At 67.9% G+C, this 230,199-nt stretch carries 200 protein-coding genes, 2 tRNA genes and 3 pseudogenes (1 of these 205 cut by a window edge); 113 read left to right on the top strand and 92 right to left on the bottom strand.

Features of this window, described 5'->3' with window-relative positions; genetic code table 11:
- The 3 genes and pseudogenes from IPG50_08495 to IPG50_08505 all read right to left on the bottom strand — a co-directional run.
- Nucleotides 1-885 (bottom strand): annotated as a pseudogene (locus IPG50_08495) (serine/threonine protein kinase) (it extends 27 nt beyond the left edge of the window).
- 170 nt (nt 886-1,055) lie between these two features.
- Complete coding sequence (locus IPG50_08500; GenBank protein MBK6692229.1) at nt 1,056-1,754, bottom strand: hypothetical protein; 699 nt, start codon at nt 1,752-1,754, stop codon at nt 1,056-1,058.
- Nucleotides 1,742-2,650 carry an RluA family pseudouridine synthase gene (locus IPG50_08505; protein ID MBK6692230.1) on the bottom strand — a complete coding sequence of 303 codons (909 nt, stop codon included), beginning with the start codon at nt 2,648-2,650 and terminating at the stop codon, nt 1,742-1,744. The genes IPG50_08500 and IPG50_08505 overlap by 13 nt, the downstream gene beginning before the upstream one ends.
- A gap of 135 nt (nt 2,651-2,785) precedes the next feature.
- Between IPG50_08505 and IPG50_08510 the strand changes: the two genes are divergently transcribed.
- Both IPG50_08510 and IPG50_08515 read left to right on the top strand, forming a co-directional pair.
- Nucleotides 2,786-3,427, top strand: a complete 642-nt coding sequence (locus IPG50_08510) for a hypothetical protein (GenBank protein ID MBK6692231.1) — start codon at nt 2,786-2,788, stop codon at nt 3,425-3,427.
- 61 nt (nt 3,428-3,488) lie between these two features.
- Nucleotides 3,489-4,841, top strand: a complete 1,353-nt coding sequence (locus IPG50_08515; protein MBK6692232.1) for a protein kinase — start codon at nt 3,489-3,491, stop codon at nt 4,839-4,841.
- On the opposite strand, the gene IPG50_08520 is transcribed toward IPG50_08515, so the two are convergent.
- From IPG50_08520 to recA, 9 genes are all read right to left on the bottom strand, one after another.
- Entirely contained in the window at nt 4,828-7,446 is a 2,619-nt protein-coding gene (locus tag IPG50_08520) for a phosphoenolpyruvate synthase (protein ID MBK6692233.1), read from the bottom strand. The genes IPG50_08515 and IPG50_08520 overlap by 14 nt on opposite strands.
- A 103-nt stretch (nt 7,447-7,549) precedes the next feature.
- A complete protein-coding gene (locus IPG50_08525; protein MBK6692234.1) occupies nt 7,550-8,509 on the bottom strand; it encodes an esterase in 960 nt (319 codons plus the stop codon).
- Nucleotides 8,510-8,559: 50 nt separating this feature from the next.
- Nucleotides 8,560-8,949 (bottom strand): hypothetical protein, encoded by a 390-nt coding sequence (locus tag IPG50_08530; protein ID MBK6692235.1) that lies wholly within the window; start codon nt 8,947-8,949, stop codon nt 8,560-8,562.
- A 30-nt stretch (nt 8,950-8,979) separates the two neighbouring features.
- Complete coding sequence (locus IPG50_08535; protein MBK6692236.1) at nt 8,980-9,444, bottom strand: hypothetical protein; 465 nt, start codon at nt 9,442-9,444, stop codon at nt 8,980-8,982.
- A 101-nt stretch (nt 9,445-9,545) separates the two neighbouring features.
- Nucleotides 9,546-11,132, bottom strand: coding sequence for a hypothetical protein (locus IPG50_08540; protein MBK6692237.1), 1,587 nt, complete (start codon nt 11,130-11,132; stop codon nt 9,546-9,548).
- Nucleotides 11,077-12,207, bottom strand: coding sequence for a hypothetical protein (locus IPG50_08545; protein MBK6692238.1), 1,131 nt, complete (start codon nt 12,205-12,207; stop codon nt 11,077-11,079). The genes IPG50_08540 and IPG50_08545 overlap by 56 nt, the downstream gene beginning before the upstream one ends.
- 149 nt (nt 12,208-12,356) lie before the next feature.
- Nucleotides 12,357-13,199 carry a hypothetical protein gene (locus IPG50_08550; GenBank protein MBK6692239.1) on the bottom strand — a complete coding sequence of 281 codons (843 nt, stop codon included), beginning with the start codon at nt 13,197-13,199 and terminating at the stop codon, nt 12,357-12,359.
- A gap of 244 nt (nt 13,200-13,443) precedes the next feature.
- A complete protein-coding gene (locus IPG50_08555; GenBank protein MBK6692240.1) occupies nt 13,444-13,920 on the bottom strand; it encodes a histidine phosphatase family protein in 477 nt (158 codons plus the stop codon).
- A 33-nt stretch (nt 13,921-13,953) separates the two neighbouring features.
- A complete protein-coding gene (gene recA, locus IPG50_08560; GenBank protein MBK6692241.1) occupies nt 13,954-15,105 on the bottom strand; it encodes a recombinase RecA in 1,152 nt (383 codons plus the stop codon).
- Nucleotides 15,106-15,503: 398 nt separating this feature from the next.
- Here recA and IPG50_08565 point away from each other — a divergent pair, with 398 nt between their 5' ends.
- On the top strand, nt 15,504-15,686 hold the full coding sequence (locus tag IPG50_08565; protein MBK6692242.1) for a hypothetical protein: 183 nt from the start codon (nt 15,504-15,506) through the stop codon (nt 15,684-15,686).
- A gap of 176 nt (nt 15,687-15,862) precedes the next feature.
- Here the strand turns inward: IPG50_08565 and IPG50_08570 are convergent, their stop codons facing one another.
- Nucleotides 15,863-16,153 (bottom strand): hypothetical protein, encoded by a 291-nt coding sequence (locus tag IPG50_08570; GenBank protein MBK6692243.1) that lies wholly within the window; start codon nt 16,151-16,153, stop codon nt 15,863-15,865.
- 179 nt (nt 16,154-16,332) lie between these two features.
- On the opposite strand from IPG50_08570, the gene IPG50_08575 reads away from it, so the two are divergent.
- Together IPG50_08575 and IPG50_08580 are read left to right on the top strand one after the other, a co-directional pair.
- Nucleotides 16,333-18,108 carry an alkaline phosphatase family protein gene (locus tag IPG50_08575; protein ID MBK6692244.1) on the top strand — a complete coding sequence of 592 codons (1,776 nt, stop codon included), beginning with the start codon at nt 16,333-16,335 and terminating at the stop codon, nt 18,106-18,108.
- A 61-nt stretch (nt 18,109-18,169) separates the two neighbouring features.
- Nucleotides 18,170-18,943: a hypothetical protein gene (locus IPG50_08580; GenBank protein MBK6692245.1), complete on the top strand. Its 774-nt coding sequence runs from the start codon at nt 18,170-18,172 to the stop codon at nt 18,941-18,943.
- 25 nt (nt 18,944-18,968) lie between these two features.
- Here IPG50_08580 and IPG50_08585 read toward each other — a convergent pair whose 3' ends face one another.
- The gene (locus IPG50_08585) at nt 18,969-19,550 is read right to left on the bottom strand and encodes a hypothetical protein (GenBank protein ID MBK6692246.1); all 582 of its coding nucleotides are present in this window, start codon (nt 19,548-19,550) and stop codon (nt 18,969-18,971) included.
- 124 nt (nt 19,551-19,674) lie between these two features.
- On the opposite strand from IPG50_08585, the gene IPG50_08590 reads away from it, so the two are divergent.
- Nucleotides 19,675-20,598, top strand: a complete 924-nt coding sequence (locus IPG50_08590) for a hypothetical protein (GenBank protein MBK6692247.1) — start codon at nt 19,675-19,677, stop codon at nt 20,596-20,598.
- 64 nt (nt 20,599-20,662) lie between these two features.
- Here IPG50_08590 and IPG50_08595 read toward each other — a convergent pair whose 3' ends face one another.
- The 4 genes from IPG50_08595 to IPG50_08610 form a co-directional block, all read right to left on the bottom strand.
- Nucleotides 20,663-22,309, bottom strand: a complete 1,647-nt coding sequence (locus tag IPG50_08595) for a hypothetical protein (GenBank protein MBK6692248.1) — start codon at nt 22,307-22,309, stop codon at nt 20,663-20,665.
- A 103-nt stretch (nt 22,310-22,412) separates the two neighbouring features.
- Nucleotides 22,413-23,465, bottom strand: a complete 1,053-nt coding sequence (locus tag IPG50_08600; protein MBK6692249.1) for a fatty acid desaturase — start codon at nt 23,463-23,465, stop codon at nt 22,413-22,415.
- Nucleotides 23,466-23,549: 84 nt separating this feature from the next.
- Nucleotides 23,550-24,851 carry a HipA domain-containing protein gene (locus IPG50_08605; GenBank protein ID MBK6692250.1) on the bottom strand — a complete coding sequence of 434 codons (1,302 nt, stop codon included), beginning with the start codon at nt 24,849-24,851 and terminating at the stop codon, nt 23,550-23,552.
- Complete coding sequence (locus IPG50_08610; GenBank protein ID MBK6692251.1) at nt 24,848-25,261, bottom strand: helix-turn-helix domain-containing protein; 414 nt, start codon at nt 25,259-25,261, stop codon at nt 24,848-24,850. The genes IPG50_08605 and IPG50_08610 overlap by 4 nt, the downstream gene beginning before the upstream one ends.
- A 135-nt stretch (nt 25,262-25,396) precedes the next feature.
- Here IPG50_08610 and IPG50_08615 point away from each other — a divergent pair, with 135 nt between their 5' ends.
- Genes IPG50_08615 through IPG50_08625 form a run of 3 tightly spaced genes read left to right on the top strand, consistent with a single transcriptional unit; the run spans nt 25,397 to nt 28,757 of the window.
- Nucleotides 25,397-26,836, top strand: coding sequence for a protein kinase (locus tag IPG50_08615; GenBank protein MBK6692252.1), 1,440 nt, complete (start codon nt 25,397-25,399; stop codon nt 26,834-26,836).
- 17 nt (nt 26,837-26,853) lie between these two features.
- Complete coding sequence (locus IPG50_08620) at nt 26,854-27,888, top strand: hypothetical protein (GenBank protein ID MBK6692253.1); 1,035 nt, start codon at nt 26,854-26,856, stop codon at nt 27,886-27,888.
- The gene (locus tag IPG50_08625) at nt 27,888-28,757 is read left to right on the top strand and encodes a hypothetical protein (GenBank protein MBK6692254.1); all 870 of its coding nucleotides are present in this window, start codon (nt 27,888-27,890) and stop codon (nt 28,755-28,757) included. The genes IPG50_08620 and IPG50_08625 overlap by 1 nt, the downstream gene beginning before the upstream one ends.
- Nucleotides 28,758-28,785: 28 nt before the next feature.
- Here the strand turns inward: IPG50_08625 and IPG50_08630 are convergent, their stop codons facing one another.
- On the bottom strand, nt 28,786-29,343 hold the full coding sequence (locus IPG50_08630) for a hypothetical protein (protein ID MBK6692255.1): 558 nt from the start codon (nt 29,341-29,343) through the stop codon (nt 28,786-28,788).
- A gap of 134 nt (nt 29,344-29,477) precedes the next feature.
- On the bottom strand, nt 29,478-30,095 hold the full coding sequence (locus IPG50_08635) for a hypothetical protein (protein MBK6692256.1): 618 nt from the start codon (nt 30,093-30,095) through the stop codon (nt 29,478-29,480).
- 119 nt (nt 30,096-30,214) lie between these two features.
- Between IPG50_08635 and maiA the strand changes: the two genes are divergently transcribed.
- Complete coding sequence (gene maiA / locus IPG50_08640) at nt 30,215-32,173, top strand: maleylacetoacetate isomerase (GenBank protein MBK6692257.1); 1,959 nt, start codon at nt 30,215-30,217, stop codon at nt 32,171-32,173.
- Here the strand turns inward: maiA and IPG50_08645 are convergent.
- The 7 genes from IPG50_08645 to IPG50_08675 form a co-directional block, all read right to left on the bottom strand.
- Nucleotides 32,154-32,915 (bottom strand): hypothetical protein, encoded by a 762-nt coding sequence (locus IPG50_08645; protein ID MBK6692258.1) that lies wholly within the window; start codon nt 32,913-32,915, stop codon nt 32,154-32,156. The genes maiA and IPG50_08645 overlap by 20 nt on opposite strands.
- Before the next feature lie 11 nt (nt 32,916-32,926).
- Complete coding sequence (locus IPG50_08650) at nt 32,927-33,178, bottom strand: hypothetical protein (GenBank protein MBK6692259.1); 252 nt, start codon at nt 33,176-33,178, stop codon at nt 32,927-32,929.
- A gap of 54 nt (nt 33,179-33,232) precedes the next feature.
- Nucleotides 33,233-34,309 carry an AI-2E family transporter gene (locus IPG50_08655; GenBank protein ID MBK6692260.1) on the bottom strand — a complete coding sequence of 359 codons (1,077 nt, stop codon included), beginning with the start codon at nt 34,307-34,309 and terminating at the stop codon, nt 33,233-33,235.
- 38 nt (nt 34,310-34,347) lie between these two features.
- Nucleotides 34,348-35,649, bottom strand: coding sequence for a hypothetical protein (locus IPG50_08660; GenBank protein ID MBK6692261.1), 1,302 nt, complete (start codon nt 35,647-35,649; stop codon nt 34,348-34,350).
- The gene (locus IPG50_08665; protein MBK6692262.1) at nt 35,649-35,906 is read right to left on the bottom strand and encodes a BolA family transcriptional regulator; all 258 of its coding nucleotides are present in this window, start codon (nt 35,904-35,906) and stop codon (nt 35,649-35,651) included. The genes IPG50_08660 and IPG50_08665 overlap by 1 nt, the downstream gene beginning before the upstream one ends.
- 76 nt (nt 35,907-35,982) lie before the next feature.
- On the bottom strand, nt 35,983-36,903 hold the full coding sequence (gene grxD, locus IPG50_08670) for a Grx4 family monothiol glutaredoxin (GenBank protein MBK6692263.1): 921 nt from the start codon (nt 36,901-36,903) through the stop codon (nt 35,983-35,985).
- Between the two features lie 90 nt (nt 36,904-36,993).
- On the bottom strand, nt 36,994-37,548 hold the full coding sequence (locus IPG50_08675; protein MBK6692264.1) for a hypothetical protein: 555 nt from the start codon (nt 37,546-37,548) through the stop codon (nt 36,994-36,996).
- Between the two features lie 157 nt (nt 37,549-37,705).
- On the opposite strand from IPG50_08675, the gene IPG50_08680 reads away from it, so the two are divergent.
- The 7 genes from IPG50_08680 (at nt 37,706) to IPG50_08710 (ending at nt 45,163) form a co-directional block, all read left to right on the top strand.
- Entirely contained in the window at nt 37,706-38,638 is a 933-nt protein-coding gene (locus tag IPG50_08680; protein MBK6692265.1) for an ABC transporter ATP-binding protein, read from the top strand.
- Complete coding sequence (locus IPG50_08685) at nt 38,631-39,689, top strand: ABC transporter permease (protein MBK6692266.1); 1,059 nt, start codon at nt 38,631-38,633, stop codon at nt 39,687-39,689. The genes IPG50_08680 and IPG50_08685 overlap by 8 nt, the downstream gene beginning before the upstream one ends.
- A 217-nt stretch (nt 39,690-39,906) precedes the next feature.
- Nucleotides 39,907-41,442, top strand: coding sequence for a hypothetical protein (locus IPG50_08690; protein ID MBK6692267.1), 1,536 nt, complete (start codon nt 39,907-39,909; stop codon nt 41,440-41,442).
- 131 nt (nt 41,443-41,573) lie between these two features.
- A complete protein-coding gene (locus IPG50_08695; GenBank protein ID MBK6692268.1) occupies nt 41,574-42,200 on the top strand; it encodes an RNA polymerase sigma factor in 627 nt (208 codons plus the stop codon).
- Nucleotides 42,197-43,216: a FecR domain-containing protein gene (locus tag IPG50_08700; protein ID MBK6692269.1), complete on the top strand. Its 1,020-nt coding sequence runs from the start codon at nt 42,197-42,199 to the stop codon at nt 43,214-43,216. Before IPG50_08695 ends, IPG50_08700 begins: the two co-directional genes overlap by 4 nt.
- A gap of 349 nt (nt 43,217-43,565) precedes the next feature.
- On the top strand, nt 43,566-44,237 hold the full coding sequence (locus IPG50_08705; GenBank protein MBK6692270.1) for a hypothetical protein: 672 nt from the start codon (nt 43,566-43,568) through the stop codon (nt 44,235-44,237).
- Nucleotides 44,237-45,163 (top strand): hypothetical protein, encoded by a 927-nt coding sequence (locus IPG50_08710; GenBank protein MBK6692271.1) that lies wholly within the window; start codon nt 44,237-44,239, stop codon nt 45,161-45,163. Before IPG50_08705 ends, IPG50_08710 begins: the two co-directional genes overlap by 1 nt.
- Here the strand turns inward: IPG50_08710 and IPG50_08715 are convergent, their stop codons facing one another.
- Nucleotides 45,164-46,795: a hypothetical protein gene (locus IPG50_08715; GenBank protein MBK6692272.1), complete on the bottom strand. Its 1,632-nt coding sequence runs from the start codon at nt 46,793-46,795 to the stop codon at nt 45,164-45,166. It abuts the gene before it with no gap.
- Between the two features lie 100 nt (nt 46,796-46,895).
- Nucleotides 46,896-47,351, bottom strand: coding sequence for a hypothetical protein (locus IPG50_08720; protein MBK6692273.1), 456 nt, complete (start codon nt 47,349-47,351; stop codon nt 46,896-46,898).
- Between the two features lie 45 nt (nt 47,352-47,396).
- Here IPG50_08720 and IPG50_08725 point away from each other — a divergent pair, with 45 nt between their 5' ends.
- Nucleotides 47,397-48,521, top strand: a complete 1,125-nt coding sequence (locus IPG50_08725) for a PHB depolymerase family esterase (protein MBK6692274.1) — start codon at nt 47,397-47,399, stop codon at nt 48,519-48,521.
- Between the two features lie 15 nt (nt 48,522-48,536).
- Here IPG50_08725 and IPG50_08730 read toward each other — a convergent pair whose 3' ends face one another.
- The gene (locus IPG50_08730; protein MBK6692275.1) at nt 48,537-49,730 is read right to left on the bottom strand and encodes a metallophosphoesterase; all 1,194 of its coding nucleotides are present in this window, start codon (nt 49,728-49,730) and stop codon (nt 48,537-48,539) included.
- 73 nt (nt 49,731-49,803) lie between these two features.
- On the opposite strand from IPG50_08730, the gene IPG50_08735 reads away from it, so the two are divergent.
- Complete coding sequence (locus tag IPG50_08735) at nt 49,804-50,544, top strand: leucyl/phenylalanyl-tRNA--protein transferase (GenBank protein MBK6692276.1); 741 nt, start codon at nt 49,804-49,806, stop codon at nt 50,542-50,544.
- A 60-nt stretch (nt 50,545-50,604) separates the two neighbouring features.
- The gene (locus IPG50_08740; GenBank protein MBK6692277.1) at nt 50,605-51,744 is read left to right on the top strand and encodes a VWA domain-containing protein; all 1,140 of its coding nucleotides are present in this window, start codon (nt 50,605-50,607) and stop codon (nt 51,742-51,744) included.
- A 15-nt stretch (nt 51,745-51,759) separates the two neighbouring features.
- On the opposite strand, the gene ggt is transcribed toward IPG50_08740, so the two are convergent.
- Nucleotides 51,760-53,583 (bottom strand): gamma-glutamyltransferase, encoded by a 1,824-nt coding sequence (gene ggt, locus IPG50_08745; GenBank protein ID MBK6692278.1) that lies wholly within the window; start codon nt 53,581-53,583, stop codon nt 51,760-51,762.
- Nucleotides 53,584-53,856: 273 nt separating this feature from the next.
- Here ggt and IPG50_08750 point away from each other — a divergent pair, with 273 nt between their 5' ends.
- The 3 genes from IPG50_08750 to IPG50_08760 all read left to right on the top strand — a co-directional run bounded on the left by IPG50_08750 (nt 53,857) and on the right by IPG50_08760 (nt 57,208).
- The gene (locus IPG50_08750; protein ID MBK6692279.1) at nt 53,857-54,270 is read left to right on the top strand and encodes an RNA-binding protein; all 414 of its coding nucleotides are present in this window, start codon (nt 53,857-53,859) and stop codon (nt 54,268-54,270) included.
- Nucleotides 54,271-54,385: 115 nt separating this feature from the next.
- Nucleotides 54,386-55,525 carry an SUMF1/EgtB/PvdO family nonheme iron enzyme gene (locus IPG50_08755; GenBank protein ID MBK6692280.1) on the top strand — a complete coding sequence of 380 codons (1,140 nt, stop codon included), beginning with the start codon at nt 54,386-54,388 and terminating at the stop codon, nt 55,523-55,525.
- A gap of 63 nt (nt 55,526-55,588) precedes the next feature.
- Nucleotides 55,589-57,208: a PrsW family intramembrane metalloprotease gene (locus IPG50_08760; GenBank protein ID MBK6692281.1), complete on the top strand. Its 1,620-nt coding sequence runs from the start codon at nt 55,589-55,591 to the stop codon at nt 57,206-57,208.
- A 37-nt stretch (nt 57,209-57,245) separates the two neighbouring features.
- On the opposite strand, the gene IPG50_08765 is transcribed toward IPG50_08760, so the two are convergent.
- From IPG50_08765 to IPG50_08790, 6 genes are all read right to left on the bottom strand, one after another.
- Complete coding sequence (locus IPG50_08765) at nt 57,246-59,405, bottom strand: sulfatase (GenBank protein ID MBK6692282.1); 2,160 nt, start codon at nt 59,403-59,405, stop codon at nt 57,246-57,248.
- A gap of 77 nt (nt 59,406-59,482) precedes the next feature.
- Nucleotides 59,483-59,821, bottom strand: a complete 339-nt coding sequence (locus IPG50_08770; GenBank protein MBK6692283.1) for a hypothetical protein — start codon at nt 59,819-59,821, stop codon at nt 59,483-59,485.
- Between the two features lie 164 nt (nt 59,822-59,985).
- Nucleotides 59,986-60,477: a c-type cytochrome gene (locus tag IPG50_08775; GenBank protein ID MBK6692284.1), complete on the bottom strand. Its 492-nt coding sequence runs from the start codon at nt 60,475-60,477 to the stop codon at nt 59,986-59,988.
- Nucleotides 60,465-61,418, bottom strand: coding sequence for a hypothetical protein (locus IPG50_08780; protein MBK6692285.1), 954 nt, complete (start codon nt 61,416-61,418; stop codon nt 60,465-60,467). The genes IPG50_08775 and IPG50_08780 overlap by 13 nt, the downstream gene beginning before the upstream one ends.
- On the bottom strand, nt 61,415-63,304 hold the full coding sequence (locus tag IPG50_08785) for a hypothetical protein (GenBank protein MBK6692286.1): 1,890 nt from the start codon (nt 63,302-63,304) through the stop codon (nt 61,415-61,417). The genes IPG50_08780 and IPG50_08785 overlap by 4 nt, the downstream gene beginning before the upstream one ends.
- 73 nt (nt 63,305-63,377) lie before the next feature.
- A complete protein-coding gene (locus IPG50_08790; GenBank protein MBK6692287.1) occupies nt 63,378-64,481 on the bottom strand; it encodes a hypothetical protein in 1,104 nt (367 codons plus the stop codon).
- Nucleotides 64,482-64,866: 385 nt separating this feature from the next.
- Here IPG50_08790 and IPG50_08795 point away from each other — a divergent pair, with 385 nt between their 5' ends.
- Nucleotides 64,867-67,515, top strand: coding sequence for a carboxypeptidase regulatory-like domain-containing protein (locus tag IPG50_08795; protein MBK6692288.1), 2,649 nt, complete (start codon nt 64,867-64,869; stop codon nt 67,513-67,515).
- A gap of 8 nt (nt 67,516-67,523) precedes the next feature.
- Here the strand turns inward: IPG50_08795 and IPG50_08800 are convergent.
- Nucleotides 67,524-68,387: pseudogene (locus tag IPG50_08800) on the bottom strand (3-oxoacyl-ACP synthase).
- 243 nt (nt 68,388-68,630) lie between these two features.
- Between IPG50_08800 and IPG50_08805 the strand changes: the two are divergent.
- Nucleotides 68,631-69,479, top strand: a complete 849-nt coding sequence (locus IPG50_08805; GenBank protein MBK6692289.1) for a hypothetical protein — start codon at nt 68,631-68,633, stop codon at nt 69,477-69,479.
- 24 nt (nt 69,480-69,503) lie between these two features.
- On the opposite strand, the gene metH is transcribed toward IPG50_08805, so the two are convergent.
- The 3 genes from metH to IPG50_08820 form a co-directional block, all read right to left on the bottom strand.
- Nucleotides 69,504-73,319 (bottom strand): methionine synthase, encoded by a 3,816-nt coding sequence (gene metH / locus IPG50_08810; protein MBK6692290.1) that lies wholly within the window; start codon nt 73,317-73,319, stop codon nt 69,504-69,506.
- Complete coding sequence (locus IPG50_08815) at nt 73,316-74,266, bottom strand: metalloregulator ArsR/SmtB family transcription factor (protein MBK6692291.1); 951 nt, start codon at nt 74,264-74,266, stop codon at nt 73,316-73,318. Before IPG50_08815 ends, metH begins: the two co-directional genes overlap by 4 nt.
- Nucleotides 74,267-74,374: 108 nt before the next feature.
- A complete protein-coding gene (locus tag IPG50_08820) occupies nt 74,375-75,031 on the bottom strand; it encodes a DedA family protein (GenBank protein MBK6692292.1) in 657 nt (218 codons plus the stop codon).
- A 104-nt stretch (nt 75,032-75,135) separates the two neighbouring features.
- On the opposite strand from IPG50_08820, the gene IPG50_08825 reads away from it, so the two are divergent.
- Together IPG50_08825 and IPG50_08830 are read left to right on the top strand one after the other, a co-directional pair.
- Nucleotides 75,136-76,581 (top strand): protein kinase, encoded by a 1,446-nt coding sequence (locus IPG50_08825; protein MBK6692293.1) that lies wholly within the window; start codon nt 75,136-75,138, stop codon nt 76,579-76,581.
- Nucleotides 76,582-76,584: 3 nt separating this feature from the next.
- Nucleotides 76,585-77,547, top strand: coding sequence for a hypothetical protein (locus IPG50_08830; GenBank protein ID MBK6692294.1), 963 nt, complete (start codon nt 76,585-76,587; stop codon nt 77,545-77,547).
- 15 nt (nt 77,548-77,562) lie between these two features.
- On the opposite strand, the gene IPG50_08835 is transcribed toward IPG50_08830, so the two are convergent.
- Together IPG50_08835 and IPG50_08840 are read right to left on the bottom strand one after the other, a co-directional pair.
- The gene (locus IPG50_08835; GenBank protein ID MBK6692295.1) at nt 77,563-78,711 is read right to left on the bottom strand and encodes an ArsA family ATPase; all 1,149 of its coding nucleotides are present in this window, start codon (nt 78,709-78,711) and stop codon (nt 77,563-77,565) included.
- Entirely contained in the window at nt 78,708-79,598 is an 891-nt protein-coding gene (locus tag IPG50_08840; GenBank protein MBK6692296.1) for an arsenic transporter, read from the bottom strand. Before IPG50_08840 ends, IPG50_08835 begins: the two co-directional genes overlap by 4 nt.
- Before the next feature lie 177 nt (nt 79,599-79,775).
- Between IPG50_08840 and IPG50_08845 the strand changes: the two genes are divergently transcribed.
- Both IPG50_08845 and IPG50_08850 read left to right on the top strand, forming a co-directional pair.
- Entirely contained in the window at nt 79,776-82,058 is a 2,283-nt protein-coding gene (locus IPG50_08845) for a hypothetical protein (protein ID MBK6692297.1), read from the top strand.
- A 58-nt stretch (nt 82,059-82,116) separates the two neighbouring features.
- The gene (locus IPG50_08850; GenBank protein MBK6692298.1) at nt 82,117-82,500 is read left to right on the top strand and encodes a RidA family protein; all 384 of its coding nucleotides are present in this window, start codon (nt 82,117-82,119) and stop codon (nt 82,498-82,500) included.
- Nucleotides 82,501-82,504: 4 nt separating this feature from the next.
- On the opposite strand, the gene IPG50_08855 is transcribed toward IPG50_08850, so the two are convergent.
- From IPG50_08855 to IPG50_08865, 3 genes are read right to left on the bottom strand one after another with little or no spacing between them, the layout of a single operon-like run.
- Nucleotides 82,505-83,950, bottom strand: a complete 1,446-nt coding sequence (locus IPG50_08855) for a tetratricopeptide repeat protein (protein ID MBK6692299.1) — start codon at nt 83,948-83,950, stop codon at nt 82,505-82,507.
- A gap of 24 nt (nt 83,951-83,974) precedes the next feature.
- On the bottom strand, nt 83,975-84,394 hold the full coding sequence (locus IPG50_08860; protein MBK6692300.1) for a hypothetical protein: 420 nt from the start codon (nt 84,392-84,394) through the stop codon (nt 83,975-83,977).
- Nucleotides 84,391-85,221, bottom strand: coding sequence for a hypothetical protein (locus tag IPG50_08865; GenBank protein MBK6692301.1), 831 nt, complete (start codon nt 85,219-85,221; stop codon nt 84,391-84,393). Before IPG50_08865 ends, IPG50_08860 begins: the two co-directional genes overlap by 4 nt.
- A 152-nt stretch (nt 85,222-85,373) precedes the next feature.
- On the opposite strand from IPG50_08865, the gene IPG50_08870 reads away from it, so the two are divergent.
- Both IPG50_08870 and IPG50_08875 read left to right on the top strand, forming a co-directional pair.
- On the top strand, nt 85,374-87,041 hold the full coding sequence (locus IPG50_08870) for a serine/threonine protein kinase (protein ID MBK6692302.1): 1,668 nt from the start codon (nt 85,374-85,376) through the stop codon (nt 87,039-87,041).
- Nucleotides 87,032-87,871, top strand: coding sequence for a hypothetical protein (locus IPG50_08875; GenBank protein ID MBK6692303.1), 840 nt, complete (start codon nt 87,032-87,034; stop codon nt 87,869-87,871). The genes IPG50_08870 and IPG50_08875 overlap by 10 nt, the downstream gene beginning before the upstream one ends.
- Before the next feature lie 378 nt (nt 87,872-88,249).
- On the opposite strand, the gene acnA is transcribed toward IPG50_08875, so the two are convergent.
- Nucleotides 88,250-90,958, bottom strand: a complete 2,709-nt coding sequence (gene acnA, locus IPG50_08880; GenBank protein MBK6692304.1) for an aconitate hydratase AcnA — start codon at nt 90,956-90,958, stop codon at nt 88,250-88,252.
- A gap of 299 nt (nt 90,959-91,257) precedes the next feature.
- Here acnA and IPG50_08885 point away from each other — a divergent pair, with 299 nt between their 5' ends.
- Entirely contained in the window at nt 91,258-92,958 is a 1,701-nt protein-coding gene (locus IPG50_08885) for a serine/threonine protein kinase (protein ID MBK6692305.1), read from the top strand.
- 31 nt (nt 92,959-92,989) lie between these two features.
- Here IPG50_08885 and IPG50_08890 read toward each other — a convergent pair whose 3' ends face one another.
- Complete coding sequence (locus IPG50_08890) at nt 92,990-93,178, bottom strand: stress-induced protein (GenBank protein MBK6692306.1); 189 nt, start codon at nt 93,176-93,178, stop codon at nt 92,990-92,992.
- A gap of 312 nt (nt 93,179-93,490) precedes the next feature.
- Between IPG50_08890 and IPG50_08895 the strand changes: the two genes are divergently transcribed.
- The 7 genes from IPG50_08895 (at nt 93,491) to IPG50_08925 (ending at nt 101,086) form a co-directional block, all read left to right on the top strand.
- On the top strand, nt 93,491-93,826 hold the full coding sequence (locus IPG50_08895; protein ID MBK6692307.1) for a hypothetical protein: 336 nt from the start codon (nt 93,491-93,493) through the stop codon (nt 93,824-93,826).
- A 256-nt stretch (nt 93,827-94,082) separates the two neighbouring features.
- Nucleotides 94,083-96,050: a thioredoxin domain-containing protein gene (locus IPG50_08900; protein MBK6692308.1), complete on the top strand. Its 1,968-nt coding sequence runs from the start codon at nt 94,083-94,085 to the stop codon at nt 96,048-96,050.
- Between the two features lie 263 nt (nt 96,051-96,313).
- Nucleotides 96,314-97,312, top strand: coding sequence for a hypothetical protein (locus IPG50_08905; protein ID MBK6692309.1), 999 nt, complete (start codon nt 96,314-96,316; stop codon nt 97,310-97,312).
- A complete protein-coding gene (locus tag IPG50_08910; protein ID MBK6692310.1) occupies nt 97,309-97,677 on the top strand; it encodes a flagellar biosynthetic protein FliO in 369 nt (122 codons plus the stop codon). The genes IPG50_08905 and IPG50_08910 overlap by 4 nt, the downstream gene beginning before the upstream one ends.
- 128 nt (nt 97,678-97,805) lie before the next feature.
- Complete coding sequence (locus IPG50_08915) at nt 97,806-98,402, top strand: EscR/YscR/HrcR family type III secretion system export apparatus protein (GenBank protein MBK6692311.1); 597 nt, start codon at nt 97,806-97,808, stop codon at nt 98,400-98,402.
- Between the two features lie 196 nt (nt 98,403-98,598).
- Entirely contained in the window at nt 98,599-99,732 is a 1,134-nt protein-coding gene (locus IPG50_08920; protein MBK6692312.1) for a hypothetical protein, read from the top strand.
- Nucleotides 99,733-99,832: 100 nt separating this feature from the next.
- Nucleotides 99,833-101,086: an aspartate kinase gene (locus tag IPG50_08925; GenBank protein MBK6692313.1), complete on the top strand. Its 1,254-nt coding sequence runs from the start codon at nt 99,833-99,835 to the stop codon at nt 101,084-101,086.
- On the opposite strand, the gene IPG50_08930 is transcribed toward IPG50_08925, so the two are convergent.
- Together IPG50_08930 and IPG50_08935 are read right to left on the bottom strand one after the other, a co-directional pair.
- Nucleotides 101,070-101,630, bottom strand: coding sequence for an outer membrane beta-barrel protein (locus IPG50_08930; protein ID MBK6692314.1), 561 nt, complete (start codon nt 101,628-101,630; stop codon nt 101,070-101,072). The two genes, IPG50_08925 and IPG50_08930, sit on opposite strands and share 17 nt — an antisense overlap.
- The gene (locus IPG50_08935) at nt 101,630-103,699 is read right to left on the bottom strand and encodes a thioredoxin domain-containing protein (protein ID MBK6692315.1); all 2,070 of its coding nucleotides are present in this window, start codon (nt 103,697-103,699) and stop codon (nt 101,630-101,632) included. The genes IPG50_08930 and IPG50_08935 overlap by 1 nt, the downstream gene beginning before the upstream one ends.
- A gap of 177 nt (nt 103,700-103,876) precedes the next feature.
- Here IPG50_08935 and IPG50_08940 point away from each other — a divergent pair.
- Both IPG50_08940 and IPG50_08945 read left to right on the top strand, forming a co-directional pair.
- Nucleotides 103,877-103,949 (top strand) — tRNA-Ala (locus IPG50_08940).
- 180 nt (nt 103,950-104,129) lie between these two features.
- On the top strand, nt 104,130-105,335 hold the full coding sequence (locus IPG50_08945) for a serine/threonine protein kinase (GenBank protein ID MBK6692316.1): 1,206 nt from the start codon (nt 104,130-104,132) through the stop codon (nt 105,333-105,335).
- Nucleotides 105,336-105,383: 48 nt separating this feature from the next.
- Here IPG50_08945 and IPG50_08950 read toward each other — a convergent pair whose 3' ends face one another.
- On the bottom strand, nt 105,384-105,632 hold the full coding sequence (locus IPG50_08950) for a hypothetical protein (GenBank protein MBK6692317.1): 249 nt from the start codon (nt 105,630-105,632) through the stop codon (nt 105,384-105,386).
- Between the two features lie 395 nt (nt 105,633-106,027).
- Nucleotides 106,028-107,485, bottom strand: coding sequence for an MBOAT family protein (locus IPG50_08955; GenBank protein ID MBK6692318.1), 1,458 nt, complete (start codon nt 107,483-107,485; stop codon nt 106,028-106,030).
- Nucleotides 107,486-107,602: 117 nt separating this feature from the next.
- Between IPG50_08955 and IPG50_08960 the strand changes: the two genes are divergently transcribed.
- Nucleotides 107,603-109,033 (top strand): hypothetical protein, encoded by a 1,431-nt coding sequence (locus IPG50_08960; GenBank protein MBK6692319.1) that lies wholly within the window; start codon nt 107,603-107,605, stop codon nt 109,031-109,033.
- Nucleotides 109,034-109,062: 29 nt separating this feature from the next.
- Here the strand turns inward: IPG50_08960 and IPG50_08965 are convergent, their stop codons facing one another.
- Complete coding sequence (locus IPG50_08965; GenBank protein MBK6692320.1) at nt 109,063-110,373, bottom strand: hypothetical protein; 1,311 nt, start codon at nt 110,371-110,373, stop codon at nt 109,063-109,065.
- 38 nt (nt 110,374-110,411) lie between these two features.
- On the bottom strand, nt 110,412-111,302 hold the full coding sequence (locus IPG50_08970; protein MBK6692321.1) for an SUMF1/EgtB/PvdO family nonheme iron enzyme: 891 nt from the start codon (nt 111,300-111,302) through the stop codon (nt 110,412-110,414).
- Nucleotides 111,303-111,462: 160 nt separating this feature from the next.
- Here IPG50_08970 and IPG50_08975 point away from each other — a divergent pair, with 160 nt between their 5' ends.
- Nucleotides 111,463-113,415: a VWA domain-containing protein gene (locus IPG50_08975; protein ID MBK6692322.1), complete on the top strand. Its 1,953-nt coding sequence runs from the start codon at nt 111,463-111,465 to the stop codon at nt 113,413-113,415.
- Nucleotides 113,412-114,392 (top strand): hypothetical protein, encoded by a 981-nt coding sequence (locus IPG50_08980; protein ID MBK6692323.1) that lies wholly within the window; start codon nt 113,412-113,414, stop codon nt 114,390-114,392. Before IPG50_08975 ends, IPG50_08980 begins: the two co-directional genes overlap by 4 nt.
- Nucleotides 114,393-114,428: 36 nt before the next feature.
- On the opposite strand, the gene IPG50_08985 is transcribed toward IPG50_08980, so the two are convergent.
- Together IPG50_08985 and IPG50_08990 are read right to left on the bottom strand one after the other, a co-directional pair.
- A complete protein-coding gene (locus tag IPG50_08985; protein MBK6692324.1) occupies nt 114,429-114,851 on the bottom strand; it encodes a MarR family transcriptional regulator in 423 nt (140 codons plus the stop codon).
- A 98-nt stretch (nt 114,852-114,949) separates the two neighbouring features.
- Entirely contained in the window at nt 114,950-115,579 is a 630-nt protein-coding gene (locus tag IPG50_08990) for a lytic transglycosylase domain-containing protein (protein MBK6692325.1), read from the bottom strand.
- Between the two features lie 142 nt (nt 115,580-115,721).
- Between IPG50_08990 and IPG50_08995 the strand changes: the two genes are divergently transcribed.
- Nucleotides 115,722-116,258 (top strand): hypothetical protein, encoded by a 537-nt coding sequence (locus IPG50_08995; GenBank protein MBK6692326.1) that lies wholly within the window; start codon nt 115,722-115,724, stop codon nt 116,256-116,258.
- Between the two features lie 31 nt (nt 116,259-116,289).
- On the opposite strand, the gene IPG50_09000 is transcribed toward IPG50_08995, so the two are convergent.
- From IPG50_09000 to IPG50_09010, 3 genes are all read right to left on the bottom strand, one after another.
- A complete protein-coding gene (locus IPG50_09000; protein MBK6692327.1) occupies nt 116,290-117,222 on the bottom strand; it encodes a CPBP family intramembrane metalloprotease in 933 nt (310 codons plus the stop codon).
- Between the two features lie 36 nt (nt 117,223-117,258).
- Complete coding sequence (locus IPG50_09005; GenBank protein ID MBK6692328.1) at nt 117,259-118,707, bottom strand: glutamate--tRNA ligase; 1,449 nt, start codon at nt 118,705-118,707, stop codon at nt 117,259-117,261.
- 89 nt (nt 118,708-118,796) lie between these two features.
- On the bottom strand, nt 118,797-120,812 hold the full coding sequence (locus IPG50_09010; protein MBK6692329.1) for a protein kinase: 2,016 nt from the start codon (nt 120,810-120,812) through the stop codon (nt 118,797-118,799).
- Between the two features lie 189 nt (nt 120,813-121,001).
- On the opposite strand from IPG50_09010, the gene IPG50_09015 reads away from it, so the two are divergent.
- The 4 genes from IPG50_09015 to IPG50_09030 all read left to right on the top strand — a co-directional run bounded on the left by IPG50_09015 (nt 121,002) and on the right by IPG50_09030 (nt 122,943).
- A complete protein-coding gene (locus IPG50_09015) occupies nt 121,002-121,436 on the top strand; it encodes a hypothetical protein (GenBank protein ID MBK6692330.1) in 435 nt (144 codons plus the stop codon).
- A gap of 98 nt (nt 121,437-121,534) precedes the next feature.
- Entirely contained in the window at nt 121,535-122,080 is a 546-nt protein-coding gene (locus tag IPG50_09020) for an arginine decarboxylase, pyruvoyl-dependent (protein MBK6692331.1), read from the top strand.
- Between the two features lie 65 nt (nt 122,081-122,145).
- Nucleotides 122,146-122,517, top strand: coding sequence for a hypothetical protein (locus IPG50_09025; GenBank protein ID MBK6692332.1), 372 nt, complete (start codon nt 122,146-122,148; stop codon nt 122,515-122,517).
- A gap of 144 nt (nt 122,518-122,661) precedes the next feature.
- Nucleotides 122,662-122,943: a hypothetical protein gene (locus tag IPG50_09030; GenBank protein MBK6692333.1), complete on the top strand. Its 282-nt coding sequence runs from the start codon at nt 122,662-122,664 to the stop codon at nt 122,941-122,943.
- 176 nt (nt 122,944-123,119) lie between these two features.
- On the opposite strand, the gene IPG50_09035 is transcribed toward IPG50_09030, so the two are convergent.
- Complete coding sequence (locus IPG50_09035; GenBank protein MBK6692334.1) at nt 123,120-123,767, bottom strand: hypothetical protein; 648 nt, start codon at nt 123,765-123,767, stop codon at nt 123,120-123,122.
- A 251-nt stretch (nt 123,768-124,018) separates the two neighbouring features.
- Here IPG50_09035 and IPG50_09040 point away from each other — a divergent pair, with 251 nt between their 5' ends.
- Nucleotides 124,019-124,363 carry a DUF2505 family protein gene (locus IPG50_09040; GenBank protein ID MBK6692335.1) on the top strand — a complete coding sequence of 115 codons (345 nt, stop codon included), beginning with the start codon at nt 124,019-124,021 and terminating at the stop codon, nt 124,361-124,363.
- Nucleotides 124,364-124,367: 4 nt separating this feature from the next.
- On the opposite strand, the gene IPG50_09045 is transcribed toward IPG50_09040, so the two are convergent.
- Both IPG50_09045 and IPG50_09050 read right to left on the bottom strand, forming a co-directional pair.
- Entirely contained in the window at nt 124,368-124,853 is a 486-nt protein-coding gene (locus tag IPG50_09045; GenBank protein ID MBK6692336.1) for a GNAT family N-acetyltransferase, read from the bottom strand.
- Nucleotides 124,801-125,910: an ATP-grasp domain-containing protein gene (locus IPG50_09050; GenBank protein MBK6692337.1), complete on the bottom strand. Its 1,110-nt coding sequence runs from the start codon at nt 125,908-125,910 to the stop codon at nt 124,801-124,803. Before IPG50_09050 ends, IPG50_09045 begins: the two co-directional genes overlap by 53 nt.
- 95 nt (nt 125,911-126,005) lie before the next feature.
- Between IPG50_09050 and IPG50_09055 the strand changes: the two genes are divergently transcribed.
- Nucleotides 126,006-126,713 carry a heme exporter protein CcmB gene (locus IPG50_09055; protein MBK6692338.1) on the top strand — a complete coding sequence of 236 codons (708 nt, stop codon included), beginning with the start codon at nt 126,006-126,008 and terminating at the stop codon, nt 126,711-126,713.
- A gap of 148 nt (nt 126,714-126,861) precedes the next feature.
- Nucleotides 126,862-127,473: a hypothetical protein gene (locus IPG50_09060; GenBank protein ID MBK6692339.1), complete on the top strand. Its 612-nt coding sequence runs from the start codon at nt 126,862-126,864 to the stop codon at nt 127,471-127,473.
- Here the strand turns inward: IPG50_09060 and IPG50_09065 are convergent.
- Nucleotides 127,470-128,741 carry a (2Fe-2S)-binding protein gene (locus tag IPG50_09065; protein ID MBK6692340.1) on the bottom strand — a complete coding sequence of 424 codons (1,272 nt, stop codon included), beginning with the start codon at nt 128,739-128,741 and terminating at the stop codon, nt 127,470-127,472. The two genes, IPG50_09060 and IPG50_09065, sit on opposite strands and share 4 nt — an antisense overlap.
- A 64-nt stretch (nt 128,742-128,805) precedes the next feature.
- Here IPG50_09065 and IPG50_09070 point away from each other — a divergent pair, with 64 nt between their 5' ends.
- From IPG50_09070 to IPG50_09095, 6 genes are all read left to right on the top strand, one after another.
- Entirely contained in the window at nt 128,806-129,420 is a 615-nt protein-coding gene (locus IPG50_09070; GenBank protein MBK6692341.1) for a hypothetical protein, read from the top strand.
- Nucleotides 129,417-129,965: a nicotinate (nicotinamide) nucleotide adenylyltransferase gene (nadD, locus tag IPG50_09075; GenBank protein ID MBK6692342.1), complete on the top strand. Its 549-nt coding sequence runs from the start codon at nt 129,417-129,419 to the stop codon at nt 129,963-129,965. Before IPG50_09070 ends, nadD begins: the two co-directional genes overlap by 4 nt.
- Nucleotides 129,962-130,834, top strand: a complete 873-nt coding sequence (locus tag IPG50_09080) for a DUF2520 domain-containing protein (GenBank protein ID MBK6692343.1) — start codon at nt 129,962-129,964, stop codon at nt 130,832-130,834. Before nadD ends, IPG50_09080 begins: the two co-directional genes overlap by 4 nt.
- A gap of 124 nt (nt 130,835-130,958) precedes the next feature.
- Nucleotides 130,959-134,537 carry a sigma 54-interacting transcriptional regulator gene (locus IPG50_09085; GenBank protein MBK6692344.1) on the top strand — a complete coding sequence of 1,193 codons (3,579 nt, stop codon included), beginning with the start codon at nt 130,959-130,961 and terminating at the stop codon, nt 134,535-134,537.
- Nucleotides 134,534-134,827, top strand: a complete 294-nt coding sequence (locus IPG50_09090) for a hypothetical protein (GenBank protein MBK6692345.1) — start codon at nt 134,534-134,536, stop codon at nt 134,825-134,827. The genes IPG50_09085 and IPG50_09090 overlap by 4 nt, the downstream gene beginning before the upstream one ends.
- 141 nt (nt 134,828-134,968) lie before the next feature.
- The gene (locus IPG50_09095; GenBank protein ID MBK6692346.1) at nt 134,969-137,140 is read left to right on the top strand and encodes a GAF domain-containing protein; all 2,172 of its coding nucleotides are present in this window, start codon (nt 134,969-134,971) and stop codon (nt 137,138-137,140) included.
- Between the two features lie 30 nt (nt 137,141-137,170).
- On the opposite strand, the gene IPG50_09100 is transcribed toward IPG50_09095, so the two are convergent.
- Both IPG50_09100 and IPG50_09105 read right to left on the bottom strand, forming a co-directional pair.
- The gene (locus IPG50_09100; GenBank protein ID MBK6692347.1) at nt 137,171-138,838 is read right to left on the bottom strand and encodes a formate--tetrahydrofolate ligase; all 1,668 of its coding nucleotides are present in this window, start codon (nt 138,836-138,838) and stop codon (nt 137,171-137,173) included.
- Nucleotides 138,835-139,884, bottom strand: coding sequence for an L-erythro-3,5-diaminohexanoate dehydrogenase (locus IPG50_09105; GenBank protein MBK6692348.1), 1,050 nt, complete (start codon nt 139,882-139,884; stop codon nt 138,835-138,837). The genes IPG50_09100 and IPG50_09105 overlap by 4 nt, the downstream gene beginning before the upstream one ends.
- A 344-nt stretch (nt 139,885-140,228) precedes the next feature.
- On the opposite strand from IPG50_09105, the gene IPG50_09110 reads away from it, so the two are divergent.
- Nucleotides 140,229-141,197, top strand: a complete 969-nt coding sequence (locus tag IPG50_09110) for a DUF4388 domain-containing protein (protein ID MBK6692349.1) — start codon at nt 140,229-140,231, stop codon at nt 141,195-141,197.
- A gap of 179 nt (nt 141,198-141,376) precedes the next feature.
- On the opposite strand, the gene IPG50_09115 is transcribed toward IPG50_09110, so the two are convergent.
- On the bottom strand, nt 141,377-145,921 hold the full coding sequence (locus tag IPG50_09115; protein MBK6692350.1) for a hypothetical protein: 4,545 nt from the start codon (nt 145,919-145,921) through the stop codon (nt 141,377-141,379).
- Between the two features lie 560 nt (nt 145,922-146,481).
- Here IPG50_09115 and IPG50_09120 point away from each other — a divergent pair.
- The 4 genes from IPG50_09120 to IPG50_09135 all read left to right on the top strand — a co-directional run bounded on the left by IPG50_09120 (nt 146,482) and on the right by IPG50_09135 (nt 152,477).
- Nucleotides 146,482-147,870 carry a hypothetical protein gene (locus IPG50_09120; protein MBK6692351.1) on the top strand — a complete coding sequence of 463 codons (1,389 nt, stop codon included), beginning with the start codon at nt 146,482-146,484 and terminating at the stop codon, nt 147,868-147,870.
- Between the two features lie 49 nt (nt 147,871-147,919).
- Entirely contained in the window at nt 147,920-150,799 is a 2,880-nt protein-coding gene (locus IPG50_09125) for a hypothetical protein (GenBank protein ID MBK6692352.1), read from the top strand.
- Nucleotides 150,800-151,121: 322 nt separating this feature from the next.
- The gene (locus tag IPG50_09130; protein ID MBK6692353.1) at nt 151,122-151,592 is read left to right on the top strand and encodes an SMI1/KNR4 family protein; all 471 of its coding nucleotides are present in this window, start codon (nt 151,122-151,124) and stop codon (nt 151,590-151,592) included.
- Nucleotides 151,593-151,664: 72 nt separating this feature from the next.
- A complete protein-coding gene (locus tag IPG50_09135) occupies nt 151,665-152,477 on the top strand; it encodes a uracil phosphoribosyltransferase (protein ID MBK6692354.1) in 813 nt (270 codons plus the stop codon).
- Nucleotides 152,478-152,498: 21 nt separating this feature from the next.
- Here the strand turns inward: IPG50_09135 and IPG50_09140 are convergent, their stop codons facing one another.
- Genes IPG50_09140 through IPG50_09150 form a run of 3 tightly spaced genes read right to left on the bottom strand, consistent with a single transcriptional unit; the run spans nt 152,499 to nt 157,234 of the window.
- Nucleotides 152,499-153,509, bottom strand: a complete 1,011-nt coding sequence (locus IPG50_09140; GenBank protein ID MBK6692355.1) for a hypothetical protein — start codon at nt 153,507-153,509, stop codon at nt 152,499-152,501.
- A gap of 54 nt (nt 153,510-153,563) precedes the next feature.
- Complete coding sequence (locus tag IPG50_09145; GenBank protein ID MBK6692356.1) at nt 153,564-154,535, bottom strand: hypothetical protein; 972 nt, start codon at nt 154,533-154,535, stop codon at nt 153,564-153,566.
- Nucleotides 154,535-157,234 carry a protein kinase gene (locus tag IPG50_09150; GenBank protein MBK6692357.1) on the bottom strand — a complete coding sequence of 900 codons (2,700 nt, stop codon included), beginning with the start codon at nt 157,232-157,234 and terminating at the stop codon, nt 154,535-154,537. The genes IPG50_09145 and IPG50_09150 overlap by 1 nt, the downstream gene beginning before the upstream one ends.
- A 123-nt stretch (nt 157,235-157,357) precedes the next feature.
- Here IPG50_09150 and IPG50_09155 point away from each other — a divergent pair, with 123 nt between their 5' ends.
- Nucleotides 157,358-158,305 (top strand): hypothetical protein, encoded by a 948-nt coding sequence (locus IPG50_09155; protein ID MBK6692358.1) that lies wholly within the window; start codon nt 157,358-157,360, stop codon nt 158,303-158,305.
- Nucleotides 158,306-158,326: 21 nt separating this feature from the next.
- Here IPG50_09155 and IPG50_09160 read toward each other — a convergent pair whose 3' ends face one another.
- The 3 genes from IPG50_09160 to IPG50_09170 all read right to left on the bottom strand — a co-directional run bounded on the left by IPG50_09160 (nt 158,327) and on the right by IPG50_09170 (nt 161,126).
- Nucleotides 158,327-159,499: a CoA transferase gene (locus IPG50_09160; GenBank protein MBK6692359.1), complete on the bottom strand. Its 1,173-nt coding sequence runs from the start codon at nt 159,497-159,499 to the stop codon at nt 158,327-158,329.
- A 24-nt stretch (nt 159,500-159,523) separates the two neighbouring features.
- Nucleotides 159,524-159,853: an SCP2 sterol-binding domain-containing protein gene (locus tag IPG50_09165; protein ID MBK6692360.1), complete on the bottom strand. Its 330-nt coding sequence runs from the start codon at nt 159,851-159,853 to the stop codon at nt 159,524-159,526.
- A 118-nt stretch (nt 159,854-159,971) separates the two neighbouring features.
- Nucleotides 159,972-161,126 carry a hypothetical protein gene (locus tag IPG50_09170; GenBank protein ID MBK6692361.1) on the bottom strand — a complete coding sequence of 385 codons (1,155 nt, stop codon included), beginning with the start codon at nt 161,124-161,126 and terminating at the stop codon, nt 159,972-159,974.
- Between the two features lie 243 nt (nt 161,127-161,369).
- Between IPG50_09170 and IPG50_09175 the strand changes: the two genes are divergently transcribed.
- Complete coding sequence (locus IPG50_09175; protein MBK6692362.1) at nt 161,370-162,215, top strand: SDR family NAD(P)-dependent oxidoreductase; 846 nt, start codon at nt 161,370-161,372, stop codon at nt 162,213-162,215.
- A gap of 39 nt (nt 162,216-162,254) precedes the next feature.
- A complete protein-coding gene (locus tag IPG50_09180) occupies nt 162,255-162,902 on the top strand; it encodes a hypothetical protein (GenBank protein MBK6692363.1) in 648 nt (215 codons plus the stop codon).
- Nucleotides 162,903-162,978: 76 nt separating this feature from the next.
- On the opposite strand, the gene IPG50_09185 is transcribed toward IPG50_09180, so the two are convergent.
- A complete protein-coding gene (locus IPG50_09185; protein ID MBK6692364.1) occupies nt 162,979-163,356 on the bottom strand; it encodes a group 1 truncated hemoglobin in 378 nt (125 codons plus the stop codon).
- Between the two features lie 89 nt (nt 163,357-163,445).
- Entirely contained in the window at nt 163,446-164,021 is a 576-nt protein-coding gene (locus IPG50_09190) for a TetR family transcriptional regulator C-terminal domain-containing protein (protein MBK6692365.1), read from the bottom strand.
- 305 nt (nt 164,022-164,326) lie between these two features.
- On the opposite strand from IPG50_09190, the gene IPG50_09195 reads away from it, so the two are divergent.
- On the top strand, nt 164,327-165,808 hold the full coding sequence (locus IPG50_09195; protein MBK6692366.1) for a hypothetical protein: 1,482 nt from the start codon (nt 164,327-164,329) through the stop codon (nt 165,806-165,808).
- 121 nt (nt 165,809-165,929) lie between these two features.
- On the opposite strand, the gene IPG50_09200 is transcribed toward IPG50_09195, so the two are convergent.
- Both IPG50_09200 and IPG50_09205 read right to left on the bottom strand, forming a co-directional pair.
- Nucleotides 165,930-166,006 (bottom strand) — tRNA-Pro (locus IPG50_09200).
- Between the two features lie 466 nt (nt 166,007-166,472).
- On the bottom strand, nt 166,473-166,757 hold the full coding sequence (locus IPG50_09205; protein ID MBK6692367.1) for a hypothetical protein: 285 nt from the start codon (nt 166,755-166,757) through the stop codon (nt 166,473-166,475).
- Here IPG50_09205 and IPG50_09210 point away from each other — a divergent pair.
- The 6 genes from IPG50_09210 (at nt 166,756) to IPG50_09235 (ending at nt 174,423) form a co-directional block, all read left to right on the top strand.
- Nucleotides 166,756-167,304 (top strand): hypothetical protein, encoded by a 549-nt coding sequence (locus tag IPG50_09210; protein MBK6692368.1) that lies wholly within the window; start codon nt 166,756-166,758, stop codon nt 167,302-167,304. The two genes, IPG50_09205 and IPG50_09210, sit on opposite strands and share 2 nt — an antisense overlap.
- A 111-nt stretch (nt 167,305-167,415) precedes the next feature.
- Nucleotides 167,416-168,741, top strand: a complete 1,326-nt coding sequence (locus IPG50_09215; GenBank protein ID MBK6692369.1) for an OmpA family protein — start codon at nt 167,416-167,418, stop codon at nt 168,739-168,741.
- Nucleotides 168,742-168,763: 22 nt separating this feature from the next.
- Nucleotides 168,764-169,834 carry a hypothetical protein gene (locus IPG50_09220; GenBank protein ID MBK6692370.1) on the top strand — a complete coding sequence of 357 codons (1,071 nt, stop codon included), beginning with the start codon at nt 168,764-168,766 and terminating at the stop codon, nt 169,832-169,834.
- 38 nt (nt 169,835-169,872) lie between these two features.
- Nucleotides 169,873-171,360, top strand: a complete 1,488-nt coding sequence (locus tag IPG50_09225) for a hypothetical protein (protein MBK6692371.1) — start codon at nt 169,873-169,875, stop codon at nt 171,358-171,360.
- Nucleotides 171,357-172,898 (top strand): hypothetical protein, encoded by a 1,542-nt coding sequence (locus IPG50_09230; protein MBK6692372.1) that lies wholly within the window; start codon nt 171,357-171,359, stop codon nt 172,896-172,898. The genes IPG50_09225 and IPG50_09230 overlap by 4 nt, the downstream gene beginning before the upstream one ends.
- Before the next feature lie 10 nt (nt 172,899-172,908).
- On the top strand, nt 172,909-174,423 hold the full coding sequence (locus IPG50_09235) for a hypothetical protein (protein MBK6692373.1): 1,515 nt from the start codon (nt 172,909-172,911) through the stop codon (nt 174,421-174,423).
- 91 nt (nt 174,424-174,514) lie between these two features.
- On the opposite strand, the gene IPG50_09240 is transcribed toward IPG50_09235, so the two are convergent.
- From IPG50_09240 to IPG50_09250, 3 genes are all read right to left on the bottom strand, one after another.
- Nucleotides 174,515-175,138, bottom strand: coding sequence for a hypothetical protein (locus IPG50_09240; protein MBK6692374.1), 624 nt, complete (start codon nt 175,136-175,138; stop codon nt 174,515-174,517).
- Nucleotides 175,139-175,400: 262 nt separating this feature from the next.
- Nucleotides 175,401-176,042, bottom strand: a complete 642-nt coding sequence (locus tag IPG50_09245) for a hypothetical protein (GenBank protein ID MBK6692375.1) — start codon at nt 176,040-176,042, stop codon at nt 175,401-175,403.
- Nucleotides 176,039-176,647: a hypothetical protein gene (locus tag IPG50_09250; GenBank protein MBK6692376.1), complete on the bottom strand. Its 609-nt coding sequence runs from the start codon at nt 176,645-176,647 to the stop codon at nt 176,039-176,041. Before IPG50_09250 ends, IPG50_09245 begins: the two co-directional genes overlap by 4 nt.
- Nucleotides 176,648-177,088: 441 nt before the next feature.
- Between IPG50_09250 and groES the strand changes: the two genes are divergently transcribed.
- From groES to IPG50_09280, 6 genes and pseudogenes are all read left to right on the top strand, one after another.
- The gene (groES, locus tag IPG50_09255) at nt 177,089-177,382 is read left to right on the top strand and encodes a co-chaperone GroES (protein MBK6692377.1); all 294 of its coding nucleotides are present in this window, start codon (nt 177,089-177,091) and stop codon (nt 177,380-177,382) included.
- Nucleotides 177,383-177,483: 101 nt separating this feature from the next.
- Nucleotides 177,484-179,112 carry a chaperonin GroEL gene (gene groL, locus IPG50_09260; protein MBK6692378.1) on the top strand — a complete coding sequence of 543 codons (1,629 nt, stop codon included), beginning with the start codon at nt 177,484-177,486 and terminating at the stop codon, nt 179,110-179,112.
- Nucleotides 179,113-179,394: 282 nt separating this feature from the next.
- Nucleotides 179,395-180,714, top strand: coding sequence for a hypothetical protein (locus IPG50_09265; protein MBK6692379.1), 1,320 nt, complete (start codon nt 179,395-179,397; stop codon nt 180,712-180,714).
- A 165-nt stretch (nt 180,715-180,879) separates the two neighbouring features.
- Nucleotides 180,880-183,164: pseudogene (locus IPG50_09270) on the top strand (ATP-dependent RecD-like DNA helicase).
- Between the two features lie 41 nt (nt 183,165-183,205).
- Nucleotides 183,206-183,709, top strand: a complete 504-nt coding sequence (locus IPG50_09275) for a hypothetical protein (GenBank protein ID MBK6692380.1) — start codon at nt 183,206-183,208, stop codon at nt 183,707-183,709.
- An 8-nt stretch (nt 183,710-183,717) separates the two neighbouring features.
- On the top strand, nt 183,718-184,590 hold the full coding sequence (locus tag IPG50_09280; GenBank protein MBK6692381.1) for a polysaccharide deacetylase family protein: 873 nt from the start codon (nt 183,718-183,720) through the stop codon (nt 184,588-184,590).
- Here the strand turns inward: IPG50_09280 and IPG50_09285 are convergent.
- Nucleotides 184,530-186,029 carry a HAMP domain-containing histidine kinase gene (locus tag IPG50_09285; GenBank protein MBK6692382.1) on the bottom strand — a complete coding sequence of 500 codons (1,500 nt, stop codon included), beginning with the start codon at nt 186,027-186,029 and terminating at the stop codon, nt 184,530-184,532. The genes IPG50_09280 and IPG50_09285 overlap by 61 nt on opposite strands.
- A 105-nt stretch (nt 186,030-186,134) precedes the next feature.
- On the opposite strand from IPG50_09285, the gene IPG50_09290 reads away from it, so the two are divergent.
- Nucleotides 186,135-186,422 carry a ferrous iron transport protein A gene (locus IPG50_09290; GenBank protein MBK6692383.1) on the top strand — a complete coding sequence of 96 codons (288 nt, stop codon included), beginning with the start codon at nt 186,135-186,137 and terminating at the stop codon, nt 186,420-186,422.
- A complete protein-coding gene (locus tag IPG50_09295; GenBank protein ID MBK6692384.1) occupies nt 186,419-188,398 on the top strand; it encodes a ferrous iron transporter B in 1,980 nt (659 codons plus the stop codon). Before IPG50_09290 ends, IPG50_09295 begins: the two co-directional genes overlap by 4 nt.
- 9 nt (nt 188,399-188,407) lie before the next feature.
- Here IPG50_09295 and IPG50_09300 read toward each other — a convergent pair whose 3' ends face one another.
- The 3 genes from IPG50_09300 to rplU are packed head-to-tail and all read right to left on the bottom strand — an operon-like array spanning nt 188,408 to nt 189,848.
- Complete coding sequence (locus IPG50_09300; GenBank protein ID MBK6692385.1) at nt 188,408-189,268, bottom strand: HAD-IIB family hydrolase; 861 nt, start codon at nt 189,266-189,268, stop codon at nt 188,408-188,410.
- Nucleotides 189,265-189,525, bottom strand: coding sequence for a 50S ribosomal protein L27 (gene rpmA / locus IPG50_09305; GenBank protein ID MBK6692386.1), 261 nt, complete (start codon nt 189,523-189,525; stop codon nt 189,265-189,267). Before rpmA ends, IPG50_09300 begins: the two co-directional genes overlap by 4 nt.
- Nucleotides 189,526-189,539: 14 nt before the next feature.
- Nucleotides 189,540-189,848 carry a 50S ribosomal protein L21 gene (rplU, locus tag IPG50_09310; GenBank protein MBK6692387.1) on the bottom strand — a complete coding sequence of 103 codons (309 nt, stop codon included), beginning with the start codon at nt 189,846-189,848 and terminating at the stop codon, nt 189,540-189,542.
- Nucleotides 189,849-190,146: 298 nt separating this feature from the next.
- On the opposite strand from rplU, the gene IPG50_09315 reads away from it, so the two are divergent.
- From IPG50_09315 to dapB, 4 genes are all read left to right on the top strand, one after another.
- Complete coding sequence (locus IPG50_09315; protein MBK6692388.1) at nt 190,147-190,785, top strand: hypothetical protein; 639 nt, start codon at nt 190,147-190,149, stop codon at nt 190,783-190,785.
- Between the two features lie 122 nt (nt 190,786-190,907).
- Nucleotides 190,908-192,527 carry a DUF1957 domain-containing protein gene (locus IPG50_09320; GenBank protein ID MBK6692389.1) on the top strand — a complete coding sequence of 540 codons (1,620 nt, stop codon included), beginning with the start codon at nt 190,908-190,910 and terminating at the stop codon, nt 192,525-192,527.
- A 28-nt stretch (nt 192,528-192,555) separates the two neighbouring features.
- A complete protein-coding gene (locus IPG50_09325) occupies nt 192,556-193,446 on the top strand; it encodes a 4-hydroxy-tetrahydrodipicolinate synthase (GenBank protein ID MBK6692390.1) in 891 nt (296 codons plus the stop codon).
- 44 nt (nt 193,447-193,490) lie between these two features.
- Nucleotides 193,491-194,180 (top strand): 4-hydroxy-tetrahydrodipicolinate reductase, encoded by a 690-nt coding sequence (gene dapB, locus IPG50_09330; GenBank protein MBK6692391.1) that lies wholly within the window; start codon nt 193,491-193,493, stop codon nt 194,178-194,180.
- Nucleotides 194,181-194,228: 48 nt separating this feature from the next.
- Here dapB and IPG50_09335 read toward each other — a convergent pair whose 3' ends face one another.
- Together IPG50_09335 and IPG50_09340 are read right to left on the bottom strand one after the other, a co-directional pair.
- Nucleotides 194,229-195,515: a PEGA domain-containing protein gene (locus IPG50_09335; GenBank protein MBK6692392.1), complete on the bottom strand. Its 1,287-nt coding sequence runs from the start codon at nt 195,513-195,515 to the stop codon at nt 194,229-194,231.
- Nucleotides 195,516-195,550: 35 nt separating this feature from the next.
- A complete protein-coding gene (locus IPG50_09340; protein ID MBK6692393.1) occupies nt 195,551-196,750 on the bottom strand; it encodes a hypothetical protein in 1,200 nt (399 codons plus the stop codon).
- A gap of 52 nt (nt 196,751-196,802) precedes the next feature.
- Between IPG50_09340 and rsmD the strand changes: the two genes are divergently transcribed.
- The 9 genes from rsmD (at nt 196,803) to IPG50_09385 (ending at nt 205,122) form a co-directional block, all read left to right on the top strand.
- Nucleotides 196,803-197,351, top strand: a complete 549-nt coding sequence (gene rsmD / locus IPG50_09345) for a 16S rRNA (guanine(966)-N(2))-methyltransferase RsmD (protein ID MBK6692394.1) — start codon at nt 196,803-196,805, stop codon at nt 197,349-197,351.
- A 172-nt stretch (nt 197,352-197,523) separates the two neighbouring features.
- Nucleotides 197,524-198,114 carry an AgmX/PglI C-terminal domain-containing protein gene (locus tag IPG50_09350; GenBank protein ID MBK6692395.1) on the top strand — a complete coding sequence of 197 codons (591 nt, stop codon included), beginning with the start codon at nt 197,524-197,526 and terminating at the stop codon, nt 198,112-198,114.
- 40 nt (nt 198,115-198,154) lie between these two features.
- Entirely contained in the window at nt 198,155-198,475 is a 321-nt protein-coding gene (locus tag IPG50_09355) for a hypothetical protein (GenBank protein MBK6692396.1), read from the top strand.
- Between the two features lie 11 nt (nt 198,476-198,486).
- A complete protein-coding gene (locus IPG50_09360) occupies nt 198,487-199,707 on the top strand; it encodes a hypothetical protein (protein MBK6692397.1) in 1,221 nt (406 codons plus the stop codon).
- A 7-nt stretch (nt 199,708-199,714) separates the two neighbouring features.
- Nucleotides 199,715-200,488 carry a tRNA pseudouridine(38-40) synthase TruA gene (truA, locus tag IPG50_09365; protein MBK6692398.1) on the top strand — a complete coding sequence of 258 codons (774 nt, stop codon included), beginning with the start codon at nt 199,715-199,717 and terminating at the stop codon, nt 200,486-200,488.
- Complete coding sequence (locus tag IPG50_09370; GenBank protein ID MBK6692399.1) at nt 200,476-201,516, top strand: GNAT family N-acetyltransferase; 1,041 nt, start codon at nt 200,476-200,478, stop codon at nt 201,514-201,516. Before truA ends, IPG50_09370 begins: the two co-directional genes overlap by 13 nt.
- Nucleotides 201,517-201,520: 4 nt before the next feature.
- Entirely contained in the window at nt 201,521-202,885 is a 1,365-nt protein-coding gene (locus IPG50_09375) for a PDZ domain-containing protein (GenBank protein MBK6692400.1), read from the top strand.
- Between the two features lie 54 nt (nt 202,886-202,939).
- Nucleotides 202,940-204,073, top strand: a complete 1,134-nt coding sequence (locus tag IPG50_09380; GenBank protein ID MBK6692401.1) for a hypothetical protein — start codon at nt 202,940-202,942, stop codon at nt 204,071-204,073.
- Nucleotides 204,074-204,138: 65 nt separating this feature from the next.
- Nucleotides 204,139-205,122 (top strand): NAD(P)-dependent oxidoreductase, encoded by a 984-nt coding sequence (locus IPG50_09385; GenBank protein MBK6692402.1) that lies wholly within the window; start codon nt 204,139-204,141, stop codon nt 205,120-205,122.
- Between the two features lie 174 nt (nt 205,123-205,296).
- On the opposite strand, the gene IPG50_09390 is transcribed toward IPG50_09385, so the two are convergent.
- Together IPG50_09390 and IPG50_09395 are read right to left on the bottom strand one after the other, a co-directional pair.
- Nucleotides 205,297-205,677, bottom strand: coding sequence for a hypothetical protein (locus tag IPG50_09390; protein ID MBK6692403.1), 381 nt, complete (start codon nt 205,675-205,677; stop codon nt 205,297-205,299).
- 67 nt (nt 205,678-205,744) lie between these two features.
- Nucleotides 205,745-206,956, bottom strand: a complete 1,212-nt coding sequence (locus tag IPG50_09395) for a VWA domain-containing protein (GenBank protein ID MBK6692404.1) — start codon at nt 206,954-206,956, stop codon at nt 205,745-205,747.
- Nucleotides 206,957-207,390: 434 nt separating this feature from the next.
- Between IPG50_09395 and secA the strand changes: the two genes are divergently transcribed.
- The 6 genes from secA (at nt 207,391) to IPG50_09425 (ending at nt 215,498) form a co-directional block, all read left to right on the top strand.
- Complete coding sequence (secA, locus tag IPG50_09400) at nt 207,391-210,474, top strand: preprotein translocase subunit SecA (GenBank protein MBK6692405.1); 3,084 nt, start codon at nt 207,391-207,393, stop codon at nt 210,472-210,474.
- Between the two features lie 122 nt (nt 210,475-210,596).
- Nucleotides 210,597-211,712: a tyrosine-protein phosphatase gene (locus IPG50_09405; protein ID MBK6692406.1), complete on the top strand. Its 1,116-nt coding sequence runs from the start codon at nt 210,597-210,599 to the stop codon at nt 211,710-211,712.
- An 89-nt stretch (nt 211,713-211,801) separates the two neighbouring features.
- Nucleotides 211,802-212,404, top strand: coding sequence for a hypothetical protein (locus IPG50_09410; GenBank protein MBK6692407.1), 603 nt, complete (start codon nt 211,802-211,804; stop codon nt 212,402-212,404).
- Nucleotides 212,405-212,457: 53 nt separating this feature from the next.
- Complete coding sequence (locus tag IPG50_09415) at nt 212,458-212,976, top strand: hypothetical protein (protein ID MBK6692408.1); 519 nt, start codon at nt 212,458-212,460, stop codon at nt 212,974-212,976.
- Between the two features lie 42 nt (nt 212,977-213,018).
- The gene (locus tag IPG50_09420) at nt 213,019-214,494 is read left to right on the top strand and encodes a hypothetical protein (GenBank protein ID MBK6692409.1); all 1,476 of its coding nucleotides are present in this window, start codon (nt 213,019-213,021) and stop codon (nt 214,492-214,494) included.
- A gap of 68 nt (nt 214,495-214,562) precedes the next feature.
- On the top strand, nt 214,563-215,498 hold the full coding sequence (locus IPG50_09425) for a hypothetical protein (GenBank protein ID MBK6692410.1): 936 nt from the start codon (nt 214,563-214,565) through the stop codon (nt 215,496-215,498).
- On the opposite strand, the gene IPG50_09430 is transcribed toward IPG50_09425, so the two are convergent.
- The 3 genes from IPG50_09430 to IPG50_09440 all read right to left on the bottom strand — a co-directional run bounded on the left by IPG50_09430 (nt 215,461) and on the right by IPG50_09440 (nt 218,152).
- On the bottom strand, nt 215,461-216,321 hold the full coding sequence (locus IPG50_09430) for a hypothetical protein (GenBank protein ID MBK6692411.1): 861 nt from the start codon (nt 216,319-216,321) through the stop codon (nt 215,461-215,463). The two genes, IPG50_09425 and IPG50_09430, sit on opposite strands and share 38 nt — an antisense overlap.
- The gene (locus IPG50_09435) at nt 216,318-217,001 is read right to left on the bottom strand and encodes a hypothetical protein (protein ID MBK6692412.1); all 684 of its coding nucleotides are present in this window, start codon (nt 216,999-217,001) and stop codon (nt 216,318-216,320) included. Before IPG50_09435 ends, IPG50_09430 begins: the two co-directional genes overlap by 4 nt.
- Before the next feature lie 128 nt (nt 217,002-217,129).
- On the bottom strand, nt 217,130-218,152 hold the full coding sequence (locus IPG50_09440; protein ID MBK6692413.1) for a sel1 repeat family protein: 1,023 nt from the start codon (nt 218,150-218,152) through the stop codon (nt 217,130-217,132).
- 216 nt (nt 218,153-218,368) lie between these two features.
- Here IPG50_09440 and IPG50_09445 point away from each other — a divergent pair, with 216 nt between their 5' ends.
- A complete protein-coding gene (locus tag IPG50_09445) occupies nt 218,369-219,154 on the top strand; it encodes a hypothetical protein (protein MBK6692414.1) in 786 nt (261 codons plus the stop codon).
- A 117-nt stretch (nt 219,155-219,271) separates the two neighbouring features.
- The gene (locus tag IPG50_09450; GenBank protein MBK6692415.1) at nt 219,272-220,114 is read left to right on the top strand and encodes an SDR family oxidoreductase; all 843 of its coding nucleotides are present in this window, start codon (nt 219,272-219,274) and stop codon (nt 220,112-220,114) included.
- On the opposite strand, the gene IPG50_09455 is transcribed toward IPG50_09450, so the two are convergent.
- Nucleotides 220,002-220,598 carry an MmcQ/YjbR family DNA-binding protein gene (locus tag IPG50_09455; GenBank protein ID MBK6692416.1) on the bottom strand — a complete coding sequence of 199 codons (597 nt, stop codon included), beginning with the start codon at nt 220,596-220,598 and terminating at the stop codon, nt 220,002-220,004. The two genes, IPG50_09450 and IPG50_09455, sit on opposite strands and share 113 nt — an antisense overlap.
- 433 nt (nt 220,599-221,031) lie before the next feature.
- On the opposite strand from IPG50_09455, the gene IPG50_09460 reads away from it, so the two are divergent.
- The 11 genes from IPG50_09460 (at nt 221,032) to IPG50_09510 (ending at nt 228,972) form a co-directional block, all read left to right on the top strand.
- On the top strand, nt 221,032-222,105 hold the full coding sequence (locus IPG50_09460) for a hypothetical protein (protein ID MBK6692417.1): 1,074 nt from the start codon (nt 221,032-221,034) through the stop codon (nt 222,103-222,105).
- A gap of 362 nt (nt 222,106-222,467) precedes the next feature.
- Nucleotides 222,468-222,620, top strand: a complete 153-nt coding sequence (locus IPG50_09465) for a hypothetical protein (protein ID MBK6692418.1) — start codon at nt 222,468-222,470, stop codon at nt 222,618-222,620.
- Nucleotides 222,621-222,709: 89 nt separating this feature from the next.
- Nucleotides 222,710-223,267, top strand: coding sequence for a hypothetical protein (locus tag IPG50_09470; GenBank protein MBK6692419.1), 558 nt, complete (start codon nt 222,710-222,712; stop codon nt 223,265-223,267).
- 76 nt (nt 223,268-223,343) lie between these two features.
- Nucleotides 223,344-223,559 (top strand): hypothetical protein, encoded by a 216-nt coding sequence (locus IPG50_09475; protein ID MBK6692420.1) that lies wholly within the window; start codon nt 223,344-223,346, stop codon nt 223,557-223,559.
- Nucleotides 223,556-223,870: a hypothetical protein gene (locus IPG50_09480; GenBank protein ID MBK6692421.1), complete on the top strand. Its 315-nt coding sequence runs from the start codon at nt 223,556-223,558 to the stop codon at nt 223,868-223,870. Before IPG50_09475 ends, IPG50_09480 begins: the two co-directional genes overlap by 4 nt.
- Nucleotides 223,867-224,118, top strand: a complete 252-nt coding sequence (locus IPG50_09485) for a hypothetical protein (GenBank protein ID MBK6692422.1) — start codon at nt 223,867-223,869, stop codon at nt 224,116-224,118. The genes IPG50_09480 and IPG50_09485 overlap by 4 nt, the downstream gene beginning before the upstream one ends.
- Nucleotides 224,119-225,247: 1,129 nt before the next feature.
- Nucleotides 225,248-225,472 (top strand): hypothetical protein, encoded by a 225-nt coding sequence (locus IPG50_09490; protein MBK6692423.1) that lies wholly within the window; start codon nt 225,248-225,250, stop codon nt 225,470-225,472.
- A 252-nt stretch (nt 225,473-225,724) separates the two neighbouring features.
- Complete coding sequence (locus IPG50_09495) at nt 225,725-226,030, top strand: hypothetical protein (GenBank protein MBK6692424.1); 306 nt, start codon at nt 225,725-225,727, stop codon at nt 226,028-226,030.
- On the top strand, nt 226,017-227,423 hold the full coding sequence (locus IPG50_09500) for a hypothetical protein (protein MBK6692425.1): 1,407 nt from the start codon (nt 226,017-226,019) through the stop codon (nt 227,421-227,423). The genes IPG50_09495 and IPG50_09500 overlap by 14 nt, the downstream gene beginning before the upstream one ends.
- A gap of 66 nt (nt 227,424-227,489) precedes the next feature.
- The gene (locus tag IPG50_09505) at nt 227,490-227,927 is read left to right on the top strand and encodes a hypothetical protein (protein ID MBK6692426.1); all 438 of its coding nucleotides are present in this window, start codon (nt 227,490-227,492) and stop codon (nt 227,925-227,927) included.
- 352 nt (nt 227,928-228,279) lie between these two features.
- Nucleotides 228,280-228,972 (top strand): recombinase family protein, encoded by a 693-nt coding sequence (locus IPG50_09510; GenBank protein MBK6692427.1) that lies wholly within the window; start codon nt 228,280-228,282, stop codon nt 228,970-228,972.
- A gap of 421 nt (nt 228,973-229,393) precedes the next feature.
- Here the strand turns inward: IPG50_09510 and IPG50_09515 are convergent, their stop codons facing one another.
- Nucleotides 229,394-230,122 carry an ATP-binding protein gene (locus IPG50_09515; protein ID MBK6692428.1) on the bottom strand — a complete coding sequence of 243 codons (729 nt, stop codon included), beginning with the start codon at nt 230,120-230,122 and terminating at the stop codon, nt 229,394-229,396.
- Nucleotides 230,123-230,199: the final 77 nt, after the last annotated feature.

Here is a 230,199-nt window from a genome sequence, read left to right on the forward strand (position 1 = left end):
GCGGTTGATGGCGTTGCGCATGCCCGCGGGCACGCGCGTTCCGGCCGGCAACGACTCGATGGCGACGGGCCGCGCGGTCATGTGCTGCGTGGCCCACTCCCACGCGGTGTTGCCGGAGAACGGCAACCGGCCGGTGAGCATCTCGTAGGCCATGACACCGAGCGAGTAGATGTCGCTGCGTGCGTCGATGGGCTTGCCGGTGAATTGCTCCGGGCTCATGTAGGGCGGCGTCCCGAGAACCATGCCCTGCTGCGTGAGCTTCTGCTCGTTCGGGTCGTGCTCGTTGGAGCGCTTGGCGATGCCGAAGTCGAGCACCTCGACCCAGTCCTTTTGGCCGGCGCGTTCGCAAAGAACGACGTTGTCGGGCTTCAGATCGCGGTGGACGATGCCGCGCGAGTGCGCCTCGGCCAGCGAGCCGCACACCTGGCGCATGATCTTGAGCACGCGCGGAGGATCCATCGGGCCCTCCTGCTCGAGGATCTCGGCGACGCTCCGCCCCTCGACGTACTCCATCACGATGTAGAGCGTGCCGTCGTCGGTCTTGCCGAAGTCGTGCACCTGAATCGTGTTTGGATGTTGAAGCTCGGCCACGGTGGCGCACTCGCGCTCAAACCGAGCCACAATCTTCGGGTCGTGGGACAGGTGCGCGTGCAGCGTCTTGACGGCGACCTTCTTGACCGTCGGCCCTAGGTTAAACTCGCCGAGAAAAACAGCGCCCATGCCGCCCTCGCCGAGCAGCTTGATGATCCGATATTTCCCGCCGACCACTTTGCCGACGAGGGGAGGGGCATCGCTCACGGAACGTTCCTCACTGGGGGTCACCTGTCCGTTGGGGCCTGCGGCTTTGTCTGACGGCAGAGCGCCTTCGGACCCGTAACATCGCATACTTCCGAAATTGGGGAGATCCGATTCGTTCCGCCGAGACGATGGCCCTTAGCGCCTTCCCGAGCGCCTCCGTCGGAGCATGCCGCGAATCGGCGTGCGAGGGTTGGACGGGGCAGCGGGAAAATCGATCTTGTGGCGGCCGCTTCCCCAAGGATCCCGCGGCGGCAGCGTCAAAGGCGCGAGTCCGTGGGGGGCCCCGATCGGACCCCTTCCGCGAGCGGCCAACCGAGGGGCCATCGGCGATCGGTGGCGCGATCCCAGAGCTCGAAGCGCGTTCCGCGAGCGGTACGCGGGAAAAGAACTCCGATGCGGGTCGTGAGGTTCTTGTCGATGCGAGGCGCGCCGCCGTGGCCGGCGTCGACAATGTCGCCATCGATGAGGCCAGGAAAATCGAAGCGAACGCGCTCCAAGAGCGTCGGGCCCTCAAAGAGCTCGAGCGCGAAGCGTCCCATGACGCGCGGGGTCGCGCGCGGAGCTTCGAGCTCGACTTTGTGGACGGCCGTGAGAAAGACCTCGCCCTTGACCCACCTGAGGTCGACGACCCACTGGCGCTTGTCCTCCAGCGGCGTCGGGTCCGGCGGAATCGGTGCGATGGGACCGCTGTCGCGGGAGCGCGCGTCGGAGCGCGCATCCAAGGACGCGTCGGAGCTCTTGGGGCTGCCGCTGTAGAAGCCACCGTCTTGAGCCGCCGATGCGCCCGACGCCACGAGCACGAAGAGCGGTACGACGCAGGCGCCGACCGCAACCGCGAGGCTCCGCCCGAGCGCGCCCGCCTTCGGCGGGAGCACCTCTTGCCCGACTTGCCTGCCAACCTTGGCTGCCGCGACGGCCGCGTGGTGGCACTGTGAAATACGCTCTAAAGGTCGCACTCGATGGCGGTATCCCACGCTTCAGGGCTTCCGCCAAGAGAGGCCCAGAGGCTCGTGAGCTCAGGCGCGACAGGAGCGCTAACCGAGACAACCCCACCGCGGCACGGCACGGCCACGCGAGCGCAGTGCAGGGCCACGCGAGCGAGAGCCACAACGCGCCCGCCGGCGAGCACGAGGCGCGCCGCTCCGCCGTAGTCTCGGTCGCCGAGGAGCGGCACCCCCGCATGGCTCGCGTGCACACGGAGCTGGTGCGTGCGTCCCGTTTCGGGGGCGAGCGCGAGGAGCCAACTGCGCGAGCCAGCCTCGGCGACGAAGCGCACCCGGGAACGCGCCGGCTTGGCTTCGGGACCGTTCACCGCGCGAAGCATCGCGCTCTTTCGATGACGACCGATGGCGAAGGTCCACGCGCCGTCCAACGCGTCGGCGCCAGGGGCCAACATACCGAGAGCCACGTAGCGACGGGCATGTGTCCCCGCCTCGCGCGCCTGAAGGATGCGCTGAGCCGCGGCGGGGCTCTTGGCCAAGGTCACCACGCCACTCACGAGCCGATCGAGGCGCGAGGTGACGTGGAGCGCCTTGTCTGAGAGGCCGAGCTGGCGCGCCACGACGTCGATCAGCGAACCGCGCGAGCCCTCGAGGCTGGGCACGGTGGGGATGCCGGCCGGCTTCGCGACGGCGACGTAGTCGTCGTCTTGGAAGAGGAGGGGCAGTGTGCCCGCTTCTCCTACCGGAGCAGCGACACGAATGGACTCGCCTGCAGCGAGCCGCTTTGAAGCATCGGTCAGCCGGTAGGCTCCAAGGAAGACGCGGCCTTCGTTCACTGCCGCTGGCGTTTCACCGAGCGAAGCGAGCACCTCCCAGACCTCCATAGGGCGCTCGAGCACGAAGCGCTTCACGAGATCACGTTGCGGTGGGACGAGGTGGGCATGCGAGGCGTTCGCTAACAATAGCGGGGCCGACTTCGGATGCGCTACGTTCGAAGGCCGACTCGCGGTCCGCGGTCTCGACGCGTCCGGCGGTCTCGAGGTGAGATGACACACGGCGTTTCGAAGCTTGGCGGTCGCAGTTGGGTGGGGGCGGCCGCGTTGGGCGCTTGGCTCTTTGCGTGCTCCGACCCCATCCCCGACGCCCCAAAGGATGCGGGCAGCGTCGCCGTCGATGCCCGGTCGACGGTCGATGCGGCCCCCACTCCCGTCGCCGATGCGAGCATCGACCAATACGTCGAGCCACCGTTCGATGCGGGCCGCGCCTTCGATTTCGCCGAGCCTTACATCGGCATTCCCGGCCCGTCGTCGCGCAGCGACGCCGGACACGCCACAACCAACACGCCCAAGAGCAACCCAGCAAACACGCTGTGCCTTGATTGTCACAAGGTCGGCGGCTCCGCGGCTACGAGGCCGTTCTTCGCCGGTGGCACGGTGCGCTTCCAGGTCGATGGCGGGCCGGCCCACATGGCCGAAGTGAGACTCAAGGCCTATTACACGACGGCAGCCATCTCCGCTTACACAGACGAGGATGGCAACTGGTTCGTGCCGCTCGCCGCCGCGCAAGATGCCGGCGTGAATTTCTCCGTGCGCCCGGGCGTACGGAACCAAAATGGCACCCGGACCATGGGGTCGTCTCCCGCCATCGGAAACTGCAACGCGTGTCACAGCGGGTCCGTCAAGCTCTGAGGCGGACGCACTCGGCCCTCCTCGAGCAGCACACCTAGCCATGGACGCGACCATTCCCGGAGTGAGCCCGCCCCCCGTAGCGTTTGCCGGTGACGCGTCCGACGTCAGCGTCGCCGGGTCAATCCCACCGGGGAGCAGCTCCTTTCAGGTGGGTGACGTCCTTCGCGGCATCTACGAAGTCCGCGGCGTCCTCGGCCAAGGAGGCATGGGCGAGGTCTACGACGCCTGGGATCTGAAGCTCCACCGTCGCATCGCCATCAAGACGTCGCGCCCCGGGCTGCCGCACATCGCCCTCGAGGCGCGCGCGCTCGCTGCGCTGCGCCACCCGGCCTTGGTCTCCGTGCACGCCCTCGACGAACACGAAGGTGTTCCCTTCATGGTGATGGAGCACGTGCCGGGGACGACGCTGATGAGCCACATCGACAAGCGACGCATCACCGGTGAAGGCCTCGTCGTCGAAGAGGCGCTCGATGTCCTCTTGGGCATCGCGGAAGGGCTCGCGGCGGTCCACCGCGCGGGCATTGCTCACCGCGATCTCACGCCAGCCAACGTGATGCTGGCGCCCGGCAGCCGCGTCGTCCTCACGGACTTCGGGCTTATGCAACCGGAGTCGGGCGCACCTTCCAAACCCGGCTACCTAGCGGGAACCCCCGCCTACATGGCGCCCGAGGTGTTTCGCCGCGACGTGGCGCCCGGCGCCGCGCACCTCGTCGACGTCTACGCGCTCGGGGTCATCGCCTTCGAGATGCTGACGACGCGACTGCCCTACGAGGCCACCACGCTCCTCGGCTACGAGACGCTGCATCGCGAAGCCGCCGTCCCCGAACCCATCGGCCCCGAGCCGGTGCCGCCGCGGCTGACGGCGCTCGTACGCGAGCTCCTGGGCAAGGAGCCCCGGGAGCGGCCGTCCGTCGAGAGCGTCGTGTGGCAGCTCCGCGCGATTCGAAACCAGCTGGGCCGCTTGAGCTCCAACGACGGGCCGCTCCGCGTCCTCGTCGTCGACGACGAGCGCTACACCTCGCAGCTCCTCGCCATGTACGTGAGGCACGCGGCGCCAAACGCGGAGATCCTCGTCGCGAACAACGCGAAACAAGCGCTCGATCAGGTCAAGAAGCGGCCACCGGACATCATGGTTTTAGACCTCATGATGCCGGACATGGGCGGCATCGAGCTCTTCATGTACTTGCGTGGCGAGCGACTCGCCGAGCGGTGCAACATCGTCGCCGTGAGCGTCGACGCGGACCCTGGCGACGTGGAACTGCTCTACGAGCTAGGCGTCGCCATGTTCTTGCCGAAGGACGGCGCCCTGCAGACGCAGCTCAAGGCGTTCGTGACCGAATACCTTCACTGCCGCCAGACCGGCGAGACGCCGCGCTCGATGCGGCCCTCGCGGAGGAGCTTCACGAACGAGTGAGTCGTTCGACGGTGCCTCGCTCACCGTCGACGCGCACGAGGTCCCCGGTGCGCAGCGCGCGCGTGGCTCCGGCAACGTTGACCACCGTCGGGACGCCCAGCTCGCGAGCCACGATGGCCGCGTGCGACAGCGGTCCGCCGAGCTCCGTGACAACGGCGAGGGCGATGGGAAACAGAGGCGTCCAGCCGACGTCCGTCGACCGCACCACGAGGACCTCGCCGGGCTCAAGTTCTCCCATGCGCTCAACCGACGGGATCACGCGGACTCGCCCCTCTACAACGCCGGAGCAGCCGCTGCTGCCGCGCAGGAGATCGCCGCCCGTGGGAGGCGCGACGATGGTCGGCGGCGCGCCCACGAAGGTCCCCGGCGGGTCGGGCCTCGCGACGTTGCGCGCGTATTCGGCGCGGCGCGCGCGCACGAGCGGTGCGATGTCGACGCGAGCCGTCTGCAGGACCCCGACGACCTCGTCGACGGTGAGAAAGAAGACCGACTCAATGGCGTGGGGCCCGCCGAGGTCGGGCACGAGGCGCACGAGCCGCCGCTCCGCATCGAGGAACGCCGTACGAAGCATGCCAAGGACGCGCGTGACCCAGGCGCGCATTCGCTCTCGCAAGCGCGCGGCCTTCTGCGCGCGCGCCACCAAGTGGCGCACCGTCGTCTGGCTCACGACGTTGAGACTCGAGAGGAGGCGCGAGCCTTCGAGGTCGACCTGCGAGCGCGTCCGGGCGAGCTGCGCCTCGACGTCGCGCCCCTCGCCGCGCAACGCCACGCGCAACATCGTGAGCACGACGCGCGGCTCCTCTCGCCAGCGTGGCGTCGACAGTTCGGCCTCGCGAACGGCGCGATCGCCGTAAAGCTCGAGGAAGCTCACCAAGGCGCGCCGCGTGGGCCCCTCAGGCAACTGCTCGGGCACGGTCGTCTCGACGCTCTGGATGGCGCCCAGCGCCAGCGGTTCGCGCCGCGCCAGCTCCGCGACGTGGAGGACACCGATGGCGGGCCGCGCGCTCTCGAGATCGCGGATGCCGGCGGTGAGCGCCTGCGCGAGGTATTCGGCGCGCCCCGGCGCGACCCGCGAGAGCAGCGCCTTGAGCGCCAAATGGCTCCCGAGGGCGCTCGAGGCGCACGTCAACATGACGTTGCCGGTGCGCTCGAGGAGCCCTTGGAGATCGCGGATGGTTCGGGCCAGCGCTTCGTCGGGCAAGATGGCGAGGTCGAGGGCCGCGTACGTGCGCCGCGACGACTCGGCGTCGCGTTCGAAGCGCTCGACCTCGCTGTCGAGGCGCCATTGCTCCGACAAGAGGCGTGTCGCCGTGAGCGGGAGCCGCGCCACGAAGCCCCTTCGCGAGACTTCGCCAACGTCTCGCGCGAGCTCGTCACCGCCAGCGCCGCCGCCAAGCTCGACGAGCGTTTTGGGTGACAGCCAAGGGACCTGCGCAGCGACGCGCATGAACTGCGAGAGATTCAAGTAGAAGCGACCGTAGACGTCCCCGACCAGCACCGCGCTCTTCGGGACCGTGCACCCCAGCGTGGCAAAGGCGCGGCGAAAGCCCGCGTCGCTGAAGGCGCCTGCCACCGACCACGTGAGCGGCGTGGCGACGCCGGGCAGCGCCTCCCCAACGTTCGCGTTGCTCCAGACCGTCGCCGCTTCACCGCCGGCAGGAAATCCCTGCCCCGTGACAGGCCGCGCCTGGACGAGCCAAATGCGCTCCTTGTCGATGGCGAACTCCACGTCCCACGCGACGTCTTCAAGACCCTCGAGGCGCGACGCCAAATCGGCCAACGCTCGGCAGTTCGCCTCCGTGAGGGACGCAGCGTCGGGCGACGGCGCCGGACGCAAGACCAGCTCGCCCGCGGCGACGACGAGCTCCGAGTCTTTGTGCGCGATCAGCGACTCTTTGACGGCTCCCGCCTTGTCGAGTCGCAACATGTCGGGCGTCTGCACGCCGTGCACGACGGGAGCGCCAAGGCCCCAAGATGCGTTGACGACGCGGTCTCTCGCGCCATCGCCGTCGCCGTCGGCGCGGGTGAACATCACGCCGGCGGCCTCGGCGCAGACCATCCGCTGAATCACGACGGCCATCGCCACGTCGCGGACGCCGTTGTGCGCCAGATAGGAGAGCGCACGACCGGAGGCGAGCGACGCCCAAACGTCTCGAATCGCATCGGCCAAGCGCGCGGGCCCGAAGACCGCGAGGCGAGTCTCGGCGAGGCCCGCCATGGAGGCGACGGCTCCGTCTTCGCAGGTCGCGCTGGAGCGCACCGCGAGACCCCACGGCGCGTTGTCCTTCACCGTCGCCCACAGCTCTTCGAGCTCCCCTTCGAGCCCATCGGGCAAGGTCGCGCTGAGGATCGCTTGCCGCGCCTCCGCCACCCGCAACGGGAAGCTGTGCGCGGAGACCGAGCGCAAGAGTGCCTTGGGGTCTGCCGACGCGGGGAGCAAGCGCCTCGCTTCGCTCCACACCTTGCTCGAGACGACCCACGCCTCGGGGACCGCGAAGCCCGCCTTGTGGAGCCACACGAGCCGCGCGGCTTTCCCGCCGACGACACGCGCGTCGTCGCCTTTTCGCTTCTTGGCGAGCGTCGCGAGGGAAACGATGTGAGGCATCGCCGGCGGCAATTCTACACGTCCGCGCGAGCACCGAGGCCCATCCATTTTTGCGCGTGGCGCCGGGGGCGCTCCCGACGCGCCAGCGTCCAGGAACGAAGCGCTACGGCCTCAACGACGCGTCGTGAAAGAGGAGGAGCTCGTAGGAGCCGGGGCCGCGGTTCCAGACGTAGTCGTGGGGCCCGAGGTGATCGGCGAACGTGTGCGCGACACCGGCCGCCGTGAATGCGTCGGAGAGCGCCCGATTGGACTCCTTGAAGGAGTCGTCGACGCTGGTCGCGACGCGGAGCGCGAGGGCCGGATTCTCGCGACGCGCGCGGAAGGCTTCGCGCGCAAGCGCCCCGGCGAAGCCAGGCTGAAGCGCGCACTGGAGGGTCCCGACGGCGCCGAACTCCTTGGGGTACCGAAGGCCGACCCTTAGCGCCATCGCGCCACCGAGCGAGACGCCGTCGATGCCCGTTGCCGAGGGCGTAGCTAGGACCGGCAGCTCCCGGCGTGCCCGCGCGACGACCTCATCCAGGAGAAAGCGCGCGTAGCTTCGGACGAGCTCGTCGGACGGTGCGTTCCAGTCAAAGTCCGGAAGGAACGGCGAGAGCACGGCGAGACCGCGAAAGGGGCGTTCCACAAGGCGAGCGTTGATGCTCCGGAGCCGCTCTCCCGTGATGAGACCTTCGAAGTCCGAGGTCGCGAGCGGAGGCGCGAAGACGCGGCCCATGGCGCGCGCAAGCGCGTAGTCGCGGGGCCAGCCGTCGGGACCGCGCACGGGTCCCTTCAGCGCTTCGCCGCGGCCGTGGAGCGCAACGACGACCGGGACGCGCACCGAATCATCGGCACGCGCCAGCAGCACGACCACACGACCGCGAGAGCCGAAGTCCCACTCCATGCGTTGCACCAAGGGCGTTGGACGCGATGCGCTGTCGGCGGACGCGGCCGCGTGGAGGGGCGGCGCTCTTTCCGACGAAGTCGCGTCGGTCTGAGCGCGGGGCACGTTGGCCGTGGCCGTCGGCGCGGGCGTGGGCGGCGCCTCGCGACGGGAGCACGCGCCGACCAAGGGAAGGCCCACGAGACACGCGCGCCGCGTGAGGCGAGCACGCCCCCAGTCGCCGTGCGCCGTCACTCGTCCGAGGACGCGGCCGTTGGCGCCTTGCCCGCAATGGATGTCACGAGGTCAACGAGCGCCGGATCGGTTTGCATCCGGTGGCGAAGCTCGCTCTTCACGAGCTCGAGGTCTTCGGGCCGGAGGCCCTTCAAGTGACGGGTCGCTTCTTCGACGCGAAGCTCGACGTAGCCGTCGACGTCGATCTCGCCGCGTTCGAGTCGCGCGAGGGGGCTCGCTTCCCGCGCGGCGTCGATGGGCGGAGACGCGTCGGGACGAACGACGCCTTCAACCTCGAAGGCCTTCTTTCCCGTGACCGGCGTGGCGTCGGCGGGGTTCGCCCCCGGCGCGGCCGGGCCCTTCTTGCCAATTCCATCGATGCCCATGACGAATGGAAACGTTCGCACGATGCGCCGCCCTCTGGAAGGGCGGCCGCATCAGCGAATGTTCGAGATGGCGTTCTTCACGGTGTCGTGTTGCGCCTTCAAGACGTTGGACAGCGCCGAATAGGTTCGATTTTGAGCGTTCATCGCCTCCTGAATTCGCAAAAAATACATGTTCATCTCCTGCGACTCGGTCATCGACGACTCGATGCCTCCGCCGGGCGTGACGCCCCCGCCGCCGGCCGGTGCGCTTGGGCCTTCCGCGTTGGTCGCGACCCCGCTCGCGGGGCCCACCGACGGAGCCGCGAGGCCGCGCGGCGAAAGGCTTTGGGGACCTCGAAGTGCGAGGGCGAGGAGTGGAGCGCCCGGGAGCCCGCGCATGGTGGCCTCGGCGCCGCGCACGAGCGAGCCCGCCTGCGAGGAGAGAACCTCGGCGAAGCGGATTTGCGGCGGCGTCGGTGTGGGCCTGGGGGCCGAGGCGACGAACGAGACCTCCGAAGGCTGCGGACCAATTCTCATGACGGCTCTCCTTGGAATCGCCTCGCGAGCGGGGAGCTCGTGGCGTCAACAAGGCCTATCGGCGACGCGGCGACGAAAGTTGCGCGCGTCGCGACTTTTTTTCAGCGGCCCCAATCGAGCGTGACGTGCCGTACCCGGTGCTCGGTGGCGCCGCGACCTTCCTCTGCAAACACGAGGTCGACGTCGTCGATGGCTAGCGGAAGGTCGAGCGTCGGCGGGCCGAGCGGCGAGAGGATCCAAGACGTCACGACGCGGCCCGCCGTCTCGGTCGTAAACGCGTCGAGGGCGAGCTCGCCCGCGGTGCTGCGAAGGAGCAAACCCGAGGTGCCCCCCCGCAGCGGGTCGAGGAGCACACCGACGGGCGCGCCGGCTCCCGCGCCGCGGAGCCTGAGCGCGTCGCGCGTCACGTGAAGGCGAGCGTCGAGGGTCGCCAACATCGCACCGTACGCGGCCTGCCCATCGACGTCGGAGCCGATGGGCGCTTCCTCGATCCACGCGAGGGCAGCGCCGTCACCGGCCACGGCGAGCGACGGAGAGCGTGAGTGGGCGGCCGTCGCGAGCACCTTGGCTTCCTCCCCGACCTTGCGCGCGTCCTTCGCACGCACCGTGGCGACGTAGACGTCGCCCTTTCCTTCTCGCGGGCTCTCGCGCGGGTCGGACCAAGCGAGCCAGACGACGCCGCTCGGGTGCGAGAGCATCGCGAGATCGCCGGCGTCGCCAGGCGCCGTGGTGATCCTTTGGTGCTCCGACACGCGCGCCAGGTCTTCGGTGACCTTGGCCGTGTAGACCTCCCCCTGACCGTCGCGGTTGTCGACCCAACCCACGACGAAACCGCCGGCCACGGCCACGACGCTGACGCTCGACACGTCGCCGCGGCGCGTCGTCACGAGCAGCTCGGGCCCTCGTTTGCCGTCGGCGAGGTAGCGCGCGAGCTTGATGCGCGCCGCGCCGCCGTCGTCCCGCGCGGCCCACGCGACGACGATGGCGCCGTCGGGCGCGGTCGTCATACTGACGCCCCCGGCGGCGGCGGCGCGCGACGACACGAGCACCGGCGCGGCGTCAGCGGCGCCGACGCCCAAGAGATGAAGCGTCGACAGCGCGCCCGCGCCGCCGGGCGCGCCGCTCTTTGCGAGGCCTTGCGCCTCACCGCCGCGCGAGAGAACGGCGAGCGCCAGCTTGCCGCGGGCCCGCGTGGTGGCGATCTGCGCCACGGCGTCGCTACGAAGGAGCGTGGTCGCCTGTCGCGGACGCGGGCGCCCCGGCGCGTGCAAAGGCGTGACGAGCGCGCGGCGGGTCCCGCCGCGGACGCCGAAGAGCGGAGCCGACAAGATCCGCTGGCCCGCCTCCGGCGCTTCGCGGAGGGCGCTGCCGAGCGCAAGCGCGAGGCACCCCGCGCTCGTCGACGAGGAGCCGCAGCTCAAGTTCCACGCGAGCTGAGCCGGCTCGCGCGGCTCGCCGTACTCGATACGCTCCGCGCGAGTCACGCGCAGTTGCCCATCGAGCTCGATGGCTCCCGCGGCGAAGGGCGCCGCGGCGCAGGCCTCGTCGCTCTCGTGGCGCTCGCAGACGCGGACGCGACCCAAGAGCGCCGCCCCGTCGCCAAAGGCGGCGAGCTCGGGGACGCTCGTGCCCTCAAGCTCCACGACCGTCGGGGCCTCGGCCCCTTGTGCCGTGACGCGCGCCAACATCACCCGACGCGAGGCGCGGCCTGCGCGCGAGGGCGCCGCTTCTTCGTAAGCGACGAGGGCTCCCCGCGCGAGCGGAGAGAGAGAGGAGCTTCGTACCAAAGGCCGGCGACGAGAGCGCCGGCACGGGCACCGATCGGAGGTGCTCGTCGACGAAGCGCGCCTTGACCTCCGGCTCAACACCTGTGCGATCGGTCCAGGCAGCGACGAGGCCCCCTTTGGCTCGAACCATCGTGAAGTCGGGTTGGACGCCGCGCGCCACGATCTCGGTGGCGGGCCCGACCACGGCCCCCTCCCCCGAGAGGCCCACCAGCGAGAGCGCGTAGCCCTCGCCCCCCTGCGCGAGCTTGTCGAGGCTGGCGCCACGCCCGGCCGATCGCTTGCCAGTGAGCACACCGAGGACGGCGCCTTCCCCGGCGGCGACGGCGTGCCAACCGAGCACGTTCCGCGCGATGAAGCTCGGCACGCCTCGCGGCGCGCCGCGCGCGTCGAGGGCCATCGCGAGGACGTTGGCGGTCTCGTCGCGGGTCTCTTCGGCCCAGAACAAGACGACGCCACGTCGCGTGACGACGACCTCGACCCAAACCATGTCGTCGCTCGTTTTGGCGACTTCGAGCGGTGCCGTGGGCACGCCGGTGTCGGAAACGGTGAGGATGCGCAGGTGTTCGCCGCGGTCGGCGAGCGTGGTCCAGGCCACGAGGAACCCACCGCCAACCAAGGATCTTGTGACCAGCGAGGTCACGTCGCCGGCGGCGGAAACGAGCTCGCGTGAGCCAGCGAGCGGGATGCCTGCCGGGTCCGTCAAGACGGCGCGGATGTGGCGCGCCCCCTGCTCGCCGCTCTCCACCCAGGCAACCAAGTTCCGCAGCTCGCCGCGAGCCAACATCGGCCCGATGAGCCGGTCGTTGGCGCCGGCGACCAAGAGCTCCGTGGCGCGCGGCGTCGCCGCCTTGACGCGACGAGTCTCCGCGACGTGCTCGACGCCGACGGCCGCTTGCGAGCCACCGCAAGCAGCCTGCGCGCAAGCGAAGATCGCCGTGAGCGCGAGGAGGGTCGTCGTGCGGAGACCTTGAGACACGGCCGGGGAGGATACCGCGGACGCGGCCGCGAGCGTGCGGGCGTCCGTTGGGGCGAAGACGATTGTCGGCGCCGATGCATTCCCACCGTTCGTCGCGCCGCTTCGTCGCACCGGCGCCGAGCGCAGCGCGCGTCAACCCGGACTCGGCGTTAGGCGCGGAGCATTCGCCGCAGGTTCTTCGCTTCCCAGAGCAGCGCTCGTTCGTAGTGACGAAACGTTCGCTCGCGTTCGCGAAAGTCAGCGGAATGAAGCTCGCGCCGCGCGCCGCTTCGTCGCGACGGAAACACGTGGTGCAGCATCTCGTGAAAGACGATGAACGCCACGAAGTATCGCGGGACCCAGGGCCGATCGAGCGCAGGATGGATCCGGATGAGGCGCTCGTTGTCGTCGTAGCTGCCGAGCTTGATGGTGGTGCGGGGCTTGGGCGTCTTGGTGTGACGCCCCCAGGTGAGTAGGCACGTCACGCTGCCACCGAAGTAGCGGTCGTTGACGTCCACGAAGATGGAATGAAGGTCGTGGTGTTTGCCCTGCTGCGACAGCTTGTGTCGACGCCCTCGCCGCACGAGCCGATCGCTGCGCGAATCGATGAAGCTTCCGAGAGCCATGCTCGCGTCGGCGTCGGACTCGGTCACGTAGCGAACGAGGGCCGTCTGAATGTCCGGCGGCGCGTCCAAAAACATGTGGTGCACCCGCGCGCGGAGCACGCCGCCTTCCCACGAGTGCGAGATCATCGAGTGGCGATTGTCGGTAATGGCGAGCCGGACGCTCGCGGCGCCGGCGGCGGCAAAGCGCCGCTCGAGGGCTTGCCGCGCCCCCTCGTGCACGTAGAGACGCGGCCCCGACTTGGGGATCATGGCGGCGTAGGGCGCGGCCATGCGATCAGGGATCCGGATGACGACGGCGGAGCCGTGGTTCGTCAGCGCGCGCGCGCGGGCTTCGGGCCTCGGGCCGAGCCTCTGCGGATGAATCATGAGCACGCTTCGAGCAGACATAGGTGTCACCAGCCGGGCGCGTGAAGACGCCCTCCCTTCGGACTAAAGTCGGCATCGGGGATCGTCAAGACGACCCGCGAAAGCTCTATTTTTTGGCTCGATGCTGCGTGTCAGACGCCAACCGATAGCCACTGGGTAACGGGCCCTCGTCGCACCCTTCCCCACCAAAATCGACGGAGACGGCACGGGGCATGGCGCCCTCCGTTTCCGTCACCGCGGAAGCGGTCGACGAACGACCCTGGCCCTACGAAAACGTCTTCTGGTGAAGCGTCTTGGGCTCGAGGACGAAGCGCAGCGCATGACGGCCGCGCCCACCGTCGATGCGAACCGCCACCACCATGGCCTTCTCCATATGGACGCGGTGCCCCGTCAGCGCGGCCACGAGACTCGAGAGCTCCGGCTCGTGCCCGACGAGCATGCGACCGCTCACTCGCTTCTTGATGAGGTCTTCCGCGAGCGCTCCCGCCCGCCCGGTCATGCCCAGGGACTTGTCCTCGACATACGGCGCGAGCGAGAGCTCCTGGACGACAATTTCGGCAGTCTCCCGTGCTCGAACCAAGGGGCTCGTGAGCAGCAGCGTGGGCACCTCACCGAGCCGAATGAGCTCGCGGGCCACGAGCCGCACGCGCTCCCGGCCCTTGGGCGTGAGAGCGCGGTCGGAGTCGAGGCCCGTATGCGACGCGTCCTCCGCCGGGCCGTGGCGCATGATGAAGAGGTCCATCGCCCAGCAGAGTAGAGCGGACGGGGCGGCGCGTCAGTGTTTCGCGGAGGCCTGACCGTTAGCGGGGCGCTTTGGCTCATCGCCGGCGGCCTTGGCCGCTTGTGGCTTCTTCTCGTCCGGCGCGGCAGCGGCCGGCGCGCTCGCGGTGTCCGCGGCGGCGCCGTTCCGTTGGATTCCGTGCTTTTTGAGCACGAGCTGCTCCAATTTCTCGAGCATCTCCGGGTGTTGCTCGAGGTACGTCTTCACGTTCTCGCGCCCCTGACCGATGCGTTCTCCCTGGAACGAGAACCACGAGCCGCTCTTTTCAACGATGCCAGCGTCGCTGGCGAGATCGAGCACGTCGCCGGAGCGGGAGATGCCCTGGCCGTAGAGGATGTCGAACTCGATCTCGCGGAAGGGCGGCGCCATCTTGTTCTTGACGACCTTCACGCGGGTGCGGTTGCCGATGACCGCAGGGTCTTTGCCGGCGGTGCTCGCCGAGACCTCTTTGATGGCGCCAATGCGACGGATGTCGAGGCGAACCGACGAGTAGAACTTGAGCGCGTTGCCGCCCGTCGTGGTCTCCGGCGACCCGAACATGACGCCGATCTTCATGCGGATCTGGTTGATGAAGATGAGCAGGCAGTTGGAGCGCGCCACGGTGCCGGTGAGCTTGCGGAGCGCTTGGCTCATGAGCCGCGCCTGCACGCCGACGTGGCTATCGCCCATGTCGCCTTCGATCTCGGCCTTGGGGACGAGGGCCGCTACCGAGTCGATGATGATGAGGTCGACGGCGTTGGACCGCACGAGCATGTCTGCGATCTCGAGCGCCTGCTCGCCGTAATCGGGCTGCGAGACGAGCAGCTCGTCGGTCTTCACGCCGAGCTTGCGCGCGTACGACGGGTCGAGCGCGTGCTCGGCGTCGATGAAGGCCGCGACGCCGCCAGCCCGCTGGACGCTCGCGATGGCGTGAAGCGTGAGGGTCGTCTTGCCGCTGGACTCGGGGCCGTAGATTTCGATGATGCGGCCGCGCGGATAACCGCCGATGCCGAGCGCGATGTCGAGGCCGAGGCTGCCTGACGAGATGACGTCGACCTGCTGGATGGACTGACCATCCTTGAGCCGCATGATGGCGCCCTTGCCGTATTCCTTCTCGATGCCTGCGAGGGCTAGCTCAATGGCCTTGGCGCGGTTCTTCTCATCCATGTTCGTCTCTCCCTCTTGCTTGCTCGTGCTTGCTTGCTCGTGCTCGCGTGGCGCGTGCTCTTGGCGTTTCAGTTCTTCCTGCTTATACTGTCTGGATGTTCAGTGTCAAGAAGCCTGAACGGGAGACCTGCGTAGGGGTCCTCCGTTCCCCTGTAAAGGGACGGCGGGCTTCACCTTTCAGTCGTTCTCGGCCCGCCGTGCCGCCCGCTACGCACCTGCGCAGGCCCTCTAAGTTCCTCGCGAGGGACCTAGGCGGCCGCGCCGGACTGTGGCACCCATGTCACGGCTGCGTTTCCGACGACGCGGCAGAACGGTTCGCAGACACCATGGACACCCAACGAATTCGCGCAGTTGCATCGTACTTGCCTGGGGAACGTGGCTTGCTGGGCTCTTCACGCATGAAGTCCGAACGTCCTCTTAGCGTTTCGCGCACCACTCCTCCTTCGCAACGGCCCGGTCGCCTCGGAGTCGCCGCGCGCGACTTCTCGAGCGCGCGCGATCTCGCGGAGCGCGAAGGCTGGCTCGAGCAATGGCTCGAAGCCGAGGAAGACGACGTGCACAATCGCCCCTGCACCGACTGACGCTGCACCGACTGACGCGGGAGACGGCGCGAGCTCGAGCAGAAGCAGGCCGAGCTCGTCGGATCTTCGGCGGTGAGCAGAACCGCCTGACGAGCGTCTCGAAGACAACGCCTCGCGGCCGCGCTCAAGGCGCGACCGCGCTCGCGTCGATTCCAGCTCGCCGCTGAGTCACCCGATCATCGACCGAGACGCGCGGGTCGGCTCTTGGCAACGCGCGGCCGGCACCGCGAGGTGCGCGGCGCAGGAGTCGGGAGCGAGTCGACCTGTTCGTCGCCGCCCTCGAGGTCAGTGCTCACGGGGCGCGTCTGCGATTCGGGCACCGCCGGCAACGCTGCGTCGCTGGGCCCGTCGGGACCTTCCGCGAAGGGGCCACGGCTGCTGCCCATGAGGAAACGCTCGAGGAAGGCCACGTCGGACTCGACGACGCTGACGATGCGGGAGCGGGCGGTTCGATGGCGATGACTCATGCAGGAACGTACCGAGGGTGAAGCAGGCGATGTGCCACGAGCATTCCTCTGCGTAAGGACACCGGCAGCGCCTCAGAGTTTGGCGACAATCACGGTAGGTGCAGGGCATTTCCGCGTCTCCGCGCCACCGCGTTGTCTCTTACGCAGGACACCCCAAAGCATGACAAAGTTGTCGCGCCATGGCCGCTGGACTGGGTCTGCCGATTGCTCGCCGGCGCCACCTCTCGTGGCCCTTGATGGCGCTCGCCCTCGCGATGGCCGGCGCGGCATGCAGGACACGTAAGCCGGCCGATGTCCCTCCTGCGCCTGCCAGCGCGTCGCAGCGCCTCCCGGTCGTCGTCACGCTCGTCGTCGATCAGCTCTCGGCGTGGGCCTTCGAAGAGCGATTCCACCGGCTGCCACCGGCGGGGGGCTTCCACCGCCTCGCGCGCGAGGGCACGCGCATCGACACCTTGCGCTACGCACACGCCGTCACCGACACGGCGCCGGGCCACGCGTCGCTGTACACGGGCGCCGTCCCCCGCGAGCACGGGATCTACGGCAACGAGCTCGTCGACGATCGCGGGACCGTCGGCGCGATCATCGCCGACCCGGCGACGCGCCTCGTTTGCCCTGGCGCGACCGAAGGCACCCAGAGCGCGTCGGCGGCCCGCCTTCGCGTACCCACGATCGCCGATCAATTTCGCGAAGCCCACGAGGACGCGCTCATCGTGAGCCTTTCACTTAAGGACCGAGGCGCGCTCTTGCCGGCGGGCAAACGTCCGACCGCCGCCGTGTGGCTCGACGTCAAAGAGTTTCGCTTCGTCACGTCGACGGCGGTCGCGTCCTCTCTGCCGGCCTTCGTCGAACGGCACGGCAGTCGCGACGCACTCGCGAGAGGCCTCGCCGTGTGGACGCACGACGGCAAGGCGCGGGGCGACCTGCCCGATGATCAACCCGGCGAGGGTGACGAGTCGGGCCTCGGCCGGACCTTCCCGCATGATCCGCGGAAGGCGACCTCGCCGGGTCGCGCGTTTCGAACGACGCCGGCATCGGACCGCACGCTCTTCGCACTGGCGCTCGACGCGCTCGACGCGGAGCGCGCCGCATCCCGGCCCACGTTGCTCGCGTTGTCGCTGTCGGCGCACGACTACGTGGGCCACGTCTTCGGGCCGGACTCGTGGGAAGCCTGGGAAGAGCTGTTCGCGCTCGACGCGGCGCTCGCGGAGTTCTTTCGCGCTCTCGATGCGCGCTTCAGCGAGGCGGGGTGGGCCGCCGTGTTGAGCGGCGACCACGGCACCATGAGCATGCCCGAGGTGGTCGCTCGCCGCAGCGGCTCGTGCGCTGGCGCGGCCCCGCGCGATCGCTACGAGCGGCCCTGCGGCGTCACGCACCGCATCGATCCCGACGCCCTGACGGCGCGGCTGCGCGCATCGCTCGAGACGGCGCTGCCAGGCAAGGGCGCGCTGCTGCGGGGCGTCGGGGATCCCTACGTCTTCGTGTCGCCTGAGGTGTCAACGCTTGGGCCTCCGGACCGCGAGCGGTTTGACCAGACCGTGCGGCGCACGCTCCTCTCCACGGGCGGCGTTCGAGCCGTATTCGCCGTCGACGCGCTACCGAAAGCGTGCCCGCCGCAGGACGGCGACGACGCGCTCGACGAAGAGGCGCGCATCGCCGCCCTCGTCTGCCGCTCCGTGTTGCCCAACTCGGGCGAACACGCCGGCGCGTATTACGTGATCCCTACGCGGGGGAGCTTCTTCGATCCGCGCATCGTCCGCGGCTTCGGTACAAGCCACGGAAGTCCCTATCTCTACGACCGCACCGTGCCGATGCTCGTTCGCGCTCCGGGTCGCGCCGCCGCAGGTCTCGTCGTGCGCGAGCCCGTCGACTTCCGCGCTTTCGCCATGACCGCGAGCCGGCTCTTGGGTGTGTCCCCACCCGCCGCGGCCAAAGGCGGTCGCGACTTCGCGCGGTAGCGCTCCAACCGAGCCGCGCGAGCGGCCTTGCGCCCGCGGTCTTCGCCGCTACCCTTGCGCGGTGAAATTCAGCTTCGGCATAGCTACTTTGCTCACCTTCTCGCTCGCGTCGGGCGGCGCCCGCGGCGGTGACCCCCCGACGGCTCCCAAAGCGGCGATGCGAGATGCGCCCACCTTGGCCGCGCTCGGCACCGTCGACGTGCGCATCGACTCGACCAAAGGTAGCCCCTGCGGCGGCTCGCTCGCGCTCGAGGTCGACGTGACCAACAAGGCCAAAGTCCCGTTCAAGGGACGGCTCTTCCTGGCCGTCGACAAAGCGAAAGCCGTGACGCTTGAACTGGCCGCCGGCGCGACGAAACACGTCAAGATCGCGGGCGGGCCCGCGGTCGCCTGCGACAAGGCCCTCCCGTCGCATGAGCTCGTTGTGGAATCGACGGGCTCCGTCGCGGCCAAGAAGCTGCGCCTCGAGCCGCAGGCGCTCCGCTTCTTTCGCATGGCCAGTCCACCACCCGACGTCGCGAATCACTATTGGGTGCGAGGCGCGTCGGCGAACGCGTTCTGCGGCAAGCCGCTTTCCCTCGGGCTGACGCTCTATCGGCAGAACGGCGCCGCCGGCGCCGTCCCCGTCGCGTACGTCATGAAATACGCAGGTCAAGTCGTCGCGCAGGGTTCGTCCACGGTCACGAGCACGTCGCCCATCTCGCCGACAGCAGCGGGCCCCGTCATCGATTGCAAGACGGGCGGCCTGGCGGAGGTCGCCTTCTCCCTCACGAGCGGCCCCGGCTACCACGTGAGCGGCGGCGCCGACGACGTGATCTACGACGTTGCGCCCTGACGGGACCGCCCAGCTTCGCACCTTCCTACGCTCGGTAGGAATCGTGGCCCATGCGCCGCGCAACCTCGAGCATCGCCTCGAGGCGCGAGGCCACGTACGCCGCGTGCTCGGGCGGCGCCGACCAAACCCGCCGCTTCGACCCACGAACCACGAACGTCGGCGGCTCGAAGTCTAAGGGAACGGCAATCTCAGCGCCCGAGGCCAGGGCGACCACAAGCTCAGTGCGATTTTCGTCTTCGTTTGGGCGAGCCACGAAGCGCACGATCTCCTGGAGCGCCAGCTTCAGTGGCGAGCCGCCAAGCGGGTCAGTCCGAACGGTGAACTCCGTTGCGTTGAAGTGGACCTTGGTCGTCGCCACGAGAGCTCGCAAGAAGAGCAGGGCGAAGAGCAGCACGCCGACGCCTGCGAGAGCAGGCACAACCGGCGGCCACTTGGGATGGGAGCCAACGAGGCCCATCATGACGAACCCGCCGTTCCAAACCATGCCAGCCAGGTGCGCGACGAGCCACGAACGCTTCCACCGAAAGGTGGCGTCGACGGGTGAGGATTCGGCCCAAAGGAGCCCCGCCGGCGGGGTGCGGACCAGGCCCACTGCATCGCTCTCCATGGCCATGGAACCTAGGGGGCTTCCGGAGCGCAGGCCAACCAAACGCCCTCTCGATCTCTCGGCGTCGACGTGCAGCCATCATCCGCTCGATGGATCGACGCGCGAGGAGATACGTTCAACGGCCATGTGTTGCTTCTCGGCCGAGACTCGCGTTTTCCGGACCAACATCTTCGCTCGCGTGATTCGCCCCGGCGTCCAGTCGCTCGCGTACCAAATGACCTTTGAAGCGGAGACGCCGACGGCGATGATCCTCCCGCTGCCGGTCGCGTTGCCGGCGCGGGAAGACTCGGTGCGATTTCAGAACCTGAAGCCGTATCCGGATTTTTTCTCCGACCTGGCACGAGGCTTCCCGGAGCCGCCTCCGCCGAGCGGCTTCGCCGGCATGCGCGCGGCGACGGCGGCGGCGAGTCAACCACTGGCGGTGCACGAGGTGGGCGACTTCGTGGCTTCCTTCGTGCCGCAGCTTCGCGACTTCGAGCGCGTCGATCCCCGGTTCGTGATCTCGAAAGACGTTTGGTCGCGCCTTCCTGCTTACGCCGACTACGGCTTTGCGGTGTTTCAGTTGAAGAACCTCGCGGGCACGCCCCATCCGATGGCGTTTGAGTTCGAAAGCCGGCTCGCGGGGGCCGTGTTCTTTCCAACCGTTCACATTCACTCAGGCAAGGTCTTCGAGAAGGACGACTTCGACCACGTCCTCTACGTGCAGAACAAGAACTTCGACGCGCGCGCCGGGAGCTACCGCGGCCCCAACGCCGTCGACGACGCCACCGGCCTTGTGCGCTCGGAGCGGCCCGCAGGGACATTCATGGAAGACGGCCGCGCCGCGGGCCTCGTCGACCCGGCGTTGCTCGTGCACAAGGCCACGCTTACAGGCTCCTTGCCTAACAAGGACACGCTCTATTCGTTGAGCGCCCACGCGCCCACAAGCAGCGGCTGCGGTCGCTGCGATGTCACCCCGACATTCGGCTCCACCGCGGCCTTGCCGGTGGCAGCGCTGGCGGGCCTTTCGTGGATCATCCGGCGCCGGGCGGAGCGCGGTCGCAAGTGATCGGGCAGCGAGGCTCGTCGACGCGGCCTCCGAAGAGCCCGACGACGCTGGACCTTGTAACGCACTAGCGAGCCGAAGCTCGGCGGAGCCGGTAGCCGACCCACTCGCCTTTTGCCGCTAGCACCTCCGCGCGCGCCTCGAGGGCGCGATGCGGCGCCCCGAGCGCGGGCCCCGCGCGAACGATGGCGTAGTCGAAGAAGTCGAAGGCTCGCGAAACGTCCACGGCCTCCGGCGTCCATGGGTTCGGCGCGGGGACAGCGATTCGACCAAGCGAGCACGGCACGTGGCGCATGCCGCAATAGCGGAGCGCGACCATGCTCTTGTCGTGCGGGCGCAGCGCGACATAGAGGCTGGGCAACGACCGCGGCAAGGACTCAATGTTCATGACCGTCGAGGCGTCACTCCCGACGAGCCCGACGAGGCGCCCGCCGGGGGGAATACGCGACATCACGTGGAGGAAGTCCCCTACCTCGACGGCGTAGCTCTTGTAGTGACGCGCCACGACAGACGCGTACGTCACCGAGAGCAGCAGCGGCCCCGCCGCGACGACGCGCGCGAGGCTTCGGCCGACTCCGTTATTGGGAGTCCACGACGGGGCGATGGGCAACGCGGCGATGGCCAAGCCAACGACGAGGGGGGCGAGCCGCGGCGAGAGCGACATAGCCTCGTGAGCGTCCCAGTGATGCGGCAAGATGAGGTACGCGAAGAGCGCACCGACGACGGCCAGCACGCGAAGCCGCGATAGGGGAGCGTCGGCGGGGGCCTTCAGCCCTTTTGCACGCGACGCCAACACGAAGGCGAGCATCGTCGCCACGAGCAGGGTGCTCGCGACGAGGTTATGGCCATCCTTGAAGCCGCGCAGGAGATGCACGCGGAGCCCATCGAGCTGCCGCACAAGCTCGCGCGCCACCGTGAGGTCTCCCATTTCGGCGCGCCGCGTCGCGAGGAGATCTTGGAGGGCGCCGAAGAGCGACGGCGGAGCGCCAGCGCCCGCCGACGTACGCTGCCAGAGAAGGAAGAGCGCGACGGAAGGGCAGAGCGACGCCGCCACGGCGAGCGTTTGCGCGAGCGGCTTTCGGGCCGCGACGAGCAACAGCGCGGAAAGCGCCATGGCGAGCGCGTACGACTCGAGGTGAAGGAAAAACGAGAGCGTGGCCAAGGCGCCGAGGACCAAGAGCGCGCCGGGCCGCGACGCTGTGCCGTCGGGGCGCACAACGCGAACGAGAGCCGCCATGAGGGCGAAGAAGATCGGGAGCGACAGCGTGTACCCAAAGAAGCCGTAGTGGAGCGCGAGGCCGTAGCCGAGCGGGCCCGCCAGAAGCGCCGGCGTGACGGAAACGCGAAAGGCCCGAGCCAACGCCGCCACCGAGAGCGGGAGGCAGCCGATGGCCAACGCCAAGAGGCTCTTCAGCGCGGCGATGGGCCCGAGCCAATGACCCAAGTACGCGAGCAGGAGCCACGGCAACGAGGGGAGCGGCGGCCAGTGGCGCGGAGCGTAGAACGAGGCGTACGGCGACGATGGGTCACTCGCTTTGCCGAGCATGTCCGCGATGGCGAGGTGGAACGGAAAGTCGAGCCCGGGAACAATCGGCGTCGTGGCCAACGGCATGAGCAGCGCCGGCAGAACGATCGCGTAGCCGAAGAGGAACCGACGCCAATCTTCATCGAGGGCGCCACCGAGGGCGCTGAGCGAGGGCACGCCCGGGCGCATGAGGCTTCCTACCAGGTCATGCGCAGCCTGTGCATGCGTCGTGTGCCCTTGCTTGCGCCCTCACCGTCGCACTCTCGGCGTCGGAAGCCCGGGGCGTTCCGCCTCACTGCGAGGTCTGCCGCGCGTCGGCTTCCGCGCGGAGGCGCTTCTGCTCTTCGAGGTAGGGGCGCTGGTAGCGAACCACAAACTCCTCTTTGTAGTCTCGGTACGACTGAATGCCGCCCAAGGCGTGCACGGCGCGAATGAAGAGCCACGGCAGGTCGAGCTGATAGCCGAGGAAGCCAGAGCGCGCGCCGTTGGGATAGAGGTGGTGGTTGTTGTGCCACTCGCCGGCCACGTAGCCGGGCCACACCTGATTGATGGAGTGGTCCTTCGTGTGAAAGTCGACGCCGGGCCGCTGGCGATCCTTGCCGCCGCCGTGAGCCGCGAAGTTGAACGTCCTGATGCCCACAGCCCAAACGAAGGCCGAGCCGAAGAGCGCCGTAGCGAGCGCGTGGCCGCCCACGAGGTAAAACGCTGCGTACCAGAAGGCCCAGTTGAGGGCGTAGCTCGTGAAGGCGAACGCCGGGTGGCACAAGGAGCCCCACCTTTGGTACTGCGCGAAGCTGTTGAGCCGAATGCCGCAGTGGTCGATGAGCAACTTGAGCCGTGCGTACGCCGCTTCCGTGAGATCCGGTGCGATGCGCTGATGGTTCACGTCGGCGAAGAAGCAATAGAGCCAGCCGGCGCGTGCGTTGTAAGGGTCCCCCGCTTGCTCCGTGTACCGGTGGTGCACGTGATGTGAAATGACGTACGTCTCTTCCGTCACGATCTTGATGACAAGGTTCTTGCAGACGAACCGCCACAGCGGAGAACGAAAGCGATAGGCGCGATGCGTCGCGTAGCGATGGAGATAGAACGTCCCGTGGGAGCCAAGCAGCACCATGCTGTAGACGAAGCCCAAAAGGACGAGCCAAAAGGAGAAGTAGTGGGTCACGAAGACCACGAGCGGCACGGCAAAGGCCAGCGTCGTCGCCCACGCGAACAGCGGGATCCAGTTCTTCCGACAGCGAAGCACGTTGAGTCGATAGAAAAACTCGCTCACGATCTCGCGGTTGGTGGGGATGGCACCGAAGCCGTAGCGCGGCGGCGCGAGAACATGCTCTAGGGTCGACAATGGGCTTGGCTCGGGGGCGAAGACACTAGCATGGCCGCCTCCCCGCGGTGCGCGAAGGTCGCGCGGCGCTTGGCACCTGGCGCATCAGAGGCTCGCGAGCGCGACGCCCCCCGCGAGGCGTGCGCTTACGGATTTTCGTACGTTCGGCGGCGCGTCGCGCAAGATGCCCGGCCACTTCGCCTTCGCTTGCTTGACGGTCTCCTTGGCGACTTGAACGAGCCGCGCGGCTCGAGGCACCCCGGCCGCGTCGATGAGCGCACGAAGCCTTGGCCAGTCGAGCGACGAGAGCTCCGCATCGATGCGGCGATTGAGCGCGTATTCCTGCGGCGCGAGCTCGTCAAACCACGCCGTGACGCACACGGGATCGTAGAGCGGCGACAGCGTCGGCGTCACGCCGCCCGGATAGATGAGTGCCCAGTTCTTGAGGTGCGCGTCGGTGTTGCCCATGAGGATGAAGGCCACGAGGCGCCGCACCGCCTCCTTCACGTCGCGCGCCGGCTCGCCAGACAGTCGGTCCAAGAGGCGCAACATGGCGGGAAAGTCGAGCTCCAGACCGCGGCCGTATTTGCGGCGCGGCTCGAACTGCATCGCCTGGGCCATCTCTTCCATGTGGACGCGGCGCCCCGCTTCGCCACGGTCGAAGCGCTTGACGGCGAGCACGTGAGCGAACTCGACCTCGTCTGGGAGGTCGACCTCCCGGCGGGGCACACGCGCGACCTCTGCGCAGTCGAGGTCGAGCACACCGGCGAGCCGGTAGCCGGTGAGCTCGTTGTCGACCCAGTCAGGATGTCGGGTCGACGGGAGCTTCAGGATGTACGCCCCCGCCTGCCCGTGCCGCTTCACGACGTAGCGGCGTCCCTCTTTGATGGCCGAAAACTTCGTGACGAGCCCCGCGAGGCTCGCCGCGTCGAGGACCGGCTCCGCGACCAGCTCGGCGGCCGCAACTTCGAGCCCCATCGACGCGTGCCACGCGAGGACGGCCGGCGGAATGGCGTCGCCGGTGAGCGGCTCGAGCTCAACGGCCCCCGCGAGATCGCGTCCTGCGGCGGCGAGCAGTTCGAACTCGTCGCTCTCGGAGCAACCTCGCTCGCGCGCGAGCCGCTGCCGGTTGTGCCCTTCCGGCAGGAGGTTGGAGAACCACGTCGGAAGGTGCCCGTCGCTCCGCACGAGACGCACGTCGCGCGTCGCGCGCAAGATCGCGCGCGTGTCGGACTCGGTGGCGCCTCGGTAGGCCAACGACAGCGCGGGGCGTGCCGCGTCTTCGATGTAGCTCTCCTCAAACGACAAGCGCACGATGTCACCGAACTGCGAGAGGAACGCGACGCTGCGCCGCTCGCCGCTCGGCAGGTGCAAGAGCACCCGCAACGTGCGAATCGACGTGCTCATGCGCGTCCGCGCTTTGCCGTCCGCCGCGGAGCGACAGCGCGTCGGGTTGGCGGCGCCGCCGGCGTCGACGAGGCACCAGGCCCGCTCTTGGCGCGCGCCCCCGCGCCGGCGTCTGTGAGCCACTCGACGATCGACAACGGCGCGTCAGTCCCTGGCGGTTGGGCCACGAGCCGTCCGCCGGCGCGCAGGAAGGTTTCGACGGCCGGCGTGAGGTCGCTCGGCACGAGAACGACTTCGAGACCGAGGACGCGCATCACGACCGTCAGCGTCGAGAGCCGAGGGTCGATGTCGCCGGCCTCGAGCTTCTGAACAGTCATACGCGACAGGCCCGCACGCGACGCCAGCGCCTGCTGGCTAAGTCGAGCGCCGCGGCGCGCTTGGCGAAGTGCGACCGGGAGGCTAATGCTCATTATTCTTATCTTTTAGCTTAATTTGATAACTATGCACATCTATTTGCCCCCTCCGTGGCGAGGCCAAACCGGCGAATTCGGCCAACATTGACGCCCTCAAGCGGCCACGAGAGGCTCACGCGGGCGATGGGGGACATCAACCAGGGGCAGCTGCTGACGCCGTCAATCCGGCTCGTCCGGCCTTTCGGGAAGGGCGGCATGGGCAGCGTCTGGCTCGCCGACCACCTCGCGCTAAAGACGCAGGTCGTCGTGAAGTTCATGGCGACCGAGCTCGCGACCAACCCCGACGCCGTGAGCCGCTTCGCTCGCGAGGCCGCCGCGGCCGCGCAGGTCAAGAGCCCCCACGTGGTGCAAATGCTCGACCACGGGCTCTCCGAGACGGGCGTGCCCTACATCGTGATGGAGCTGCTCGAGGGGCGCGAGCTGTCGAAACACCTCGACGAACGCGGCACGCTGTCGCCGGCCGAGGTGTCGGCCATCGTGAGCCAACTTTGCAAGGCCCTGCGCCGCGCCCACGAGCGGCACATCGTCCACCGCGACATCAAGCCCGACAACATCTTCCTCTGCGACGTCGGTGGCAATGACCTCTTCGTCAAGCTGCTCGACTTCGGCGTCGCGAAGCTCGCCATCGGTCATGAGCTCACAGGCGAAATCGGCACGCGGACCGGGGCCATGGTGGGAACGCCCTATTACATGAGCCCCGAACAGCTGGTGGGCGCCAAGGATCTCGACCTGCGAACGGATCTTTGGTCCGTCGGCGTCGTGGCCTACCAAGCGCTCACGCGCGAGCTTCCCTTCACGGCCGAGACCATCGCTGGCCTGGCGGTCGCGATCCACAGCGGACCGACGCCGATGCCATCGGCCGTTCGGCCCGATCTGCCGGCGGGTATCGACGCGTGGTTTGCGCGCGTGTGCGCCCGCGATCCGAAGGCTCGCTTCGGCTCCGCCATGGAGATGGCCGACGCGCTCGAGGCCGTCGTCCGAGGAGTGCCGCTGCCCGCGCTCGTCGGCGCGGCGGCGGTCCCCACGTCACCAGCGAGCGATCCATCCATACCGGGCTCCGCAGCCGGCGCCGTGACGAGCCCCGTGACGGGCTCCACCGTGGGCACCTTTGGCTCCACGATGCAGCCCACCGCACAACCTTCGCGCCGACGAGGTCGCGCGGCCATCGCGGCGGCCACGGGCGTCGTGGCCATCGGTGCGACGCTGGCGCTGGCGATCCCGCGCGGGTCGCCAACGCCCTCCGGCGCGGCGATGGCGAGCTCGACGTCAGGCACCACGCCGAGTGCCTCGGCGCTCCCGACGGCCACCGTGACCCAAGCCACCGGTGCGACGCCCTCCCCTTCCGCACCGCTTTCCACGGCTGGCGTCGCGGTACCGTCGACGGGCGCGCCGTCGGCGCTCAAGGTCTCGCAACGGACCCCGCCTGCCGCCGCCGTCCGCGCCGCCGCAAGCTCGACCTCGTCGTCGGGCGCGCGGCCGCCGACGGCAGCCCAAGGCGCGCCAGTTGTAGCCGCGCCGCCCCCCGAAAGGCGCCCGGCCGCCGCAGCGTCCAAAGACTTCGACACCCAGTAATCGTAGGATCGGCCCCAATGAGAACCCGCGTCGTCGGCACGTCGCTCGTTATTGCTGCGTTGCTTTTCGTGCAGGATGCAGGTGCTCAGGGAGCCGACGCGGCCTTGGCGACCGACCTCTTCAACGCCGGGCGCGACCTCATGGCAGCCGGGAACCACGCTGCGGCCTGCCCGAAGCTCGCCGAGAGCGCTCGCCTCGACGCGAAGGTTGGAACGCTCGCGAAGAGCGGCGAGTGCGAAGAGAAGCTTGGTCGCCTGGTCAACGCACGAGCCCGCTGGCTGCAGGCGCAGAACCTCGCCCGGGCCCAGGGCGACGCACGCCTCGCGCGCGTCGAAGCCGAGTTCGCGCGCGTCGACAAGCTCGTGCCCAAGTTGAACATCGTCCTCCAAGGCGCCGCCGCGCCGGACCTGTCGCTCAAAGTCGACGACCTTCAGCTGAGCGCGGCCTCGATTGGGGTCCCGGTGCCTGTGGAGCCAGGCCGACACGTCGTCGTGGCTTCGGCTCCCGGACGTGCGCCCTGGTCCACGACCGTTGAAGCGGGCACTGACGGGGCCGCGGTGACGGTCACGATCCCCGAGTTGCCCTCGCGCCCCGAAGCGGCGGCGCCAGCGCCGCAAACGACGCCCACGCCCACGCCCACCCCCGCCCCCGCGCCGGCGACACCACCGGAACCCGCCGCGGCGCCGGCGCCTGGGCCCGAGGGCTCGACGAACCCCCTGAAGGTTGGGGGCCTCGTCACGGCCGGCATTGGCGTAGTCGCCCTCGGCGTCGGCGGCGTCTTCGCGGCCCAAGCGAAGTCGTCGTACGACGATTCACTTAACGGCGGCTGCACGAAGAACGAGTGCACCGCCGCGGGGCTTTCGCTAAGAAACGACGCCCGCAGCGCGGGCACGCTCGCGACGGTGTTCGTCGTCGCCGGCGGCGTGCTCGCCGCGGGAGGCATCACGATGTTTCTCGTGGCCCCAAGCCGCGAACGCAAAGCTGCGAGCTTGCGCCTTTCTCCGAGCGCCTCGCGCCACGACGCAACCTTGTCGCTCCAAGGAGCCTTTTGATGCGCGCTCTCGTCTTTCTCGTGATCGCGGCCGTGGCGGCCGCCGCGTGCAACGCCGTCTTGGGCATCGACGAGGGACACCTCATCGTCGACGACGCGGGGTCGTTCACTGGCGGTGAAGACGCACGGCGCACCGACGCGGACACCTCGGAAGGTGGCATCGAGGACGACGCCGCACAAGGGAAGGACGCGAGCGACGCGTCGGTGGCCGATCAGGCGGCGCCCGGCGTCGTGGTATCCATCCCCACGCTGCGCAATCCTTCCGCCGTCGGGCACCCTGTCTACGGTGCTCGCGTGACAGTAACGGGCCTTGTCGTTGGCCTCGACGACGTCGGCACCAACCGCGGCTTCTACCTCCGCGACACCTCGCAGACCGTGTGGGCAGGCGTCTACGCGTACACCGGTGGGAACGCCGTTACCGTCGCCGTTGGCGACGTGGTCACCGCCACCGGGAACTACTCCAATTACCAGGGCGCCGACCAACTTCAGGTCACGGGGAAGGGCAACTCGTACGCCAAGACCGGCTCGGGAGGCGTGCCCGCCCCGCTCAATGTCACGCTCGCCGAGCTCAGCGACTGCACCGCTACGGGACGCGCCGCGCAACTGCAGTCGATGCTCGTGAAGATGACGAACGTCGTCACGATCGTGGCAACGGTGAACACCGAGTTCACGGTGAAAGCCCAAGGCGACGCCAGCGCGGACACGCTGATCGTGTCGAGCTTCGTCGCCAACGAGGCTGGACTGTCACCGTTCCCCTCGGGGCTCAACCAGAAGTACGCGTCGATCGTGGGCTACGCCCACAAGTCAGGCAATCCTGTCGAGAAGTGCAAGCTCGCCCCGCGGAGCCCCGCCGACCTCGTGCTCCAGTAGGCCAAGGCCACGGCGCGCCCCGTCGTCCTCACGCGCCGTCGAGCGGCGCGGACGAGCTCTTGAGGCACGCCGCGAGGACCTCTTTCACCTGCCCAAGGGAGCGCGACGTGAAGAGTTCGCTGCCGGTGACGCGAAGGAGCGTGACGCGATCTTTTGCGTCGAGGTCGCAGATGGAGTGCTCGGGCCGCGTGTAGCAACGCGCATGGGACGAGTAGGCGCGGTCCTCGAGGGCATCGCACGTCGTCCGAGCTTCGAGTTCAGGCACGAGCTCGTTTTGGAGACACGAGCGGACGGCCCGTAGCCAGGTCTGCCCCGCTGGCGAAAACTCCGACGCCTGGTCGAGGTACACGCGACACATGCGCTCACCGAAGGCGAGCGCGTAGCCGTCGGCGCCGCAGGGGCGCTCGGACTCGAGACACTCGCGGTAGAACGAGCAATCGTCCACAATCGGACGTCGGCACGCTGCGGGGTCTGCGTACACGGCGCTCAGCGCCGATTGCGTCGCACCGTCGGGCACGCGAGCGTCGCCACACGCGACGAGTCCGCCAGCGACCAGCGTCGCCAGGAGGAGGTGCTTCGCGGCCATGCCCCAAGCCCTGCAGACGCCATGCCACCTCAGAAGAGCGCAAATCGCGGCCATTGGCGCGCGTCGTTGCACTGCCCCCGGATCGTGCAAGTCAGGACAACGAGGGGGCTTTTCACGCGCAGCGGGGAACGCCTTTACGTCGCCGCTCGTCGGATCGCGACCCGCCCCGAAATGGTGCCCCACTCTTCGGCCCGCGACAGCCGCTCAAACGTCAGCTCGTGCTCGCCGGGCTCCAAGAACATGACGAGCTTCGTTCCGTGCTGGCCGCCACGCCCCAGCGCCGCGCGCTCCTCGTCGCCGAGCGGCGGGCTCTCGTGACGCCACGCAGGAAAGACCCGGACGACGGAGAGCACGCCTGAAGGCACGCTCACGGACGCGGTCATCGTCGGTTTCGAACCGAACTCCGCGAGGATCACCTCGGTGAGCGTCGGCATGGCCAGCGTCACACGCCACTTGTCGACCTGCGCCGGCACCAAGTGAAGGCCCGCCGTGTCGCTCGAGAGGAGCATCACCTCGGAAGCGGGAAAGAACGAACAGACGGCGAACTTGAAGCCAGCGTCTTCGAAGGGGCGAAGTCCGGTCTTCCCGCGGCCGATCTTCTCGATGGCGAGCCGACCGCGATCCTCCGGCGAATGCGCCGCCAAGAACGCTTCGAGCTCTCCCGAATCCCCGACGAGGAACACGTGACCCGCAGCGGCCGTGAGCTTCCCCAGCAGTCGCTCGGTCTTCTGGACTTTCCCTTTTTTCTCCACGCGCTCGCCTCCCGCGATAGGGCAGCGTCGCGCGAAGGGCTTCATCGCGGCAAACACTTTCGACCGCCCCTTGCGGAAGTCCGCCCTCGGGAGCGACGCCACGACTACGATAAGTGCCCGTGAGCGACGTCGTCCTCTATCACTACTTTCGGTCGTCCTCGTCGTACCGCGTGCGCATCGCGCTGGCTTTCAAGGGGATTCGATACCGCTCCGTCTACGTGAACCTGCTCAAAAAGGAGCAGAGTTCGGACGCGCACCTCGCGCGGAGCCCCGCTGGCAACGTGCCGTGCCTCGAGATCGAAGGGCGCCCTTACGTCGAGTCGGTGGCCATCGTCGAGCTGCTCGAAGAGCTCCACCCGACGCCGCCGCTCTACCCCAAAGAGGCGTGGGATCGGGCGCGTGTGCGGGCCCTCGTCGAGCTCATCAACGCCGGCACCCAGCCGCTCCAGAACCTCCGCGTCTTGGCGCGCCATACAAGCGAGCAAGAGGAGAAGACCGCCTGGGCGAAACACTGGAACGAGCACGGGCTAGAGGCCTTCGAGCGCGCGATGGAGCAGAACGAAACGCTCGGCGTCCGCGGGCGCTTCGCCTACGGCGACACCTTCACGGCGGCCGACGTCTTCCTCGTCCCGCAGGTGTTCAGCGCCAAGCGATTCGGCGTCGACCTCTCGAAGTTTCCGCGCGTTCGCGCCGCAGCCGAACACGCGCTCTCGCTCCCCTTCGTGGCCGTCGCCGCACCGGACCGGCAAGCCGACGCCCCGAAAGCGAGGCACGACGACCTCTCGCCCGACGCGCGCGACGCGATCCTTACGCGCGCCCTCGAGGTCCTCGAGCCCATCGCGCAGCGGACGCGCTTCCTCGAGTCCATCGGCTGGTCCCGCGAGGTGGAGGAAGCGTTCTTCGCGGCCAACGCGGAGCGCCTGCCGGAGCCTTCCTACGACATCGACACGAGCTTCTGCGAGGAGTCCATCGCGAACGCCACGGCACTCCTCGGCGAGTTACAAGGCGACCACGTCCTTTTGCGGTGGCTCCGCGATCAGTGCGAGAGCTTCATCGACGCGAACCGCATGTTGCTCGCGGTCGGCACGAGGGATTTCTATGCCCACTCGGTGCGCATCTACGGCGGGGCGCGCACCACGGCCTTCGACGCCGACACGACCAACCTTCACCTCGCGAACCATCTCCACGCGCGCCTCGCGGAGCCGAGCCGCAGCGAAGACGAAGTCATGCTCGAGGCCTCGGACTTCACCGATCTCATGGAGGAGAGGCTCGACGAGCTCGGTGGCTCGCTCGAGATGAAGATCGAGCGCGACCCCGATCTAGCCGCGAAGGTCGTTTGCGGGCGCAAGCGCATGCGCGTGCGCGACGGCGCGCGCTTCGAGCGAACGGAGGCCGAGGGGCTCTTCTTCCACGAGATCGAGACCCACGCGCTCACGGCGCAAAACGGTGCCGCGCAGCGCGCGTTCCCTCTCCTCCGCGCCGGCGGTCCCCGCACCACGCGGACGCAAGAGGGCCTCGCCGTCTTCTCAGAGCTCTACAGTCACACGCTCACGCCGCGGCGCCTTGGTCGCCTCGCGGAGCGCGTTCGGCTCGTGGCCATGGCCGAAGACGGCGCGTCGTTCCTCGACCTGTTCCGTCATCTCGTGAAGCTCGGCGTGCCGGAGCGCGACGCCTTCCTCGACGCGCAGCGCGTTTGCCGCGGCGGGCTCACGACGGGCGGCGCGCCCTTCACCAAAGACGCGTCGTACCTCTCGGGCCTCCTCGACGTGTACACCTTCTTGCGCTCGAGCCTCGTGTTCCCAACGCCCGTGGTGGGCGAGATCCTCGTCTCGGGGCGCATCGCCATCGCGGATGTCGAAGCGCTCTTGTGGCTGCGCGCGGAGGGCGTGCTCGAAGCGCCGCGGCTCTTGCCGCGTTGGCTCAAGCGCCACGACACGCTGCGCTCGTATTTCGCGTTCACGTCGTTCTTGAACGAGGTCGACTTCAAGAGCGACGCCGGACCGGCGTTTCCGAAGGAGCTCGTCGAGCGCGCAGCCGCGCGCGCGCACGAGCCTCTGGCTACTGGCACGCGAGAATAACGAGACCGGGCCGATCGCTCACGCCGGCCTCGCGGACCATGCGGGCGGGCTCGCTGGGATTCGGTGGCTCGCCGTTTGCGCCCGCCAGCGTTTGCCCGCTCCCGACGAGGCCGACGGCAACGAAACCAGAGCCTCCGCCCCCTCCGCCACAGGGAGCACCACCACCCGCGGCACCCCCGCCCCCGCCGCCGAACAGCCCCGCGCCGCCGCCGCCGCCAGGGGAGACGTCGCCGTTCGGCGCGTTAGAATCGCTACCGACCCCACCGAAAAACGCGCCCCCTGCCCCGCCGGCGCCGCCGGGTGCCCCAGCGCCACTTCCGCCCCCATCCTGGGTGCCGCCCTGCCCCGCCGACGGACCGGTCCCCGCGGTGCCGGCAGCGCCGCCACCGGCGCCGCCCGCCGACGAAGCGCAAGCACCACCACCGCCGCCGGCAAGGAGCAACATCGCGCTTTTCGCTCGGAGCTCGCTGAAGCCGCCACCGCCGCCGGCCGGCGTCCCAAGCCCAGTGCCCGGGTCGCCGCCGCGGAAGGTGGCGATCGCCACGCCGCCGGCGGCGCCGACTCGCACGTCGACAGACTCGGTCTGCTGCACGGCGAACGACCCTTCCGCGTACCCGCCGGGGCCGCCGAGATCGTTGTTGCCGGAGCGCGCGCCGCCGGCCCCCCAGAGTCGTGCCACCAACGTGTTGCAGTCCGCGGCCAAGGAGACCTTGAACGAGCCCGGCACCTCGAGGAGCGTCATTTGGCCTGGCCCTAGCGCCGCGTCGGGGGGAACGACCGTGGCATCGGCGAAGGACTGGGCGTCGAGGGAGGACGATCGGGGGCCTCCGTCTCCACGGCGCCTTCACCCGACGCCGCATCCACGGGAGCTCCCGTGTCGCCCGAGGCACTGGCGTCTTGCACGAGGCCGGCGTCGACGACTCCATCGTTGGGCCCAACAAAGGCCTCGAACCCGATGAGCGCTGAACACGCCGCCGAGCCCGCCGCCAGGAATGCCAAAGTCACGCGGCTACGCACCAAGCGATGCTAGCCGACCTCGGGAGGCCCCGCGAGCCCGCCTCAGCCCGCCCGCAAGCTCTCCTGATACGTGCGCAATACAGCCACCGAGAGCGTGACCAGCACGGGCCCCAGCACGAGCCCCACGACGCCGAACACCTCGACGCCGCCGAAGAGCGCGATGAACGTGAGGACCGTCGGGACGCCGGGCTCGCGGCCCACGAGGCGCGGACGGATGACGTAGTCAGAGATGAGCCCCACCGTGAGCGCGCTGTAGATGAGCAAGGTGGCCCCGAGCACCGGGTGCCCCGTGGCGATCTTGAAGATGCCGATGGGAACCCAGACGAGCAGCGTGCCGACGGCCGGCACCAGGGACGCGAGCGCGGTAACGACGCCCCAGAAGCCAGGCTCGGGAACGCCGACGATGCGGTAGCCGACGGCCGCGAACATCCCTTGAATGATGCCCGTAAGAACGGTCCCCAAGAGCACCTGTCGGCCGGCGCGCCGAAACTGATTGAGGAGCTCGTGCGTGTGCCGTCGCTCGAACGGCAAGAGCTCCTCCATATGCCGCGCGAGATCACCCCAGTGGCGGAGCACGAAATACGTCGACAGCGTCATGAAGAAGAGCGCGAGGAGCGTCCCGAAGGTCCATGTGGCAACGTCAGCGGCCCAGCCCGCGACGCGCCCTCCCATCGAGACCGCCTCGGCTTGGAGCGTCGCGGAGACGTCGGTCACGGGGGTGTGCATGACGGTCAGCATCCGCGTCAACTCGGTCACGAAGCGCCCCAAGCTGCCCTGGGGCCCAAGCTCGTCGGGCAGCGCCGAGAGCACGCGAAGGCCCCGCGACACGAAGAGGATCATCACGCCCACAAGCGTCGCGGAGACCACAAGGGCCGCCCCGACGGCGCACAAGAGCGACGAAAAGCCTGCGCTCAAGTGCCGGCGCCGCAGCGCGCCGTAGGCCGGTTGAAGCGAAAAACCGAGCAACGCGCCGATGAAGAGGCCCACACCGAAAGGCGCTGCGATGCGGACGAGCACGAGGGCGGCGACGATGGCCAAGACGCCGAGCGCGCGATGCCTCTTCTGCCGAAGCACGTCGGGCGGCTCGCTCTGCATCGGGGGTCGCGTAGAGCTCGCCATGGGGCGCTGAGCCTACGTGAACGAGGAGCGCGCTGCCGCTACTCTGTTTCTTCGAGGACCTTCATGGGCGAAACGACGATGGCGCCGCCCTTGGCCTCGACGACGATCTCGAAGAGCGAGTTCCGACCGTTGCCATCGAGATCACCGCGGGCGCGCGCGATGGCGCGGCGGCGGTCTTGCGAGACGAACAGCTCGTATTGGTAGCGAAGCGGACCTTTGGGCGCGAAGCCGAGGGCCGTCCACGTGGCGTGCGCGAAGTCGGTGTCGAGCGGCGTGTGGAGCGCCGCGCGCGGGATCTTCTCTGGCGAGGGCGGCGGCGCTACGGGGAAGATGGGCCCGGTGACGCGCGGTTTCTCCGGCGCGTTCTTGCGCAGCGCTTCGGCCAACGCCGCGACGTTGACGCGAGCCTCTTCGGCGAGGGCCCGCGCCTCTTGCTCCCACAACGCTCGGCGCGCGCCCGTCGCCAGCGCCACGAGGTAACCCGCTTGCGCGACGCCGTCGCCCTGCGTTCCGGCGCGAACCTCGGCCGCGGTACCGCGCATCGTCACCTTGAGGGTGTCGAGCGCATCGCGAACGAACTTCGGCTCATGCGCCGCAGCCTTCTTTCCCGCGTCGACGCGCTCACCGAGCTCCTTGGCGCTCGTCGCGTCATCGAATTGCAACGTCGCCTCGGCGGCGAAGCCGGCGCCGCTCGAGCGCATCAGCACCTTGACGTCCTTGGCGACCAGCGCGGGCGAGGCTCCGCAGCCCACCAAGAAGGCCTCCGCGCCCAGGTCGAGGCACGCGGCGAGAGGACGCGCGCTGCCTACGAGCTCCACAGCTTCCGCCAGCGAAGCTTCGTCGCCGACGAGGAGCAGCTGCCCTTGGATGGTGATGAAGAGCGGCGACGCCTCTTTTCCGCGCTCGAGGCGAATCGCCGGACGCTCCTGAAAGTTCGCGTCCTTGCCGCCGAAGGTCTGCCGCATGCAGCGGAGGGCCTCATCGGCGCTCATGGCGAGCTCGGCGGCGATGAGCAGCTCGTCTTGGCCCATGGCCACGAGCACTTCGTGGAAGGCATCGATGGGCGCCACCTTGCACGCGCGCATCCACGCGCCGTACGCATCCGAGGCCTTCGTCTCGCGAGCCAGACTGGGCATCGCGTCACCGAGGGCGGTGCCTCTGAGTCGACGCAGCGCGATGCGCAAGGCGAAGGGCGTCCTCGCCGGCAGCGCGGCCAACGGCCCACGCGTCGTCGACGGCCCCTCCGCGCTCGAGACGAGCTTGCTGGGTCCGCCGCAGGCGGTGAGGCTCACGGTGGCGGCGAGCATGGCGCTGGCCCAAAGGCGCGGAGCCGAGCGCATCACGGAGTCTTCGTCTTGAGGCTGTCGACGGCGTGCACCGGCGCCATGTCGCCCGCCATCAGGTGGGCGATCGCGCCATAGACGAGCCGCTGCGAATCGACGCGGCCGAGGCCTTGAAAGGCCGCCGAGACCACCTCGATGGTGAAGTGCCCTCCGCCACCCGCCACGGTCACGCGCGCATCGGCCAACTTGGCGACGATGGCATCGCGAATCGCGTCGGGGATGGAGCCCTGGAAGTTCGTCGGGTGATCGCTCATCGAGCCTCTCTATACCGCGGAGGCGCGCCGCTCGAGATGCATTTCACGAGGCGAATGCCCCCAACAAGGCGCCCGCTCAATACGTGGCGAGCGACGGGTCGACGGTGCGGGCCCACGCGTCAACGCCACCCTCCACGTTGTAGACGCGGACAAAGCCCATGGAAAGGAAGCGCTCCGCCGCGGAGCGACTCCGACCGCCGTGGTGGCAATAGAAGACCACCGGCGTGTCGCGCGAGAGGCCCTCGAGGTGCGCGAGGCCCGCCTCGTCGAGGAACACGTCGCCGGCGATCTTCACGATGGCCCGCTCCGGCGGCGTGCGAACGTCGAAGAGGGCGAGCTTCTCGCCGCGTTCCAACATGGCCTTCAGCTCGACGACGCCGAGGGGACGGACGCGCGGAGGCTCGTTGGGGTTGTCGATGCGAAAGCCGCCATTTTCCCCAGCGACGAAGTCAATCCGGATGCCGTCGGCGCGACGCGCCGTGGCCGCGTCGACGACGAGCGTGATGCCCGCCGCGGCGACGACGAAGTCGTCGGGCTGTTTCGCGTCGAAGAAGAGGTCGACCTTGAACTGGGCGTCGACGGTCAGGCGAACGACGTCGTCGGCGCTCTCCTTGGCATCGGCGAAGGCCTTCGCAGCGGCCTCCGTGAGCGTCACGCTGGGCGCCTTTGCGGGCGCCGCCGGCGCGGCCAGGTCGCCGAGCAGCTCCTTGAGCTCACCGCTCTCGAACATCTCCGTCACGATGTCGGCGCCGCCGACGAACTTCCCTTTGACGTAGAGCTGGGGAATCGTCGGCCACTCGGAGAAGGCCTTGATGCCATCGCGAAGCGCGGGATCGCTCAGCACGTTCACGGTCTCGTAGCCGGGCAACACCTGGTCGAGGATCGATACGACGCGGCCAGAAAATCCACATTGAGGGAATCGCCGCGAACCCTTCATGAAGAGGACGACGGGGTGCGCGGCCACGAGGCCAGCGATCTTCTGATGAACTTCGGACATGACGCCTCTATAGCGTCAATCGAGCGGGACAAAAGAGGCGGCGGCCGCGCGCCAGCCAGGCCCGCAGCCAAGCGCACAGAAGGAGCCCCCTCAAGAAGGGTGGAAGATGCGACGGACGCGCTTCCGCAACCGCGACCAGAAGGAACGGGGACGCGACGACGGGACAACCTCGGCTGCGTCCACGTCGTCGACCGACAGGGAGGGCTCGGTGGCAGGGTCACGGGGAACGAAATACGGGCCAACGCGCGTTCGATAGGAAGGCGGAAACTGAACGCGTGGCGAGGGCGACGCGGCATCGCGAGGGGCGGCCTCAGGCGCTGCCGGCGCGACGAACAGATCAAGTCGCGTCGGCTCGAGGGACGGCTCACGCGGATCGAGGGTTCGGATGGCGCGCTGCGTGGAAGGGCCGAGCGGGCCGATGGCCGTGGTGCCTGACTCCGGCGGGCGCCGTTCGGGCGAGCCGTCACCGGCCAGATCGACGAGGAGATCGCCAAAGACGCGCTCGCGTTCGGCCAACGTGTCGACGAGGTCGATGCGATTCACGACCTGCTCGAGCGCCTCGCCAAACTCACCGAGCGGCGCCGCCGCGCGGAAGGCTTGCCCCCGCGGACGAGAGGACGTCGGTGTTTCGTCGGCGCTTCGCATGACGAGGCAACCTTGACGCAGTACGTGAAGGTTGCAAGTACCCTCCAAAATTATTCACCGATTTTCTCCCTGCAAATCGAAGGACTCCCGTCCCGCGGTGTCTCCCGGGGGCGACCCGCGTGACCGGCGTTCAGCAAAAAACGGTACGTTGACGCGCATGAGCGAGCCGCCGGCCATTTCCTGCCGCAGCCTCGTTAAAGTCTTCGGCTCGGTCGTAGCGGTGCGCGGCCTCGACCTCGAGGTGCGGCGCGGCGAGTGTTTCGGCCTCTTGGGCCCCAACGGTGCCGGCAAGACGACGACGCTCGAGATCCTCCTCGGCCTCACCGCTGCCACGAGCGGCGCCGTCGAATTGTTCGGCCGGACCTGGGAGACCGACGAGCGGTGGCTTCGTGAGCGCGTCGGCGTGTCGCTCCAGGAGACGCGATTCCCCGAGAAGCTCACAGTGCGTGAGCTCCTCGAGCTCTTTCGCTCGTTCTTCTCGACGGGGCGCGGCGCGGACGAGCTCCTCGACGTGGTGGCGCTCCGCGAGAAGGAGCACGCTCGCGCCGAGACCCTGTCGGGCGGCCAGCGCCAACGACTGGCTGTCGCTTGCGCGCTCGTGGGCAAGCCTCAGCTCTTGTTCCTCGATGAACCAACCACGGGACTCGATCCGCAGTCGCGCCGCTCCCTCTGGGACGTGCTTGACGCGCAAAAGGCGTCTGGCGGCACCGTCCTTCTGACCACGCACTACATGGACGAGGCCGACCGCCTCTGCGACCGCGTGGCGATCATCGACCGAGGAAAGTGCATCGCCCTTGGCTCGCCGGCAGAGCTGAAGCGAGCGCTCAACGGCGGACAGGGCGCCCACTTCGCCGACGTGACGAGCAGCGGCCCTTGGCCCGAAGGCGCCCTCGAAGCGCTGCCGGCCGTGAGCCACGTCACCCGGCGCGGCGAGGAGGCCACGCTCCGCACGAGCGATCTCCACGTGACCTTGCCGGCGCTCGTCGCACGCGCCGCCGAGCTGGGCCTCACGCTGACGAGGCTCGCCACCCACGAGGCCACGCTCGAAGACGTCTTCGTGAGCCTCACGGGGAGGCAGCTCCGTGACTGACGGCGCGGTACGTTGGGCGGCCTTGCGCGAGCTGTCACTCGCGCGGCTGCGTTTGTTCTGGCGCGAGCCGGGGACACTCTTCTGGACCTTCGTATTTCCGATTCTCATGTCCGTCGTGTTGGGCGCCGCCTTTCGCTCGCGTCCGCCTCAGCCGGCCGAGGTCGTGGTGGCGGAAGGTCCCGGCGCGCCCGCTCTCGTAGAAGCCCTTCGCGCGTCGAGCGAGGTTCGCCCCCGGCTCCTGCCGGCGCCGGAAGCGGAGCGAGCCCTGTTCTCGGGTCGCGTGTCGGTGATGGTCACCGCGTCGCACGACGACGGCTCCGCGGCGCACCTTCGCTACGATCCTTCGCGGCCCGAGAGCCGTCTCGGCCGCGCGCTCGTGGTCGATGCGCTGGAGCGTGCGCGCGGGCGCCGCGACCTCGTCGCCACGACGGAAGAGCGCGTCACCGAAGCCGGTGCACGTTACATCGATTTCTTGATCCCCGGCCTCATCGGCATGGGTCTCATGTCGAGCGGTCTCTGGGGCATTGGCTTTTCGCTCGCCGAGATGCGCTCCAAGAAGCTCCTCAAGCGACTCGTGGCGACCCCGATGCGTCGCTCAGACTTCTTGGCGTCGTTTCTCGTCGTGCGAGCCGCCCTTGTGGCCGTCGAGCTCCCTCCCCTGTTGTTGTTCGCCTCCTTCGTGTGGGGCGTGCCCGTGCGCGGCTCCTTGGCGCTCGTGGCACTGGTTGCGCTGACTGGGGCGCTGACCTTCGCGATGCTCGGCTTGCTCGTAGCATCGCGAGCCGAAAACCCACAGGTGGTCTCGGGTTTGATCAACGTCATCTCCTTTCCGATGCTCCTCTGCTCCGGCGTGTTCTTCTCGAGCGAGAACTTCCCAAGCTGGAGCCAGCCGATCATCGGGGCGTTGCCTCTGACGGCGCTCATCGACGCGCTTCGCGGCGTCATGCTCGACGGTCGCGGCATCACCTGGCTCGCGAAGCCCATGGGCGTCGTCGGTCTTTGGGGCCTCTCGGCGTTCGTCCTCGCGCTTCGATTGTTTCGTTGGCGCTAGGACGACCGGTCCCATCGTGCGCGCCTTCCGGCGCCCGTGGAATCGTCCAGCGAGAGAGGCAAGAACTCGCCCAAGGGGCGAAGAATGGCACCAGGTGGGCGCTTTGGAGAGGCCATTTTTGCGAACAATATCGAATCGATACAAATCGATCGGCGACTGAGTTTTTTCTGCATCCTCGGCCTGCGCCCTCCCCACTGAGAGAGCGATGGAGGCCCGCATGTCACGAACCAACAAGCTCCCGCGCTCGCTCTTCCTCTCCCTCGCGCTTCTGCCCGTCGGCCTTGCCGCGTGCTCGGGCGCCAATGAGGAGGCGACGAACGACAGCACCGAGCGGGAGCTGACCGGGACCATCGACGTCAAGAGCTTCGGCCTAGCGCTCGACAACGCGGTGGTCGTCGCGCAAAACCGCGCCGGTCGCACGCTCATCGCGCCCGTCGGTGCGAAGGGCGCCTTCTCCGTGAAGGTCCCGCAAGGGGATACGTACCGCCTCATGCTCGCGAACACGACGCGCGCCGGTCGCTTCGAGGTCGTCTCTCGCATCCTCTGGTCGAAGGGTCTCGCCGCAGGCGTCGTGCCGCTCTCCGGCGGCTCGGGCTCTGGCGGGGGCTCCGGCTCGGGCAAGACCGAAGCCGGTGCGTCGTCGGGCGGCGCGGTCTCGTCGTCGTCGTCGCCGTCGGAGGCGCCGGCGCTCGCGGCCGAGTGCAGTGCCTCGCGCACCAAGGCCGACCTTCCCTACGACGCGAAGATTCCCCTCGGCGGCCTCTACCGCCTCAGCGACTCCTTCCGCGAGAAGGGCGCGCTGCCCGCCGCGATCCTCGACGTCAAATCCGACGGCGGCAGCTGGCGACTCGCCGAGCTCCTCGCGAATACGCCGTTCACGACGACGCAAGCCGACTGCGATCACGACGGCAACAAGGCCACAGGCCGCGACCGCGTCTTCGTCACGTGGAAGAACGCCGACGGGTCCGTGGAGACTGATCACCTCGACATGCGCTATTGCGAAGGCGACGTTCCTCCCAGCGCGCTCGCCCAAGGCGCGGGCTCGTCCTCCTCGAGCAGCGTGCCTTGCGACAAGGACGACGCGCACGTCTGCAAGGCGGGGAGCCCCGCCGCGGCGGCAACGACGGAACACACGTGCGCAGGCGTCGAGCCCGACGACAGCCCCGACAGCGAGGTCGAGTCATGTCCGTCGAGGGGCACGAGCCCTGGCGGTGCGAGCGGCGGAGCAGCCGGCGCGGGTGGGGCGGCGAACGGTTCGACGGGAACGCCCGCGGGCGGCGCGACAGGCGGCACCGCTGGTCAAGCGGGCGGCGCCGCAGGTGCGGGCGGCTCGTCGGCAGGCGCGCCGGGAACGCCGAGCAGCGGCGGCTCCGCGGCGGGCGGCGTGGCACCGGGCGGCGCGGGAGCGGCGGGCACCGGCGGCCTCGTGGGCGGCACCGGAAACGCCATCGGTGGAATGAGCTTCTGGGCGAAGGTCTCCGGGGGCTCCGCCGCAAACCTCGGGCTCATCAAGCTCATCAACAGCTCCGTCTTCGTCGGCGTCGGTGCCAGCGGCGGCGCTGGCGCAGCGGGAGGCGCGGCGGCGAGCCCCGGCGCGCCGGCCGGTGGAGGTGCGGGCGCTGCCGGCGGCTCCGCCGACGGGACGAACGCGGGGACTCTCAGCTCCGACATCGGCGGTGCGTGCGCCGTGAGCGCCGACTGCCGCACGAGCCTCCGTTGCGTCGCCTCAACGTGTCAGATCCCTCTCTTCTGAGCACCCCCGCGCAAGCGAAAGACAGCGTCGAACCTTTGCTCGCCTTTGTTCCGGACAGCTTAAAGGGGCGCGAGATTAGCTCGCGCCCCTCGACCCATGACGAGCCGCCCCGCGGTATCCTCCCCGCCCTTATGACCGCGGAGGTCACGCCATCGCCCGATCTCAAGCTCGCCGAGAGGTGCACCCTCGGGGACCGCGCTGCGCAACGAGAGCTCTTTCAACGAGAGCGCAGGCACGTCCACGCCACCCTCTATCGCATCCTCGGCTCGAACCAACACATGGATGACCTGCTTCAGGAAACCTTCATCGCGGCCTTCCGTGCCCTGCCGACTTTCCGCGGAGAAGCCAAGCTATCCACTTGGATCGACCGCATCGCCGTTCGCGTGGCCTTCTCCCACATAAGGGCGCGCCGCGGGCAACCGTCGCTCGAAGTGGTCCCGGAGATGGCCGCCGACGACGCCGACGCCGAAGAGCGCGCGCTGGCCCGCGAAGCGGCGCGGCATCTCTACGCGGCGCTCGACAAGATGGACGAGAAGCTGCGCGTCGCATTTTCGCTCCACGTTCTCGACGGGCGACCGCTGCTCGAAGTCGCCGCCGCCATGGACGCCACCTTGGTGGCGACGAAGACCCGAGTGTTTCGTGCGAGGCGAGCGCTTGAGGCCGCGGCGCGGCGCGATCCCGTTCTTGCGGGTATGCTCGGGGATGGCGCCGCGAAGACCACCGCGCGCGCGCCGGAAGAGGACGGGGGTGCGCTGTGAGAATCCCGCCCGTTGAACCGCTGAGCGAGGCTCGATGGAATCGCATCGAGCGCGGCGTCTTTTCCGAGCTCGACGCCGAGACGGCGCCCGTCGCTCCGCCGCGAAAGAAAGCTCCACGGCGCGGCTGGCTCCTCGCCGGCTCGTTCGCCGTCGCGGCCTCCGTCGCCGCTTTCGTGGGCGTCCGCACCTTCGCGGGTGCGGAGCGCGAGATCCCCGTCTCGCACGTGCAGACCGGCGACGGCGAATCGACCCTCACCGTTGGCGACTCGGTCATCCGGGTCGCGAAGGAGAGCGCGATCGTCGTCGATGGCGACGCGAAGCGCGGCGTGCTTCTGGTGCTCGATCGCGGAACCGTCTCATGCAACGTCGCGCCGCGCAGCGGTAGACCGGCGTACGTGGTGCAGGCTGGCAACGTGCGCGTGCGCGTCGTCGGCACCGAGTTCCGAGTCACGCGCGCCGGCGCTGGTGCCAACGTCGAGGTCGAGCACGGCGTCGTAGAAGTGACCGGCGGCGGCACCTCACGCGTCCTTCGCGACGGGGAGCGCTTCACACAAAACGAAGCCGCGCTCGTGCCGGTCGCACCGTCCGCGAAAGGCGGGGGCGAGACCGAAACCGAGGCCACCGTTCCGCAACCCAAAGAGCGCGAGGCCGCGCCCGCGGCGCCTCACGGGACGGGGCGCCGCGCGCGCGCTTTGGGAAGCAAGCGAGCAAGCGACGGTGGCATCGTGCGAGAGCTCGACGACGCGCCTCTCTCGGCCCCGGCGACGCCGCGTGAACAATACGAACAGGCCGCTCGCCTCGAACGAAGCGACCCGGAAGGCGCCGCGCGCGGCTACCGCACCCTCGCCGGTGGCACGGGCCCGTGGGCGCCGAACGCCCTCTTCGCGTTGGCTCGCCTCGAGGCGAGCCGCGGGAGGAGCGGCGAGGCGCGGCGCCTCGCTGACGAGTACCTCGCCAAATATCCAACCGGCATGAACGCCGCCGACGCGCGCGAGCTCCGCGTCAAGTTGCGCTAGACCACCGAAGGCGGACGACGGATTGACTTCTCGCGTCGGCGCTCCCTTCGGTATGGTGCGTCGGTGCGGGTCTCGGCGGGTCTCCTCCTTGCGGCGATGTTCGTGGCGCGCACGGCGAGTTCCGACGGCGGGCGCCGCATCGTGCTCGTCGGCGCCGACGAGGTCTCGACGAGCGCGGTCTTCTCGGCGCTCGCGGCGTGGGACGTCGAGGTCGTGCGCTCCGTCGAGCGTGCTCCGCCGGCTGCCGATGCGGAGGCTTCGGCGCGAAAGCACGCGGCGGTCAACCACGCGGACGCCGTCTCGTGGATCAGCGTCGCAAGCGGGAATCGCGACGCTCATCGTCGTCGACATGGCGGACGGACGCGTCACCACGCGCAGCCTCGACAAGGCCCCGCCGTACGACGAGGCGACGGCCGCGGCCATCGCGCTCACCGTCAAGAGCGTCCTTCGGTCGACGACGCTGGCGCCCGCAGCGGAGCGGACGCACCGCGCGGAGGCGACGACGGGGACCGGCACGGGCGTCGAGCTCGAGGTTGGCGGCGGCGTCAGCCGCTCCAATGTCGGCACCATGGAGGGTCGCGGAGACTTGGGCATGAGCCTATGGCCGACCCGCGTGTGGGGCCTCGGCCTTCGACTCTCCGGCGGTCCCGGTGCTGAAGTCTCGACGCCTCTCCTCGACGGAACGCTCGTCAACCTTGGGGCCGCCCTCACGGCGCGCGCGCGCGTCCCTTCTGGGCGCGTATCCCTCACCTTCGAACTAGGTCCCGCGCTCCAGGCGGTTCGCCTCAGCGCGACGCTTCGCGACCTCGGCTCTCCCGTCAGCGTTCCCCGCATCGATCCGGCCGTCGAAGGCGGCGCCGCCTTCGACGTCGAACTCGGGGCGCGCACTCGCGTCGGCGTCCGCGCCCTTGGCAACGTCCTCGTGCGCTCGCAGCGCTTCTTGATCGCTGGGCGCGAGGCGCTCGTGCTCGAGCCCCTCGCCCTCCAGGGCGCCCTCCGCTTTTCCGTGAGGCTCGACTGATGCGCGCTCCGCGGTTGTGCCTCGCGCTCGCCTTGCTGAACGCCACCGCGAGCTGCGGCCGCGAAGACGTCGAGCTGCTCGTGTACGTCGCCGCCCTGCCAGACGCCGGTCTGGCGACGCCAGCGCGCGAAGACGCGAGCGATGGCGATGCCAACTGCGGGCGCGCTGCGACCTTCCATTGCTTGCCGCGCGGCGCCGATTGCGCCACGGCGAGCGACTGCTGCACCGGACGTTGCGACGCGGGCGTTTGCCTCGACGCGAGCTGCGGCCCACCGGGACAGGGTTGCACGACGCGCGCCGAGTGCTGCAGCGGCGTCTGCGAAGGGCGCATGGCCACGAGCCTCGAGCGCGTCTGCGCGCCCTATTGCCGCGGCGACGGAGCGCCTTGCGGCGCCGCGAGCGACTGCTGCGGCCGAGCGTGCAACCAGGGACGCTGCGGCGGAAGCGCGTGTCGAAAACGCGGCGACGCATGCGTCACGGCGAGCGACTGTTGCTCGGGCGCGTGCGGCGTCGACTTGCGGTGCACCGTCGAACCGCAGCTCGTCTGCCGCCCCGTCGGTGAAGACTGCTCCTCGGGTTCAGCCGCCGGCTGCTGCGGACAATGCGGCGCCGGCGGCGCCTGTGCCCTCGGCCCGGGACCATGCGCCGCGCTAGGCACGACCTGCGATGTGGGCGCCGACTGTTGCAGCGGCACGTGCAACCTCGACGCCAGCGGACGACGCCTTTGCGCGGGCCCATGCGCAAGCGAAGGAGCCGATTGCAAATTCGGTAGCGACTGCTGCTCGGGAAGCTGCTCCGCCGTGGGCTCGCGATGCGCGAAGGCGGGCGCTACAACATGCTCAAGGGCCGGCGAGTCGTGTTCCGCCTCGGAGGCCTGCTGCAGCGGCGCTTGCATCGGCGGCCGCTGCGGCACATGTTCGCTCTGATCACTCGCGGCTCTGTTCTTCGAGCGAAGGTGTCGGCTGGCCGGCGGCGCTCCGCGAGCGGCACGGTCCGAGGTCGTCCGTGCCCCACGCAGGCCACGACTGCTCGAGCACCTTGGCGTAGAGCGTGAAGTCCTTCACCGAGTCGACGCGGCGCCAGACGGGCCCCGGCGGCTCGTCACGAAACGGGTCGACGGCGCCCTTAACGAGCGCGAAGTCGTAGTAGGGGCCGTCGTCGGCGTTGCGAAACACGCAGGGATTGAGAGACCAGAAGGTGGCCGCCTTTTTCGGTGGGGCTGCCTCCCGCCGGAACTGGAGAGGCCAATGGGGCAACTCCGAGAAGGAGAACCCCGACACGCCGCCGTGAACCACGCGGTGGTACGCGCCCATGTGGATGAACGGCGGGAAGTGGGCGCGGGGCGAACGCGAAGCGAAGGGCAAGGTCACGATGCGCGCGCCCGGCGTGGTGCGCTCGAAGAGCGCCGTGACGCCCGCAACCTCCTCGTGAACGAGCGCGCGAAGCTCGACGGCGGCGTTCGCGGACGTCGCGAGGGACACGCCAAAGACGCCAACGAGCGCAGCCGTTGTGGCCCTCGAGCGTGACGTCGCGAGGGGGAGGACCGCAAAAAACGCGAGCAGCGGCGCCATGCGCACGTTGAGCATGGCCGCCGCCCCGAGGCGAAACGGCACGACAAAGTACAGGGCGAGGGTCGTGAGGACCGGCGCCATGACGACGAGGGTCTTTCGCGACGGCGCCTCGCGCCTCATCGTAAGAACAAGAAGCACCGCGAAGGCGACCCAGTAGGCGAAGGCACAAGCCTCATCGACGTGAGAGCGAAAGACGTCGTGGGTCCACAGCGAGAAGGCGCGCGCGCTGCGGAAGGCGCTCATGTGCCCGACTTCCCCTTGTTCCGTCAGCGAGGCGCCGTGAAGCGTGATGCGCCCCAAGGCCCACCACAGGGCGGCAAGGCCGGCCGCCGGGAGGAGCCAGAGGTTCAGGGCGAGCGACCGCTGCAGCGCCGCGCGGCGCGACGTGCGAGGAGCGCTGTCGTGGACGGCGGAGAAGGCGACCGAGAGAACCACGGAGACGAGCGCCAAGACGGCGAATGCGCTCGCATGCAAGTAGAAGAGCGCCACCGCGAGCGCTGCGAGTCCGGCGAACCTTCGTCGCGAGGGTTCTTTCAGGTAGCGCACCGCTTCAGCGATGGCGAAGAGCAGCACCGGTACGGACGCGACGAAGGGAAGGAACCCCACGACGAGCGCGCGATTCCAGAAGAGCGGCACCGCGAAGAGCGCGAGCCGCTCGTCACGATCAAACGCCGCGAGGAGCGACGCGAAGGCGAAGGGCTGCGCCAAGCCGGCGGCCGCGAGGAGAATGCGGTTCGCGTAGTCGACGCCGACGCCGACGGAAAGTCCGGCGCCCAAGAGATGGTAGAGCAGGTATTGGCTTCGATTCCACGCGAGCTCGTAGTGCTCGGCGATGCGATGCGACGGATTCCAATAGTTGCGAATCGACGCCATAACCGCGAGGTGCTCGGGCACGTCGGTGAAGGGCAAGACCTCCACGGCAAAGAGGGGCAACACGCTCGCGATGGCGGCGACCCAAAGGAGCCTGCGCAGAAGAGTCGGACTCATCGCGAAGGGAAGCCTCGTACCTTGCTCAACGTGGTCGATTCAGCTGAATCGCTGCGCTAACGGTGCGCGCGTCGCGACGGGTCACTCGCGTCGTGCGGGTTCAATGGAGCTGCCCCTTGTCCTTGGGGGCACCAAAGATGAGAGCCCAGTTGTCACGGTACTCGCCGCTCGCCACTTGCGCCGGGCCCTTGCGAGCCTTCGCCGGAGCCGCCTTGCGCGGGACAAGGACCTCGACGTCGCAGACGCGTTGTTGCTCGGGGCGCGGCTTGAGTCGGACGACTTCGCCGACGATGGGCTTGCCGTCCTCGAGAGGGCGCACCTCACCGACCTCGATGGAGTCGCCCTTGAGGCGGACCACGCGCGCCCCCTCGCCGTCTTCGGTGGCGCTGTGAACGACGACGACGTCCGCCGCCTCCGCTCCTTCCGGCTCATCGGCGGCCATCCCGCCCAGTGTACCAAGCCGACCCACGCCGTCACGAGCCGCGTCACCGGCGTCACGATCGAGAGAGCCACGGGCCGCGACGCGCACGTCGCACAGCGCCGGAAGGGGGCTCATTTCACCGATCTTGGGGCACGGCACGAACCGTGCTGAGCGGCCCTCATGGGCAGAGCTGGCGTGTGCGGGGCTGTGATGCTCGTGTCTTTCAGCTTCGCGTGCAGCGACGCCGACGGCCCCGCGGCTAACGCGACGCTGCTCGGAGGCGCCGGCAACGGAACGTCATCGGCGGGTAGCACCGCCGATCGTCACGAGGCCGCGTGCACCAAAGGAACGAAACGCTACGGGACCCTCGGCTACGTCGAATGCACGCCGTCGTTGCGCCATAGACAAGGCGCGCAGGACAAGCGGCCGGGTCTCGTCATCGCCATGCACGGGTACACGCAAGGCGTCGAGGGCGGCGGTGACAAAGGCGGCGACGAGCGCGCCTGGGGCTTCAAGCCCACATCGCAGTGGGCCGTCCTGGCGGAGCGCTTCAACTTCTACGTGCTCTTCCCCGACAAGGGGACCCAGGCCTTTAGCTGGTACTCGTATTTTGGAACGTCGGGCATCGGCCGGAGCGATCTCGAGCCGCAGGCGCTCGCGCAAATGACCAAAGACGCCATCCTGCGCCACGGCATCGACCCGGCGCGGGTCTTCGTGAACGGGCTCTCGGCGGGCGCGTACATGACTGTCGTGATGCTCGCCACCTACCCCGACCTGTTCGCCGCCGGCGCGACCTTCGCGGGAGGCGCCTACGGATGTTCCGTGCAGTGCGCCGCCCTCGGGCGGAAGGGCCAAGGGTGGACCTTTCCGGGCAACCACGACGCAGCGCTCGTTAAGAAGGCCTACCCGACGGTCTGGAATGACGCGGCGGCGCGAAAGCCGCGGCTCCTGGTCTTTCAAGGCGACGCCGACGGCGCCGTCACCCCCGAGAACATGGCAGACCTCACGCAGCAGTGGCTCGGCGCGTCGGGCGTGCCCTCTTCGACAGCCATGAAGAGCGCTCTCAAGGGTCACGAACTAGTGACCTATGGGTCTCCGAGCGCTCCATCGCTCGTGACGGTGCTCATGAAGGGCGCGGGGCACGGCACCCCCGTCGATCCCGGTGGCGGCAACGATCAGGGCGGTTGGGATCCGGAGCCGAGCGTGAAGATGGCGAGCGATCAGCAAGGCGGCCAAGACTGGACCAACAGCACCGGCATCTACGGCCCGTATTATGCGGCGAAGTTTTTTGGTCTGGTCGATTGACCGCGCACCAGAGGATCAGCGCGGTGCGTCGCTCGTCCAGTAGCGACGAAGCGCGCGCGGGCGGTCGAGCGCGCCTTCGATCTCCAAGAACGGACGCCCCGGCGCACCGCGCGGAAACGCAAAGCTGCCGGTGTTGGCGTAACGCTCAAAGGTGGCCTCTCGATGCGTGTGCCCGAAGACCACGAGCCGGGCGCCCGCTTCGTCGGCGACGGAGCGAGCCCCTCGCTCAAGGCGCTCGGCGACCGTCCCCGCGTAGCGATCGTGTCCGATGGCCCAGCTGGCCGCCATCATGGCGACCCCCATGGAGAGCATCGCACCGCCCTCCACTTGGCGGCCGAGCGCGAGCGCCGCGGCGCCGGCGCCGATGCCAAGCGTTGAAAAGACGCGGTCGAGGTAGAGACGCGCGAAGGTGTGCGCCATGCTGTCGAGCGTCGGCCGCGCGCGGCCCGCGAGCACGCCGCGCGCGACGTCGAGGGCGACGCCCTGGTCGGCGGCGAACGTCTTCATCCGTTCGTCGGCGAGTCGCGCCCGCGCACGTTCGTCCTTGAAGAAGGGACCGCTCGAGAAGAGCGCGGTCAGCGCCGAGTAGAAGAACCGGTAGATCACGTAGGGAGCGCGGCGGCCGTACCAGGAAAAGGAAGACAGAAAGAGCTTGAGCGGCGTGCCGTCGTTCACGTTCAAGTAAGCGAAGGCTCCCGTAGGCGCGATGAACTGCTCCACGAAGTGGACGCCAAGACTCGTCGGTGCCGACGCCAGGGGGTGCGCCGGCGCGTTGTCCGGATCGTAGAGGTGGCCGTGCTCAACGTGGAGGGCTCCAAGGCGAAAGAACCACGGCGTCGTCTTCACACGCGCGCGCGCGTCGCCGGTGAGCTGCAACGCGGAGGCGAGATCAGCGGCGCCGCCACCGACCTCGCGATCGTGATTGCCGGACACGAGCCAGAGCTCGCCGCTCTTGTCGACGTGCTCGGAGAAGGCGCGAGCAACGGCCGGGTAGCGGCGCAGGCCCTCTTCGATGCCGTGATCACGTGAGACGTGGGCCGACTCGGCGGAGAGGTCGAAGAGGTCTCCCGCGAAGACGATCCGCGTCCCGCGATGGGCCTCAACGAGGCGCACGAGATCCTCGGCGACGGCCTTGGGCGTGTGACGCGTCAGGTGAAGGTCCGCGAGGACGAGCGTGCGCAAACCGTCGGCCGATCCATGGTTCAGCATCGCCCGCGAAGGTTTAGTCCGGAGGGAAGGCCTCTGCAACGGGGGCCTATCCGGCTATCGTAAGCCCGCTCCTTTGGCCGTTCCGTTCCCTCCCCTCGAGCCACCGCCAGCGCGCGTCGAGTTTCCGTCGCCTCGCGACTTGGGCGACGAAGACGTGGCGGCCGTCGGCGGGGACTTCAGCCCGTCGACGCTCCTCTTGGCGTATCGCTCGGGCATCTTCCCATGGCCGAACGGTCGCCTCGTGGGCTGGTTCTCACCCGACCCTCGCGCGATCTTCCCGCTCGAGCGGGCGCACTTCTCGCGGAGCCTCGTCCGCACCTTGCGGCGACGCGTCCTCGGGCGAAGACCATTCGTCGTCACGGTGGACGCTGCCTTTCAAGAGGTTATGCGCTTGTCCGCCGAGACGCGGCCAGAAGGCACGTGGATCACGCCGCCGCTCTTTCGTGGATACGTGAAGCTGCACGAGATGGGCTGGGCCCACAGCGTCGAGGTCTGGCTCGAAGGCGGAGAATCGCGGGAGCTGGTGGGCGGCATCTACGGCCTCTCGATCGGCGGTCTGTTCGCCGGCGAATCCATGTTCCACCTCTGCACCGATGCCTCGAAGGTCGCCTTCGCGCATCTCGTCGCGCGACTCACGGCGGCAGGAGCGGAGCTCTTCGATGTGCAGGTGCCGAACGAGCATCTGACGTCGCTGGGCTGCGTTTCGCTCCCTCGCGACGCGTATTTGGACCGCCTCGCAAACGCGTTGGACAAGCCCTCATGCGACTGGGGCGCGCTCGCCGACGTTGATCCCTGGCGAGCCAGCGGGGCGTAAACCGCCTCTCCGCCGGCGCGCGGTGGACGGTTTGAGCCCCGCTGCTAGGAAAGCCCCACATTGACGGCCGGCCCCGCTCGCATCGTCTGCATCAGCGCGCTTGGCGCGCTCACCGCCCTTGCTTGCAGCGCCGGTGATGCGCGCAACCTCGGGTCCACGAAGCCAAGCGCCGCCCCCGGCGGCCCCATCGCCTTCGAAGACGGCGGTGCTCCCGGCAACGCCCCCGGCACCGTAGGCGCCGTCACGGCGGGGTCTGCCTGCGCGACGGCCGCCGCGGGCGCCACACGACCGCCGGCTCACCTCGTCTTCATGTACGACCGCTCCTTCAGCATGGGCTTCACCATCGGCGGTGCGGGCGGCATGAGCGTTTGGGACGCGTGCAAGGCCGGGCTAACCGGGTTCTTCGCCTCCTCGAGCTCCGCCGGGCTCCGGGCCTCGCTCGCGTTTTTCGGCCGCGACGACACGCTCGATTCGCTCACCACCTGCAGCGCGAGCTCCTACGCGAAGCCCGACGTCGCCATGACCTCGCTACCGAACGCGACGGCCTTCTCGCAGGCCATCAACGCCACCAAGCCGTTCACGGGAACGCCAACCTTGCCAGCGCTCCAAGGCGCCATCGCGCACGCCAAGGCCATCAAGGCCAAGGTCGGGGCCCACGAGAGGGTCTCCGTCGTGCTCGTGACCGATGGCGCCCCGACGGGCTGCACCGACAACACGCTCGACGCCGTCCATGACGCAGCGGCGGCAGCGGCGGCCTTGGGTATCGCCACTTACGTCGTCGGCATCGGCACCGTCCAGAACATGCAGACCATCGCCTCCGGCGGAGGCACGACGGCGATCCAAGTAAGCGCCGCCTCGCCCAGCCAAGTCGAGAGCGATCTCGAGGCGGCGCTCGGTCAGATCGGTGCGTCGGCCCTCGGCTGCGAGTTTGCGCTGCCGCCTCCGCCGGCGGGCCAGGCCCTCGACGTCAACGCGGTCAATGTAAACTACACGCCTTCCGGCGGTGCCGCGTCGACGTTGCTCTACAGCGGTGACTGCTCCGACGGCAAGGGCTGGCGCTACGACAGCGTCACGGCGCCCACGAAGATTCTCTTCTGCCCCGCCATGTGCAAGACGCTCGAGGCCGACCGCGGCGGCAAGATGGACGTCATCTTCGGCTGCACAACCGAACTCCCGGCCGGCGGCGCGCCGCCAAAATAGCTCGGACCGGCAGCGTCACGGGCGAGGCGCCAGCGCCAAGGCGCCGTTCCGGCGCGGCTCCGCAGCGCCAACCCAAGCCCGACCGTTCCACGCGATCGAAGGCGCGTCGGCGATGTGGTCGCGCTCCTTGAACTGGTGGCCGAGCGACAGGAGCGCAGCCCTGGACTCGGCCGACAGGCCGTCTTTTTCGATGGTGAGCAGGTCGGGGAGCCCCTGGTGATGAAACCGTGGTGCCGCTTGTGCGAAGGCGATATCGACGTTGTGATCGACGACGCTCGTCATCACCTGCATGACCGCCGAGATGATCGTCGGCCCGCCGGCGCCGCCGAGGACGAGCTTCAACTGCCCGTCCGGTTCGAAGACGAGCGTGGGCGCCATCGACGAGAGCATCCGCTTGCCCGGCGCGATGGCGTTGGGCTCACCTTGCACGAGGCCAAACGTGTTGGCCGTCCCGGGAATGACCGCGAAGTCGTCCATCTCATTGTTGAGCACGAAGCCGGCGCCCTCCACGGTCACGGCGTTGCCGAACCACCAGTTGACCGTCGTCGTCAGCGCCACGACGCCGCCCTTGCCATCAACGACGGAGAAGTGCGTCGTGTGAGGCCCGGCGCCGCCGCTGGCCTTCTCGCGCATGCCGAGCGACTCCGACGGCGTGCTCTTGGTCTCCGAAATGGTGGCACGCTGGGCATCGGCCCACGCCTTCGAGCGCAGTTCTTCAATGGGGTTCTTGACGAAGTCGGGATCGCCGAGCCGCGCGTTGCGGGCGAAGAAGGCGCGACGTGACGCCTCCGCCATGAGGTGAATCTCACGCGGCGAACGCCACGGCAGCGTCGGCAACGGGTACGGCTCGAGGATCGCCGCCATCATCGCAAGCGTGAGTCCGCCCGACGAAGGCGGAGGCATCGAGACGACGCGATGGCCGCGGTACGAAAACGACATGGGGGCGCGCCACTTGGCCTCGTAGCGGCGTAGATCGCCCGCCGTCATGGGCGCGTTGCCGCGAGCCATCTCCTTGACGAGGAGGTCAGCCGTTGCGCCTTCGTAGAAGCCCTTGTGACCGAATTCTTGAATGCGCTTCAGAACCGCCGCGAGGTCCGGGTTCTTAAACGTCGAGCCGACCTTAGGCGGTGCACCATCGGGCAAGAAGAGCTTCGCCGAGGCAGGAAATTTCGCCAGACGCTCGGCGACGAACGAGATCGACTTCGCGAAGTCTTCGTCGACGACGAACCCCTCTTCGGCGAGTCGAACAGAAGGCGCCACCAGCTCCGACCACTTCATCGAACCAAGCTTCTGGTGGAGCGCCACGAGCCCCGCCACGCTACCCGGGACGCCGGCCGCCCGGTGCCCAAGCCGAGAGGGCGCCGCGAAGCCGCCAGCGTTTTCGCCATACATGGTCGGCGTCGCGAGCTCCGACGCGGTCTCTCGAAAGTCGAGGGCCCAAAGATCGGCCGATGTCGAGGCCCTCTCTGGGCCACCCATTCGAGCGACGGCGAAGCCGCCGCCGCCGAGATTTCCCGCCGTGGGAAAGACCACCGCGAGCGCGAAGGCTGTGGCGACGGCGGCGTCCGCTGCGTTGCCGCCGACGCCGAGCACGCGGGCGCCGACGTCGGTAGCAAGCTTGGCGTCGGTCACGACCATGCCGCGCGGGCTCTCGGCGGTCACGGCGCGCTTGTGCGGAAATGCCGCCGGAATGGCCGCCGCTAGCTCCGTCGCCGTCGGTCCCGCGGCGACCGGCTTCGAGGGCTTTGGCTCCGACCCTGCCTTGATTCCGGCCGCAGGCGCGCACGCGAGGAGACCCAACAGGAGGGCCGCAATCCAGCGGTTTTTCAAGGCGAACATGGCGCCCCTTATACCGCGGTGTGGCGCCGCGTGAACGCGTTTGGAGTGGTGCTCACGGCTCATCATTTCGAGCACTTGGGCCCCCTCCTTGCGAGCGTGTTCGCTCATGGTAGCTTCACCTAGTCCGTCGTCGGTTTCGCTCCCTGCAGTCTTCGGGTCCCGCGTGGCTGTCGTCCGATCGCCTCCGCTCCGGTGCGGAGGCTCGCTCAGGTGGATGTGTTGCACCACGCGTTCGCTCGAGGGTTAGCTGAGGGGTGCGGGAACGATTGACCAATGGCCACCCGTCTCTATGTCGGAAATCTCTCCTATGACATGACGAGCGCTGAGCTCGGCGACGCCTTCCGTGAATTCGGCGAGGTCGTGAGCGCGACCGTCGTGATGGACCGCGAGCTTGGGCGCTCCCGCGGTTTCGGATTCGTCGAGTTTGCCACCGCGGATCAAGGTCGCGCGGCAACCGAGGCAATGGACGGCAAGATGTTCCTCGGCCGCCCCCTCAAGGTCAACGAAGCGCGCGAGCGCACAGGTGGCGGCGGCGGCGGCGGTGGCGGTGGCCGCTCCTATGGCGGCGGCGGCGGCGGCGGTGGTGGCGGCTTCCGCGGTGGTGACCGCGGCGATCGCGGGGGCGGCGGCGGCGGCGGCGGCGGCGACCGCGGCGATCGCGGCGGTGGTCGAGGCCGACGCGGCTGACCGACGTGCAGCCGATCCAAGGGGACCGGGGCCTTCCGCCTCGGTCCCTTCGGCTTTTTGTACGCCCTCCGTCTGGCTTTTTGTCTCCCGCAGTACGGGGAGGTAGCGTTCCACCGTGTCACGGCGCCTCGCTACCGCGGTCTTCTTTTCGCTCGCGAGCGCCGCCGCGAGCGGAGCCTGCGCCCAGCCGATGCCCTCAGCACCACCGGCCGCATCAACACCGGAGGCCAAGTCCCCTGCCGTCGGAGCGCCCGACGCCCGCGCTGGCGATGCCAACGCCACCAACGCCACCCCGAGCGACGCAGCCGCGCCGAGCGTGGAGCCGGATGACCCGATGGACCTACACCGTATGGCACCGGAAGAGCTCGCCTCGCTGATGACGCTCCCTCCAAAGCCCGACGGTTCGCCGGGCCTCCCGGGTCCCTTCTTGAAGTGGGTCTTCGAACCGACCCCGGGGCGCTTCAACCAAGGCAACAAGGCGCGCGCCAGGCATGAGATCGGCAAGCGCGCGTGCGAGGCGAATCTTCGGAAGAGCGGCGTCGTGATTCAGACGCCCGAGCAGCGGGCGCGCTGCGGCGCAGAGAACATGGTTCCCGTCTGGCGCGGCGGCGACCCCCAAAAGGGTGCCTTCTGCATCGACACGTTCGAGTTTCCCAACCGGCCTTGCGAGCTACCAATGGTCTGGGGTTCGCCGTCGCAAGCTGTGAAGATCTGCGCGGCCCAGGGCAAGCGCCTCTGCGCACAGGATGAGTGGAACCTCGCGTGCGGCGGCGATCCCGCCGGCGGGCCCCCGACCGTCTATGCCTACGGCAACGACCTCGATCTCGATGCGTGCAATACGCAGAAGCCTCACGACTACAAGGACGGCGGCCCCGAGTGGACCTGCCTCGTGCGGACCGCGCAGACGGCATGGGCCACGTGCGCCACCGAGACAGAGCCAGTGGGCAGCTTTCCTCGCTGTCGCTCGCGCTTCGGCGTGTTCGATCAGCACGGCAACGTGGCCGAGATGATGACCCGCAAGGCGGGGCACAGCGATCCGACCTCAGCATCGGGCACCGTCACGCAGCTCAAGGGGAGCGCGTTCTTCTACGTCGACGTGGCGAGGCAACACGATCGCCCGCACCCCAAAGATGCGAGACACGACACGTACCCCGATCACTGCAACTACGATCCGCGCTGGCACGTAGAGCCCATCGAGAACGCGTTTCACGTCAACTACCACCTCGGTTTCCGCTGCTGCAAGAGCCTGCCGTAGGCCAAGTCAGGCGCGATTTCGGCGTCGGGCCGTGGTGAAATCCGTTCTAGCCTTACGCAGCGAATGGCGATCCCCGTTGGACGACTGCTGGCTTCAAGCCTTTGGCGAGCCGGGCGCCGCGCGCTCACGGTGCAGATCGTCGTGGCGCTCCTCGTCACGGTCCTCGCAACGCTCTGGCTCGAGAGGCCTGGCCGCCACGACACGAGCGCTCTAGCCCGCGCCGAGGCCTTGCAGCAGAAGGGCAACCTCGGCGGCGCCGAACGCCTCCTGTGGACCTCGCTGTCGGAAGGCGTGACGGTACCGCTCCTCTTGGCCTTCCTCGACAATCATCATCACCAGCGGGTCCTCACGGAGAGCGGCCCCACACTCCGCAGCAACGACGCCTTCCTCGTCGCGGAGGTTGAGATCGACGGCCTCTTCTCACGCATCGACCTCACGGAGGACGTGCAGCTCATGGGGCTCTTTTGGCGAGCCGCCCTGCAGAAGCAGGTCCCTGAAACGCTTCGTCAACGGGTCGTCGCGCTGGCCGCGCGGGAGCCGCCGACCCCCTTCGCCAATCACTTGCTGGGCAACGAGGCGCGGCGCAATGGTCGCCTCATCGAGGCGGCCACGCGCCTCGAACGCGAGGGGCTTCACTTCCCTGAACGCGCGGACGACTTTCGGCTCGCGATGCGCATCCTCGTGATGGCCGAGCTCTGGGATGAGATCGGCGAGCGCATGAAGAACCCCGCCGTCGCGCCGCACATGCCGCCGGCGCTGCGCTACGGCTACGCCGTCAGGACCAAAGACGTGCGCGGCGCCGTGCGCGCCATCGTCGAGATCGCCCTCGAACGCCGCCCCCCGGCAGCGCTCGCCATGGCCGCCATCTCGGGCGCGATGTGGCTCCTCTTCCTCCTTCGCCTCGGCCGCGTCCGTGAGCAGCTCTCGTCGCGGCTCCCGCTCTTCTTGGCCGCGTTTGTCCTGGGCATCGTGAGCGTCCTGCCGACGTTGGTCGTGGTGGGTCTCGAAGAGAGCTTGTTGGGCTTTCGTGAGCGTGGCGAGCTCGTGAGCGACTTCATCTTCTTCACCGTCGGGGTCGGACTCCGCGAAGAACTCTGCAAGCTGCTCCTATTTCTGCCGCTGCTTCCGATCTTGCGTGCGCGCGGCAATCGACTCGAGGTGCTCGCCTGCGGGGCGCTCGTGGGCCTCGGCTTCGCCACGGAAGAGAACGTGCAATACCTCCAGCACGGCGGCCTCACGACGGGACTGTCGCGCTTTCTGACGGCGAATTTTCTCCACATGGCGCTGAGCGGCCTCTTGGCCCTCGCAGCCTTCGATGCGCTTCGCGATCAAAGAGGAGACGCGCCGACGTTCTCGCGCACGCTCTTGACGGTCACGGCCCTGCACGGCGCCTACGACCTCTTCCTCTCGAGCCGCGATCTCGACGGCCTCGGCTTCCTGTCGATGACGATCTTCATCATCCTGACGCGCCTCTTCCTGCGCGAGGTCACGGCGGCCGCGCGCGGACCGACACCGGGCCTCCTCAGGCAATTTGCCCGAGCCGTCGTCGTCGTCGCTTGCGCGAGCTTCGTCTACGCCTCGTCGTTCGTCGGTCCTGCTGGTGCGGCCTTGGCTTTGGCTCAGGGCATGTTGGGCCTGGTGCTCATCGTCGTGATGTTTGTGCAGGAGATGCGGGCGGCCTGACCCGGTCGTTCAGGCGCACTCGAGCGTCGGCGGCAACTCACTCGCGTGGCAAGAGGTAGTCGCCGCGCTGCTCGAGCCGCTTGTCCATCAGGGTCGCGCGAAAGAGCTCGCCTTTGAGGCGCGCGACCTCGGCGGGGTGTTTCGCGGCGATATCGACGAGCTCGGCCGGGTCGTTCTCCGTATCAAACAGCCGAAAGACGACGCCCTCGCGGGTCGGGATGTAGAGGAGCTTCCAGCGCTCGTCGCGCGCCATCCGATGGCGAGCCATGGTGGTGAGCGCGCGCGCGTCCTCACGGAGCACGATCTCGCTGTGGTGCTCGGTGTCGAGCGAGAGGAGCCGGGTGACCGGCGGAACGGGCATGCGGAGCGCCGCGGGAATGCCCGGCGTGTCGCCCATCCAAAGCTCCGACTCGGCCACGGCTACCTTGGGCTCGAGCGTCGCACCCGCGAGGAGCGGCGCGAGCGAGCGGCCGTCGAGCTCGCCTGCGGCGCGCGTGCCCGTCAGTTCGTAGAGGGTCGCGGCAAGGTCGACGTCGCGAACGACTTGCCGGGCGCGCACACCCTTGTTCGCGCGCGGGTCTACCATGACGAGCGGCACGTGAACGCCCTCGTCGCCGAAGAGGTGGTCGCCGTGTCCGTGCCAGCGACCGTGCTCGAAGAGCGTTTCGCCGTGATCGGCGGTGACGACAACGATCGTGCGCTCCGCGAGACCGCGGTCTTCGAGCTCGCGCAGGATTTGAGCGAAGGCGTCGTCGACGGAGAGCACCGCACCGTCATAGAGCGCCCGCACCTGCCGGACGTCGTCGGCGTCGAGCTCGGCCTCTCCGGCGAGGCCCACCGGCTTGTGATACTTGAACCGGCCTCGGTAGGCCGGGTCGGTGAAGCGCTTGTAGTAGGGGCTCGCCGCGGCATACGGGAAGTGGGCCGCCGAGAGGAACACGGTCGCGAAGAACGGCTCTCTCCCGCGGAGCACGGCCCTCGCCTCGTCAGCCACCACACGCGGGTCAGCGGCTGTCTGAAACTCGCGGATCGTTGGGAACGCCGCGCGACCGAGCGCCGTATCCAAGAACGGCAAGAGCGGCGTCTGCCGCTCGAGAGCCCGCTGCCGAATGAGCTCCGCGAAATCGAAGGTGGGCGTGGCGACCTCGCCAAAGCCTAGGTCGATGCGACTAAAGATGTCTCCGGCGTAGTCGCTCACGACGGCGGTGCGATAGCCGGCCTTCGCAAGATTGGCGGGCAGGGCGTCGAAGTCCCGAGCGCGCTCTCGCCAGGTCGGAAACATCGTGGTGATGCCGTGGTGGTGCGCGTAACGCCCCGTGAGCAGCGTGACCCACGAAGGAAACGTGCGAGGCAGCGAGACGTAGGCGCGCTCAAAGCGAGCGCCTCGCGCGGCGAAGGCGTCGGTCTTCGGCATCGTGCGCGCGTTCAGGCGGTCGGCGCGAAGCGAGTCGGCCGCGAGAATGAGCACGTTCATCGGCCGAGCCTCGCGCATCGCCAAGGCGCGGTCTCTTGGCGCTGCCGTTGGTGCTGGCGCCGGCGTTGGCGCCGGCGCTGGCGGCGCTGCGTGCATCGAAAGGAGCGCCGCGAGGAGGCCGAGCGCGTGCGTCCCGCGACCAAGCGCTTGCCGCAACACGACTCGATAGCGAGGCCACGCGCGCGGAAGGCCCAGACCGTAGGCGACGAAGAGCGCGGCGCCGAGGGACGCGATCAGGAAGGGACCGAAGACGTCGGTGACCAGCACCTGCGTCGTGCGCCAAATTCCTCCGTGCGCATAGAAGCGGTCTGCGTAGAGCTGCGGCCTTCGCGCCATGGCCTCGAAGAGAAACCACGCCTCGAGCGCCAAGGTGATCGCCAAGGCCCGCGCGAGGCGCCAACGCGGTCCGCCACGGCGGCCCACGCCAGAGCGCTCGAGCATCGCGTCGTGAACATCGACGAGCACGCCGGCGGCGCCGCCGAGCACGAGACCGATGCACGCGGCCGCCGCCACGATCGCCACCATCACGCGCCTGATCTCTCCGGCGAACTGCTGCTGGACGATGCGCGCGATGGCTTCGGCCTGCGCGCCAAGCGCCGCATCGTGCTCGGCGACGACGGGTTCCTTTGCCGCAAGACTCGCGAGGAGCAGCATCGTCAACGCGCCGAGCACCGGCGGTGACGCCACAAAGGGCAGTGCGCGCTGCAGGCGAAGGCGGAGCACGAAGGCCCGCGATTGTACGTTTCATGCGCAGCGGCGTCACCCCCGCCGCACGTCGTGTCGTTCGCTACCGCGTCGCCTCAGCCACCGACCGTCACCTTGCGCTTGGTGAAGATGCACTGGCCGTCCTTGGTCGAGCAGATTCCCACGCTCACCTCGGCCTCTCCGGCGGGGACGCCAAGGATCTTCGCGTTCGTAGGCGTGAGCTTCACTTTGTCTTCGCCTTTGATCACCACGGCGCCGACGGTCGCCTTCCACGGGTACTTCTCGTTGATGTGCCAGTTCCCCTTGGCCGTCGCGACGATCTCCCCCTTGCCGGCGACCACGTCGACCTTGTCCTCGTGTTCGGCGCTCGCGACAGCCGCGACAGCAAACGTTCCAAGGGCGAGGAGGGTGACGAAGACCTTGCGCATGCGCATCGAGGGGGTCCTTTCCTTTTTGCGCGACGGCGCCGCGCGGGGGAGACAGAAAGAATGGGGCGAATGGGCGCGTTCGGCAAGCGCGACCGCGCTCCGCGCCCAATGTGCGCGAAGCCCGGGTTGGCTGAATGAGGCTGCGCCCACGCGTTAGACGGCCTCCGCGGCTAACGCTTCAACGGCGGACAAACACTCTCACGAACCGCGTTTTTTACCGGTGGAAGCGAGCGGAGGTAAGCGATGATCGAGGCGACCTCGTCTTCGGGCATCGTGAGGTAGTGCTGCATCTGAGGGCAGAGCTTGAGTCCGTCCTTGTCGATGCCCTCACGAATGGCGTAGCGAAGCTGAGAGTCGGTCCACGAGCCAATGCCCGTCTCTGGGTCCGGTGTCAGGTTCGGGGCGTAGAGGTCGATGCCCGCGGGTTGCCCGCCGAGCTTGGCCGCCGAGCCGGCCATGTTGGCGCCATGACAGTCGGTACACTTCCGTGTCCCGACGGCCGTTTGCCCTGTCGCGGGAGAGGCAGGTCCGGTGGGCGCGGCGCCACCGTCTGCAGGTGGCGGCGCAGACACGGAACCGGGCGGACCGAGCGTCTCCTCGCTGGAACAGCCCAGGAGGGCCACCAGCGAGAAGAGCACGCGAACGAACTTTACTGACCGCACAGCTTGTTTTGATACTTCGTAATCGCCGCATTCACAAATGCGTCGATGCGCTGCTGCATCTCGGTGTTGATGGTGTACATCGGGTGGCTGTAGGGCCGGTCCGTTGCCGTCGCCTGTCCCTTGAGCGTGATGGCGTTCGAGGCGATCGGCGTCGTGCCGTTCAAGCCCAAGTACTTGACGATGAACTTCGTCTTCTTGGTCTCGACGAAGGTGTTCGTGTCGAGCGCGCTGCCCACCGCCATGTAGAAGTTGCCGTCGCCGCCGAGGTGGCACGTTCGACAGGGCGCGTTGTTACACCCGGTGCAGTTGTTTTCGTCCTCGTTGTTGCGCTGCTGGGTGCGAAGCTGACCGAACTGAATGGCGTCGAAGAGCGCTTGGTCGAGGCACCCGCCCATCTTCTCGAGGATGTTGACCGGCGCCGCTTGGCCGACGCGCTCCTGAGCCTCCATCGCGAGCCACTGGTTCACGAGCGTGAGTTGGTTCGCGTCCAAGGCCGGCGCACCCCCGCCGGCGTGCGAACCCTTCGTGACGAAGAGGCTGTTGGTCACGATGAGACCGCGGCCATCGAGACCCGCGTAGGAGCTGGCGGCGTCGGCCCCTAAGAACTTCGGCGCCCCGAGGTTTCCCGTTGCATGGCACGTTACGCACGCGCCGATGGCGGGGAAGACCTTGCTGATGAAGTTCTGCCGGGCCGGAGAGGCCAAGCTTCCGGGCCCCGTCGCGGGAACCGGTTGAGCCGCGCCCGTACCTGGGTTCGTGGTGCTTTGCGCACCAGCCGTCGTGGCACCCGCGCCCGGCGCCGGGCTTGCGGGAGCGCCAGGCGAGGCCGCCGGTCCGCCAGCGCCTGCACCGTCGTAGCCGTCCAGGGTCGTCGGCGACGAGCAGGCCGCGAGGGCCCCCGCGCCGATCGCCAGAACGAGGAGCGCTGTGCCTCGCATCATTGCGCCCTCTTGCTGCTGCTGCGCCGGCGACGCAGGCCCGCCACCAGCCCGAGGCCGAGCAGCGTGGCGCCGATGGCCGACGAGGCTTTCCGAGGCGAAGAAGAGCAGCCGCCGCTGCTGAGGTCCGCGCCACCGTAGTCACCGGTGACGGTCCCGCCGGGGCCGCCGGGTACCGGATTTCCGAAGGCGTCGACTCCGCCTTGGACCTGCGGCGCGGGCGCGTTGACGACCGGCAGCGGGCCCGGTTGAACGTTCTCCGTGGCAGGCCCGGGGACCGGCGTCACCTTGGGGTCCCACGTCGCCGGCACGAGCGAGACCCATAGGCTCTCGCGGTTCGCCGCAGGGAGCTCCGCGTAGCCCGGGAGCGCCGACAAGAAAAACGTCTTCACCTCGGGCATGAAGCCCGCGGCACCCTTGCCGTAGCCGGGGTTGGGCACGCCACCGATACCGTTCAGGAAGCCTGCACCTTGGTTGTTCGGGTTGCGCTTGCCGCGAGCCGGGAGGTTCGCAACGTCGGCGAACTTCGAGACTTGAAAGAGCATGGCCGGGTCGACCGTCGGCTTGCCCACGCCGTCGACGCTGACGATCTGCAGCTTGCCGTCGCCGGTTCCCGTGGAGGACCCGCCCATCACACCGATGGCCGGCTGCCCTGCGCCAGGACCGAAAGTCGTCGCAAAGCTGAAGGCGTGGCGTTGGTAGGGAGCCACCGTGCGGATCTTGTTCACGACCGACAAGTCCGACAGCTTGATGATGGCCATGATGGACTGGTTGGCGCCACCGGTGTGACCGTTGCCGCCGTTGTTCTTGCCGGCCTTCTCGCTCTCTTGGTAGCCGACCGCCGCGAGGCCGTTGCCGAGGAGGACGGCGCCCGACGGCTGCACTGTATGAATGGTCTTGTTGTTGACCTTCGACTTCTCGGCGATGAGCTTGCTCTGAATCTGCTCACCGGTGTTGGCGTTGAACTCGACCATGCGAATCGCGTCGGACGGCTGGTTGTTTCCGTCGACGCTCACGAGGTAGGCCGACGTCGAGCCGGGCGCCGGGCAGGTCACCTTGGCGCGATTGTGCGTGGCGTCTTGCACGAGCTCCTTGATGTACGGGACCGTCACGTTGACTCCGCCAGCGGCACCGGGCTCCACGACAACCTGCGCCGCAAAGGCGTCGTTGTTGTTGCGCTGCATGCCAATCAAGAACTTCGCGCCACCGGTCGGGGTGGCGCCCAAATCACAAGCGCTGTGCGGTCCCCACTGCTGGTCGTCTTGCATGTCGCCGAGCGTGATGATGTTCGTCGGCTTGTCCTTCTTGTTCTGCCGCGTCGAGTTCTCGATGGTGACGGTGGCGCCGGTCTCGTCGACGACGAAGGCGCTCGTTTGCGGGTTGCCGTTGTTGCGGCCGTTGTCCTCGGTGGCGATGAGCGCAATGCCATAGACCTTGCTGCTCATGTTGAAGAGCTTGAGCTGCGGTCGCATGAAAGCGCGCTCGCCGTTGAGCGTCGGGAACATCTTCATCGACGTCGCCGGCGACGTCACGAGCCCTTTGTCGGCCGTGAGGTCGCCGATGTAGATCCCGCCCTGCATGTAGCTGCCGGCGTTGTTCGGCTGCGCCGACGACACGGTTCCGAGAACCGCGATGCGCACGTTGCCGTTGGGCAACGGCAAGAAGGCGGGGTCGGCGTCCATCACGCCAGCACCGGTGTTCTTCCCTACCGGCTTGTTCGCGGGCCCGTTGGCCACGCGGTGCGCGAGGTAGGTCGCCGTCGGCATGAGCACGGTCGGCTGCGCGGGAGCCGCGGGCGCCGTCTGAGCGCTGACAGGAGCGCTGGTAGCGGCCGAAAATCCAAGCCCCGCCACGATCCCAAAGGCCAGTGTTGTTCCGCGCTTCTTCATGTGGAGTTTCTCCCTGTGCTTGCGTGCTTGCAGATGGGAAGTGCCGGCGGGGGCGTGCCGACCCTTCGAGGATTCATTGAGCGCTGGCCACCGAGGCCAGCCGGGTTTCTTCGGACGCGGAGACCGCGGCCGAGATGGCTTCTGAAATCGGAGTAAGAGAGCGCTGCCGCGGTTGCGTGCCGACGTGCACGAGGACCGCCGTGACGTCCGTCTCCGCTGCGGAGACCGGGGCGTCCGTCGACTGAAAGGACGGGGGCACACCAAGCTTCACACGCCCGTGCTGGTGAGGCGGAAGGACGAACCTCGCTTCGGCCTCTCGCGCGATGAGCTCGCGGCCCGTGGCCCGACCGATCAGGTCATCTCCGAGGAGGACGTCGACGGAGGCGGCCTTCTCAAGGTCGACGCCATAGCTCGCCATGAGCTTGGTCAACGCGAATTGGGGCTGCCCATCTTGGGACTTGCCGACGATGAGGTCGTCACCAAGACGGCGGCGCTTCACCTGCCCAACGAGCTTGCCGTCAACGTAGACGCGCGTGCCCTTCGCGAGTTTGTCCTCCGCGTAGGGGACCTTGTCGCTGCAGCGGCCTGCCTCGAGGTAACAGGCGCGCTCTTTCGCGACGACCGGCGCCTCCTTATCGACGAAAACAAACAGCTCGCGAATCTCGTCGGAGCGGAAGAGGTTCTTGAGGCCCTGAGTGCTCCAGAAGGTCCGGGCGATCCCGGTCTCCTTGTCTTGGAAGTGGAACAGGAAGCGGTCCGGGTCCTTCGCGAGCTCGTCGGCCTCGAGGCTCGCCACGCGGAATCCGTTGCCACGAACATGGACGGCACGGAGCCGAGCCATCGGGACGCCAACGGCGGCGAGGTAGTCGTGCAATCGATAGAAGCGAACCTCGCGGTTGCTCGCAGTGCCGCGCGGCACGAGCGACGAAGGCAATTCGCCGAAGCGAAGCGTCGCGACGGGCTTGCCGTCGACGTAGACCGGAACGTCGAGTCCTTCGAGCTTGCGTGCACCATGCACGCCTCCCACGGGGGCCGGCACGTCAACCGTGGCCGCGCTCTTGGCCGCGCCACCCTTGACCGCAACCGGACCGCTCGAACGCCGGGAACATCCGGCGACGGCGACCAAAGCAGCAAGCAGGACGAGAGCGCGCATCGCCTTGTCTGCTGCGAGAGACATGCCACCGGGGCGGTTCCGCTCGCAGCGTCTTGCTTCCATCGAGGGTGAAGTGGCATCCAGGTGACACCGCGATGTTCCAGTGAGGTGATGGGTCACTTCTGATCCGGGTGGTGCACGGATGCACCAGGTGATTGGTCGAGTCCGCATCTCGGGCTTTTCGCGGGGTTGGCGCTCCTCGACGCGCCGGGGTGGATCCTTGGTGCGCTAGCGGCACCCCGCCAGGACCTGTCACCTGACACGAAGGCGCCTGCCCCCAGAAAGCGATCCGAAAATGCCTGCCTCCGAGCCCTTCGAGATACCCTCCTTGGAGCAGCCCGCCCCGCCCTTCCCCGCCCGTCCCTGATCCCGGCGGCGCATCGACCGGGCTGCCAAGGAAGGTCCCAGCATGAGTAAGCTCCCTCTCGGCCTCGCCGTGATGGCGGTTGGAACGGCGGTCGTGCTGGCCGCTTGCGGCAGCGGCAACGGTGATCCCGTTATCGAGGGCGATGGCGGCCTGGTCGACGGCGACAACCCCTTCGCCGAAACCGGGACTGGCGGCTGCGTCGCGAAGACGTGCGCCGAGATCGGGGCCGAGTGCGGGCAGCAGGGCAATGGCTGCGGGCAAGTCATCGATTGCGGCTCCTGCCAGACCGGGTTCTGCGGTGGCGGCGGGCCAAGCAAGTGCGGCGACGGCATCGGTGATGGCGGAGTCCAGTGCACGCCGAAGAGCTGCGCCGACTTGAGCGCCGGCTGCGGTCCCCAAGGCGACGGCTGCGGCGGGGTCATCCAGTGCGGCAACTGCGCCGCGCCGAAGTTCTGCGGCGGTGCCGGCCCGAGCCAGTGCGGCACCGGGCTCCCCGATGGCGGCGTTGGCGACGGCGGCGCGCTGTGCAAGCCGACTACGTGTGCAGCCCTCGGAAAGAACTGCGGCCCCGTGGCCGATGGCTGTGGGGGGCTGCTGCAGTGTGGCACGTGCCCCGGCGGCCAAGTGTGCGGTCTACAGACGCCCAACGTCTGTCGCGGCACACTGTCCGACGGCGGCATCGCCTGCACGCCGAGAACGTGCGCGTTCTACGGCGCGACATGCGGTCAATTGGGCGACGGGTGCGGCGGCCTCACGGCTCCCTGTGGCACGTGCACGTCGCCGCAATTCTGCGGCGGCGGCGGCTTCAGCAAGTGCGGTGCGGGCGACGCAGGCGTCGTCGACGCGGGGTGCACGGGTCTCTGTCCGCAGATCGCAAAGTGTGACGGCGGTGTCCAGACGACCGTGACGGGCACGGTGTGGGCTCCGGGCGGTCCAAACTCCGCCTTCGGTGCCCTCCCCGTTCCGGGTGCTGTCGTGTACGTCCCCAACGGCGCCGTAACCGCATTCCCGACCGGCGTGAGCTGTGACAAGTGCGGTGCCACAGCGAGCGGCGCGCCTCTCGTCTCGACGACCACGGGCGCCGACGGCAAGTTCACGCTGAAGAACGTTCCATCGGGCGCCAACATCCCGCTCGTGATTCAGCTCGGCAAGTGGCGGCGACAAGTGCAGATCGCAAGCGTCACGTCCTGCACGACGCAGGCGCTCGACGGTCACCTCACGCGGCTCCCGCGCACGAAGGCCGAGGGCGACATCCCGCTCATTGCCATCTCGACGGGAGACGTCGACGCCCTCGAGTGCGTCTTCCGCAAGATGGGCGTCGCTGACAGCGAATTTTCGCGTGGAAACCAAACGGGCCGCATTCGGCTCTACCGCGACAACGGCGCTCGTCCGCCGGGCGGTGGCGGCGGTGGCGGCGGCGGCGGCGGCGGCGGTGGTGGCGGCGGCGCCCCCGACGCCGACACCCTGACCGGTAGCCAGGCCGAGCTCGACAAGTACGATGCGGTCATCTTTGCTTGTGTGGGAGACCAAGAAAACAAGAGCGCGACGCGCAAGAACCGAGTCCTCGCGTATGCAAACAAGGGCGGTCGCGTCTTGGCGACCCACTACAGTTACGTGTGGCTCTACGACCTCAATCCGTGGAGCACCACGGCCGCGTGGGGCATCAACCAAGACTCTTGGAACAGCGTCACGGGCCTCGTCGACACCACCAGCAGCAAGGGGCAACAGTTCGCGACGTGGCTCGGTATCGTTGGCGCGCTCTCCAACACCAACCCGCCGCGGGTCGCCATCAGCGAAGCTCGCCACGACGTGGACGTGCCGGTCGCGGCTGGCGCGGAGCGGTGGCTCACGACCTACAACAACCAACCGGAAGCCGCACTCCAACACTACGCGTTCAACACCCCCTGGGGGACCGCGCCTGCGAGCCAGTGTGGTCGCGTGATCTTCAGCGATTTCCACGTCACCACCAACAGTGACACCGGCGGCGAGACGTTCCCTGACGAGTGCGACGACGACCCGCTCACGCCGCAGGAGAAGGTCCTCGCGTACATGATGTTCGATCTGACGACGTGCATCTCGCCGCCGAACCAAACGTCCGGGAGCTGTACGCCGCAAACCTGTCAGCAACAGGGCTTCAACTGCGGCCAAGCCGCTGACGGCTGTGGTGGCGTGCTCTCCTGCGGAACCTGCAACGTCGCCGGTCAAACCTGCGGCGGCGGCGGAACACCCTTCCAGTGCGGCGGCAGCAGCGCCGGCTGCGTCCCCAAGACCTGCGTGCAGCAAGGCTACACATGCGGCCTGGCAGGCGACGGCTGCGGTGGCGTCATCTCCTGCGGCGTGTGCACGCCGCCACAATATTGCGGTGGCGGGGGCACCAACCAGTGCGGCTCATCGGGCATCGGCAGCTGCACGCCGACCACCTGCGCCGCGAAGAGGGTGAGCTGCGGTCCCCTTGGAGACGGCTGCGGCAAGCTTCTCAGCTGCGGCACGTGCCCGCCTAACCAAGCGTGCATCGGCGGCGCTTGCGTGGCGGGCGGCTGCGTCCCGCTCACCTGCGCCGGCATCGGCGCTCAGTGCGGCCCCATCGGCGACGGATGCGGCAATTTGGTCGACTGCGGCCCCTGCTTCAACGGGCAGGTCTGCGGCGGCGGAGGAACGCCCAACCAATGCGGCGGCGGCGTTCCGAAGTGATCGAGTAGCTACCAGCGAACGAGCGCCGAGCCCCAGTGGAGGCCGGCGCCGAGGGCGAGCATCATCGTCAAGTCGCCCCTCTTGAGCGAGCCGCCGCGGGTCATCGCATCAATGAGGATCGGCAACGTGGCGGCGCTCGTATTTCCAAATCGATCGATGTTCGAAGGCATTTTGCGGGAGGCACCCCGAGCTCGTCGCGGATGTGATCGTTGATGCGCGAGTTCGCTTGGTGCGCCAAGAACCAGTCGATGGACTCGGGCCGGGTGCCGGTCTTCTCCAGCAACGCGCGCGCCGACTTGGGCAGGCGGGTCACGGCGAACTTGAACAGCTCGCGTCCGTCCATCCGCGGCACGTGCTCTTGCGCCTCGAACATCTCGGCCTTCCAGTAAGGCCTCGTGCGGAAGCCTCCGCCGGGAACGTGGAGGAGCTTCGCGTAGCGACCGTCGGTGTGAAGGTCGATGCCACAAAGACCCGCGTCACGATCGGTCGCTCGAAACACGAGGGCCCCAGCGCCATCGCCGAACAGCACAGCGAGGTTGCGGTGGGCTGTTGCGCGCGCGCGCGCCTCAGGCGTGACTTCTCGCTGACTGTCGGCGTCGAGCGCGTCCCAGTCTTCCCACGGCATGAAGCCGGCGTGCGCTTCCGCACCAACGAAGAGAATCGTCTTGGCGGCCCCTGACTTGATGAGCCCGTCGACGAGCTGCAAGCCGAAGAGCATCGCGGCGCACTGCTGTCGAAGGTCGAGCGACGGCACGCCGTCGAGTCCAAGCTTTGCGGCGAGCAACGCCCCCGAGCCGGGGAACACGTAGTCCGGCGTCATCGTGTTGCCGGATCCCCGAACGCTGGAAGATCCATTCGTCGGAGGTATCCATGACGCGCGCCAAGTCCGCGTTGGAGACGGGCTTGCCGGGCACGTAGTGGCCGGTGCCGACGATCTCGAAGCCGAGGGAACGGACTCGGTGGGGAACGGCGATGGGAAGGGGTTCGGACACGGGGCGTTTTTAGCCCACTTTGTAGGCACCGTCCCGTGCTCAAGCTCGATTTCTACAACATGCTGAAATCGCTCACCATAAGTGACGATTGCAGAGCTAAGTCGCATGACTTATTGGTAGACGATGTTCGCGCCTCCCCCCAAACGCTCGCCGTCTTTCCTTGGACTCGCGCTCGTCGCCGTCACGTTCACCCTCGCCGGGTGTCAGCGAAAGGTCCCCGACGACATCGTCAAGAAGAGCCTCGAACAGGCGCTGCGGCGCGCCCCCGCGACGGCCACCGCGATGTGCGGCGCGAACGTGCGGGGCTTCTCAAGCTCGAAGATCGAGGTCGCGGAGCGCCGCAAAGACAACACCGGTGTCGCTCACATCAAGGGCAAGCCTTGGCTCGCCGCTGGCGCCCCCAACGACTGCGAGGGCGACATCGAATACGCCTACTCGTACAAGAGCCGCACCATCGGAAAGCGCACGACGACGACGTGGACGCTGGAGCACATCAAGCTGACAGCTGTTCAGACCAAAGGCGTGTCGTTCAAGCCCGTCGATGAAGCGCCCGACGACGCCGAGGATGATCCGGCAACGACCGCGTCGGCGGCAGCGCTCGCGCCCCCCGTGACGACCGCGAGCGTCGCGCCGGCGACGCCCACGCCCGTGGCCGTCGCAGCGCCCGGCAAGGCGACGCCCGCGGCCCCGGCGAAGGGCGCCGCCGCCCCGACGCCCGCCGTCACGCCGGCGCCGGCGGCGATCACCAGCGTGAGCGTCGAAGTGAAGAACGAATGCGCGACGAAGGTCGAGTATTGCGTTGCGTCCACCGGCAGCACGCTCAACACGTCGCTCGGCAGCAACACGTCAACGAGTCATTCGCTGAGCCCGGGCGCGCGCATCCAACTGAAGAAGGGCGGCAGCTGCGGCAGCACCGTCTTCACAGTGCCCGCTTCGAAGGACGGCCAGAAGGTCGTCATCTGCAAGCGTTGACGCGCGCGGCGAGGCCGCGGTCGATCAGTACCCTAAGTTCGGGCCCAACCAGCGCTCGACTTCGTCGACGCTCATTCCCTTGCGCTTCGCGTAGTCGGCCACCTGATCGCGATCGATCTTCCCGAGGCTGAAGTAGCGCGCCGCGGGGTGCGCGAAGTACAAGCCGCTGACGCTCGAGCCGGGCCACATGGCGAAGGACTCGGTGAGCGTCATGCCGGTTTTGCTCTCCACGTCGAGGAGCCGCCAGAGCGTTCCCTTCTCCGTGTGATCGGGGCAGGCCGGGTAGCCGGCGGCGGGGCGGATGCCTCGGTACTTCTCGGCGATGAGCTCTTGCGCCGTAAGCCGTTCGTCTTTCCCGTAGCCCCACTCGTCGCGCGCGCGCTTGTGGAGGCACTCGGCGAAGGCCTCCGCAAGCCGGTCTGCGAGGGCTTCCGCCATGATGGCGTTGTAGTCGTCGTGTTTCGCGCGGAAGCCGTCGCACAGCTCCTTCAAGCCAAAGCCCGTCGAGACGGCGAAGGCGCCGATGTGATCGGGCAGCTTCGTGGACGCGGGAGCTACGAAGTCGGCGAGGCACCGATGCGCCTTCTTCGCGTCGGTCCCCTCCCCTTGCTCGGTCTGCTGCCTCAAGAAGTGGAACGTCTCGAGGGCCGTGGTGCGCGACTCATCGGTGAACAGCGCGACGTCGTCGCCGACGGAATGGGCCGGGAAGATGCCGTAGACCGCGCGGGCGCGGAGGAGCTTCTTCTGAATGATTTCGTCGAGCAGCGCGTTCGCTTCTTCGAAGAGCTTCTTGGCCTGTTCGCCGTACTTCTCGTTCTCAAAGATCCGCGGATAGACGCCCTTGAGCTCCCACGTGTGGAAGAACGGCGTCCAGTCGATGAAGTCGCGGAGCGTCGCCAACGGAAAGTCGTCGAGGACCGTGACGCCGACAGCGGCAGGCCGCGGAACGTCTTCGCTCTTCCACTCGATGGGTGCCCGCATCATGCGCGCCTCCTCGAGCGACACGAGGCTCTTCTTCGGCGCGGCGTGCGCGCGCCGAAGCATCGCGTACTCCTCACGCGTCGCCGCGACGAAGGCCGCGCGCCCGTCGTCGCTCAAGAGGCTCGTCGTCACGGGCACCGCTCGGCTCGCGTCGAGCACGTGCACCACCGGCTCTGAGTAGTGAGGTGCGATCTTGACGGCCGTGTGCGCTCGGCTTGTGGTGGCGCCGCCGACCAGCAGCGGAACCTTGAACCCCTGGCGCTCCATCTCCTTCGCCACGTGGGTCATCTCGTCGAGGGAGGGCGTGATGAGTCCGCTCAAGCCGATGACGTCGGCCTTCTCGAGCTTGGCGCGCTCCAAGATCTTCTCGCAGGGCACCATGACGCCCATGTCGATGACCTCGAAGTTGTTGCAGGCCAAGACGACGCCGACGATGTTCTTGCCGATGTCATGAACATCGCCCTTCACCGTGGCGAGGACGATCTTTCCTTGCGCCTTCACGACCTGACCGGCGCGCTCCATCTCGGCCTTCTCGGCCTCCATGAAGGGCGTCAGGTAGGCCACGGCCTTCTTCATCACGCGGGCCGACTTGACCACCTGCGGCAGGAACATCTTTCCCGCACCGAAGAGATCGCCGACGACGCCCATGCCCACCATGAGCAAACCCTCGATGACGGCTAGCGGACGGCCGAGCTGCTTGCGCGCTTCCTCCGTGTCCTCGTCGATGTGCGTGTCGATGCCTTTGACGAGCGCGTGCGACAGCCGCTCGAAGGCGGTTCCCTTGCGCCACTCCTCTTCCTTGTCCTTCTTCTCTTGGGCCGTGGCGCCGGCGCTCTGGGCCTTCAATCGCTCGCCGAAGTCGACGAGGCGCTCGGTCGCGTCGGGGCGGCGGTTCAGCAGGACGTCGAGCACCAGGTCTCGCAGCGACGGCTCGATCTCTTCGTAGACCTCGAGCATCCCAGCGTTGACGATGCCCATGTCCATCCCCGCCCCAATCGCGTGGTAGAGGAAGGCCGAGTGCATCGCCTCGCGCACGTGGTTGTTGCCGCGGAAGCTGAAGGAGATGTTGGAGACGCCGCCGCTGATCTTGGCGTGGGGCAGGTGGTGCTTCACCCAGCGCGTCGCCTCGATGAAGTCGACGGCGTAGTTGTTGTGTTCGTCGATGCCCGTCGCGACGGTGAGGACGTTGGGGTCGAAGATGATGTCTTCCGGCGGGAAGCCCACTTGGTCGACGAGGATGCGGTAAGCACGCTCACAGATCCGAATCTTGTCGTCGAGTGTCGCCGCCTGGCCCTGCTCGTCGAAGGCCATGACCACCACCGCAGCGCCGTAGCGGAGGATCGCCCTGGCTTGCTCGATGAACTTCGCCTCGCCCTCTTTGAGCGAGATCGAGTTGACGATGCCTTTGCCCTGGAGGCACTTGAGGCCGGCCTCGATCACCTCCCACTTGGAGGAGTCGATCATGAAGGGGACCTTGGCAACCTCCGGCTCGCTGGCGAGAAGGAGGAGGAAGCGCGTCATGGCGCTCACGCCGTCGATCATTCCTTCGTCCATGCAGATATCGATGACGTTGGCGCCATTTTCAACCTGCTGCCGCGCGACGGCGACGGCCTCTTCGAACTTCCCCTCTTTGATGAGCTTCGCGAATTTCGGCGAGCCGGCAACGTTGGTTCGTTCGCCGATCATCATGAAGACGCCAGGCTGCTGGGTGAACGGCTGCGACCCCGACAGGCGCAACGGCAGCGGTCCTGGCGGCACTTGCGCTTGGACCTTTCTCACGGCGCCAAGCTCGCGCGGATGGCGTCCATCGAGCGCTTTGGCGATGGCCTCAATGTGTGCGGGGGTGTTGCCGCAGCAGCCACCGGCGATGTTGATGAGGCCGCCGTCGGCGAACTCGCGAAGGAAACGTCCCATGTCTGCCGGCTTGAGATCGAAGCCGGTCTCCGAGAGCGGGTTCGGGAGCCCGGCGTTCGGGTAACACGAGATGGCCGCGCTGGAGCGCTCCGAGAGCTCTGACAAGAACGGGTACATGAGGTCCGGCCCGAGCGAGCAGTTGAGGCCGACGGAGAGCGGCTTCACGTGGCTCACAGCGTTCCAAAAGGCCTCGACCGTCTGCGCCGAGATCATCGTCTCGCCGCCGCGCCCCACGGCCGCGGAGACCATGATGGGGAGCACGGTCCCATCTTTGGCGAAGACCTCCTGGATGGCCACGAGCGCCGCCTTCGCGTTGAGCGCGTCGAAGATCGTCTCCACGAGGAGCACGTCGACGCCTCCCTTGATGAGCGCGCGCACCTGCTCTGCGTAGGCCACCTTCACCTGATCGAAGGTCACGACGCGAAAGCCCGCGTCGTCGGCGTCGGGCGAGTTCGACAGCGATACGGTCAAAGGGCCGATGGCACCCGCGACGAAGCGCTGGCGACCGTCGGCGCTTCCAACGCGGTCCGCCCACTCGCGGCACTGCCGCGCCGAGGTCTCGTTGACCTCCCACGCGAGGTCGCGGAGAAACTTGTCTTCAATGATCTTCTCGTAGAACGCCGCGTCCTTGCGACCACCGTGCTCACGTGGGTCGTCGACGAAGAACTCGCTCTGACCGATGCTCGTCGCACCGAAGGTGTTCGTCTCGACGATGTCAGCGCCGGCTTCGAGGAAGCGGCGGTGAATGTCGCCGATCATCTTCGGCTGCGTCAGCGAGAAGAGATCGCCGTTGTTGAGGAGATCCTTCTTCGCGTCCGCGAAGCGTGCACCCCGAATGTCCGCCTCCTTCATCCCGTAGGTGCGGATGGTGGTGCCCATGGCGCCGTCGATGATGGCGATGCGCTGGGTGAGGAGCTTCTCGAGGGGGTGAAGTTGCGCGGTCATGGGCGGCCTTTGGCTTTGGTCTTGGCGGGTGATTTCTCGGCGATGCCGAGGACGACTTGAAAGTGGGGCTTCTTGGCCTCGCGCGACGCCACGTCGCAGGCTGCGACGCGGAGGCGCGCGTCTCTGAGCAGCTCGCGTAGCGCCGTTGGCGAGAAGCCGGCGTGACGCTCCCCGAAGGGAACCGTGAGCGCTTGCTGCTCGTGTTCGTCGAGCGAGAGGACGACAAGCCGTCCACCGGGTCTGAGCACGCGCGCGCACTCCGACACAACGCGCGGCGGAGCCTCCGCGTACGTGAGCGTGTGGAACAAGAGCACCGCGTCGAAGGACGCTTCAGCAAACGGCAGCGCCTGGGCGTCGGCAACGAGGGCGCGGGCGTGCGCGCTTCCGGCGAGCCTACGCCGCGCGGCGTCGATCATCTTCGCGCTGGTGTCGACGCACGTGAGCGTTCGGCAGTGCGGCGCGAGGTAACTGGCGGCCGCACCATCACCGGAGCCCGCGTCGAGGACGTCACCGAGGTCGAGGAGCGCGGCCATGCCGAAGGCGAGCGACTGCCACGTTCGTCCCGGCGAGTAGTGCCGATCCATGTTGCCAGCGAAGGCGTCGGGGAATTGACCGCGCTGCTCGGCGTCAAGCGTGGCGAGCCGCTGTTTGTCGCCTTCCAACGTGGGGTCGTCGGAGCTGACAGTAGCGTCGAGCAGGGCCTGGGCAGCGCTCGGCATGGTCGCCTTGGCGAGCGCATAGAACGACTGCTGACCGTCGCGGCGGTCGCGAACGAAGCCGGCTTCGCGCAAGCGCGCGAGGTGTGTCGAAACGCGCGACTGGGATAACCCCGTGACGCGAACCAAATCCGTGACGCGAAGCTCGCGCTCCCAAAGGAGCGCGCACAGCCTCAGGCGACTTTCGTCACCGAGGAGCGTGAGGGTCCCGACGGCTTCGGCGAGATTCATCGTCATATCCGGATTGGCGGATACGATGGTGGCGGCCCTCGGCGCCGCTGTCAATCGCCGGGGTCGGCGGCGCTGGGGCGTTCGGCGGCGCGACTGCCCGCTAGAGCGTCAGGCGGGCGAGTCCTTCAACTTCTTGGCCTTGTAAGCCTCGTAGACCATCGGCATGACGCTCAGCACGATGATGCCGATGACGACGAGCTCGAAGTTCTTCTTCACGACTTCCATCTGGCCAAAGAGGATGCCTGCGCCCATCATCGAGGTGACCCAGGCCACGGCGCCGACGACGTTGTAGACGATGAAGCGGCTGTAGTTCATGGCGCCGGCGCCCGCCACGAAGGGCGCGAAGGTCCGGACGATCGGGACGAAGCGGGCCAAAATGATGGTCTTGCCGCCGTACTTTTCGAAGAACTTCCCGGTCGCTTCGAGGTGCTTCTTGTTGAGCCACCGCGAGGTTTCGCTCTTCATGACGCGGGGGCCCGCGACCTTGCCAGCGTGGTAGTTGACGGTGTCGCCGGCGATGGCGCAAACGGTGAGGATGACGCCGAGGACGAGCGGGTTCAGGCCCGACTCGTTGCGCATCGAGATGGCGCCGGCGGCGAAGAGGAGCGAGTCGCCCGGCAAGAACGGCATCACGACGAAGCCGGTCTCGATGAAAATGATCGCCCCGAGGATCGCGTAGGACCAGCCGCCGTACGTCTGCGTGACGTAGTCCAGGTACTTGTCCAGATGCCGAATGATGTCGATAAGCTTGCGGACGCCGTCCATGGCGGGTCGGGATAGTCGCAACGGGGCGACCTGTCCACTCCGGCGCACATTTCGGCCTCCGGACCAAAGTCGCGCCGGCGGGAAGGCCGGCGTATCATCCCGCAGTGGCCGAAGGCGGGGAGCAGCCGGCGAAGCCGGGGGAGATCATCGACGGGCGTTACCGCATCGAGCGTTTGCTCGGCCGCGGTGGCATGGGTGAGGTGTACGCGGCCGAACACCTCACGCTGAAGATCCCCGTCGCCGTGAAGTTCCTCGTCTCGGCGAGCAGCCCCGATTCGGTGGAACGCTTCTCGCGCGAAGCTCAGATCGCCGCACGCCTCTCGAGCCCCCACGTCACGCGCGTCTTGGACGTCGCGACACCCCCGGGACGCTCGCCCTACCTCGTGATGGAGCTCTTGTCGGGCCGAGACCTCGACAGCGTGCTCAGCGAAGATGGGCCCATGGCCCTCGAGCAGGCCGTCGGGTACGTGCTCGAGGCCTGCGACGCGCTCGCGGAGGCGCATCAGAACGGCGTCATCCACCGGGACATCAAGCCTGGAAATCTCTTCCTCGCGCGTCAAGCCGATGGAACCAACGTCGTGAAGGTCCTCGACTTCGGTCTCTCGAAGGTCGCGGTCGATCCGCTTTCGGGCGCGAGCCTTTCGACGACGACCGCGGTCATGGGCTCGCCGGGCTACATGTCCCCCGAGCAACTGCGGAGCACCAAGAAGGTCGACGCGCGAACGGACAGCTGGGCGCTCGGGGTCGTGCTCTACGAACTCTTGTCGCAAAGGCTCCCGTTCCGCTTTGAATCGGCGTCGGACCTGCTCATCGCGATCGCGAGCGATCCGCACGTTCCGCTCCGCGAATGGCGCCCCGAGCTTCCCGTCAGCTTCGCCGCGGTTGTCGACAAGTGCCTCGCCAAGAAGGCCGACGACCGCTACCGCAACGTGCTCGAGTTGGCGCAGGCGTTGGCGCCATTTTCGGCCTCAACCTCGGCCCGAATGATGGCCAGCATCGTGCGGCGCGCGAGCCCCGCGGCGCCGCTATCGAGCCCTGCGATCGCAGCGCTGCGAGACGCGGTGTCACCGGCGGCGACGACGCAGATGGCCGTCTCGAGCACGGTCCGAACGAACCGGACACGGGCCGGCGCCGCGGCCATTGTCGCCCTCGCGGTGTTCGCGGGAGCTGGCGTCGCGGCGTGGCGCATGAGCGTCACGACCACGATCCCCGAGGCGAGACCTGCCGCGGCGGATTTGCCGACGGTGGTATCCGGCGCGGCCGCGCCTCCGACCTCGACCTCGACCTCGAACATTTCTGGACGGAGTCCCGGAGGGTCGGAGGAAAGGCATGTCGACGGGTCCGCTGGGACCCTAGTCACCCCGACCCCGACCCCGACCCCGACCCCAACCTCGACCCCGCTCTCTGCGCGGACGGGTGCGCCTCCCGCAACGCCCAATCCCGGCAGCGTCGTTCGGGTTCGACCCACGGCGGAGAAGCCGCCGTCCACCAAGCCTGCGACGAGCGCGCCATCGACGGCAAAACCCAGTGTGTATTCCAAGGAGATGTGAGCCATGCGCCTTCGTCCTCGATCGGCGTGCCCCCGCATGGCGGCCTCCGTGATCGCGCTTGCTGCGGCCCTTTCTGCGGCCCCCGCTTTCGCGCAGAACGCTGCGGCCGTGTTCCAAGAGGCGCTGAAGGCATCGGAGCGCGGCGACGCAGCGGCGGCGTGTCGGCTCTTTCAAGCAAGCTACGCCTTGGAGGCCAGCGACGGGACGGCCCTGAACATCGGGGGTTGCCGAGAAACCGACGGCGATTTCGTCGGCGCCTACAACGTGTTCGCAGAGGTCTCCGTGCGCGCCGAGAAGGCCGGCCGCAAGGACCGCGTCGAAATCGCCATGCAGCGAATGAAGGCGCTCGAGACGAAGGTGGCCCTGGTGGCCGTTCGGCTCGGTGCCATGGGGCCGGATCGAACCGTGTCACTCGACAAGAAGGTGACCCCACTTTTGCTGTCGCTACCGGTCGCCGTCAGCGCCGGCCCGCACCTCGTCGAGGTCAGCGGGAAGGGCGGTCTCGTCGCGAGCCGCACGCTGAACGCGGCGGTCGGCGAAACGGCGCTCCTCGACGCCGCCCTGCCGCTCTCGGTCGAGCCTCCGCCGTCCGCGGCCCCACCGCCGGAACGGGTTTCCCCCGCGCAAAGCGACAGCGCCTCGCGGAAGACCGTCGGCTTCGTCGTCGCTGGCGTGGGCTTGGTGTCGCTCGGCGCATGCGCCGTGACGGGCATCATGGCCTTGGGCAAGAAGTCCGACGCCGACGCGGCGCAGAAGCAGTTTGACCGCGCGGCCTTCGACGCGAGCACCAACGACGGCAAGAGCCTCGCGACGCTCTCGACGGTGACCGGCATCGTCGGCGCTGTCGCCACAGGCGTCGGGGTCTACCTCGTGGTCACGTCGCCGACGAGCACGACCGTCGGTAGCGTGCGCCTTGTGCCGCTCGCGGGGCGCGTCAACGGCGCGAGCTTGTCGGCGACGTTCTGAGTTCGCACACGTCCGTCACGCGAGATCGCGGCCCTCGCCGATGAGGTGCGCCGCCAGCGAGACGAGGCCCGCCAAGTCGTCGAGCTCCGTCGTGAGATGCGGGGTGGCCACGGCGGGTTTGCCGCGCTGACGATCGCGCAACAATCCGAGCAGCTTGCGATCGCGCTCCGCGCGCGCCAACTCTTGCACCGCGAGTGGTCGCATCTTCTCGACGACACGCAGTTCGACGTCGGAGTCACCGAGGGCGCTCGGATGCTCGAGCCCGCGCGTATAAGCCCAGCTCCGGTTGAGCACAGTCCCCTCGAAGGGCAGCTCGAGCTCCCGAAGCTTCTCCTCAAAGAAGGCCGCCTCACGGAGCGCCCCCGGCTCGGGACTCGAGACGAGGACGAACGCCGTTTGATCCGAGCGAAGCAGCTCGCGCACGCTCCCGGCGTGCTGACGCATGGGATCGAACATGCTGGAAAACCGCTCGAGGAACTCCTGAAGCTCGGCCCAGAAGGACTCGCCGAGGACGCGTGTGAAGACGTTGCGAACCACCGCGGCGGCGCCGCCATAGACGAAGCCGCGCTTCTCGGCGCCGGGCAAGAAGAGCCCTAGGACACGCTCGTCCAAGAACATCGAGAGCTTCCGGGGCGCCTCCAGGAACGCGAGCGCGTTCCGCGACGGAGGCGTATCGAGCACGATGAGGTCGTATTTCCCCGAGCTCGAGAGCGAGTACAGCGCCTCGGCGGCGGTGTACTCCTGCATGCCGGCGACGACCTCCGAGAGGTGCCGATAGAGGCGGCTGGAGAGCACGACGCGAGCCCGCTCCGGATCGGGAGCGACACGCCGCACGAGCTCCTCGAAGACGACCGCCGGCGCGAGCATCCACGCGTCGACGTCGCCCACGGTGCCGCCGGGGCGGTAGGTCTCGGCGGCAGCCACGAGGCGCTCCCGTGGAACGCGAACGGGCTCGCGGCTGCCGGCGGGGATTCCCATCGCCTCCGCGAGTCGACGCGCCGGGTCGATGGTGAGCACGAGCGCGCGACGGCCGGCGAGCCCCGCCGCAAAGCCAAGCGCGGCGCTCGTCGTGGTCTTTCCGACGCCGCCGGCTCCGCAGCAGACGAGGACTTTCTTCGTGGCCACGAGTGGCGCGAGAAACGTCGAGCCCTCGGGCGCTCTCATGGTTTCCCCGCGGCGAGTTCGTCGGTGACCTTGGCCAGCACGTCCCCTTCCGGATGTTCGCTAAGCTCAATGACCCTTCGCGAGATTTTGATTCGCTCACGCGCGTCGCGGGTCTTGCGCAGACGATGCACGGAGCGATTGCCCAAGAGGGGGCGCGTCGCGAAGGACTGAACGAGCTCGAACTCGGCGTCGTCGAAGGGGTCGTCAGGCACGCGATTGAGGATAATGCCCGCCACGGCGACGCGTTTGGCCTCGAGCGCCTCAGCCAGTTCGAGCGCTTCGCTGACGGGCAAGGGCTCGGGCAGCGTGACGACCAGGGCGGCGGTCTTCTCGGCGTCACACAGCAGCGCGAGGCCAGCGCGAAGCGCTTGGCCAATGGTGCCGCCGGGCACGATTCGGAGGACTGCCTCCGGCACCTCGACGAGCGCCAGCGCGTGCCCCGTCGCGGGCAGGTCGACGATCACTTGATCGAACGGCCCCGCGCGGGTCGCCGACGCGAGGTCGACGAGCCTGTACAAGACCCCAAGTTCGGGAAACGTGGGCGCCGCGTGGAGGAAGCGACGCACCGCCTGCGACTTCATCGCGGCATCGGCCAACATCTTCACCGGCAACGTCTCGCGCAGGAACGCCTTGTGCCCCGTCGCCGGCGAGAGAGCAGCAACGTAGAGGTTGGGGGCAACCTGCAGCGGCTCTTCCGTCGTCAGAGCTCGTCCGAAGGTCGTCGCCAGGGGCGCCGCTTCTCCGACTTCGTCGATGACCTCCAAACAGAGCGTGCGCCGCCCGCGCCGCGCGGAGGCGCGCGCCAGGGCGGCCGCCACCGTGGTCTTGCCGACGCCCCCCTTTCCGGTCACGAGCACCGCGCGAAGCTTGTCGAGTGCGAGCGGCACTTTCGCACGTTACCTCATCGTGCATCGGTTCACTTGAATCGATGGAGGCGACCCGGCCCCCGTCGCCCGGGCCCCCCGACATTGGATCAAGGGCGATCCGGCCCCGCGGGAACATCGGCGCTTTGTCGCACATGCGCGCGGTCCCGTCCTTGCACCGACGGCCGCAGGATGCGCCCCTTGCACCTCTCGCTCGCGCTGACGGCCGCCGTGGCCGTCGCATGCAGCCCGCAAGGCGCAGACGACTCCGAACAGTTCGGAGAGCCCGAGAGCGATCTCCTGGCGCGCGAGTCGGGTTTCGGGTCGGACCCCGACTACGTGGTCCGCGACCGCGTCGTCTTCGAGCAGGAGTCGGGCGACGTCGTTCGCTTCGAGCGGCAACCGTTTAGCCATCGCGCGAAGCGCTGGCACGTGTTTCCGATGAACGTCTACCCGGGAGCGCGCGTCGGCTTTCGTCTAGCGTCAGAAGACCGCAAGATGGCGCGCGTCGGAGAAGTGCGCCTCTACGGGCCAGCCTTCAGCGACGGCTCCTTTCCCAAGGCCGAGAGCGTGGTCCTCGACCAAGAGGGCCTTGCCGCTCTCCCCGAACGAAGCCTCGAGCCAGGGCGCTACGTGCTCGTCGTTGGCCCTCGCGAGAAAGCCGGCTTCGCCGCGCGCTACCCGGGAAACTTCGTCACAGCGAAGCTCGACGGTCAGCGCGAGACGACGCTGTCGCTCGCGCTGACCCCAGAAGGCTGGACCGCGTCGGCGGGCGGAAAGAGCTACCGGCTCGTGAGCCCAACGCCTGAGCAAGCGGCCAACGGCTCGGCCGCGTTGCGACTCAAGGCCCCCGGGGGTTCGCTCGCGGCGGAGACCGACGCCCGCATCGTTCGATGGGAAACCCGTGAACTCTACACGCACTCGGACGAAGCCGCAGGTAGCGCAGGCACGGCGGGCTCGCTCGACGCCGAAATCTTCTCGCTCTGGGCCGCCGCCGGCGCTCGTCGCCTCGTCGTTCACTCGGCTGCGCGCATCGGGAAGAGCGAGCCGTTCCTCCTCCAGACGCTCCCAGAAACGCTCCCGCGGACATCGGTCATCCCTGAGCCTCTCAAAGGCAGAACGGTGCGTGTGGCGAAGGCGCCCGATTGTCAAACGAGCAATTGCCTCGTCCCCGTGGCCGGCGACGAGAAGGCGAAGGCTTGCTCACCGGCCGATCCGAGTGTTTGTGCCGCCGGCGAGGGATGTTTCGAGGGCCGGTGCGCGGCGGAGCTGCCGGCCAGCGTGATTGGCGCCCTCTCGGAGAGCTACAAGCCGCTGTTCATCGACCCCGCCGAACCGTCGACCTACTCGCTCGAAGTCTCTTGCAGAGAGAACTGCGCGCCGACGCCCGTCGAGCGCGGACGCATGACCAAGTACCCCGTGTACTTCGCACATGGCTTCAACTCGAGTCGCGAGACCTGGGATGGAGTGCGCGACTACTTGCGCCAGGTCCCCGGCTTCGGCGACCGGTCCACGGCGGCCAGCGTCCCCGCCTTCGAGCCGACGGACCCGCGCACGGACCGGCTGCGGCAGCGGCTCTCGACGTTCATCGGGTACATGGCCGAAGCGGCACCGATCGCCGGCGAGTCGATGCGCGTGAACGTCATCGCCCACTCCATGGGTGGGCTCGACACGCGCACGCTCATCTCCTCGCCTCGCTTCAACGAGCAGTGCGAGAGCGCGGTCTGCGAAGACGTCGACGACAAGACTGGGAAGACGAGCAAGGTCAACTGCTGCGCTCCCGCGGAGGCCGGCCGGTCGACGTTCTGGCGTGACCGCATCGTGTCGGTGACGACCCTCTCCACCCCGCACCGCGGCTCGAGCTTCGCGTCGTGGGCTATGAGCCAACTCAAGGACGAGGCAAGCCTCGGGCCGACGTTGAAGCTTGTGGCCGACCGATTCTTCGGACTCGGCGACGCCGGCTTCGACAGCTTTCGCAAGACCATCGATGCGCTTTCCATGGAGCGGGGCGACGAGCGAGAGGGATTGCTCACGCCGCCGAACCCTAGGCGCGTGTACACGTGGGCGTGCGCCACGCAGCAAGAACGCTGCGCAACGCCTCCGGAAGTCGATGGCCCCGTGAAGGCCGAGGGCGGCCGTTTCTCCCTCCCGGGGCCCAACGACAAGCCCACCGTCTTCTCATGGGCGGCCATGGCGTGCACGACGGGCGGCTGCGGCACCGTGCTCGATCCGATGCTGCTCCTTCCCTATTCGGTCATGGCGGCGGCCGGCGAGAAGAAGAACGACGGCGTCGTCGGGGTCGAGCGGGCACGTTACGGAATCTTCATGGGCGTCATGCCGGCGGACCACTTTGACTGGACACGCACGCGTGAGGCGCAGGGGTCTGGCAAGCGTGCCCTCGAGTGGCTCTTCGGCGTGAAGGGCGAGCCCATCGAGAGGTTTCACCAAGCGTGGTTGGAGCGCCTCGCGCAAGCCGGCTACTGACGCGGCGGCGGTCCACAAAGAGTCTGCCGAGATGGCGCTGAGCGCATACGCTCACGCCATGAACAAGACCCGCATCGGCTCTGGATCTCCCTTCGAGCGGTCCATCGGATTCAGCCGCGCGGTGCGCGTCGGCGATCGCGTCTTGGTGTCGGGGACCGCGCCCATCTGGCCCGACGGCTCCTGCCCCGACGACGCGGAGGCTCAGGCGACGCGCTGCTTGGACATCATCGAAGCAGCCCTCGCGCAGACGGGCGCCAGGCGCGACGACATCGTCCGCACTCGGATGTACCTCGTCCGCGCTGACGACGCGGCGGCCGTCGGTCGCGCCCATGGCGCGCGCTTCGCAGACATCCGCCCCGCCGCCACGATGGTTATCGTCGCGGGCTTGCTCGATCCGCGATGGCGCGTCGAGATCGAGGCCGAAGCTATCATCCGCGAGTGAAGGCTCACTCGCCGACGCGCGTGGCGGCCCGCTTGGCGCGCTTGCGCACCTCGATGGGCAATGATTCGTCGGCGTTGAGCGCGCCGTAGGCCGCACGCGCCTCGACCTTGCGGCCGAGCGCCGAAAGCGCCTCCGCTTCGTTCCAACGGACGGTCCACGCGCGAGACGTCATCTCGAGCGTGGCCGCGTCGTCGAGCACGGCCTGCCACTTGGCCGCTCGGCCGAGCTCCGTCCAGTACGCGCTCCGTACCGCGTCGTCGCCGGGAGCCAAGAGGGCTGCCTTGCGCAAGGTGTCGAGGGCCTCGTCTTCCCCGCCGGCCTTGCGCTGGTGAAGCCCGAGCCAGAGCCACGCCCCCGCCGCCGTGGGATGGCCCTCGGCCCACCTCGCGAGATCGACGAGAAGGCCGCCGCTGGCCTCGCTCAGGATGCGCTCTAGCGGGAAGCGCAGCGCCAAGGCTTCCATGAATCCCGGGTCGGCGGAGAGGACCGTGTCGAGGTCACGATTGGCGTCGGCTTCGCGCCCCAAGGCGAAGAGGACGCGCGCTTGCTCGACACGGAGCAACGACGACGCGGGCATCTTCGCGAGCGCCGCCGACAGGGCTTCCGCCGCTTCGCCGGGACGCCCCAACTGGCGCAACGCCGCGGCACGACCGAGCTCAGCGCGTTCGCTTACCTCAACGGACGCGTTGGCGGCGGCACGCTCGGCGGCCGCCAGGGCGACCGCGTGGCGCCCTTCGCTCGCGTGGTATTCGAGCTGATCGATGTAGTAGCGACCGTCTCGCGGAGCTTGGTCCCAAAGCTCGGTGAGCGAATCGAGCTCGGCGCCGGCGCGCAAGAACGTGAGCGAGGCCGCGTCCTTCGGGTCTTCGTAGACAGCCACGAGGAAGCCAAGGCCCGCCAGCGCGCGCAGGGCGTCCATGTTGTCCGGCTTGGCCTCAAGCGCCAGCGCGAACTCGTCGGCGGCCGCGTCCTTGTCACCCGTCGTGAGGTGCGCCTGCCCGTACGCGACGTGGTAGTCGGGGTCGCCTTCGTAGCTGGTCCGCACGGCCTCGAAGGCCTTCTTGGCGAGCGTCGCATCGCCGCTCTGGGCGTAAGCGAGGCCGAGGTTCAGGCGGGCCGCGTGATCGTCGGGGTCGACGCTGGCGATCATCTTGAAGGCGGCGATGGCGCCGGCGACGTCGCGCTTGGACAGCGCCGCGAGGCCGCGCTCCCAGAAGTCGGCCTTGGCGATAAAGCGGTCGTAGCTCTTGGCGAGGTCGGCGTTTTGCGAGCGCCACGCGCTAGGCGCCGCGGTGAGAAACGCGCTGATCCATTTCTTGAGACGCGGGATCGCAAATCCGCTCTCGGCGATGCTTTCGAACTCGGCCTTCGGCGCCGGCACGCGCCGCGGGAGGCCGTTCATTCGCGACACTTTTTCGTCCAACTCGATGAGCACCCACTCGTCGGCCATACCGGCAGGCTACCCCAAATCGAGTCACGCGCGCCCGCGGCGAATGGTCACGAAGCGGACCTCGCCGTCGGACACGTCGAAGGTGAACAAAATCTCCTGACCGTCGACGTCGTAGGCGATGGTTGCGAGCGGCACCTCAGCGCGTCCGTCGAGGTGAATCGGGGTTCCGGGCCCGTACCACGCGGCGATCTCGGCGAACCGCAGCGGCCCCGACGGTGTGAGGACGAGGCGCCGCTCCGTCAGACGCGAATAGGGCCCAGGCTCGACGAACTCGGCGGTCCCGAAGGGCCCAGCTTCCAGCACACCGGTCGCCACGAGCAGCTCGGGGTTGGGCCGCTCCGAGGGAAAAAGCGCGGCACCGAGGATCTCCTCGAGGAACGTGCGCTCGAAGCGCGAGAGCGTCGAGAGGCGGTGAACCAAACCGATGACTTCTTGCGTACTCACGCGGCGTGGCCCCCCGACAGGACGTCGAAGACGCGCGCCCAAAGTCGCTCGTAGTGGGCTTGAGCGTCGGCGATCGTTGGAGCGAGCGCGCTTCGGCCAATCTCCAGTGCGGCCACCGCGCGGGGGGCTTGGCCGGCTCTCACGGCCGCGCAAAGCTCGAGGGCGGCTTGGTCGGCGCCCGGCACGCCGATGTCCGGCCCCGCGGCGGCGAGGATCTCTTCGCGCACTTGAAAGGCTGCGAGAACCGCCTCGCCTTCCTCGCGAACCGAGGCCTCCGCGTTGCGGCTCACGAACTCGGCGCGGTCCCGCCCTCGGGCACCACACTTTGCTTGAACCGCGAGGACCCGCGCCGCCTCCCGGGCCACCGACGCGGTCACGCTCGTCTTCGCTGCAAGCTCCGGGTCGATGAGAATTCGTCCGGCGCCCACCAGCGATTGGTGACCCTCGCCGCGGGGGCCCTCATCGAGGGCGAAGCCGCGCGCGTCGAGCTCGCCGAGCGACGCGAGGAGCGAAGGCGATTTCATCGCGAGCTCCGCGACCTCGGCAAAATCGAGGGCGACCAGCTCACCGGTCTCGGCCGCCGCCTCCGCGTCTTCCGTAGCTCCCTCGCCGAGGTCCTCGGGGTCGTCCTCCAAATCCCACACGATCGGCGGGTACGCGTACACGGCGGTCCGCTCCACAGGGAGTCCGTAGGCGTTCACCCGTTTGCCGTCGTCCTGAACGTATTGCGCGTGAGGCGAAGCCCCACCGGGCTGCCGCGCGCTCCCCTTCTTCAGGGTCACGCGGCAGAGTCCGTTTTCGTCGTAGAACTTCTTCGGGCGGGGCATGGGTTCGTGTCGCTCAGGTAGGGCCGCAGGCTGAACGCCGCCGACAGACCCCCACCAGCGTTTACCAGCGTTTCCGTCGCTACAGAATGGCGGACCTCCGGACCGCCGGGAAGTCCCATCGCCAGCGGAAACGGGGCTACGCTCAAGATCCTGTGGTTGCTGCCGCTGACGCTCCCATCAAGGTGATGGGTCGCTACGCCTTGTTCCGCGAAATCGCGGCCGGCGGGATGGCCGTGGTCCATCTGGGCAAGTTGCAGGGGCCCGTCGGTTTTTCGCGAACCGTCGCCATCAAGCGCCTCTATCCGCAATACACGCGAGACCCTGAGTTCGTTTCCATGTTCCTCGACGAGGCGCGGCTGGCAGCCCGCATTCGTCATCCGAACGTGGTGCCTACGCTCGACGTGGTGGCAAGCTCCGGCGAGCTGTTTCTCGTCATGGAGTACGTCCACGGCGACTCGCTGGCGCGCCTGCTTCGCGCTGCGACAGCGCGCAAGGAGCGAGTCCCGCTGCCGGTGATCCTCAGCATCGTCTGCGGAGCCCTTGGCGGCTTGCACGCGGCCCACGAGGCGCGCGGCGCGCGCGGCGAACCCCTTGGCATCGTGCACCGCGACATCTCGCCGCAGAACATCCTGGTCGGCTCCGACGGCGTGCCCCGCATCGTCGACTTCGGCGTGGCGAAGGCGGCAGGACGCGTACAGACAACACGCGACGGCCAGCTCAAAGGGAAGATGGGGTACTTCGCGCCCGAGCAAATCAGCGGCACGGTCACGCGAAAGACGGACCTCTTCGCCATGTCCATCGTGCTCTGGGAGGCGCTTGCGGGAAGGCGCCTCTTGCGAGGCGAGAACGATGCCACGACGCTCTTCAACCTGCTTCACGCCGCCGTCCCCCCACCAAGCACCTTCGCGCCAGAGGTGCCGCCGGCGTTGGACGCAGCGATCCTGAAGGGCCTCGAGCGCGATCCGTCGAAACGCTTCGAGACAGCCCGTGAGATGGCCATCGCCCTCGAGCAGAGCGGGCGCCTCGCCGGCACCAACGAAACGGGCGCTTGGGTCGAGCGCCTCGCCGTAGAAACGCTCGCGAAGCGATCTCGCTTCTTGGCCGAGGTCGAAGGCAGCGGTGGTGACGCGCCGTCTGACGACACCGTCGCCGCCATCATGGCAAGTGACGAGGCGCCCGACGACGAGACGCGGTCAGACTCGGACAGCTCCGCGCGTTTGCCAGCGGCGGCGCTGGCCCCGTTGCCAGGAACGCCAACGGCGTTCCAACCGATCGATCACCCCGTCGACGACTTCGATGCCGAGCACCACGACCCCCTTGAACGCCCGTCGCGGCCTCCTCCGGCGGAATCCACGGGGCTCTCGGTATCTCGCTCGATGGGACACCAGAGCCTCTCACCCGCGAAGCGCCCAAAGCGCTGGGCCATCGGCGTCGCGGTGGCGTTGCTTGGCGGGGTTGTCGGCCTCGTCACGATGGTCTTGCGGCACCCCGAGAACAGCGCCGCGAAAGGCGTCCCCGCGGCCCCCGTGGCGTCGTCAGCGGCGCCCGTGACGCCGGCCGGCGACTTACCGCCGCCAGCCATCGTCGATGTCGATACGCCGGAGGCGAGCGCCACGCCAGTGGAGAAGCCCGCCGCGCCACCGGGCGCGACGGTCCAGCGCGCCATCACGCCGCAGGCGCCGCGCCCCGCCGTGGCGCCTGCCCGAAAAGCCGACGCAAAGCCTCCCGTGGTGAAGCCAACTCCGCCCCCCAGTCACTGCGCGACTCCGTATACGCTCGACGCTTCGGGGCGAAAGAAATGGAAAGCCGAGTGTTTGTAGAACGGTTCGTGTTTGCCGCGCTCCCCGCGGCGATGCTCATCCTTGCGAGCGCCGACAACGCGTGGGCCCTCTCCAAACAGGAGTGCATCCAGGCGTCGGAGCGGGGGCAGCAGCTGCGCGACGACGGCAAGCTCGTCGAGGCCAACGGACAGTTTCTGTCTTGCGCGAGCGACAGCTGCCCCAAGCCCGTCGCCGACGCCTGCCGCGAGGAGCTCTCGTCGCTCGACAAGAAGATGCCCTCGCTGGTGCTGAGTGCGAAAGCGCCGTCGGGCTCGGACCTCGTACAGGTCAAGGTCTTCATCGACGGCGTCGCGGTCACCGACAGGCTCGACGGCCGCGCCATCCCCGTGAACCCGGGCCAGCACAAGCTGCGCTTCGAGAGCGGCGGCCAAAGCGTGGAAGAGCAGGTCGTGGCCCTCGAGGGAGAGAAGAGCCGCCCCGTTCGCGTGGTCTTTCCCGCAGCGAGCGCCGCTTCTTCCAGCCCCACGAAGCCCGCCGTCGAGTCGCCGGCGCAGGAGAGCGGCGGTGGCGGCGTCCCCGTTGCGACCTACGTCCTCGGCGGCGTGGCTCTCGCTTCATTGGGCGGCTTCGCGTATTTCGGCCTCACGGGCAAGGGCGAGATCTCGGACCTGCGCTCAACCTGCGCCCCGCGCTGCAACGCCGACGACGTCGACGCCGCGAAGACGAAGATGCTGGTCGGCGACGTCTTGCTCGGCGTCGCCGTCGTGTCGGCGGGCCTCGCGACGTACTTCGTGCTCGCGCCGAAGAGCGCGCCCGCCGTAACCGTGGGGGCCCGCGGGACGGGCGTCTTCGTCGACGGGCGATTCTGAGGCGTGATCACGAAGGGTCGAAAGGGGGCCCGCGGGGGCGGGGCGGGGCGCGGCGCGGGGGGAGAGGCCCCTCTCTCCCCCCAACGCCGCGGGGGGGGGCGGCGGGGCGCGGGCGCGGCGGCGGGGCCGGGGGGGGGGGGGGGGGGCGCGCGGGCCCCGGGGCGGGGGGGGGGGGGGGGGGGGGGGGGGGGGGGGAGCCGGAAAACGCAAGCCCGCGCGGGCGCGCGGGGGGCGCGGGGGGGGGGGGGGGGCCAGGGGGGGGGGGGGGGCGGGGGGGGGGGGGGGGGGGGGGGGGGGGGGGGGGGGGCCGGGCGGGCGGCGGGCGGGGGGGGGGGGGGGGGGGGGGGGGGGGGGGGGGGGGGGGGGGGGGGGGGACCCTCAGGCCACGAGCGACCGCAGCACGAACGGCAGGATGCCGCCGTGGCGGTAGTAGTGGACCTCTTGCGGCGTATCGATGCGAACCACGCTCGAGAACTCCACGACCTTTCCGTCGGGCTTCGTGGCCTTGACGGTGAGCGTTTGACCGGCGCGGAAACCGTTCGGATCGAGGAGCGCCGAGAGGCCACCGACGGCGAAGGTCTCCTCACCGGTCAGGCCAAGCGATACGGCCGACTCGCCGGCCAAGAACTGGAGCGGCAGGATGCCCATGCCCACGAGGTTCGAGCGATGGATGCGCTCGAAGCTCTCCGCGATGACGACGCGCACACCGAGGAGCTTCGGCCCTTTGGCCGCCCAATCGCGCGACGAGCCTGAGCCGTATTCCTTCCCAGCAAGGATCACCAGCGGAACGCCTTCCGCGGCGTACCGAACCGACGCGTCGAAGATCGTCATCGCATCGCCACTCGGGAGGTGACGAGTGACGCCCCCCTCGGTGCCGGGCGCGAGCATGTTGCGGAGGCGCACGTTGGCAAACGTGCCGCGAACCATGACCTCGTGGTTGCCGCGACGAGCGCCATAGGAGTTGAAGTCCTTCGCCTCGACGCCGCGCTCCATGAGGTACTTGCCGGCAGGCCCGTCCTTCTTGATGGAGCCGGCCGGGGAGATGTGGTCGGTCGTGATGCTGTCACCAAGGAGCGCGAGCACGCGAGCACCGGTCACGTCACCAACGGCCGACGGCGTCTTCGTCATGCCCTCGAAGTAGGGCGGGTGTTTGACGTACGTCGACTTGGCGTCCCATTGGTAGCGATCGCCCTCGGGAATCACGAGGCCTTCCCACTCGGCCGGGCCCTTGTAGACGTCGGCGTAGATCTTCTTGAACGACTCGGAGCGAACGGTCTTCTGCATGACCGCCTCGATCTCGGCCTGCGTGGGCCACACGTCCTTAAGGAAGACCGGCTTGCCGTCGGCACCGGTGCCAAGCGGCTCGGTGGTGAGATCGAGGTCGACACGGCCCGCGAGCGCGTAAGCCACGACGAGCGGCGGCGAAGCGAGGTAGTTGGCGCGCACCTCCGGGTGCACGCGACCTTCAAAGTTGCGGTTGCCTGAAAGCACCGACGCGACCACCAACTCGCCGTCGGCGATCCCCTTCGAGACCTCGTCGGGCAGCGGCCCCGAGTTGCCGATGCAGGTCGTGCACCCGTACCCGACGACGAAGAACTTCAGCGCCTCGAGTGACGCCAGCAGCCCCGATTCGGTGAGGTAATCGGTCACCACCTTGGAGCCTGGCGCGAGGCTGGTCTTGACCCAAGGCTTGACCGCGAGACCCTTGGCGACGGCCTTTTGCGCCAGGAGACCTGCGCCAATGAGGACCGACGGGTTCGACGTGTTGGTGCAGCTCGTGATGGCGCAGATGACCACCGAGCCATGCGAGAGTTCGAAGGTGTTCCCGGACATCGTGACGCTGGCGCTGCCCTTCGGCGGAGCGCCATCGCCCCCCTTCTTCTTCGGGAAGAGGCTCGGCAGGGCACCTTCGAAGTTCTTCTTCATGTCGCCGAGGAGCACACGGTCCTGAGGACGCGACGGTCCCGCGAGACACGGCTTGACGGTGCCGAGGTCGAGCTCGAGCGTGTCGGTGAAGACGGCTCCCTCGGCGTCCTTCGTCAGGAACATGCCCTGTGCTTTGGCGTAGGCCTCCACCAGCTTCACCTGGTGCTCCGAGCGGCCTGTGAGGCGCAGGTACGCGAGCGTCTGATCGTCGATGGGGAAGATGCCGCAGGTGGCCCCGTATTCGGGCGCCATGTTGGCGATGGTGCAACGATCGGCGACCGAGAGCACGCCGACGCCTTCGCCGAAGAACTCGACGAACTTTCCGACGACGCCCTTCTTGCGGAGCATCTGCGTCACCGTGAGGACGAGATCCGTGGCGGTGGCGCCCTCGGGCATGCGGCCGTGGAGCCTGAAGCCCACGACTTCGGGAATGAGCATGCTCACCGGTTGGCCGAGCATCGCCGCTTCCGCTTCGATGCCGCCGACGCCCCAGCCGAGGACGCCGAGGCCATTGACCATCGTCGTGTGCGAGTCGGTCCCGACGAGCGTGTCGGGATAGGCGGTGAGCTCACCGCCGACGGTGCGCGTGAAGACGACGCGCGCCAAGTGCTCAACGTTGACTTGGTGCACGATGCCCGTGTCGGGCGGGACCGCGACGAAGTCTTCGAAGGCCTTCTGCCCCCAACGGAGGAACTGGTAGCGCTCCTTGTTCCGCTGAAACTCGAGCGTCGCGTTTTTGAGGAGAGCGTCGCGGGTACCAAAGGCGTCGACCTGCACCGAGTGGTCAATGACCAACTCGACGGGCGAGAGCGGATTGATCTTCTTCGAATCGCCGCCAAGGGCCTTCATGGCGTCGCGCATGGCCGCGAGGTCGACGACACACGGGACCCCGGTAAAGTCTTGGAGGAGCGTCCGCGCCGGCGTGTACGCGATCTCGCGCGAGGGCGCGGCCTTGGGATCCCAGCACGCGAGCGCGGCGATGTCCTCGGCGCGGACCGACACGCCGTCTTCGTTTCGCAGCAGGTTCTCGAGAAGGATCTTCATCGAGAAGGGCAGCCGCTTCACCGACGGGTATTTCGCCTCGAGCGCATCGAGCCGAAACATCACGTAGTTCTTGCCGTCGACCGACAGCGTGCTCTTGGACCCGAAGGACTGACCCATCAGAAGCTCCTTTTGTGGCGGTCCATATAGCGCTGAAGGTGGCCGAATGGAGCCCCTAACCCCTCAAACGCCATCCGAGATCGCCCCGGCTGCGGCCCACCCAGCGCCGCGTCGGCGCGCGTGCCGCGGGGCGGGACCACACCCTCCCCTCCCCACATCGGCGCCGCGAAGGCCAATCCGCGTCGCCAGAGAGTCGCGCGCTCGGGCGCTGGCGAGTACGATTGAGGATTCGCATGTCGACGCGCTCATCGCCGGACTCGGAGCCCCGTCCCGGGGTCCGATTCATTGGACGGTACGCCTTGCTGGGCAAACTTGCCTCCGGCGGCATGGCAACGGTGCACGTCGGCCGTCTCATGGGCCCCGTAGGCTTCACGCGCTCGGTGGCCATCAAGCGTCTCCACCCGGAGTACGCGAGGGATCCTTCCTTCGTGTCGATGTTCCTCGATGAAGCGAGGCTCGCCGCCCAGATCAGCCACCCCAATGTGGTCGCGACGCTCGACGTCGTGGCGACCGACGGCGAACTCTTTCTGGTCATGGACTACGTCCACGGCCAGTCGCTCTCGTGGTTGATTCGTCACGCGGCCAAAGCCGGCACCCGCATCCCGCCACGCATCGTGGCCAGCATCCTTTCGGGCTGCCTTCAGGGCCTCCATGCGGCGCATGAGGCGCGCGACGAGCGCGGCGTCGCGCTGAACATCGTTCACCGAGACGTGTCGCCGCAGAACGTGATGGTCGGTGCCGACGGCTTGGCACGCGTGCTCGACTTCGGCGTCGCGAAGGCCGTCGGGCGGATCCAGAACACGCGCGAAGGGCACATCAAAGGCAAGCTCGCGTACATGCCGCCAGAGCAGATCCAGACCGACACCATCTCCCGCCAGGCCGATGTCTACGCCACGGCCGTGGTCTTATGGGAGGCGCTCACGTCGCTGCGGCTCTTCAAGGCCGAAACGGAGACCGGAACGCTCGCGAAGGTGCTGTCCGGTCCCGTCGTGCCGCCCAGCACGCACGGGGATGACATCGGGCCCGAGCTCGATCGCGTCGTGATGAAGGGTCTCGCCCGCGATCCGGCGGCGCGTTACCCAACGGCGCGCGCCATGGCCACGGACCTCGAGCGCGCGACGCCGGTGGCCTCCATCGCCGAGGTCAGCGACTGGCTCGCAAGTGTCTCGAAGCGGGAGCTCGACGAGCGCGCCGCTCGCATCGCCGCCATCGAGATGACCGCCGGCCTCGGGTCATCGGAGGGCATGGCCAACCTCGCGGCGGCGCTCGCCGAGGCCACGCCACCGGAAGAAGACTCGAGCAGCAGCAACCGCCTCGTCGCTGCCGGACGCGGCTCGGAAAGCGTGAGCGTGAGCCGTCGCGGAGGCCTTCGCGCCGACACGGCGCCGACGTCCATTCAGCGCACCGACTTGGCGCAAGCGATGATGGCGGTGCGTGACGCAGAAGGCGGCGAGGTCGAAGAGAGCGTCACCATGCCTCACGACCGCCGCGACATGGAGGTGCTCGGCGACGACCACTCGGGGGAAAGCGCCTCGCAGCTCTCAAGCGTCTCGCTCGCGCTCGGACGCGCGGAGAGCCTTCCACCGCGCTCGGCGCGGAAGGGCGCCGTGCTCGGCGTGGGAATGGTCTTCGGCGCGGCCGCGCTCGCCGCCGCCCTTTGGCTAGGCCTCGGCCCGCGCTTTGGCCATCGCTCCGCGGGCGACCTGGCTTCGGCGCCCATGGCCGTCGACTCAGCGCCCGCACTCGTCGTCGTCATCCCAAGCGCACCAACCTCCGGCGCGCCGGCGGCCAGCGGTCCCGCGAACATTGCGAGCGCGCCCGCCCCTACGCCTGGCGAACGGCCAACCGGCGACCACGCGGAGTCGGACGCCGCGGTCACAGACTCGCCCGCGACTTCGCCCGACCGCCGTCCGCCTTCGGTTTCGCCTCGCAAACCGACGCCACGGAAGCCGCCCCGCGGAAGCGGTTCGCCGTTCGATCAGCTAGGCGGGCGGGACTAGCGTTGGCCCGCGACCCGAGCCCGCGCCCCGGTTACTCCTCCTGCGATTCAGCAGGCGCTTCCTGCGACGACCCGGTGCTGCGACGCTTGCGGCCGGTCGCGAGGCCGCCCTTGCGCCCAGCGTCTCGCGCTTCCTCGGCGGAAAAGCGGTGCGCGGTGCCGGCGTCTTGAGCGGCCTTGCCACCTCGCCTCGCGAGCTCGGTCACGAGTCGAGGGTCCATCGCGGCAAAGCCTCGGCGCTTGCGCGGCGGGGCCGGGGTGGCGCCAGAGGTCGTCGGCTGCGTTCGTTGCTGCTCTGATTCACGGGGCATGTCGCCGCTCGAAGCAACATGCGAGCCAGGGAGAACGCCGCGAATTCCCAGCACAGCCGTGCTTTCGGGGTGTCGCAATTCGCGGCATGACGCATAACGCGCGGCCGATTTGTCGGGCGAGCACTTGCCGGGAGGCCCCCATTCGATCCAGATTTGTGCCGCCGCTTGAACCGCCTTGGTCGCACCCTCCGACGACTTCTCGTCGCCAGCCTTGCGTTGGCCGTGTGGCTTGTCGTGTCGCCGGGTCGCGCGGCGACGTCAGCGACGGGGGCCGGCCTCTGCAGCCATCACGGGACCAGCGAGGTCGCGCCTTCGCCGCTCATGATTCCTATCGAGCAGTCGCTCGAGCAGGGCGACTCCGACTGCCTCGAGCTCGAAGACGGTCGCAGCGTCCGGCCCGGTGAGGAGCGCTTCGAGCCCGGCCCACAAGGCGACGCGGTCCTGCCGACGCAGCGGCTCAGCATCAAGCGACGTCAAACAACCGAAGCGGTCCCGCAGGCCGCCGAAGGTGGCGCGTGCGGAGTCTGCTCGACTCTCGAGCGCCCGCCACGCGGCTGAGACAGGCGGGCAACAGCTTCGAGCGAGGGTCCGGACTCTCGCTCGGAATCGCCTTCATTCGCTCCTGCGCCTCGCGCCCCACACTCGCGGACGCTGGAGTTCGCGGGCGCTGATCCGTCGCACCTCAGTGCGGTGGCGACGCCCTTCACCAGACTTTCGTTACGTATTTCAAAGGAACTTTTTCATCATGAGCAAAGAACACAAAGAGAAAGACTCGAGCCACGCGAAGGCGGCGCACTCGTCGGCTCCCGGCGGCATGGGAACGGGCGTAGCCGTCGTCGGCTTCGTCCTGTGCTTCGTGAGCGGCGCCGGCATCATGAGCGCTTACGATTCGTACCGCTTCAAGAAGGGCGACATCAGCGCGGACAACAGCAGCGGCGGAAGCGACAAGGGCGGCGGCGCGCCGGGCTCGTGGAGCGACAACGACTCGCCGATCCCCATCGACAGCAAGGACCCCATGTGGGGCAACCGCAACGCGCCCGTCACCGTCGTGGAGTTCTCAGACTTCGAGTGTCCGTTCTGCTCACGCGGCGCGAGCACGGTCGATCAGGTCAAGAAGACCTACGGCCCCGACAAGGTCCGCGTCGTTTGGAAGAACGAGCCTCTCTCTTTCCACCCGAACGCGAAGCCGGCAGCGGAAGCAGCCCTCGGGGCCTTCGCGCTCAAGGGCCCCGACGCGTTCTGGAAGTTCCACGACGAAGCCTTCAAGAACCAGAAGGCCCTGACCGCCGACAATTTCGAGAAGTGGGCCGTCGCCGCTGGCGTCGACCTCGCGAAGTTCAAGGCCGGCATGGCGGCGAAGAAGTGGGCCGCGAAGGTCGACGCCGATCACGAAATCGCCAAGAAGGCGGGCGTCAACGGTACACCGGCGTTCTTCATCAACGGCGTCCTGCTGTCGGGCGCCCAGCCCTTCGACAAGTTCAAGGAGGTCATCGACAAGGAGCTTCAGAAGGCTCAAGCGAAGATCGCCGCAGGCACTCCCAAGGACAAGGTGTACGTCGCCATGTCCACGGAGAACAAGAAGAACGCGCCCGCTCCCAAGGAAGAGGAAGAGGGCGAGAAGGAAGACACGACCACGGTCTTCAAGGTGCCCGTCGGCAAGAGCCCCGTGTGGGGCAACGACAAGGCCCTCGTGACCATCGTCGAGTTTTCCGAATACCAGTGCCCCTTCTGCAAGCGCGTCGGTCCGACGACCAAGCAGATCAAGGAGACCTACGGTCCCGACAAGGTTCGCATCGTGTGGAAGGATCAGCCACTCGGCTTCCACCCGCGCGCCGAACCCGCTGCCGAGTTCGCCCGCGAGGCCCGCGCTCAAAAGGGCGACAAGGGCTTCTGGGACGCGCACGACAAGCTCTTCGAGTCGCAACCGAAGCTCGAGGACTCGGACTTCGACACCATCGCGAAGGACCTCGGCCTGAACGGCGACAAGGTCAAAGACGCCATCAAGTCCAAGAAGTACGCGAAGGAAATCGCGGCCGACATGGAGCTCGCCGACGACGTCCAGGCGTCCGGTACGCCCCACTTCTTCGTCAACGGCCGCCGCCTCGTCGGCGCGCAGCCTTTTGAGAAGTTCAAGAAGATCATCGACGAAGAGATCACGAAGGCGCAGGCCATGATCGCCAAAGGCACCAAGCCCGAGGCCGTCTACGAGGAGCTCATCAAGAACGGCAAGGGCGCGCCCGAGCCGGAGAAGAAGACCCTCGCGCTGCCGACGAGCGGCCCCTCGAAGGGTCCCGCGAGCGCCAAGGTCACGATGCAGATCATCAGCGACTTCCAGTGCCCCTTCTGCTCGCGGGCCGAGGACACGGTCGCCGAGGTCGTGAAGAACTACGGGGACAAGATCCGCGTCGTTTGGCGCGACCTTCCGCTCGACTTCCACGCCGACGCGCCGCTCGCGGCGCAAGCCGCGCGTGAAGCCTTCAAGCAGAAGGGCTCCGACGGCTTCTGGAAGATGCACGACCTGCTCTTCAAGAATCAAAAGGAGATCAAGCGCGAGTCGCTGGAGAAGTACGCCGGCGAAATCGGCCTCGACATGGGCAAGTTCAAGGCCGCCCTCGACAACCAGACGCACAAGGCCGTGGTCGATGCCGACAAGAAGGCCGCTCAGGACGCCGGCATCCAGGGCACGCAGGGCTTCATCATCAACGGGTACTTCATCAACGGCGCGCAGCCGTACCCGAAGTTCAAGAAGGTGATCGACCGCGCGTTGGCGGAAGCGAAGTAACGACAGCCCTCCGGGGTTGGCCGTTTAGGAAGGCCCGTGGGTTCGCCCGCGGGCCTTTCGCCTTTTGTTTTGGTGGCGTTCGGCCTGCCCGCCCACATCCGCCCCAGGGGCAACACGTGCTGCGGGTTGCCTCAATCGCCGGCCGAATGGCCAGGACGCCGGTTAGCTGCCACCACACGTTTCACTATCGTGCGAGAATTCCAAGGCGCACGTCACGGCACATCTAGTGCAGCAGCCGGCAGCGAAGGGGGACACGAAACGAAATGGGAACCGGATGGTCTCGCAAACTCGCAGCACTCGCCACGGCCGCCGCGGTCGTAGGGTCGGTCTCGGCGTCGGCATCGAAGGAGGGGGACGGCGACGCGCCGCGAGGACGAAACGGCAAGGGTGGCGACGGTGCCGGCTTCGATGGACAGATCCAGGTGCCTTCGGCCTTTGCGCGCGGGTCTGCCTTCCTCCTTATCGGGGACGAGGACTGCCGCATGCTCTACCCACGCTGGGTCGGAATGGCAGAAGACACGCGCGACGTCGAGGAGCGAGCCAGTGGCGTCGAGACGTCGAGGTTTCCCATCGCGTGCGCGCAAAGTAACGGCCAGGTGATCTGCAAGATTTTTATCGACGGCTTCACGCTGGCGTTCAGGGCTGCGGTCAAGACGGACACCGCCAAGGAGCTCTCCTTCGGCACCGCGGGGGGCTACATCGATACGGTCATCGATCTGAAGGAGCGCACCGCGACGTTCAAGCAGACCGCCCCGAGCGGCCGGTCGACGGTCTGCAAGGCCTCCTACAAGAGCCGCGAAGACGCGACCGAGGATGTTGCGAAGCTCGACCCAGCGCCGAACGCCGGACTGCCGGCGAAGAACCGCCCCAATGGCATGAGCAGCGGCGGCGATCGGCTCACCTGCATGAGCCGCCACGCCTCGCGCGCTCCGAAGGACCCGTTGACGGAGCGCCGAGCGCCGATTTGCTCGCCGTGCAAGGACACGTGCTTCTTCAGGGGCGAGGACTGCAAGGCGGGCGTCTGCGTCGTAACGGAGGCCGCGATCGCACGGGACTGGGCCGACTCCCCCTCGGCGTCAGGGTCGACGAACGGCGGCGGGCAAAAAGAAGCGCGGAAAGCGGCTCGGCCAAAGCTGCAAGACAACGTCCGAGTGCGAAGAAGGCCGCGTTTGTTCGCAGCGGACAGCGCGGCTACGCACCTGCCAATAGGCGACGGCAAACCGTCGACAGGCGCAGCAATCGCGGCTAGACGGTCGGCGTGAGCGCGACTCGAACCGTCGTCGAAGCCCTCTTGACGCTCCTCGTGGTCGCCGTCGCGGTCTTTGCCGCGCTGGCGCTCGCTCGGCGTGCGGGCGTGGGCCGGGGCTTCGGCGCCGCCGAGCTGGTGGGCCACCTTCCGCTCGAGGCGCGCCGGGCCATCTACCTCGTGAAAGTGGGAGGCCGAGTGCTCGTCGTCGGAGCGTCGGAAGCGGGGCTCGCCAAACTGGGCGAGGTCGACGGAGATCTCGTCGCGACACCTACGCCGCGCCCGAAGACCTTCGGCGACGCGCTGGCGCAGATCCTCGCGGCGCGCGGTCCCAAGGCAAAGGACGGCGAACGCGACCGCGAGCACCAGGTCGAGCCGTGAAGCGCGCTCTCTCGTCGCTCGCGCTCTTGGCAACGCTACTCCTCTGCAGCGTCGCGGCTGCGGCGCCACGCGAAGGCGCGGACGGCGATGTACTCGGTCGCCCTCTCGGCTTGGTGGTGGCCCTCGCCATGGTGTCGCTCCTCCCCTTCGCGTTCATGAGCGTCACCGCCTTCGTGAAGGTGTCCACGGTCCTTCAGATTTCGAAGAGCGCCCTCGGCGCCCAATCGGTCCCGTCGAACATGGTGGTGATGGCGCTCGCCGCCTCCTTGACCGTCCTCGCGATGATGCCGACGGCCGACAAGATCATCGCGCGTGCAGCGCCGCTCGTCGCAAAGGAGAAGATCGAGACACTCGCGCTCCTTCAAGGAGGCTTCGAAGCGGTCCGCGAACCTCTTCGCGAGTTCTTGTCGAAACACGCGAGCCCCCAGGAGAAGGCCCGCTTCGTCTCGCTCGTCGAGCGGCAGCGCGGACAAGCGACGGCCACGGACCTCTCGGTCCTCGTACCAGCCTTCTTGGTCACGGAGCTAACCGAGGCCTTCGCCATCGGATTTCTCATCTACCTGCCGTTCCTCGTCATCGAGATCGTCGTCACCAACGTGCTCCTCGCGCTCGGCATGCAGATGCTCAATCCGACGCAGGTGAGCCTGCCGTTCAAGTTGCTCCTCTTTGTGGCCGTCGACGGCTGGGGTCTCTTGGCGCAAGCGCTCGTCGACTCGTACCGCTGAGACTTTGTCGGCGGAAGGGCGCCTTCGCGGGGCGGATCCGATGCCCTCCACCCGAGCCTTCGGCGCACCGCACAGCGGCTGTCGCCGACTGGGCCTTTATCCGCGGCCCCTCGGGATTTCCCGGCAAATTGCGACCCCTCACCGCCGGGCCTTCACGGCATGCGCGATGCACACATGGTGACCCAGGAGCCTACCCATGAAATTCGACCGCGCCGCCTTCCTCACACTTGCCACCGCCCTCTCTGCTGTCGCCTGCAGCGCCGGATCGGCCGAAGAAGAAGCAACGGCCGACGAGCTCAACGGCGCGGCTTGTGTGGACGCGACCAAGGACAAGCTCGAGGCCGATGTCGCTGCCGGCAGCGCCTATCCCGTCCTCGAGGGCTGCTACAACGCCGGCGAGACCTGGGGCCAGTGCGACGCCTGGGTAAACCACTTCGAGACCGGAACCGCTCGCGCCGCGCTCGAGCTCAAGCTCAACGGCAAAGACGCCTACGACGCCGGCTACGAGGCCCTGCGCTCGAGCTGCCAGCGGGATGCACGCAGCGAGTCGCAGATCGCGTCGACCTGCAAGGCCATCGTGAAGATGCAAGTGGCCTCGGGCGTCGATATCTGGGGCCACGCTGGAGGCGTCGAGGCCCGCGACCCGGAGAAGGAAGCGAAGCTCACGACGGAGTGCGTCTCGCTGCTCCGCGGCATCCGGCAGGAGAGCCGCGCAGTCATTCGCGCCTGCGTCAAGAAGGACCCGAGCTACGGCGTCTACTCGTGCGTCGAGGGGATGGGCTTCGACACGACCAAGGCGAAGTGCATCGACTCGGCGACTGCGAGTTCCGGCAACCGCACCTTTGACTGCGCGGGCCTCGGCGGAGCGAGCTGCGAAGCCGTCAAGGCGCTCTTCACGCCGGCCACCGCTGAGAACGTGCTCGGCTGCCTCGAGGAGACCGTCATCATTCGCGCCGAGTCAGGCGGCACGACGGACATCGCCAAGGAGCACGCGGCGTGTGTCTCCTTCAACCTGAAGCGCTCTTGCTCCAAGCCGGAAGCGGCGGCGACCTGCGAAGAGATTACGACAGCGCTCAAGGCCGCGGACGCGAAGCTCACGGACAAGGGTCACATCAACGCCGGCGGCGCGTTCACCAAGATGTGCGGCAAGATGCTCTCGGGCCTCAACGAGGACGGGCGCTTCGCGGTCAAGGGCTGCCTTGTCGCCGGCGCCGCCAAGGTCGTCAAGTCGAAGCTGACCATCGACCAGTGCGCCGCCTCGGTGCGTGCCGACGACGGTTCGGGGCCCCCGCCGGGCGCGATGGGCCTGCCCATTCGCCCAACGAACTGAAACCCGAAAGGCCCGCGGACTGGGAAGGCCTGTCGCTTTCGCGACGGGCCTTCGCGCATTTCCGGCCATCCCTTGACGGGACCGGGCAACCCAACGTTACATGCGTGGAGCCGTGGTCATCGTCCAGAAATTCGGTGGCACTTCCGTGGGTTCGCTCGAGCGCATGCGGGGCGTCGCGCGACGAGCGCTTCGCGCGCAGGCGGAGGGCCACAGCGTGGTCGTCATCGTGAGCGCCATGAGCGGCGAGACCAACCGTCTCCTCGCCATGGCCCACGAGATCACCAAGGTCCCCGACCCGCGCGAGATGGACGCCATCGCCGCCACCGGCGAGCAGGTGTCGGCGGCGCTCGTCGCCATGTCGATTCAAGCGGAAGGCGGCAAGGCCCGCTCACTCTTGGGCCACCAGGTGAAGATCCTCACCGACGACGCGTTCACCAAGGCCCGCATCAAGACCATCGAGGGCTCGCGGATCGCGGCCACCATCAAGAGCGGCGAGATCGCGGTCGTCGCTGGCTTTCAAGGAATGAACGAAGCCGGTGACATCACCACGCTCGGACGCGGCGGCTCGGATACGAGCGCCGTCGCCGTCGCGGCGGCCATCGGCGCCGACGCCTGCGAGATCTTCACGGACGTCGACGGCGTCTACACGACCGATCCAAACGTGTGCCCCTCGGCGCGAAAGATCCCGCGAATCTCCTACGAAGAGATGCTTGAGCTCGCGTCACTCGGCGCGAAGGTGCTCCAGATACGCAGCGTAGAGATCGCGATGAAGTACGGCGTTCCGGTGCACGTGCGGAGCTCTTTCAACGACAGCGAAGGAACATGGGTCGTGAGCGAAGATCGATCTCTCGAAGAAGTCACCGTGGCCGGCGTGGCCTACGACAAGAACGAAGCGCGCGTGCACATCGTCGGTGCCCCGGACAAACCCGGCGTCGTGGCCGACATGTTCGGCGCGCTGGCAGACAAGAACGTCTCCGTCGACATGATCATCCAGAGCGCACAAAGCGAGAGCGGCCGCGCCGACGTGACCTTCACGGTAGCGAAGACCGACCTCGCGCGCGCAAAGCCCTACGTCGCTGAGATCGCCGACAAGCTCGGCGCCCGCGAAGTCCGCTACGACGAGGACGTCGTCAAGGTTTCGATCGTCGGTCTCGGCATGCGATCTCACGCCGGCGTCGCGGCCAAGATGTTCCGACTCCTCGCCGACGAGGGCATCAACATTCAGGCCATCTCGACCAGCGAGATCAAGGTCTCGTGCCTCGTGGCTGCAAAATACACAGAACTAGCCGTCCGGGTCCTGCACGACGGCTTTGGATTGGATCGCCCAGCAGCCGCCGCTACCAGCCCCAAATGAACTCGCCCCTGAGCAACGCCTCGGTGTAGCTCGGGTAGGTGGAGAAGTCCGTCAAGAGGAAGTGCTGACGGACGCCGGCGCCGACGGCGAAGGAGCGCGTGGCTTGAAAATCGAGGCCAGCGGCGAGCGCTCCCCCAAACGAGAGCTTGGTCTTGTCGAGCGATCCGCCCTCGAGCACGTAGCCTTTGCCCAAGAGCCCCACGTAGGGCACCCACTGGAGCACGTCGAGCACGTAGCCCACGCCGGCGCCGGCGTGGGCGAGCGACTGCGGGCGCGTCGCGGGGATGCTCCCGCCCTTGTCTTCTCCCAGTGCGACGACGGCGTAGCCGCCTTCGACCATCAGGTTGAACGCGTCGGAGAGACCGTACGCGTAATGCAGCGTTCCGCCACCACCCACGCTCGTCGTCGATTTGTCGTCGATGGACAAGATCGAAAGGCCACCGGCAGCTCCCACGTGGTGCTGTCGCTCGACGGCGCCGGCGTCGCGCTCAAGGGCCACGATGAAGAGCGCTCCGAGGAGCCCCAGCAGGCTTCTCGCACGCATCAGTGACGCTGGTCCTTGGGCGGCCCTCGGGGCGCCACGCTCGGGCCTTCTTCTGCGATGCATCGGTGAGGGCGCGCTCCACGAGCTTCTTGAACTTGCCGAGCGGCTGCGCCCCAGAAAGCATGTACCCTGCAACCGTGCCGTCCTTGGCCGGTGCCTCCGACGTGATCACGAAGGCCGGCGTGCCCGAGATGTTCGCCTGCGCCGCCGCCTGCGCGTCGTCGTCGACGCGAGCTTTGTGCTTGCCCGCGTCGAGTGCCTCGCCAAAGCGCTTGGCATCCAGCCCCAGCTTCTTGGGCGTACGCCATCAACTGCGGGCGCTTTAGCCCGTCGCCACGCTGGTTGGCGAAAAGCATGTCGTGCATCTTCCAAAACGCCGCGTCACCTTTTTGCGCCTGGACTTCGAGTGCCGCCTGCGCCGCGAGGTGCGCATCGGAGTGGAACGGCAGCGGAAGGTTGCGCCAGACCACGCGCACGCGCGAGCCATACGTCTTCTTCAGCTCGGTCAGCGTGGGCCCAACGCGCTCGCAGAACGGGCACTGAAAGTCCGAGAACTCGTAGATGGTCACGGGCGCCTTGGGGCTGCCGGCGGCGGGCGCGGCGGCCATCACCTTGATGGTGCGCTTCTCAGGCTCCGATGGGCCTTGGCCGTCCTTCGTAACCGCCGCGTAGATGTCGCCCGGGGCGGCCCCCTTGGCGAGGACGCCCTTCGCTCGGGCGAGCTCGAGGTCAACGACGGCGGCGAACTTCTCCACCGGCTGCGCGCCGACGAGCCGCCGACCGTTGATGAAGAAGTGCGGCGTACCTTGAACCGCGAAGTCCTCTGCGAGCGCCATGTCGGCATCGATGGCGGCCTTGTGCTTGTGCTTCTGAATCGCGGCGGAGACCTTCTTCACGTCGAGCGAGAGCTCGCCGGCCAACCGCTCGAGGTCGGCGTCGTCGAGCGCCGACTGCGAAGCGAACAGCTTGTCGTGCGCCTTCCAGAAGCCTTCGTCACCTTTCTGCGCGCGAGCCTCGCGCGCGAGCTCTGCCGCCGGCTCGGCGCGCTTGTGGAAGGACAGCGGGAGATCCTTCCACACGAAGCGGAGCTGCCCCGCGTAGCGGGCATCGAGCTCGGCGAGCGTGGCGAGCGCCCGTTGGCAGAAAGGGCACTGGAAGTCGGAGAAGATCACCACGGTCACAAGGGCGCCGCTCGGGCCTTTCGAGGGACTCCCGGCGACAGGCACCCGGTAGATCTTGTCGTCGGTGTCGTCGTCGTCGTCCCGCTTCGGCGCACGGCTCGGCGCGGAGAAGTTCTCCTTGGCCAAGACGCCGAAGAGCTTGTCCCTGGGGACGCCGGCTTCAAGCTTCGCGCGTGCTTTCAGGAGCTCGGCGTCGATGGAGACCTTGAATCGCTCGACCGGCTGAGCGCCGGAGAGGAGGACGCCGTTGATGAAGAACGTCGGCGTGCCGGTGGCTCCGATAGACGCCGCTAGCGCGACATCCGCATCGACCTTCGCCGCCGCCGCGCCGCTTGAGATGGCGCGCCGCATCGCTCCTGCGTCGACTCCGATTTCGCGGGCCCAATCCTCGTAGGGGGCGCCCGTCAGCGACAACTGGCTTGAGTAGATCTTGTCGTGGAACTTCCAGAAGGCTTCGCTACCCGCCGCGAGCATCACCGCCGCGGCGGCCTCGGCCGAAGGACGCGCCTCCGGATGAAAGGGCAAGGGCAGGTGCTTCCACACGATGCGAAGTTTGTCGGGCCCGTAGTCGCGCTTGAGCGCTTCGAGCGTCGCGCTTGCGCGCGCGCAGAACGGGCACTGGAAGTCGCCGACGGCGACGATTGTCACGAGCGCGGTGCGATCGCCCCAGCTGGGGTCGGCGGGCGACACGGCGATCGGGCCCTCTTCGGGCACGGCGAACGCTCGGACGCCGGGGCCAGCGCCGGCGTTACCGCGAGCCACCTCGGGCACAGGCACCGCGACGGGCGTGGCCGCCTCGGGCGAAGGCGGCGCCCCACAAGCTGAAAGGCCGGCTAAGAAGACGGCGACGACGGTGAGAATCGCGAAGAACGGCGAGCGCGGCCACATGAGGGGTCGCAGGATAGCGCCAGCGACGCCGCGCGCGGCCCCCCGTCTCGATTCGCGGGGCTCGAGTCGTCGAGCGGACCCCGTTGATCACGGCGCGCAGCGCTCTCTGCTTGACATTGGAGGTGTCCCGAATAGAGTCCCGGGCCTCCTCGCTTCTGGCGACTCGCCGCGGAGCAAGGGGCAGTAGCTCAGTTGGGAGAGCGCCGCGTTCGCAATGCGGAGGTCAGGGGTTCGATCCCCCTCTGCTCCACTTAGACCCCGTCTTAGCCCCCGTCCCTCCCTGGCGCGCCTGGCGCAGGGAGAGGGCGCTGGGTTCGGCGGCTCCGGGCCGCTCCGCATTTAGCCGTGAGGCGGGGTTTCCGGTACGCTCCGCGGTTGGTTCGCTCGCCACCGCTCAGCGGTCGGAGCGCCCCCCAAGGATCTTTGCCCGTTGGCCTCTCCCAGCGCGACCCCGCCCATGCTTGGTGACGACCTCCCGGACCTCACGGGTTCGGTGATCGGCGCCAAATACCGCGTCGACAAGCTCATCGGCACCGGCGGCATGGGCACCGTGTGGCTCGGCTCCCACGTGAAGCTCGGCACGCGGGTGGCGATCAAGTTCATCAAGCCGGCCCACGCGGCCAGCCCCGATGCGAGGCGCCGCTTCGAGATCGAAGCGCAAGCCGCCGCGAAGCTCCAGAGCAAACACGCCGTTCACGTCTTCGACTACGGCGTGACCGACGACGGCCTGCCGTACATCGTGATGGAGTACCTCGACGGCGAGTCGCTGTCCGAGGTCCTCATCCGCCGCGGCCCCCTCCCGGCCGACGAGGTGGCGCGCATCATTCGGCAGGCGGCGAGAGCGCTAGCAAAGGCGCACTCGGCGGGCATCGTTCACCGCGATCTCAAACCGGACAACATCTTCCTCGCGACGAACCCCGACGAGGCGGAGGGCGGCGAGTTCAACTTCACGGTCAAGATCGTCGACTTCGGAATCGCCAAGCTTTACCAGGAGCCGATCTCCGGCGGAAAGGCCGCGTCGCCCATGGGCGGCCCGACGCAAGACGGAGCCGTCATCGGCACCCCGAACTTCATGGCGCCGGAGCAACTCACCATCGGCGGCGCGCCCGACGCACTCACGGACCTTTGGTCGCTCGGCGCGTGCGCCTTCGCAGCGATGACGGCGCGTATCCCCTTCGAAGGCGAGGTCCTCGGCGACATCGTTCTGAAGGTATGCGCAGCGCCCATGCCCGTCCCGTCGCAGCTCAATCCAGAGCTCCCGGTCGGATTCGACGCGTGGTTCGCTCGCGCGTGCAACCGCGAGCGAGCGAAGCGTTTTCAGTCGGCGGCTGAGCTTGCCGACGCGCTCGACGCCGCCTGCGGCGTCCCCAAAGGCCCGCGCACGCCGACCTTGGACGAAGAGAGCGTGCAATACGCCCTCAAGCCTGCGAGTCCCGAGGCCGTCGCAGCGCTCGCCGAGATGGAGGTTCCGAATCCCATGTCGTCGCGCACCGCGCTCTTAGCGGGGCTCGTCTTGGGACTCGCGCTCATGGTGGGCGTGCTGGGCTTTCTTGCGTGGCGTGACCGCCAGGTCAACGACCGGCTCGAGAGCCCAACGACGCCGTCGTCATCGGCGTCGGCGCCAGCACCGCGCTAGAAGACGGCGGGCGACCGTTAGAGCGGCCCGCAGAAGATGGCAGACGAGCTAAGCCGCGAGCGTTCGGCGCGCGCGCAGCTGAACACGCATCGCATCGAAGCTCGGCGCCTCGAGTCCACAAGCGCGGCGCAGGAGGAAGAGTGCATGATGCACTTCCGTCTCATCGGGCGCCTTGCTGTTGCCTTGAAGGACGTTGCGATCGAAGGCAAGCGCGACGGCAGCATCGAGCTCGTCGCCGGCGGCCAGCCGCAAGTAGGCGCGCGCCTCGTCTTGCGTCAGGTCGAGAAGGGTCTTCACGATCGGTCTTCTCATTCGAGATGAACCTCCGGGTTCTCTTCCGTCTCGCACCCGACCACGCGCACGGGAGCCAAGCTCGCGCGCGGTCGTTTGCATCCACCGCGCGCCCCGGTCGACCCGGCCAACGCTCGTTCGCGCCCGCGTCACCGCCACTCGCTCGTAGTGGGGGTAAGCCCGTCGCCAACCGGAAACCACCGCGCGTTTGCCCGCCATCGACCTCCGAGGGCCGCCCCGACTGTGGGCGGCTATGCGGCGCGCCGTCTCGCCCCTTCAGGCGAGTCGCCACCCCGTATGTTTGACCTTAATCAGTTGGACGGGGCAGACCAACTTTCCACAGCTTTTTTGTAAGACAGTGTGAGCTTCGGCGAAGATGGCGAAAGGCGCCAAAACCCCGGTCAGAACTGCCCGTAGACGAAGGGCTGGGAGCGGACGCTCGACGCGAAATGAATCGCGTATGCGACGCCGGCAAGCACGAGGCCTTGCGCCCAGGCGGGGCTCTTCACGAACGTGTCAATGACGCGGTCGGTCATTCGGCGTGGCGTGAGGTGAAGCAGAAGGGCGAGGAGAACGGTAATCGCCACCCGAGGCGATACGTTGCCAACGCTCGTCGACAGAAGAGCCAGCCGCGCCAAGACGAGACGGGCGTGAGCGAACGTGGGCGCGCGAAAGAAGATCCAGCAAAAGCAGACGAAGTGAAACGTCGCGACACCGGCCAGCGGTGCCGCGAAGGACGGGAGCTTGAGGCCGCGGCGTTCAAGCCAGCGCGTGACCGCGAGCGCACCACCGTGGAGGCCTCCCCAAACGACGAAGTTCCAAGACGCGCCATGCCAAAGGCCGCCGAGCAGCATCGTGAGGATCAGGTTGCGGTACGTGGCGAGTCCGCCGCCGCGATTGCCGCCCAGTGGAATGTACAAGTAGTCGCGCAGCCACGAGCTCAGCGTCATGTGCCAGCGGCGCCAGAAGTCCTGGATGCTGGTCGCCGCGTAGGGACGATTGAAGTTCTCGGGCAGTCGCAGCCCGAAGAGGGCGGCGCTGCCAAGTGCGACGTCGGTGTAGCCGGAAAAGTCAGCATAGATCTGGATGGCGTAGGCGTAGACGGCCACCAAAACTTCGAGTGAGGAGTACCGCTCCGGGTTGTCGAAGACCGGTGCCACGATAGCGACAGCAAGCACGTCGCCGATGGCCATCTTCTTCGCGAGTCCGGTCGCGATGCGCATGAGCGCTCGAGCCTGCTCCTCGTGGCTCACGAGAGGCGCCTTCTCAAGCTGCGGGAGCATCTGTTGGGGGCGGACGATGGGGCCCGCCACGAGGTGCGGAAAGAAGCAAACAAAGAGGAGGTAGTCGAGGTAGCGCTTCGCGGGCGTGATCTGCCGTCGGTAGACGTCGATCGTGTAGCTCATCGTCTCGAACGTAAAAAACGAGATACCGAAGGGCAGCACGAGCCGAAGGTGAACGGGGGCGACGACGAGGCCGCCCCACGCGAGGACCGCCACCGCCGAGTCGACGGCGAAGTTCCAGTACTTGAAGAGACCGAGCACCCCGAGGTAGTAGGCCACCGACAGGAGGAGCAGCGCCTTCCGCGCCCGCGGTGCCTCGATGCGGCCGAGGAGCCGGCCGATGCCGTAGTCGAGCGTGCTGCCAACGAAGATGATGGCGAGGCAGAGCACGCTCCACCGAACGGGCCCGAGGGGGACGTCCTGTGCGCGCGAGGTCTCGAGCGTGCCTAGGAAATAGAAGAGATAGCTGGCGCCCACGAGCATCGCGGTTCTGGCGAGCCGCTCGCGTCGCAAGAGCCAATAGGCGACGTACGTCGCGAGGAGGAAGCCTGCGTAGGTGACGCTGTTGAACAGCATGGGCCGGAGGCGACGGAGGACGCCGCGCGCGAGCACCATAAAGCAACGGCTCCTGCGGCCTGGCCAATTTTGGGCCCTTCCTGGCGCTCAAGATGCAATTCCGCTATGGCGTCGAGGTTGGTGGACGCTAGCCATCCTCTTCTTGGCAAGACCCCCCGCGCGCTGGCGACGGCGCTCGTGGTGCTCGCGCTGCCCTACGCGGTCCCCGCCTTGAGCCGCTACCGCGTGCTCTCGCCGCCCGACGAGCAAGAGCGTGCCGCGGTTGCGGCGACCAACGCGCCGACGGTAGGAGAGCACGCGCTACCGGCTACGCAGAACGTCGGTGGCGTGACCAACGCGCTCGCCGAGAAGCCGCGCCTGCCAACGGCCGACGAGATCGCTCGGAGCGAGGGCTCGGTGAGCATCGAAGACGACGCCCACGTCATGGCGCCGCTCTACGCGTCGTTGGCCCGCACTGACCGCAAGGACGCCGGCGCGATCACTCGGATTCTCCACTACGGCGACTCGATCATCACGGCCGATTTTGTTTCCGGCGCGCTTCGCCGCATGTTTCAGGCACGCTTCGGCGACGCTGGTCACGGCTTCATCCTCACGGCCAATCCGTGGGAGTGGTACTTCCACAACGACGTAACCCACTGGGCCTCGGAAGGCTGGTCCATGAGCCGCATCACGGGCCCCCTCTCGGGCGACGGCATGTACGGTCTCGGCGGCGTTTCGTTCCGTACTTCGGCAGTGGCCTCGGCGGGCTTCGGCACAGCGGAAAAGGGCGAGTTTGGCCGAAACGTTTCGCGCTTTGTGATCCACTACCTGGAGCAACCCTACGGCGGCGACGTCGAGCTGCGCGTCGCAGGCCGCTACTCCGCGTTCTCCACGCGGGGCCCCGAGAAGAAGTCGAAGGTCCACGCTGTCGAGGTCCCCGATGGCGGCGCCCAGCTCGTCCTCAAGACACGCGGCAGCGGCGAGGTCCGGCTCTTCGGCGTCGCCCTCGAGCGCGACACGCCCGGCGTCGTCTACGACGCCCTCGGAGCCAACGGCGCCCGCGCAAAGCTCTGGGAGCCCATGAGCGAGCCCCACTGGGCCGACCAACTCGAGCTCCGGCAGCCGGCCTTGATCATCCTCCAATACGGCACCAACGAGAGCGAAGACTCGGGGCTCAACGCTGAACTCTACAAGAGGCAGCTCGCAGCGCTCATTGGCAAAGTGCGACGCGCGGCAAAAGGCGCCAGCGTCCTCGTGATGTCGCCGCTCGACCGGGCCGAGCGCACCGAGACCCGCGAGATTCGAACGCGGAAGATCATCCCCGCCATCGTGAAAATGCAACAAGAGGTCGCCAAGGCCGAGGGGGTCGCGTTTTGGAACGCCTTCGAGGCCATGGGAGGCGCCGGTGCCATCGCGAAGTGGGTCCGCGCGGAGCCGCAGCTCGCGAGTTGGGACCTGACACACCCAACGCCGGCTGGCGCCGAGCAGTTGGCGACGCTGTTCTACCGGGCCGTGCTCGCCGGATACCTCACGAGCTCGTCGGAGCAGGCGGTGCGACGGGCGCCGTAGCTGGTGGCACGGGCGACAACGCCCGCGCGCTACGGTGCTGTGATGCGGTACTCCCCGTAGGCGCGAACAAGCTCGTCAACGAATTGGGCACCGAGCGCTCCGTAACCCTCGCGCGACAGGTGCACGCCGTCCTTGCGCGCGCGCGGCGGATCCTCGGCGGCCCAAGCGGCGATGGCCGCGGGCCCGCCCATGGCCGCCTGCTGATCGTAGAACGCGCAACGCGCCGCTCCCGCAACGGCGCGCTGAACGGCGATGATCTCGGCGAGACGTGGGTGCGGCACAGGCCCTTCGGGACCGTGTTGCACGTAGTCCGGCGGGCCGAGCAAGAGGCACGCGGCACCAGGGACGGCGCGCGTGACGCGGCCCAGAACGTCGACGAGCGTGCGCTCGTAGGCCTCCTGGGACACGTCCTTGTCGCCGCACTCGTTGGTGCCATACGCGAGGATCACGAGTGCCGGGTTGCGCCAGCGAAGGAGCGCGGAGAAATGCGCCTCGTCGAGCTGGAGGAGCGCAGCGGCTCGGGCGCCATCGCGCCCCACGGCGTCGAGCACGAGGCCCTTGGATTTCTTGTCGAAGGCCGCGCCGAAGATGCGCGCCTTCCCCTGGCTTCTCACCTCAACGGCGTGGGCGCCCGGTCCCGGCTCGAAGCCGAAGAAGCGCGTCGTCATCCGCTCGTTCTTCGCCTTGACGCGGCCGACGGCATTGCCATTGACGACGACGTCGAGCGTCCCCCCTTGCGGCTGACCGAGGAACGCGAGCTCGACGTGATCGCTCTCGCCGGCGTCGACCCACGCGCTTCCGGTTCCGCGCCCCTCGCTCGTCACGGCGACGCCACTGAGGCCGTAGTGCCCGTCACCGACGAGCCGTTGGTGAACCAATCGCGCGTGGACGGGCGCCCACTCGCGCGACATGCCGACCTTCACGCCGTCCTGGAGGTAGCCCTTCCAGGGTTTGCCCACGCTCACGAGGCCGCGGCCCCCATCGCGAAAGCGTGCTTGCAGGAGCGAGCGAACGCGGCCCGTGTACCAGTCGGCTGCGGTGTGCGAGTCGCCGAGCTGGAGGATGCGCGTGTCGTCGGTGGCGGTGCCGCCCTCCTGCGCAGCGAGCGACGAGAAGAAGCGGGCGAGCGCAACGCCATTGAAGAGCGCCTGCGGCGCCGGAGCGCGGACAGGCGCGACAGCGGCGTTGGCGCCGGCGTCGACCACGGCAGGCTCGGTTCGCTCGACGCGCGGCACCCTCACGACCGGCGCCGCCGCCGGCGAGAGATCGTGCGCCGGCTGCGCGGGCGCGGCACAACCGCACAAGAGCGCAGCGACAAGAGCCTGACGGAGCCCGGTCACCGAGTGAGGCTCGCACGGACGAGTGCCAGAGGTGAACTTCAGCGCGCGCAGCGCACGCCGAGGGAGACCCGGGTGTACCCCGCGATGTAGCTGTCTCGGGAGCCCGTGCGGTGCCAGACGGCTTCGCTCAGGTAGCCACCTCCACGACCGACGTAGTGCGAGGCGCTCTGGGGCCCCGTCGGGTCAACTCCCGGCGACGTCGCGTAGTACTCCGCCTCGTAGAAATCCGTCGTCCACTCCACGACGTTGCCCGCGAGGTCGAGGACGCCGTAAGGGCTCGCGTTGCCGGGGTGCATCCCGACGGGCTCGAGATCGGTCCCGCACCCAGCGATGTTCGCGAGCGCGCACGTGGGCGCTTCATTTCCCCAGGGGTATTTCCGACCGTCGGTACCACGCGCGGACTTCTCCCACTCGGCCTCCGAAGGCAGGCGCTTGCCGACGAACTCGCAATACGTCAGTGCCTGGCTCCGCGTGAGGCAGCTCACGGGCACCGTCGGCTTGGCGCACGGATCCCATGGGCACTTCGGGAACGTGCACGCCCCGCTGGCAACGCACAGGTAATATTGCGCGCGCGTCACCTCGGTCTTGTCGATCTCGAAGGCCTTGAGCGTCACTTCGTGCGACGGACGCTCGTCTGCGCGGCACTCTTGGTCGACGCTCTCATTGCAACCCATGGTGAAAGGCCCGGCGGGCACGAGCGCCATGTCGCTCACCGCCACCTTGGCCGGGTCCACCGCGGTGCACTCGGGGGCTACGCCAGGGCCTTCGCCGCCCGCGGTGCTCGTGCCCTTGCCGTCGGCGATGATCTTCCCGCCATCGATGTCGGCGACGTAGCTCGCCGGCGGCGGCCCACCATCGGCGCTTCCCGCGTGGACGGTGGGTGTCCCACACGCCGACAGGAGGAGGAGCACGATGAGGCGGAGCTTCATAGCTCCACGAGCGTAGCTCGGGTGCGAGGGGTTCGTTAGGGACCATTGCGTCGCGTCAAAACTTTCGCCCGCCTCGTGCGTCCTAGGAAAACACGGCGCGACGCCCGGTGAGGCTCGGCCTGGGCGAAGCGAATCGCCGCCAAGCCGCGTTGGAGGAATCATGAGGAATCCGTCATTGCCCGTTGGCCTGGGGTCAACGCGGCGTCACTCGAGCTTTGTGCCTGCGCTTGCGCTCTCCGGCCTCCCCTTCCTCGTCGCGGCCACGGGCTGCCACTCGGCGTCGAAGGCCCCAGCGGCCGTGGACCGCGAGGCGAGCGCCGCGAGTACGAGCGCCCCCGAAGCTCCCACGCGACCCCAGGACGCGAAGGGGACATTCGCGGCCCTCGAGGAGGCGCCGGCGGCGACCGCAAAGCACCGGGCCGGACCCTCGGGCGCCAAGATGCGGCGCTTCGACTCGCCGGGCGAATCCTCACCGCGTCCGCTGGCAACCGCAGCGATGGCGCCGGCCGCGTCGTTGGCTCCGATGGCTCCGCCACCCGAAGCGGGAGGGCTCCTCCGAGGCACGCGCGGCCGCGCCGAAGGCGATGGCGTTGGCGTTGGTCCGATGCGGCTGCGTCTCGATCCGAACGCCCGCTACGCGACGACCTACCGTCCCGGTGGAGCGATGCTCGCGGCCTTCGACGCTGCCGTCGCCCGCGGCTCGCTGCCCGCGGCCTACCGCGAGCTCGTGAGCGACTTCGGGGCGCGCTACGCGCCGAACATGGAGACGCCCAAAGGGCAGGCGCTGACCTTCAAGGTGGAGACCGAGAGGAGCGCGGCCGCACCGGGCGGCGGCTTCATGCACTTGCGCGTCGCGATGCGCTCCGCGGAAGAGAGCTCGGGTCGATCACCGCTCTCCGTTCACGTCGTCTTGGACGTGAGCGGCTCCATGGACGGCGTGCCCATCGAGAACGCCAAGAAGGCGGCGCAAAAGCTCGTCGACCGCCTCGAGCCAACCGACGTCGTGTCGATCACGACGTTCTCCGATTCGGCCACAGTCCTGGTGCCCGCCGGCACCGTCGGCCCACGCCGAGGGTTCATCACAGCGCGCATCAACGGCATCACCGCCAACGGGGGCACGAACATCTCGTCGGGCCTCGACCTCGGTTACTCGGAGGCGCGCAAGGCGGAGGCGACGCAGACCGCGACCAAGATCGTCATGCTCCTCTCTGATGGCATGGCGAACGCGGGGGACACCAACCCGCAGTCGCTAGCGGCGCGCGGCGCCAGCGCGCTCGCCGATGGCGTGCAGACCAGCACCTTCGGCGTTGGCGACAGCTTCGACGCGGCGCTCATGGCCAACGTCGCCGACCGAGGTGCCGGGGGTTACTACTACCTGAAGGACTCGTCGCAGATCAGCGCGGCCCTCGCGACGGAGCTCGACGCGCGGCTCCAACCGGTGGCGCAGGCCGTCGAGGTCCGCGTGCGCCTCAAGCCCGACGTCACGCCGGTGCGCATCTACGGCTCCCGTGAGCTCGGCGCCGACGAGGCGCAGAACGTGCGCGCGCAGGAGCTCGTGGTGGACGCGCTGGCCGCGAAGAAGAGCGGCATCGCCCAGGACCGCAAGGACGACGCGCAAGGCGGCATGCGGTTCTTCATGCCGGCCTTCGCGCGCGCCGACCGTCACGCGATGCTGCTCGAGCTCAAGCTGCCGCCTGGCGTTGGAGAGCGCGCCATCGCGAGCGTGGAGATTAAGTACAAGGACCTCCTCCGCAAGAAGAACGTCACCGAGGAGATCACGGTGCGGACCCACTACGCGGGCAGCGATGGCGACAGCGCAAAGACCACCAACGCCAGCGTCGTAGCCACGATGCAGGCGTTCTCGGCCGGCGACGCCATCCTGCGGGCCTCGGAGCTCGCCACGGGTGGTCGGCGGCAGGAGGCCAGCGTCATCTTGCGTGAGCGCGCGGAGCTGCTCAAGCGGGCGCAGTCGAGCTTGAACGAGCCGCGCCTCGCAGACGACGCGATGAGGCTTGCGAAGCTCGCGAGCATCACCGCAGGCGAAACGAACAGCGTCGAACCGGTGCCCTTGGCGATCCTCCTGCGAGGCTCCGGGTACGGCTACCTGCGATGAACGGCCGCCGACGCTGGCTTTCGCACGTCTTGTTCGCGGCGGTCCTCTCGGGGAGCAGCGCAGCCGAAGGCCGTTCGCCGGCCCCTATCACGGTGACCACGCTTGACGTGGCGACGCCGGAAGCCCTGCCGCTGGCACCGGGACAGACCGTGACGCTTCGCGGCGAGCTGCGAACGAGCTTCGACGGAATCAGCTACGACGCCGTGGCTCGCTACGAGGCGGGCGCCGAGAGTCTTGGCGGACTCATCGCCATCGAGGGCGTCGGGCTCCGCATCGCGTCGCGCGCGCGCGGTGCCGTCGTGCTTGAAGCGACCGGCGGCGACGGGGCTATGTGCCGAGGTCTCGGACTGACCACGCCTTGCATCGTGCCACGCAGCGCCGAGTTGGCTCACGAGCGCCTGCTTTCACTTGCCGAGTTTCAGGCCACGCTGAGCGGAAACTTGAGTCGCGAAACGGCTGGCCCGCCGGCGGAGCCGGTCCTCTCTGACGAGCTTACGACGACGCTCGGTGTCTTCGGCGCAGGAGTCCTAGTCGTGTTCACCCTTGGTGGCGTTCACGCACTCCGCAAGGCGCGGGCCGCCAAACCGGCGGCGAGAGCGAGCAGGGCCGCGCGACTCGCACGACGCTCGCTCGCGGGGCAGCCGCTCTCGGAGCCTCTCCTCGCCCGCATCGATGCGCTCCTCGGCGTGGTCAACCGCCTCAGCGCATCGCTCGCGAACATCGACGCGAAGCTCAGCGAGCGACGCTCTGGAGAGACCTCGGGCCGCGTTGTCGCCGAATACGAGCGGCTCGAAGGCGAGCGCGCGCGGGCCGCGGCGCAGCTCGAAGAGTGTGTTGACGCCCTGGAGGCGCTGGCGCTGCACCGCACGACCGACGCTTCGGCCGACGACGCCGCACGAGAACTCGCGGCCCTCGACGACGAAGTGGAGCTCGGTCGCGCCGCAGAGGCGGAGACGAGGCAGGTCTTGGGCGCGTAGCGGACCGTTGGCGCCCTCCGCGCCGATGGCTACCGCTCAGCGCCGTTTGGCCGCCGGGGCATCGGTGAGCTCCGCGGCGAGCGAGGTGAGCGCGGTGCGAGCCGCTGCGACCTCTTGCGGCCTCAGGCCCGAGAGGGCGCGCTTGACGGCGTCTTCGACGGTGCCCGCGCTCGGCACGTCTACGCGCTTGCCTTTCGGGGACAAGATGAAGAGCGCGCGACGACGGTCAATGGGATCGTGTTTGCGAACCACCAGCCCCGCCGATTCGAGGCGGCGCAAGATGCCGGTGAGCGTGCTCGGGTGGAGGTGCAAGATCTCCGCGAGCTCGCCGGCGGCGATCTTGGGGAATCTGCCGACGACCCGGAGCACGAACCGCTGCGGCCCGGTGACGCCCATCGTCGTCTCCATCAGCTTCGAGCGCGCCGCGAGCCCGTGATCGACGGCCCACACGAGGCGCATGAAATCGAGCACCGGGCCGAGATTTCCGGCGTTCACCGGCGACTCGTCTTTGTCCTTCACATCGTCTCCCTTGCTAGCGACGTGCGTCCGTCGGTCGGTCACAGCATGCTCGCTTCGACGACGTCGACGGTCGTGCGGTAGCGGCGATAGTAGGCGACCACCTTCACGACGTAGTCGCGCGTCTGCTGGTAGGGCGGAATGCCGCCATAGCGCATCACGGCCTCTTCGCCGGCGTTGTAGCCGGCAACGGTCAGCTCGAGATCACCGTTGAAGTTGTTGGCGAGGATACGGAGATAACGCACGCCGCCGAAAATGTTGTCCCGTGGATCGTCGATATCTCGTACTTGCAGCCGCTCGGCCGTCGGCGGCATGAGCTGCATCAAGCCACGTGCCCCCGAGACGCTTACCGCGCGCGGGTCGTAGTCGCTCTCGACCTTGATGACGGCGCGGACCAACTCGACGGGAATCTGGTAGAGCGCCGCTGCCTGACGAATGTGCTCGTCGTAGCGCGTGAACCGCGACGGGTCGCGCTCGCGAGGAGGCACGGCGCGCCCCGGCGCGTCGCCGTTCTTCTTCAGGTACAGCTTGCCACCGCCACCGGGACGGTTGGAGAAGTGAACGACACCGTCACCGTCAACCCACTGGTAGATGTCCGCGGCGGCGGGGCGCGGCGCAGCAAAAGCGGCGAAGCAAGCGCAGGAGAAGAGGAGCGCGCGGGCCGCATTCATGAGCACCTGGGATCCTGCCTGAACAAGGCCCCCCGCGTCCACATCATGGCTTCCGGCCGCAATCCGGCGTTCGCGCGCCGAGGGGGCGGGACGTCTGGGAAAGTCACACTGCAGCGGCGCCCAGCGCTATAAAGGGGCCCCGATGAGCTTCGAGACCCAAAGTGGCGGTGTGGCCCTTGAGCTTCCGCTCATCGCGGCGGCATTTGTGTTTCTCGTCTTCATCCTGTACCGCCTGCGGCCCGTCCTCGACGGCGAAGGCGGCCGCGAGGCTCGCGCCGCCCTCAAGGCAGCCGTCAAGCGCATCGACGACGCGAAGACCGACGACGAGCGCGTGGAAGCCCTTTGCGCCGCCGCCGACGCATCGGCGAAGCTGGTCAGCGGCGGCGGACGGGCGGTGCAGTTTTACCTCCGAGCCATGAAGCTGGCGCCGAAGTCGGCCGACGTCGTGGAGCGAGCTGCTCGAGGCATGCTGAAGCGCCCCCGCGGTCTGGAGAACCTCTTGTGGCGGCGCATCGGCACTGACGCGTGGAAGGCGGAAGAGGCCCCCGTGATCGCGGCTGCGCTGGCGCATCTGGCAACGCTCTACGCGGGGCCGCTCAAGAGCTCGGTGCGCGCGCGCGCGTTTTCCAACATGCTCGCCGCCATCAACGACCGAGCCGTGCAGATCAAGAAGGGCTGACCCGACACCGCGGCGCGAACGTGCCGCGCGACTAATGCGGCCACAAGGCGGTGGGCATCGCGTGGCGATGACTGAGCGCCAGCCAGTCCATGAGGCCCGCCACAGTCACGTGGACCAAGAAGCCCTGATAGATGCTCTTGGTCTTCATGCTGAGCGAGCCGAGCGCGATACCGGCGACGATAGCGCCCATGGTCTCGAGGTACGGCTTGCCGTAGTGGATCATGCAGTAGGGCACCGCCATGGCGAAGATGGCGCCGGAACCGAAGCTCTTTCGCAGCATCCCGAGCCAGAACCCGCGGAAGAAAACCTCAAGGGCGAAGAACTGGAAGAAGTACATCGCCTCCCAAATGAGGAAGTCGGCCCAAGAGCGCGAGCTCAACTTGTAAAACGGGTAGTAGGAGCCGAAGTCTGGCTCGCGGCTCACGATCCACATGGCCGGGAGCACCACGCCGAGGAAGAGGACGTAGATCCAGACGTGCTTGAAGAATCCGCGGGTCCGGAGGCCAAAATCCAGGACCGAGTCTCTGGGAAACGCGAGCTTCCACACGAGCAGCGGAAAGAGATAGCCGCCGACACGCGTGCCAGCCCACCATCCGAAACCCCACAGCTCGTCGTACCTCAAGAACCCAAGCTTCGCGCCCCACGCCCCCTTCACGAGGAGCGGGCGCACCGTCGCGTCGAAGAACAGGCGCCCGCCAAAGTACTCCTGCATCGTCAGGATGAAGGCGCACAGGACGAGGCCCACGAGCGGCCGAAGGTCGTAGCGTCCTTCCGCGAGGATCGCCGCGCGATGGCGCAGCGCTTCTTCGTCGAGCTCCCGCCACGTTTGCCGGAAGAACCAGTAGAGCAGTGGGCAAACGACCAAGAGCGCCGGCACCGGGAACAGCGGCTTCGCGAGGGCCGTCAGGAGCTCTGTCCCCGACGGGTTGTCGGAGAGCGCGATCACGTCGCGGGGCTTCCACATGGAGAGCAGCGTGAGCAAGAGGAGCCTCGATGCGTCTCAGGTGCGGGGGCGTAAGGCGAGTCGAGCACCCTGCTCGAGCCGCGCAATCGTCGTCTCTTTGCCGAGCAAGTGCATGACCTGGTAGAGCCCTGGGGTGGCCGAGCGGCCCGAGAGCGCGACGCGCGCCGGCTGCGCGACGACCTTGATCTCGAGGCCCTTGTCCGCGAGCCACGCGTGCACGCGCGCTTCGAGTTCGGCTTCCGAGAAGTCGTCAACGGTGCGAAGCAGCGCTGCCAGGGCCTCCAGCTGGGGCGCCGCCGCCGCCGTGAGGAACTTGTCGACGGCCTTCGGATCCATCTCCGGCTCGGCACGAAAGAAGTAGTCGAGCGCGTGGGCGGCCTCGATGAACGTCGTCGCGCGTTCGCGGATCGCCGGCAGGGCGCGCTTGATGGCGACCGGGTCGAGGCCTGAGAGCCCCCGCTTCGTCATCATCGGCAAGAGGCGCGTCACGTAGTCGTCATCGGAGCAGAGCTGCGGCGCCTTGATGTGCTCGTGTTCGATGGCCAGAAACTTCTTCGTATCGAACTTGCCGTCGCCACGGCCGCAGGCTTCCCAATTGAAGGCGGCGATGAGCTCGTCCTTGCTGAAGACCTCCTGATCGCCGTGGGACCAGCCAAAGCGGACCAGGTAGTTGAGCACCGCGTTGGGGTGGTAGCCTTGGTCCCGGTATTCGGTGACGCTGACGGCGCCGTGACGCTTGGAGAGCTTCTCTCCGCTCGGAGCGAGCATCATCGGGAGGTGCGCGAAGTCGGGCGGTGGCGCCCCGAACGCCTCATAGAGCATGATCTGCGGCGGCGTGTTGACCATGTGATCGCGGCCGCGAGCGACGAGCGAGATTTCCATCGTGATGTCGTCCACGACAGCGCCAAAGTTGTAGAGCGGCACGCCATCGGAGCGGAGCAACACGAAGTCTTGCTGCGCGCTGTTCGGCGTGGTGACTTCGCCGAAGACCTTGTCGACGTAGGTCACGTTGCCGTCACGTGGCGTCTTGAACCGGACGACGTAGGGCCCCGCCGGCTCGAGCCTCTTGTCGCGACAGGTCCCGGGATACGTGAACTTCGCCTTCGGGTCCTTCTGCTTCAGCGCTTCGCGCTGCGACTCGAGGTCCTCTTTCGTGCAGGTGCAGCGGTAGGCCTTGCCGGCGGCGATCAGGCGCTCGCTCCACTCTTTGTAGATGGCAAGGCGCGCCATCTGCTCGTACGGCCCGAAGTTGCCGCCGACGCCCGGCCCCTCGTCCCAGTCGAGGCCGAGCCACGACATGGAGTCCAGGATGATCTGTTTGCTCTCGGGCGTGGAGCGCTCTTGGTCCGTGTCTTCGATGCGCAGGACGAAGGTGCCCTTCGTCTTTCGAGCCCAGAGCCAATTGAAGAGCGCCGTCCGCACGCCTCCAATGTGCAAGTACCCGGTCGGCGAGGGCGCAAAACGAACACGAACCGGTCGACTCATGACGCGCGACGCTTACCAGGGGTGGCGCGCGATTGCACGGGCAACGCGTGGCGGGGTGAACGGCTCTTACGCCGCGGGCGCGGGCGCCGCTACTTCAGCTCCACCTTCGGCGCGCTGGGCGTTGGCTTCGGCGCGCCGCCCAACGGCTTCGGCGCGCTGACCGATGGCGCCAGCGCTACCTGCAGAGGGGAGGCCGCGGGCGCGGCCACCACGGTAGACGGCACCGCCGCGGCGACCGGGGCCTTCTTCTTGGGCGCGGCCCGCGCGGCAACGATCGGCGGAGCGGCGCCGGTAGCGACGGTAGCGGTTGCCATCGATGGCGACGGCGATGGCGATTCGACGGCGGGCGCGAGCGTTGCCGCGTCCACGGAGGCCGCGGCCGCGGCCGGCGCCACGGTGTCGGCGGAAGCGCCGGGTCGGAGCCAAATGAACGCGACCGCCGCGACGCTGCCGAGGCCCGCCAAGAACACGAAAACGACGCCGACGAGGAGGCCCGCGTTGGTCGGCTTACGGCCGACGTGAGACGCGGGACCTGAGACGGGAAACGACGGACCTGGCGGGGCGGACGCGTATGGGGGGAGCCCTCCGTGCAACCCGCTCGGGGGCGCACCGCTCGTCGTAGGGCGCGCATGCATGCCGGACCCGGGCTGCGGCTCGCGATGCACGCTGGGGGAGTGCATCGGCGCGACGGCAGGCGGCGTGCTCCGGTGGCCCGTGGGCTGCATCGCTTGGGCGTCGGCGCGTTGGGTCTGCGCAATCAACGCCGCGAGCTCGGGTGGCGGCCCCGAAAGGAGCGTCTGGGCGTGCGGATCGCGCGGAAGGTCGGAGAAGGCCATCCGCTGCGCATCCTGGCTCATCTTCTCGGTCCGCACGGCTTCCGCGGCTTCGTCGAACCTCGGGTGATCGTCACGCAACGTCGGCGAGCCAAAGGGCACAACGGGCGACGGGGCGGTCAGGCGGTGATCGGGGCCTGTCACCAGCGTCTTCGTTTGGGCGAAGTCCCTCGCCCCCGACGGCGGCATCGGAGCGCCAGGCATCGGCGAGGTCTGCGGCGGTGACGACGCGACGCCTTGCAAGGCAGCGAGCTGCGCCGGCGAAACGCTCACGGCCGCGTTGGAGGCAAGGCCCTGCTTCACGTCGGCTTCGCGGCGCAAGACCGCCTGCCGGACCGCGTCGGGCACGACGGCCGTGATGCCCGTGGCGTTGAGAGCCGCGCGGGCCGCAGCCGATGGCACCGGCTGGAGCACGTGCGAAAGCGCGCCGGCCAAATCTTGAGCGGAAGGAAAGCGCTCGTCCGGCAGGGGTCTCAGGCAGCGCATGACGGTGCGCGCCATCGCGTCGCTCACCTCCGGCCTGAGCGACTTGGGCGAGGGCACGGCGCCGGCGAGGATCATGCGAACACGATCGTCGAGGTGCAGATCCTCGTGGGGCACCTTGCCCGTCAGCAACTGGAAGAGGATAACTCCGAGCGAGAAGATGTCGGCGCGACCGTCGACCTTCGCGGCGCGCTCCCACTGCTCGGGCGCCATGTACTTGGGGGTACCGAGCGTCGTGGCCACGTTCGTGAGTGGCGCCATCGACCCGGGCCCAAGCGAGCTCTCGAGTTTCGCGAGACCAAAATCGAGGACCTTCACGCATGGCGTCCCCGCCGCGTTGGTCGTGAGAAAGAGGTTGGCGGGCTTGAGGTCGCGATGCACGATCCCAAGGGCGTGAGCCTCCGCCAAGGCCTCGCACGCTTGCCCCACGTAGGTGGCGGCCTCGCGCTCGGAGACGAAGCCGCGCTCCGCGATGAGATCCGCGAGGGTCTTTCCCTCAAGCATCTCCATGACCAGGAAGAGATCGCCGTCGGGCAGCTCGCCCAAGTCCAGCATGCGAACGGCATACTCGCTGCGGAGCGAAAACATCGCCTGGGCTTCGCGCTTGAAGCGCTCTCGCGCTTCGCGTTCGCCGAGCGCCCAGGGCCGCACGAACTTGAGCGCCACCTGGCGACCGAGCGCCAGGTGCGTGGCCGCGTAGACGATGGCCATCCCGCCTTCGCCGAGGCGGCGTTCGATGCGGTACTTGCCGCCGATGAGGTCGCCAACGTTCGGCGCGGGACCGGCCATCACTGAACCCTATCCCACGTCGCCGTTGGCGGGCAGGCCCATGCCTCGACGCATGCGTCCCGACGACAAGGTGCCGAAACCGTCGGCCGACGGGCTCTCAAACCCTTGCGACGGGGAGCCGGCGCTGATATCCGTTCGCCCCCTCAATTGCCCCGCAAGTCATCTTGCGGCCCCTCGAAAGGTCTCGCCATGAAGAGCCCCCTCGCTACCGTCAAAGAAAAGTTTGGTGACAAGGCCAAGCTCGTCGCCGCCGTCGAGAAGTTCACGACCGACGAACTTTGGGTCAACCGCACCAACAAGGCCAAGGGGCTCGCGCACGTCTCCAATGCCCAGCTCTTGCGGTTGCACGCCATCTTCTCGACGGTGAAGGAGAAGTTCGGCACCCGCGACAAGCTCATCGACGCGATCATCGAGCTTGAGAAGCGCACCAAGGACGCCGGGTACCGCACACGCGTCGCCGCCTACCCGGTGCCGCGCCTCTGGGACATGTACCGCTCGGTCTCCAAGCGCACGGCGCCGGCAGCCGCCAAGAAGGACTCAGCGTCGGCCCCGAAGAAGGCGCCCGCCAAGAAGGCCGCGGCCAAGCCGGCGGCCGAGAAGAAAGCTGCCCCGAAAAAGAAGTGACGCGATTTCGCCCCTGAACGCGGAGAGAAAAGCTCATGGCCAAGCGCCCCATTGCTCCGGTCCCTGTCGCTGACACTGGCTTCCCCCACATGCACGACTTGTTCGTGCCGAAGGCCATCTTCTTTACGAGCGGCGTCGGCGTGCACAAAGACCGGCTGTCGTCGTTCGAGCTCGCGCTCCGCGACGCCGACGTGGAAATCGCCAACCTCGTCACCGTCAGCTCGATCTTTCCGCCTCACTGCAAGGAGATCAGCCGCAAGGAGGGCGTGCGCCTCATCAAGCCGGGGCAGATCGTCCACTGCGTGATGGCACGGCAAGACACGAACGAGCCGAACCGCCTCATCGCGGCCTCGATCGGTTTGGCGCGCCCCGCCGACGCCTCGAAGTACGGATACCTGTCGGAGCACCACAGCTATGGAGAGACGGCGAAGAAGGCCGGCGAATACGCCGAAGACCTCGCCGCAACGATGCTCGCCACGACGCTCGGCATTGAGTTCGATCCGGACAAGGCGTGGAACGACCGCGAACAGGTCTTCAAGATGGAGAAGACCTTCCTGAAGACCCGCAACGTGGTGCAAAGCGCCGAAGGCGATCCCCGCGGCATTTGGTCCACGGTTGTGGCCATGGGCGTCTTCATCTTCTGACCTCCTGAGTCGAAGCCGCGCCGAACTTGGCCCACCACGCTGGGTCACGATATCCGGAGGCGGCCATGCTCATCGAAGTCCAATCCTTCACGGGCGCCCTCACACCGGCACGGCACCGGCTCGTCACAACGGTGGCGACGGAGGCTCTTGTTTGGCTCAGCGACGCGGTCCGCGCCGTTTTCATTCGCGTACCAAGCGGCCCCCGCGCGGCCCCTGCGAGCCTGCGTCCAACAAGCGTCGTGGTCGTACTCAAAGACGGCCGGCGCTTCGACGCGCTGGCCGAGGAGCCGATTCTCGCCGACGCCCTCGAGCGCGCGTGCCACGACGTACGGCGCCAAATCGCCGACGCGCTGGGCCGGCCCCTGCGCCGTCGCCGCGGCGCGGCAGCGTCCCCCGATTCGCCGCTTGCGGGCGCCGAGCGCCGTCTGGCGCGCTGACGCCGGCACCGCTTGCGTCAATCCTGCGAACGTTAGGCGCGTGACGCGCCGCGTCTTCATCGAATCGTTACACGTTTTCCCAGGGGCGACCTTGCGCCAAGCAGCCACGTCTGCCATTGGATGGGCGTGGAAGAGGGCGGGAAGATGGTTGTCACGAAGATCGAAGGTCCGGTGGTCCGAGGCGTGTTTCCTACGCTTGACCGGGACGCGTCGCTCGAGGTCGCGCTGTCCAAGGTCCACGATGCGGAGCGCGCCATCGGCGCGACGCTCGCCTCGGCGACGCCCACGGAAGCTCGTGCTCTCCGCATGGCCCTCGCGCTGGCGTCAAGCTTGGCCGACGAGCTTGAGGGGTTGCTCGTCGCAAAGGGAGCGATGAGCAGTGAAACGCGCCTGCGCACGACCGTCCCGTCCGCGAACATCGCGTAGAGCTGCCGTCGGCCCTTGGCTGGTGGCATGCAGCACGCTGGCAAGCTGCGACGAGGTGCGGGAGCCCGTTTGCGGTGCTCCGGTGGGCCCCGCCAGCAACGTCGCCGAATTTTAGGTCGTTGGCGGTGGCCCGCAACGGGGCACAGCTACACGCGGGCCTCGAACGTCTATCGACCTTAGCTTGGCGCGCTTGCCAATGGCAGCGCTGCCGCGCTCATGCGTGCAAACTGCACAAGCCTCCTCCCCTGCAACGCGGCGCCGGCGGCGATGACAAGCGGGGGCAGCACAAAGAGTGTCATCGCAGGTTCGGCGACGAGGCAGATCAAGCCGAGGCAACCGGCGAGCGCTGCGACGACCAGGTACGCCCAAAAGGCCGCGAGCCCGGCGCCCTCGACGTCGTCCAGGGACTCCTCCGAGGAGACCAAGATCGCGTTGCCCGCACACCAGACGCGGTACGACGCGTACACGACCGGAAGGAGGAGCACGCCGAGCCCGTAGAGCGCGACGCCGCTTAGAAACGCGGCGAAGGCCGGGACGAAGAGCGTGCCGAACATGAACGCGCCAGCCGCCGCCCCGCGAACGTGGGCGGGAATCTCGTAGACGTAGCCGGGAACAAGTGGCTGGTCTCGGTAGCCTGGCGAAGGACAGACGGGCGGCAACGGCGTCGCCCAACGCGCGGCGTGCCGCTTGAGCGCACGGCGATACGCGATCACGGGCGCGACAAGGAGCGCAAGGGCGCTTACGAGGAAGAGCGCCGGCACACCCAAGGCGCCCGCCACGATCGCGGGGCACAGGGTCAGCGCGGCCAAGAGCCAAGGCGACATCGCCGGGGTTAGACGCGCGAAAAGGCGGGGGCATTCCACGGCCGACCGAGCGCGCGAGAGCCGTGGTAACGTCGCGAAATCATGGCGTCTCAATTCACCTGCCGAAACGAGTTTGACTGCGACGAGGCCACCTTCTGGGACACATGCACGTTCTCTGAAGAGTTTTGTCGAGCGCTGTACCTCGACGTCCTGCGCTTCCCCGGCTGGAAGGTGCTCGAACAAAGGATGAGGGCGGCATCCTCACGAGGCGCGTGCAGATCGACCCGCCGCTCGTGGGTCTGCCGGGCCCGGTGGCCAAACTGGTGGGCGACAAGTTCAGCTACGTCGAGGAGGGCCGCTTTGACCGCAAGACCAACCGCTACACCTTTTCGGTGAAGCCGAGCACGGCGGCCGACAAAGCGAAGACCGTCGGCGAGCTGTGGACCGAGAAGCTCGGCGACAAGCGATGCGCGCGCTCCGCGAAGGTCGAGGTCGACGTGAAGATCTTCATGGTCGGCGGTCTCCTCGAGGAGAAGATCCTCTCAGACCTTCGCAAGTCCTACGACGAGACCGCCAAGTTCATTGGCAAGTACCTCAAGGACAAAGGTCTCGCCTGAACGGCTAGCGCGCAGCCTTCGCGACGACCTTGCGGTACGTCACGAGGTCGACCCCGGGCCGGTAAAAGTCCGCGAAGACCGCGGCGCGCTCATAGCCGATGGAGTCGTAGAAGGCGCGCGTCGCGTCGTACGCGTCGCTTCCCTCCGTCTCGACGCGCACGAGCAGCGCTCCGCGCTTGGTCAACTCCGCTTCCATGGCTGCCACGAGCGCGCGGCCGATGCCCTTGCCCTTGTCGGAGGGCCTTACGCAGACCCAATACAAGTCGTAGGTCCCCTGCGTCATCGCCGTGTGACCGAAGCAGATGTAGCCGGTCGGCACTGCCGCCGTCTCCGCCACGAGCACCTCGTAGTCGCTGCCGCCTTCGAGCGCGCTGTCGATGAGCTCGAGCGCCACCTCCGCTTCATCGGGGGTGAACTCCGCCGTTGCGGCGAGGATCTCAGCGAGGTGCGATCGATCCGCGCGCACCAGCTTGCGAATGCTGTTCGTCACGCTCCTCCTTCATCCGTCGGCGCAACGAATACCGCCCCACGAGCCGCACCAGCGCCTCGTAGTCGATGCCCACAGCGCCCGCGGCGCGAGCCATGCCGGCAGTGGGCGAGAGATCGCAATTCGGGTTCACGTCGACCACGTAAGGGACGCCGTCGGGCGAAAGACGGATGTCGACGCGACCGTAATCGCGGAGACCGACGGCACGAAAGGCCTCGAGCGCCACGCGCCGAACGCGGGCCGCGACGCTTGCCGGGAGCTCGGGATGCAGCACCGGTTGCGTGCCCTTGTACTCCGGCGAGTCGGCAGTCCACTTGGCGTCGTAGGACACGATCTTGGGGACACCCGCGGGGAGGAGCGCGAAATCGATCTCCGAGAGCGGCAACACGCGCGCGGACGGGAAGCCAAGTAGCGCGACGTTCAGCTCGCGACCGTCGATGAAGCGCTCGACGATGCACGGTTGACGATATTCGCGGACCACATCGGCGACGACGCTGCGGAGCGACGCCTCGTCGTGGACGACGCTCCGCGACTGGATGCCGACGGAGCCGTCTTCGCGGACCGGCTTGACGATGACGGGAAACGGGAGCGAACACGGCGCGTCGGCGTGCGTCATCACGCATGACTCGGGCGTCGGTACGCCGGCTTCCACGAGCACCGCTTTGACGCGATCCTTGTGGAGCGAGAGGCTCAAGACCTCGGCGGGGCTCCCAGTGATGGGGAAGCCGAGCAGCTCGACGATGAGCGGCAGCGCGCTCTCGAGGCGGGCGTCGCCGCAGATCGACTCGCAGAGGTTGAACACGCTGTCGGGTTGAAACCGCACGAGACGATCGCGAAGCGACGTGAGGTCGCCATCGATGGGGATCAACTCCACGTCGGCGGGGCCGGCCGAGAGCGCATCGGACACGGACCTCGCGACCGCTTCGACGTCGGCACGCGCCGCCCAGCCGGGATCGCCTTCGGGAGACGAGTCCGCGAAGTCGACGTTGTAGAGAATGGCGATCTTCAGTCGTTTGCGACGCCCTCGAGGGAGCGGCGACCTTGGCATTTGTTGCGTCATGCGGCTTTCATTTGCCAGCGAACACGCCGTACCTTCGCAATCTACAAGCGCGGAGATCGAGGTCAAGGAATGACTCGCGTGCTCACGATGAGGCCATGACGAAACCGCCCGCGCACCGACACCGGCGTACCCTGCTCGGGCAAGCGTGGCTCGTGGTGAGAAAGGATCTCCTCATCGAGCTACGCACCAAGGAGATCGTCACGACGGCGGGTTTTTTCGCGGCGCTCATCGCGATCATCACGAGCGTGGCGTTCTCCACCGGGGCCGAGACCACCAAGCGCATCGCGCCCGGCGCCATGTGGGTCAGCATCGCGTTCGCCTCCGTGATGGCCCTTGGCCGAAGCTGGGGCCGGGAGCGAGAGGACGGCGCGCTGCTGGGCCTGCTCGCGTCTCCCCTCTCGCGCGGCGCCTTATTCCTCGGCAAGGCCCTCGGCGTGCTCGTCTTCGTTTTCGCGGTGGAGTGCATCGTAGTCCCGCTCGTGGCGCTGGTGTTCCACATCGATCTACCGCTGGTGGTGGGCCCGCTCCTGGTCTTCCTCTTGCTCGGCACGCTCGGCGTGGCCCTGACCGGCACGCTCTTCGGCGCCATGACCGCGCGAACCCGGGCGCGCGACCTCTTGCTCGCCGCGGTCCTCTTTCCCCTCATCACGCCGGCACTGCTCTCCGGTGTGGCGGCGACGCGGGAGCTGCTCTCCGGTGCCGTCCTCTCCGAGCTCACGGACTACGTCCTCCTGCTTGGCGCGTTCGACGCCATCGGGCTCGCGCTCGGCGTGACGATGTTCGGCATGCTCGTCGACGATTGAACCGAGCGACAGCGGCTCGACGTTCGACGACACGTAGGCCGCGCACCCTGACGAGGCGGGCGAGGCCCAGCGGATCGAATCGATCCTCCGCCAACCACGGAATCGCCCGCAGTTGTCGAGCCCCGCTCGCGCATAAGCGTTGCAGCGGATGAGCGAGATGGACAGTCCCCCTCCTGTCACACCGCTCCTCACGGACATCACCCCACAACAGCTCGCGCACTCGTGTCGGCAAGCAGGCCTCAGCTTTCTGCACGGCGCACTCAAGGGCTTTGGACCGCGAGGTCTCGACGACTGGCTCGACGGTCCCTACCGCGCCACCCTGAGGCAGCCGCGCGTCACTCCGTTGCCACGGACGCAGCGGCTCGCGGGTCTCGCCGGGGCGCTGGTGCGACTGGTCCGCACGGCCGTGATCGACAACGTTCGAGGCATGGCAGGCGGGGATTGGGGCCCCGTCGTCGACGCCATGCGGGTCGGTGCGATATTGCCGGCGCGAACGCCGGCGGGGGAGCTCGTCTGGACGCCGGTCGATGACGCCCAGCTGCGCCTCGATCACCGTGTTCGCGCACTCTTCGTGTGCGACTACCTCGTCGATGCCGACGCCTACGAGGAGCTGCTCAACATTTGCGTCGCCTGCTACCACATGGACTTCGACGGCAGCGGCCGCGCGTGCACGCGGTGCGTCCCCGAATCACGCGTCAGCGTGGTCCGTAGTCGGGGCGTCTTCGGCGCGAACGTGGCGGCGAAGAAAGCGGTGCGCTAGGCCGTTTCCACGAGGGCCGCGACGTCGCACCTGATGCGCTCGGCGTCGAGCGGGGCGCCGGTGACCTCGCCCAAAGCCCAAACGCCCTCCGCGATGCGGCCCCCCGCGTTGGTTCGGACGACGAAGCCGCTCGGTGCGTGCTCCAGGAGCGCACCAGCCTGGGCGCAGAGTTCGTAGGCCGGCGCACGCACCGCGTCGACGAGCAGCGCATCCACCTTGTGAGGCTTCGGGGCTCCCTCGAAGGACACCTCCTTGGCTCGCGACGAACCGGCCGCGGAACGGGGCAAGCCGCGAACGAGCTCTACCTCCATCGGAAGCTCACGCCGACGAACCTCGTCGGCGAAGATCTCTCCGAAGGGACCGCCGCCCGGCGCTATCGCCACCGTCACGCGACCGCCCACAGCGACACCTTGACCGAGGAGCTGCAACGCCGCGCGGGCGCTGTAGATGCCAGGAAGGTCGTTTCCGTCGAATGGGATGACGCCGTCGTGAGCGCCGGGCGCAAGGACCAACGTCCTCGCCTCGAGCAACTCCGTCACGGCGGGTCCAACGACAAGGACGCCGTCGCCGTAGACGGCCGCTGCCACCGTGCTGGTGCGAACGGTGACGTCGCCGGTGAGAGCCGGCGCGATGAGCGCCCAAAGCTCCTTGACGGCGGCCACGTCCGAGAGCCCGCGGAGCGAGCCTCCCGCGACGAGACCGTCGTCGACGACCTCGACGCGCCTGCCCTTCTTGTGGAACGCCGTCGCGGCGGCGAGCCCAGCGGGGCCACCACCGACGATGAGAACGTCGAGCGAGCGACGAACCGCCGTCCTCGGAGCCCGCACGGCCTCCGGGACCCGCCCCAGCCCCGCGACGCGGCGAGCAAACGCTTGCATGACGTTTTGAACGCCAGGAACGCCGGCGAAGAGCTCGTGGTGGTTCATGCCATCGGGAAAGAACCAGTCGGTCATCCGCAGGAGGTCGAGCTTTCTTGAGCCCAACGTGTTTTGGGACGCGACCACCGTTCCGGCCCGCGCGGGCGCGAGGCATGTCATCACGTTGGGGGCGCCGTCGACGCGCATCAAGCAGCCGTCGCAAGCCCCGCGCATGCACGCCGGACCGCGCGGTCGGTGAAACTTGGGACTCCGCGCGAGGCCGATGGCGCCGGCCGCGACGAGCGCGGCCGCGACGGGCTCGCCTTCCTCGGCCACGAGGACCTTGCCGTCGAGCGTGATCTCGACGGGGTTCTTGGGAACTGAGGCACGAAACGGGGGACGAGACGCCATGAGAACGCGAGGAAGCGTCCCCGTAGCACGAGGCGGGACTAACCAGGTACACTTCCCGCTTCCCATGCGCCTGGGGCTGCTCGGACCGGTTCGCGACGAGGCGTCCAGCCTCGAGCCCGCCGTGGAATTTCTGCTCCACGAAGAGTCGGTGGGCCGCGTGATCTACCTGGGCAACGACGACGCGCTCGACCGCTGCGTCGAAGCTCGCGCACGAAAGCTCGTCGGCGAGGACCCCACAGACAAGGGGACGTGGCGACGCGCCGTCGATCTCATTTCGAACGGCGCGCCCTCGGAGATCGACGCGTTCGTGGCCCGAGAGCGTGAGCGTCGGCAACTGCGCCGCTTCGAGAGCCTCCCGAGACCGGCGCTCCGCACCGTCGAAATGATCGGCGACCGCCTCAGCGTGCTCATCTTCGACAAGAGCATGCTCGACGAAGAGGACATCTTTCCCGCGGCGTTGCTCTTCTACGGCAAGTCGCCGGGCTTTCTGGCGAAACGAATCGGGACGAGGTGGTTCGTCACACCAGGAACGCCGAGCGCCGAAGCGGGCATCGTCATCCTTGAGGAGAGCGGCGAAGATCTCGTGGCGCGCTTCCATTCGGAGACCGGCAACGCGCTCGCCGTGGAGCGACTCCCGCTCGCGGCCGCTGCCAAGTTGAAGGTCCAGGGCGGCGCGTGAAGGTCGCTGTCTTCGGTGGGAGCTTCAACCCGCCGCACCTCTCGCACGTCCTCGCCGCCACGGCCGTGTTGTCCACGGAAGACGTGGAAACCTTCTTGGTCGTCCCGACCTTCCGCCACCCCTTCGGGAAGCCGCTCGCGCCCTTCGAAGACCGCGTGCGCATGTGCGAGCTGGCCATGGGTTGGCTACCGGGCGTCATCATCTCGCGCGTCGAAGAAGAGCTCGGCGGCGAGAGCCGCACGCTTCGTACGCTGGAGCATCTGGCGCAGCAGCATCCCGCGTGGTCGCTTCGCTTCGTCATGGGCGCTGACATCCTGCTCGAGGCGCACAAGTGGCACGGGTTTGATCGCATCGCGGAGCTGGCTCCCCCGATCGTCTTGGGCCGCGTCGGCGTCGACAGGGCCGACGCGCCGAAGGCGGTCCTGCCAAACATCTCGAGCACCAACGTGCGCGCGAGCTTGGCCGCCGGCCACTACGACGACGTACGCGCCGTTGTGCCGCGAGCCGTTCTTGAGCACGTCGAGAGGCGTGGGCTCTACCGATGAAACCGCGAAGGTCCAGTGCTCGCTCACTTGCGAACATGCGCATCGCGATCGTGGGAGCCGGCAAGGTCGGTCGCGCCCTCTATCGTGCTGCACGCGCCGCTGGCGCGACCCGCGTGACCTTGCGAGCGGCGCGGAAGGGCCTGCCGCGCAAGCGACTCGATGCCGAGCTCATCGTCCTGTGCGTGCGCGATCGCGAGCTCGACGAGTTGGCCAAGGGCCTTGCGGCCAAGGGTCTCGTCTCGCCGACGGCCGTATGCGTGCATGTCGCCGGTGCCCTCGACGCCGAGGTGCTGGCGGCGCTGAGGCCCGCGTGCGCCGGCGTCGCCCAAATGCATCCGATGATCTCCTTCGCGGACAAGAACCGTCCGCCGCGCCTCGTGGGTGGACACGTTCACGTGAAGGGAGACCCCATCGCGGAGCGCCGCGCGCGACGTTTTGCCCGCGCTTTGGGGATGGTCCCGCGGACCTTTCGCCGCTTCGACCCGGTGGGCTACCACGCGGCCGCTGCCTTCGTGGCCAACGGTGCCGCCGTGCTCGCGGCCTTGGGGGCAAAGATTCTTCAGAAGGCAGGCGTTCCGCTAGAAACGGCGCCGCGGATGTTGGGCCCGCTCGTTGGAAGCGTAGCCGACAACATCGGGACCCTCGGGTTTCCGGCGTGCCTGACCGGGCCGGTACGCCGCGGCGATGCTGGCGCCATCGAGAAGCACTTTCGCGTGCTCGCGGCGCGCGTCCCCGACGCGATGGAGCTCTACCTGGCCAGCGTCGCCGGCCAGCTCCCGCTCGCCCGCGAACTCGCCGATGCCGCGCCGGAGCGCTTCGACGAAGTTGAGGCGACACTGAACAAGCTTCGGCGACATGGCTCAGGGTGAGCCAAGGCCCGCGGCGCATTCAAAACCGCCGCAAATGCCTGTAATTACCCTGTCTCTTCGTGGTCTCTCCCAGCTTCGCTCTTGCCCCATCGCGCCCCTCGGGCAACTGTGATGCGCCTTGGGAATGGGTCGCTTCGCAACACTGCCGACACCGCTTTCGGCCGGTGATTTCTCCGGCGCCGAAGGCGCTGAGGGCGCCTTCACACGCCTCGATCGGAAGCTCGAGACCGCGCACGGTTGCCTCATCGTGCGAGCCCCCTCGACGTCGGTCGCACGCGCCGTCGCGGCGCACGCCGCACGCCGCCTCTCAGCCATGGGGTTTTCGGTCTCACAGGCCCCCGCGAACGCATCACGCGCGGCTGGCCTGCCAGTGTTCCGCGACATGGCCAATCGACTCGGCCTCACGGCGGAGACGGTAGCGGCCGACTGCGCCGAGCGGCTCGCATCGAGCTTTCGGGCTAGCCGCGGTGCTGTCGTGGCCGACCTCCCGGCCCCCGATTCTTGGGATCGTCAGGTCGCGTGCGAGTTGGCCAAGAGCGGCCTTCCCCTGGTCCTCGTCACGGAAGACCCCGCCGGCGACGACATTCCCGGCGAGCTTCTCGAAATTGGCGGACGCCTCGACGCCGGGGACCGTAGGCGCTTCGCGGCCACCCTAGCGGAAGACGTTTTTCTTAGGGCGCCGGACGGCGATCTCGTCGCCGTGGATCAGTGGTGGCGACGCGCTGCGGCGGCTGTCGATGCGCCCCTGGCGCCACTTTCCCCGGAGGCTACGAGCGTCCTTGTGCGCCTCGTGGCAGCCGGTCGCTCGTGGCCGACACGCCAATTGAGCGCGCTCGCCCTCGGCGCCGAGCGGGCGTTAACCGAACTGCTGTCGCAAGGCGCTGTCCGCGAAGAAGCCGCGCATCTGGTCCCCGTGGCCGAGGCGCCTACGGCCACGCCCGCCGAACGAAGCCTGGTGGCCGACGCCCTCGAGACCACCTTCGTAAACGACGTCTGGGCAATGGCGCACGCCGCCTGCCTCCGCGTCTCCAGTGATCCTGCGCGCGCCCAGCAGGGATTCGACCTCGCGCTTCAACGCGTCGCCGTCGATGCTCGGCGCGAGCTCATTCGCGCTTGGGTCGAGGCGGTCCACGACTTGCCGACCGACCAGCGGGCGCCGCTTCTCTCGTCGGCGGCGCACGCGTCCCTCGACGCGGGCGACTCGCAAGACGCGCTTCGCCTTGCGCGACTCGCCGCGAGCGCCGAACCGGCGAACGCGGCGTTCGCGCTCCTCGTTGGACGCGCAGCCATGGCCACGGGAGATCTCGCGACGGCGAAGGCCGCGTTGGTTCAGGCGGCGCAAAAGGGCGAGACGCCCCAGGTGATGGTCGAACTCGCCGAGGTCGCCTACTTGACGGGCGACCACGCGAACGCCAAGCAGCTTGCCACCGTGAGCGTCGCGACCTCGGACGCGCGGGTCCGGCTCGCCGCGCGAAGCGTGCTGGGCAAGCTGCTCTTGGCGAGCGGGAGCCTCGACTCCGCCGAGGCCCACTTCGCCGAGGATGCCTTTACGGCCAATGTGGCGGGGCTCGGCAGCGCTGGCCGACGCGCGCGCCTCAACCGTGCCATCGCGCTCATGCTTCGAGGCCAGCTCGTCGAAGCGCGCTCGCTGCTCGAGGATGTTCGGCAAGAAGGCCGCAGCGCCGGCGACGTGCAGGCGCAAGCCTACGCACTCGAGAACTTGTCGAGCCTCGCGTCCCGCGAGCGTGACTACGGCGCCGCGCTTCGCTTCGCCGACATGGCCTTCGAGCTTCGCCGCTGGCAGGGCGACCGCCTTCGCATGGTGCGCCTCCTCGTTACGCTCGGCATGATGCGGCGTGTGCTGGGGCTCTTCGAGCACGCCACTCATGCGGTCCGCTTTGGCCGCCGCGTCCTTGGGCCCGGCATGACCGTCGACGCGGCACCTGACTTCGGCTTGATTGCTGCGCGCATCGCGCTCGACTGCGGCCACATCGACGAGGCTCGGGAAGAGGCAAGGCGCGCGCTTTCCGAGGGCGAAACGGCTCGAGAACGGGGCCGCGTCCTTGGTGAAGCGCACCGACTCTTCGCGCGGATCGCCATCGAGGAAGGCGACGTGGGCCGCGCGAAGTCTGCGCTCGCGCAAGCCGAGGCCTTCTCGCGCAGCGACGTCCGCGACGACAGCCGCTGGGAGCTGACGTACATCGCGGCGCTCATCGCGCGCGCCGAAGGCACGCTCACCAAGGCCGACATCGAAGCCGTGATGGCTGCCCTCCCGCCCGAATACGAGTGGGACAACGAGTACGAGCGCATGACCTACGTCCTCGCGAGCGAGGTGGAGCGCGCGAACGGCGAGTTCCAAGCCGCGCGAGCGTACCTCGACCACGCGATCATGCTGCGCGACCGTGTCGTTCGCAGCCTCGACCCCGAGACCCGCGAGTCCTTCCTGAGGCGGCCCGACGTCGTGGCCTTGGAGAAGCTCGCTTCCGACATCGCCCGGGAGGGTGATGCCTTCGGCGAAGAAGCGCCGGCGACCACCCGCGTGGGTTCGGTGATTCCGCTCAAGGCGACGCGGCGTGAGATCGTCGGCGAGGACCCCGCGATTCGCGGCCTCCGAAGCGCCATTCGTCGCGTCGCGTCCTCCGGCGCGACTGTGCTCGTACGGGGCGAGAGTGGAACGGGCAAGGAGCTCGTCGCCGAAGCCCTTCATCGCGCGAGCGACCGCGCCGCCGGGCCGCTGGTCACGGTGAACTGCGCCGCGCTCGTCGAAACGCTGCTGCTCTCGGAGCTCTTCGGCCACGAAAAGGGCGCCTTTACCGGCGCTGCTTCGCGGAGGCGTGGCCGCTTCGAACTCGCCGAGGGCGGCACCCTATTCTTGGACGAGATCGGCGACATCTCGCCCCGCACGCAAGTCGCTCTCTTGCGCGTCCTGCAGGAGAAGACCTTCGAACGCGTCGGCGGCACGAGCCCCATCAAGGCCAACGTGCGGATCGTTTGCGCGACGCACCGCGACCTGAAACAGATGGTGGAGCGCGGCGAGTTCCGAGAGGATCTCTACTACCGCCTTCGCGGCATCACGCTTGAGGTCCCCGCCCTCCGCGCCCGTCTCGGCGATCTCCACGCCATCGCCAAGACGCTCCTCGACCGCATCGCCGAAGAGCGAGGCGAGACCCCCAAGACACTGAGCCCCGCCGCCCTCGAGCTCCTGCAGCGTCACCGGTGGCCTGGCAACGTTCGCGAGCTCGAAAATGCCCTCCGAGCCGCATCGCTCTTTGCCGACGGCGCGCTCATCGACGTCCGAGAATTCGTTGAAAACGTTGATGATCTTCGCGCCGTGGGGACCACGGCCCTCGGCTCCGTGCCGCCGCCGCCGGTCTCGGTGCCGCCGCCCCGCGCGACGGTGCCCTCGCTCGACTCCATCGAGCCGGCCAGCGTGCCCTCCCTCCTTGGAGAAGACGAGGACGCTGATGGAGCCCTCCCGCCGGGCGAGGCTGGAGCCACCTCAGCCGCGTACAGCTGCATTCGTCAGGGTGTTCCCCTGGGCGACCTCAAGCGCCAAATCGAGCGCGATTGCGTCGCCCGAGCCCTCGCGGAAACGAAGGGGAATATCACCCGTGCCGCAAGCCTTCTGGGGATGAAACGTCCCCGTTTGTCTCAACTCGTGAAACAATACGGACTTGCTGCCGTGTCGGAGAGCTCGTCATGAAATCGATCGCCTCGTCCCTCGTTCCGCTCCTCCTGGGCGCCCTCGCGGTGCTTTCGGGCTGTTCCGCCGCGCCTGGCGATGACGAGGCCGGCACGTCCTCATCGGCGTTGACCGCTGAGGAAGCGGCTCGCGCCAGCGAAGGGGGCGACAACGAGACCACCGCCACCATGCGCGCGGAGCTGCCGCGGCAGCGTGCGCAGCTCACCTTGATCCCAGTGGAGGTCATGGCGCCCGCACCTCCGTCGCCGTGGAACGAGCCCAAGCCGCCGGCGCCGGCACCGGCACCCTGAGCATTGAATTCTGAGCGATCGCGATCCGACACTCGCGACCGCTCCACTCCAGCGCTACCCCGCCGCCCGAAGGGCCGCGGGGTTTCGCTTTTCTGGCGGTCGTTTCTAACCCCGACCGGCCTGTGACACACTGACGCGAACGTGCAGGCGCTCCGCCCTCAAACGACTCTCTTCTGCGCCGTACTTGCGCTGACCATCGCGCTATCGGTGCTCCTCCGGGGGCGGCGACGACCGATTCACTGGCTCTTCGCCGCGTTCTCCACGGAGGTCGCCGTCTGGTGGGCCAGCCAGTCGTTCATCGGCATCTTCCAAGCGACGATCTGGGTGCGCGCGACAGCCGTCACGACGATCTTCCTTCCGCAGTTCACGGTGCACCTCTTCCAGTCCATCGTGCCGGCCGCCGAGGGGGCCGGCACGACGAGCCGCTTCATGACGCCGCTCGCGAAGAGCGCCGCCTTCGCGGGCATCCCGATGCTCGTGCTCGTGCTCTCGCCCTACCACGAGAAGCCCTTCGCCCTCGGGCTCGTCTACACGTACGTGGTCGGCTTTCTCTGGGCCGCGCTCATCGACATGTGGCGTCGCGGCAAGAAGAGCCCGTCGCGCGCCGTGCGCGATCGCGTGCGATTCTTGTTCTGGGTCGGAGCGCTCGCGACGACCTTTACGCTCGGCGACTTCTTGTCGTTTTTGGGCGTGCGCCTGCCGCCCATCGGCGCCGTCTTGTCCACGGTGTTCATCTTCGTGCTCGCCGAGTCGATGGCGCGACCTCGCCTCGCCGACCTCTACGAAATGGCCGGGCGCCTCCTCGTGGCAACCGTGCTCGCCTTCGCGCTGGCAGGCGTCTTCTGGATCTTCGTCACGGTCGTCGGCGGGTTCAACACGATGTACCTGAACGCCGTCCTCGCGGCGCTCGTGTTCTTGATGCTCTTCGATCCGATCCGCCACGAGGTCGAGAAACGGACCCACCAGTTCTTCTTTCGAGAGCGGTTCGCCCTCGAAACCAGCGTCGCAGAGCTCCGGCGGCGGCTCGCCCACGTGCTCGAGATCGACGAGATGGTCCAGACCATCCTCGTCGGCATCGAAAGCTCGCGTCGCGTGACCTCATGCGCCATCTACCTGCGCGACCAAGAGGCGAACGGCTACGACCTTCTCGGCAGCGTGGGCAGCGCGCCGCCACGCCGCATCGAGACACTCTCCGCGCGACCGCTCCTCGATCGGCTCCACGCCGTCCCGTCGGTCTCGCTCGAAGAGCTCGAGCGCGAGCCCAAAGACGCCGACGCCCCGGTGCTCACGGCCGCTGCGGCGACGCTCGGCGAGCTCAAACGCTCCGTGGTCCTCGCCGTGCGCGCCGACAGCGACGAGGTCATTGGGCTTATCTGCGTCGCCGACGAGCGCGTGCGCGACGCCTTCACGCCAGAGGAGGTCTCGCTCCTCGAGACCCTCGCGTCGCAGATCGCAGTGGCCGTCACCAACAGCCGCCTCTATTCGCGGATGAAGGAGCGTGACCGCTTGGCGGCCCTCGGCGCCATGGCCGCGGGTCTCGCCCACGAGGTCAAAAATCCGCTGGGCGCCATCAAGGGCGCGGCCCAGCTACTCGAGGGCTCGCCCTCCGGTGACCCTGCGTCATCGGAGTTCGTCGGCATCATTCTCGAGGAGGTCGACCGCTTGAACCGCGTCGTCGGCAGCTTCCTCACCTACGCGCGCCCGCACGCGGGCAATCCCGTTCCCCTCGACGTGAACGCCGCCGTGCGGCGCACCGTCCAGATCCTGTCTAGCCAGAAGGCTGCCGAAAAGGGCGACGACATCGAGATCAAGCTCGAGCTCGCGGAAGGGCTGCCGCGGGTAAAGATCGATCCGGAACAGCTCCGGCAAGTGCTCATGAACCTCGTGCAGAACGCCATGCAGGCGATGGACGGCGAGGGCCGCGTCACGCTCTCAACGGCCGTGCGTCGTCGCCCGCGAGCGACGTGGGGCACGGGCCTCGAGAGCGAACGAATGGTGGGCAGTCGCCCCGAAGACGAAGTCGTCGAGGTGGCCGTACGTGACACCGGACCCGGGATCTCTCAGACGATCATGAAGAACCTCTTCGTGCCCTTCTTCACGACGAAGGCACAAGGCACGGGCCTCGGCCTCGCCATCAGCCAGAGCATCATTCGAAGCGCCGGCGGCAGCATCGACGCGCAGTCCCACTCGGGGGCCGGCACGACGTTCTTGGTCGCCCTCCCGGTGGCAACCGACGTCTTGGCGTCGATGGCACCGGCCGTCTCGGCGCCGGCCAGCGCTCCTGAGCCCATCGGACCTCCGCTCAAGGCGTGAGGCGGCGCCGAAGGCGCTTCACCATGGGCCTCAGTCGCCCTGCATGAGGCCTTGGATACGCCCCGTCGGAAGGAGGCGGACACCGCGGGCTGCCGGTACGCGCGGGAGCCCCGGCATCGTCATCATGTCGCCCGTGATGGCGACGAGGTACCCGGCGCCGGCTGCCAACCGCACCTCGCGCACCTGGAGAACGAAGTCTCGCGGACGGCCAACCTTCGTCGGATCGTCGGAAAGCGAGCTCTGCGTCTTGGCCATGCAGATGGGGAGCTCGGCGCCGCCAGATTTGATGGCGCGTTCGATGTCGGCCGGCGCCGAGCCGACGAGGCGAACGTCGGTCGCGCCGTAGATCTCGCGCGCGATGGTTCGGATCTTGTCGAGCGGCGACGCGGTGAGCGGATAGAGCTGCTTCTCTTTCGGCGGATTCGCATCGGTCGCCATGACGACCTCGGTCACCACGCGGGCGAGCTCGAGGGCTCCTTCGCCGCCGCGCGCGAAGCCGTCGTGGGCCGCGCAACGAGCACCGCGGGCGAGGGCCGCCTCCGTCACGAGGGCGACCTCGTCGTCCGGGTCGTTGGGGAATCGATTGATGGCGACCACCGCCGGAAGCCCGAATTTTGCGGCATTTTCGAGGTGTTTTGCCAGATGGTCGAGGCCCCGCTCAAGGGCCGCGCGGTTCGGCTGGCCGGCTTCCTTGACGGGCGCACCGCCGTGCATGCGCAGCGCGCGGAGCGTGGCTACGAGCACCAACGCGCGAGGCCAGATGCCCGTCGCGCGGCTCGTGATGCCCATGAATTTCTCACCGCCAAGATCGAAGCCGAAGCCGGCTTCCGTGATGACGAAGTCACCAAGGCGAGCGGCCAGCCGCGTCGAGAGCACGCTGCTCGCGCCGTGAGCGATGTTCGCGAAGGGCCCCGCGTGTACGAGCGCGGGGCCGCCCTCGCCGGTCTGCACCAGGTTTGGCTTGAGCGCGTCGCGCAGCAGCGCCGTCATCGCGCCAGCGGCGCCGAGGTCTGATGCGCGCACCGGCTCACCCGACGCCGTCTGGCCCACGATGATTCGGCCGAGTCGCGCCGTCAGGTCGTCGTAGCCCGACGCGAGGGCCACGATGGCCATGATCTCGCTCGCGGCGGTGATGTCGAAGCGCTCCTGGCGCGGCACGCCGTGGCTCTTGCCGCCGAGACCGACGATGACGTTCCGCAAGAAGCGGTCGTTCATGTCGAGGGCGCGACCCCACGTCACGCGGCGCGGATCGAGCTCGCCTTTGTCGCCGACCGATTCGCGGAAGTGGAGCGCGTTGTCGACGAGCGCGCTCAAGAGGTTGTGCGCGCTGGTGATGGCGTGAATGTCGCCCGTGAAGTGGAGGTTGATGTCATCGGCCGGGACCAACGTGGCGAGGCCGCCGCCGGTGCCTCCGCCTTTGACGCCGAAGACCGGACCGAGGGAAGGCTCGCGTAGCGCGACGATGGTCTTGTGGCCGAGGCGACGCATCGCCATCGAGAGCGCGAGTGACGTCGTCGTTTTGCCTTCTCCAGCGGGCGTCGGGTTGATCGCGCTGACGAGGACGAGTCGGCCGGCACCGCGCGACGGCGCCGCTAGGGCGGGGAGCGCGATCTTCGCCTTGTCACGTCCGTAGGGTTCGACGAGATCGCTCTCGATGCCGAGCTCGGCAGCCACTTCGGCGATGGGGCGTGTCTTCATGTGTACCTGGCTTCAAAGAGGGTTCGTACGGCGGGCTCGGAGCGCACGAGCGCGAGGGAGTGCTCCGCGTGAGCGTGCGCGTACCCATTGCCGATGACAAGGTCGACATCCTTGCCGACGCCCTCAGCGCCGAGCGCCGCCTTGGTGAAGCTCGTCGACATCGCAAAGAAGTAGACGACGCCGCGATCGCGCGTCGCAAGGATGGCGGCCATCTCCGTGTCGGCCACGTTTACGCAAGAGAACGACACGTCGACTTCCCGGCCACCATTCTTCGCAAGGACGGCGGCGCGCACGGCGACGGGATCGCGCGCGTCGAGGCTGATGACCTCGTCGCAGACGCCGAGTCGACGCAGGTCGTCTGCGTAGGGCGCGTGACTCTCGACGCCGATGATGCGGCCGCCGGGACCGGCACGACGGCGCGCTTCGACGGCGCAAAGGACACCGCTCTTCCCGCCGGCGCCGAGCACGAGCACCGAGGCGTTGGGCGCGACCCAGCGAGCGACCTGAGGCGCCGCACCGGCCACGTCGAAGATCGCGAGCGCTAGGCGCTCGGGCATGTCCTTGGGCATCCTCGCGTAGGCCCCGCTCGCAAAGAGAATCGCCTCGCCGGTCACGTCGAGCTGGGCGCTCGCCGGCCGAATGGCCGAGATGCTGTCGATGCGGAGCGGCGTCAGCGAGAGCGACACGAGCGTCGCGACGCGGTCGCCGGGAGCGAGGTCTCCGTCGCCGCGGCCGCTGCCGATCTGGAGGACGCGTCCGAGGAGCATGCCGCCGGAGCCGGTGACGGGGTTGTGCTGCTTCCCACGGTCGCCCACGGTGGCGAGCACGCGGGCCCCAACGTCGCCGCCGGCCTCTTCCATCTGACGAAAGCTCGCGGCGTCAACGTTGAGCGTTTCGACGGCCAGCAGAAGCTCGCCCTCGAAGAGTCGAGAGAAGTCGTTGTCGACGCGCTGCGCGGGCTGCGGGAGGGCCCCCCGAGGCACGAGAGTGCGGTGGACGCCGAACGGATCACCGCCAGGGACGAGGGGACGGAGACCGCCTTGCATGGGCCCTTTTCAGTCGATGCGGGCCGAGAATGCAACTGAATCGAGCGTTGGCGGAGGATCGGACGCAGGAAAGCGGAGGCTCTGCAAAAGCCCTCGAAATTGCCGCGTGGCGGGCGACATTGATGGAAACGTGCTGGTTTCCGGGCCCCGCTCGGCCCGGCGCTCCGGAACGCCCCCTTCCAACGGGCCTCCTGAAGACCCGCCTTCGGTCGCTCCCGAGTGCCTTCACTTGACCCCTTTTGGCCACCCTCGCTACTCTTCGGAGACCGCTCCGCGAAGGTGTGCGCGGGATGCGCAGTCTTTCCTCCAGCCCGCCATCGTGACGGGCACCGCCGGTCCGCCGAATGCAAGACCCGACAGCCAAGGCGCCTCCTCCGCCCCCGCGGTCGGGCAGGCAATTCGTGCTGCGCTTCATTAGCGGCAAGTACCAGGGCGGCGAGTTCCCGTTGGTCGCCGACAAGACCGTGTTCGTCGGGCGCTCGAGCGATCTCGACATGGTCCTGGTCGAGGACATGGTGAGCCGCAAGCACGCTGGCATCCACGTTCAGGGCGACCAGGTCTGGATCGAGGACCTCGGTTCGACCAACGGCACCTTCGTCAACGGCGAGAAGATCAAGCGCGCCCGCCTCAAGGAAGGCGACCGCGTCCTCATCGGAACGAGCATCCTCAAGCTCGTGGCCACCGATGGAACGTCGACGCGCGACGTGCCCAGCGCCGAGCAGCGCCCCGAGCTCGAGAGCGTGGCCGCGCAGCGGCGGACCAGCCAGGCGCGCACCATGTCGGGCAGCATCGAAGAGGTGCCGCTACCGGACCTGCTTCAGCTCTTCGGCACCTCGAAGAAGAGCGGCGTACTGGTTATTCGGACGGAAGACTCGACCGGCAAGATCTTCCTCCGCAAGGGCAACATCTTCTTCGCGAGCATCAACGACCTCGATGACGTGCCGCCTGTGAAGAGCATCTACCGGCTGCTCACCTGGGAGAAGGGCCTCTTCGATCTAGAGCCGCCGGAGGAGCGTGAGTTCTCGACGACCGTCGACCTCACGGTGCCGGAGGTCCTCATGGAGGGCCTTCGTCAGCTCGACGAGTTCAACCGCATCAAGCCGCAGTTGCCGGCGCCCAACGCGCGCCTCCGCGTTCCGATGCCGCTCGAGGCCCAGCTCCGCAACCTGACGCCCGAGGCGCTCGACATGTTCCAGCTGGCGCTCAGCTTCCCGCAGCTCGAGACGGTGCTCAACCGCGCCCCAGGGACCGACCTGGACGGCGCTGAGCAACTCTTGAAGCTCATCAAGGGCGGCTACCTCATCGCCGAGTGAGCGCGGCGTCCTAGAGCGACCTTGTCCCGCGGCTTCTGCGATGCAGAAAGCCCTCGTGGGAGCGCGCGCCAAGCGGAAGGACCGTGCGGGGCGCCAAAGACGAAGTGCGCCACAAAGCGCGAAAGGGCCCCACCCTCGCGGGGGGACCCTTCTGCGCGCCGGTATGCGACGGGTCTAGCTCAGAGCGGCCCGTAGCCGTAGAACAGCGAGAGCTGCCGAACCGTGTCGATGTTGCTGCTGTACGACTTGAGCTTCGCCGTTTGAGCAGTGCACGTCGCAGCGACCTTGCAGACGGGGTTTCCGCCTGCATCCTTGACGAAGGTCAGCTCACCGGTCACCGGATCCTTGGCCGTCGTCTCGAAGGTCGCCTCGGCGAGCTCGTTGGCGAACTGCAACATGCGGGCGCCGGGCGTACGCATGACGGGCGCGTTTCGCGTGTTGATGCGCTCGGTGCCGAAGAACTTCGCCACGTAGGTGATGCTCGACAGCGGGTCGGTGTAGCGGACCTGCTCGTTCGGCAGGAGCGACACCGTGGCGCCGTCCCCCGTCGAGAAGATGCGCAGCTGCGCCGTCGTGTCCATCGTCAGCTTGGTGGCGCCGAAGATGAAGGCGTTGAGCATGCCGTACATCTGCTGGTTCCAACCGTAGAGCGGGTTCAGAACCACCGAGCCGGCGGGGTAGTCGAGCGTCGTCGTCGTCGGCTGCGCTTCGTCCCAGGCGTACCAGGGGAGGTACTGGACGCGTGCGACCTTGTTGGTCGAGAGCGTGCCCGTGCCTGTTCCGACGTAGGGACCGAGCGTCGTGATGTCGCCCTGGAAGAGCTGCGACATGAGGCGGCGCACCTGGTTCGGGAACACGTTCGTGAAGTTCGTGTTCTTGTAGCGGCCGTCGATGTAGTCCTCCTTCGAGTTGGAGACGTAGTTGTTCTCCGCTTCGAGCAGGTAGTACATCGCGTACGTCTTCTCGAGCCACGAGCCGGCAACCAGCGGGTACTGGTACCAAAGCTCGCCCTTCGAATAGTCGTAGTCGTTGTTGATGAAGCGACCTTCTCCGGAGCCGGCAGCGATGCTGAAGTCGCCGGTCGGGTTGTCCTTGACCTCGCCGGCCGTGAGGGCGCGGGCGGTGGGCGTCTTGCCCGTCTTGTCGATGACGTAGGTGCCCGGCTCGGGCCGCGTCATGACGCGGGCGAACATGTCGAAGGCGTCGGTGGTCGCGAGGCTGATCGCTTGCAGCGAGTCGGCGTTCTCGAACTCTGACGAGTTCTGGGCGTTCGACGCAGCCAGGAAGAACGACTTCGACATGCCGTGAATCTTGTCGAAGTAGCGGTCGATGGCGCGCGACCCCGCGCTACGCGGGCTGAAGGCTGCGCGGTCGCGGCGGAAGTTGTCGAAGATGTAGCGGTTCTCGTACGAGGTGATGAGGAACTGCATCATCTCGTACGGGTCCGCGCCGCCGTCGTGGCGATAGACAGGGATGTTCCCGATGTCCGCGTACTCATCCGAGCTGAACGTGTACGGGTGGCGGGCCATCGCCCTCGGCGCCTTCTTCGGGTCCTCGAGCTCGCCCCAGGCGGGAAGGCCCGTGTAGACGGCGAAGTTCGAGACGAGGTCGGGGCGAAGCTTGAGGACCTCTTCGCCGTACTTGGCCCGCGTGGCCATGTCCTTCAGGGACGGGTGGATGAGGCGCTTGCCCGGCGTCTTCGAGTAACGGGGGCACTTGTAGTCCACCGGCGAGGTCGGGTTCGGCTTCGTCGGAACGCACTTCCGATCACCGGTGTTGTCGATGAGCTTGAACGCGTCGTTGAGCTTGCTGTAGTGCTTGTCGCCAACGGAGACGCCCATGTAGTAGGTGCCGTCGAGCGCGCCGACGTAGGCGTCGCCCTTGTCGGTACCGACGATGGCGTCTTCCTCGACGTCCGCCACGTTGCCGTAGATGAAGCGCATCGCCGCCTTGTCGTAGGCGCCGAGACCGATCATGTCGCCCGTGGGATCGCCCGGGTAGTCCATGACCGTGGTGTTGGCGAACTTCCAGATGATGCCGTTGACCTCGTCGTCGGTGACCGGATCGATCCAGCGGGGACCGACACACTCTTTGCCGTCGGTGTGCGGCGTGACGCTGTCTTCACACACGCGCTCTTCACCGTTGCGGGTGCGGAGCTGCCAGTATTCCTGGTGGTAGTTGAAGGGGTCTGCGCTGCCGGTGAAGTTGTGGCGCAGCGTCATCGAGTGCCCCATCTCGTGCGAGATGACGGCGTAGTGGAACTGCTCTCGCATCCACTGGTGCAGGCGCTTGTCGCGGAGGGCGCGGCACGCCGGATAGTCGGCCTTCTGGTCGAGCGCCGGGTCGTAGGCACACGCGCCCGCCTTGTTGGGGTCGGGAAGCGGATAGTCGCGGAGCGCCATGCGAGCGAGACCGACGATGCCGTTCGGCTCCGGTTGCTCGATGATGCACGCGTGGTTGTTGGCCAAACCGAGAGCGCGCTGCCGCTCCATCCACTTGTGGAAGGTGGGGTGCATCGTCCGCAGGGGCGAGGCCATGTTCAGCGTCTGTTCGTCGGCGACGGGCGCGTTGGCGGGGAGCCCCGCGAACTGCATCATCTCCGGGGTGATCATCGCCGCTTCCCAACGGGAGCCGATGAGCTTCTGGCGTGCAGCCGCGATCTCCGGCGTGACGCTCGCGCCCAAGGTCTTGGCGAGATGCTCGTTGGCCTTCTGGCGACGGACCGGCCCGGGCAGCGCCTTGTCGGCCGGCGTGAGGCCGTTCATCGACATGATGGTCTTGTCGATGGAGCGCGACCGCGTCTCGATGTCGGCCTTCGTCAACGTCTTGGGCAAGTGCTGAGCGGCGCCGAGCTTGCTCGCGCTGACCCAGTCACGGAGGTACTTGCCGCTGGAGACCTGCTCATCGGTGATCTCACCGTTGACCCAGCGCATGATGTCCATGTTGCTCTGAACAACGAGGTCGAGGATAGGCACCCACTCGTTGACGCTCGCAGCAACCTTCTCACCGGTGAGCGGGTCGACGGCGTCGACCATGATGCCCCACGGGCCGCCCGAGTGCGGGCCTTCGATGAGGTTCACGAAGTTGTAGCGAATGTCGCCGATGCGACCAAAGATGGGCTTCAACGCGCCATCGGCGCCCTTCTTGAAGCAGGACGGGTGATCGGTCTCAACGGTCGGGTTGTGGCACATCACGAAGACGTCGGCGATGGCGGGCACACGACGCTCGCGTTCGGCGCTCGCCTTGTCCTCGCGGATCTTGTCTTCATCGAGGTCTTCGAGAATGGCGGAAATGCGCGCGGTGTCGGTTCCAAGGGCCGCCGCGTCGAAGCGGACGCCGACTCGCTCAGCCTCGGCCTTCATGCCCAGAACGAGCGCGTACTTGACCGCGATGTTCCAGTCGTTGAGCGCGCGCGCCGTCGACGGGAAGAGGTCGTTCTTGTCTTCGGGACCGAAGTACCAGGGGATCGTGCGGATCTTCCGCTCGTAGCGCGGCAGCGCGCACTTCTTGGTGGCCAGGTCGCAATACGCGCCCTTGTGGAGGAGTTGCCCGCCGCCGTCGCGGAACTCGCAATCGTCTTCCGTGCCCCAACCATCGTCGGGCGTCAGGATGCGGTTTCGTGCGCCCTCCGCGACCGTCTTCGTGTCGCGCTTGGGATCGACGCCGACCGGCGTGCCAGCTTTCGGCTGGCCCTTGGGGTCGGGGATCGGCATGCCGGTCTTCGGATCCGTCGCCAAGGTGCCGTCGGGGCCAGCCTTGTACTTCGCGATCTCGCCCTTTTCGTCGCGCCAGAAGTCGACGCCGCACTGCGAGCCCTCGATGTGGCTCTTCTCCCAGACGTTGTGGAGGGCCGCGAAGCGGTGCCAGTTCTGGTCGACGAGACCGAAGTTGCGGTCGTAACTGAATCGCTCTTCGAGGAAGGCGCCGAACGCCTCCATCTGCTTTCCGTTCCACTCGACGGGCTCGTAGTCGCGGTCCACGACCTTCTTGAAGGAGAGGCGGAGCGTGACTTCGGTCGGGTTGCAGTTGGCGACGGGGCTCGACCAGAAGCACGCGGGGAGGCGACCCCACGGCGTGTCCCAGAGCTCGGGCGACGCGAAGACCTTTTGGGTGACGTCGAAGTACCCCTCGTCCGTGTCGAACAGCGGGCGATTGGGGTCGTTGGGATCGGCCACGTGGTACGCGACGGGCGAGTACTTCACCGAGCCGAAGGCGCCGAGTTGCGAGAGGGTGTCGACTTGGTAGCCGTCCGTCACCATGTTGCGCGACCAGTCGACGCGGATGTACTCGCGGTCGTACCAGGGGCGGTCGCTCGTGTTCTCTTCGATGATGTTGAGCTCTTCGCCGGTGCCGGGGTTGTAGGCCCGCTTGACGTCGAACTGGCTCTCGATGGCAAACATCGCGACGACGGTGCCGTCGTTCGTCCGCTTGGAGCCCTTGTGGTCGGAGTTCTGGATCCGCTCGTGGGTCATGCGAGCGATCAGCTTGTCCTCGACGATCTCCCACTTGATGCGGTTAAGAGGCTGCGCGTACGTCGCCGGGAAGAGGCCGTCGAGGCCGGCACCGTAGGGCACCTCCACGATCGTGTTGCGCATGTAGAACTCGGGATCGTCCGACGCATCACGCAGGTTCGTGCCTACGAAGAAGGACTTGGGCAGCGCGTTGGGCTGGCGGAAGTCCCGCGGATCACGTTCTTCGGCACAGCCAACAGAGGCGTATCCCACGCCCGCGAGCAAAGCGGCCAGCCCCAGTCTCCGCATCCACTTCGATTGCATCTTTTTCGTCCTCCGACCCACTCGTCCGGGCTAGCGCCCGAATCACCGAATCACAGAAAGCAGCCGCCCCAGAAACCTGGGCCTCCGCCGGCAAGCAAGAGTCGCTCCAGCTCACAGACGACGGACGGGCGCCAGCCGGGAGCCAGATAGTCGGGGGAGCGGACGGGCGTCAAGCGGCCCGGTCACGTTCGGTGAGGGCCCAGCGCCGTTAGCTTCCTGCCACCACGCGCCTCCAGCGCCCGTCAGCCCACTGACATTGCGGGCCCGATGCGAGCGTGGTAATCGCCGCGCCCTCTGGCGAGACAGCTCGGCCAGGACCGCTCCCCCGACGGCCATTCCTGAGGTTCTCCTCGTGAAGACCGCGTGGGCTCGGAAGTTGCTTGAGGGGCGCGGACGCGACCCATCAGGCTGTCAGCGTCACCAGAAGCGCGCGTTTCGGAGGCAGAACAATGAAGGTGTGGACGAGGCTAGGAGTCGCCGCGATCGGAGCATCGGTCGGCTGGGCGAGCGTGGGATGCGCCGTCGAGCAAGAGCCCATCAATCAGGTGAAGCCGCACGCGCTCGACAAGACGTTCTTCGTGGGCGCGAACCTGCGGGACGCCAAAGACGACCCCGAGTTCTACTACCGAAACACGGTCGTTGACGTCCCCTACGGTCTCTCCAACGACAGCTACAGCGACAGCTTCCTGTTCACGCCGGCGGCCGCCGACACGAACCGCATCAAGTGGGAGATCACGGAAGGTGCGCTGCTGGCCCGCCAGACGTACGAGCGCTTCGAGAACGCCGACGGCAAAGGGACCAAGCGGACGAACGACGGGCAAATCGTCGCTGCGTTTCCGATCCTCTCGCACTTCGACATCCAGCGGAAATACAACCCCGCTACCGGCGCCGAAGACAACGTCATCATGGAGAACGTGACCGATCGCCCCTGGTACGATCGTCAGTACCTTCGCGTCGACTGGTCCAAGAACCTCGTCACCGACGGGTACCTCGTCGACACGCTGGCGATGGCCGGCATGTTCGGCGGCGTGAAGTACGACCCGATTCAGTACGACGTGCGTGATCCGGAGAGCCCCGACGCGCCGCACTTCGACATGAACGACGGCTACTTCGACGTGACCGCCAAGGCGTTCGCCGCGCCGCAGACGCTCGACTTCGACTGGGGTTCCATTCCAGCCTGCTACGCGATCATCGCCTACGCGCCGCTCATGCACCCGGCGGTGAACTGCAACCCGACGGAGATCACCCTTCGACTCTCGTTCCACAAGGTTCAGGATCGCGACTTCGAGCCGACCGACTGGGACGGCAACCGAGCGCAGGCCTTTGGCTGGATCACCACGCAACGCTACGGCTACGAGCGCAACTACGGCCTCGTCGACCAGCGGTGGCACCACCTCGCGATGAAGTACAACATCTGGGAAAAGAGCCACATCGAAGGCTCCCAGTGCGCCGTCGACTTCTGGCGCGACGAGGACGGGCGGATCGCCAGAGTACAAGGCCAACGGCGGCGACATCGCCGCCGACGGCAAGACGGGCCTGCCGATCGCCGACGCGAACGGCAAGCCGCGTCAGGGCACGCCCATCGGCGCGGATCCGAAGCGCGACGTCGACAAGAACGGCACCGAGGACGAGTGCGAGTTCCGCGATGGCGGCGGCAAGCTCCTTCACGAAGGCGCCTACTGCGACACCATCTCGCGCAAGTGCGCCCTGCCGACCTACGAGCGCACGATCCGCACGACGCCCTGGTACCACAGCGCCACGTCCCCCGAGGACCTCTTCGCGTCCTCGGCGGAAGCGCTGAACCAGTGGAACGTCAGCATCAAGCGCGCGGCCCAACTGTCGAAGCGCGCGGAAGCGAAGCGCGTCGGCAAAGACATCGGCGACGTCCTCGTCGATGAGGCGGCCCTCGCGGAAGACGACGGCAAGACCGTCCCCGACGTGTTCGTCATGTGCCACAACCCGCCGGTCAAGGGCCGTGACAAGGAAGGCTGCTTCAAGAAGGTCGACGGCCAACTCGTCGCGCCGACGGTCCGTCTCGGTGACCTTCGCTACCACCACGTGAACCTGGTCCAGGCTCCGCAGATGCCGTCGGCGTGGGGCGTTGTGTTCCCGTCACACGATCCGCTCACCGGTGAGGCCATCGGTACGACGGTCACCGAGTGGCTGTACATCACGGACCTCCAGGCGCGTTACCTCGTCGACTTGGTCCGCTGGTCCAACGGCGAGGTCACCGACGAGCAGATCCAAAACGGCGCTTTCATGAAGGAGTGGATCCAAGCGTCGCAGCAAGGCACCAAGCAGTGGAAGCCTGAGATCATGCCGAACGACCGCGAAATCGCGAGCCGCTTGGCCTCGGTCGAACCCACGCTTGGCACCGCCAACGGCCTCTCCGACGAAGACAAGAAGCTCCCGCTCCAGCTTCGCCGCAAGAAGGCCGCAAAAACGCTCGCCGGCCTCGGACCGAGCGTCGACCGTGACGTCGAGGGGCGCCGCAAGGCCCTCATGAACACCTCGTTCGAGACGGCCGCGATCTCCCCCGACATGCTGAGCGCGGCGGCACTTCCCCGCGACATGCAGCTGAACGGCAACAAGCTCGCCATCGAGCGAGCGTCAATCTTCCGCGGCATGAACCCCGAGGTTCGCAAGTGGGTCGAGCGCACAACGGCCCAGGCCATGGGGCCGAAAGGTCGCTGCGTCATTCAAGCCGGTCAGTTCGACGGCATCGTGGGCTTGGCGCGCCAAGCCGCCCGTGAGTACCCGCTCCCGGACCGCAACAACCCCGAGTTCCCGGCGCTCCTCCAGCAGCGCAACGAGAAGATGCGGATGTGGGCGCGCGAGCGCATGCACGTCGCGGTCATCGCCCACGAGATGGGTCACCAGATGGGCTTGGAGCACAACTTCACCGGCTCCTTCGATGCGCTCAACTACCACCCCGAGTACTGGCAGCTACGCACGCGCAACGGCAAGGAGAAGCCCTGCACGAGCGTGACCAAGCCGAGCACCCGCGGTGACGAATGCGTCGGTCCGCGCTGGGTCGACCCCGTCAGCGAGACGGAGGAGAACGGCCAGCTCTGGAAGTGGGGTTCGTCGTCCATCATGGACTACGCCGGCGACCTTTCGCAGGACACGCTCGGCATCGGCTCCTACGACAAAGCCGCGATGCGCTTCGGCTACGGCAACGTCGTTGACGTCGATGTCGACGCGAAGCAGGACAGCCCCAAGGGCAAGGCCTACCTCGAGGTCCTCGACGGCTTCGGCGGCCCCACCGGCTACATGGTCGGTGGCGTCCACTACAGCCAATACCAGGAGAAGTACAACGCGCTCGGGCGTTGCACGGCCGAGTCAGGCGCCGACCCGCTCTCTGCAAAGTGCAGCGGTTTTGAGATGGACCACGTCTCGCTTCGCGACATGAAGTCGGTGCCGAAGTTCGGCGGTGATGTCCTCAAGGCCGACCCGTCGACGATGGCGAACTTCGCCGTCGACCCGCAGGGGCGCGTCCGGCACCCGTACATGTTCGGGACCGACACGTGGGCCGACGAGACCAACAGCACCGTATTCCGCTTCGACGCGGGCGCTGACGCGTACGAGCAGCTCAACTACCTCATCGGCTCCTACGAGCACTACTACCCCTTCACGCACTTCCGCTTGAACCGGGTGACGTTCTCCACGAGCGCCGCTGAAGGTCGCGCGCTTCGCAGCCTCCGCCCCCTCAAGGGCATCATCAAGGCCTTCGCCCTCGACGCGCAGCTCTCGCCGCCGGAAGACCGCTCGGATCCGGCGCGTCTCCTGCCCTTCGTGGTCGGTGGTTCTGACGCCATGGCCTTCATGGCGCGAGTCCTCACGCGACCGGAGCCGGGCCCCTACCGCTTCCGTACCGGGAGCCAGGGACCGAAGGGCTTCGGCTCACGTGCCGACCTCCTCGAGGAGCTGAACGACCCCATCGGCGACTTCAACGTGCCCGCGGGCTCCGGCGACGGCCGCTTCCTCCACGACGAGTACGACTACACGAACGGCTACTTCTGGGGCGACTTCCAGAAGCAAGCCGGGAGCTTCATCGACAAGTGGTACGCGTTCTACTTCCTCGTCGAGGCGTACGACAACTTCACCTTCGACTCGAAGGACACGTACGTCGACGGTCGCTACCGCAACGTCAACTTCCTCACCCTCTACCCGAACCAGGTCCGCCGCCTCTTGTCGAACCTCATGCAGGACGACCCGCTCACGCTGGGCCCCTACGTGAAGGCGCCCGCCAAGAAGGGTGACCCGGCTCGCGTCGTCTATCTTCCCTGGGAGAAATACGACCCGAAGGACCCGACCACGACGTCGCTCGAGTACCCCGCGGACGCGACGGTCCTCAATCCGCTGGTGGGCTGGGAGCAGCAGAAGCTTGGCCTCTACCTCCTCTTCCTCCACGGCGCGAGCACGCTCCAGATGGACCTCATCAACCAGATGCGAATCTTCTCGCCGGGCGGCCTCGACACCGTCGACATCCCCGCAAACGAGCAGCTCCGCTACCGCGATCCCCTCACCGGGATCCTCTACGTCACCCGAGCCGGTGGCCAAGAGGTCGTCAACTCGAAGCGCGGCAAGGTGGAGAAGTTCATCGGCGCCCGCATGATTCAGCACGCCAACCAGCTCGCCAACGAGGCGTACGTTGTGACGTCGACCGCGCCGACCGGCGAGGCGACCTACCAGCGCGACGCGCAAGGGCGGCCGGCTTGCAAGACCACCGACTGCACGTCTGCCGACAGTCAGATTCGCGCATTCTCCGCGAACCTCGACTCGGTTCGCGAGCTGACGCGGTACATGGGCTACGGCCCGCTGTGAAAGGCAGCCCGAAAGGGTAAGTCCACTGGCGCCATGAAGGCGCCGGCGGGCTCTCGAAGGCCACTCGCCACACCGGCGGGTGGCTTTCGTGCATTTCGGGTTTCCGAAGAATCGCGCGGACAAAGCGCGGTATTTGATGGTACCGTTTGCGCTCTACCGGGAGCGGGGGGTGCTCGCCGGGACGCCAATTGCCCCCGTTCGGGCGCTTCAAGCTCCGAGGTCGATCGTGGACAGTGATCTCGCAGACGCAGTCGACGGCCTGAAGACCGTCTTTCAAAAGCGGAAGCTCGACGCCACCTTCGGCGCCGCACCGGCCGAGCTCGTGGAGCAGCTGAAGAAGCAGCTTCGCGTTCCCCCGCGCTACCGAAAGTTCCTCCTGAAGGCGAACCCGACGAAGGTCGAGACGCAGACGCCTGTCGAGCGGATTCGCCTCTTGCCGGCGGAGGAGCTCGAGAAGGCCCAGCCCAAGGATCCGAACTGGAAGGCGACCTGGGTCGTCATCGGCGAGAGCTCGCTCTTGAGCGATCCGTACTTCCTCGACGTCGCTCGCATCGACCCCGAGGGCGATTGCCCCGTCATGACGAGGATGAGCGGGCAAGACAGGACGCAGCCGACGTTGGCGGCGTCGAGCTTCGCCCAGTTCTTGCGCATTCTCTCGACAGCGATGGAAATCGCTGCTGGCTTCGGCGACGCCATCATGGACGACGAAGACGAGGACAGCTTTCGCGAAGCGCTCGGCCCCAAGGTCAAGGTCATCGACTCGGCGGCGCTTCGCGCTGGCCACTGGACTTAGCCGCGGGCGCGCCCGCGAGGCCATGCCGGCGGCCTCTTTTTTCCTCGGCTCAGGCCTGCTACGTCCTCCCGCATGGAGAGCGCGTACTCGAAGAGTGTCTTTCGGCCGTCGGAGATCGAGCATCGGTACGGACCGAACGTGCACCTGCTTGACGACCCGCTCGCGTGGACGCAGCTCGCGCGCCTCTGCGCACGGGAGACTGGGCAGCCGCAGGTGGGGCGCCTCGTCAAAGTGCTCTACGAGCGGTTGAGCGAAGTCGTCCTCGCGGCGGAATTTCCGCGCACGCGCATCGATGTTCCGACGCGCATGGTCGCGTCCTCACCGCAGGCCGTCTATCGCGGCGTCGCCGTCGCCGCGGCGACGAAGGCCATCACTGTGGGCATCGCCCGCGCGGGCACGATGCCCTCGCAGGTCGTCTACGACCTCCTGAACGAGGTGCTCGACCCGGCCGGGGTGCGGCAGGATCACCTCTTTATGTCACGCGCCACCGATGAGGCGGGCCGCGTCACGGGCGCCACCTGGCACGACGCGAAGATTGGTCGCGACGTCGACGACCGCATCGTTCTCTTCCCCGACCCGATGGGGGCCACCGGCTCGTCGCTCATCAGCGCGTTGACGCACTACAAGACGCGCCTCGACGGCAAGCCGGCCAAGTGCATCACGATGCACCTCATCGTCACGCCGGAGTACGTGAAGAACCTGCTCGCGGCGCACCCCGACACGATCATCTATGCCCTTCGCATCGACCGCGGCTTGAGCGCTCCCGACGTCTTGACGACGGTGCCCGGAACTCGCTGGGAGGAAGAGCGCGGCCTCGACGACCACCAGTACATCGTCCCAGGCGCAGGGGGCGTGGGCGAGCTCTTGAACAACGCTTGGGTGTAGTCCGCCGCCCGGCGCGCCCCGCTATCGCCGGCGATGGCGAGGGTTGTGCGCGAGGACGAGCGAGAGGTAGTCGGGGAGCCGCTGATCGCTCCCGAGCCAGGTGCGAGCTGCCGACGCGGCGAGCTGCGGCAGGCGCTCGACCATCCGCCGAACTTCGTCGCTTCCCTTCGTCGGCTCCTGCGCCGCGAAGGCCTCGCGCAGCTCGTCGCAGGCCCGGCCACGAAGGTGGCCTCGGCGGGCGAGCTCTTGGTAGCTGCGAGCCAGCGAGTCGCCGTCGAAGCGGTGGCTCACGACGAGATCGTGGGCCACGCTGAGCAGACCTTCCGGCGAGAGGCGCCGGTCTTCGTACACGACGAAGGCCGCCTGAAGGTAGTTGTAGAAGGGAACGACACGGACTCCGTAGGCGCGGAAGAGCTCGGGGGACGTCTGTCCCTCCAGGTGGATGAGGATGCGCTCGACGCCTTCGACCTTCGCGACGGCGCGTGCGTTCTGGCGAACCGTCTCGATGACGTCGGGGTAGACGCGGCCGCGCTCGCAGATCTCCACGAGGACGCGCTCGGACACATGGCCCGAGATGACGTCGGCGTAAAGCGAGTAGACGAACGCGTCGGCCTCCGCGTCGTCGCCGAAGAGGGTCTCCGTGAGCCCTCCCTCCGCGCAGAGCGGCATCGGATGAACGCGGGCGTCGAGCAGGTTGGGCAACTTGTAGCCCAGCTGGTCACGAACAGCGCGGAAGCGCAGTCGCAAGACATTTTCGAGGTTCGGCTTCAGCGTGAAGAGGTCCCAGCGGATGCCGTCGATGCGCAACTTGCTCTCGAGACGCCGGCGCATCTGCTCGGGCGAGCCCGAGAGGATGTGCACCGCCGCGCCGGCGCGCGACATCTCCCGAAGGAGCGTGGCGGCTCCCGCGTGCGTGCGCTTCTCGTCGGGCCGCTCAAGAGCCGTTCGCAAGAGATCCCGTACGGACTCGAACTCCGTGCGCAGGTAGGTCTTGTCGAGATCCCAGCGAGTGATGTGCGGGGCGGGCCCCACGGGCGTGTCCTCCCGCCGGCGCGAGCCGCCGGACTCGCGCAGTCTACACGAAGGTCACAGCGGGGGGCCGCAGGTGGCAAAGGCGCCGGCTTTCCCGGGGCGGCATGCGCCGAGTCCGTAGCGACGACAGTCCGCGCGAACCGGCAAGCCGGACGCGCAAAAGCGGAGCGCGGCGCCATCGCAGGTCGCCGGCCCTCCGGCGCACGCGTCTCCAGCGGCGCATGATGCCCCGTCCCCGAGCACGTCCAGGCAGCTCATCTGAGCGGCCGCGCAGTCGGTTTCACCGACGACGTGGCGGCCTTGCACGCTCAGGCACGAGACGCGGACATCGCCGACGCACCGCGCTCGGCCCGGTGCGCAGGGCCGCGTGCCGATGGGCACGCAGCTTGCGCCTTGCTCACCGGGTGCGCTCATCGCCTCCGTGCACCGCGTGCCGCGAGGGCACCGCGCGAGCTCGGCGATTCCGTCCTGGCACGACACGAGCTTCGAGATGCCATCGCAGCGTCTCGTTGCGGCGGCGTCACCGCACAGATGCGGCGATGCACAACCGCGAACGACGATGCCGCTCGCGATGCGCTGTTCGCGACACGTTCCTCGCAGCTCACCGCAGCTCGTCATGCGCGGCCGCTCCCCGTCGCAACTCACCAGGCGGTTGTCGTCGCAGAACACGATGCCGCCGGGCCGGGCGTCGCAGAGGCGACGCGCCGCATCGGTCGCTTCGCGACCGACGCACGCGAGAACGTCCGAGCAAGAGCGCGCTCGACTCAGGCACTCGGTCTCGCCGTCGGCGCCTCGCGACGCGGCTTCATCGACGCAGCGCGACAGGAACGAACCATCGGAAGCAGCCGCTTCGTCGCACGCGAGCAGCCACAAGCAGGCGCGCACCGGCGCTTCGAGCGCTGGCGGCGCGACGAGCGGCGGCGATGCTCGCCTCGGAGGGACCTCGGCGACGGGGGTCGCCGGCGCACATGCCGCAGCAAGAAGCGCGACGAAACCGGCTGGCGTTAACGCGAGAGGCGCGCTCATCAAGAGGCGAGAGAGCGCTGCAGCTCTTCGAGCGACGTCACCAAGTCGGCGACCTTGGCGCGCGTGGCCAACTCGATAGCTTCTCGCAGGTACGCCTGGGCCTCTTGGTTGCGCGAACGGCCGCTCGCGACCCGCGCCAAGACCCCGAGGACGCGTGCGCGGTCAGGCCCGCTCGGACCGGCCATGTCGAGCGCCTCTCGAAGGACGCCGTCGGCGTCGGTCAGCGCTCCGGCGATGGCGAGCGCCTCGCCCAGCTTGCGGCTGAAGATCAAGACGGCGCGCATCGGATCGTCGAGCTCGCCTCGGAAGAACTCGCGACGCGCCAGCTCGAGTCCGCGGCGGAGGGCGAGGATGTTCCCGCTCGTGTCGCCGCGCGCGGCGCACTGCACGGCGACGCGCTCCAAGAGCACGAGCGCCTCAAACGAGTTGTGCGCGTGGAGCTCGTGCATCGCGCGCACCTCAATGGGTGCATTCTCCGCGCGGGCCCAGTTGGCGGCGGCCTCGTGGAACTCGCGCCTCGCTCCGGCGGGGATCGTGGCGAGCACCACGTCGCGGAGCAGCGGATGGGCTGACGTTAGCGCGCCGGTCTCGAGGTCGAGCTCGACCATGCCCGCCGCCTTGAGCGTGCTTGTCGCCTCTTCGAGCGAAGCGTTCTCGCGAAGGAGCGCGCCGAGCGTCGCCGGCATCGCTTCGTCACCGATGACGGCCAGCGCCTGGAGCAGGCGACGCGCCGGCGCCGACAACCGCTCGACGCGAAGGGCGATGAGATCGGCGAGGCGCGGCGGCGCGCCCGTGCCCCCTTCCCTTTGGAAGCGAACGAGTTGGTCGAGGTAGAGCGGTGAGATTCCGCGGCCGCCGGCCATCGACGGCGCGCTCGGCGAGCCATTCGTCGCCAGGAGCTTGGTGACGACGCTGGTGGGGAGCCCCATCAGGATGCGCGGCGTCGGCACATCGGAGCGCCAGTCCGGTGAAAACTCGGGCGTGTGGGTCGCCAGGATCATGACGGGGACGAGCGGCGGGTCGGCTACGGCGTCGTCGATGGCGTTGCGGCTTCCGCCATCGATCGCTTGGAAGTCGTCGAAGGCGAGGACGACGCGTCGCCCCTTGCCCCGCTCGTTGGCCCGGACGATGGCCCACCGCAGCGCTTCGGCCGCCGCGAAGCGGCGCTCTTCGGGGCGAAGGCGCGTGGCCGACTCGTCGCTCTTTGGCTGGAACAAATCGGTGAGCCCCTGGCGCGCTTCTGGGCTCGCCGAGGCCCATTCGGCGGGGCCGCCGTCGGGACGCAGACCCGCGAGGACGCGAATGGTCTTCCGCAGCGCGTAATAGGAGACCTCGGCCCACTGCGGGTCCGGACCGGTCACCACCACCGTGTCCCCGGCGGCGGCGCAGATGAGCAGGAACTCACGCAAGAGGCGCGTCTTTCCCACGCCGGAGTCTCCGATGATGCGCGCTGCGGAGAGCCCGGTGCGCGCGTCGGCGCGCCGCTGCTCGAGCCACGCGAGGTCGTCGTCGCGCCCCACGAGAGGCAACGGAAAGCGCAGGCGATGCTCCGCCGAGATCTTCCGCTGAGACGCCGGCATCAAGACGGGCTCGGAGATGCGTGGCGAAGCCGAAGGCGGCGGCGGCGCAAGCGACGGCGAGGTCGACTGACCGCACTCACCGCAGAACTTCTGCCCAAACGCATTCATGGCGCCGCACGCGCCACACTTGGTCGCGCTCGGCGTCGGTGGACGCGCCTTCGTGTCAACCTCGGCGAGGGAGTCGACGAGGGCCTTCGCGAAAATCTCGGCGCTGCCGTAGCGTTCTTTGGGATTCTTTGCGAGCGCCGTCAGCGTGACGTTGACGATGGGCTCGGGGATCTGACGCTCCGGCGCCACGAGGCGCGGATCCATGGGCGGCTTCGAGAGGTGCATGAGCACGACTTGCGTCGGCGACTCGGCTTCGAACGGAAGGCGTCCCGTGAGGAGCTGAAACAGCACCACGCCGACGGCGTAGACGTCGCTGCGCGCGTCGAGCGGATCGCCGCGACCTTGCTCGGGGCTCATGTACTCGGGCGTGCCGCACACGATGCCGGGGCTCGTGATCGAGGGCATCTGCGCTTCTGCGCGCATCTTGGCGAGACCGAAGTCGACGACTTTGACGAAGTCGCCGCCGGCCCGCATGGGCTCAAGGATGATGTTCTCGGGCTTCAGATCGCGGTGAATGATCCCAAGGTGATGGGCCTCATCGAGGGCTGCGAGGACCTGACGAAGGACGTCGATGATGCGCCGAAACGGGAGCGGGCCCTCTTCGTACGCCACGCGGGCGAGGTCGCGCCCGCGCAAGAATTCCATGACGAGGTAGAGCTGACCGTCGCTCGTCTTGCCGAAGTCGATGACGTCGACGGAGTTGGGATGATTGAGGCGGCTCGCGGCTCGCGCTTCAGTGATGAAGCGCGCAACGGCGCTCTCCTCACCCACGAGATGCGGGTGAACGATCTTGACCGCGACGGTGCGACCCAGGTTGGTCTGCTCGGCGCGGTAGACACGCCCCATCCCGCCAATGCCGACGAGCTCGAGGATGACGTACCCGCCGGGCAACGTGCGCCCGATCAGCGGGTCGTCGGTGTCGCGCGAGATCTGACCGATAGGGAAACCGCACGCGGGGCAAAAGCGATGGGTTTCATCGCATTCAAAGCCACATTGCGGACACGTACGCACGGTTCGGCGAGGCTATCACGCGCCAACTGTCGTTGAAACGCGCGTTGACGCGTGGAATTGGCGCCCCAGCAGGCACCCTGCGGTAATTGTGGACGCTTGGGCGCGCGGGCGTAGGATGGTGCGGTGGCGCGCCCCCGCATAGGCGAGCTCCTGGTGTCGGCACGCGTTCTGGCCCAGGACAAGCTCGACGAAGCCCTCCGCCAGCCGCGAGCGCCGGGGCAGCGGCTCGGCTCACTGCTCGTCCAGCTCGGTCTCGTGAGCGAGACCCAGTTGACGCAAATCCTCGGGCAACAGCTGAGCGTCCCTTGGGTGTCGCTCTACCACATCGACTTCTCGCGACAGCTCCTCAACCTCGTGCCTCGTGAGGTCGCGGAGAAGTATTGCCTCGTCCCGATCTACGTGCGCCGCGTGCGCAAGCAGGGCGAGACGCTCTACGTCGCGATGGACGACCCGACCAACGACGTGGCCCTCGCCGAGGTCGCTCAACATGCGGGGCTCCCTGCGCAACCGATGATCGCCTGTCCCACCGACATCCGGAGCGCCCTTCGCGTTTACTACGGAGCGCAGGATCCGGCGGCCCCGCCACCACCCGCTCCCCTCTCGGAGCGGCTCGGTCCGATTGCCGGCGCCGGCACTCGCAGCTCAATCCCTCCGGCGAAGCCAGAAGATGTGGTCGCCGGCGACCACCCGGACGCGGAGCCGGAAATCGAAGCCGTTGAGGTCGAACTGCCGCGGCGCGCGCAACGGCCCATGGTGGCCGTGACGATGCTCGACGGCACGACGCTACGCATGCCCGCGCGCGGCACGAGCGATGGAGAAGCGGGCGACGGCGAAGCAGGCGACGCCCCTCACGCGACGCTCACGGCGCGCGACATCGTTCGTGCGCTGCGCGACGTCTCGCACGGCAAGGCGCAAAACGAGATCGGCATCGAGATCCCCCGCTGGGAGGAGCTCTTCGCGGCGCTCCTTTCGGTGCTCATGCGCAAGGGCCTCGTCGCCGACTGGGAGTTCATCGAAGAGCTCCGCAAAGTGCGACGTCGACCCGGCGAGCCGGCAAAGCCGAAGGCCTGACGCACGCGTTCGCTTGCGCGGCTACGTCGAGAGCTCAGCGATTTCGGCGTCTGAGAAGCCGGCCTCGCGGAGGATCGCGGCGGAGTGCTCCCCTTGGCGCGGGGGAGGCAAATGCGAGGCGGCGCGATCGGTCACCGGCAGCCGCATTTGGAGGAGCGGGCCCCAAGGCGACGGCAACTGGAAGAACGCGCCGCGAGAGGCGAGGTGCGCGTCGGCGACAGCCTCCGCGGGGCTCAGCACCGGCTCGAGGCAAACGTCTCGCTCCTTCGCGAAGGCGACCCACTCTTCGAGCGTGCGCTCGAGGAAGATCGACGCGAGGTCGCGACGCAGCGGCTCCTGGTGTTCGCCCAGAGCAAAAGCCTCCGCATCGAAGGGCTTGCCCACGGCCGCGAACAGCGCGCCAAGGAACTTCGGTTCGAGGGCGCCGAGCGACACGGCCCGCCGATCTTTGGTCGCGTAGACGCCATAGCCCACGAGGCCACCCGTCAGCTCGGCGCCGCCGGGCGCGCGCGAGACCCCGCCGGCGAAGTGGCCGAAGGGCACCGCGGCAAACGACATAGACGCTTCGAGCATCGAGACATCGAGGTGTTTGCCTCGTCCCGTGCGCGCGCGCTCGGCGAGGGCACCGAGAATAGCGATGACAGACCACAACCCTCCGCCGATGTCGGCGACCTGCGTGCCGGGCACCGTGGGCGGGCCTTCCACGGGTCCCTGCCCGAAGAGCGCGCCAGCGCGCGCGACGTAGTTGATGTCGTGCCCCGCGCGCTGCGAAAGCTCGCCGGTCTGGCCGTAGCCGGTGAGCGAGCAGACGATGAGCGCGGGGTGCTCGCGGAGGAGATCCTCGGGAGCGAGGCCGAGGCGCGCCAGGACGCCGGGGCGAAACTGCTCAAGCAACACGTCGTAGCGCGCGAGCAGTCGGCGGAGCGCCGCCTGCCCCGCTGGCTTCTTCAAGTCGAGCGAGAGACTCCGCTTGTTCCGGTTGAGGAAGAGAAAGAGGCTCGACTGCGGCGTCTCGCCCGCGCCACCCAAGCCCGCGCCACCCAAGGTCGGTGGCATGTGCCGCAGGTAGTCGCCGGCGCCCGGCTCCTCCACCTTGTCAACGCTGGCGCCCATGTCGGCGAGCACAAGCGACGCGAACGGCCCTGGAAGAAGGCGACTCAGGTCGAGGACACGAACGCCTTCGAGGGGCGACATCGGCGGGTGCGCCCGGAGGCGCGGCTACTTGTACTGGAAGAGCTTCTGCATCTTCATGGCGAGCATCTGGTTGCCACCAACCTTCAGCTTGCCCTGGAAAAACAGCTGCATGCCGTTCGCCTGCGGGTTCTCCATCAGCTTCTGGAAGTCATCGGCTTCGATGGTGATGGTGCAGTCGGCGGCGTCGCTGCCGGCCTTGCAGGCAGGACCCGAGGCCGACACGTCGATGTTCCACTCGCCGGCGCCGGTGATGTTCATCTGGAACTTGGCGCCGATGGTCCGGGCGTCCTCTGCGTTCCGCAAGAGGGCGGCGGGCAGGTCGTCGTTGAAGAGCTTCTGAATGTCGACAGGCATGGACCCACTCCTAATGCTCGTCTCGCGGCGCGGCACGTGCCGTTCGAGTACAAGGTGCAGCTACCACCCGGTCACGCGCCGCGTCAAGGACGGCCGGCGTCTCGGCCGCGGGCGCGTGTCACTTCCCGCGGCGGCGCCGCAGCAGCACGGCGAGTCCGAGTAGGCCCAGGGCGAAACGCGACCCGCTCGACGCGGAGCCGGGCGCGGCCGCGCAACCGCTCTCGATAGGCTGGGCCTTCGCCTTGGTCTTCGGCTTTCGAACCCCGGTGCCGAGCGAGTCGGGCTGACCGGAAGGGAGGTCATCGGCCTGCGCCAACGACGGAGGGGTCTGTGGCACGCGCGGGGGCGTAACCGGTGGCGTGACGGGCGGCGGGGCCGCTGCGCCAGCGGTCGGAACCGTCCCGCCGCCGGGCGACGCGCCGGTCCCGCCGCCGGGAAGCGTGGGAATGCCCCCCGTACTGCCGGGACCACCCGGATAGGGCGGGTAGCTGGGCGTTGCCGGCGGGGTGGTTGGCGGCGTGTACGGCGGGTAGCCGGGATCGACCGGCGGCTCATACGGGTCGACGGGCTGCGGCGTGACCACCGGCGGCGGCACCGGGTCGGTCGGCTCGCGAGGCGCCGGCGTCGTCCCGGCGCCCGGCACATCAACGCGCGTGCCGTTCGTGAAGAACGGCGTCCGCTGCGCGGCGGCCTCCTCGTTGATCTCCACGTGAACGTGGTCGTTGTGCGGGTGCGGACCGCCGTAGCGCTTGGTGTTCGACCCGTCGGCGCGCCAAACGGTGCGGTCCCAAATGATGAGCTGTACACCGATCTGTTGCGCGTTCATGACGAGCCAGTTGGCGACTTCGTCACCTTCCGGACTGCTGTCGGGCACCATGACGTCGAGCGCGCGACCGGTACCGTGGACGCTCATCTTCGACGTGTTGGCCGTGTTCGGCCGACAGGAGAAGCCGCCGATGGAGGAGATTTGCGAGAACTGCGCTTCGAGCGCCGCGCCGAGCGCGCGGCCACCGGGCAAGAGGCCGCTGCCGCAGGCGCTCGCGTCCCAGCCGGGGGCGTCGTCGTATTGCACGTTCGCCTGAGCACCCGCCGCCCGCACCTCCTCAGGGAGCGTCCAGCTGCCCGACGCCGCTTGCTGGGCGACGCCCAGGTCATCGGCGGAGCAACCGACGGCGATGCACGAGAGCACGAGGAGGCCACCCAACCGGAGCCGGATGCGCGCCCGGTTGAGAGGCGCTGGCACGAGACCGGTAGCGAGGGAAAACTTGCTCACGCCAGAGGCGGTGCACGGAGTGGACCAGGCTCGGCGCAACGCGCCTCGGCACAAAAGGCGCGGCGAGCGCGGAATTTCCGCCTTTTTTGGTCGCGGTCTGGCGTCGGTCGAGCAACTTCCGTCGCACCTCAGTGACACCACCGGGGCGGGCGCTGGCCACGCTGCGCATGAGCGGGCGAAGCATGTTCCGGGAGGCCAGCCCCCTTTCCAGCGACCGGCGCGCGCGCTACGAAGCCAAGCAACATGGGACTTCTCGACAACAAGGTGATCATCGTAACGGGCGCTGGCGGCGGCATTGGCCGAGCGCACGCGCTCGCGCTAGCGAGCGAAGGCGCGAAGGTCGTGGTGAACGATCTGGGCGGGAGCCGCGATGGGTCCGGCGCGAGCGCAACGCTCGCGGACGCCGTCGCCGCCGAGATCAAGGCTGCCGGCGGTGCCGCCGTAGCCCATCACGGCTCGGTCGCCACGGCGGAGGGCGCGCAGTCGCTCGTCAGGGCCGCTGTCGACACCTTCGGTCGTCTCGACGCGCTGATCAACAACGCAGGCATCCTGCGCGACAAGAGCTTCCTCAAGATGGAGGAGGAGATGTGGGACGTCGTCGTGGCGGTCCATCTCAAGGGCTCGTTCTTGTGCTCGCAAGCGGCGGCCAAACAGATGGTCGCGCAAGGTGGCGGTGGGCGCATCGTCAACACCACGAGCGTCAGCGGCATGCTCGGCAACTTCGGTCAGTCGAACTACGCGGCCGCCAAAGCCGGCATCTACGGTCTGACGCGCACCATGTCCATCGAGCTTCAGAAGCATCGCATCACCGTCAACGCCATCGCCCCCATCGCGAAGACGCGGATGACCGAGGACCTTCCGATGTTTCAAGGCGTCGACACCTTGAGTCCCGAGCACATCGCGCCGGCCGCCGTCTTCCTCGCAAGCGACCTCGCCGGCGACCGCACCGGGTACGTGCTCGCTGTCGCCGGCGCGCGGATGTACGCCTTCAAGGTCGTCGAGACGGCGGGCAAGTTCAAAGACGCGGACGCGGGCCTTTGGTCGCCCGCCGAGATCGCCGAACACTGGGATGCGATCGTCAAAGGCTGACGAATCGCCAGCACGTTTCGTGTAGCCTCCGAGGACGTCATGTCGAAAGCGCGTGCCCTTCTGTCGGCTGCAGTCAGCTACGTCCGCAAGAATCCCGATGAGCTCGTGAAGGCCGCCGTCAACGCGGCGAGCGGACGTTTTGGGGTCCCGATGGCGGCGCTACGGTACCTCGCGGAGCAAGCGCCGACCGGCAAGCGCATGCCCAAGGACATCGAGTTGGCGACGGCACCGCCCGCGTTGCGCCTCTCGGCGACGGTCGACGCCATGGGCACGAGCCTCAGGGCTGGCGGCGCCATCAAAGTGGATCACATCGAGGTGTCCGTCGACACGCTCCGCGTTGGTGTTCGCCTCAACGATCTGAAGCTCACGGTGCTCGGCGAGAGCGACTCACCGGTGGCGACGCTCGTGAAGTCGGGCGCGCTCGACCTCTCCAAGCCGGGCAACCTCGTCAAGCACCTCCCTAAGAAGCCCGCCGCCATCGTCGAGGCCGAGGGCGACCGCATCGTCCTCGACTTGATGCGCGTCCCTTCGATCGCCAAGAACAGGACCGTGCAGAAGGTCTTGTCGGTGTTGACACCGCTCGTCGGGATTCGCGGCATCGAAACCGACCGCGACCACATCTACGTGAACATCAGCGCGACGCCGAAGGGCCTGCGCCAAGCCTTCGACGCGATCCGGAAGATTTAGTTCGCGAGCTCGGCGCGGCGCATCGTTGGGGAGGGGAACGTCTTCCCCTGCCCCAACCTGCCAAGCGAAGCCGCGTTCAACCGTGCATAATTTCGCCTTTCAGGGACCACGCGATGGCGAGCACGTCGTTGCGTGTCTGCGCGTCGATGCCCACCGCTACGAGCGCCGCGACGATGTCGTCAAGCGCGGCCATGTACTCCGCAGGACTGATGTTCATGCCCTTGTGGGCGCTCTTCATGTCGCGGCCCGTGTAGCGAGGTGGGCCGCCGGCCCCCAACTCCAAGAAGCGTGCGAGATGCACCTTGAGCTCCTGCAGCTTCGGCGGCTGTTCGAGGTACGGCCGAAAGCGCGCACCAATGGTGGGATTTTCTAAGTGACGGCTCGCCACTTCCTCGACGATGCGCTCGATGCCCGACGAACCGCCCAGCCTTTCAAACAATGACTTCACTTCCATGACTTCCTCCTTTTTTTTTCGACCCAAAACAGACCGATCGGTCTAATCAAAGACGCAGCGGCGCGTGCCCTCAGCGCGCGCGCGCGGGCTCACGGCCGCACGGCGGCGAAGTAGAAATCGAGCATTTGACTGAGTGGACTCGGGCTTCGACGGAGACGGCTGCGAAGCGCGGCGCCCTCCCAGCAATTGACCAGCAGGTCCGCGAGCGCGCGCGGGCTCAAGTCGTCACGCAGCTCGCCTCGCTTCTTGGCGACGGTGAGCGCCTTCTCTAGGCGGCGCGCGATGACGTTGAAACACGCCTCCACCTTCTCGCGGAACGTGGGGCTTATGCCGGACAGCTCCTGGCCAAGCCCACCCAAGAGGCACCCCAAATAGCCGTCGCCCTTGTAGCCCTCGGAGACCATCTCGAAGAAGCGCCGGATCTGCTCGACCGGAGTGTGCCCATCGTCTGTGAAGGCAGCATCGAGGGCGGCGTGAACGCCCTCCATGTAGAGGTCTATGGCTTGGAGGGCGAAGTCCTCTTTGCCTTCGAAGTGGTGGTAGAAGGACCCCTTCGGCACGCCGGCTTGTTCGAGCAACGTCGCCACGCCGAGATCGGCGTAGCCGTGCTTCAAGAGGAGCTTGAGCCCCAGCTCGAGCAAGTCTTGTTTCGTGGACGAGGTCATATCGGCGACGCGGGCAGAATAGACCGATTGGTCTACTTGTCAAAGGGGTGGCCCGGCCGCGCGGAAGGAAGGGTCGACGGAGCCCGATGAGAGCCCCGGCTGGGCCAGGCCTGCGGGCTCGCGGCCGCCGCGCGGAGCCTCGCAGCTCGTGCACGACCGGTCATCGCTCCGCACTGGCGCCGCTTGCGTGGTGCGGGAGAGGGCGCGGACGCGGGATGACCGCAGCAACGACGCCGGCGCAGTCGTCCGCCGGCGCTCATCGAAACCTCAGCGTCGCGTCCTCCGATCCTTGGAAGAATCCTGCGATGAGCATCGCGCGCGCGTGGACGGTGGGTGGCTTGATGGGGTGGATCGCCGCTGCGAATCTCGCCGCATGTTCGAGCGAGCCACCGGCGGAAGACGCTCCCGCGTCGAAGCGCGACGACGGTGGAGGCAAGCCGGCATCCGACGCAGCCACGGCCGCGCACGACGCGACGCTCAGCCTAGACGCCGACGTTGCGAGCGATGCCGCCGATGCGTCGATCGATCGCGTCGAGAGCTACGATGCTGGGGACGCGGACGTGGAAGACGCGCGCGACGCCGGTGATGCGGGCTCCGTTGCTGACGCCGCCACCAGCGACGCGGCGGACGCCGGTCCCGCGACCCCTGCCGTCGCCGGCTACTCGGTGCTCGGCGAGATCAGTCACCCATTCGCGAAGCCCTACGCGCTCGCCGTCGACTCGACGAATCATCTCTACGTGTCCGAGCAGACCGACGCCCCCGACACGCACACGCTCTATCTGGCGAGCCGGTCCTTCGCTGGCAACATCGCGCCGGGCCACTCTCGCATTCTGAAATTCGACGCCACCGGCGCGTACCTCGGGTGGATCGGCGGCGGCAGCGACAACTCGAAAGGCTTCCACGGCGCCGCGTCGCCGGCGACGGCCGTCTACGGCTACGACCCCGGCGTGTTCAACATGATCCGCGGGATGGCCATCGACGAAGCCGATCATCTTTTCGTACTCGACAACTGGCGCATCCAAGAGTTCGACGCAGCGCACGCCTTCGTGCGCTGGACCGGCTTTCAATGGCCAAGCAGCTACGGGTGGCATGCGAGCGGGCAGCCCGACTCGTACGCTGGTCCAAAGATCGGCGGCTTCACGTGGGGCAGCACGCTCCGCATTCACGGCGGCCGCTTCTGGGTCGGCAATTGGTTCTGGAACTATCCGGGCTTCGTCAACGGCGATTGGAACTGCATCAGCGCGCTCGACGTGACCACGGGCCTCGGCGTTGCTTGGCTTGGCGGCGCGCTCAACACCGCGACCCAGGCCAAGAGCTCCGGCTATATCCCCGTCGGTGCGCCGATGGAGCCTCGGTCCGCCGTCGCCCACAGCTCGACGCCGGGCATCTTCTCCAGCCCGCGTCACTTCGTGTGGCGGAACAAGCGTCTCTACATCGTCGACAACACGAGCGACCCCGTGGTGTCCGTGTTCGACGAGAGCGGCGTGAGGCAGCCGGGCAAGCTCGAGCATCTCGTGGGCGCCGGCGAGAAACCGTTCGCGATCGCCGTCGACCGCTTCGGCAACGTGATTGTTTCGGACATGTACACCGGCTCGGTTCGCTTCTTCAGCTGGAAGCTCGACGCCAACGGCGAGTTCACGCAAGTCGCGGAGTGGCAGCTCGACGCGCCTTCAACGCCGAACGCGAGCTATCCGTTGATCTCGGACTTTGCGTGGGACAGCGACGACAACCTCTACGTAGCCGCGACGACAAGGAACAAAGTCTACAAGCTCAGGCTCACGTATTGACGACGAGCGTCGCGATTGCGCCCGCACCAAGTCCGCGAGCGGGATTTGCTCGTGTCGGGGCGGCGCCAGCCGACCCGCACGCCGAATGCGCCACCCCGCACTGGCGCCGCTTCGCGGCGCCTGGTCGGGGAGGCGGGATTTGAACCCGCGACGACGAGCACCCAAAGCTCGTGCACTACCGGACTGTGCGACTCCCCGTTCGATGGACCGTTACCACAAAACGCTCCCGCGCAGACCTGTGAGCCCGCTGCCGGTCCCTCCCCCGCGCCTGGATGGAAACGCTTTTGAGACAGCCGGGCAGCTTTCGAGGATTCCGCGCCCCCATGCGTGGACAAGCCGAGAAACACCCATAAAGTTTCGCTGTAGGCGAATGTGACCAATTTTGATGATGGCGTAACTTTCCGCCGCGGCGGGAAAATTACATTGCGCCCACCCTCGCCGGATGCTGAGTTCCATATCCGACGACTTCGCCTTTTCGGCCGGTCGTTTCGCCAGAGAGGTGCCGCGTGGGTTACCCTGATCGAGCTGCCGCCAGAAGCGAGCCTCCGACCATCCGAGGTGGCAGTCGCCCCATTCGACCATCCGATAGCGGAGAGCGGGCCATCGCCGACAGACAAGAAGAGGACGTCACGCGGGCCCTGCCGCCCGGCCACCGGCCGAAAGGCTACGAGGAGAACGTGAGCAACAAGCCGCAGGACATGACCGCAGTACGCCCGCCGACGGCATCGACTGGCCCCGCGCGAAGCTCGTCGCCGGACGTCAACGCCCCTGCGAGCGCCGTCGAGCCGCGCAAGAGCCGCCCCGCCGACATGACCACGGTCCGCACGATGTCGCCAACGTCGACGCCGCCCCTTTCGCCACGCGTGGCGGACATGACACGGGTGCGGCCGCCGGAGATGGGCTCGGGCCGGTCGAGCGCCCCCGCGGCGCCTTCGTCGTCGGCTCGCATGTCCGTGCCCTCCGCTGGCGAGATCAACCGCAAGGTCAAACGCAAGCGAAGCGGCATGTTGGCCATCTACTGGGCCGCGGGCATCGTCGCGATGCTGACGGCCGGCGGTATTCTCACGGCGATGATCGCGCGAGGCGACGCCGACAAGTTCATTCAGAAGGGCGCCGCGTCCGGCGCACCTGCCGCTGCGCCCGTTGCTGCGCCGCCGGCGCCGGTTCAAGCGGCGGCGCCTGCGCCGACCGAGACCGCAGCCGTGGCCGCGGCGCCTGCGTCCGCGAAGAAGTCCGATGGGGTCAACGCGATCCCGGGCACCAAACCCGGCACCATCGTCAACCTCGAGCTCTGGAAGAAAGCGGGGCGCGGCGACCCGGCTCTCGCAGCGAAGGCGGCCGCCGCGCCGCCTCCCCCGCAAACCGCTACCCCTTCGCCGGGCGCGGCGGGCACGGCGGCCACGCCGCCCGCTCGTCCCGCGACCAAGGTCCTGACGCCAGACAACGATCCCGCGGTGAAGCTCGCGCGCGACCAACTCGAGGCCACGTTCAAGTAAGCAACGTGATCCCGCTTGGCGACGCGTGATACACATGACGGCGCGTAGTAACTCGGCCATGCGGAGCGCAGGGTCGAGCGGGAAATTGTCTCGGACGGAGGTCTCTCGAACGTGATCGCGCGTGCTCGCGGCGCTGGATGGCGCCATCAAATTCTCCCGCTGGGCATCGCTGCCGTCGGCTTGTTGGTTTCGACGCCAGCCTTCGCTCAAACCGCCGAGGCCAAGGTCGACAGCGGCGGAATGATGATCGGGCTCAAGCTTGAGCCCGGCGTCGCCTTTCCGCTTTCGGCACCGCAGACCGACAACTTCGGCGTTGGTGGCGCGGGCATGGCGAAGCTCGGCCTCGGGGTGCACCCGCTCATCGATCTCCAAGCGACCGCCGGCATCCTCGGCTTCGGCGGCAAGAACACGCCCACGGTCAAGGGCGAGCTCGTGTCCGTCACGTTCCTCGGCGCCGGCGCGCGGATTCAGAAGCCGCACACAGACAACAGCCTCTCGCCCTGGGTCGACGCCGACGTTGGCTTTGTCCAGACGGGGGATCTGAGCCGGTTCGGCTACGCCGTCGGCGGCGGGCTCCAGTTCCCACTCGGCGACAAGGCCGCGTATTGGCTCGGTCCGTTCGTCCGCTTTCTGCAAGTCACCTCCGGCGACAAGCCGAACGTCAACGCCGACGACGCGAAGATCGTCATCGCGGGGCTCACCCTCGAGATCGAACTGACGGGCCGCGGGCCGAAAGACACCGACGGCGATGGCGTCCCCGACACCATCGACAAGTGCCCGACCAAGGCAGGCCCCAAGGAAACGCAAGGGTGCCCGGACACCGACCTCGACGGCCTACCGGACCACGAAGACAAGTGCCCAACGGAGCCCGGCCCGAAGGAAAACCAGGGCTGCCCCGGTGGCGACAGCGACGGTGACGGCGTACCCGACAAGGAAGACCGCTGCCCAACGATCCCAGGCCCCAAGGAGAACAAGGGTTGCCCCGACTCCGACGGCGACAGCGTCAACGATGCGGACGATCAGTGTCCGAACGTCAAGGGCGAGCCCGACAACAAGGGCTGCCCGAAGTACAAGCAGGTCACGGTCAAAGAGTCGAAGATTGAAATCGCTCAGAAGATTTTCTTTGCGTTCAATCAGGCTACAATTTTGCCGAAGTCGTTCGACATCCTCGATGAGGTGGCTCAAGCTCTAAAGGACGCGTCGAAGTTGCGCGTTCGCATCGAAGGACACACCGATGCGGTCGGAGCGGTTGAACACAACTTGGCGTTGTCCGAGGCACGCGCGGCGGCAGTTCGCGAGTACCTGATTGGGCAGGGCCTTACCCCAGATCGTCTCGAGTCGAAGGGCTATGGCCCCACCCTTCCCCTCGAATCGAACGCGACAGCCGAAGGCAGGGAGCGCAATCGGCGCGTCGAGTTCGTCATCCTCAACAAATAGTTTCTCGAGCGAGGAGCAGGTCATGAGCAAGCGTGGTTGGCTGGGCGGATGGATCGGACTCGGTGTTCTCATCGGCTGCGGTGTGCAGGCGGTGGACTATCCGGACGGCGATGGCGGTGCAGGTGGTGGCGGTGTCACGAAGCCCGCTGACGTCGGCGCCCCGTGCACGACCGACGCCCAGTGCAACGGGCGCGTCTGCGTCAATGGGCAGTGCGGCAACTGCGCCTCGAATGCACAGTGCAAGGATCCGACGAAGCCCGTCTGCGACACGGCGTCGGGCGTTTGCGGACCGTGCACCACGAGCAGTCAGTGCGCCGATGGCTTGGCTTGCGTCAGCGGCCAGTGCAGCGCCTGCACCTCGAACGAGCAGTGCCCCGCGGGGCAGGTCTGCGCGAACGGCAAGTGCGGCCCCTGCCAGGCGACCTCGCAGTGCACGCAGCCGCAACAGTGCCTCCTCCCGCAGGGCGTTTGCACGAGCGGCACCGGCGGCGACAGCGGCGTCACCATCACCGACTCGGGTCCCGGCTTTGATGCTTGCGCCACCGGCGGCTACGCGGGCTTGTTGCCCGGTCACACCTCTGTGTGGGGCACCTCGCTGGCCGCCGCCGCAGGCGGTAAGGTCGGCAAGGCCGCCGGCGACAACGCCTGCAACCTCACCTTCGCCGGTTCGCACGTCTGCACCTGGCAAGAGCTCAAGACCCTCGACACCTGCGGCAAGCTCATCGCCCTGAAGAACACGACGACAAATGCGTGGCTGCACCGCGACACGCCCGAGACCGCCAACGGCACGACCATCACCTTCGAGGACGGGCGCCCGGCCGGCCAGACGAGCGCCGGAACCGGCGCCCCCAATCAGCGCGGCGGCAGCTGCGACGACTGGCGCTACGGCACCAACCACATCGCAGACGGCGAGTTCGTGGAGTTCGGTGGCGGCACGATGATCGCTCGGCTCGACGGCGACACGGCCAGCGACGACACGTACAACGGCCTCGGCTACCCCTCAAACTGCGGCGCAAACCCGTGCGTCTCGCACGCCGTCAGCGGCAAGCTCGAGTGCGGCGGCGTCACCCGCGCCATCCTGTGCTGCAAGTGAGCGGGCACGTGAGCGGCATCCTGGGCTGAGGGGCTGAGATGCGCGCCGGCGCTTCGCTACGCTGGGCAGGTGTGTTCGTTGGGGGGCTCGCAGTCGCCATCGCTATCTCGGCGCGGGCTGATGAGCCCGCCCAGACACCTTGGCCCGGCGGCGAAGCCCCCGACGAGCCGACCTTCGCGCGTTGGGTCGACGAGGCCGTCGAGCTTGGCGCTCGTGAAGCCGCAGACGAGGCCGTGGCCGCCGTGGAACCCGCAGAAGGCCGCGAGGCCTTGGCCGTCTCCCAGGAGCGGCTCGACCAGGGCGGGGATATCAACGACATCCTCTTCCGCCTGGGAGACAGCATCTTTTCGCACGAGTTCGATCGCGCCGACGGCTTCGGCGCCGGCGCGAGCGGCAAGCTTCGACGAATCCACACGGGCGTCCGCGGAGGCCTGGACTCGCACGCGTGCAGCAGTTGTCACTCGGTGGGCGGCGTCGACGGCGCCGGTTCCGAGACCCAGCGCGCCTTCGTGGAAGGTGACGGCGTGCGCGAGTCGTCAGCGCTCGCGCGCAATGCGCCTCAGGTCATCGGTGGCGGCATCGTCCAGGCGCTCGCCCTGGAAATGACCCGCGAGCTCGCGGCCTCGCGCGACGTCGCACTGCTGCAGGCAAAGACGACTGGCGCGCCGGTCACCGTGGCGCTCAAGGCAAAGGGAGTCTCGTTCGGAGCCCTCACGGCGGACCCCGGAGGCAGCCTCGACACGGCGCGCGTCGAAGGAGTGTCGACCGATCTCGTCGTGCGACCCTTCGGTTGGAAGGGCAACGTGGCGACGCTCCGCCGCTTCGCGGAAGACGCCGCGCGTGTGCACTTTGGGATCCAATCGACGGTCATCGCCGCGTCCCAAGAGAAGAACCCCGACGTCGTTCGCTTTGGTCCCGGGCCCGGAGCCGATCCCGACAACGACGGCGTCGTGCGCGAACTGGAAGAAGGCGCTCTCTCGGCCATGGCCATCTACATGGCGATGCTGGAGAGCCCCGCGGTGCGCGTGCCGTTTGACTTGGGCCTCCGCGAACGGTGGGCGCGAGGCAGCGCCACCTTCGATGCCGTGGCGTGCGCCACCTGCCACACGCGCGAGCTGACGCTACTCGGCGTCTCATGGCGCGAGCTGCCCGACACGACCGGTGGGCCTGGCAACCTCGTCTACATCATGACGGAGGGCGATCAGCCCAAGAGCAGCGCGAACGTTCGCCTCTTCAGCGATCTCAAACGGCACGACATGGGGCCCGAGCTCGCCGATCGGCACGTCTCTGCCGACGGAATCCCAAGCACGGTCTTCCTCACGAGACCGCTGTGGGGCCTCGCCGACACGGCGCCTTACCTGCACGACGGACGGGCGCCATCGCTCCCGGAAGCCATCGTCGCCCACGGCGGAGAAGCGACGGCTTCGCGCGACGCTTACCTCGCGCTCTCCGCCGACGGCAAAGCGGACCTGCACGTCTTTCTCCTCTCGCTTTCGCGCGCGCAGCGCTTGCGGATGGCCCGATGAGCTCGTTCGCGCGCCGCGTCGCTCGAGCCCTCGTGGGTCTCGCCGTTGTTGCCGGTGCGGCTGCCACAGCAGGGTGTGACGAATCGACGGCGGTGCCCGCACGCGTGCAGCGTTCTCCCATGGCCAAGGCCCTCGGCATCTTCTCCACGCGCACCCCGGCCGACCCGCGCGCGCAAGGGAGGCTGGCGCTCGAGCAGGACGCCTTTCGACGGGAGAGCCGATTCCTCGAGGGGGCGCGGCCCGGGTACCTGTTCCGCGCGACGCGCGTGGAACAAGGCGAGCTTGAGGCTGGCCTCTGGTCGAACGAAGAGATGTACCAGTTGGGCGGCCAACTCTTCCACGTGCCGTTTACGAAGGACGTGGGTTTCGGCGCAGCCGACTTGCCGACGCTGGCCCGATTTCATCGAGGCCGTCGCGGTGGCCCCGACGCGCACAAGTGCGCGACCTGCCACTGGCGCGGCGGCCTCGCGGGAGCGGGCGATGGCGCCGACAACGCTTACCTCGACGGCGATGGCGACAGCCAGGACTCGGCGCTCGAGCGAAACCCGCCGACTCTCCACGGCGCGGGCCTCGTGGAGCTCCTCGCGCAAGAGATGACGCGCGACCTCGCGAGTCTGCGCGAGGGTCTCATCGCACGAGCGCGCCGAGAGAAGGCCGCGGCCTCCGTAGAACTGCTCAGCAAGGGCGTATCCTTTGGCTTTCTCGACGCCAAAGCCGATGGGTCGCTCGACACATCACGGCTCGCGGCCATTTCGCCGGACCTGATCGTGCGGCCCTTCGGCTGGAAGGGTTCGTTTGCGACCATCCGCGACATCGTCGAGGACTCGCTGAACATCCATCACGGAATGCAGAGTGAGCACTTCGCCCGCGCGGCAGGCGCTGAGCGAGCCGGCAACGGCGGCGGCGACGACCCCGATGGCGACGGCGCGACGAGAGAGATCACCGAGGGGCAGACGTCGGTGCTGTCGCTCTTCGTCGCGATGCAGGAGACGCCGCTCTCCCTCATCCCGACGAACACGCGGACGTTCGTTTCTGATTCGGACTTTGCGATGAACGTCGCGGAGGGCCGGCGAACCTTCGAACGGCTCGGATGCGTCGAATGCCATCGACCGGCGCTCAAGCTCGAGAGCAGCGTCTTTCGCTTGGCGAGCCGCGCGGGCGGAAAACCGCTCGTCGTCGATCTCGGGAAAGAGGCCGCGGAGCCGCGCGTCGCGGCGCCGGCCGACGGCGGCGGCACGTGGGTCGAGCTCTACAGCGATCTCAGGCGTCACGACATGGGTCCCGAGCTCCGTGAATCACGGCCTGATCGAGGGGTGGCTCCGGAGCAGTTCCTCACGCGCCCGTTGTGGGGTCTCGCGCGAAGCAAGCCGTATCTCCACGACGGCCGCACCGTGACGGTGGAGGATGCGATCTTGGCTCACGGCGGCGAAGCGTTGCCGGCCCGTAACGGGTACGTCTTCCTTCCCGAGACCGAGCGCCTCAAGGTCCGCTCGTTTCTCGCTTCCTTGGGACGCGCGCGACGCTTGGTTGCGCCGTGACGGTCGCGCCATGACGAGCGCAGCCCGCGCGGCTCTCGCCGCAATGGCCATGGCGGCGCTCGGCTGCGGCAAGGTCGCTCATGAACCGCCGCCTTGCGCCGCCAACACCGACTGCGACTGTTCCATCGAGCGCCGCCGAGAAGACCGCAGCTGCTGCCCCGCGTGGAGCCGTGCTCTGGCCGGGGCGTGCCAACCGATGACGCTGCGCTCGGCTCCAGGGCAGCGTGATCTGGGCCCCGCCGGCGCCCGCCGCGTCTCGATCGGCATCGACGACGACGGCCGCGCCGTTGTCGGTTGGGTGACCGCCAACGACCAAGAAGCACGCGCCGTCGTCGCCGCCGAGTCCGCCGCGGGTACCTTTCGTCTCACCGAGCCCTTTGCGGCTGTGGGAGGCCAGCCGACCGACTTGTCGCTCGCCACCGGTCCGGGGCGTCGCGCGACCGTCGCTGTAACGGTGGTGGAGACGAAGCAGCCCGACGAGAGCTACGTCTTCGTGGCGGAGCGCACCGACAGCGGCGCCTGGCTGGGGCCGACCGATCGGGCCGACCGCTTCTCGTTTCTCCCGCGAGGCACGCAGCCGCACGTGCTCCGGGCGCCCACGGGCGAAGTCCTCGTCACGTGGGATCAGTGGGCTGGCGACTCCTACGGAGTGCAGATTGCACGGAAATTGCCAGACAGCGCTTGGGACCGGCCCAAGACCGCCATCGAGGCTGTCTCGCACCGCGTGCTCTACGCCAACAGTCCGCGGTTGGCGGCGGCCCAGAACGGTGACGTCTTGGTGAGCTGGTATCAGGCTGTCCGCGATGCGCCGCCGCCGGCGGCCGGCTCACTCATGGCCTTCGTATCGGAACGAAGCGGGCTCACGGGAACGTTCTCGGTATCAACGGGGCAAGACCACTTGTCCGTCTTCGGCACCGACGTCGGCGGGCAAGGCGCGGGCAGCCCACGCGCGGCGTTCTCGCCCGTCACCGGAGAAGCCGTCTGCACGTGGACGCAGCTCGACGACGAGGCGAAGCTCCGTCCCTACGTGGCGCAGCGAGCGCTCGGCGGTCCGTGGCAACGGCCAAAGACGCTCGCCGCATCATTGGGACGGAGCCGCGGGCACGTGGAGCGCCTCGAGGTGGCCTTCGGTGCGCGCGGAACGCTGGTGCTCGCCTGGACGCAGGAAGGCCCCGATGGCAAGGTTCTCTACGCCCTTCGTCGCAGTCGACAGGGCGAGTGGCTCGATTCGCCCGACGCGCCGGTCCGCATCTCGCTCGAGGGGGCCAAGGCTGGGAACCTCGCCCTCGCAACGGGGCACGATGGAGCCATCGCGATTGTTTGGAGTGAGCAAACGGAGCGCGGCTCTGCGCTACGTCTGCGGCGCGGCTGGGAGGGCGCCGGCTGGGATCCGCCAGAAACGCTCGCCGAACCGGAGCGCAGGGCCGACTGGCCCGCCGTCGCCTTCGGCGGCACGCCCGAGCGCATGGCCATCGCGTGGACCGAGGGCATCCTCGGCCGCGTGTTCGTGAGCGTGCTCGAGTAGCGCGGCATCAAGCGCATTCACATCGTGAACCGCACCGCGGCGTCCGTGGCGCCAGATCGGGGCGTCAACGCTGGGCGTCAACCACTGGGCGTCAGAAGCGCGAGCGCATCACGAAGAACGCGCCCAGCACGCGCGGCGTGGGCAGGTTCTGCGGCTCGCGACTTGACCGAAGGAGGAGCGTGTAGTCGGCCTCCATGGCGAGGCGCGTGTCCTTGCTGAAGTGCACCTCAAGGCCCGCAGCGACTTGCGACGCGTATTCGCGATTCTGCGGAAGGACCTGTTGAAGCGTCGGGTCGAATCGCCACTCGCCAAGCCCCACGTGAACAAAGGGCTGCACCGCGCCGAGATCGAGCCGCGCACGACCAACCAACATCCGCATCGAACGGTTGAGGCGCATGCCGTCGGTCATGCCGGCGCGGCCGCTGAGCGCATAGGCCTGCGACCAATCGCGCGCCACAAGCGACAGGCGAACGGGCGGGTTGAAGGGTGCCGTTGACTCGACGGGCTTGTCGGACAGAACAACGGGCCTTACAGGGGGCGTGGTGGAAGGCGACGCAAGCTGCGACGTCCGCGCTTCGAACCAGGAGTAGCTCGACTCGAGCACGCGGCCCACATCGACGGGAAGCGCGTAGGGCTCCGCCTTTGCGATGGAGGGCGCCGCCAACGCGCCGGCGAGGACAGTGAGCACGGAGAGACGGCGAACGAAGGTCGTCATTCGAGGTGCGGCGCGCGGCCGTGAGGAGAGACGAGCAACGTGCATGCCCTCGTCGCTCGCCGGATAGCGCCCCTCAAGAAGTACCCTGAGATCGCGGCGAGGGCTGAAAATCCGCTTATTTTCGTGGGAGCTGCGACCTGCGTCTCACACATGTCGCAGCTCGCTGCTGGATCGAGCTTGCCCCACGTGCTGCTGCCCATCGGCAGCATCCTGCAAGCGTATCTTCGGCGCCGTGCAAGCGCGTGCCGCGCGTCACGACCGCCTACGCGCGCAGCTTGTCGGACTGGCCCATTCGGAAGAACGAACGGAGCGCGCCGCGCAGCTCACGAAAGCGGCCATGGGCCACGCACTCGCGCTCGAGCCGATGGGTAAACCGCGTAGCGACGGAATTTGCCAGCCGGTAGCGCTCGCCTTGCTCGCTCGCCGGGGCGTGCGTGTACGCCACCCCCTCATAGAGCCGCCTTCGAAGCCGACCGCTCGCTTCGACGTCGAGCTCCGGCAACGACGCGGCGAGCACGACGTACTTGTCGACCTCGGCTTGGATCTCGAGTTCGAGTTGCGTCGTCGGTCGATCGGTCTTCGCGCGCTCCGCCAAGTACACGAAGTGGCTCACCCCTTCGATGAGCTGACAGACGCCGTCGAGCTCGAGTCCATCACCAGACGCAGAGGGCGTGAGTGGTGCAAGGCGCAGCGAGACCTCGATGCCGTCGTCTTGTTCGCGCAGCAGCAGCGTCTCGCGCTCCCCCGATTCGGCCGGCGCGATGTAGTCCCCCACGTCGCACGTCGCCTCGAGGACGTAGAGGCGCCCCAACGCCGCTTGGACCTTGCGCGCCATCTCGCGTTCGCGCACGAGCGCCACGCCGTTGCCGCGGAGGCGATCGGCCCCGCGACTCTCGTCGGTCATTGCACGCCCTTCGCGTGACGCATCGGCACGAGCCCGTGGTGCGTGAGCTCTTCGGCAAGCTTGGAGCTGCCGGTCTTGAGCCAACGCTCGTAGGCTTTGAGGAGCCCCCGCGAATCGCCGGTGGGCCGCCCGATGGTGGCGTCGGCGACCTCCGAGAGGACGTTCACCCAGCGCTCAAACGTGGACGCGAGCTCGCCGAGGACGTCGAGGCGGGGCGCCGAGCGGTCTTCCGCGCCGGGCCCAAGCAACGTGCTCGCGGCGTGGTAGGCCGTCACACCGATACCAACGACGTACTTCTGGTCGACGCCGCGAGCCTCGAAGTGATCACCGAAGAAGCCGGTCGTGTAGAGGACGCCGTCGCCCAGCATCCGGAGCCGCTGAAAGCGCTCGGAGGTGCCTGGCGTGTGAAGCGCCTCGTCCAAGAGCAGCGTCAGCGGCCGGTCGAGGGCCGCCTCGGCTTGCGGGTCTGGCTTGGCGTAGTCGGCGAGGAGCGAGACGACATAGCTCGTGGTGCCGTCGTTGGCGGGTACCCGTTGGCTCTTGATGGCCTCTTCCACAACTTCGCGAAAAAACCCCGCAACCGAACCCGACGCCACGATGGTCATGTTTTGCCGCCTCCGCACCACCCGCGAAGGCTGAGGGGTCCGCTCGTCGCGGTCCCGGTCAGCGCCAAAGCGAGGGTCATGATCACTTGTACGGACGCTTGCGATTCTTCGCAATTTCCGTCACGCGCGACCTACCCCGGCGCCAAAGAGCGCTAGCCACCCTGCTCGCCGGTGCTAACACAGCGGCCCGGGCGAGGCGCGCCCGCAACAATTGTAATCATTTCAAAAAGATGAACATTGTGACGCCTCCCCCTTGACGGGTCCGCGGGGGCGATTATGTTGCCGCCGGTCGTTAGCACTCGTCACAGGCGAGTGCTAACAATCGACCGGGTCGCACCCGGCGGAGCCCAACCGGGGTGCTGCCCCAGCGGCTACGTTTCCCGGCCTCGGCCGGTTATTGCGCACCCAGCAGCCCTGGCTGCGCCGATTCAGGAGGACATCATGGCGAAATTCCGTCCGCTTCAAGACCGCATCATTCTCAAGCGCGTGCAGGAAGAGGAGAAGTCGAAGGGTGGGATCATCATCCCCGACTCCGCAAAAGAGAAGCCCATCGAGGGCGAGATCATTGCGGTCGGCAGCGGCAAGGTCCTCGAGGACGGCACCGTGCGCAAGCTCGAGGTCAAGGTCGGCGACCGCGTCCTCTTCGGCAAGTACAGCGGCACCGAAGTGAAGATCGACGGCGAAGAGCGCCTCATCATGCGCGAGGACGACCTCCTCGGCATCCTCGAGAAGTGAGTTAGTTCGGGGCTTTCGCCGTCGCGAAGACCCCTTAGGTTTGCCCGCGCCCCGCGCGGAAGGCCGGTTCGAACCGGGCCACGAAAGATTTGGAGCAAGACATGTCAGCAAAAGAAATCGTCTACACGGAACAAGCTCGCAACCTCATCCTCTCCGGCGTCAACGCCCTCGCCGACGCGGTCAAGGTGACCCTCGGCCCCAAGGGTCGCAACGTCATCATCCAGAAGTCCTTCGGCTCGCCGACCGTCACCAAGGACGGCGTCACGGTGGCCAAGGAAATCGAGCTCGAGAACCGCTTCGAGAACATGGGCGCCCAGATGGTGCGCGAAGTGGCCTCGAAGACCAGCGACGTGGCCGGCGACGGCACCACGACGGCGACGGTCCTCGCGCAAGCGATCTACCGCGAAGGCTCCAAGCTTGTCGCCGCGGGTCACAACCCGATGGAGATCAAGCGCGGCGTCGACAAGGCCGTTGAGGTCCTCGTCGATACGCTCAAGAAGATGGCGAAGGTGACCAAGGATCCGAAAGAGATCGCTCAGGTCGGCACCATCAGCGCCAACGGCGACGTGGAAATCGGCCAGAAGCTGGCCGAGGCCATGGAGAAGGTCGGCAAGGAAGGCGTCATCACCGTCGAAGAGTCCCGCACGGCGGAGACGACCCTCGACGTCGTCGAAGGCATGCAGTTCGACCGCGGCTACCTCAGCCCGTACTTCGTCTCGGATCCGGAGCGCATGGAGGCGGTTCTCGAGAACCCCTACATCCTCATCAGCGAGAAGAAGATCTCGAACATGAAGGACCTCCTCCCGGTCCTCGAGGCGATTGCCCGTCAGGAGCGTCCCCTCGTGATCATCAGCGAGGACATCGAGGGCGAGGCGCTCGCCACGCTCGTCGTCAACAAGCTCCGCGGCACGCTCAAGTGCGCCGCTTGCAAGGCGCCGGGCTTCGGCGACCGCCGCAAGGAGATGCTCAAGGACATCGCGACCCTCACCAAGGGCCAAGTCATCGCGGAAGAGCTCGGCCTCAAGCTCGAGAACGTCACCATCAGTGACCTCGGCCAGGCGAAGCGCGTCGTGATGGACAAGGACAACACGACGATCGTCGACGGCGCCGGCGAGAAGGAGAAGATCCAGGCCCGCGTCACCGAGATCCGCAAGCAGATCGAGAACACCACCAGCGACTACGACAAGGAGAAGCTCCAGGAGCGTCTCGCGAAGCTCGCCGGCGGCGTTGCCGTCATCAAGGTCGGTGCGGCCACCGAGACCGAGATGAAGGAGAAGAAGGCCCGCGTTGAAGACGCGCTCCACGCGACGCGTGCGGCCGTCGAAGAAGGCATCGTCCCCGGCGGCGGCGTCGCGCTCATCCGCGCGCAGTCGGCGCTCGAAGGCCTCAAGGTCAACGACGAGCAGAAGTTCGGCGTGTCGATCCTTCGCCGCGCCATCGAGGAGCCGCTCCGCCAGATCGTGGCGAACGCGGGCCTCGAAGGCTCGATCGTCGTCAACAAGGTCAAGGAAGGCAAAGACGACTTCGGTTACAACGCCTCCTCGGACGAGTACGGCAACCTCTACAAGATGGGCGTCATCGACCCCGTCAAGGTCGTCCGCACGGCCCTCCAGAACGCGGCCTCCGTTGCGAGCCTCATGCTCACGACCGAGTGCCTCGTCGCCGAGCGCCCCAAGGCGGAAGACAAGTCGTCCGGTGGCGGCCACGGCGGCCACGGCCACGACTTCTGAGTCATACCTGAGCTAGCTCCTAGCTCTACCAAGGCGGCCCGTACGCTCACGCGTGCGGGCCGTTTTCATTTTTCCAAGTCCCTATTCTGGCGCGTGATTTCACGAACTTTGCTGCCCTCGAAGGAACGCCCCAGCACGACCCCTCAAATGCGGGGCTTTGACCTTGCACCCTACGTTGGCTGTGGGATAAGAGCCGGCATCTTGGCGGGGGCGGTCCCGTAACTTTTGCGCGACGTTTCGCGCGCTTCTCTGGTCCCGTCATCGGGCGGAGGTTTTTCGGTCATGCGCACAAAGTCTTTGGGTGTTCTCTTCTGCATCGCGGCCATGAACGTCGCGGTGGTCTACGGCTGCAGCTCGGAAGATGCCGCCACCACGCCGATCGACGAAGAGGCGGGAACGACCGGCAAGGAAGCCGGCCCGGGGAGCATCACGACCGATGCCTCCGACAGCAAAGACGCCGGCAAAGACGCGAAGGCCGACGCGAAGAAGGACGCCGCCAAAGACACGGCCACGGCTGACGTCGCTCCCGACGTGGCCCCCATCGTCTACGACCCGCCGTATTCGCCCTGCGATCCCCTCAAGGACTACGGCTTCGGCTCCGGCGGCATCCAGCGCGCGGCTTGCGGCCTATGCGGTGATCCCACGACGTCCACCGGCAAGAGCCGGGTTTGCCTTAAGACCCCTGACAGCGGCGTGCCCTTGCCTGACGGCGGCACCCCGTTCCCCAACCCGAACAACCTCACGGGCTTCTGGAGCGACTGGAGCAGCTGCACCAACGGCCCCGGAGCCGTTTGCGATCCCGCTGTCACGTACCCCGACGATGTGTGCGGGAACTGCGGCACGCAGCCGCGCATCTGCACCGGTAGCTGCACCTGGGTCGTGGGACTCACCTGCAACAACCAAGGCCCGTGCAAGGCCGGCGACCTCGACTGGGAGGGGCTCGGTTGCCCCGCCGGCCTCGGCCGCACGAAGACGTGCAACGCGCAGTGCAGCTTCGACACCGCGCTGACGTGCACGCCTCCCCCGCCGAACCCCAACAAGATCACGGTCAACTCGACGACCGTCGGCGCGACGTTCACGGGTCAGTTCACCTTCGACGCGACGAAGAAGCAGAAGAAGATCGACGTCGCGGCCCTCTTCTCGGGGCTCGGCACCTGCCCCGTAACGCTCGATACGGACGTCGCGACGTACCAGTACGTCGAAGTGAAGAACGCCACGGCGAGCGCCATCAAGGTCTCGCTCTACACGTCGGCAGGCACCGCGCCCGTCGCGTCCGCGGACACGATCATGACCGTCTACGCGGGCGCCCAGGTCCCGAAGACCGACGCGGAGCGAGAAGCTTGCCTCAACTACTACGACGACGCGTGTGACTCGACCATCGCCACGAGCGACGCCGGTCCGGCCTTCAACCCGAAGCCCTGCGTCTCGAACGCCGCCGGGCTCCTCAAGGGCGAGGAGCTTCCCGGTGGCGCCGGCAACTTTGCCGGCACGCCCATCGCGGCGGGTGCGTCGGTCACGGTCTACATCGCGCCCTACACGACTTCCACGTCGCCCGGCACGGGCGTCGGCAAGGTGAAGCTCAACGTTCGCGTCGAAAACTGACCCTCAGCAGCTTGCTCGCGAAAGGGCGCACGGACCTCGGTCGGTGCGCCTTTTCCCATTTTGGAAACGAGCGTCTGGCACCGGTTCAAGCCATCCATGCACAAGCGCTCGACGCCCTAGGTGCGGAGCGTTAGCGTCTCGCGAGTGAGCGTCGGTTCTCGTCCGCTGTTTCGCCCTTCTGGCGCCGCTGCGAGCGAGCTCCACGTCGAAGGTGTCGTCGAGCGCGTCACCTATGAGTCCGCCGAGTCGAGCTTCCGCGTGGTGCGCGTGACGAGTGACTCGGGCGAGGCGCTCACGATCGTAGGGACCTTTCAGCGCGTCTCGCCGGGTGCCCGCGTTCGCGTCCGCGGCACCAAGATCGTCGATCCGAAACACGGCGAGCAGATCCGGGCGCTCAACGTCACCGAGCTTATGCCGACGACGCTCGTGGGCATCCGTCGATACCTGGGCTCGGGTCTCATCAAGGGCATCGGCGAGGGTTACGCGAACAAGATCGTCGACACCTTCGGCCTCGAGACGCTGCGCGTCCTAGACGAGGAGCCGGAGCGCTTGGCCCTCGTACCGGGCCTCGGCAAGAAGCGCGTGGAGACGCTCCTCAAGGGGTGGCAGGAACAGCGCGCGGTCCGCGAGGTCATGGTCTTCCTCCAAGCGCACGGCGCGAGCCCCGCGCTCGCCGCTCGCATCCACAAGCGCTACGGCAAGGACGCCATCAACATCGTCTCGCGGGAGCCCTACCGGTTGGCCCTCGACGTCTGGGGCGTGGGGTTCAAGACCGCCGATCGCATCGCGCAGGAGCTGGGCGTCGAAAAAGACAGCGCGACGCGCATTCAGGCGGGCGTGCTCCAAGCGCTGCAGGATGCCACCGAACGAGGTCACGTCGCGGTCCCCAAAGAGGCGCTGAGCGAACGCGCGCTCGCGTTGCTCGAGTTGGGCGACGACGCTGGACAAGAGCGCGTGGAGACCGCCCTTGAGGCGCTCGCGCGCGGCCGATACGTGGTCCGCGAGAAGACCTCCGAGGGCGTTGTCGTCGTCTACCTAGCGCCGCTCCATGCGGCGGAGGTTCGCGTCGCCGAGCGACTCCTCGCGCTCGCCGGCCGGTCGATGCGTGCCCTCAACGGCGCCGAGCGTGCGCTCCGTGAGTTCGAAGCGCGCTCAAAGGTGGAGCTCGCCGAAGAGCAGCGCGAAGCCGTCGAGCGCGCCGCCAAGGAGGGGCTTCTGGTCCTTACGGGCGGCCCGGGCGTCGGCAAGACGACTATCGTGAGAGCCATTTTGTCGGTCTTCGAGCACGCGAAGCTCGTCGTGCGGCTCGCGGCGCCTACGGGCCGAGCGGCAAAGCGCCTCGCCCAGTCGACGGGCCGCGACGCCGCGACGCTGCACCGCCTCTTGGAGTTCGAGCCCAAGCGCGGCGCCTTCAAGCGAAACGCGAGCGCGCCTCTGGAGGCCGATGTCCTCATCGTCGACGAAGCCTCGATGATCGATCTGCCCATGGCCGACGCTCTCCTGCAAGCGGTTGGCGATGGCGCGCGCGTCGTGCTCGTGGGCGACGTCGATCAGTTGCCGAGCGTGGGGCCCGGCGCCTTTCTCCGCGATGTCATCGCGTCGGGCGCCGTTCCCTGCGTACGACTCTGGAAGATCTTCCGTCAAGCCGAGACGAGCCTCATCGTCGCGAACGCCCACCGCATCAACCGCGGCGAACCGCCCCTCGCTCCGCCAAGCGGCGGCGACGCGGACTTCTACCTCATCGAACGAAAAGACGCCGACTCGGCCCGCGACACCATCGTCGAGGTGGTCAAATCGCGCATCCCCAAGCGCTTTGGCCTCGATCCGATCCGCGACATCCAGGTCCTAACGCCCATGCATCGTGGACCGGCCGGTTCGCTCGCGCTGAACGAGGCGCTTCAGGCGGCGCTCAACCCAAACACCACAGCGCTGACACGGGGCGATCGCAGCTACCGCGTCGGCGACAAGGTGATGCAGCTCAAGAACGACTACGACCGCGACATCTGGAACGGCGACGTCGGCGTCGTCGACAGCATCGACGTGGAGGAAGGCACGCTCGTCGTGCGCTTCGAGGACGGAGAGGCTCGAGCTCGAACAAGGGCGACCGGCCTGCCGGACGCACCGTGCCGTACGAAGCCGGGGATCTCGACGAGCTGACGCTCGCCTACGCGTCGAGCATTCACAAGTCGCAGGGGAGCGAATACCCGGCCATCGTTATTCCCCTTCTCACGACGCACTTCGTGATGCTCTCCAAGAACCTGCTCTACACAGCGGTCACGCGCGGCAAGCGCCTCGTCGTCCTCGTGTACGACCCGCGAGCGCTTAGCCTCGCTCTGGCAGAGGACCGGCGCGGCGAACGCATCACCCGCCTCGCGGAACGCCTGGCTCCGCCGGGCCCGGCTCCCCATGGGCCGTCCCACGCCGCGCCTCGGCATGACCCTCCGCATTAACCGTTGACCTTTGGGCCGCCTGTTCGCACGCTGAGGGGAGCATGTTGGGACGCCTCCTCTTGGGAGCTTTCGTTGGGGGCCTTGTGGGCGCGCTCGCGGCAGCGGTGTTGCTCAAGGGTCTCGCGCTCGCGTCGGTTCCCGCGCTCGTGCTGTATCTCACGGCAACGGCTGTGGGCGCCGTAACCGGGCTCGTGGCGGGCAAGCCGATTTGGTCGAGCGGCGGGAAGATCGAAGCGGGCCTGAAGAGCCTCTTCGGCGCCGCGCTCGCCGCCGGTGCGCTCTTCGCGCTGCGCCGCTTCGTGCACACGAGCCTCGATCTCTCGACCTACGGAGCTGGCGTCGGCGAGATCGGTGAGCTTCCCGCCGTTGCGCTGCCCCTCATCGCGGCGACGCTCGGCGGCTTCTTTGGCCTCGACAACACACCCGAGGCCGCGGACGCGCCGCGGACCGGCGTGCGCGTGGCCAAGGACGTTCGCGCCGCGGAAGCCGCGGCGGATGAAGACGAGGCCGCTGAAGAGCAGGCGCCCCGCAAGGCGAAGCGCTAAGAGCGAACATGCCTCCGTTCCGCGCGGCCTTTCTCCTGGCGACGGGCGGTGCCGCCATCGTGACGGTGGACGCGTGCCTGCGCGGGCCCCCCAGCTTGCCGGTCGCGCTCGCGCTCTTCACGGCCTACGGGGCGCTGATCACGTCTGGCGTTCTCTTCCTGAGGTTACGCGTCTTCGTGGACGCGTTGCTGCGGGGTCCCAAAGGCGAGCCCCACGTCGCGCTCACCTTCGACGACGGCCCCGATCCCGAAAGCACGCGCCGAATCTTGGCCGTGCTCGCTGAACGGAGCGCGAAGGCCACGTTCTTCCTCATCGCGAAGAAGGCGGAGAAACATCCTGAACTGGTGCGCGAGCTGCTCGCTCAGGGACACGAAGTCGGTCTTCACTCCTACGGCCACGACCGCCTCTTCTCGTTGCGGGGCGAGCGCGCCGTTCGCGAAGACCTCACGCGTGGCGTCGAGGCTCTCGAGCGGCTCACTGGAGAGCGGCCCGTTTGGTTTCGCCCTCCCATTGGGCACACCAACCCGATCATCGCGCGCGTGTCGGAGGACTTGGACCTCGCCGTGATCGGATGGTCTGCGAGCGCCCGCGACGGGACAAGGGGCGCCAAGCTCGAAGCCTGTCTCGGACGGATCAAGCGAGGCCTCGCGCCAGGGGCCGTGTTGCTGCTTCACGACGCGTCCGAACGCGGCGACTACGAGCCGCTCGGTGCCGAGCTGGTGCGCGCGGTGCTCGACGAGATTGAGCGACGAAAGCTCACCGTCGTTCCGCTGTCTCGCTTCGTGTCTCTCGGGGGGCCTCGAAGGCACGGCCTTGATGGTCACACGTTGCCGTGCGGAAGCGCTGGCAGTTCGACCACAAAGCGGGCGCCTTCGCGGTAGTTCGCGTCGACGGAGATGGTGCCCCGCGCGCCTTCGACGATGCCCTTGCACACAGAGAGGCCGAGGCCGGTGCCCTGCCCGACGTCTTTCGTCGTGACGAAGGGTTCGAAGATCGAGTTGCGGAGACTCTCGGGTACGCCGGGACCGGTGTCCTCAATTTCGAGGCGAGCCACCTCGCCAACGCGCGACGCGCGAAGGCGAACCTCTCCGCTGCCGCCGAGCGCCGACGCCGCGTTGAGCACGAGGTTAAGAACCACCTGCGTCAATCGGCCCGGCGCGAGCCCCACTTCGAGCGTCGCGTCGACCTCGACCCGGAGCTCCACGTTCCGCACCTCCTTCTGATGGCGCACGAGCGCCACGACGTCGTCGAAGACCGCGCGAACCGACGCGACGCCGCTGCCCTCCGGCCCCTCTCGTGCAAAGTCGAGGAGATCGTGGACGACACCGTTGATGCGCTCCGTCTCCTTCTTCATGCGGAGCATGAAGTCGCGTTGCGCTGTCGCGTCGAGGCCGCCATCGAGCACCAAGTCCTCGAGTCCCAAGAGGGCCGCGAGGGGATTGCCGATCTCGTGCGCGACGCCTGCGGCGAGGCGGCCAACGCTGGCCATGCGATCGCTGCGCTCGAGCTGCACGTTGGTCTCCGTGAGACGGCGCGTCGTACGGGTCAGCTCGTCGATCTTCTTCTTGAGGTTCTCTTCTTCGACGAGCAGGTGTGTCGTCATGGTCCCGAAGGCCTCGCCAAGCTCGCGAATCTCGCGCGCACCGCTGTCGTGGACCACGAGCGTGCGCGCGCCGCCGGCGACACGTCCCGCTGCTTTCGCGAGCGACTCGAGGGGCCTCACGATGAGGCGGGTGAGGACGATGTAGGCGAAGATCAGCAAGCTCGCGGCGAAGACACCGACGTAGATGGCGACGAGCCTCACGAGCGGCGCGGCGCGATCGATCTCGCCTGCGAAGACCCGCGCCACGACGAGGAACTCGCCCGCGGGAGCGGCGACCTCGAGCACGCGCACGTGTGGCGTGCGAACGACCCGCGCGCGCGCGAAGCGTGCTGCCGGTCGCTCGACAACGCGACGCGCGATGAGCTCCGGCGGCGCCACGAGCGCAGCAGCCTCGGCGCCGGCGCTGGCCACCATCTGCCCCTGCGCATCGAAGGCGGCGACGGCTTCGAGGGCTCCCGCGTGAACGTAGCTGGCCAGGATGTCGTGAATCACGAGCGCCGGCGCCGACGCGTTTTGAGCGCGAGCCGCCTCCACGTCGTGCGCCACGACACTCGCCAGGGCGCGGGCTCCGTCTTCTCGCTCCGCGACGAGCGCCGTCCGGCCGATGCTCGCGATAGCAAAAAAGAGCGGGACGAAGGCCAAAACCAAGAGGCCCGCCAGCGCCAGGACGATCTGCACGCGGAGTCCTCTGCCGGGGCCCGTCACCACGGCCCCCATGTTCAGTCCTCGGCTCGTTCGTGTCGATTGTTTCGCCGCGACCCGCTTGCGAGCCAGCGAGAGGTCGGCTAGTTATTGAAAGTGGTTTTCAGTTTCCTCGACGAGGTGCCTTTGAGGGCGCCGTTCCGCGTGAGCCAAGTTGGGCTCGATCGCGAGCTGGTGGCATGGCTGAAGGCCGTCGGTATCGAGGAAGGCACGACGCTCGAGGTGCTCCGGCGGGGGATTTTTGGCGGGCCGTTGCACGTCCGGACGTCCCTGGGCTGCGAGTTGGCCGTGCACCGCGCCATCGCCAAGGGCATTCGGGTCGAAAAGGGCGAGGTTGACGCTCGCGTGGCGGCGGCGAGCGGGCCCGACCTCGATCTCGCTCCGCTGAGTGCGAGCACGGCGGCGTGAACGACGCGCAAGCGGCGAGCGACCACGTCGACAGCGGTGCCGGAGGAGTGAAGGACGGCGAAGGCCAAGGTCGCGCGAGGGAGTCCTCGAGCGGACGCGAACCGCTCGTCGTCATGGTGGGCCGGCCGAACTCCGGCAAGTCGTCGCTCTTCAACGCGGTGACCGGCTCGAGCGCCCGCGTCGGCAATTTCCCCGGTGTCACCGTCGACGTCTTGGAGTCGGAAGCGCGACTCGCCGATGGAACGAAGATCGAGCTCGCCGACCTGCCGGGTCTCTACACCATCGACCCAAACGCCGACGCGGCCACCGACGAAGGCGTGGCTGCCAAGTTCATCACCGATGCGCGGAACGACGGACGTCCCGTCGTGCTGATGCAGGTGCTGGACGCCACCCACCTAGGGCTGCACTTGCGACTGACGACCGAGCTGGCGCGCCTTGAGCTTCCGCTCGTGGTGGCCGTCTCACAGGTCGACCTCTTGAAGGACGCCCATCGCGCCATCAACATCCAGGCCCTTGAGGCAGCGCTCGGCGCCACCGTCGTGGCGGTGAGCGCGCGGTCCGCGTCCGCCAAGGCCGATGTGCTCTCGGCCATCGAGCGGTGCCTGAAGGAGCCAAGCCCACCGCGCACGGATTTCGATCCAGTGCTGACCGCCGACGGGGCCATTCGCGTCAAAGGGGGAGCGGAGGGGCGGGCTGCGACGGAACGACTCGACGGCGTCCTTCTGCATCCGCTCGCGGGCCCCGTCCTGTTCGTGCTGCTGATGGCGTCGCTCTTCGCGGCCGTGTTCCTCATCTCCGATCCTGTCACGACGGTCCTCGATGGACTCATCGCGCGTGCGCGCGCCGCCGTCGAGAGCCGCGTCGGCACCAACCTGGTGGCGTCGTTCATTAGCGACGGTCTCTTGGGCGGCGCCGGCACGGTGCTGGCGTTCTTGCCGCAGATCGTGGTCCTCACGCTGGCCATGGAGCTGCTCGACGCGAGCGGGTACTTGGCGCGCGGAGCGTTTCTCGTCGACCGGTTGCTGCGTCTCATGGGCCTGAGTGGTCGGTCATTCCTTCCGCTCCTCATGAGTCACGCGTGCGCCGTTCCCGCGATTTCCGCCACACGCATCGTGAGGGATCCGAAGGAGCGACTGACGGCCATCTTGGTCCTGCCGCTGATGACGTGCTCGGCGCGAATTCCCACCTACGCGCTCGTCGTCAGCACGTTCTTCTTTTCAGCCTCGGCGTTCCGCAAAGCGGCGATCTTCGTCGTGCTCTATTTCGCGGGCCTCGCCAGCGGCCTCGTCGCGTCGCTCATCCTTCGTAGAACGGCGGTGAGAGGTCGCAGCTTGCCGCTCGTGCTCGAGATGCCGGGCTACCGTATGCCTCAGCCAACGGTCGTCGCGCGGCAAGCCTGGCGCGCGGCGTCCCGATTCCTGAGAGAGGTCGGGACCACGATCGTCGTGGCTTCGGCGGTGCTCTGGGCCGTCCTCACGCTTCCGTCGCCGTGGGCGACCGCGACCGCGACCGAGAGCGCAACCATGACGGCGACCGCGCAAGCGCCACGCCCTACGCCCATCGAGAAGAGCGTCGCCGCATCCGTCGGACGCGCGCTGGAGCCCGTGACGAAGCCGCTCGGCTTCGACTGGCGCATCAACGTCGGACTCATCGGCTCCTTTGGCGCGCGCGAGCTGATGGTCGGCACGCTCGGCATCATCTTCGGCATCGACGACGCGGGCGCCGATCCGGCGCCGCTGTCGGAGCGCCTTCGGAGCGCAAGGGGCCCGAGCGGGACGCCGCTCTATCCGACGCGAACGGGCCTCGCGCTCCTGGCGTTTTTCGTCGTCGCGTGCCAGTGCATGAGCACCGTCGCGGCCATTCGCCGTGAGACGAGGAGCCTTCGGTGGCCCGCCTTCGTGCTCGCGTACACGTACGCTGCGGCCTATGTGCTCGCGCTCGCCGTGCACGGCGTTGCGGGCGCCATGGGTCTGTAGACGGCCGCGCTACCGGACGCCGAACAACTCGTTGACGATGCGCGCGATGCCGCCGCCGGTCTCGCTCGTCTCCGTCAGCACGTGACCAGCAGCTCGCTTCACGTCGTCGGGGGCTTGACCCATGGCAAACGAGTGGCCGGCCGTCTTCAGCATGGGGACGTCGTTGAGCCAGTCGCCGACGGCGACCGTCTGCTCGATGCCGACACCGTAGTGCGCCGCTATCCACTCGAGCGCCGAGCCCTTGTTGCCGCCAGCGCCGCGGACGACCATTCCCCATCCGCCGCCGGCGCGTCGCACGGGAAACATGGCCACCTGGGCGGCGTCGCCCACGTCGGCCTGAATGGCCTCGACGGAGGATGCGATCTGCTGCACGGTCCCGAGCGCCACGACGGCGGTGATGCCGTCTTCGTTTTCCCAGGAATGGTGATCGGCGACGCGGTCCGTGCGTTCGACGTCTTTGGACCACGTGACCACGTACGAGAGGAAGGGCTCTCCCTCATGGTCGTGAACGATGGCATCGCGCGCGAACACGAACGTGGCTGCGCCGCTGGCGGCCAAGGCGTCGCGAAGCTTGAGCGCGTGCTCACCGCGGATGCCGTGGTGCATCAGCGTTGTGTGCGTCGAAGCGCTGACGAGGTGACTGCCATCGACACAGCCGACGGGCCCCGTGAGGCCGAGCGCGACGGCCGTGGGGCGCGTCCCCGAATAGAGGCGCCCCGTGATGATCGTGATAGGCACCCCGGTGCGCGAGAGCGCACGCATCGCGTGCAAGTCGCTCGCGTGCGGTTGGCCGTTGCCGTCCAGCAACGTCCCATCGAGGTCGACGGCGAGAAGGCCCGGCGTTCGGGCGTTCGCCGACTCGGGGTTCATCCCGCGTGCGGGAAGACCGAGACCTTGCGCTTGGTATTGGAGCGCCACTCGTACTTCACGACGCCATCGATGAGGGAGAACAGCGTGAAGTCACGCCCCTGCCCCACGTTGTGGCCGGCCGCGATGCTGCCGCCGACCTGACGAACGATGATGTTGCCTGCGCGGACGGTCTCGCCGCCGTAAACTTTGGTCCCGCGGCGCTGCGAATTGGAGTCGCGTCCGTTGCGGGTGCTGCCTGCGCCTTTTTTGTGAGCCATGGCGTCTTACTCCTTCAGCCGGTGATGCCGGTGATCTCGAGGGCGGTGAAGGGCTGCCGATGACCCGTCTTCCTGCGATAGTTCTTACGGCGGCGGAACTTGAAGATGATGATCTTTTCGCCGAGGCCCTGGCTGGTGATCTTCGCGGACACCTTCGCGCCCTTGACGGTCGGCTGGCCAATCTTCACCGCATCGCCGCCCACGAGGAGGACCTCGTCGAAGGAAACGGAATCGCCAACACCGCCGGGGAGCTTCTCCACTCGGAGTTTGTCGCCTTGAGCGACCCGATACTGCTTGCCGCCCGTCTTGAACACCGCGTACATGAGCCCTCGCTCGGAGCCGCAGCGACCCGAAGGGCGCGTGCGGCGGGGGTTCTCGGTGTGGGCACAATGGCCCGAACCGAGGGACGCGGGAGTATACGGATCGGCCCGACCTTGTAAAGCAGTGTCTGCGTCCCGCGTTCGAATTGCCCTCGAATTGCCCCATGGGCGACGCCGACCGGACGGCGGCCGCGGTGCGCGAGGCAGAATCCGAGGGGAAAGCTGCATTCGAGGCTGACTCGACGGCCCCCCTCGGTGCTACTTTGAGGGGAGCCCGCTCCCGGCCCTCGGCGTGATTGTCATGCAAAACACCGTCATTTTCCGCGTTATCGGGCTAGCTTCCCTGGGCCTCGCGGCGGCGTGCAGCGCGCCCGATCCCGGCGAAATCACCATCCGCCGGCCTGCAAAACCCCAACCCACCCGCTTCGACGCCGGCGTCTCGACGGTCGGCACCGGAGGAGGGGGCGCCGGGGCCTTCGCCGGTGCGCCGCCGTACCTGCGGCAGAGCGGCCCATCAACCCTGCAACAGGCGCACGCGACGACGGTCATCGGCGGGACCAATCCCGCAGGACGAGACTGCACCGAATGCCACAAGGTCGGCGGGCTCGCGGAGCGCAAGGACGGCGGTGCGTCAACGCTGTGGACGGCCGGAGGCACCGTCTATACGTCGCTCAGCGGGCCCCCTGTCGACGGCGGCATCGAGGTCCGGATTCGGCTCCCCGACGGCGGCGGCGCCAGCGCCTACACCGACGATCAGGGGAACTTCTTCTTTCCTCAGACGCTCTTGCCGAGCGTGCCTGGAGGCTCCCTCGTGGGCGTGCGCGGCGACCTCGCCCCGACGGGGCGCAGCATGACCGGCATCCTCTTGGACAACCAAGGCGGCTGCTCGGGTACCGGCACGTGCCACGGCGGCACGGCCAACAAAGTCTTCATGCAATAGCCGGCGCCCGGCCGGGCGGTCTTCGGCGGTCCGCCGCGGCGCTGGCTCTCTCTGCCGAGCCGAGGACGTGGTAACGAGGACGCGTCATGACGATGCGACCCCTCGCCGGAGGCCACGCGCCGATGGGCCATGCGGAAGCGTCCGGCGCTGCGAACGGCCATGTCGCCATCGTGCTGCACGCGCACCTGCCCTTCGTGCGGCACCCGGAGCACGAACGGCACCTCGAGGAGCGGTGGCTCTACGAGGCGCTCATCGAGTGCTACCTGCCGCTGCTCGACGTCTTCGACCGGCTCGCGGGTGAAGGCGTCGGTTTCGAAGCCACCATGACCGTGACGCCGCCGCTCGCCGCGATGCTGAGCGACGCCATGTTGCGGAGGCGCTTCGACGCGCACCTCGCGCGACTCGAGGCGCTCGCCGAAAAAGAGATGGTTCGCCTCTACGGCGATAGTCGCTTTGCGCCGCTCGCCACCTTCTATCGTCACGAGCTGGCGCGCATCCGCAGCATCTGGGAGCGACACGGGGGCAACGTGTTGGCGGGCCTGGTCGCCCACTGGGACGCCGGCCGTCTCGAGCTCATCACCTGCTCGGCGACCCACTGCTACCTGCCGGCGATGGTGCCCGCGCGCGAAGGCGTCCGGCCGCAGCTCGAGCTCGGCTTTCGGGCCTTCGAGACGCTCGTCGGGCGACGACCCGAGGGCGCCTGGCTAGCCGAGTGCGCCTATCACCCGACGCTCGACGCTGAGATGGCGCGCGCCGGCATGAGGTTCACCGTCCTCGATTCGCACGGCCTCGATCTCGCGAGACCGCGGCCTCCCTTCGGCGTGCACGCGCCCATCGCATCCCCGAACGGCGTCGCCTTCTTTGCGCGAGACGCCGAGTCGAGCCGTCAGGTCTGGTCCCGGGAAGAGGGCTACCCCGGCGACTTCGTGTATCGAGACTTCTACCGAGACATCGGCTTCGACCTCGATGAGGAGCACCTCTATGGAGAGGTCGGTCCTCATGGCACGCGGCTGATGACGGGGCTCAAGTACTACCGCATCACCGGCAAGACCGATCACAAGGAGCACTACCAGCCGAGCGCCGCGGCGGCCCGCGCGCGCGAGCACGGCAGGCACTTCGCCGCGTCGCGCATCGCCCAGGTGAAAGACCTCGCCCACCGGGTGCCCCACCCCATCGTCGTCTCGCCGTACGACGCCGAGCTCTTCGGGCATTGGTGGTTCGAAGGGCCTGTCTTTCTCGAATCCGTGTTCCGCGAGCTGCACGCGCGAAGGGGAGACGGCGTCACCGCCATCAACCTCCGGTCGTACCTCGAGCGGTACCCGGCCATCGTCAGCGCGACGCCGGCGGCGACGTCTTGGGGAGCCGGCGGCTACGGCGCCGTTTGGGTCGGCGCCGAGGCCGCGTGGTCGTGGCGGCACGTGCACCACGCGACGCGGTACGCGAAGTTTTTGGTGGAGCAGCACCGAGGCGACGGCGGCCTGCGTGGACGCGCGCTCGATCAGCTGATCCGCGAGCTCTTGCTGCTGCAATCGAGCGACTGGAACTTCATCATCAAGACCGGCACGTCGATGAAATACGCCGAAGCCCGCATCCGCGCCCACGTGCATCGGCTCCGTCACCTGGGACACCTCGTCGAGACGGGGGTCATTGAAGGCGAAGACGCCGCATGGCTCGACGACGTGTGCGCCCGCGACAACTTCTTGTGGCAGCTCTCGGGAAGCGGGCTGCGAGACGTGTTTTGAAGAAGAGTCTTTGCTAAACGGAGGAGCGATGCTCACGCTGGAAGGCACCTACACCGCGATTGTCACGCCGTTTGCCGCTGACGAGTCCATCGACTGGAAAGCCTTCGACGCCCTCGTCGACGCGCAGATCGCTGGAGGCGTCAGCGGTCTCGTCCCCTGCGGCACGACGGGCGAGAGCCCGGCGCTCTCAGAGGAAGAGCAGCTCGCGGTCATCAAGCGCACGGTGGCGCGTGCGGCCGGCCGGGTGCCCGTCATCGCGGGCACGGGCTCCAATTCGACGCGCCACGCGATTCACCTCTCGAAGGCCGCGGAAGCCGCCGGGGCCGACGGCGTCATGGTCGTGGTGCCGTATTACAACAAGCCCACGCAAGAGGGACTCTTCCGCCACTTCACCGCGGTGGCCGCGGCGGTCAAGTGCCCGGTCATGATTTACAACATTCCCGGTCGCACCGGCATCGACCTCTCGGCCGACACGCTCGTCCGCATCTGCGAAGCGTCGCCGAACGTCATCGCCACGAAGGAGGCGACGGGCAACGTGCTCCGCGCGCAAGAGCTGGTGCGGCGACTCGGGCAGCGACTCACGGTGCTGTGCGGCGATGACGCGTTGACCTTGCCGATGGTCGCCATCGGCGCTCGCGGCGTGGTCAGCGTCACGAGCAACCTGCTCCCGAAAGAGGTGAGCGAGGCCACGCGGGCCGCGCTTCAGGGCGACAACGAAAAGGCGAGGCGCCTTCACCTGGCCCTCGTGCCCGTCCACGAGATCATGTTCGTGGAGGCGAACCCAGGCCCCGTTAAGGCGGCCATGGCGAAGCGCGGCATGCTCGCCGACGTCGTTCGCGGACCGCTCTCCTCGGCGACGGAACCGTCGCGGAAGAGGCTCTGGGAGACGCTCGACCGGTACGAAGGCCGCGCGCCGTGACCGCCGCGCGCCTCAAGCTCGCGCTCGTTGGAGCGTCGGGACGCATGGGGCAAGCGATCCTGCGCCTCGCCGAAGAAGCCGGAGACATCGACGTCGTCGCGCGGGCATCGGAGGGCGACTCGCTCGAGGCCGCTTGTGCGGCCGGCGCCCACGTGGCCATCGATTTTTCGTCGCCCGCAGCGACGCGTGCCTTCGTGGCGCTCGCCGCCGAGGCTCGGCTGCCGGTTGTGGTCGGCACGACGGGCCTCGGCGAAGACGATCGGCTCGCGCTCTCGGCCGCTGCCGCGAGCACGCCGCTCTTCGTCTCGTCCAACATGAGCGTCGGCGTCTACGTGCTGGGCGCGCTGCTCGAACGGGCGCTCGTGATGCTTGGCCCCGACTTCGACGTGGAGATTGTCGAAGCGCATCACCGACGCAAGGTGGACGCGCCTAGCGGAACGGCGATGACGCTGCTCGATGTGGCGCGCAAGACGCGCGCGGGCTCCGAGGCCTCCTTCGGTCGCAGCGGCCGGCCTGGCGCGAGGCCGGCGGCGGAGATCGGCGTCCTCGCGATGCGAGGAGGCGACGTCGTTGGCGATCATCACGTTCACCTGCTCGGCGACGGGGAGCGACTCGAGCTGACGCATCGCGCTTCGAACCGCGACGTCTTTGCGCATGGTGCGCTCCGGGCCGCGCGATTCCTAGCGCACGGCCGTTCGCCGGGCCTCTACGGGATGAAGGACCTCTTCGCGTAGCGTGCGACCGAACACACGTGCTGGGGGTCGCCGGACAGCGAAGGCGATCTAGAACGGCAGCGTGAGATCGAGCGAGCCGCCGCCCTTGCCGATGCGGGGGCTCACGGGCAGCGGGCGCCGCGCGCTCGCCTTGCCGCCATCACTCTGTCCTTTGTCGCCCGAGTCGGTCACGAGCAAGACGAGGCCGGTGCCCGCCGTTGCGGCGGCCACGCCATAGAACACCAGCTCCAAGAGGCGCACATTTTCGCCGCGCTCGACGCGTTTGCACGCCGCATCCAGCGCCGCGACGTCCGACTGGGGCACTCCTTGGGGTGAGCAGAAGTCGCCGCGCAGCGTCTCGTGGTCTCGACGATTCTCGTCTTTCAGCGTGAGAAACTCGGCCGCCTTCACGGTGCCGGCGATGCCAAAGCCGACGCCCACGCCGATGAAGCCGAGCGCGACGACTGTGCGCGTCGAGATCGGGGCCGACGGCTCCGGCGCCTTCGTTTCGCCAACGGCCGCGAGCTTGAGCGTGAGCACCTGCTCGGCCGTGGACGACACGTCGACTTCCCTGGTGAGCGTCTCGTAGCCGTCGGCCGTGACCTTAATCGTGTGACGACCGGGCCGAAGTTCGACGGTCGCTTCGCCGCGCACGATGGCGACGGCTTCGCCGCCGTCGACGACGAGCTCCCCGGTGAGATCGCCGACGCGGACCGTGACCGGCGCAGCGACCGGTTGGCCGAAGAGGCGATCGCTCAGCCGGCCAGCGATGCGACGGAGCACGTCGTCGTTCTGATCGCGCAAGTTGTCGCTAAACGACTCGGAGGCCACGGTGTCGGGTTTGCCTCGACGCCACAGGTGGACATCCGCCGTGACCTGCCCGCGATCGGGGCCCTTGCGAAGCTGGCCCCAGACGAAGCGGTCGACCTTGAGCTGCTCGCCGATCTTGATGAGGCAGAGCGGGTCGGGCTGCTGCCCGCAGCTCAATCCGTTCATGAGCGTGCCGAGGTTCACGGTCGTTTCGTCGACGATGACACCGGGCGCGAGCCGCGCGCGGGACCGAAGCGCGCCCGTGAGGGCTTCGGCTTGGTCCTCCGCGTCTTCCGAAGAGAGCCCGAGGATCGGAACCTCCGTCTTCATCTTCGACGGGGCGGCGCTCTCTGCGGGGCGGCTCTTCGCGGGCGGCGCCTTGGCGGGGGCTTTCGCCGGCGGCTCTGCCGCGACGGCGGCGGACGCGCCGAGCAGCAGCGCGGTGGCCGCCACGGCGGCGACCGATGACGTGGCCAGCGCCAACGCGCGTCGCTTCACGAGGCGATGCGGCAAGGGGCGAGCATCTCGCAGTCGAACCGAGAGCACGGGGAGCAATGGTACCTGCGAAGGGCCGCCCTGCATCAGAAAGCAACGCGAAAGCGGAGGTCACCTTCGCGGGGGCCCACGGACGGCGTCAGCGACCATCGACGGGGCGGGGCGGCGGCGGTCGTCTTCGCGGAAGGCTCGGTCAAGAGCAGGATGGTCCCTGCGCCCACGAACGCGACGCCAACGCTGCCCGCGATCCACGCGAGGGTGCTGTCGGGTTGGGCCTTGTCGCCGAGCTCGCAGGCGCGCCGCATGTTCGACGCGACCGATGGCAGCACGCCGGCCGGTGCGGGGCCGCACGGGTCTTTGATCTCGGCACGAATCGGATCTTGGCCGTACTGATTCTTTCGAAGGTCGGCGACATCGGAGCTGTTGCCGAACCACTGGACGCCTTTGACGGCGCCCACGACGATGGCGACGGCGCCGACGCCGACGAGGCCGTAGGCTACGAGGCGACGCACCGGCGAGGGGCGCTCTTCAACCTTGGGTGGCGCTTCGACGGCCTTGGCAACGAGCGAGACGGTGAGCGGCGTCTCGGCGCCAACGACGACGTTCACCGTCTGGCGGACCGGGAGGTAGCCGTCGGAACGGATCTCGATGGTGTGAGCACCGGCCTTGAGTTCGAGCTGCGCCGAGCCCTCGACGAGGTTGGCCTGCGTCACGCCGTCGACCGCCACCGTGCCGGCACCTCGCCCCGCGCGAACTGTGACCATGCCGGTCGTCAGCGTGCCCGTGAGGCGCTCGAAGATTCGGTTCGCGATCTTCTTGAGGCCCTCGCTCGCAGGATCGCGAAGGTCGTCGGAGAAGGTCTCCTTAACGACGCTGTCGTGTTTCCCGCGCTGCCAGTAGTGGGCCTCGACGGCGACCTGACTCTTGCCGGCCCGTGTCATGCGGCCCCAGAAGAATCGGTCGGCCTTCAGTTGGTCGCCGACGCGCTGGAGGCACGGCGCATCGAGACGACACTTGAGACCGGCCGTGAGGACCGCGAGGGACACGGTGCTCTCCGAGAGCGTCCAGCCGGCGGTAGCCTTCAACTTCGCGCGAAGGGCGGCGGTGAAGGCGTCTGCTTGCTCCTCCGCGTCGTCCGATTCGAAGGGAAAGACCGGCGTGCCACCGGCCGCAGACGCGGCCGGAGGGGCCGGCGTCTTGCCCGGCAGCGGGCGCTGAGCCGCAGCCGTGCTGAGCACGAAGAAGACGACGAGCGAGCAGAGCACCGCAAGGGCGCGCGGAAGCATGCGGCTAAGTTATCCTGACGTCGGCCCTGCAAGCAAAAGGAGCGAGGCCGCGATGCGCATCACCGGCGGAGCCTTCCGCTCTCGATCCCTGGCGAGCCCTTCTGGCTCCGAGACTCGGCCGACGGCAGATCGGGTCCGGGAAGCGCTGTTCTCTATCCTGGAGAACCGCTACGAGCTCACGGGCGCTCGCGTCCTCGATCTCTACGCCGGAACGGGCGCCCTCGGCCTCGAGGCCCTGTCGCGGGGAGCGTCACACGTTACGTTCGTCGAGCGGCGGCGCGAGGCGCTGGCCGCGATTCGCACCAACGTGGCCTCCTTGGGCGTCCTGGCCCAGTCGGAGCTGATGCCGCGGACCGTCCACGCGGCCCTCGCCGCGCTCGCCGGTCCCTTCAAACTGATTTTTGCCGACCCCCCCTACGCTGACGTTCAGTCTGGCGTTGCGGCGGAGGTCATGAGTGGATTGGCCCGGCTGCTCGGCGAAGGCAGCGTCTTTGTGCTCGAACACGGCAAAAAAGCCGCTGCGCCCAGCATTGCCGGGCTGGGTTGCGTCGACAGCCGCACCTACGGCGACACGGCTCTGGTGTTTTACGAACCCCGATGAACAACGAACCAGCAGACGGCGCATCACATCCGGTTGCTTACAGCGGCCGCGCTTTCGTTATACTCCTGCCGCTGGGCCGTGCTGTTGGCGGTCGGCGGCCACGGGCCACGCCCGTGATCGCACTTCCCGGACGCCGCTTGCGGCGATCGCTCCCACTGAGGTCCCTTAAGAGATGAGTGCCAGCACGCCTCCGCCCCCCACGGGCAACAACAACGCACTTTATGCCGGCGTTGCCGTACTGCTTCTCCTAGGCATCGGCTTCTTCGCTTGGAAGTCATTGAGCAGCCCCACGCCGACGCCGCCGGTGCCGTCGGTCCCCACGCTCCCGTCGGCGCCGCCGACGTCGACGCTGCGGATCGACGACATCCCGTTGCCGCCGCCCATCGACGCGGGCGCTCCGGATACCGGGCCCGTCAGGACGGTCACGGGCCCCGGCCCGAACCCCTGCGAGGCTCGCGTCTGCAAGGGCGTGGCTGGCTCCGAGCTTGAGGGAGCGGTGCAGTTCCGGGCGAAGCAGGCCCACCGCTGCTACGACAACGCGCTCGCCTCCGACAACACGTTGGCCGGCAAGGTGACGTTGAACCTGAAGATCGGCTCAAACGGCTCCGTCTGCGCCGTTAGTGTGGTGAGCAACGAGCTGTCCAACGCCAGCGTTTCGCAGTGCGTCGCCAACGCCTTCCGCTCCTCCTCGGGCTTCCCCGCACCGAAGGGTGGCTGCGTTGAGATCAACCTGCCCATTAACTTCAAACCCGGAGGCCGCTGAGCGATTCCTCTCTTGGGGAATCGCCGCGCCATCACGCTTCATGGAACGCCTCTCCGCTCGTGCGACCTTGGCAGTCGTTTCGTTCTCGTTGCCGCTCCTGGCGCTCGTCGCCTGCGGTGTCGACGGCAAGACGCCCGACTGCCAAACGGCGCAAGCGGGCTGCGAACCGAGCGCCGAGAACGCCAACCCAACGACTGACGCGCGCGCCGACGGAACCCTCGAAGGGGGTCGCGATGGGGCGACGAGCCCCGACAGCGCGACCACCACCGACGGCGGAGTGGATTCCGCCAGCGACGCGAAGTCTGATGGAGCCGACGCGAAAGCCGACGCCAAGCTCGACGCGGACGCGAAGACCGGCTGAGCGCCGCGATCATGGCGCCCGGCGACGATGATCTGCCGCAAGGCGGGCGCGGCCAGAGCGGGCGCGGCCAGAGCGGGCGCGGCCAGAGCGGGCGCGGCCAGAGCGGCGGCGGGAAGACTACACCTCCGTCGGGTGCACCAAGGCCCACGACGCGCCCCCCTTCGGTGCGTCCCGGCACACACCGACCGTCGGCGCGCGCGCCCGATTTGCTCGGTTCCGCGCGCCGCCTCTCGTCTCTGGACTTCGGCCTCGTAAGCGCCTCGAGGCGCATCGTCGAAGGCGCCCTCGGCCTCGTCTTGGGCGATCACTTCGTGGCCATCGTCGACGGGCCACAACACCCCTTCGCCGACGTCCTCCTCGATGCCGCCGTGTCGGCCGGCGGCACCGCGGAGCTCGTCGACCTCGACACGTTTGGGCCGCGCCCGCTGCGCACCGTTCCCGCCGCCCTCAACGGCGCGCTTGCGAGGGCCCAAACGGGCGTCTTGCTCGCGGCGCTCGATGACGCCGAGCACAGCCTCACCGAGGCCATCGAGCTCGCCGTTCGCACCAACCACTTACGGTTTGGGCACCTACCTGGCGCATCGCGCGGCGGCGTCGTGATGGCGTTCGCCGCCGACCCGAGCCGCATCGTCGACGTCAGCCGAGCCGTGCGGTTGCGCCTTCGCCCCGACTCGACGCTCCGCTTGCGCAGCCCCGCCGGGTCCGACCTCACGATCGCGCTCGCGCCGGAGAGACGATGGCACGAACGCGCGGGGAGCTTGCGCGGCGGCCGCTTGGAGCCTCTTCCGTTGGCTCAACTCGTCACCAACCCGCTGGACGTCAGCGGCGTCTTCGTGGCGAACGCGGGCGCGAGCCCCGAGTTTCAGAGCGGCGGAAGCCTCGCTCGCAACCCCGTGCATTTCGAGCTGGAGGGCGGCGTGGTTCGCGCCGTTCGGTGCCGTGACTCGGTGCAAGAGCGCCGCGTCGAGCAGGCCCTTCGCCGGGAGCACCTCCTCGACACGGTGGGCCTCGTCGCGCTTGGAACGAACGTCTCGCTCGACGGCGCGACGGGTGAATGGATCTTCGATCAAACGCTGCCAGGCTTGCACCTGATCTTCGGGAGCACGTTGCCGGAGCACACGGGAGCGCGCACCGGATCGCGGCACCAGCTCGTGGCCACCGGCACGCACGCAGACATCGATCTCGACGGCGCGCCGCTGCTCCGCTCGGGGCACTTCGTTTCCATTGCGTGAGGCCCGAGTGTCGACCCTCTTGCTGAAGATCGCGTACAGCGGGACCCAGTTCTCGGGGTTCGCGCGCCAAGACGGCCAGCGGACCGTGGAGGAGGTCGTACAAGGTGCCCTTGTGGCCGTGGACCCGGGATGCTCGAAGCTGCGCGGCATGAGCCGCACTGACAGCGGCGTTCACGCGCGCGCGCAGCTCGTGGCCTTTGATGCGTCGCTGGAAATTCCGCCGCGCGGCTGGGTCCTCGCGATGAACAGCCACCTGCCCGACGACGTCGCGGTGCGAGAAGCGCGCGCCGTTCCCGAGGGATTTCATCCACGCTTTGCCGCCAAACGAAAGCGGTACGTCTACCGGCTCCACCTGGACCGGGTCCGCGATCCGTTGCGCGCGCCCTTCGTCTGGCGCGTAGGCGGTGAGCTGGACCTTGCGCTCATGCGGGAGGAAGCGGCGACGCTCGAAGGAACGCACGACTTCGCTGCGTTCCGCTCCGCGGGCGACGGCCGAGAGAACACCGAGAGGACGTTGACCCGCGTTGCCGTCGACGGGCCCTCCGACGGTGAGCTCAGGGTGGTGGTGGAAGGCAGCGCCTTCCTCTACAACATGGTTCGCATCATCGTGGGAACGCTCGTCGACATCGGCCGCCATCACAGAGACAAGGGCACGATGGCGCGCGCCCTCGCCGAGCGAGACCGCGGCATCTTGGGCACGACGGCGCCGCCGACGGGTCTGTGCCTCGACGACGCGGAGCTCACGCTCCCAGAAAACTGCGGCGAGCCATGGCCGCTTTGATTTCGTCGCGCAACGTTCATGTGCGCGCGGCGCAGGCCGGTGAAGGGCGGCAGGTGGCCGGCCTTTGGCGCGAGCTGTGGGAGGCGCACGAGGGATGGGGCGGCTACGCGGCGACCCGCGACGAGCGCGCCTACGCGCAGCTCGCGATTCGCCTCGACGAAGACGCGCGTATTCGCGGCGGGCATCCGCTCCTCGGTCGTCACGTGCACCTCGTGGCCGCCATTGGCGACGACCTCGTTGGTCAAGTTGAGGGCTGGCTTGAGCGGCAAGGCGAAGACGCAGAGACGCCGCTGACCTGCGAGGTTCGTTCGCTCGTCGTGACCAAAGGCGCTCGCGAGGGCGGCCTCGCTCGGGCGTTGCTCGCGGCGCTGTCGCGCGAGGCCCGAACGTTTTCCGGCGGCGCCCCCGTACTCCTAGCGGCCGAGGTGCTCGACCCCAATCCCGCGCAGGCGTTCTACGAGCACCTCGGCTTTCGACCCGTGTCGTGGTCCACGCGCATCGCCACCGAGCGGCGCGGACGCGGCCGCCACGATACGCCCATCCGCGCCCGCGCTGGCACCGCCGACGACGCCGTCGCCATCGCCCTCTTGGAGACGGTGCTCGCGGGCCGACGGCGGCGCGCGAAGGACGCTCGCTTCGACCGGCCAAGAGCCCTCGACGCAGCGCTCGCGTCGGCCATCGCGCTGCACCTTTCGCAGCGACCGACGTCACCGTTCGACCCCGTCGAGCTCGTCGCCGACGACCGCGGCCGCGTGCGCGGCAACGCGTGTTTCGTGACCAACTGGCTCGACTACCCGTTCGCGCCGGCGCGCCGTGCCATCTTGGGGCGCATTGTCCTCGACCCGGCGGAGCCGGAGCCGCTGCGACTGCTCGAGCCGATCGTCGTGCAGGCCTGTCGCCACGCCATAACGGCTGAGGCGCCGACCATGGAGATCACCGATCTCGATGGCCCCGGCGGTCCGCTCTACACGGCAACGCAAGCCCTGGGCGCGCGCCCTTGGTCGCGCATCATGTTGCGCGCATACTAGGGCCATGCTCCGAGCGCGCGCCTTCCCGTTCGTCCTTGCTGCGACCGTTGTTCTCGCCGGCGAAGCGCAGGCTCAGCAGAAGGCGCCACCGGCCCCGCCGGTCCCCGCCGAGGCGAAGCGCCTTGAGGCGGCTTTCGCGGCGGCCTCCGACCGCGTCGCCGCCAGCGTCGTGCAACTCTTGGTGACGGTGCGCGAGGAAGCCGAAGGGCGCTTCGCGCGGAACCTCGTGCGCGGCGACGGAGCGACGGCGGGCGCCGCAGGCAGCGGCCTCATCGTCGGCGCCGATGGCGCCATCGTGACGAACAACGCGCTCATCGAGGACGCCCTGACGTTGCAGGTGCGTTTGCTCGACGGGCGCGTGCTTCCGGCCAAGCTCGTGGGTCGAGATCCGGCGACGGACCTCGCGCTCTTGCGGATTGAGGGTACGGGCTTCGCGGCGGCGCGCCCCGCCGAGGTCGAGCCGAAGGTAGGGCAATGGGCCGTGGCCGTCGGGGCCCCGTTTGCGTCGGGCAACAGCCTCGCCGTCGGGGTCGTGTCGAACAAGCCACGACGCAGCGTCGCCTTCGCGTCCATCGACGACGCGCTCCTGACGGACATCCAAGCCTCGGCGTCGACAACGGGCGGCCCGCTCGTTGACCTCGAAGGCCGTGTCCTCGGGATCACGAGCGCGGCGCTGAGCCGTGAATCGGGCACTGGCGTCGTGGTCCCCATGGCCGCCGTCAAGCGCGTCCTCGCGGAGCTCGCAAAGAGCGGCCGCGTCACGCGGCCCACGCTCGGCGCGTCGCTGCAAGATCTCACCCCGGAGCTCGCCGCGGCCATGAAGGTCGACGTCCGCGCCGGCGCCATCATCACGCAAGTCGCTGACGGCGGGCCCGCGAAGAAGGCGAACCTCGAACCCGGCGACGTCGTCGCGACGTTCGACGGCAAGCCGCTCCGCGACGCGGCGGAGCTTACCCGCGAGGTCCTGGCGAAAGACGTCGCACAAGTCGTCAACCTCGAGGTGCTCCGCCAGGGGAAGCGCTACTCCACACAAGTGACGCTCGGACCGCGCCCCGACGCGCCCCTCGCGCCGGTGCCCGTGCAGCAGCAGGGCGTTCCGCAAGTGGGCCTCGGGTTCAACGTTCGTGACCTCTCCGTCGACGAATCGAAGCAGCGAGGCTTGCCGGCAAAGGCGTTGCCGCTGGTCACCGTGGTCGCGCCGGGCTCCTCCGCGGATCGCGCCGGCCTCAAAGTCGGCGACGTGATCGTCGAGGCCGACGGCGTCGCCCTCGGCGCCGTCAAAGAGCTCCAGCAGGCGTCCCTCGACGGGCAGCTCCTTGTCCGCGTGCGCCGCCGCGACGCCGCGTTTTACGCGATCTTGAAGCGCTGAGCGCGAGCCCTGTCCCTCCCGGCGCCGCCGGAACTCTGCTAAGCCCCTGCCCCGATGATCGAGATCAGGCAAACGCCAGCGGGCGGAAATCTCAAAGCGTTTCTCGGCGTCGTCGACAGCATCTACGCCAGCGACAAGAGCTACGTGCGGTCGTTGGACTTCGACCTTTCGGAGCGACTCCACCCGAAGAAGAACCCTTTCTTCGAGCACGGCGACGCGACGCTCTTCACGGCGCACCGCAACGGCCAGTGCGTCGGACGCATCAGCGCCAGCGTGGATCACGAGCACCTCGATCGTCACAAAGATGCCACCGGTTTTTTCGGCTTCCTCGACACGGTCGAAGACCAAGAGGTCGTGACGATGCTCCTTCGCGCGGCCGAAGATTGGCTGCGCGGCCGCGGCATGAAGACGGTTCGCGGGCCCTTCTCGCTCTCCATCAACGAAGAGATCGGGTGCCTCGTCGAAGGCTTTGACTCGTCGCCGATGATCATGATGCCGCACCACAGGCCCTACCAAGGTGGCCTCATCGAGGGCGCCGGCTACACGAAGGCCAAAGACGTCTTCGCGTGGAAATACGTCGTCGGCGCCCTCAACACGCGCACGAAGCGAGCGCACCAGGAGGTCCAGGCGATGCCCGAGGTCACCTGCCGCACGCTCAGCCCCAAAGACCTCGACCGCGACGTGACGCTCGTCACGGACATCTTCAACGACGCTTGGGCCGAGAACTGGAGCTTCGTGCCGTTCACGCGCAACGAAGTCCGCAAGATGGCCAAGGACTTCAAGCTCATCTTGGAGCCCGAGCTTACGCGCATCGCCTTCATCGACGGCGAGCCGGCGGCGGTGGCCGTGGCGCTGCCAAACATCAACGAGCTTATCCCCGACTTGAACGGCAAGCTCCTGCCGCTGGGCTTCGCGAAGCTGCTCTATCGCCTGAAGGTCCAGGGGCCCAAGACTGCGCGTCTCGTGATCCTCGGCATCCGCAAGAAGTTCCGCTTCAACCGAAAGTACGCCCCGCTGTCGGTGTTCCTCTTCGGTGAGCTCCACGAGAGCGGCAAGCGCATCGGCATTCAGTGGGGCGAGCTGGGCTGGACCCTCGAGGACAACGGCCCCGTGAACGCGGCCATCCGCGTCATGGGCGGCGAGGTCTACAAGAAGTACCGCGTCTACGAGCGCTCGCTCGCGGTCTGAGGGGGCCGAGCGCTGCTGGCGAAAGGCTCCGGCGAAACCGGGGCGAACCAAAGAGGAGTCTCATCGTGCGCGTATTGGTCACTGGCGGAAGCGGCTTTCTGGGCAGCCACGTCGCCGAGCAGCTCGCTCGCGCGGGGCACACGGTTCGGGCGCTCGTGCGGCGCTCTTCCAACAGGAAGTTCTTGGAGACGCTCCCGGGCGTCGAGTTCGCCGAAGGGAGCGTCGAAGACGCGGCCCGCGTCGAGGAGGCCATGAAGGGCGGCATCGACGCCGTGATTCACTCCGCGGGGCTCGTGAAGGCGCGCGGCGAATCGGAGTTCTGGGCCACCAACGTCGATGGCACGCGCAACATCTTCGAGGCCGCAAAGAAGCACGCGCCCGGCCTGAAGCGCCTGGTCTTCGTCTCGAGCCTCGAGGTCTCGGGCCCGGCGGAAGACGGGAGACCCGTTCCCATCTCGCAAGAGACGCCCATGTCGGCCTACGGCCGCTCGAAGCTCGAGGCCGAGCGTTTCTTGAAGTCGCACAAGGACGAGCTGCCCATCACGATCTTGCGGCCAACGGCCGTCTACGGGCCCCGCGACAACGAGATGGTCGAGGTCTTCCGCTCGGTCTCGCGCGGCGTCTTGCCCATCAGCGGCGACGGCTCGGCGAAGCTTACGTTCATCTACGGCCCCGATTGCGCCGCCGCCTGCATTCGCGCCATCGACGCGAACGTCCCGAGCGGCGCTGCCTATTTCATCAGCGACGGCGAGATCTACGTCCAGAAGGACGCGATGGTCGGCGTCGAAGCGGCGCTCGGGAAGCGCGCCTTCGTTCGCCTCGGCGTGCCCTTCCCGGTGCTCGACGCCGTCGCCGCGGGCGTCGAGGTCTACGGCAAGATGCGCAACAAGGCCGTGATGCTCACGCGCGAGAAGGCGAAGGTCATTCGCAAGTCGTGGGTGTGCGGCATCGACGAGACGACGCGCGACCTCGGATGGAAGCCCGAGACCATGTGGCGCGAGGGCACGAAGCTCACGGCCGATTGGTACAAGCGCGAAGGCTGGTTGTAGGCCGCGCTCGACCCCCGACGCGCCATCAGCAACGGCGCGACGCGGGTTACCGACCGACGGCGATCTGGAAGTTCATCTGGCGATCCCAGCGGCTGTCGCGCACGAGGATCTTGCCGCCGGGAACGACGGGGGCTCGAAAGCGCGCGACGCCGAGCTGAGCCACGGCGCCACCCGTCAACGTGTAAGGCCTTCGCCCGGCGCGACGCGAGCCGTTCGCGCCCGCGCGACGATCTTGAAGTTGCCATCCACGACGAGCACGCGAGCCGAGCCCGGGAAGTCACCGCGGACCTCGACATCGAGCTCTCGGCGCTCTTCGCCGAGCGCGAGCGCGACCCCTTCAAAGGGGATGGGCCCCGAGTAGCCGGGCGCTCCGGGCCGGTAGGCGAGCTCCGCGACGCCTTCCGCGGTCAGGGTTTCCTGGACGTGCGCCAGCGAGCGCAAGTCAGCGCTTGAGAGCTCCGCTTCGTCGTCTGCCTCAGCAACCTCTGGCGAGCCGGAGCAGGCGACGGCGGAAAGGGACGTGCACGCCATGGCGAGGGCCAGCAGAAAACGCATGGCCCAACCCTGACACAAGCCTACATGTAAGCAAGCGCCATCGTGGCGCTCTCGGCTTATGCCGCGCTCAGTTGATGACCGAGGGGCAGCCGATGACGATCTGAACGTTGGCGCCGAGGTCGCTCGACACGTCACCGCACGATTGGCCGTTCAAGATGACTTTGGTGGGGTTCGAGGGGTCGTCGTAGCTCCACCCGTCGACATCGTCTTGCGGGATCAAGTTCTGATCGCCATTGCCGTCGGTCCAGACGACGTTGATCTGGTCGGGATTAATCGACGACGCACCGGCCTCTTCGTTCAAGACGATGTTGAACTCGCAGCCCACGGCCAGGCCGCGGATGCGGTTGATGGCGTTGATGAACTCTTGCTTGAGTTGGTTGATGGGCTTGCCGTTCGGCGTGACCTGAAAGTGGCAGACGTTGGCGATGTTGGTGGCCGCCGGGTTGCACTGCGGCGAGGCGCGCGTGCCGCCGGCGACAGCGACGTCGCCCATGAACTTGGGATCGTAGGAGAAGGCGCTGCCCGGGAACGGCCCGATGCCGACGGAGAAGGTCTTGATGGGGCCCTTGGGTGCCGGGATCGAAAGGCTGTCTTTCGCCGCGGTCACGCACTGGGCCTGCTCCGTGGAGCCGCCGTTGGGCACGCCGTCGCTCATGAGAATGACGACCTTGCGCGAGAGGTCGGCCGGCGCCGCGGGCGGGACCTCTTTGTAGTTGAGAAGGACGCTGTAGCCGCCCGAGAGCGCGAGGAAGGTGGGCGTGCCGCCGCTCGCGTTGGTGAGGTTGATTCGGTCGACCAGCTTCTTGTGATGACTCGCCGTGACGACCTGCGGGTAGACGTCGTTCGAGCCCGGGTACGGTCCGCTGCCGTTGGTCGTGTCGTTCTGGTCTTCGTAGACGATCATGCCGACGACGACGTTCGGGTCGTTCTTCGCGAGAATGTCGTCGAAGACGGCGTTCAAGGCCTGGACGGCGGCGGTCCACTTGTTGTCGCTATCCATGCTGCCAGAGCCGTCGAGGACGAACTCGAGCACGACCGGATCGGTCGACGTGGCCGCGCTGGCCGTCGCGCACGCCGCCTCAAAGATGTTGAAGGCGTCCTTCTTCGTCGTGTTTCCGGCGTCTTCGAAGATGCCGGGATCGCCCGCCTCGGCGGTCGCATCCGGCTGACCGTTGCCGTTGCCGGGCCCGGTACGGTTCGCCGAACTACACGCCGGCACCACGGCGGCTCCTGCTGCGAGCAAGGCGGTGGCAGACACAAGCGAAGCAATCTTCTTCATCCGTTCGGTCTCCTGATGGCGCGGCGAGGGCGTAGCCACCTCGGCCCCTCCCTTTCGGGAAGCGGCAAGGCGTTACACGCACCCCACGCCGCTGCAAGCGGCTCGCACGGTCTATGCTGCCGCCAGTGGGACGTCAACCTACCCCAGCCCGCCGGAGACGGGTCGGAGACCGAGGGGGGCCCTCCCGTTTTGGTCTTTTCCGACGCTTGCAGCCCAACCGTTGAAATTCCCCACCAGGGTCGCGGGTTTGAGGTGGGCGCCCCCGTTGACCACGCCGCACCGCGGAAAGGCAGGAGGAAAAGAAGCTCGCGACTTCCCGCCGGGCCGTCCCGAGACTAGGTTCGTCCCCCCGCCCTCTCTATGGGGCAAAACGCCGTGCCCTCGCGACGCGGCGCTTCGCTGTTCTCTCACGCAAAGCTCACGCAAAGTCGAACATGCTCACCTGGGCTCTCAAGAAACTCTTCGGCACCTCGCACGAGCGAGAGATCAAAAAGCTCCGTCCCCGCGTCGAGGCCATCAACGGCTTCGAGCCGGTGATCTCCAAACTGTCGGACGCCGAGCTCAAGGCCAAGACCGCCGAGTTCAAGCAGAAGCTCGAGAACGGCGCGACCCTCGACGACATCCTCCACGAAGCCTTCGCCGTCGCCCGCGAGGCCGGCAAGCGCTCGCTCCGGATGCGGCACTTCGATGTGCAGCTCATCGGAGGCATGGTCCTTCACTCGGGTTGCATCGCCGAGATGCGGACCGGTGAGGGCAAGACCCTCGTGGCCACGCTCGCCTGTTACCTGAACGCGCTCGAAGGCCGCGGCGTCCACGTCGTCACCGTGAACGATTACCTCGCGCGCCGCGACGCCGAGTGGATGGGACGCCTCTACGGCTTCCTCGGCCTTTCGACCGGCGTTGTCGTGAACTCGCAATCCGACGGCGAGAAGCGCCGCGCCTACAAGAGCGACATCACCTACGGCCAGAACAACGAGTTCGGCTTCGACTACCTGCGCGACAACATGAAGTTCAGCGCGCTCGACTACGCGCAGCGCGAGCTCAACTTCGCCATCGTCGACGAGGTCGACTCGATCCTCATCGACGAAGCCCGCACGCCGCTCATCATCAGCGGCCAACAAGAAGCGTCGAGCCACAAGTACCAGACCATCAACGAGGTCATTCCGCGCCTTCGCAAAGACGAGCACTACACCGTCGACGAGAAGGGCCACTCGGTGGCTCTTACGGAGGAAGGCATCGAGAGCGCCCAGAAGCTCATGGGCGTCACGAACCTCTACGATCCGCAGAACCTCGAATCGCTGCACATCCTAAACCAGTGCCTCAGGTCCCACTCGCTCTACAAGCGCGACGTGAACTACCTCGTCACCGATGACGGCAAGGTCCTCATCATCGACGAGTTCACGGGCCGCGTCTTGCCGGGCCGCCGCTGGTCCGATGGCCTCCACCAGGCCGTCGAAGCCAAGGAGAACGTGCGCATCCAAGAAGAGACGCGCACGATGGCGACGATCACCTTCCAAAACCTCTTCCGGCTCTACCGGAAGCTAGGCGGCATGACAGGAACGGCCGACACGGAAGCGTCGGAGTTTCACTCGACCTACAAGCTGTCGGTCATCTCGGTGCCGACCAACAAGGGCATCGGCCGCGTCGATCACGAAGACGTCGTTTACAAGACCGAGAAAGAGAAGTTCGCGGCGCTCACGCGCGAGATCTTGGAGTTCCACGAGCGCGGCCAGCCGATCCTCGTGGGCACGACGAGCGTCGAGAAGAGCACCGCCATCGCGAAGATCCTCACGAAGCAGGGGATCCCGCACGCGGTCTTGAACGCGAAGCAACACGAGAAGGAGGCCTACGTCGTCGCGCAAGCGGGACGCAAGGGCGCCATCACCGTGTCGACCAACATGGCCGGCCGCGGCACCGACATCATCCTCGGCGGCAACGCCGAGATGCTCGCCAAGCTCGAGTTCAAAGAGCAAGGGCGAGACCAGGATCTCGATCCCGAGGGCTACCTCAAGACCGTCGAGAAGTACGAGGAGCGCGGCCGCGCTGAGGGCGAAGAGGTCAAGGCCGCCGGAGGCCTCCACATCATCGGCACCGAACGCCACGAGTCACGCCGCATCGACAACCAGCTCCGCGGCCGCGCCGGCCGCCAAGGAGATCCCGGCTCGAGCCGCTTCTACCTGTCGCTCGAAGACGATCTCATGCGCATCTTCGCCGGCGACAAGGTGAAGTCGCTCATGGAGCGCATGGGCATGCCCGACGACGAGCCCATCGTTCACCCTTGGGTAACCAAGTCCATCGGTGACGCGCAGTCGAAGGTCGAAGCGCGCAACTTCGACATCCGCAAGCACCTGCTCGAATACGACGACGTCATGAACGAGCAGCGCAAGACCGTCTACCGGCTGCGCCAACAGCTGCTCGTCGGACGCTACTTGCCCGAGGTCGTCGACGACGAAGGCAAGCCGACGGGCGAGCTGCGCAAGATCGCCGCGAACGACGAGATCCGCGAGTCGATCAAAACGTCGGTGCGGGACATGGTTCTCTTCTTCGCCGAAACGGCCGACGGGGCTCCGCGCCCCGAGACCGTGGAGCAGGTGAAGTCGCTCCGCGACTTGGACGAGCTCGTCCAGCACGTCTACCAATTCTGGGGCTACAAGTTCGACCCGAAAGACGGCGACCGCGCCGCGCCGCAGAAGCTCTACGAGCGGCTCCACACGGAGCTGGCGCAGAGCCTCACGGAACAACGCGAACGACTCCTCGACCTCATCGACGCCGTGCTGAGCGCGATGGTGGAAGAGAGCTGCCCACGGAACGTGCCGCCGGAAGACTGGAAGTGGGCCGAGATGCGCGACTCCTTCGCCGAATATTTCGGCGAGAAGGCGCCCGAGGAGATCGAGCAACTGGCCGACCCGGCCGACGTGGCCCACGCGCTCTACAAGGCCGCGCATGCCGTCCTCGAAGGCAAAGAGAAAGACAAGGACAAGGGCATGGGCCTCGAGCTCTTGCTCCGCGTCTTCCGCATGATCTACCTGAACGAGATCGATCGTTCGTGGGTCGAGCACCTCACGAGCATGGAGCACTTGCGCGACGGCATTGGCCTGCGCGGCTACGGGCAACGCGATCCGAAGCAGGAGTACAAGAAGGAGGGCTACGACCTCTTCGTGAACATGATGCTCGCCTCGTCGAGCAGCGTCATCACGCAGGTGTTCAAGGCTCAGGTGCAGCGCGAGACCGAGGTCGACGAGCTCGAACGCCTCGAGCTCGAGCGGCATCGCGCCGCGCTCGAATCGGTGCAGATGCGCCATGGCAGCATCGTTGACGGCTCTCCCGCCGACGGCGACGACGGCTCGGTGCCGCCGCCGGCGATGCGCAGCCGTCCGCCGCAGGCGCGCGTCTCGCAGAAGCCGGCGCCGAAGGTCGGACGGAACGACCCCTGCCCTTGCGGCAGCGGCCAGAAGTTCCGTCAGTGCCACGGCGCCGCTCTTGAGCCTGAAGGCGGCGCCGACGACGCCACTCCTTGAGCCTTCCCTAGACGCTTCCCTCGAAGGACGGAGTGCGACGCCAAGTCGCTGAAACAACTCGCATGAGTGCCAACCGGTGGGTGAGCCGGTTGGAGCGCAACTGAGCCCTGGCCGGTTCGTTCGTGCCTGCTACATTCACCTACAACATGCGCACCGCGTCGCTTTTGCTGGGACTCCTTCTCGTCGGCTGCAGCGGCGGCCCCTCAGACGAGGGTCCCGCCGAAAGTAGCGATGAGGCGAACCTCGAGACTCGCTCCTTCGCCGTGACGATGGCGTCGAGTGGTGCGTCCCTCACGCTCGACGACGCGCCGCGGCTCAAGGCCGGCGCGAGCGGCAAGCTCACCTGCTCGGGGAAGTTCGAAGGCGTGGCTGGCGAACGCTGGAGTTGCAAGCGAGGAACCGAGAAGCTCGAGCTGCTTCATCGTCCGTCGAAGGACGAGGCGACGCTGCTCTACAAGTCGGGCAACTCGCCGCGCGAGACGTTCCGATGCACGAAGAGCGGCGATGAGCTGCGATGCAAGACGGCCCAGCGCGCGAGCGGCGGGCTTGCGTCGCCGTTCCCTTCTACGGTCAACGGCGTGACCATTCCCAACGCGCACGCCATCGACGGAGCCTCCTTGCTCATGCGCGGCATGGCGCCCAAGGCGCCGCAGTTCGATGAGCTCGAAGCGGCCGGCGTGAAGGCCGTCTTGATCTTCAAGAACGCGACCGGCAACGGCAGCGACGTCGAAGACGAACAAGCTGAGCTCGCTCGTCGCGGCTTCGATGCGGCGCGCGTTCATCACGTCCCCTTCCGCTGGAAGGAGATCGCGTCCTTCAAGGAAGCGTGTGAACAGACGGTCGACGCGCTCGCATTTCTGAAGAAGCAGGAAGCCGCGCGCAAGAAGACGTTCTTCCATTGCACCGTGGGCGAAGATCGCACCGGCATGCTCGCCGCCATGGCGCGGCTCGTCCGCACCCCAGGCGCTTCGGCGAGCGAGCTCTTTCAAATGGAGATGTGCGAGCGCGGCTACGGCCAAGGCAACCCGCAGAAGCCTTTCACGGTGACGCGTGCCCTCGATGAAGAGCTGACGCCGGTTTATCGGAAGCTCGCGTTCCTCGTGAAGAGCGGCGCCATCACGGCGTCGAACCTCGACACCAGCGCGTGCGCCAACGACCCCGAAGGCACCGCCGCCTTCGACGACGACGAAGAGCTCTCGCCGACCGGATTCCGCTGCGGGACGTCGACGGCGTACTGACGCGAGCGCCAAGCAGGCGCGCTCTCCGGGGAAGAATCGGGCCCGAAAGTGGGCAATGTGCCGCTCGTCTGTCAGGATCCGGTGTGTCCATGCAGGGCACCCCCACCGGTCCCACTCCCCCGTCGTCGAAGGCGCAGCACCCCACGCGCCTACCGGTGCGCATCATCATGGTGGCAGCCCTGCTCGTGGGCGTCGGCCTCAGCGTTCTCACGCTCGGACTCAAGAAGGGCGGGTTCCTCACGACGAGCGATGTGGGTGGTCTCTCCGAGATGGCGGGCTTCCAGGCGATGCTCCGGCCGCTCGACGCGTGCTCGTTGGCCTACGCCGAACGAGACAAGCGCGGTGCGCGTGCGCATCTGGAGTCGGTCTTCGTCGAGTCTTGTTCGCGTGGCAGCAGCGGGGGCGTCGACACCGTGGTCGTCAAAGTGCCGCGGTACCGCGGCGTCGGCTTCACCATGAAGCGTGCGGCGCCGAACGAGACCTTCAAGATCCTGGTGGAAAAGGACGAGGTCGTCTTCCAAGACTTGGTGGCCGCATTGACCGACATGACGCCGCGCGTAGTGGCCGAATTTGCGCCAAAACTGGCCAGTCAGAGGGCGTCGGGGGCGGCCTTCCAGCAACAGACCGATGAGCACAAGCGCCTCGAGCAGGAGCGAAAGGCAAAGGCGGGGCAGTCCTACCCGACGCGCTGAGGCTTGGCTCTACGAACTTCAGCGGCCGCGGCGACCGTGGTACACCAAGGGACATGAAACTGGCGCAGGTGATCGCACGGGTTGGTCTAGCTCTCACTCTTGGCGGTGCGGTCCTCGGGACTGCGGCCTGCGGCGGCCCCGGCGCACAGACAGCGAAGATCAAGCCCGCCGACATGCCGGAAGGCGAGACCTGGACCGGCGTCTACTTCCACCCGGTGTACGGCTACCTCCACATGGAGGAAAACGAAGCCAACATCCGCGGCAAGTGGAAGCGAACGGACCAGAGCGGCTGGGGCGAGCTCTCCGGCACCAAGAAGGGCAACGTGGCCCACTTTACGTGGAAGGAATACAAGTCCGGCGTCGTTGGCGGCGCCCAGACGGGCCGCGGGTATTTCGTCTACAAGAAGACCGAAGACATGGAGCAAGCCCAGCTCAAGGGCGAATACGGTCTCGGCGGCGATGAGGTCGGCAGCCCCTGGGATTGCGTCAAGCAAGCCCGCATGACGCCGGACCTCAAGAGCATCGGCGGCGACACCGGAAGCGCCGTCCCGGCCTCCGGCGGACTCGACTGAGCGAGCGATATGCCGGTCCCGCGCGCTCGGGCAGGTGACCCGATGGTCGCGGGTCCGCTTGGCGGCCTCGCGCTCTCGGTCGTAAAGCCTCTGGCGCCGATGCTCGCGTTGCGAGCGGCCCGGTGGCAGGCCGACCTCCTTCGGCTCGGCGTGCGCCTTCCCTTCTTCATGGTGCACGACATCGGCCTGCTCTACGCCGCCGAATCGGAGCAACGCACCCTCGGCCCGCGCGTCGTGCCGGAGAACCTCGGCAGCGATCCCGGCGCGCCTATCGCGCTCCGCACGCCCGCGCTGATGCGAATGTACGAGGAGTTCATTCGTGAACTGGAGCGCGGCGAGCAAAGCCACCGGGCCCGCTCACTCCGCCTCGGCGACGCCTTGCTTGTGGTGCTCCTCGCGCGCCTCTTGGGCGGCGTCGCCGAGCGCGATACGAGTCGCGCCGCTTGGGTCGCGCCTCCTCTGGACCTGGACCTCTATCGCGATCTCGACGCGCAGCTGCCGGCGCTCTACGCGGCGCGGGGCCGCGCCATGGAGCTGCAGTCGCTGGCGGCGTTGGAGCGCTCGCGGCTGCACCTGCTCACGGCCGCCGACGCCGTCGACCTCGACACGCTGCGCCTCTTGGGGATGTTGGGCCCCGAATCCGGCGCCGCCGGCGCCCTGGCGCACGTGGATCTCTTGGCGGCGCTCGGGAGCCCCGCCACCAACGACATCGTCAACTTCTCGCTCCAGCTCTTGCCGTCGATCCTCGAGACGCGGCGCACCCACGCCGCCGGTACCCACGCCAGCGACGGCTACGCGGGCGTTGGCACCAAGGGCTCCATCGACTCGATGGTCCTGTCGGAGCTCGCCTGGGACGACGACGAGTTGGCGCGTCGCTTCATCGAAAACGAAGTATTGTATTATGCACGCGAAGAGGCGCGCGAAGAATCGCGGCGGCTGCACTACGTGCTCGTCGACGGCTCGGCGTCGATGCGCGGCGACCGCCAGATCTTCGCGCGCGGCCTCGCCATCGCGCTCGGCAAGCGGGTCTTGCTATCCGGCGAGGAGGTGCTCTTTCGCTTCTTCGACTCGCGCCTCTACGAGCCCCACCGGGCCCGCGGCTCGCACCTGCCGGTGGCGCAGATCTTGGGTTTCCGCGGTGAGCGCGGGCGAAACCCTGCGCGGGTCTTCGCGCAGCTTGCCACCGAGCTCGCGCTCCTAAAGAGCCGCGAGCCGCGCGACATCGTGGTGCACCTCCTGACGCACGCCGCGCTCCACGTGCCGCGACAGCTCATCGCCGATCTCAAGGTGAGCGCCCACGTCTTCGGTGTCTTCATTCTGCCGAGCGACGGAGTCCTCGACCTCGACTACCTCGATCTCTTGGACCAGCAGGCGGTGGTCGATCACGCCACCTTGACCAAGGAGACGGCGCGCGCTCAAGCGGCCGTCGAGATCGTCGGCAACGCCGCCGGCGGGCCGCCCTCCCGAGCGTCGCGCGAGGTGCGCACAAGCCTTCCGCCCGCTTCGCTTCGCCGCTGATCGGACGGCGCCGCGGGACCCAAGGACCGGGCAGCGGCCCGTGTCGAAGAGCCTTCGAGGAGGCGTGCATGCGTCTTTCGTGGATCGTGGCTGCGTGGGGTGCGTTCATGCTGGCGGAGCCTGTCGCGCGCGCCGAATCGAGCGGGCCAGCGGCCGCTCCCGACGCGGCGCGGGCCGCTGACTTGGAGGGCAGGACGACTCGAGCAAGAAAGCAGCTGGGGGCCAAGGCGCCCGTCGTCGTGGTCGACGACGCGTTTGTGATCGCGGCGCCGCCCGGTCATGACGCGGCCCTTCGTTCGAGCGTGGCCTTCACACGCGACGTGCTCGCGGCGCTCGTGAACGGCCGCTTTCGAAGCCTGCCCAAGGCTCCCGTGTCGGTGATGCTGTTCTTCGATCGCGACCGCTACGAGGCGTATTGCAAGAGCGCTCTCGGCGAGGCGTGCATCTCGCGCTTCGGGTTCTTCCGCCCCGACTTGCGCGCCATCATCATGAACGCGGGGCCCGGCCTCGGCACCCTCTCGCACGAGCTGGTTCACCCGCTCTACGAGCTCGACTTCAAGGACGGCCCCACCTGGCTCAACGAAGGCATCGCCTCGCTCTACGAGGCGCCGGCTTTGGCCAAGCGCGGCGAGATCCGAGGCGTCACCAACTGGCGGCACCCGCGTCTCGCAGCGGCGCTTCGCTCGAAGACCGAGCGCGAGCACGCGCGGCTCGACGTGCTCTTTGGCATGAGCGACGACACCTTTCGCGGCGACCGGGAGGATCTGAACTACGCGCTCGCGCGCTACGCGTGCCAGTGGCTCGAGAGTCAGGGCAAGCTTTGGGAGTTCTACGCGCGCTACCGCGATGGCTTCGCCGCCGACAAGACGGGCGAGAAGGCGTTCCGCGAGGTCGTCGGCAAGACGCCCAAGGAGAGCCACGGCGATTTTTCAGAAGTGGGCGCTGGCCCTCAAGCGCTCGTGACGCCTAGCGATCGCGTTTGCCGCGACGGCGCATGCCTTTGACGATGCGCGAAGGATCGCGCGGCGCCGGCGTGGCCGCCGCGATGGCGGCGTTGACGCGGCGCACGTCGTCGGCGAAGCGGCCTTGAAGAGCGCGGTCGGAGACGCTCTTGCCGATGAGCTCGCGGAGGTGCGGATCTTTGGTGACGGCGAGCGTGGCGAGGGTGTCGAAGATGATCACGCCGAAGCGCGCGGCGAGCGCTCGCGGTGCTACGGCGATGGCGTCGACGAGGGCCTTGTACCCGGGGTAACGAGAGGCGGTCCGCGGCGCGTCGTCGAGGAGGCGAAACGCTTCCGCGAGGCGCGTGGCCACCAAGGCGCCGTCGTTCAGCTGCGAGAGCCACTCGGTCCTGGTAAGCGCGAGGAGCACGGCGGCGGCGTGGAAATAGCCATCCATCCAGCCGGCGACGCCTTCGAGGAGCGCCTCGCCGCGCCGAGCGCCGATGGCGGCAAGCGCTGGCGGAACGGCGTCGCGCACGCGAAAGCGCATGTCGTCGGCGAGCTCATGGAGGATCGGCAAGAGCTTCGCCTCCGCGCGCGGATCGCTCGCGGCGCGGAGGCCATACGCTGCCGTCGCGCAGACCGGCACGAACTCGAGCACCGTTCCGCCGGGCGCTTCGTCGGGATGAATGGACGCCATCCTTCGAAGGAGCGCGTCGACGGACTTTCCGCGCGCCGCGCACGATTCAGCGAAGGCGTCGACGATGCCTTGGTTGATGCGCGTGCCGGGCAAGCCCGAGACGCGGCAGAGGAAGTAGTAGAGCGGCCGCTCATTGCCTCCGAGGGCGGTGTCGATGTGGGCTTCGAGGGGGCGGGCGTCGGTCATGGCGCTTGCAGGTGAGTGGGGACGGCTTGGGCGGGGACCGAAGCGCTCTTGGGGACGGCGAAGAAGAAGCCGACGACGACGGCCATGGCGGTGAGCCCCAAGGCGAAGAGGCGTTGCGTGCCGGCTGGTGCCACGAGGCGCGCGTTGCGACGGCGGACGGCGAAGGCGCCGAAGACGGCGTCGAGCGCGATGAGCGCCACGAGGGCACCGGTGGCGAAGGCGACACCGGACATGGAGAGCACGCCAAAGGCGACGATGGAGGCCGCGAGGATGGCGCCGGCGGCGGAGTGCTCGGCGTAGAAGTGCCCGCCGCCGAAAGGAACGAGGAACGCGAGGACGAGGGCGAAGGCGGGCCGCTTCTGGGCGAGGGCCGGTGCATCCGCCTCCTCGCGCCCCTCGCTCGCGAGCTCCGGCGGCGGCAACGGACCGCGAAAAGGCGTCTCCTCGGTGGGCTCGGCGCGCAGCGCTTCGAGCGCGGAGGTCGCGAGCTCGAGCTGGCTGCGCCGAACAACGATGCGGATGTCGAAGGGGCTGTAGAGGTTGCGCACGCCTTCGGGGCTGCTGCCGCGCGTCTCGACGTTGAGCTCGTGATCGCGAAGGAAATCCAGCGTCATCCTCGCCTGCATCGGATCGTCGAAGGCGCAGATCTGCACCCAATCGTCTTCCGCGGGCGCCGTCATAGGCCCCGGGTAGCACAGGCGGCGGGCCACAGCCACGCCCCTCGCCGCGCTGAGGGGGCCGCGGGGCGACGATCGCGAACCTTCTCGGCGACTTTCTCAGCGCGCTGCGCTTCGTGTGTCGCCAGGCCCTAGCGACGCTTGAGTCGTTCGCACGCCACGGCCACGCCGAGGGCGCAGGCGCGCCGGTAGTCGGCCATCGCCTCCGCCTTCCGGCCCGTGCGCTCGTGGTAGATGGCGCGGGCTGCGCAGCCGGGGCCGCTCTTTTGGCCGCAGGCATGGTTGTAGAGTGCAAGCGTAAGCTCCGGGTCCTTTTCGGCGAGGAGGCCGTAGCCAACCTCAAAGACCGCTGCGAGCACGATGCATCCGAGGAGCTTGTCGGGCACCTCGGGCTTGCCCGCGATGGCGGCCGCGCAGGCTCGGTCGAAGGCGACGCGGGCCTTTGCCTCGTCGCGAACGAAGCCCTTGCCCGTGGCCTTGAGCTGAGCCACACGCGCGCAGGCCCATACGCTTGCCTGCGATTCGCCGAGGGCGCACGCGCGCTCGAAGAGCTCGGCGGCGGCCGTCACCGACTCGTCGCGCTGTTCGCCGATGAGGATGGCCGCGAGCGTGACGCACCCGACGGCGATGCCGACGTCGCAGGCGCGCTCCGCCAGGGGCTTCGCGCCGGCCCGATCGAGCGGCGTCCCCCTGCCCTCGGCCTTCGCGAGGGCGAGCTCCGAGCAGGCAGCGACGATCCCTTTGTCGCACGCGAAGGTGTGGTGCCGGACGGAGCGCTCCGGTTCGTAGAGCGCTTCGATGCCACCGCTGCCCGTGGCGCGGCCCATGGCCAAACACGCCTGCGGCTCACCGCCGTCGCAGGCCTTGCGAAAGAGCGTGATGGCGCGGGGCATGTCTTCCTCGACGCCGCGGCGATCCATGAGCGCGTGCCCCAGCGCGGTGCACGCCTGGAGATCGCCAAGGGTGCAGCCGCGCTCGAGGAGCTTCGCGGCTTTGGGCAGATCGGAGGGCGCATCCTTCCCCTCGGTGTGGACGCGCGCGAGCGTGGTGCATCCGTCGGCGGCGCCGGCCGTGCATGCGTGCGCCAAGAGCTCGACGAGACGCTTCGATTGCGCTGCCGTGCGCGGCGGCTTCAGGGTGAGCGCTTCGTCCATGCAAAGTTTCGCGTGCGCGTCATCGCACACGGCTGGGGCGCGGGGCACCGCCGGCGACGATGGGGGAGTCGCCACCACAGGAGCCCGGCCGCAGGACGCCGTGAGGACCAGCAGGACTACGCTTGGCAGGGCGCGAGCGACGAAGGCGAAGGAACGGGCGATCCGCACCGAGGTTCCGTACCACGCGAAGACGCCAGTTCGCGTAGATTTGAGGCGATGAGCGGCGCTCGAGGTCTACGCGCCATGGCGGGCGGGGCGAGCCTTGCGCTCGTCGCGTGCGGCTTCGACCTCGCGGGACTGGGCGTCATTTCGAGCGCGGGCGACGCCTCGCTCGATCCGTCGGCCGACTCGGGCGTGGGTTTCGACGCGGCGGTCGCGGACGGCTTGGCGCAGGATGTTGGCGCGCCCGAGGACGACGCGAACGAGCCTCGTGACGGAAGAGACGACGCGGCGTTCGAGGCAGGACTCGACGCGGGCTTCGACGCAGGCCCGAGTGTCGCGCTGCGCATCAACGTGAACGGCGCCGCGTTCACGGCGGCGAGCGGCGTCGCGCAAGGCGCGTGGACCGCCGACCCCGGCGCCGCTGGCGCGTGCGGTCCCAACGCCTTCTCGGTCGCCGCGGTGCACAACACGCTCGATGGCCCTCTCTACGTGGGTGAGGCTTTCGGCGACCCGCTCGTCTGCAACGTTGGCGCGGCTCTCCCGCAGGGCAGCTACGAGGTCACGCTCTTCTTCGCGGAGATCTACTACGGCGCCGGTTGCGCCGGGGGCGGCGGCAACAATTCGCGGGTCTTCGACATCTTCATCGAGGGGCAGAAGGTCGCGAACAACGTCGACGTCCACCAATTGTCAGGCGGATGTTTGGCCAACCCCGCGACAACCGCATCGCCCGTGGTGGCGACCTATCGGGTCGACATCCAAGACGGAACCTTGTCGATCTCGATGCCCGCATCGAAAGACAGCGCGAAGGTCTCCGCCATCAAGGTCGTCGGCCCGCTCTAGCCGCGCCCCGGCCGGCGCTGACCGCAGCGACGACGAAGCACCTCGGTCGCGCAACTGGGCCTGGTTTCAGAGAGGGAGCGCGAGTAGCGTGCGCCGGTCGAACGTGTGGAGGTCTCGGTGAAAAGGCTTGAAGGCAAGGTCGTTGTGGTCACCGGTGCTTCGCGAGGGGTCGGAAAGGCGTTGGCGCTCCGCTTTGGGCAGGAGGGCGCGAGCGTGGTCTTGGCGGCGAAGACGGTCGAGCCGAACCCCAAGCTTCCCGGCACCCTCGACGACGTGCGTCGCGAGGTCGAAGCGGCGGGCGGCAAGGCCTTCGTTCAGGCAACCGACGTCCGCGACGAAGCTCAGATCATCGAGCTGATGGAGAGGACGACGCGGGAGCTCGGCGGCATCGACGTGCTCGTCAACAACGCCGGAGCGCTCTACTGGGCGAACGTCGAGGACACGCCGGCAAAGCGCTTCGACCTCGTGGTTGGCGTCAACGTTCGGGCCTCGTTCTTGTGCGCGCATCACGCACTCTCGGGCATGAAGAAGCGCGGCGGCGGGTGCGTCATCAACATGTCGCCACCCATCACGCCCAACGTCACACCGGGCCACGTCGCGTACATGATCTCGAAGTTCGGCATGACGATGCTCACCGAAGGGCTCGCCGCCGAAGGCGAGAAGGACAACATCCGCGCCTACTCGGTGTGGCCCGTTACCATGGTCGAGAGCCAAGCGGTCATCGGCAATCACCTGGGAACGCCCGAGATGTGGCGCAAGCCGGAGATCCTCGTCGACGCGACGATGGCGCTCATCATGGGTGAGGGCGGCATCAAGAGCGGAAGCGCGCTCTACGATGAGGACGTGCTCAAGGCGATCGGCGTTTCGGACTTTTCACGCTACGCGTGCGTGCCGGGGACGACGCCGCCTTCGATACGGCTCGACGACGCGAAGGCCTATTGGCAGGCGGCGGGACGATAGCGGCGCGGCCTTCACTCGCCGCGCCGGCGGCGTCGCCACCTGCCACGGGGAGAGTGGCGACGAGCTTCTTGGGCGCCACCGCGCGGTAGCTCTCGTCGATAAAGGCGGCGAGGAGACCGAGCGGCGGCGTTTCGCCGGGCGCGAAGCGCGCCGTGACCCAACCGCTCTTGCCCAAGCCGTAGCCTGTGGGCTTTGCGAACGGGAGCGAGAGGGCGATGTCTTGGGTTTGCGCCAGCTTGGTGGTGAGCGAGAGGCCCTTGTCACTGAAATACATGAAGGCGAAGACCTTGCCTTTGACCTTCAGCGCGCGCTCGCCCCAGGGGAAGTCTTCGTGGCTCTCGGGGTAGCCGAGCGCGATCGCGCGGAGCGCCGACTCGGCGTGCGCCAGTGCCTTGGGCAGCTTTCCCTTGGGGCGAGCGGGAGCACCTTTGGCCCCGGACGCAGCGACGGCCTTTTTCGGTGACGGCTTCTTCTTGGCGGCCATGAGCGCAAGGTGCACGAGGGTTGCGGGGCGGTAAAGGCTCGCGGGTGGGCGGCGGGTGGATCGTTTGGAGCGCGTTTCTCCCTGCGCGCCGGTGAAGGCGTGACCTCCGGGCCTCACCGCCGTGGCCTCGCGTCGACAGGCGCCCGTCGCGTCGCGGCCGAGCGGCCACGCGACGAAGTCGGTCCCGCTTCCAGTCAGTGGCAGTGCCATGGGCAGGGGCCGACCCCTCTTCGGAAGTGGATTCTCTCCGCCGTGCTCGCGCCGAAAGGTCCCCGACCCACCTGCGAGCCGAATTTCACGCCCGCGCCCTGCGTGAGAGGCTCGCGCGCGACGACGACGCCCCCGCGCAAACCTGGTGGTGGATCGTGCGACCTGAGGAGTTCGTCGTCGCGAACGCGGAAGGGCTCGGCACGAGTTCTGCTCGAGCGCTGGCATGCGTCACACCCAACTCTTCCTCATGCTTGCCACGCTTGCCACTGCCGCCTGCTCGGCACCTCCCGCCGCCGAAGAGGAGGGCGACGACTCGTCCGCGCTCGAGAACGCATCCGCGGTCCAGGTCTTGACGGAGCTCTCCGACATCTGGGAAGAGACCACACTGCAACTTGGTGTCGACTCGGCCGACGCGGTCTGGTTCTCGAAGAACAAGGAGCTGCGCATCGCAGGCCCGTCGCGCTATGTCGACGCGGCGCGCGACGCGAGCGGGCTCTCGGGCCCGTGGTTCGCCGGCACCGAGGGCTTTGTTGTGCATCGAAGCGTCAGCGCGCTCTTGGGCGCTGGCGACCGCTCCGATTGGCTCGTCACCGTCGGACCGAACCCCAGGCAGCTCGCGCAAGGCCGCTACATGCATCCGGCGCTGGCCGTGGATGAGCGCGGCTCCGCGATCTTGGTCGCCCAGAGTATGGCGCGCGTCACCGACGCTCCGCTGGGCACTTCGTTCTTCGCCGTCGATCGGACGGGTGAGGTCCGCCGTCTCGCCGCGTTTCGAGACGACGTGGTGCCGCGGGTGAACGACGAGCGCATGAAGCGCCCCTGCGTCGCACGGAAGATCGTCGCCACCCGCTTCTCCTTCACGGCGTTGTTCTCTTGTGACTCCGGACTCGTCAGCGCGGTCGTGACGGTTCCGAACGACGGCGGTGAGCCAAAGCTCGCAGTTCCCTCTTCACTGCAGAGCCGGGTGACCGACATCGCGGCCGGTCCGGGCGACACGCTCTACCTGGCCGAGGTCTCGAGCGACGGCACTCGCTCGGCGGTGTATTCGATTGCCAACGGGAGTCGGACTGAGTGGGGCGCGGCACCGAATGCCCGCCTCGCGTACCGCGCTGGGAGCCTGTACGTGGGCGACGCGACCGGCAAGGTCACGCGCCGTGAGCCTGGTGCGGTGCGCGTGCTGGCCCAGCTCGGCGCGCCGGTCACCCAGCTGGAGCCGCTATCGAACGGCGTCGCGGTGCTCACCCAGAAGACGGGCCGGCCCGGCAGCGCGACGATCGTTCGTCTAGAGAACCGCTGAACGTGGGCCGATTCGCCGGCTCTGCTCCGGCGAGGAACCCAAAGCCCCCGGCTTTGCGCGCCCGGGTGGACTCGTTCCCGAGCGGCGGCGCCTAGCGCCGGCGCGACCGCCGTGCCACCCGGCGCAGCCAAGCCCCCGGCTTTGCGCGCCCGGGTGGACTCGAACCACCGACCAACGGCTTAGAAGGCACCGGACGTGGGAACGCACCGGAGTGCACTTGTGCACGGGAACCGCTAGATTCCTCGGGTGAAGTCGTCGCCGGAGCTGTATGTGCGGAGTGCACGCAAAGTGCACCGGAATGCACGAAAACGCACCGTGCACCAAAGATTTTTGGTGCGGAAAATCTGCGTGGTGCGTGCGTGATGCACGCATCCGACATCTTGCCGACGAAGGCAGGGGCAGCGCTCACCGTCTTGGCGTTCGCTGCGAACGCGCTTCATCGTGGTGACCTTGACGCGGCTCGTCGGCTCGTCGCTGCCACGCTCGACGTCTTGGACGACGAGGTGATTTCGTGACCGCAACGCGAGCCATTCGACGTCGACCGCGACACGAGAGGCTTTCAGCGCGACTCACCCAGCGCGAAGCCGCCCGCGCGGTTCTTGAGATGTTGGGCAAGGCCAACTCGAGGGCGATCCGTGCGGCCGGCGAAAACTCCCTCACGTCCGATGAGCTTCGCCGGTTTCGTGAGATTCTCCGAGACGTCCTCCTGCCTGGTCGTGAGCGGAAGCGCATGGTGAATGGCGAGGTGCAGGTGGAGATGGTCGAACACACTCCGGGCGAAACATGGCCCATCGACCTCGCGCTTTTCGTACTGGATCGCGATGTGGCGACGGCGCCCGGTCACGTCGTATCGATCACGGCCCGCGGCACTCGACACATGCCCGACTCACCGGCGCTCGCGGTCGAGCGCGGTGACTCGTCGCCGTTGCCGAAAGGCAGGGCAAGGCCGTCCCGAAGACGAGCAAGGGAGATCCTGCTCGGCCTGCTGGAAGCGATTGAGCGCGCAAGTCGCGACGCGGACGCGTTCAAGACTCTCGCATTGATCCTCATGGTCTTCCGCTTGGACTTCGCCGCCGGTGGCGACTTGACGAAGGCGCCGACAGGGCGAGCACGGGTCGCTTGGCTCGCGAAAAGGGTCGAGGACGCGACGCGCCGCCGCTGACTATGGCGGGAGTTCGGTACGGGGGACATTGCTCGGGAAAGTGCTCATGTGCAGCGCTCCCTCCAGGAAATTCTCCGTGAGCATCGACTGTCTGACTGCGCCGTCGAGGCGGCTCACGGGCATCACGCGGGTAGTCCTTCGGCGAATCCGGACCGGGAAGACGAAGCGGCCCTCGTGGCACGTGTGCGTGCGGCTAGCCACGCTCACCAACGAAACTACCGAGGAGGTCCTCGCCGCCGCCGCCGAGAGCCGGCGCCGGGCCCTGGCGGACCACCGCGAGGCCGTGTCGTGAGCGCGCCGGTCCGCGTTATCGACATGACCGACGAGCAGCTGTCGACGCTCGTGCAAAGGGCGGTTGCGGCCGCGCTGTCGGAGCGGCCTCGGCCGACGCCGTTCTTGTCCCTGTCCGAGTACGCCGTGAAGGAAGGCGTGAGCCGACGCCTCGTCGCGAAGTGGCGGGCCGAGGGGCTGCCCGTTGTGAGGTCGAGCGCCGGTCGGGTCCGCGTCGACGTCGAGCGAGCCGACGCGTGGGTGCGTGAACGCGTCGAGCGCAGGAGCCGGAGCGCGACCGAGTCCGCGATCGCTGCAGCGAGGAAGGCATGAGCGCGTCCCGCATGAGCCCTGGCAACGTCCGCGACGCACTCCACGCGCTCGATGGGCGGCGGATCACACTCGTCCGTCCTGATGGCTGTCGCTACACCGGGCGCGCGAGCGGCACGGAGATCTTGGGCGACCCCGCGACTGGCGTTCTAGTCGGGCCGGAGTGTGCGGTGCTCGTCGACGCGCGTGGCGAGCGGTGGAGCGTGCCGATCGACGACGTTGTGAGCATCTCGGGCGGAGGTGACGCGTGATCGCCGCCGTCTTCGCTCCGGCCACCGCCGCGGATGCCGCGCTTTCTGAAGCCAATTCGGCGCAGAGGCGCGGCAAGCGCGGCACCTCGCGTGCGCGTTCTCTCGACAAAGAGGCTGCGCCGTCGAGCAGCGTTGGTCGCTCGCCTTACTTGGTAACGTCCGCTGCCCCGCAGGCATCAGGGAAAGCAGAAAGTCAGTCTCCGAAGGTCGTAGCGATCGATTGGCAGCACGTCGTCTCCTTGATCCCGCCCGTCCCCATCGTCGCGAGTGCATCGCTCACGACGGACGAGCAGACGCCTGAGGCCATGCGGCTCGCCTGGGACGCGAGCGCTGACCACGCGCACTCGGCCGCTCTCTTCGAGGAGACCAACGCGGAGGGTGGACACGCCCATCTCCATGGGCCGCTGCTCTTCGCGACTGACGAGAGTGCCGCCCTTTTTGCGAAGGCGTGGCGAAGCGCGGCGGGCGGCTCGTCGGAATCGTGCGTGCTGAAGGAACTCGGCGGGCTCGCCGCGTTTCTGCGGACGGGCAATCAAGCGAGGCCGACCTGGGAGGCCGGCCGCGGGTTCGGAGAACATGCCGCCGCGGTTCTCCGATACGCGACCAAGAACCGCGGCGCGCTGGTCGTTGCGACGGGAGTCTTTGCCGCGCTTCTCACAACGCGGACGGAAACGCGGCGATGCGCATGCGGGTGCGGGCGGTCCCTGGAGCATCTTCGGCGTGATGCGCGCGCCTTCGACGGGGCGTGTCGTCGTCGCGTAGATCGCGCCCGCAAGGGGAAGGCGTTCGGCGCGCTTCCGGCGTCGACAACAAACAAGCGCGGCACCTGCGACCGCTGCTTTGGAGATCTTGGCGCGTGCGACTGCTCGACATTGGAAGACCGCCCCGCGCTCGACGCGCGTGGGTGTGGCGACGTCCCGCCCGTGGACGCACGGGGCGGTCTTCCGGTGCCGACAGAGGCGCAACAGAGCCAACTGGCGCTGATGCGGAGGACAGCAACCACGACGCTCGACGAAGGAAGACCGGCCCTCGGGCCGGGAAACCAGGGCATGGCGACCAGCACGGGAGCCGGTCTTCCTTCGTCGAGCACCGACCTCGATCGACACCAAACCGAACGGGAGAAGCAACCATGACCATCCGCAGAGAAGAACCGAGCAAGGCACGCTGGAAGGGACCCGAGACCGCGCCCGGCCCCGACTCGATCCCCATCGACCCCAACACGGGACTCCCCGTGACGGCTCGCGGCGCCACCACCCCGTACCGCGACGACGTCGTAACCGAGACGAAGACGCAGACCGCGAACGCGCAGAGCCAGCGCGTCGAGGTCTTCGCCAACATCCGCACGAAAGCCTGAGGAACCGCAGTGCCCCGCGTTTGCACCATCTGCACCCACTTCGACCGCGAAGCCATCGACGCGGCAATCGCGGACCGCCGCGGTTCGATGCGCGCCATAGCGCGGAGCACGACGTTTCCGAGGATGCGCTCCGCAGGCACCGCGACGACCACCTTGGCGACGTCCTGGCATCGGCGAAGGCGGCGGAGTCCGTGCGCGCCGACGACGTGGTTTCTCCGGGTAATCCGACTCGCCAATACCGCGGAAGCGATCTTGGTCCGGGCCGAGGAGAAGGACGATGACGAGCTCCGACTGAAGGCGCTTCGTGAGGCCCGCCCGACGGTCGCATTGCTAGCGAGGCTGGCCGGCCGCCTCCAATCCGGCTTCACGACGAACGTGATGGTCAACGCCCCTGGCGGAGCCGTCCAAGTCGTGCAGTCGAACACGCCGCAGACGCGCTTGGAGCTTGAACGGGACATCCGCCTTGCTCAAGCGAGGCTCGCGGAGATGGTCGCGGCCGAGGCGCCGGCCCTTCCGGCTGCGGTCGAGACGAACGGGGGCGCCGATGGGGCTGCTTAGTCGTTGGTTGACGCCGCTCGCCGTACGCGACCCCGTTGTGTTCGCAGCGCAGACGATGCGCGACGCGTCGACCGGATCGCCCGTTCGCCTGGAGCCGTTTCACGAGCGCATCATCCGATCGCGACGTCACCCCGCGCCGCAATCGAACTTCCCCGAGCACGGCAAGACCTCGTGCGTAGCGCCGACCGTGAGCTGGCTGCTCGCTCGCAACCCGCGCCTGACGGTCGCCATGGTCAGCAACACCATCGGGCAGGCGACGCGGCAGGCTAGTCCGGTGCAACGGTCGATAGGGTCACCGGACGCGCAGAGGATCTTCCGCATCCGCCCCCATTCGACGCAGTGGACACAGCTCGCGTTCTCCGTGGCTGCAAAACCCGGTGACGTCGCCGACCCCAACGTTCAAGTGGCCAGCCTCGACGGCTCGGGACTTCTCGGCGCGCGCATCGGGCTGATCGTGCTCGACGACCTCGACAGTCTTGCCACGACCGCGACGCCGCACGCGCGTGACGCCACGTGGCGTTGGGTAACCAGCACCATCTTGAGTCGCTTGGCGCCGGGCGGACGCGTGATCTTCCTCTCGACCTCGTGGCACCGCGCCGACGCCATGCACCGGTTCATTGACCTCGGGGGCGTCGACCACGTCCGCATCCCGATCCAAGACACGAAGGGCAACCCGACATGGGCGGCGCGCTGGCCGCCCGACCGAATCGCCTCCCGGCGCCGCGAGCTTGGGCCGCGCCTCGCTCGCCGCGTGCTCGACTGCGTCGCCGCTGCAGACGACGGCTGCATCTTCGACCCGACGCACGTGCAGGCAATGATCACGAACGGTCTCGCGCTCCCGACGACGCACTACGTTCGGCCGACCGGGCGCTACGTGCTCGGCGTCGACGTCGGGTTCAGCACGAACGCGGGAGCAGATCGATCTGCGCTCGTCGTCGTCCGGTGCTGCGACGACGGCGTGCGCGAAGTCGTGCACGTGCGCACCGGACGTTGGAACTTCGACCAGCTTGTCGCCTGCGTGGTCGAGACCGCGCAAGCGTTCGGCGCCGTTGCCGCTGTCGAGAGCAACGCCGGGGGCAACTTCGTCTATCAGGCCGTGCGGAAACAGGTCGCCGCGACCGCGCTGCATACGAGTCAATCGTCGAAGATCGCGCGGGTCGAGTTCCTGGCCGCTGAGCTGGCCGCCGCGCGCTGGCGGTTCCGCCCTCACGACCGGGAGCTGACTCCGGAGATGCGCGCGCTGGCGGACGGGCTCACCGCGTTCTCGCCCGACGAGCACACGCCCGACGAGGTCGCGGCGCTGCTCGTCGCGGTGGAGCAGATCCGAGACCGCGAGAACAAGCCACGTGCGCAGTTCGGTCACCTCGACCTGCACCGCGCGCGCGGCCTTTGAACACGACACGAGGAAGGACGGACCAACATGGGCAACCACAATCAGAACAGATCTCACACGGACCGAATGAGCAAGGCGCTCGCAAAGGCGCAGCGCGAGGCGAAGGAAGCGAAGGAGGCGGCCGAACAGGCACGGCTCGAATGCAACGCGACCAACGCTGCGATCCAGGCCTCAATCGGCGTTGAACACATCCCAACGGTCGTCAAAGGCGTGACGGACGCCTATGCGGACGCGCGCGCGACCAACACGCCGTTCAACTACGTGCACGCGCTGTCGACCGCGATCAGCAAAGTGCGCACGACGGCCATGACGCCGCCGAGTCCGCGCGGCACTCCCGGGGGACTCTCGGCCCGGACGGCGATGACGCCTCAGCAGATTCAGGAGGACCGCGAGCGCTATCGGGCTCGGCTCCGCCAGCTCGGAATCCTGGACCCCGCCGTGCACTCCGTGCCGGGCGATGTCGGGCAGGGAAGCTTCGGCTTCGGGCCCTCGGGCAGCAAGTGAGCCGGGGTGAGCGCCGCCCCATACGCCTCTGTCCGGTCTGTGGCCGCGCTGTCTTCCTCTCGACGGTCCGCGCCCACGTCGGGTCGGCGGACTGCCTCGTGGGCCTCCACGTGCGGCGCCAGGGCCGCCCATTCGACCCAGACGTCGGCCCTGTCGTCCTCGACCTCGCGGGCAGCTATCGCGGCTGCTCGCCCTTGCGGACTGACTTCCGATCGATCGGGCGGGCTGAACACCCAGACCAACGTCTGGGTGTTTGATGGGTGTTCAGTGTGAACGCTGAATCACTAATCTACTTACCCAAATCGGGTAAGAACACCTTGCACACCAATTGGGTTGTCATGGGGTGGTCACAATGGCCCGAAAGACCAAGATGACGAAGACCGCGGCCAAGCCGGCTGCGGTGATTCTCTTGCGCGTCAGCACCGACGGCCAGGCGCGCGACGGGATCAGCCTCGACGCTAAGGAGTCGAAGTGCCGCGCCCACTGCGAGCGACTGGGCTTGCCGGTTGCGGCTGTCTTCCGCGACGCGGGGGTCAGCGGCCGGGACACCGTCGAGAACCGGCCGGGCCTTCGCGCCACGATCGAGTTTGCGACCGTGACCCCGGGCGCCGTAGTCGTCGTCTACTCGATCTCACGTCTGGCTCGCCGACAGCGAATGCTCTGGAACCTGCTCGACGACCGCGAGGGCTACGGACTCTCGGTGAGCAGCGCGACGGAGAGTTTCGACACGAGCACGCCGACCGGCAGAGCGATGCTCGGAATGATCGCGACCTTCGCAGCATTGGAAGCGGACGCGATCAGCGAGCGCACTCGCGACGCGCTCGCCGAAGTCAAAGCCCAAGGCCGGAAGCTGGGCGCGAAGTCGATGGTGGAGCTTGGCGCCGTCGAGAGCGTGCGGCTCGCCAAAGCGTTGTACGAGTCCGGTGCGTTCACCCATCGCAGCTTGGCCGACGAGTTGAACAGGCGCGGCGTGGCGACCGCGAAGGGCGGCAAGTGGTGGCCGAAGACCGTGCGAAGCGCGCTCAACCAGGAGCTTCCTCGATGATGGCGGAGCGAGTGGCGATCACTTTTTCCGGGAAACCTGGCCCGGTTCGCCCAAGACTCCTCCTGCACGCAGGAGGAACCCGTGACCCATCCAACGCCAGTCCAATGCCCGCACTGCCGCGCGACCTTGACCGAAGCGGAGGTGAACGACCTCCACGGCGCAGTGCTGCAACGCCTGATCGACTCGATCAACAACGACCGGAGCCTCGAAAAGTCGCTCCGCGAAGCGGCCGAGCACCTCGACAAGCTGGAAAAGGAGCTGCGCAGACGACCTTCCCGGGCTGGGTCGGATCTCGGAGGTAGCGTGAACTCAAACCTTGAAACGTGCGTTGGATGGGATCGGTATGTACATCTTCGTGTTGGTCTGAAGCCGTCCGCGAACCACGATGCACCACTCCGTGTCCGTTCGCTGACCGACAGATTCAATGTCCTCGAGAGGGATTCGCGCGGTGAACGTCTTGGCGTCGCTCTGCGATGGGTAGCACTGGCAAGCGAGATTGTTGCGGTCCTCGTCCACGGTGAAGTCGGCGACCGAGATCATCTGAAGTCCGTCGGTGCCGCCGTTGCTCGGGTTCTTGAAGAGGACGCGGCACCGCGGGAGCTGCCACGAGGGGGTTGGGCACGACGGAATCGCCGCGAGGAGCACGACAGTTCGGCGATATCTCGGCTCGAAAAACATCGGCAGCTCCTCCGGCCTCAGATATCGCGTGTCCGTCAGCGTTCGAAACGGAAAGACGTAAGGCGCATTCGCCTTTGGTCGCGTCATTCGCGACGACACCGACCGGTTGACCAAAGAAGGGGGACACGTTCACGGCGAGCACACGTTGATCCTCGCCGACGGCGATAACGTCGATGTCGACGGTCGGACTCGGACGGCATCGATCGCGGACGGCGTTGCTCACGGCGTTCTTGACGCCTGCGGCGTAACTCTCCGTCAACGGCTTGAGGACTCCTACGCGGCCGTCGCCGCGTTCCTCAAAGCCAATGAGAATCGTTCCGCCGAAGCGGTTTGCGAAGGCCGCGACGTCCTTAGCCTGCTCGAAGGTTGGCTTTGGGCTGCTGGTCGCCTTGAAGTCGAGCGTCGAGCGCTCGTAAGCGCTGTCGGCCGCCGGCAGGTGGGCGGCCGTGGTTATCGGAGCGAATCGCGGCACGCCATCAGGGTACCGTCGCGGAACGGTGATCTCCAAGCGGGTGCTTTTCCGTACGATGTCTGCGGAGGGACCGACGG

This window comes from Myxococcales bacterium, assembly GCA_016703425.1.
Classification (GTDB): domain Bacteria; phylum Myxococcota_A; class Polyangia; order Polyangiales; family Polyangiaceae; genus JADJCA01.

What these genes read in the sequence shown, in the direction of transcription:
- IPG50_09070 (MBK6692341.1), top strand. Translation starts at nt 128,806, where the DNA reads ATGCGCCTGGGGCTGCTCGGACCGGTTCGCGACGAGGCGTCCAGCCTC.
- IPG50_08585 (MBK6692246.1), bottom strand. Translation starts at nt 19,550, where the DNA reads ATGGAGAGCGATGCAGTGGGCCTGGTCCGCACCCCGCCGGCGGGGCTC.
- IPG50_09350 (MBK6692395.1), top strand. Translation starts at nt 197,524, where the DNA reads ATGAGTGCCAGCACGCCTCCGCCCCCCACGGGCAACAACAACGCACTT.
- IPG50_08890 (MBK6692306.1), bottom strand. Translation starts at nt 93,178, where the DNA reads ATGGACCCTCGACTCGTGACCGAGCTCGCGAGGCGAGGTGGCAAGGCC.
- IPG50_08520 (MBK6692233.1), bottom strand. Translation starts at nt 7,446, where the DNA reads ATGCCTCACATCGTTTCCCTCGCGACGCTCGCCAAGAAGCGAAAAGGC.
- IPG50_09055 (MBK6692338.1), top strand. Translation starts at nt 126,006, where the DNA reads ATGACGAAACCGCCCGCGCACCGACACCGGCGTACCCTGCTCGGGCAA.
- IPG50_08720 (MBK6692273.1), bottom strand. Translation starts at nt 47,351, where the DNA reads ATGAGCCCCCTTCCGGCGCTGTGCGACGTGCGCGTCGCGGCCCGTGGC.
- IPG50_08655 (MBK6692260.1), bottom strand. Translation starts at nt 34,309, where the DNA reads ATGGCGAGCTCTACGCGACCCCCGATGCAGAGCGAGCCGCCCGACGTG.
- IPG50_09485 (MBK6692422.1), top strand. Translation starts at nt 223,867, where the DNA reads ATGAGCGCGTCCCGCATGAGCCCTGGCAACGTCCGCGACGCACTCCAC.
- IPG50_08695 (MBK6692268.1), top strand. Translation starts at nt 41,574, where the DNA reads ATGACCGCGGAGGTCACGCCATCGCCCGATCTCAAGCTCGCCGAGAGG.
- IPG50_08980 (MBK6692323.1), top strand. Translation starts at nt 113,412, where the DNA reads ATGAACGGCCGCCGACGCTGGCTTTCGCACGTCTTGTTCGCGGCGGTC.
- IPG50_08540 (MBK6692237.1), bottom strand. Translation starts at nt 11,132, where the DNA reads ATGTTGGCGCGCGTCACGGCACAAGGGGCCGAGGCCCCGACGGTCGTG.
- IPG50_09415 (MBK6692408.1), top strand. Translation starts at nt 212,458, where the DNA reads ATGAAACTGGCGCAGGTGATCGCACGGGTTGGTCTAGCTCTCACTCTT.
- IPG50_09235 (MBK6692373.1), top strand. Translation starts at nt 172,909, where the DNA reads ATGACGAGCGCAGCCCGCGCGGCTCTCGCCGCAATGGCCATGGCGGCG.
- IPG50_08675 (MBK6692264.1), bottom strand. Translation starts at nt 37,548, where the DNA reads ATGCGAAGCGCCGACGAAACACCGACGTCCTCTCGTCCGCGGGGGCAA.
- IPG50_08705 (MBK6692270.1), top strand. Translation starts at nt 43,566, where the DNA reads ATGGCGGACGGACGCGTCACCACGCGCAGCCTCGACAAGGCCCCGCCG.
- IPG50_09460 (MBK6692417.1), top strand. Translation starts at nt 221,032, where the DNA reads ATGCGTCACACCCAACTCTTCCTCATGCTTGCCACGCTTGCCACTGCC.
- IPG50_09455 (MBK6692416.1), bottom strand. Translation starts at nt 220,598, where the DNA reads ATGGCCGCCAAGAAGAAGCCGTCACCGAAAAAGGCCGTCGCTGCGTCC.
- acnA (MBK6692304.1), bottom strand. Translation starts at nt 90,958, where the DNA reads ATGGGTCAGTCCTTCGGGTCCAAGAGCACGCTGTCGGTCGACGGCAAG.
- IPG50_09395 (MBK6692404.1), bottom strand. Translation starts at nt 206,956, where the DNA reads ATGAAGAAGATTGCTTCGCTTGTGTCTGCCACCGCCTTGCTCGCAGCA.
- grxD (MBK6692263.1), bottom strand. Translation starts at nt 36,903, where the DNA reads ATGTCCGAAGTTCATCAGAAGATCGCTGGCCTCGTGGCCGCGCACCCC.
- IPG50_08805 (MBK6692289.1), top strand. Translation starts at nt 68,631, where the DNA reads ATGTTCGCGCCTCCCCCCAAACGCTCGCCGTCTTTCCTTGGACTCGCG.
- IPG50_09440 (MBK6692413.1), bottom strand. Translation starts at nt 218,152, where the DNA reads ATGGACGAAGCGCTCACCCTGAAGCCGCCGCGCACGGCAGCGCAATCG.
- IPG50_08905 (MBK6692309.1), top strand. Translation starts at nt 96,314, where the DNA reads ATGGGAACCGGATGGTCTCGCAAACTCGCAGCACTCGCCACGGCCGCC.
- IPG50_08595 (MBK6692248.1), bottom strand. Translation starts at nt 22,309, where the DNA reads ATGCGCCCGGGCGTGCCCTCGCTCAGCGCCCTCGGTGGCGCCCTCGAT.
- IPG50_09025 (MBK6692332.1), top strand. Translation starts at nt 122,146, where the DNA reads ATGCTCATCGAAGTCCAATCCTTCACGGGCGCCCTCACACCGGCACGG.
- IPG50_09195 (MBK6692366.1), top strand. Translation starts at nt 164,327, where the DNA reads ATGAGCATCGCGCGCGCGTGGACGGTGGGTGGCTTGATGGGGTGGATC.
- groL (MBK6692378.1), top strand. Translation starts at nt 177,484, where the DNA reads ATGTCAGCAAAAGAAATCGTCTACACGGAACAAGCTCGCAACCTCATC.
- IPG50_09490 (MBK6692423.1), top strand. Translation starts at nt 225,248, where the DNA reads ATGACCATCCGCAGAGAAGAACCGAGCAAGGCACGCTGGAAGGGACCC.
- IPG50_09245 (MBK6692375.1), bottom strand. Translation starts at nt 176,042, where the DNA reads ATGACCGACGAGAGTCGCGGGGCCGATCGCCTCCGCGGCAACGGCGTG.
- IPG50_09080 (MBK6692343.1), top strand. Translation starts at nt 129,962, where the DNA reads ATGAAACCGCGAAGGTCCAGTGCTCGCTCACTTGCGAACATGCGCATC.
- IPG50_08710 (MBK6692271.1), top strand. Translation starts at nt 44,237, where the DNA reads ATGCGCGCTCCGCGGTTGTGCCTCGCGCTCGCCTTGCTGAACGCCACC.
- IPG50_09035 (MBK6692334.1), bottom strand. Translation starts at nt 123,767, where the DNA reads ATGTCGCCTTGGCTCTTGGCCGCGCTGACCCTGTGCCCCGCGATCGTG.
- IPG50_08730 (MBK6692275.1), bottom strand. Translation starts at nt 49,730, where the DNA reads ATGCTGAACCATGGATCGGCCGACGGTTTGCGCACGCTCGTCCTCGCG.
- IPG50_08725 (MBK6692274.1), top strand. Translation starts at nt 47,397, where the DNA reads ATGGGCAGAGCTGGCGTGTGCGGGGCTGTGATGCTCGTGTCTTTCAGC.
- IPG50_08855 (MBK6692299.1), bottom strand. Translation starts at nt 83,950, where the DNA reads ATGGCCGACGAGTGGGTGCTCATCGAGTTGGACGAAAAAGTGTCGCGA.
- IPG50_08715 (MBK6692272.1), bottom strand. Translation starts at nt 46,795, where the DNA reads ATGAGTCCGACTCTTCTGCGCAGGCTCCTTTGGGTCGCCGCCATCGCG.
- IPG50_08610 (MBK6692251.1), bottom strand. Translation starts at nt 25,261, where the DNA reads ATGAGCATTAGCCTCCCGGTCGCACTTCGCCAAGCGCGCCGCGGCGCT.
- IPG50_09500 (MBK6692425.1), top strand. Translation starts at nt 226,017, where the DNA reads ATGGGGCTGCTTAGTCGTTGGTTGACGCCGCTCGCCGTACGCGACCCC.
- IPG50_08795 (MBK6692288.1), top strand. Translation starts at nt 64,867, where the DNA reads ATGAGTAAGCTCCCTCTCGGCCTCGCCGTGATGGCGGTTGGAACGGCG.
- IPG50_09010 (MBK6692329.1), bottom strand. Translation starts at nt 120,812, where the DNA reads ATGGCCGGTCCCGCGCCGAACGTTGGCGACCTCATCGGCGGCAAGTAC.
- IPG50_08750 (MBK6692279.1), top strand. Translation starts at nt 53,857, where the DNA reads ATGGCCACCCGTCTCTATGTCGGAAATCTCTCCTATGACATGACGAGC.
- IPG50_08925 (MBK6692313.1), top strand. Translation starts at nt 99,833, where the DNA reads ATGCGTGGAGCCGTGGTCATCGTCCAGAAATTCGGTGGCACTTCCGTG.
- IPG50_09410 (MBK6692407.1), top strand. Translation starts at nt 211,802, where the DNA reads ATGCAGGGCACCCCCACCGGTCCCACTCCCCCGTCGTCGAAGGCGCAG.
- IPG50_09060 (MBK6692339.1), top strand. Translation starts at nt 126,862, where the DNA reads ATGAGCGAGATGGACAGTCCCCCTCCTGTCACACCGCTCCTCACGGAC.
- IPG50_08920 (MBK6692312.1), top strand. Translation starts at nt 98,599, where the DNA reads ATGAAATTCGACCGCGCCGCCTTCCTCACACTTGCCACCGCCCTCTCT.
- IPG50_08790 (MBK6692287.1), bottom strand. Translation starts at nt 64,481, where the DNA reads ATGTCTCTCGCAGCAGACAAGGCGATGCGCGCTCTCGTCCTGCTTGCT.
- IPG50_08770 (MBK6692283.1), bottom strand. Translation starts at nt 59,821, where the DNA reads ATGCGCATGCGCAAGGTCTTCGTCACCCTCCTCGCCCTTGGAACGTTT.
- IPG50_09325 (MBK6692390.1), top strand. Translation starts at nt 192,556, where the DNA reads ATGCTCACGCTGGAAGGCACCTACACCGCGATTGTCACGCCGTTTGCC.
- IPG50_08970 (MBK6692321.1), bottom strand. Translation starts at nt 111,302, where the DNA reads ATGAAGCTCCGCCTCATCGTGCTCCTCCTCCTGTCGGCGTGTGGGACA.
- IPG50_08645 (MBK6692258.1), bottom strand. Translation starts at nt 32,915, where the DNA reads ATGACGCTCCTCGAGGTGCCGGGCTCGTTCAAGGTCTCCTTGGCCGCG.
- IPG50_09100 (MBK6692347.1), bottom strand. Translation starts at nt 138,838, where the DNA reads ATGAAGACACGCCCCATCGCCGAAGTGGCTGCCGAGCTCGGCATCGAG.
- IPG50_08570 (MBK6692243.1), bottom strand. Translation starts at nt 16,153, where the DNA reads ATGAGTCATCGCCATCGAACCGCCCGCTCCCGCATCGTCAGCGTCGTC.
- IPG50_08865 (MBK6692301.1), bottom strand. Translation starts at nt 85,221, where the DNA reads ATGCCCCGCCCGAAGAAGTTCTACGACGAAAACGGACTCTGCCGCGTG.
- IPG50_09360 (MBK6692397.1), top strand. Translation starts at nt 198,487, where the DNA reads ATGGCGCCCGGCGACGATGATCTGCCGCAAGGCGGGCGCGGCCAGAGC.
- IPG50_08680 (MBK6692265.1), top strand. Translation starts at nt 37,706, where the DNA reads ATGAGCGAGCCGCCGGCCATTTCCTGCCGCAGCCTCGTTAAAGTCTTC.
- IPG50_09265 (MBK6692379.1), top strand. Translation starts at nt 179,395, where the DNA reads ATGCGCACAAAGTCTTTGGGTGTTCTCTTCTGCATCGCGGCCATGAAC.
- IPG50_09300 (MBK6692385.1), bottom strand. Translation starts at nt 189,268, where the DNA reads ATGAACCCCGAGTCGGCGAACGCCCGAACGCCGGGCCTTCTCGCCGTC.
- IPG50_09240 (MBK6692374.1), bottom strand. Translation starts at nt 175,138, where the DNA reads ATGACGACCTTCGTTCGCCGTCTCTCCGTGCTCACTGTCCTCGCCGGC.
- rplU (MBK6692387.1), bottom strand. Translation starts at nt 189,848, where the DNA reads ATGTACGCGGTGTTCAAGACGGGCGGCAAGCAGTATCGGGTCGCTCAA.
- IPG50_08815 (MBK6692291.1), bottom strand. Translation starts at nt 74,266, where the DNA reads ATGAATCTCGCCGAAGCCGTCGGGACCCTCACGCTCCTCGGTGACGAA.
- IPG50_08555 (MBK6692240.1), bottom strand. Translation starts at nt 13,920, where the DNA reads ATGGACCTCTTCATCATGCGCCACGGCCCGGCGGAGGACGCGTCGCAT.
- IPG50_09430 (MBK6692411.1), bottom strand. Translation starts at nt 216,321, where the DNA reads ATGACCGACGCCCGCCCCCTCGAAGCCCACATCGACACCGCCCTCGGA.
- IPG50_08575 (MBK6692244.1), top strand. Translation starts at nt 16,333, where the DNA reads ATGGCCGCTGGACTGGGTCTGCCGATTGCTCGCCGGCGCCACCTCTCG.
- IPG50_09355 (MBK6692396.1), top strand. Translation starts at nt 198,155, where the DNA reads ATGGAACGCCTCTCCGCTCGTGCGACCTTGGCAGTCGTTTCGTTCTCG.
- rsmD (MBK6692394.1), top strand. Translation starts at nt 196,803, where the DNA reads ATGCGCATCACCGGCGGAGCCTTCCGCTCTCGATCCCTGGCGAGCCCT.
- IPG50_09250 (MBK6692376.1), bottom strand. Translation starts at nt 176,647, where the DNA reads ATGACCATCGTGGCGTCGGGTTCGGTTGCGGGGTTTTTTCGCGAAGTT.
- IPG50_08780 (MBK6692285.1), bottom strand. Translation starts at nt 61,418, where the DNA reads ATGATGCGAGGCACAGCGCTCCTCGTTCTGGCGATCGGCGCGGGGGCC.
- IPG50_08935 (MBK6692315.1), bottom strand. Translation starts at nt 103,699, where the DNA reads ATGTGGCCGCGCTCGCCGTTCTTCGCGATTCTCACCGTCGTCGCCGTC.
- ggt (MBK6692278.1), bottom strand. Translation starts at nt 53,583, where the DNA reads ATGTTCGCCTTGAAAAACCGCTGGATTGCGGCCCTCCTGTTGGGTCTC.
- IPG50_08930 (MBK6692314.1), bottom strand. Translation starts at nt 101,630, where the DNA reads ATGCGTGCGAGAAGCCTGCTGGGGCTCCTCGGAGCGCTCTTCATCGTG.
- IPG50_09420 (MBK6692409.1), top strand. Translation starts at nt 213,019, where the DNA reads ATGGTCGCGGGTCCGCTTGGCGGCCTCGCGCTCTCGGTCGTAAAGCCT.
- secA (MBK6692405.1), top strand. Translation starts at nt 207,391, where the DNA reads ATGCTCACCTGGGCTCTCAAGAAACTCTTCGGCACCTCGCACGAGCGA.
- IPG50_09030 (MBK6692333.1), top strand. Translation starts at nt 122,662, where the DNA reads ATGGTTGTCACGAAGATCGAAGGTCCGGTGGTCCGAGGCGTGTTTCCT.
- IPG50_09225 (MBK6692371.1), top strand. Translation starts at nt 169,873, where the DNA reads ATGCGCGCCGGCGCTTCGCTACGCTGGGCAGGTGTGTTCGTTGGGGGG.
- IPG50_08590 (MBK6692247.1), top strand. Translation starts at nt 19,675, where the DNA reads ATGTGTTGCTTCTCGGCCGAGACTCGCGTTTTCCGGACCAACATCTTC.
- IPG50_08660 (MBK6692261.1), bottom strand. Translation starts at nt 35,649, where the DNA reads ATGCGCTCGGCTCCGCGCCTTTGGGCCAGCGCCATGCTCGCCGCCACC.
- IPG50_08900 (MBK6692308.1), top strand. Translation starts at nt 94,083, where the DNA reads ATGGGAACGGGCGTAGCCGTCGTCGGCTTCGTCCTGTGCTTCGTGAGC.
- IPG50_09135 (MBK6692354.1), top strand. Translation starts at nt 151,665, where the DNA reads ATGGAGAGCGCGTACTCGAAGAGTGTCTTTCGGCCGTCGGAGATCGAG.
- IPG50_09425 (MBK6692410.1), top strand. Translation starts at nt 214,563, where the DNA reads ATGCGTCTTTCGTGGATCGTGGCTGCGTGGGGTGCGTTCATGCTGGCG.
- IPG50_09465 (MBK6692418.1), top strand. Translation starts at nt 222,468, where the DNA reads ATGCACGCATCCGACATCTTGCCGACGAAGGCAGGGGCAGCGCTCACC.
- IPG50_08830 (MBK6692294.1), top strand. Translation starts at nt 76,585, where the DNA reads ATGCGCCTTCGTCCTCGATCGGCGTGCCCCCGCATGGCGGCCTCCGTG.
- IPG50_08625 (MBK6692254.1), top strand. Translation starts at nt 27,888, where the DNA reads ATGCGCGCTCTCGTCTTTCTCGTGATCGCGGCCGTGGCGGCCGCCGCG.
- IPG50_09000 (MBK6692327.1), bottom strand. Translation starts at nt 117,222, where the DNA reads ATGTGGAAGCCCCGCGACGTGATCGCGCTCTCCGACAACCCGTCGGGG.
- IPG50_08975 (MBK6692322.1), top strand. Translation starts at nt 111,463, where the DNA reads ATGAGGAATCCGTCATTGCCCGTTGGCCTGGGGTCAACGCGGCGTCAC.
- IPG50_09175 (MBK6692362.1), top strand. Translation starts at nt 161,370, where the DNA reads ATGGGACTTCTCGACAACAAGGTGATCATCGTAACGGGCGCTGGCGGC.
- IPG50_09435 (MBK6692412.1), bottom strand. Translation starts at nt 217,001, where the DNA reads ATGACGGCGCCCGCGGAAGACGATTGGGTGCAGATCTGCGCCTTCGAC.
- IPG50_09280 (MBK6692381.1), top strand. Translation starts at nt 183,718, where the DNA reads ATGCCTCCGTTCCGCGCGGCCTTTCTCCTGGCGACGGGCGGTGCCGCC.
- IPG50_09445 (MBK6692414.1), top strand. Translation starts at nt 218,369, where the DNA reads ATGAGCGGCGCTCGAGGTCTACGCGCCATGGCGGGCGGGGCGAGCCTT.
- IPG50_08760 (MBK6692281.1), top strand. Translation starts at nt 55,589, where the DNA reads ATGGCGATCCCCGTTGGACGACTGCTGGCTTCAAGCCTTTGGCGAGCC.
- IPG50_09125 (MBK6692352.1), top strand. Translation starts at nt 147,920, where the DNA reads ATGTGCCACAACCCGCCGGTCAAGGGCCGTGACAAGGAAGGCTGCTTC.
- IPG50_09505 (MBK6692426.1), top strand. Translation starts at nt 227,490, where the DNA reads ATGAGCAAGGCGCTCGCAAAGGCGCAGCGCGAGGCGAAGGAAGCGAAG.
- groES (MBK6692377.1), top strand. Translation starts at nt 177,089, where the DNA reads ATGGCGAAATTCCGTCCGCTTCAAGACCGCATCATTCTCAAGCGCGTG.
- IPG50_09105 (MBK6692348.1), bottom strand. Translation starts at nt 139,884, where the DNA reads ATGCAAGGCGGTCTCCGTCCCCTCGTCCCTGGCGGTGATCCGTTCGGC.
- IPG50_09230 (MBK6692372.1), top strand. Translation starts at nt 171,357, where the DNA reads ATGAGCTCGTTCGCGCGCCGCGTCGCTCGAGCCCTCGTGGGTCTCGCC.
- IPG50_08835 (MBK6692295.1), bottom strand. Translation starts at nt 78,711, where the DNA reads ATGAGAGCGCCCGAGGGCTCGACGTTTCTCGCGCCACTCGTGGCCACG.
- IPG50_09185 (MBK6692364.1), bottom strand. Translation starts at nt 163,356, where the DNA reads ATGGAAGTGAAGTCATTGTTTGAAAGGCTGGGCGGTTCGTCGGGCATC.
- IPG50_09210 (MBK6692368.1), top strand. Translation starts at nt 166,756, where the DNA reads ATGTCCGTGCCCTCCGCTGGCGAGATCAACCGCAAGGTCAAACGCAAG.
- IPG50_09005 (MBK6692328.1), bottom strand. Translation starts at nt 118,707, where the DNA reads ATGAGTCGACCGGTTCGTGTTCGTTTTGCGCCCTCGCCGACCGGGTAC.
- IPG50_08565 (MBK6692242.1), top strand. Translation starts at nt 15,504, where the DNA reads ATGAAGTCCGAACGTCCTCTTAGCGTTTCGCGCACCACTCCTCCTTCG.
- IPG50_09380 (MBK6692401.1), top strand. Translation starts at nt 202,940, where the DNA reads ATGATCGAGATCAGGCAAACGCCAGCGGGCGGAAATCTCAAAGCGTTT.
- IPG50_08850 (MBK6692298.1), top strand. Translation starts at nt 82,117, where the DNA reads ATGAACAAGACCCGCATCGGCTCTGGATCTCCCTTCGAGCGGTCCATC.
- IPG50_08690 (MBK6692267.1), top strand. Translation starts at nt 39,907, where the DNA reads ATGTCACGAACCAACAAGCTCCCGCGCTCGCTCTTCCTCTCCCTCGCG.
- rpmA (MBK6692386.1), bottom strand. Translation starts at nt 189,525, where the DNA reads ATGGCTCACAAAAAAGGCGCAGGCAGCACCCGCAACGGACGCGACTCC.
- IPG50_09370 (MBK6692399.1), top strand. Translation starts at nt 200,476, where the DNA reads ATGGCCGCTTTGATTTCGTCGCGCAACGTTCATGTGCGCGCGGCGCAG.
- IPG50_09390 (MBK6692403.1), bottom strand. Translation starts at nt 205,677, where the DNA reads ATGCGTTTTCTGCTGGCCCTCGCCATGGCGTGCACGTCCCTTTCCGCC.
- recA (MBK6692241.1), bottom strand. Translation starts at nt 15,105, where the DNA reads ATGGATGAGAAGAACCGCGCCAAGGCCATTGAGCTAGCCCTCGCAGGC.
- IPG50_08985 (MBK6692324.1), bottom strand. Translation starts at nt 114,851, where the DNA reads ATGCGCCTCGTGTGGGCCGTCGATCACGGGCTCGCGGCGCGCTCGAAG.
- IPG50_09145 (MBK6692356.1), bottom strand. Translation starts at nt 154,535, where the DNA reads ATGAGCGCGCCTCTCGCGTTAACGCCAGCCGGTTTCGTCGCGCTTCTT.
- IPG50_09375 (MBK6692400.1), top strand. Translation starts at nt 201,521, where the DNA reads ATGCTCCGAGCGCGCGCCTTCCCGTTCGTCCTTGCTGCGACCGTTGTT.
- dapB (MBK6692391.1), top strand. Translation starts at nt 193,491, where the DNA reads ATGGGGCAAGCGATCCTGCGCCTCGCCGAAGAAGCCGGAGACATCGAC.
- IPG50_08820 (MBK6692292.1), bottom strand. Translation starts at nt 75,031, where the DNA reads ATGGACGGCGTCCGCAAGCTTATCGACATCATTCGGCATCTGGACAAG.
- IPG50_09340 (MBK6692393.1), bottom strand. Translation starts at nt 196,750, where the DNA reads ATGCTTCCGCGCGCCCTTGCGGTGCTCTGCTCGCTCGTCGTCTTCTTC.
- IPG50_09165 (MBK6692360.1), bottom strand. Translation starts at nt 159,853, where the DNA reads ATGCCTGTCGACATTCAGAAGCTCTTCAACGACGACCTGCCCGCCGCC.
- IPG50_09110 (MBK6692349.1), top strand. Translation starts at nt 140,229, where the DNA reads ATGCAAGACCCGACAGCCAAGGCGCCTCCTCCGCCCCCGCGGTCGGGC.
- IPG50_08535 (MBK6692236.1), bottom strand. Translation starts at nt 9,444, where the DNA reads ATGAGAATTGGTCCGCAGCCTTCGGAGGTCTCGTTCGTCGCCTCGGCC.
- IPG50_08605 (MBK6692250.1), bottom strand. Translation starts at nt 24,851, where the DNA reads ATGAGCACGTCGATTCGCACGTTGCGGGTGCTCTTGCACCTGCCGAGC.
- IPG50_09470 (MBK6692419.1), top strand. Translation starts at nt 222,710, where the DNA reads ATGTTGGGCAAGGCCAACTCGAGGGCGATCCGTGCGGCCGGCGAAAAC.
- IPG50_08915 (MBK6692311.1), top strand. Translation starts at nt 97,806, where the DNA reads ATGGTGTCGCTCCTCCCCTTCGCGTTCATGAGCGTCACCGCCTTCGTG.
- IPG50_08785 (MBK6692286.1), bottom strand. Translation starts at nt 63,304, where the DNA reads ATGAAGAAGCGCGGAACAACACTGGCCTTTGGGATCGTGGCGGGGCTT.
- IPG50_09065 (MBK6692340.1), bottom strand. Translation starts at nt 128,741, where the DNA reads ATGGCGTCTCGTCCCCCGTTTCGTGCCTCAGTTCCCAAGAACCCCGTC.
- IPG50_09085 (MBK6692344.1), top strand. Translation starts at nt 130,959, where the DNA reads ATGGGTCGCTTCGCAACACTGCCGACACCGCTTTCGGCCGGTGATTTC.
- IPG50_09315 (MBK6692388.1), top strand. Translation starts at nt 190,147, where the DNA reads ATGCAAAACACCGTCATTTTCCGCGTTATCGGGCTAGCTTCCCTGGGC.
- IPG50_08630 (MBK6692255.1), bottom strand. Translation starts at nt 29,343, where the DNA reads ATGGCCGCGAAGCACCTCCTCCTGGCGACGCTGGTCGCTGGCGGACTC.
- IPG50_08510 (MBK6692231.1), top strand. Translation starts at nt 2,786, where the DNA reads ATGACACACGGCGTTTCGAAGCTTGGCGGTCGCAGTTGGGTGGGGGCG.
- metH (MBK6692290.1), bottom strand. Translation starts at nt 73,319, where the DNA reads ATGACCGCGCAACTTCACCCCCTCGAGAAGCTCCTCACCCAGCGCATC.
- IPG50_08990 (MBK6692325.1), bottom strand. Translation starts at nt 115,579, where the DNA reads ATGAATGCGGCCCGCGCGCTCCTCTTCTCCTGCGCTTGCTTCGCCGCT.
- IPG50_08550 (MBK6692239.1), bottom strand. Translation starts at nt 13,199, where the DNA reads ATGTCTGCTCGAAGCGTGCTCATGATTCATCCGCAGAGGCTCGGCCCG.
- IPG50_08955 (MBK6692318.1), bottom strand. Translation starts at nt 107,485, where the DNA reads ATGCTGTTCAACAGCGTCACCTACGCAGGCTTCCTCCTCGCGACGTAC.
- IPG50_09090 (MBK6692345.1), top strand. Translation starts at nt 134,534, where the DNA reads ATGAAATCGATCGCCTCGTCCCTCGTTCCGCTCCTCCTGGGCGCCCTC.
- IPG50_09205 (MBK6692367.1), bottom strand. Translation starts at nt 166,757, where the DNA reads ATGCGAGCCGACGACGAAGGCGCCGCGGGGGCGCTCGACCGGCCCGAG.
- IPG50_09285 (MBK6692382.1), bottom strand. Translation starts at nt 186,029, where the DNA reads ATGGGGGCCGTGGTGACGGGCCCCGGCAGAGGACTCCGCGTGCAGATC.
- IPG50_09160 (MBK6692359.1), bottom strand. Translation starts at nt 159,499, where the DNA reads ATGTCGCCCCTCGAAGGCGTTCGTGTCCTCGACCTGAGTCGCCTTCTT.
- IPG50_08665 (MBK6692262.1), bottom strand. Translation starts at nt 35,906, where the DNA reads ATGAGCGATCACCCGACGAACTTCCAGGGCTCCATCCCCGACGCGATT.
- IPG50_09320 (MBK6692389.1), top strand. Translation starts at nt 190,908, where the DNA reads ATGGGCCATGCGGAAGCGTCCGGCGCTGCGAACGGCCATGTCGCCATC.
- IPG50_08620 (MBK6692253.1), top strand. Translation starts at nt 26,854, where the DNA reads ATGAGAACCCGCGTCGTCGGCACGTCGCTCGTTATTGCTGCGTTGCTT.
- IPG50_09275 (MBK6692380.1), top strand. Translation starts at nt 183,206, where the DNA reads ATGTTGGGACGCCTCCTCTTGGGAGCTTTCGTTGGGGGCCTTGTGGGC.
- IPG50_09050 (MBK6692337.1), bottom strand. Translation starts at nt 125,910, where the DNA reads ATGACGCAACAAATGCCAAGGTCGCCGCTCCCTCGAGGGCGTCGCAAA.
- IPG50_09220 (MBK6692370.1), top strand. Translation starts at nt 168,764, where the DNA reads ATGAGCAAGCGTGGTTGGCTGGGCGGATGGATCGGACTCGGTGTTCTC.
- IPG50_09015 (MBK6692330.1), top strand. Translation starts at nt 121,002, where the DNA reads ATGAAGAGCCCCCTCGCTACCGTCAAAGAAAAGTTTGGTGACAAGGCC.
- IPG50_09190 (MBK6692365.1), bottom strand. Translation starts at nt 164,021, where the DNA reads ATGACCTCGTCCACGAAACAAGACTTGCTCGAGCTGGGGCTCAAGCTC.
- IPG50_08995 (MBK6692326.1), top strand. Translation starts at nt 115,722, where the DNA reads ATGAGCTTCGAGACCCAAAGTGGCGGTGTGGCCCTTGAGCTTCCGCTC.
- IPG50_09180 (MBK6692363.1), top strand. Translation starts at nt 162,255, where the DNA reads ATGTCGAAAGCGCGTGCCCTTCTGTCGGCTGCAGTCAGCTACGTCCGC.
- IPG50_09510 (MBK6692427.1), top strand. Translation starts at nt 228,280, where the DNA reads ATGGCCCGAAAGACCAAGATGACGAAGACCGCGGCCAAGCCGGCTGCG.